Here is a 227,093-nt window from a genome sequence, read left to right as displayed (position 1 = left end):
GTGCAGCAGGGGCAGCGCGGCGGCGGTGGCCCCCGGAAGAGGTGGGCTCCGGCGAGTCCGCGGCACGTCCGTGCGACACCCTCCCTGTCCCCGGCCCGCCGGGCCGCCTCCAGCGCGCAGCGCATGCCGACCGACCACTCCGGCCACAGACCGGACCGCTGCTGGAACAACTGCATCGACACGGCCGTCTCCCACGCGGCACGGGCGTCACCGCGTGCCGCCAGCTCCTGCACCAGGGCGTTGAGCACCGGCCGCTCGGTGCTCAGCCACTCCATGGCGGCGGAGCCGTCCGACAGGGGCTCGACCTGGACGCCGTCCAGCGGCGGGGGCGGCTCGGCCTCGTACAGCTGCGACCGCATGAGCCGGTTGGCCAGGCTCACCGTCTGCCGGTAGTGGTCGTGCAGCCGGGCCAGTGCGGCCGTGCGGGCCGCACCCTCGGACGCGGCCAGTTCGCTCGCGTAGGCGAGGACGAGGTCGTGGAACCGGTACCGGTGCCCTCGCCGCACCGTCAGCAGGCGGGCGCGCACCAGTTCCCCGACCGCCGCGGCGGTGGCCGGTGGCGAGGTGCCCGCCAGGCTGGCCAGGGCGCTCACGCCGACGTCGTTGCCGGGGTGCAGGGGCAGCAGCCGGAAGAGCCGTGCCGCCGGCTCCGACAGCGTGCGGTAGGACCAGGAGAAGACGGCGCGTACGTCGTTGTCTAGGTGGTCGTCGCTGAAGCCGTCCAGGCCCCGGCCCGCGCTGGTCAGTTCCGCCGCGATCCGGGGGAGCGGATGTGAGGGGCACGAGGCCGCGCGGGCGGCGGCGATGGCCACGGCCAGGGGAAGGCGCCCGCAACAGTCGACGATCTGCCGCACCGAGTCGGCGTCCGCGTCCGTCCGGACGTCTTTGACGCGGTTGAGGAAGGTGGCCGTCGCCTCGTCGGCGGAGGGTACCTCCAGCGTCGTCAGGCGTGCTCCGTGTGCGGCGGCCAGCCCCGTCAGCCGGGGCCGGCTGGTCACGATGACCATGCACTCGGGTGTGCCGGGCAGGAGCGGTTCGACCTGCTCGACGCCCCAGGCGTTGTCCAGGACGACCAGCACCCGGCGCCCGGCCAGGACGCTGCGGTACAGCGCGGCCCGGGCGTCCAGGGTGTCGGGCATCCGCTGCGGGGGGACGTCGAAGGCGCTCAGGAACCCGGCCAGGACCTCGTGGGGGTCGGCCCGCTCACCGTTGGGGGTGAACCCGCGCAGGTCGACATAGAGCTGACCGTCGGGGAAGTGGCGCATCACGCGGTGTGCCATGTGGACGGCGAGCGCCGTCTTGCCGACACCGGGTATGCCGTCGACGGCCAGGATGCGCAGGGCCCCGCCCTGTTCGGCCGCCAGGGCGAGCGCTTGCCGCAGCGGCTCCCGGCGTCCGGTGAAGCAGGAGAGGTCGGCCGGCAGCTGGGACGGCGTGAGGAACACGGCCGGCCGCTGCGCACCGTCACCGGTGCCGGCCGCTTCAGGGCCGGTGGTGGGGTCGCCGTGCAGGAGACGCTCGTAGGCGGCGACCAGCTCGCGGCCGGGGTCGACCCCCAGCTCCTCCGCCAGGCGGTGGCGGACGCCCTGGTAGAGGGAGACGGCCTCGGCCTGTTTGCCGTCGTCGGCGAGGGCGAGCAGCAGGTGGGCGACCAGGGCCTCGTCCAGCGGGTTGCGCTCGACGGCCCGGCGCAGGGGCTCCAGGACCGCCGCGGCGTTTCCCGAGCGGACGGCCGTCTCGGCTGCGTCGCACACCGTGGACACGTATTCGTGTTCCAGCGCGACGAAGGTGGGGTGGTTCCGGCTGACCGGTTCCAGGCCGGCGGCACAGCGGTCACGCCACAGGTCCAGGGCGGCGACGTACAGGTTCACGGCCTCGGCCGGCTCGGCCCGGCGGGCCCTGGCGACCAGTTCCCGGAACCGCAGCAGATCGAGACTGTCCGCGTCGACCCTCAGGCGGTACCCGCCGGCCTGCCGCGTGAGCCATCGCCCGGCGGACCTGACGGGAAGGTCCGGCTCCAGCAGCCGGCGCAGGGCACCGATGTACCGGTGCACCGCGTTCGCGGCGCTGGCCGGGGCCCGTCCTTCCCACAGCAGATCGACGAATTCGGACAGGGGGACCGGCTGGCCGCCGCGCGCCAGGAGGGCTGCCAGAACCACCCGCTGCTGCTTGGGCCGGACCGGCAGCTCCTCGGCGCCGCGCCAGACCCTGACCGGCCCGAGCACCGAGAACCGGACTTCGGGGTCGCCCGTGACGGGCCGGGGCATGGGCACGGGTGATCCCCCCTCGTCTGGCGGCCGGTGCACAGAGACTGCGCGGGCACATCGGCAGTGCGTGCGGAACGGCGCTGTGGTGAGCTGCCCGTCCAGTTGAATATGGCCGGTCAGCTTAACCATGTCAAGTGACCGACGAGCACCCGAGCGGCCCGCGGGCTCAGGTGCTCTGCGGACTCAGGCGGTCTGCGCGAACTGGGCGGCGGCGGAGACGTGCAAGGTGTACGGGTTGCCTCGGCCGCCGTGTGCCACGTTCATGGCGCGGACCACGTCGGCGGCGCTGCCGCCGGCCTGCACGGCCGCCTCGAAGTCCGTCAGGTAACGGCGGGAGGCGTCGATGATCCCGGCAGCGTCCTCCTCGTCGGCACCGGGCGGCTGGTGACCGGCGACCAGCCGGGCCGGCCGGAGGGCCGCCAGCGTGTCCAGGGCGCCGAGCCACCGTTCGCGTGCCCGGCTGTCGGTCTGCGCGAGCCACATGTGGATGCCGTTGTAGGCGACGTCGCCGCCCACCACCGCGTCGAGGTCCGGCACGTGCAGCACGCTCGACGGATCGGTGTCGCTCTGACCGACCCGCACCGGCCTCAGTTCGTGTCCTTCGAGGTCGATGACCTCCCCGGCCAGGGCTCGCGGCGCCACGGGGCCGGCCGGCAGCGCCCCGGGGAACAGCGACTCCCAGTACGCGAGGACCGGCGCGGTCAACTGCACCTCGGCGTGCGGCACGACCTCGGGCAGCGCCACCGCCGCGGCCTCGGGGAACGCTTCCAGTACGACCGGCAGTCCCAGGAAGTGGTCGGCGTGCCCGTGGGTGACGTAGACGGTCGTGAGGGTCTTGCCCGTGGCGCGGATGAAGCCGGTCAGCCGGCGGGCCTCGGCGACGGTGATGAGGGCGTCGACCAGCACCGCCTCGCGCCGCCCGTGGACGAGCGTCGCGGTACTGGCCGGCCAGGTCGCCGGCACTCCGGTGTCCCAGCCCGGCGCCGTGGCGGCGATGGGCTTGTAGTCGCTGGTGAAGACGTCGATCGTCAGCACGGCATGCGCTCCGTTCCTCGGCGGACCCGTGCCGCCGCACCGCCATCCTCGGCGCGGGAAGTGGAAGGTCTGTGGAGTCCTTCGCACCTCCCCGCGCCGCGGGGACGACGGCCGGTCAGAAGCCGGTCAGCGTGATCTTGCCGATGGCCTTGCCGGACTCCAGGATCCGGTGGGCCTCGCGCAGGTGCTCGGCGTTGATCGTGCCGAGGTCGGTGGTGGCCGTGGTGGTGAGGACGCCGGCGTCGACCAGCCGGGAGACCTGGTCGAGGATCCGGCCCTGTTCCGCCAGGTCGGCGGTCCGGTGCAACGACCGGGTGAACATGAACTCCCAGTGGAACGAGATGCTCTTGGACTTGAGCAGACCGATCTCGACCGGGCCGAAGTCGTCGATGGCCACGACGCGCCCGAAAGGCTTGACGAGGTCGGCGTAGGCGGCCAGGTTCCGGTCGGTCGCGGTGGTGCCGAAGACGAAGTCCACACCGTCCGGGGCCACCTCCCGCACCTGCGGGACGAGGGGCCGGCGGTGGTCGACGAGGTGGGCGGCGCCCATGCGCCGGGCGAACTCGACGGTCTCGGGCCGGGAGGCGGTTCCGATCACCGTCAGGCTCGTCAGGGCCCGGGCCAGCTGGGAGACCATGGCGCCGACACCTCCCGCGGCGGCGGTGACCAGCAGGGTGCCCGTCTGCCTGAGGGCCCCGGTGTGCAGACCGAGGTGCTCGAACAGGCCCTCCCACGCGGTCAGCGACGTCAGCGGCAGGGCCGCCGCCTCGGCGAAGGTGAGCGAAGCGGGCTTGTGGCCGACGATGCGCTCGTCCACCGCGTGGAAGAGGGAGTCGGCGCCCGGCCGGTCCAGGGCCCCGGCGTAGAAGACCTCGTCACCCACCCGGAACGATTCGACCGCGTCGCCGACGGCGACCACGACGCCCGCCGCGTCCCAGCCGAGGACCTTGGGCTCGCCGCCGGGGTCGTTGTTCTGCCGGACCTTGTAGTCGACCGGGTTGACCGCGACGGCCTCGACCCGCACGAGCAGGTCCCGCGGCCCTGGCTCGGGTACCGGCAGGGTCGTGTCCAGGAGACTCTCCGCCCGGTCCACCGGCAGGCTCTTGCGGTAGGCGACGGCGGGCATGGTCGGCGGGATCTGGCTCATGATCGTCCTCCAGAAGAGTGGCGCAGCGTGCTTCCGCTGCGCCCGTAACGTAGGTCAGGGGAGGTAGTAACCTGCAAGGGCTTCTACTTCCCAAAGGGAAGTATGCTGGTGGGAGAGGTCGGACAGGAGAGGAAGGTCCCCATGGCGAGGCTCTGCGAGTCCCAGCGGCACGATCACCACGACGTGTACGCAGCCCAATGTCCGTGCCGTGACGTGCTCGACCTCCTGGCGAACAAGTGGTCGGCACTGGCCATCGGGGCCATGGAGGAGGGCCCGCAGCGCTTCGGAGCCCTGCAGAGGCGCCTTGAGGGGGTGAGCCCCAAGGTGCTCACCGCCACGCTGCGCCGGCTGCAGGACCGGGGATTCGTGGAACGGACCGTCTACCCGGCGGTACCGCTGCACGTCGAGTACGAACTGACCGCGCTCGGCCGCAGCGTGGCGGAACCCCTGGCCCAGCTGCGCGGCTGGGTGGAGGAGCACATGGACGAGATCGCCTGAGGGGCGTCCCCGAGCGCGGGCGCCCCGCTCAGGTCAGCGGTCCAGGAACGCGTTGACCTCGCGGGCGAAGTCCTCCGCGTGCTGGAACAGGAAACCGTGCCCGGCGTCGCTGTAGAGCACGACCTTGGCGTCGGGCAACCGCTGGGACATCGCGTACGTGGCGTAGGCGTGGATCATCACGTCCTGGGCTCCGTTGGCGGCCAGCACGGGGAGCGTGAGTTCCGCCTGCCGGTCCCAGTACCCCCCGAAGCCGCTGATGGCCGCGACCTGGCCGTGGAACGCCTCGGGGCCCACCACGGCCTTCGACTGCCCCAGCCGCCGGTCGAGACGCCGCAGGGAGGCCAGCCCGGCGGCGCGAGCCCTGGCCGTCCCGGGGAAGAACAGGTGGAGGAAGTCCTCGTCGTCGTTGACGTCCTTGCCGGTGATCCGCGCGACGCGCTCCGGCGGCGCCGGCAGGCCGGGGACGCCGCCCGGTGAACTTCCCGCCACGACCAGCCGGCTGACCAGACCGGGCGCGGTCAGGGCCACGCCCTGCGCGACGATGCCGCCCATCGACCAGCCCAGCACGTCGACGTCGTCGAGCCTCAGCGCTTCCATGAAGGCCAGGGACCCTTCGACCAGGCCCTCCATGGTCGACGGCGGTGCACCGGTGGAGAAGTTGGTGCCGCGGTTGTCGAAGACGACGACTTCACGCCGGTCCGCCAGCGGGTCGAGCAGCGCCGGGTCCCAGTGGTCGATCGTGCCGCGCAGCCGCATGTGCATCACCAGCGGGCGGGTGCCGGCGCGGCCGAAGCGGCGGTAGGCGAAACGCTCGCCCCGCGGCCCCGCCACGTACCGGGTCTCGGCCTGATCGGCGAGGTGAGTGGGCATGGGAGGACTCCTGTGGTGTGAAAGGTTCGTTCCGGGAGGGGAGTTGCTCTTCCCCGGTGACGCAGCGGCGGTGATGCGTCAGGTACGTGCGGCCAGGGCCAGGTACTGGTGCACCGAGCGGACGGCCCCGGCGCCGTCGCCGGCGGCCGCCGCGACCCGCTTGAGCGACGACGACCGGACGTCGCCCGCGGCGAACACGCCCGCCACGCTGGTCTCGTACGGCAGTGGCCGGCGTCCCTCCTCCCGCCACCGCGGTCCCAGGTCCGCCTCCGACAGCGTGAGGTCCGTGCGGACGAAGCCCTTGTCGTCCAGGGCCACCCCGTGCAGCCACTCGGTGGCCGGCTCGGCCCCGATGAAGCAGAACAGCCCGGCGCAGGCGACCCGTCGCGCCGCACCGTCGCGGTGCGTGAGCGTCACCGCGTCCAGCCGTTCGCCGCCGTGCAGCCCGGTCACCTCCGTGCCGGTCAGGACGGTGATGCGCGGGTCCCCCAGGATGCGCTCGACCAGGTAGGCGGACATCCTGGTCCCCAGGTCGCCGCCGCGCACCACCAGGGTGACCGCCTGCGCGTGACGCGCGAGGTGCAGTGCCGCCTGCCCCGCCGAATTGGCCCCGCCCACCACGGCGACCGGGGCTCCGGCCACGGTCTGGGCCTCCAAGTCCGTGGCGGCGTAGAAGATGCCCCGTCCGGTCAGTTCGGTCCACCGGTCGACGGGCAGGGCCCGGTACGCGGCGCCGGTGGCGAGGACCACGGCCCGCGTCCGGATCCGCTCGCCGTCGGACAGCGTCACCACGTGCTCGCGCGGGCCGGGCTCCAGCGCGACGACGCTGCACGGGCTGGCGATCCTGGCGCCGAACTTCAGCGCCTGCACGGCGGCTCGCGCGGTGAGGTCGGCGCCGCTCAGCCCGAACGGGAAACCGAGGTAGTTCTCGATCCGTGCGCTGGTGGCGGCCTGCCCACCGGTGGCGACGGCGTCGAGCAGCACCGTGCGCAGCCCCTCGGAGGCCCCGTGGACCGCGGCCGCGAGACCGGCGGGGCCGGCGCCCACCACGGTCAGGTCCGCGGTGCCGTCGCCGGTGTGGCGGTAGGCGAGGTCGAGCCGCTCACTGAGCGAGCCGGGGGTGACGCCCGCGAGCACCTCGGAGCCGATCACGGCGACCGGCAGGTCGGTGTCTCCCGGACCGGCGGCCCGGAGCAGGGCGGTTCCCTCGGCCGACGTGTGCGCAAGCCACGCGTGAGCGACCCCCTGGCGGGCGAGGAAGGTCCGCAGCCGCATGCCGGTGGCCGACTCCGCGTCGCCCACCACCCGGAGCGTCTGCGCGGTGGCCTGCCGGAGCAGCCTGCGCCGGGCGAGGAAGGCGCGCAGGAAGAGATCGGACAGCTCGGTGTCCCGGGCCATGAGCAGCCGGAACGACGGCGGATCGACCCGGTGCACGGTGCCCGGTCTGCGCACCCGCACCCGAAGGTGCCGGCGTTGACCGGTGAGGAGGCCGAGTTCGCCGACGAACTGGCCGGGACCGTAGCGCATCAGCACCTGGTCCTCGTCCCGGCCGGCGGACGGCCGCACGGCCTCCAGGCGGGCGCTGCCGCACAGCAGCAGGTCACCTGAGTCGTCCCCGACCTCGGACAGCACCTGCCGGTCGGCCACGTGCTCCGGCTCGGCGTACCGGACCGCTCGGGCGAGCTGTTCCTCGGTCAGCCGGACCGAGGCCAGGGCGGCGAGGTCCTCGGGACGGTCGCCGATCTCGGGAAAGGAGGTCGCCATCGCGGTGATCCCTTCGACGCAGGTGCGCCTTGCTCGGGTGTCTGTTCGGGTCGTTCGGGGCCGGTGGGCCGTCCCGTCCTCGCGGTCGCGGGTCGGGGACCCGGTCCCGCCGCCAGCAGCGTGCCAGCGGACGGCGGACACGGCATCGGTCGTTCGACTGCAGCCGCACAGCGAGAGTGCCCCCGCGGCAGGTTCCGCGGGGGCGCTCTCGTACGGACGGCCGGTGGCGTTCCCTCCGCGGGGAACGGCACCGGCACCGGTCACCTGGCGAGGAAGGCGAGGAGCGCCTCGTTCACCTCGGCGGCGTGGGTCCACAGCAAGCCGTGCGGGGCACCGTCGACCTCGACGTAGTCGGCGTGCGGGAGGGCCTTGTGGAAGGGGCGGGCGGTCGAGTCGATGGGGAGGATGTTGTCGGCGGTGCCGTGCAGGATGAGCGCCGGAACGTCGATCCTGGGGATGTCCGCGCGGAAGTCGGTGGGCCAGGTCAGGGGCGCGGCGGAGGCCGCGTAGGAGCCACCGGAGGCGGCGGTGTTCCAGCTGTTGCGGACCGCTTCCTCGCTGATCCGGGTGCCGAGGTTGTCGTCCAGGTTGTAGAAGTCCCGGTAGAACGCGGTGTAGTAGGCGTAGCGGTCGTTCTTGACCGTGTCGGAGATGTCCTGGAAGAAGGCCTGGTCGGCGGCGCCGTTCGGATTGTCGTCGGTCTTCAGCAGGAAGGGCTCCAGGGAGGCCAGGAAGGCCGCCTTGGCGACGCGGGCGGAGCCGTAGGTGCCGAGGTAGCGGCCGACCTCGCCGGTGCCCATCGAGAAGCCGACGAGGGTGACGCCCTGGAGGTCGAGGGTCTCCAGCACCGTGTTGAGGTCGGCGGCGAAGGTGTCGTAGTCGTAGCCGGTGGTGGGCTGCGAGGAGCGGCCGAAACCGCGGCGGTCGTAGGTGATGACGCGGTAACCGGCGTCCAGCAGGGCGGCGGTCTGCTTCTCCCAGGAGTGCCCGTCCAGCGGGAAGCCGTGGATCAGGACGACCGGCCGGCCCGTGCCGTGGTCCTCGTAGTACAGCTCGATGTCGGTGGTGTTCTCCTGGCCGACGGTGATGAACGGCATGTTCTTTCCTCCACACAGGGGCGGACGGGCCGTGGGTGCGGCGCCGCGTACCTGTCCAGCTTCCTGGCGGACGTCGGCGGGGGAATCCGTAAAACGACTTACGACCCTCCCGGAGCGAGGAGTGACGACGCCGCACCACGTGTCCGCCGGCCGCCACCGCCGTCGGCGGGGTGTCAGGGTCAGTCGCGTGCGGCCGCGAGGGCGGCCGCGAGCTGGGACCGCCGGTTGATGTGCAACTTGCCGTAGGCGCTGTACAGATGTGCCCCGACGGTGCGGTGGGAGAGGTACAGCTGGTCGGCGATCTGCTTGTTGGAGTGCCCCTGGGCGGCCAGCCGGGCGACGTGCAGCTCCTGGGCGGTGAGCACGACACCGGCGTCCAAGGTGCGCGGCGACTGCGTCGGCTGGACGCTGCCGGCCGCGGCCAGCTCCCTCGCCGTCCGCCGCACGAGCGGTTGCGCGTGGTGCGTCTCGAAGACGTGCAGCGCTGCCGAGAGGTGGCCTCGGGCCTCCATGATGTGCCGCTCGCGCCGGAGCCACTCACCGTAGAGCAACCGGGTCTTGGCCAGGTCGAGGTGCGCGGCGGACCGTTCACCGTGCCGGAGGGCCGACTCGAAGTGGTTCCGCGCGTCACCGGGCGGGGCCAGCAGCGCCCGCGTCCGCTCCACCAGCATCGCGAGGTGGTCGGAGCCGCTGACCGCGAGGGCGGCCGTCGCCATCTCGAGCCAGCCCTCCGCCGCCTCCGGCCGGCCGGCCCGCACGGCCACGTCGGCGAGGTCGCCGCCGGCCCACACGCCGATGGGCGGATGCGCCACGCTCTCCAGCAGGTGGACGACCGCGTCCTCGTAACGGCCTTCGTCGGTGGCCAGCTGCGCCGACGCCCAGGACGCGATGGCCGTCACCCTGGCGAAGGGCATCAGCCCGGACAGCGCGGTGCAGGTGTCCAGGGCGGCGCTCGCCAGATCGTGCTCGCCGCGCCACGCCCGGGCCCGGGCGATGTTCGCCGCGCAGAGCGCACCGACCACCGACAACTCCAGTTCGACGCTCAGGCGCAATGCCTGCTCGCCGTCGGCGAGGCCCGCTGCGATCGCGCCGGCGTTCAGGCGGACCGTGCTGCGCCCGGCCAGAGCCACCGTCTCGTCGCTGCTGCGCGCCGCGCGGTGGAACAGGTCGGCCTCGGCGCTCCAGACGCGTTCGGCACCGACGAGGTCATGGGCGTCCTCGTAGGCGAACGCCAGGCAGTTCAGCAGTGTCGCGTCCGTCTCGCGCACCTGCCGCTCGAAGACCGACAGCGCCCGCTCGATCGGGGGAAGCCGGTCAGTCGACCCGATCAGGACCAGGGCGATGCTGCGCAGCAGCCGCTGCCGTTCCGTGACGGCGGTGCCGGGGCGCCGCAGTTCCTCGGCCACCGCGGACGTGACCTCGGGGGACAGGTCCTGCCGGGTGTAGCCGCGCACCGCCGCCCAGGTGAGGACCTCGACCCGGTCGTCCGGGCTGCTGAGGGTCCGCGACAGGGCGATCAGTTCGTCAGCACCCCGGTCGGGGAGCACGGTGCTGGTGCTGGCCAGCATCCATTCGGTGCGCGCGAGCTGCATGACCGACGCCTCGTCCCCGGCCGGGGGCTTCGCCCGGGTCAGCAAGTCCACGGCCTCGGCGGTCGCCCCGGCCTGCCGCGCGGCCTCCGCCGCCATCACCGTCCGCCGCGCCCGCACGGTCGGCACGGGGGTCAGCGAGACCGCGCGCCGCCACGCCGCGGCGGCCTCGGTCAGCGCGCCGCGCCGTCCGGTGGCCACGGCGAGTTCTTCCAGTTCGGCGGCCACGTTCTCGTTCCAGCCGGTGACCGCCGCGGCCCGGTGCTGGGTGGCGCGTGCGGTGCCGACGATGGCCGCGGCCAGCGCGGTGTGCACACGGGAGCGCATGTCCGAGTCGGCGTTGTCGTACACCGCCGAGCCCACCAGCGGGTGGCGGAACCGGAAGCCACCGTCGCCGACCCTGAGCAGACCGTAGCTCTCGGCCGGTGCGAAGTCCCTCTGCTCCAGGCCGAGGCTCTGCGCCGCGGTGAGCACCTCGTGGCTGCTGGCGTCCTGTCCCGCGGCGGCGACCAGGAGGGCACGCTGGGTCCCCGGCGGCAGCAGGGCGACCTCGGCGAGGAAGGAGTCCTCCAGCCGTTTGCCCATGGGGACGCGGCCGCGTGCGGCGGATGCCCGCCCGTCGGCGAGCGTGGGATCGGCCGACCACTCGGTCAGGGCGAGCGGATTGCCCATGGCCCGCTCGATGAGATGGCGCCGCTGCGGCGCCGACAGTGCGGGCGCCCGCAGGGAGAGCAGCTCCAGCGCGTCCTCCTGGGAGAGCGGTGCCAGCGGCACGCGGTGCTTGAAACGCGGGCTCCGGTCGGGGTAGATGCGTTCGGCGCGGCTGGTGGCCAGGAGCAGGACCGGCATGACGCCCATGCGGGCCGCGAGGAAGGCAACGATGTCGGCCGTGGACAGGTCGAGCCAGTGCAGGTCCTCGACCAGCACGAGCAGGGGAGTGCGGGCCGCGGCCTCCTCCAGCAGCCCGAACGCGGCGAGCCCTGTGACGAGGCGGTCGGCCGGCTCGCCCTCGGCACCGAACGCCACCTCAAGGGCCGTGCGCTGCCGCGGCGCCAGGGTGTCCACGCGGTGCAGGAGCGGCAGCAGCAACTCGTGCAGCCCTTCGAAACCGACCGTGCCCGCCCCGCGGACGCCGTGGCAGGACAGGACCTGGAAACCCGAGGCGGACGCCGCGTCGACGATCTCGGCGGCGAGGCTGCTCTTGCCGATTCCGGCTTCACCGGTAACCAGAGCGGAGGAGCCTCGCCCCTCCCGTGCCGCGGCGAGGAGGTCCACCAGCTGCTTGTACTGCCTGTCGCGCCCGATCATGCACACGTTCCCATGCCCCAGGACCCCCGGACGCGCGCTGGTCCGCAGTCGCCCGCCATCATTGAGTACCGCACTGCCAGGGTCGCATCCTACCTCTGCGCACACGTGTGACCAGATACGTGTGCCAGCTGTGCGGAGGCAGTCGAACGACCGATACGGGCTTCCACTTATTTTCCACTGCTTTCGGCGACGCTCACGGGATCCGGTGGCTCACCACCGGTCAGTCGTGCAAAGGACCGGACACATGAGTCAGCCGCGGACGCGCCGCCCCGAGGACCCTCTGACGCTCGACGTCACCCTCCACAACCTCTTCGCACCGCCGCAGGACGCCTCCGTGCCCTGCCGGTTCACCTTCGGTGCGACGGCTCCCTTCTCCGTGCGGCTGGACCTCATGACACCGTCCGCACCGCACGTGACCTGGGTGATCGGACGGGACCTGCTGAGCCGGGGGACCGAGGAACTCAGCGGTGAGGCCGACGTCCGGATCTGGCCTTCGCGGCGGCACGACGACACACCCTTCCTTTACCTGCGCCTGGAGCGGGCCGACGTCCTGGCCGCGTTCATGACCGAGCAGGCCCCCATCCGCGAGTGGCTGGCGAAGACGTACGAAGTCGTCCCCATGGGCGGCGAGAGCGACCTGGTGGACTGGGACACCCTCGTCCACGCCCTGGCGTCGCCCCGCTGACCGGGCGGAGGGGCTGCGGGTGATCACCACCCGGGATCCCGTCCTCATCGGCCAGTGGCCACGTCTGGGGGTACGTCGGTCAACCGACGGATCCCCTGCGGCCGCGCCGCCGCCAGCATGGTCGGTGCAGGCAAGGAAAGGACCCCTCATGGCCAGCCCTTACGACCTCATCGCCGAGGTCCCGTCGTTCACCGTCACCAGCGCCGATTTCCCCGACGGCGGCGTGCTCCCCCTGGCCCAGGTCAGCGGCATCTTCGGAGCCGGTGGCACGGACACCTCCCCTCAGCTCGCCTGGACGGGCTTCCCCGCGGAGACCAGGAGCTTCGCCGTCACCGTCTACGACCCCACCGCCCCGACGGGCAGCGGCTTCTGGCACTGGGCCGTCGTCGACATCCCGGTCACGGTGACCGAGCTCGCGGCCGGCGCGGGGGACGACCGGGGCGAGGAACTGCCGGACGGGGCGTGGCAGCTCGCCAACGACGCCGGGCTCAGGCGCTACCTGGGCGCCGCGCCGCCGGCCGGGCACGGAGAGCACGTCTACTACATCGCCGTGCACGCCGTGGACGTGGAGACCCTCGGCCTGGACCGGGGCGCCACCCCGGCCTTCCTCGGCTTCAACCTCTCCGGACACACGCTGGCCCGGGCCGTCGTCACCGCGCGCTTCGCCGTGAACTGACATCCGCCGCCCCGGGGCGGAGTCGCCGCGCACCCTGAGTCTGAGTCACATGACGGATTTCCAGAGAACGATCGCTCGAAAGGATCGGGGGAGCACCGCCCGCCCGGGCGAGAGACACGAGGAGTTCACCGTGAGCATCATCTCCAGTCCGCTGCCGGACGCGGAGCGCGCAGTGACCGGAACGGCCCTCCAGGACACCCTGGTCGACCTGCTCGACCTGTCCATGGTGGCCAAGCAGGCCCACTGGAATCTGTACGGTCCGCGTTTCCGCAGCATCCACCAGCAACTCGACGAGGTCGTCACCGGCGCCCGCGACTACGCGGACCAGGTCGCCGAACGGGCGGCGGCCCTGGGCATCAGCCCGGACGGCCGGGCCGGGACCGTCGCGGACGGCAGCGGGCTCCCGGGCTTCCCGGAGGGCTGGGTCGCCGACGGCGACGCCGTGGCAGCACTGGTCCGTTCCTTCGCGGCCCTCATCCGCCGCCTGCGCGCCCGTGTCGAGGCCACGGCGACGGCGGACCCGGTCACCCAGGACCTGCTGATCGGCCTCACCGCCGAGATGGAGAAGCAGAGCTGGATGTTCCAGGCCGAGAACCGCGGCTGAGCCGTCACCCCGGACGACGGAGGAGGAGAACCATGAAAGACCCGGAGATCCTGCGCAGCATCCGCGCCATGGCGGAGGAGGAGCGCAGGCTGCGTGACTCCCTGACCACGCCCGGCACCGATGGCGCGGCCGAGCGCGAACGACTCGGCCGGCTGGAACGGGAGCTGGACCAGTGCTGGGACCTGCTGCGGCAGCGCAGGGCCAGGGCGGAGTTCGGCCAGGACCCCGACGAGGCCCGCACCCGGTCCCAGTCCGTGGTCGAGGGCTACCGGTCCTGAGCGTCGCGGCCCCGGGGCCGTCTCCCGCAGCACCGCGGGCCGCGCGCCGCGCTCGAGACGGCCCGGCCGCCCGGGTTCCGCCACCCCGCAGGGGTCGGGAGCTCGGGCCGCCGGCCCCGCTGGGTCAGTCCGTCCAGGCACCGAAGAGGGCGTTCAGCCCCTCGGCCATGGTCGGATGCGCGATGAGTCCGTCGCGCAGCGCGGTGAAGGGCAGTCCGGCCCACATCGCCGTCTGCACCACGGTGAGGACCTCCGAGGACTCCGGGCCGAGGAGTGCCACACCCAGGATCTCCTCGGTGTCGCGGTCCACGACCGCCTTCCACAGGCCTCGCGTGTCGCGCAGGGTGCGGGCGCGGGGGATGGCCTTCACGGGGAGCTTGGCCACCCGGATGTTCCTGCCGGTGGCGCGGGCCTGCGCCTCCGTGAGGCCCACGCGGGCCAGCTCCGGGTCGGTGAACAGGTTCCAGGGGACCAGCCGCCGCGAGGTACTGCGGTCGCCGCCGGCGATGTTCTCCTTCACGACGCGGTAGTCGTCGAGGGAGACGTGGGTGAACTGCGGGCTGCCCGCCACATCGCCCACCGCCCACGTGCGGGAGGCGTCGGTCGCCAGCCGGTCGTCCACGCGGACGAAGCCGCGCTCGTCGGTGCGCACGCCGGCCGCCTCCAGGCCCAGCCCGGCGGTGACCGGGTCACGGCCGGCCGCCGCCAGGACGTCGTCCGCGAGCAGGGAGCGGCCGTCGTCCAGGAGCAGCCGCACGCCGTTCTCCTCCCGGACGACTTCCCGCACCGTGACGCCCCCGAGCGTCTCCACGCCGTCCTCGCGCAGGTACTCCGCGAGGACTTCGGTGATGTCCGGATCCTCCCGGGGCAGCAGAGTCGGGTTGTGATCGAGCACCGTGACCCGGCTGCCGAAAGCGGCGAACATCTGCGCGAACTCCAGACCGACGTAACCGCCGCCGATCACCACCAGCCGTTCCGGGACACGGTCGAGCCGCTGGATCGTCTCACTGGTGAGCACTCCGGCCTCGGCCAGGCCGGGGATCGGCGGCAGGTGCGGCACGGTCCCGGTGTTGATGACGACGTCGGCACCCCGCACGACACGGCGCCCGCCGTCCGCCAAGCCGATCTCGACCGTCCGCTCCGCGACGAAACGCGCCTCGCCCAGGACGAAATCCATGCCGCTGTCGAGGAACTGCCGGTGGTTGAGCTCGACCATGTCCGAGACCACGCCCTCCTTGTGGGAGCGCAGGAGCCGCACGTCGATCTCCGGCTTCCCCAGGCGCAGTCCCAGGGACTCGGCCGTGGCCGCGCGTCGGGCGAGCCGGGCGCTGGTCACCAGCGCCTTGGTCGGGATGCACGCCACGTTGATGCACGTGCCGCCGATCATGCCGCGCTCGACCATGACCACCTTGCGGCCGGCCCGGGCGGTGTCCATGGCCAGGGTCTTGCCGGCTTTGCCGCCGCCCACCACCAGCAGGTCGACGTCCTCCACGGCGTTTCCGGAACCGATCATCGGCGTGCTCTCCTCGCAGGTGTGACGAAGGGACGGGGGACGGCCGGTGCGGTGTCCCCGGACGACGGCCGTCGGGTCCCAGCCTCGCCCGGGGCCGTCCGCCGCGCATCGGTCACTTGACTCGTCTCCCGTCCGCCGGCCGGCAGCGGCCGCGGTGAGTCATTCGACCGATGCCCCCGGCGGAACGCCCGCCCTACGGTGGGGCCCGGCCGCCGAAGCTCCGGGAGCGGCGGGCGGCCCGCGAGCGACGAGCGGAGACCGCCATGATCACGCACCTGAAGGGCCCGCCCTTCGCCGGACCGGAACCGGCGCACGGCACCGCCGTGCCCGCCGTGCGCTTCTCGGTCCTGGGCCCGGTCCGGGTCTGGGCCGCCGGCGCCGAACTGCCCACCGGCCCCCGCCAGCAGCGCATCGTGCTGGCGGCGCTGCTGGCCCGCGCCGGACACCCCGTCTCCCAGGGGGAGCTCGTCGGTCTGCTCTGGGACGAGGACCCGCCCCGCAGCGCGGCCAATGCCGTGCACCGGTACGTGGGCGCGCTGCGACGCCTGCTCGAACCGGAGCTGCCCGCCCGCGCACCGGGACGCCGCCTGGTCCGCCGTGCGGGGGGCTATCTGCTGCGGGTCGGGCCGGACGAGCTGGACCTGACGGCCTTCAGGCGCCTGGTCCGGCAGGCCCGCGCCGCACAGGACCCGAACGAGGCGGTGGACCGTTTCGTGGCGGCGCTGCGGCAGTGGCAGGGGCGGTGCGCGGCGGACGTCGCCCCCGCGGACACCGCCCCGCAGCTCTTCGCCGCGGTCGACCACGAATACCTCGCCGCCGTCACGGCGGCCGCGACCGCCGCCCTGCGCTGCGACCGGCCCGGCAGCGTCCTGCCGGCCGTGCGCCAGGCCGTGGAACGGCACCCGTTCCACGAGCATTTGCTGGCCCGGACGATGCTGCTGCTCGCCGCCGACGGCAAACAGGCCGAGGCGATCACCCTGTACCACCGCTTCCGCACCGACCTGCAGGGCGCGCTGGGCCTGTCACCCGGCAAGGACGTGCGCGCCGCGTACGCCCGCATCCTGCGCGGGTCCCGTGATGCCGGTGCCCGTGCCGGTGCCCCGGTCGCGCACACCGGCCAGGCGACCCTGCCCGCTTCACGGCACGTCCCTCGGACCCCGTCGGCGCCGCAGCCTGTGCCTGCCCAACTCCCCGCCGACCTGCCGTGTTTCACCGGGCGCGCGGAACCGCTGCGGTGGACGGAACGCTTCGCGGGGGCCGAGGACGGCGCGTTGCGCGTGCTGGCCGTGGACGGCATCGCGGGCGTCGGCAAAACAGCGCTCGCCGTCCACCTGGCCCATCGCATCGCCGCCCGCTTCCCGGACGGCCAACTCTTCGCGGACCTCGGGGGTTTCACAAACTCCGGTGCTCCGGCGGATCCCGGCGAGGTGCTCGCCGGTTTCCTCGCGGCGCTGGGGGTCGACCGGGAACGCCTCCCCGCGCGCACGGAGGCCAAGGCCGCCCTGTTCCGCAGCGTGCTGGCCACCCGGAGGGTGCTGGTGGTGCTCGACAACGCCCACGACGCGACGCAGGTACGGCCACTGCTGCCCGGTTCCTCCCGGTGCGCCGTCGTGATCACCGGCCGCCGCAGGCTCACCGACCTCGCCACCAGGAACGGCGCCCGGCTGCTGTCACTCGACCTCCCGTCCGCCGCCGAGGCGGCCGAGTGCTTCGCCCGGCGGGTGAGCACCGGGCATGCCGAGACGGATGCCACCGCCGTGCCGGATGCCGCCGCCGTCTCCGAGATCGTCCGGCTCTGCGGACGGCTGCCACTCGCCCTGGGCGTCGTGGCCGCCCGGGCGACGGCCTACCCGGACGTGCCGTTGCGGTGGACCGCCGAGGCTCTGTCGGCGGCCGGGGAGGGTCTGGCCGTCTTCGACGACGACGGGGGCAACCCGGTCCGCTCCGCCTTCTCCTGGTCGTACCGCACCCTGGGCCCCGACGCGGCCCGGCTGTTCCGCGCCCTCCCACGGAGCGGACGGGAGGAACTGAGCAGCGAGGACCTGACGCGCCTGTCCGCGGTGCCCGGCCGGGCGTACGCCCCCGCCGTGGCCGAACTGGTGCGCGCCCGGCTGCTCACACCCCTACGACCGGACCTGTACGGCGTGCACCCCCTGGTCCTGGCGTACGCGGCGGAACTCGGGCGCGCGCACCGGCCCCGGACGGGCGCCCTCCGGATCACGCGCGCCGGCCCCGGCCACCTGACGGCTCCCCCTGCCGGACGGCGTGCACGCGTCCGCGCCACGCCGGTACGGCCCCCGGACTGACAGGCCCTCCGCGGACCGCCCCGGCCGCGCAGGACATGTCCGCACACAGGAGGAAGACAGAGCACCCGCACCGTCAAGGCCCGCCCCGGGGAAGCCCACTGGCGCCGCCGGCCGGCAGCGCCAACAGGACGTCCCGGGAGTTCAGGCGGCGACGGAGAGAGCCCGGCGGCCGGCGCTCATCGCCGCCGCGTGCCGGGCCACCCGCGCGCCCAGGTACTCGGCCGTGGCGATGTCCGCGGCGTGGACGGTGTCGGTCCCGCCGTCCATGGGGGTCTGCGCACCCGCCCCGGCCCAGAAGCCCAGGCGGTTCAGATCGTTCTCCGAGGCGGTGGTGCTGTTCCAGCCGGGGGCCAGGCCCAGGCTGACCCACAGCATCTGGTGCTGAGCCGCCAGGGCGGCGAAGAAGGCGAGGGTGTTGCCCTTGTCACCGCTCTTGGAGGCGGAGTTGGTGAAACCGGCGGCGAGCTTGTCCGCCCAGCGTCCCTCGATGAACCGACGGCTGGTGGCCTCGGCGAAGGCGTGGAAGCCGGACGAGGCGCCGCCCATGTACGTGGGGGAGCCGAAGATGATCGCGTCCGCGTCGTCCAGTTGCCGCCACTGCTCCTCGCTGACGGAGTCGACGTTCACGAACACCACGTCGGCCCCGGCACCCGCGACGCCGCGCCGGACGGCCTCGGCGAGCACCGCGGTGTGTCCGTAGCCGGAGTGGTACGCGACGGCCACGGAGGTGCGGGGCGTCGATGTGGTCATGGTGGAGCTCCTTGAGCAGCGAAGAGGAAGGTGGGTCAAGCAGGTCGAGTGGACAAGTAGGTCGAGGGGACAAGCGGGTCCAGTGACGGGTGGCGCCGGCGTCCGCGAAAGCAGTGTGACGTCCTCGGAGGCCGCCCGGTCAGCCATGCCCGAAGGGGTGGCTCAGTTCCTCGAAGTCGGCCTGCGACAGCTCCAGCCCGGCGGCTGCCACGTTGTCCTCCAGGTGATCCACCGACGACGTGCCGGGAATCGGCAGCACGACGGGCGACCGGCGCAGCAGCCAGGCCAGGGCCGCCTGCGACGGTGTCACGCCCAGCCGGGACGCCGTCCGGGCGAGCGGGCCGCCCGGACGAGCGAGCTGACCGGTGGCCAGCGGGAACCAGGGCAGGAAGGCGATGCCGTGCGCCTCCGCGTACCGCAACACCTGCTCGGAGTCGCGCTGCGCCACGTTGTAGAGGTTCTGGACGGACGCGATCGGAACGATCGCGCGGGCCCGCTCCAGTTCCTCGACGGACACCTCGGAGAGCCCGACATGGGCGATCTTGCCCTCGTCCCGCAGCTCCCGCAGCACGCCGATCTGCTCCTCGAAGGGCACGGCCGGGTCGACGCGGTGGAGCTGGAAGAGGGTGATGCGTTCCAGGCCGAGCCGCCGCAGGCTGGACTCCGCCTGCCGCCTCAGGTACTCGGGCCGTCCGTCGGGCCGCCACTGGCCGGGGCCGGGACGGGTCAGCCCGGCCTTCGTGGCGATCACCACGTGCTCGGGGTAGGGGTGCAGGGCCTTGTGCAGCAGTTCCTCCGCGGTCCCCGGACCGTAGGAGTCGGCGGTGTCGAGGAGCGTCACGCCGAGGTCCACGGCACGGCGCAGCACGCGCACACCCTGCGCCTGGTCAGGGAAGGGACCCCATACGCCGGGACCGGTCAGCTGCATGGTGCCGTAACCGATCCGGTTCACCTCCGACTCGCCGCCGAGGATGAACGTCCCCGAGGACGCCGCTGAGATGCCGCTCATGGTGGTGCTGCCTTTCTTCGGGCTTGCGGTGGTAACGGAGGGGCCGGGGCCGTTCGCTAGGCGACCGCCACGTTCTCCAGGCGGACCGAGACGACCAGCGGGTCGGGCACCTTGTGCCCGTCCTCGTCGCGGCCGTAGATCATGCGGGTGGTCGGGATCACCAGCCCGGACACCTCCTGGTGGCCGGAGACGTAGTGCACCGCCGGCGTGGAGCCGGCGATCTCGACGCTGTAGTCACGCCGCCGGATCAGGCCGGAGGCGTCCACGTACAGGGTCTGCTCGGTGCTGAGCGTGGCGATGTTCCCGGGGAAGACCACGCGCAGGCGGCGGAAGGTCTCGCCGTCCTCCGTCCAGGAGCCGATCTCCTCGGTGCGCACGCCCGGGAAGGTGAGAGAGAAGGGCTCGGCCAGGTAGGTCCACATGGCACTGCCCGAGAAGTAGGCGAGCTGAAGCCGGTTCCACGGTGTCATCAGGTCGTGGCCCGCGAACGAGGCGCGCGGGTCGAGGAGTTCCTCGACGGTCTTGCCGTCGCCGTCCTCCACCGCGACGCGGTCCGCCGTGAAGGAGGTGCGGTGGCCGTCCTGGAAGAAGGGCTCCTGGCGCACGTACTGGCGGCGCAGCCCGACAGTGACGTCCACGTCGTTCAGGGCCCCGGGATGGCCTTTCATTCCCCACAGGGCGCCGCCGAAGAACTGGCGGGCGCGGATCTCGTTCGCCTCCTCCCAGCGGGCGCGGCCCCCGTGGGCGTCGAGGATCGTGCTGAGCAGATCGGACACGGTGTCTCTCCTGGTGCGTTGTGCGGTGGGGTCAGCCGAGGAAGGCGTTGACGTCCTTGGCCACCTCGTGCGGGTACTGGAACAGCGAGGCGTGCGCGGCGTCGGGATGGATGCGGATCCGCGCGTCCGGGATCAGGCCGGCCATCAGGTGGCTGACCTTCGTCGGGATCATCAGGTCGTCGTCGCCCTGGACGATCAGGGTGGGGGCCTGGATGCCGGTCAGCCGCTGCAGGGCGGAGTGGTCGGGGACGCCCCACTCCAGTACGGCGTCGTACTGCGCGTCGCGGGCGGCGAGGCTGCTGGGCACGTCCCGGTCCTCCGTGCGTGCCGAGAAGCGGCCGAGGAACTCCATGCCCTTGGCCCGGCTGGTCTCGGTGTGGGCGAAGAAGATGTACAGCAGGTCCTCGCCGGTCGGCTCCTCCGCGCGGGCGTGCCTCTCGATGTCCTCGCGCCAGCCGTGCATGCCGGGCGCGCCCTTGGGACCGGTGCCGGCCAGGACAAGACGGCGGACCAGCCGGGGCCGGACCAGCGCGATGTCCTGGGCGGCGAACCCGCCGAGGGAGAAGCCCAGCAGGTCGATCCGCTCCAGGCCGAGAGCGCCGGTGAAGGCGATCATCTGCCGGGCGAGTTCGGCGACGGTCCGCGCCGGCGCCCCGGTCGAGGAGGACACCCCGGGGTAGTCCACGAGGATGACCTCGCGCTCCGCCGCCAGGGCGTCCACGAGCGCGGGGTCCCAGTTGTCGAGGTTGCCGGTGAAGTGCTGGAGCATCACCAGCGGCGCCGGCCCGCCGGAGCCGAGCCTGCGGTACGCGTAGCGGACACCGTCCGCCTCGACGAACCGGGTGGGGGCGGTGTGGTGCGTCACGGGTGCCATCGCGTCTCCTGGGCGGACCGTACGGGGGAGGGAGCGGCCGGCTGCGGCCACGGCTCCATCCTCGACGGCACGTGTGGAAACTTTGTGGCACGTTTCTTGACCGGCTCCGACCCGCCCCGACCGGCCCCGTCCAAGGATTCCGCCGCCGACTTGAGGCCACGCGGGCAGCACGTGAGAAATCGAGGAGGGCGACATCGCCGACTGCCGGGACCACGCCTCCCGGGGCAGACGCCTCTCAGAGGTCGTTTTCTCCCGTTGTTTCCTCCCGGAATCTGTGGTTGGTGCGGCTTTGCGGGGTCGTGCCGGGAGACGGTGTTCTCGTTGGTGAGGCGGCGGGCCATGAGGTCGGTCATGGCGAGGTGGATCATGGCTTCGGAGCGGGCGGGCAAGGTTTCGTAGTCGCGGGCCAGGCGGCGGTGGAGCATCAGCCACCCGTAGGTCCGCTCCACGGTCCAGCGTTTGGGCAGCGGGGTGAATCCCCTGGTGCCGGGTGCGCGTTGGACGATTTCCATGTCGATGCCGAGGGCGGCTGCGTGTTCGACGAGGGCCCGGCCGGCGTCGGAGTCCTGCACGCACGCCGCGGTGACCAGCACCGCCGGCAACAGGCCGAGGGTGTCGGTGACGATGCTCCGTTGGCGGCCTGCGATCTTCTTCGCCGCGTCCGTGCCCTGCTCGGCGGCCGGGACGCTGGTGGAGGTCTTGACGCTCTGCGCGTCGATCACGCAGGCCGACGGTTCGGCCTCCCGCCCTTCCTTCTGCCGTAAGAGTTGCCTGAGCAGGCCGTCGAGCTGGGCGAACACGCATTCCTGCTGCCACTTGGCGAAGTACCCGCAGACCGTGTTCCAGGGCGGGAAGTCGTGCGGCGGGTAGCGCCACTGCACTCCGGTGCGGTCCACGTAGAGGATCGCGTTCATGATCTCGCGCAGGTCGCGCTCGGGCGGGCGGCTGATGTTCAGGGTGTGTCGGCGCCGCTCGGCCCGCCAGGCACTCAGCACCGGCTCGGTCAACGCCCAGCGGGCATCGGACAGATCACTGGGATACGTGCGACGTTCGGCCATGACCTGGGCATACCGCCGCTCGGGGGCGTGCGCCCAGGCGTGCGGCGCGACCAGCAGGAGCACGCCCTACCGACGTCTCGGGATGAGACGGACGCGAGCTGCATTCCGCCTCGCCCGTCACCCATGAAGCACCTCGGCCGCGTAAGCCCCGCCATCCACATCCCGACAACGACCGCGCTTCGCGAAAATGGGGAGAAAATTTCTTCAAAGGGAAAAAGCGACTTCTTGCTGATCGTTACAGGATGGGCCCGGCTGAGAACAGCACTCCCATTGGCATTTGTGCAGATGAGCTGGCACCTTGGCCCATGGCCTGGCGCATGCGGCCTGAGCAGCAGAAGCAGATCCGGACCGGTCGGACGTAGGAGTGGGTGGATGGGCGGGGACGCGGAGCGGGAGCGCTGGGAGCTGCGGTCGGGAGTCGGTGTGGGTCCGTTGCAGTTCGGGATGTCTCCAGCCGAGGTCGCCCAGGCACTTTTGGTCCCTGGACCGCAGGAACGGGTTGGCGGTCCGTATGCGCAGGAGGACTTCCCGGATGGGGTGAAAGCGTTCTACGACGTGGGCAAGCTGGCCTGCGTTGCGCTGGATGCGGTCACCGGTCCGCAGGTCTTTTTGTCTGGCTTCCCGCTGGCGGGAAGCGATCCGGAGCAGGGCCAGCAGTTCCTGCTGGACCACGCTGCGGAGCATGGGAACTGCCTGCTCCACACGTCTGATGACTCGCTTTCCCTGACTGATCTCGGGGTTCTTCTCCGCTCGCAGCAGGTTGGGGCAGCGCGCCTGACACGTCCGCTCTTCGTGAAGGAGGAGTGGTTGGATTCGGAGTACTTCCGAGACCACCTTCCGCTGGAGGGCGCCTCAGGCTGAGCGCTCGATCTGGCGAACTGACGCCAGACTCCTCGTTCAAATCGCGATGAGATGCCGTGGGTCTTGTACTCAACGATCTTGGGCGGCAAGGTGTCCGGGTGCCTGCTGATCTTGTGCCGGACGACCTGTGGGAGCGGGTGGCCCCGTTGCTGCCACCCGCTCCCGAACGAAGCCACCGGCATCCCGGGCGGTTGCGTGTTTCCGACCGAACAGCACTCGCCGGTGTCCTGTTCGTGCTGCGGACTGGTGTCGCCTGGCGGGACGTCCCGGCGGAGGCCGTGGGCTGTTCTGGCGTGACGGCCTGGCGCCGGCTGCGGAACTGGACCGAGGCCGGCGTCTGGCCATGCCTGCACTCCGCCCTGCTGACCGAGCTTCGCCGCGCTGACCTGCTTGACCTGGATGACTGCTCTGTGGACGGATCGCACGTCCGGGCCCTCAAAGGGGGACCACGTCGGACCCTCACCCGTCGACCGCGCTCGCCCCGGCTCCAAGCACCACCTGATCGTCGACCGGCACGGAACCCCGATCGCCGTCACGCTCACCGGCGGCAACCGACACGACATCACCCAGCTCCTGCCTCCACTCGACGCGGTCCCGCCGATTCGGGGAGCTCGGGGACGCCCCCGCCACAAACCCCGGCGCCTGTACGCCGACCGGGGCTACGACTTCAACAAGCACCGTCGCCTGCTGTGGAAGCGCGGCATCAAACCCATGATCGCCCGACGGGGCGTAGCCCACGGCTCCGGACTGGGCAAAGTCCGCTGGGTGGTCGAGCGCGCATTCGCCTGACTGCACCAGTTCAAACGGCTCCGCACCCGCTACGAACACCGCGCCGATCTCCAACAGGGCTTGCTCGACCCGGCCTGCAGCCTCATATGCCTCCGCCGCCTTCGGACCTCATTCTGAAACGACCAGTTAGACCGTGTCCTACATGGTCAGGTTGAGGAGCCGTTTGTAGCAGCAGAGCGCGGCTGCCAGTCCGAGAAAGGCCAGGTAGTTGCGGGGGCGTCGTTCGTAGCGGTGGTTGAGTCGGCGGTAGCCGGTCAGCCAGGACATGGTGCGTTCGATGACCCATCTGCGTCGGCCGAGTCGCTCGCTGGAGTCGATGCCTTTGCGGGCGATGCGGACGCCGATGTGCTTGCCCCATAGCCATCGCCGCAGGTGAGGGATGTCGTATGCCTTGTCCGCGTGGAGACGCCCAGGCTTGGAATCGGTCGCGTGGGATTCGTGTCCCATGTGGAAGTGGGACAGCATCGGCTTCAGGGCGAGGCTGTCGTGGGTGTTGGCCGCGGAGAGTCCGACGCGTAGGGGCAGTCCGTTCGCGTCGGACAAGACGTGCATCTTGGAACCCGGCTTACCCCGGTCCACGGGGCTCGGACCTGTGTGTTCGCCCCTTTTTTAGCGCGGACGTGAGCGGAGTCGAGGACAGCGCGCGACAGGTCGACGAGGTTCTGGCCGTCCAGGAGCTCGAGCACCTTCTGGTGCAGTCGTCCCCACACACCGGCCCGGGACCAGATGAGAAACCGGCGGTGCACGGTCGACTTCGATGCCCCAAAGCACGGCGGCAACGCCCGCCAGGCACAGCCACTGACCAGCACATAGATGATCGCGGCGAACACCGCCTCGTCATCGATGTTCGCGACCCCGCCGCCCTGCGGACGCACCCGCGCCGGCGGCAGCAGTGGCCTGGCGATCTCCCACAGGCCATCCGGCACGATCCATCCCCACCGCCCACTCCCCATGACCAGTCCAACGACCAACTGACCATGTAGGACACGGTCTTAGACCCTCGCGATCATGATTATGAAGCCCGTGATGCTGATGACGGCGGGCCTGCCGACCGGCTTCCGGCGTTCCATACATGCCGTGAAAAGAAACGCCCCGCCGACCGGGACGCATCACTTTTCCGCCGCCAGAACCTGCTCGGTGACCGCGATCGCCTGCACCAAGACGGCCCTCCCGGTCATGCCGGCAGTGCTCCTTCTTCAGCGCGACCACCGCGCCGCGCGCCTGCAGCGACCTGCCGATCATGGCCTGAGCCCTCGGCGCTTCTTACGCTCGGCGGCAGGCTGCCCGCCCAACTCGCGCATCGCGGACTGCGTAGCATGCCAGTGGATCTTTCGGCTGCTTGCGGTAGAGGGCTACTCCGGAAGATTTTTGAGCCACGCCATGACATCCATCGACTTTCGCAGATCGCTTGTGAATGCCATGGGATTGGCGTCGGTGAGTGCGCGGCGGATCTTGATGGTTTCCTGGATCGTGGCCAGGCCTTCCTCTCGCCGTCCCATCTCTCCTAGCTGGTTGGCCAGGTTGTTGAGGGACGTGGCGAGGTCGGGGAGGTGGGCGTCGGGGTTGGCGTCGGTGAGTGCGCGGCGGATCTTGATGGTTTCGTGGATCACGGCCAAGCCTTCTTCCTGTCGCCCGACCTTACTGAGCAGGTGGGCCAGGTTGTTGAGGGACCTGGCGAGGTAGGGGAGATAGGCGTCGGGGTAGGCGTCGGTGAGCGCGCGGCGAATGCTGACGGCTTCCTGGATTGCGGCCAGGCCTTCCTCTCGCCGTCCCATCTCTCCTAGCTGGTTGGCCAGGTTGTTGAGGGACGTGGCGAGGTCGGGGAGGTGGGCGTCGGGGTTGGCGTTGACGAGCGTGCGGTGGATTTCAAGGGCCTTTTGGACTGCCTCCAGGCTTTCTTCCCGGCGTCCTGCTTCTCCCAACTGGCCGGACAGGTTGTTCAGGGACATGCCGAGGTCGGGAAGGTAGGCATCGGGGTTGGCGTCGGCCAGCGTGCGGTAGTGACGGGTGGCTTCTTGGATCGCGGTCAGGGCTTCTTCTCGGCGCCCTGCCTCAACAAGGTCAATGGAGAGGTTGTTGAGGGCGGCGGCGAGGTGGGGGAGGTGGGCGTCGGGGTTGGCGTCAGCGAGGGTGCGGTAGTGACGGGTGGCTTCTTGGATCGCGGTCAGGGCTTCTTCTCGGCGTCCGACCTCGCCCAGTCGGATGGAGAGGTTGTTGAGGACGATGGCGAGGTGGGGGAGGTGGGCGTCGGGGTTGGCGTCAGCGAGGGTGCGGTAGTGACGGGTGGCTTCTTGGATCGCGGCCAGGCCTTCTTCTCGGCGTCCGACCTCGCCCAGTCGGTTGGAAAGGTTGTTCAGAAAGCCGGCGAGGTGGGGGAGGTGGGCGTCGGGATCGGTATCGGTGAGGGTGCGGTGGATGTCGACGGCTTCTTGGATTGTGGTCAGGGCTTCTTCTCGGCGCCCGACCTCGCTCAGCCGGTTGGAGAGGTTGTTCAGGGAGTCAGCGAGGCCGGGGAGGTAGGCGTCGGGGTCGGTCTCGGCAAGAGCGCGGTGGCGGTCGGTGAGGGTCTGGGCGAGGCGGACGGCTTCCTGTTCAAGGCGCCGGCTGTGCTCAGGGAGCAGCCCGGAGAGGGTGGTGAGGTCGTCCGTGGGGTGGTGGGGTTGGTGGTGATGGTGGTCAGGGCTGTGGTGAGGGGGGTGGGGTGGTCGGTGCGGATGGCGGTGGTGATGATCTGGCGGGCCAGTTGGCGGTAGTGGCGGACACAGAGGTTGGTGAGGTGGGTGTCGAGGTGGTGGTGGAAGACGGGGTGGGCGGCGGCGCGGCTGTAGACGGTCAGGAACTGCTCGACCTGGGTGTCGTCGGCGCCGTTGAGGAGGTGATCGGCGAGGGCCGGGTCGGTGTTGAGGGTGTGGCCGATGTGGCGTTCGGCGAGGCGGTCGGGCTGGAGGGTGCCCCAGGGCTGCGGGCCGGTTGGGGGGTAGAGGCTGGCGAGCCAGGCGGTGACGGTGTCACGGTTGTTACGGGACTGATCGGCCAGCGCGGGCAGACGCTGCCACAATTGGTCTGCCTGTTCACGGTCGGTGGCAGCGGTCAGGTGGGCGGCGGCCAGCGCCGTCTCGAGCGTGGCGGTGGACAGGGCTGGGGTGAGGTTGCGGGCGGCGGCGCTGCGGTGCCAGTAGCGGCGCTCGTGTCCGAGCAGCCGGTCCTCCACCCCTTCCGCCTCCCCCCGCCCCGTGCCGCCCGCGGCACGGCGGGGACCGTCCCCGTTCGAACCAGCCGGGATAGCTGAACTGTTCGATATATCCGGGTTGTCTGTGGTGTGGTGGGGGTCATTCCTGCTCGGGCTGCCTAAACCGGTCGGGTCGTCTGTAGCGGCCCCGGCCCCGGTCTCGGGTCCGGGACCGGGGGTGTCGAGGAGGTCGGCGAGGGCGGTCATGTGGAGGGTGAGGGCGTTGCCGTAGGCGTTCTGGTGCAGGTGCTGGGGTAGTGGCAGGTTTTCCGCGATGCCCGGCCAGTCACGGTCGGCCAGTCCTTCGACCTGCGGGAGGGCTGCGGCGAAGGCACGGACCGCCGCGCGGTACGCACCAGGGCGGGCCTCGACGTCCTCCTCCAGTGCTTCCAGTCGGCGGGAGGGGGCGTGTTCGAGGTAGTCCTGGGCGAGGCTGGTGGCGGTGGTGGCCTGGCGCCACCAGTCCCCGTCGGTGCGTGCCAGCAGCAGGAGTTTCAGCGGGGTGGTACCGGGATGGTCGGCGGCGGCCTCGACCAGGGCGGCCAGCTGCTGGGTGCGGGTCTCGGCGTAGTCGAGGACGACCAGCAGCGGCTTCACCGCATGCCCGACCTCACGCAAATCGGCCGCGGGAGCGTCTGGTTTCGGCCACAGCACGGCCCACCGGTCGGCGGCCAGCAGGGCGGCCAGCTGGTGGGCGAGGCGGGTCTTGCCCTGCCCGCCGGGCCCGTGCAGCAGCCACGCCCCGAACCCGCTCCTGCCGCACCAGGCCTTGAGGTCGTCGAGGAGCTGTTCGCGTCCGTGGAAGGGGACGGTCTGCCGTGCGGCCTGCAGCAGCGCGGCCGGCGAAGCCACCACATTGTTGCGGCGGCCCGGGCCGGTGGCGGGGTCGGCCAGGTGCTGCAGCTCGATGGCCTCCAGGCCCGCCGCGGGGGCGCCGTGCGCGGCCAGGGCCGCACGAAAGGCCGTATCGTGATGCAGGACATAGGCCGGGACGACGTTCAGCTGCCCGCTGCCGGAGTGGGCCCTGTCGGAGGCCACCACCCCGGTCAGCAGACGCCCGCAGGCGACGCCCGCGCCCGACAGCCCGCCCCACGGCGAGGTACCGGGCTTCGACCACTGCGGAGGATGCTGGAGCAGGTCCATCACGTACTGGTTGTGGATGATCCCGCTGCCCGGGTTCACCTCACCGCGCAGCTGGACCGCCTCCACCGCCCGACCCTCACGCTGCGCCACATCCGGAACCCCCCAGGTCTCACACCCGGCACCCGGCCGGTCGGTGACCATACGACCCCAGCGCACAGCAGCGACCGGAGCGCCCCACCGGGGATCGTCCTCGACCAGGACCAGCGCGGCGTCGTCCCGGCCACCCGCCGTGCCGCACCACACCACCACCCCGTTCAGGACGTGATCGCCCCCGGGATGGAACACCTCCACCCGCCGGCCCACCGGCGCCACAGCCTCCTGCTCCGGGACGGTGACGACGTGGGCGGAGGTCAGCACCAGCCGCCCACCCACCGCATACCCCGAACCCGGACCACCCGGCCCTGCCACCCCTACCACCCGTGACCGCTCCACCCCGCGCCCTTTCAAACAGCCAACCCACACGCCCGCCCGGCGAGCCCACCCGGTCAAGACCAGCAACGCCGACCTCAAGAGACGGCTCAGTCCGCGATACGCCCTGCAGTGTTTCCGGGCCCGGACGGCCGACCGGAGTTCCCGCTCACGAGGAGGTCCCCACCGTCCGCACCACGGGGAGTGAGCGTGAACGACACCCGATGGGTGCGCCCACGCGAGACGCCCGCCTGGGTCTCCGCCCCCACCGCCCACAGCCGGAACCCGGCCTTGGCGTTCGCGTCCGCGCGGACCTCGACCTCGAACTCCATCTCCACCGGTCCCACCGCGAACACCACCTCCGGATGCTCCCCGGCAGCCGCCGCAGCCGCGATCAGCTCGTCCCGCACCGCGGCGACCGCCTTCACCAGTGGAATGTCCATCAAACCCGCCCCCTTCCATGACTGTCCGTCATATCGATGCGAATACCGTAGAATCCCCACCCCGCTTCCCGCAGCCAAACCCTTGCCCCGGTGACTCCACCCCCCTGAGCCGACGACATACAGGTTCAAAACCATCGTCAACGCCTGTCCCCGCCGGACGAACTCAGCGCAACCGCGTCCCAAAGGCCGAATCAGCCAACTCCCTGCAAAACGGGCCGACATCCTGACCGGCAACCCAGTCGACACCCCGCCGACAACTCCACCCGCGTCACCGACCCTGAGGCCGCAGTCGCAGCTCACCATGCTGGTTCACCCACCTCGTCGACAGCTCGACATCTCCCTCTGCACATCCCCTGCGCCGCTCCGGAACACAGAAAAGGACGGCCGGAGAATCGGGGCGGCACGCAGCGCATTGCGTACCGGCAAGGCATCCGTGCCTCGCGCCGGACACGCCGCCGCATCGAACCGGGGCACGCGCATGCTGCATCTACCGTCGGCCGCGTCGACGTAACCTCGACCACCAGCCGGGCCATCGCCAGCACCACCACCCTCACCGACGGCGTCAACCTTCCGGTACACACTGTCATCGTCAGTCACACGGTCGAGGGTGATCACACACGCGGGAATCAGCGCAGCCTCAACCCCGCGGAGTTGTTGAACGCCACCGGCCGGGCCGGCCGGGCTGGGCGTGAGAGCGAGGGGTGGGTCATCCTCACCCGCCCCTACCCGCCCCGGCCAGCGGAGTTCGAGACACTCACCCCCGACACCGAGCAGCTCACCGTCACTTCCGAACTGCTCAGCGACGAAGCGCTGTGGGCCCTGGCACTTGCTGAGCGGCAGCTGCAGCACTCCCCCGACAACCTGTTCGGCGTGTTGGGGACTGCCGCGGCCGACTTCGCCGCCTTCATGTGGCTCGTCCTGCAGACCCATACCGAGACCCTCCACGCACCCGGCGACCGGCTGGACCCGGCGCGATCACTGCTCGCGATGGCACAGGCCGATAACGAGTCGGTCCCGGCCCGCTGGATGGCGCTCGCGGAAAAGGTCGCCACGGTCTACGACACCACCGACCCCGGCTCCGCACGCCGCTGGGCCGGCACCGGCACCAGCATCGGATCCGCACGCTTCCTCGACAGCATCGCCCAACGCCTCGCGGAGCAGCTGGCCGCCCAAGCGGTCCCCGCAGACACCCTGGACGAGGTCAGCGTCTTCTTCGGACCGCCCGAATGGCCGCTGGATCAGACCCTGAGCTTCCTATCCGAGCAAGACGTCTTCGAGAGCCTTCTGGTGATGCCCGAGACCTTCGAGTGCTGGAAGTTCACCGGGACACGCAACGGGGGCTTCGCTGCCGACGTGCCGATCAGCGGCGCGATCCGGGACTGGATCTCCGGCACCTCCATCCCGGAACCGGCCCGCACCTGGATGCCCGGCAGTGAGCCGTCCGATCCGCGGCCGCTGGAGCAGGCCGTGCACAGCATCAGCAAGGTCTTCGAGCACGCGATCAGCTGGACAGTCGGCGCCTTGGCCGACCTCGTCAACACCCACCCCTTGCTTACCCCCACCACGCCCCGCCTGTTCGCACACACGGCCTGGCACATCCGGCACGGCGTCGATACCGAGCAGACGGTCACCCTGCTCACCTCCGGCATCACCTCACGCCGCCTGGCCCATCAGACCGGCCGCGCCGCGACAGATGCCCGCATCAGTTCCGGCGAGCTCCGCACCTGGCTCGCCGATCAGCAGATCGACGGCTGGGTCACGGCGTACCAGGCCAACACGTACGAGGTCGAGGACCTCCTCGACTACGTGAGCAAGCCGGCCAACCCGCTCAACGAACTGCTGCGGGGCCGTCCCGTGACTGTCCCTCTTGCACGGGTAGGCCCGGGCACCGGAGACGGGCCGGTCACCCTGACCCACCCAGGCAAGAAGCCAGCGACCATCAGGGTCAACCGCGACGGAGACCAGATCGCAGCCATCCCCGCCGCCCGGCATCACGCTGTCCTCATCATGCTCGACAGCGGTCTCGACCTCACCCACCACCTAGACGCTGGGCAGCTGGTCACCACCTTGGCCATGGCCAGCCTCTAGTACTGCAACGGTGTTTGTGTTGATTGCTGACCAGTTCAGGGACTGTGTCCGCGTCGCTTGTAGTGACTGACGCGGGCTTGGTGCTGGCGTCGTCGTCGCCAGGTCGACCAGTGCAGGATGTGATCGACCGGGGTGGGCCGGCGATTGGTGAGGCGGGTGATCAGGCGTCGGATCTCGGCGAGGCTGAGGTGGATGAGCTGGGAGGATCCGTTTCTGCTTTCTCCGCATCCAGCTGGCGGGCGCGCAGGACGGTCAGGCAGGCGTGGGCGGCCATGGCCAGGGTCATGTGGCGGTGCCAGCCGGGATAACGGCGGACCTGGTAGTCGTCCAGGCCGCACTCCTGCTTCGCGCTCTGGAAGCACTCCTCGATCGCCCAGCGGCTGCCCGCGATGCGGATCAGCTCGTCCAGGGTCGTGCCGGCCGGGCAGTAGGCGATGTAGTAGGAGATCTCCTCGGGGCGGCTGACGCTGCGGCGGGCCAGCACCCAGTGCCGGCGGTCCTCGCGGTGCCAGGGCCTCACCTCGACGCGGGCCCAGTCGTAGATCCGCCGGCCGTGGGCGCCCTCGCCGCAGGAACGGCGCTTCCACTTCTGCCGCGGCAGGCCGGGAAACAACTCGTGGACGGAGTGATCGATGGACCACCGGGTGACGACGGTGTCGTGGCGGGTGGTGGCCATGACGTGGAAGACGTCCGCCTGCTCCAGCTCGGAGCGCCAGCCCTTGGAGAAGCCGTAGGCGGCGTCCGCGGTCACCCACCGGAACGGGATGCGATCGGCGATCGCGCGGCGGACCATCGCCTTGGCCATGGCCACCTTGGTGGCGAAGGCCACCTCGTCGCCGATGCCGGCCCGCCGGCACCGTTCCCGGTCCTCCGTCCAGGACGTGGGCAGATACAACCGGCGGTCGATCAACGTCCTGCCGCGAGCGGTCGCATAGCCGAGGAAGACGCCGACCTGGCAGTTCTCCGTCCGCCCGGCCGCGCCGGAGTACTGCCGCTGGACCCCGGCCGAGCGCGTCCCCTTCTTCAGGAAGCCGGTGTCGTCCACGATCAGCACCGCGTCCTGGTCGCCGAGATGCTCGACGACGTAGTCCCGCACGTCGTCGAGGACCTCATCGGCGTCCCACTCGATCCGGTTCAGCATCCGCTGGATACGGTCCGGACCCTCATGACCGGCCTCCTCCGCCAGCGTCCAGCCGTTCTTGCGCTGCAGCGGAGCGATCAGCCCCCGCATATAGGCCAGCGCCGACTCCCGCGGCTCCGACCTGCTGAACCGGTGCACGAACCGCTCATGCAGAGCATCCAGCTCACCTGCCCACAACCTGACATCAGCAAGGTCCCCACCCATAACCACACCAACGACCCACCTGGCCAACAGTCACGGCAAGCACCGTTGCAGTACTAGGGAGTGTCTTTCCGATCATCCGATCGTTGGACTGATCGTGAGGGATGGGGAGATATCTGAGGCCGCGTGGGTGGTGATCGAGCCGTTACTGCCGCCGGCGGGCCGTGCCCGGGGCAGGTGGCGCGATCACCGCCAGGTGCTGGAAGGCATCGTGTTCAAGTTCCGCACCGGTGTGCCCTGGAGGGACCTGCCCGAGCGGTTCGGACCCTGGCAGACCGTTCACGGGCGCTTCGCCCGCTGGGCCGCCGACGGCACCTTCGACAGGCTCCTGGCTGCGGCCCAGGGCCAGGCCGAGGTGGACTGGTTGGTCGCACTGGACTCCACGATCGTGCGGGCCCACCAGCACACCGCCGCCAAAGGGGGCTCGAGGAACGAGGACTCGGACGCTCCCGCGGCGGGCTGACCAGCAAAATCCACCTCGCCTGCGACGGACGGGGACGGCCGCTGGCCTTTGTCGTCACGGCCGGCACCCGCAACGACCGCACCCAGGCCGAGGCCGTCATCGACGCCATCCGCGTTGCCGGGCCCGGGCCGGGACGCCCCCGTCGACGGCCCGAACGAGTCGTGGCCGACAAGGGCTACTCAGCCCGCACCTTCCGCGCCTACCTGCGCAGACGAGGAATCAAAGCGACCATCCCCGAGCGCGTCGACCAACTCGCAGGCCGGGCACGACGCCGCGAACGGCCCTGCGGCTTCGACAGGGCCGTCCACCGGCGTCGTAACGTCGTCGAACGCTGCTTCCACCGCCTCAAGCAGTGGCGCGGCATCGCCACCCGCTACGACAAACAACCCGGCCGCTACCGCGCCGCGATCACCCTGGCCAGCACACTCATCTGGCTCGACACATGATCGGCAAGACGTTCCCTAGTACTGCAACGGTGCTTGCCGTGACTGTTGGCCAGGTGGGTCGTTGGTGTGGTTATGGGTGGGGACCTTGCTGATGTCAGGTTGTGGGCAGGTGAGCTGGATGCTCTGCATGAGCGGTTCGTGCACCGGTTCAGCAGGTCGGAGCCGCGGGAGTCGGCGCTGGCCTATATGCGGGGGCTGATCGCTCCGCTGCAGCGCAAGAACGGCTGGACGCTGGCGGAGGAGGCCGGTCATGAGGGTCCGGACCGTATCCAGCGGATGCTGAACCGGATCGAGTGGGACGCCGATGAGGTCCTCGACGACGTGCGGGACTACGTCGTCGAGCATCTCGGCGACCAGGACGCGGTGCTGATCGTGGACGACACCGGCTTCCTGAAGAAGGGGACGCGCTCGGCCGGGGTCCAGCGGCAGTACTCCGGCGCGGCCGGGCGGACGGAGAACTGCCAGGTCGGCGTCTTCCTCGGCTATGCGACCGCTCGCGGCAGGACGTTGATCGACCGCCGGTTGTATCTGCCCACGTCCTGGACGGAGGACCGGGAACGGTGCCGGCGGGCCGGCATCGGCGACGAGGTGGCCTTCGCCACCAAGGTGGCCATGGCCAAGGCGATGGTCCGCCGCGCGATCGCCGATCGCATCCCGTTCCGGTGGGTGACCGCGGACGCCGCCTACGGCTTCTCCAAGGGCTGGCGCTCCGAGCTGGAGCAGGCGGACGTCTTCCACGTCATGGCCACCACCCGCCACGACACCGTCGTCACCCGGTGGTCCATCGATCACTCCGTCCACGAGTTGTTTCCCGGCCTGCCGCGGCAGAAGTGGAAGCGCCGTTCCTGCGGCGAGGGCGCCCACGGCCGGCGGATCTACGACTGGGCCCGCGTCGAGGTGAGGCCCTGGCACCGCGAGGACCGCCGGCACTGGGTGCTGGCCCGCCGCAGCGTCAGCCGCCCCGAGGAGATCTCCTACTACATCGCCTACTGCCCGGCCGGCACGACCCTGGACGAGCTGATCCGCATCGCGGGCAGCCGCTGGGCGATCGAGGAGTGCTTCCAGAGCGCGAAGCAGGAGTGCGGCCTGGACGACTACCAGGTCCGCCGTTATCCCGGCTGGCACCGCCACATGACCCTGGCCATGGCCGCCCACGCCTGCCTGACCGTCCTGCGCGCCCGCCAGCTGGATGCGGAGAAAGCAGAAACGGATCCTCCCAGCTCATCCACCTCAGCCTCGCCGAGATCCGACGCCTGATCACCCGCCTCACCAATCGCCGGCCCACCCCGGTCGATCACATCCTGCACTGGTCGACCTGGCGACGACGACGCCAGCACCAAGCCCGCGTCAGTCACTACAAGCGACGCGGACACAGTCCCTGAACTGGTCAGCAATCAACACAAACACCGTTGCAGTACTAGGACATCGAGGGTTGGCCCGGCGCCGGGCGGGCGGCCTCCCGCTGACCTACTGTTCCGGGCCGTCAGCAGGGCGGTAGACAGCTCGATCGGTGTCCAGGCGCTGGAGGATGCCGTCCGCGGCGAGGTCGCGCAGGATTTGCCGAGCGCGCTTCTCGTCGACGGCATGGCCAATCTCGCGTGCCGCTGTCAGTTCGCCGGTGACCAGCGGGGGCGTCGGTAGGGGAGAGGTCGGGGGCGGCCGATGCCAGCGTGCAGCGTCCCGCCGGCGGCCGCAGGCGTCGTGGGCGACGTCGACGCCGATTTCCACCACCGGTTCGGGCTCCACCAGCGTGACGTCCAGCGTCTCCCTGCTGCCCCACCCGGTGGCGAACGACCAGCCCCGTCCACGGATGCCCGGGCCGGGCCCGGTGGAGCATCCCGGCGACCGCCGTACCGGCCGCCTTGGCGAGGGTGGTGGTGCGGCCGACGTACTGAAGGCGCCTCTCAGGGTCGTACCGGCCTGAAGGGCGTTGCAGAAGGCCGTGAACAGGGCATCTCCGTTGTATGGCTGGGGCCTTGACGGTCGAGCGGGTGTGGGTGGAGACGTTCACGGGCCTGCGGGCGGATCGGTTCGGCCGGCTGCTGAGGGCGGTGCGGGAACGCGGTGGCGAGGACTGCGGGCGGGGCCGTCCGTGGCGGCTTCCGCCGGCCGAGCGGGTGCTGCTGGTGGCCGTGTACCGCCGCACGAACCTCACCATGCGGCAGCGCGCCCCACTGTTCGGCGTCTCGCCGGCGACCGTGTGCCGGGCGATCCAAAGGCTCGGTCCGCTGCTCGCGCTCGAGCCGGCCCGGGCTTCCCGGGAAGCAGCCGAGCGGCTGTGGATCGTGGACGGCACCCTCGTCCCGGTCCGCGACCGCAAGATCGGAGCGTCCTCTCGTGACTCCCGGTTCTCGGCGAGCGTGCAGGTCATCGTGGACGCCGAGTTCCGCCTGGTGGTGGCCGCGGCCCGGCCGGTGCCCGGCACGACCGCGGACGCGAAAGCCCGGCGGGACTCCGGCCTGGCCGAGCACTGCGAGGGCGTGACGGTGCTCGGCGACGGCACCCACGTCAACACCGGACTGATCGTCCCGCACCGCAAACGCCCCGGACGACCCCTGCCCAAGGACGAGGAGGAGGACAACGCGCAGCATCGCAAGGTCCGCGCCCGCGTCGAGCACACCTTCTCCCCCATGAAGAACCACGCGATCCTCCGCGACCGCCGGCAACGCGGCGACGGCCTCCACCACGCCGTCCAGGCCGTCGCCCGCATGCACAACCTCGCCCTCGCCGCATGGACCGGCAGACCAGCCACCCGCTCCAGCCCGCGCGATCACGGCCTTCTGCAACGCCCTTCAAAGCCGGTCACACAAGACCTCGTTCAGTCCGCAGGTATGCTCCCGCGCGTGCTGCGGCTGCGGCGGCTTCGGCGGCTCGGTCCGCAGCGGCTTCGTCGAGACGGTCGCCGGTGGTCAGCAGGCGGTAATAGAGGGGGGCGGAGACAGCGCGGATGACCTCGTGGGTATCGGTGCCCTCAGGCACCTCGCCCCGCTCGATGGCTTGCTGGACGCAGGGCGCCCACTCCTTGACGCGGATGTCGTAGAAGCGGTGCAGGGCCTCGGCTGTCTTGGCCTCGCAGGTGGCGGCGGCGACCACTGCCTTGAACAGCGCTCCTTGCCGCGGGTCGGCCAAGGTGCGCTGCACGAGCCGGGCGTTGGCCTTGAGATCGCCGAGCAGCGAGCCGGTCTCGGTACGCGGCAGTGACTGCTCGGCCATGTCCACCAGCAAGTCAGCCACCAAGCTGGTCACCGTTCCCCAGCGGCGGTACACGGTGGTCTTGCCCACCTCGGCACGGCGGGCGATGTCGGTGAGGTCCAGGTGGGCAAAGCCATGCTCCGCCAAGGCGTCCCCAACGGCTCGCAGCACCGCCGACCGCACCCGCGCCGTGCGCCCTCCAGGACGGATGGTCCCCGGATCCGCACCCTCAAACCCCATAACGGGACTCCAGTTTCGTTAATTGCTCATGCCTGCTATGTTGAGAACACGCTAACGGAACTTCAGAACCATTAGCTAGTCGGGCAACGAGAGGAACAGCCATGGAATACAGGCGGTTAGGTGCATCCGGCCTGACGGTCCCCGCACTGAGCCTCGGTGCCGGTACCTTCGGCGGCCAGGGACCGCTGTTCGGCGCCTGGGGCAACACCGGTGCGCGAGAAGCGCGCCGCCTCGTGGACATCTGCCTGGACGCCGGAGTCACGATGTTCGACACTGCGGACGTGTACTCCGGCGGCGCCTCGGAGGAGGTGCTGGGCGAAGCGATCAAAGGCCGCAGGGATCGAGTGATCGTGTCCACCAAGACCGGTCTGCCGACGGGGGACGGTCCAAACGATGCAGGCTCCTCCCGTGCGCGTCTGATCACCGCGTGCGAGGACGCCCTGCGCCGGCTCGATACCGACTACCTCGACCTGTTCCAACTGCACGCTTTTGACGCCGGCACGCCGATCGAGGAAGTCCTGTCCGCACTCGACGATCTCGTACGAGAGGGAAAGGTCCGCTACCTCGGCATCTCCAACTTCTCCGGGTGGCAGGCGATGAAGTCCCTCTCGATCGCGGAGAGGTACGGCCACCCGCGCTATGTCGCACATCAGGTCTACTACTCCCTCATCGGCCGCGACTACGAATGGGAGCTGATGCCCCTGGGATTGGATCAGGGCCTCGGAGCCCTCGTCTGGAGCCCCCTCGGCTGGGGGCGGCTCACCGGCAAAGTCCGCCGCGGCCAGCCCCTGCCGGCCAATAGCCGACTGCACCACACCGCGGACTACGGCCCGCCGGTCGAGGACGAACACCTCTACCGCGTCATCGACGCCCTCGATGAAATCGCTCAGGAGACCGGCAAAAAAATTCCGCAAATCGCCATCAACTGGCTACTCCAGCGGCCGACCGTATCCTCCGTCATCATCGGCGCCCGCAACGAGGAGCAGCTCCGTCAGAACCTCGGTGCCGTCGGCTGGACTCTCACCCCCGACCAGTTGGCGAAACTCAATGCGGCGAGCGACAAGGTAGCGCCCTACCCGTACTTCCCTTACCAACGCCAGGAAGGTTTCGCTCGCCTCAACCCACCGGTAGGTGATGTTGCGGCTCCGCCTGCCCCATGACATGCCATCGGCAGCGAGTGGTTGGAGCGAACAAACGCGCCGTCTCAGGCTCGCCGGCGGGGTGCCACTTACGGATCGCTCCAGAACCAGACGTGCAGACCGGGCAGCTGTCAGTCGTCGAGACGCTGAAGGATCCGTGTGAACTCGCCGTTCTGAATCAGACCGGTGAGGACCTGGGGCATGTTGTTGATGCCGGCCGCGCGGGCGATGAGCCCGTCCGAGCACCGGAAGTAGCGGTCTGCGAAGGCTTCCCCGCTGGCGGCCCATCGCTTCATGAGGATCCCGCCCTGGGCGAGGGTCATGATGGTCGCGCTCCGCCAGGACCCGGTCCCGGTGCTGCTGGGCAGCTCTGGCCTGCCTGCCAGCCACTTGTAGTAGCTGGACCTGTTCAGCTCCAGGCCCTCGCAGAGCCGCTTCACCTCGTAGGTGGCCAGGTGGTCGTCGGTGAACTGGAAGCGGCTCCTCACCAGCTCGTTTCCCCGGCCAAATACTTGGCCGCCTTGCGGAGTATGTCCCGCTCGGTTGCCAGCTCGCGCTCACTGGCCTCGAGCTGCCGGACCCGCTCGTTCGGATCGGCCGGCGACGCCATCGGTTGTCTCTCGCTTCCTCCGGATCAAGGAGATCCAGTATCAGCGTGTCCACCATTCAGGGAGAGGCTCCGTGAGAGGCTGCGACCGACCCTAAGCCGAGAGGTCGCACCCGGCCGACGCGGGCCCGCTGCTCCAGCGAAACGAGCAGGCGCGGCTCTGCTGCATCGACCGGGCGCTGGCGGGAGGGCTTGCGCGGGCCTTTGCCCTCGCCCATGCCCGTCCTGACCCGCTGCCTGGAGAAGAGACTGGACCGGTCATCTGATGCGTACGCGCCATCTGTTGAAGACCGTCTGCCTGGCCTCGTGCTGAGCCGGATCGTTCACACCGGCCAGCGAAGCGCTCGAAGGCCGGTGGCTCAGAGGTACCAGACCCAGAGCTGATAGTTCCGGTTGGCGGAGTTCCAGCGGCATTCCCAGTCCCAGGCGTTCCAGTGGTTGTCGTAGTACCACTGGCCGCGAGTGTTGCAGGGGGCGAGCCGGTTGAACCGCTCGCCTGTGTCGGACCAGCTCATCGCGGTGACGTCGGACTGCGATGCCGGCGATGGCGATGGTGCAGCTGCGGCGGGAACGGCTGCGCCGCCCAGGACGAGCGCGGCTCCGATCCCTGCGCTCACCAAGATCTTGCGGATACGCACGAGGTACTCCTGTCTGCTCACATTGGCTATTGAGTTCAACCGGCTTCTCGAGAGCGGTTTGCGTGCTCGTGGGCCGTTCGGTACGGCATCGCTCTGTTCCGCCGGCTTGCTTCACAACATCGAGTTCAGAGGCAGGCGCATTGTTTGGCAGCGCAAGTCAGACGGCCAAACAATGGCCGGACGCGATCTTTCCGGGCTCGCGGTGGGGTCCGTAGCGTGGCTGGTCGGTCCAGTGCCGGGCAGCTGACGGAGGTGGAGCCGTGGCGGGTCGTCGCGAGGTGCCCATAGATCCGGGGCGGGGCCGGTGCAGCGGTTCGCATTCGAGCTGCGCAAGCTGCGTACCGAGGCGGGCGGGATCACCTATCGGGTGCTGGCGCAGAAGGCCGGTTATTCGATCACGACGCTGTCGCAGGCAGCGGGCGGTGAGGAACTGCCGACGCTGCCGGTGGCCCTCGCTTATGCCGCTGCGTGCGGGGGTGATGTGGTGGAGTGGGAGGCCCGGTGGAAGCAAGCCGTGGACGAGGCCGCCACCTCGAGAACGGAGGAAGACGGGGATCGAGCTAAGTCGCCGTATAAGGGGTTGGCACGGTTCGAGACTGGGGACCGCAGTCTCTTCTTTGGACGCGACCAGCTCACCGCCGACCTGCTCGACCTACTACGCCGCCGGCGGTTCGCGGCCGTGTTCGGCCCGTCCGGCAGCGGTAAGTCCTCCCTGCTACGCGCTGGTCCTGTCCCTGCTCTCCAGCACGCCCAGGAGCCGGGCCTGCGTCCGGCCGCCATCCGCATCCTCACCCCTGGCCCGCGCCCCACCCGTACCCACGCCCGCGTGCTCGATCCCGCAGACACCGGACCAGGAAGTCCGGACGCGGACACGTTCGTGATCGTCGACCAATTCGAAGGAATCTTCACGCTCTGCCACGATGGGGCCGGGCGTGCCCGCTTCCTCGACCTGCTCCTGGCCGCCCAGCGGCCGGAGAGCCGGTTACGGGTTCTCATCGCGGTGCGCGCTGACTTCTACGGCCGCTGCGCCGAACACCGTGACCTGGCCGACGCGCTGCGCGACGCTAACTTGCTGGTCGGCCCGATGCGCCCGGCTGAGCTACGAGCGATCATCGTCAAACCGGCCGCGGCCGAAGGCTTGACCGTGGAACGTGCCTTGACCTCACGTCTTGTCGAGGAAGTCGCCGACGCCCCCGGCGGGCTGCCCCTGCTCTCACATGTGCTGATGGAGACCTGGCGCCGCCGCCGAGGCAAGACCATGACCCTGGTCGGCTACGAAGGCGCCGGGGGGCATGGAAGGCGCCGTCGCCAAGACCGCTGAGGACGCCTACCGTCAGTTCACTCAAGCCCAGGCTGTAGTGGCCCGCCGACTGTTACTACGGATGGTCGCCCCCGGCGAGGGCACTCCCGACACCCGTCGACCCGCCGACCGGGGAGAACTTGAGTCCCACGGTCGGCAGGAGACCGCTGATGTGTTGGAGGCTCTGACCCGGGCGCGGCTGCTCACGCTCGACGGGGACACCGTCGAGCTTGCCCACGAGGCCCTGCTGACTGCCTGGCCCCGGCTGCGTGGCTGGATCGAGCAGGACCGCGAACACCTGCGTGTCCACCGGAAGCTGACCGAGGCGGCCCGGGCATGGGAGGAACTCGGTTGCGATGTGGGAGCTCTGTACCGGGGAAGTAGGCTGGCAACAGCCCTGGAACACTTCGGCAGCAGCCCCCGCGAGGACCTCACCGCACTCGAGCATGATTTCCTCACCGCCAGCACGACCGCACGTGATCAGGAAGAACGCGCAGCGGCGCTCATCACCCGGCGCCTGCGCAGGCTCAGTGCCGCCCTGTCCGTCCTGCTCGGTCCCGCCCTTACCGCGAGTTTGATCGCATGGCACCAGAGCCGGAACAGTGACCAGCAACGGCAGGCCGCCGATTCTGCTCGGAAGGTCGCCCTTTCCCGTCAGCTGACCGCGCAGTCCGCCGCCCTCATCGGCACGAACTCGGACCTCGCCTCATTGCTGGCCATCCACGCTTATCGCACCAGCCCCACTTCCCCGGCAATGGAGAGTCTCCACACCGCCGCTACCGTGCCTCTGCGGAACCGGCTCACCGTCCACCGCGATGCTGTGGTCTCGGTGGTGTTCAGTCCGGACGGCCGCACCCTGGCCACCGGCAGCGATCGTGGGGCGGAGTTATGGGACGCTGCTACCGGCCGCTTCCGCAGAAGCGTCGGCAAACGAACCGACGTAGTGGTCTCGGTGGCGTTCAGCCCCGACGGCCGCACCCTGGCCACCGGCAGCGACAGCTCGGTACGTCTGTGGGACGTGGCCAGCGGAAGCACGCTGGCCACGCTCGCCGGGCACACCGACACCGTGTACTCGGCGGCCTTCAGCCCTGACGGCCGCACCCTGGCCACCGGCAGCCTCGACCGGACCGCACGTTTGTGGGATACGGCGAACGGCTCAAGCGAGGCCATCCTCTCCGGCCCTCTGAGAGAGGTGTTCTCGATGGCGTTCGCTCCGCGTGGCCGTACTCTGGCCACCGCCAGCGACCGCCGTGGGGTGGACCTGTGGGATACGGAGAACAGACGCATCCGCAGCAGAGTCTCAAGGGGTTCTGAAGAGGCGGATGTGGTGACGTTCAGTCCGGACGGGCGCACGCTGGCCACCGCCCGCTACAACCGTCAACAAGATCTGCCGCGCCGTCCGCCGCGACCTCACCGCGCAGGAACGCACGATCTACCTGCCGGACCAGCCACAAAATCTCGCGTGTCAGGACTGAGCCAGAACCTTCGCGACGGCATTGATGTCCCTGTGGATGTCAGGTAGCGGTTGCGGCATGTGCGCGGCTGGCTGCGGGGCTCGGAGTGGCGGGGAGCCGGTGGATCTCCCGTGCGATGTAGCGTTTGAGGCAGCGGATGACTTCTCGGCGCGTCTTGCCCTCGGCAAGGCGTCGCTGCAGGTGGTTCCGGGTGCGGTCGTCCCAGCGCAGGCGGCTGAGGACGACCCGGTGGAGGGCGGCGTTGGCCTGGCGGTCGCCGCCGCGGTTGAGTCTGCGGTTGAGTCTGCGGCGCTGGGTCCTGCCGGAGGACGCTTCGACCGGGCTGGTGGCGCACAAGGCAGCGAAAGATGCCTCGCTGGTGAGGCGGTCAGGGTTGTCACCTGTGGCGATGAGCAGGGCTGCGGCGCTGTCCGGGCCGACGCCGCGTACTGCGCATCACCGGCGACCTGGTGGAGGTGGGGGTGTGGGATTCGGATCCGGTGCTGCCGGTGGCCCGGGCGGCGGACGCGGGCCGGGTCGGTCAGCACGGCCTGGAGATCGTCATGGCCGTCTGCCAGATTTTCGAAGCGCGGCGCGAGCCGGTCGGCAAGCGCATCACCGCCGGCATCGCCCTCCTGGACGACCCCGGCGGCATCCCCTCGGGACGCCCCCTGCGTGAATGCTCCAACAACAGGCACAGCACTTTCACACCCGCATCCTGTCGCCGGACCGAGCAGGGGCACCCGTTGGCGGGTCGCCGGCCGTGAAGGGGGATGGGTGATCCTGGTCGCGTGCCGGCTCTCGCCGGTCATGGCCGTACTGCTGTACACCATGAGCCGCATCGAGGAATGGCTCGCCCGCACCGCCCAGCCACCCCGCCACGCCCGCCGCAGGCACCCGCACCTGATCCCCGGCGGCAGGCAGGAGGCAGGCTCGCGCCGCACGAACCACCGGCGGCACCGGCGGCTCGACGCGGCCTGACCACAAGCGCGGCCATGACGGCAGCCATGGGCCCGGCCGGGTGGCCCCCGGCCCCGACCGTGATCGGTCAGCGCACCGGGGTCGTGTCCGGATTGTCGCCGAGGGTCGGCCCCGCCCGCCACGGCAGGCCGTCTTCTGGCCGTGGATGACCCAGCTCCAGCCGGCCGGCGCCTGACCGGGATGCCGCCCACAGGCCCTGTCGGGGCAACCGCTCGTGGCCCCGTCCATGCCGGTCCCGCATGCAGCAATCCCGGGCGGGGCGAGGGCAGAATCGCCGGCGACGGGTGCGACACTTGCGTCGTCCGGTGCCCTGCAACCGGATGGGCCGCACCCGCGGCTCCGCGACGCCCGCATCCCCCGCGCGGGCCGTCGCGCGCGGGGCGGGCATGCATCCCCCCCCTGTCGCCTGCCCGCCCCGCGCCCCACCGCCCGGCGCCCAGCGGCCGCGAACCCAGGAAAGCGGTCGGACACGTACAAGAGCACCCTGAAGCAGCGGGTGCCAGTGGTCTCCCCACGAGTACCGGAGGCACGAGGATCCGGCAGGACCAGCTTTTGAACCTCCGCTCCGTCTGGGAACCCGTCGCCTTCCTGCTCACGGATGGTGTGAGTGCTTCGTTGACGGCGTGCTGCCAGCTGCGCGGGACGCTGCCGTGTTCACGGACCAGCTGTGTGGTGAGCCCGCAGCCGTGTCCGCCGACCTGAACCTTCTGATCGGGCTGCGCTGCCTTCTGGTCGAGGACGGCCGACTTCTGGTCACCGGCCTTCAGCACCAGCCCGCGAGCATGCTGCGCCTGATCGAGACCGACACGCTGCTGACCCTCGACGCCACACGGGCCGCTCGACCACGCGCAACCCACCTCGTTCAGGGCTGTACTGGGGCCGGTCTGCTATCGCCAGGTGTAACTCCGGGCGTTTCTCCTTCCCAGCGCCCGGTTGGTCCGCGATGATCCAGCTTGCGGCCGCGTGGCACGGTGTTGCGCCGCCCGATCGTTGACGAAGGAGACCGACATGGCCACCGGCACGGTGAAGTGGTTCAACGCGGAAAAAGGCTTCGGCTTCATCGAGCAGGACGGCGGCGGGCCTGACGTGTTCGTCCACTACTCGGCCATCGCCGGCAGCGGCTACCGGGAGCTGCAGGAGGGCCAGAAGGTCCGCTTCGACATCACGCAGGGACAGAGGGGACCGCAGGCCGAGAACGTCACGGCGGCCTGAGCGATGACACCGGCTCGTGCCTGGCCGCCAGTCTGTGGTCGGCCTCGGTGAGCGTCTATGAGCTGTTCGGGGAACCGGTGGTGCGGTGCTGGCGCGCCGTGGCCGGCCGACAATCGGACATGCCGCACAATGATCACCCGGGCGGGCGGAGCGATAGGGCCGACCCTCCGACGGCGCCTGTGCAACCCGCACGTCTTGTGCAGCCTGCGGGATTGCCCGCCCACCTGCACAGCTCCGCCGGTGCAGCCGCACCGTGCCCGTGCGCCGCGTGCGCGGACATGAACCAATGATCCGCACACGCCCGGGACCCCGGTCGTGGAGACCCGGTGGTCCTCGGGTCGTGGGCGTGTGAAGACGCCGGCCTTGGTCGTCACGGCGTTCCGGCACTTCGACAACCGGGAGGGCTTTTCGCTCCTGCATGACCACTGCCTGGTCCTGAACCGCGTGCAGTGCGGGGGCGACGATGGTGAGCCGGTGTGGGGTGCTCTGGACGCCCACCGCCTCTGCCGGCACGTCGTGGCGGCCGGGACGCTCTACACCTCGTGATGACGGAGGTGTGTGAGGAGCTGGGGTCGGCGACGGTGCCCCGGGAGGTGACGCAGGGCCTGCGTCCGGTGATGGGAACAGCCGGTGTCGACTCCGACCTCATCGACTGGTCGTCGATCCGCGTCAGCGGGGCGAGGACGTTTTGAAGGGCCTCACTTACAAGTACGCGCACAAGCATGGGCGGCTGCCCGGCGAGCGCGCCCGCCAGAGCCTGGCCTGGTGGGCGGCGCAGGAGACCTGCCTCGAGAAGAAGACCCCGCGCGCGTTGGAGCAGCTGCTCGCATGGTGGCGTGCGTCCGCTCTTCGGAAGTTCGGCAAGCAGGTGGTCGACGGTCTCCTTCAGCGCTGCCGCGCAGTGGGTGTGGCGATCCGGTTCAAGGTGAGCCCGCTGGGGGACACCGCGTTCGCCGCCGGCGACGTCGCCGAGGCCGTCTTCACTGTGCGCGACACCTTCGCCCGCCGCCACGTCCTGGCCGAAGCCCGCCGACACCTGCTGGAGATTCTGCGCGGCCAGGAATTCACGCGCGGCCTGGGCGACTACATCGCAGGCCGCGCCCTGTCCCACCACTCCCGCCAGCTCACCGTTCCCCAGCCCGGCCGCGAGAGCCCGGCCTTCGACCAGCTGACCTACATCGCTGGCTTCGTCTGGCCCGGCTGTTGGCGGATCGCCGGTGCCGGCGGCAAGCCGCCGCGGGCCGTCACCCGCTACGAGCGGGCCAAGATCGCTAGCATCACCGCGTGGAACGCGATCCGCGCTGCCCGCACCACCGGTGCGCGGGACGACACCCCGATCACGACCGCGCCCACCGACCACCACGACCGGGCCGCCGAGGCGTCGCACGATGTCGACCATCCCGGGCGGGACGCCGCGCTCACCCAGACGCAACGGGCCGCCGCCGTCCATGCCCACCAGCAGGCCGTGATGCCGCAGGAATATCTGGAGGGCCATATGACCGACCCGGTGACGTGGATGCGCACACCGGCCCGGCCTGGAGCGGCTCACCGCCGTCCCCGCGCAGCCGACGCCCGTCGCCGCACCACTGAGGACCGGGAGCTCCCGGCCCCGGCCGCCGACCCGCGCCGCCAGGAGCACGAGTAGCGGCACCCGCAGCCCGGCCCCGGCCAGGACGTCCAGCCGTGACGGCCGGGAGTCATCCGGTGGGACGGATGACGAGAGGACCGTGCCAGGCGCCGGGACGCGACCGGCCGCCGCCCGGCCTCGGGGCCACCCGGTAGCAGGGAGGATGCGGGAGACCGTTCCCCCTCGTCGAGCGCGGAGGATTGATGGTTGCCCCGATCCGCATGAAGCCCGCAGGATTGCCTGATCGTCGTCGGATTGGCACCCATTTGGCCTGCCGTGATGGCGCGGTATGTGGAGTTCGGTGAGGGTGAGTGGGGGTCGCCCTCTACATCGGCCGAGTCCTCCGAACCGTCGCGAAGGAGCTTCGCTATGTCGGAACGCAATACCGCCATCCGCAGTCTGCACGATCTTGGTCTGGCCGCGTGGTTCGGGGGATCGCTGATGGGGGCGATCGGTCTCAACGGTGCGGCTCGGGACGAAGGTGGCACGGAGGCGACCGGAGACCGGATCTCTTCGGCTGGCTGGGCGAAGTGGGCGCCGGTCAATGCCGCCGCGATCGGTGCGCACCTGTTCGGCGGTGGCGGGCTGCTCGCCGTGAACGCGCACCGTGTCGCCACCCAGCAGGGCGTGGCCGCCTCCACCACGGCCAAGACCGTGGTCACCGCGGTGGCCCTGGCCGCCACCGCCTACGCCCGCGTCCTGGGCAAGAAGGTCGAGCTCGCCTCCTCCACCGACCCCGCCGACGTCGAGAAGGCGGCCAAGCACCCGATCGACCTCGACAAAGCACGGCGGCAGCTGGCCACCGCACAGTGGGCGGTGCCGGCCCTGACCGGATGCCTCGTGGTGCTCAACGCCCTGCACGGCGAGCAGCAGCGCCCCGTCGAGCAGATGCCCGGCATGTGGGAGCGGGCTCGCTCCGCGACCCATCTGATGGCCTGATGCCGTCTTGCGAGGCGGATCGGACGCGACCGCAGGCCGTGGCTGGTGCGCGCATGGTGCTGCTGTGACATGTCTGGTGGCGACTGGGGGCACTCGGAAAAGGCTATGGCGGACTGAGCCGCCGAGTTCGCCGACAGGCCCGATCAGGGAGATGTCATGTCCACACATGCACGTGCCGCCCGCACTGCCCGCACACCGGTCCAGCAGGCCGCCCTGGTCGTAGGAGTGGTCTTCCTCCTGGTCGGTGTCCTCGGCTTCATCCCGGGCATCACCACGAACTACGACACCATGAAGTTCGCCGCGCACCACTCCGAGGCCAAGCTGCTGGGCATCTTCCAGGTGTCCATCCTGCACAATCTCGTACATCTGGCCTTCGGTGTCGCCGGAGTGGCACTCGCGCGCACCGCTGCGAAGGCGCGCCTGTACCTTCTGGCCGGCGGCGCCATCTACCTGGTCCTGTGGCTGTACGGGATGATCATCGACCACGACAGCGCCGCGAACTTCGTCCCCCTGAACACCGCCGACAACTGGCTCCACCTCGTGCTCGGCCTCGGGATGATCGCACTGGGAGCCCTGCTCACCCGCAAGTCCGCCCCGGCACGAACTGCTGGCTGACCAGCGCAGTGATCACCCCAGTTCGGCTGCAAGGCTTGACCGCTCGGCGGTGATGTCGCGCGGCCCATGCCACACGGTGAGGGCGTCGAGCACCTGAAGGTGGGGGACGAGGTGCTGGGCTGGTCCGACACCGGCTCCTACGCGCAGTACGCCCTGGCGTCCGCGGCCGTCCTCGCGCCCAGGCCGGCCGGTCTGGACTGGAAGCACGCCGTCGCCCTGCCGGTGGCCGGTGACGGCGCCGAACGGGTCCTGGACCTGCTGGGCGTCGCCTCCGGCGAGACGCTGCTGATCCATGGCGCGTCCGGCGCGCTCGGCACCATCGCCGTTCAGCTGGCCGTCGCCCGCGGCGCCCGCGTCATCGGCACCGCCGGACCGGCCAACCAGGAGTACGTCGCCTCGCTCGGCGCGACCGCGCTGGTGTACGGGGACAACCTGGTCGAGCGGGTCCGTGAAGTCGCCCCCGAAGGGGTGGACGCCGTCTTCGACGCCGCCGGCAAGGGCGCGCTGGAGGACTCCGTCACCCTGCGCGGCGGCACCGACCGGATCGTCACCACCGCCGACTTCCGCGCCGCCGAACTGGGCATCGTCTTCGCCGAGGGCCCCCAGCGCCGCTCCGCCGCCCGCCTCGCCGAACTCGCCCGGCAGGCCGCGGACGGCACACTGGTCACCACGATCAGCGCCACCTACCCGCTCGCCGAAGCGGCCAGGGCCCAGCAGGCCAGCGACGCGGGCCACAACCGAGGCAAGATCGTCCTCACCGTCAACTGATCCGTCACCCACTCTCCGTGTGACGAGGGAGCAGCAATGTCAGACACCATCTCACCGGAGCTGCCGGACGCGGCGGGCGAGGGGCCGTTGAGCTACGCCATCTTCCAGCTCGCCCGCGCCCACCGCGGCCATGCCGCCGCCATGCTGCGCGCCATGAATCTGCACCCGGGGCAGGAACTGCTGCTGATGCAGCTCTTCGACCACGATGGCCTGACCCAGGCGGAACTGCTGGAGCGGGTCGGCCTCGACCACTCCACCGTCTCCAAGTCCCTGCGGCGCATGCAGGAAGCAGGGCTGCTCACCCGGGAGCCCGCTCCCCACGACCGGCGGGTCATGGTGGTCCGCCTCACCGATGCCGGCCGTGCCCTGAAGGAGCCCATCGCCGGCATGTGGCGCTCCCTCGAGCAGGTCTCCGTACGCGACCTGACCCCTGATCAGGTCGAAGTGTTCACCACGTGTGCGCGCATCATCGAGAAGGCGGTCAGGGACCGCAGCCGGCAGTCCCCGGTCGAGTGAGCAGGGACGGGCAGGCGTTTCCCCTCACGGGCCACCGTCTCCTGCCCTGCCCTGCCCGGGGCGAGGGCGCCTTCCCAGGGGGCCTCGCCGTCCCGGGGCTGCGAGCCCTCTAGGCAGGTCCGTCCGCCGCGCACCCGTGGTACGCGGTCGGCATGTACCGGTCTCCCGCTGGTGCCGGCCCCGCGTCGGAGGCACACGAGGACCCGCCGCCCGCACGCGTCCCGGTCACTGAGCACAGGGCCGGTTCGCCGACGCTCCCCGTTCTCCGGGCGGCGGGCAACCGGCCGGCCCAACGGCTCGTCACCCGGCGGCCGTGAGCACGACCTCGCCCTGGACGCGCCCCCGGACCGCACGTTCGCGCCCCGCCCGGCCCGGGCGCGACCGCCGCGCACGCGGGCCCGGTCGCACGCCTCTCCACCACGGGCCGGACACGCCCCGGCTGCCGTCCCGGCGCAAGATCCCCGGCACCCGGGCCCATGGCACAACCACACCACACCGCACCGAAGGCCGGGCGGCCGCTGTCGTCCGTCGAGGCCGGCAACGGCGGCCCGGGAAGCCCCGTTCGGTGCGAGCGAATCCCGCAAGTGCGCGCGTCACCCCGGCCGTGAGGTGACGGACGCAGGCGGCCGGCCCCGTCGCCCGGTCAACTCCTCAGTGCGCCCACGGCTTGAGCATGTCCTTCATCGTGTCCGCCATGGCGAATTGCAGCAGCGGGCCGTAGGTGATCCGGCCCACGCCGAGACGGCGGAAGCGCTCAAGATCGTGCCTGACGGGATGGGCCGTGGAGTTCACGGGAACGGTGACGGCGCCGGTCACCGCCGCGAGCAGGTCGTCGTCGTCCTGGATACCCACCGGGTAGAGACTGTCGGCGCCGGCCTCCTCCAGGGCCCGCAGTCGTTCGATCGCCTCGTCGAGGACGCCGGAAGCGTCCTGCGCGTGCATGAAGAGGTCGGTGCGCCCGTTCACCCAGACCGGGACGCCCGCGTCGTCGGCCGCCGTGCGCAGGCCGGCGACGTAGCTCGCGTGCTCCTGCGTGCTGCGCACACGGCCACCGTCCGAGTGGACGGTGTCCTCGATGTTGAGACCGACGCCGCCGGCCTCGATGAGCCCGGCGACGAGATCCGCGGGCTTCTGCCCGTACCCGGCCTCCAGGTCCACGGACACGGGGACGTCGACCGCCGCGATGATCGGCCTGACGGCGGCGAGCACCTCCTCGAAGGTCTGTCCTTCGTGGTCGTCGGCCCCCCGGGAGTCGGCGAGGGGATGGCTGCCTACCGTCAGGGCGGGGAACCCGGCGGCGACGGCCGTGCGCGCGGACCAGACGTCCCAGACGGTCGGCAGTACGAGCGGCTTGTACTGGGCGTGCAGCTGCTTGAGGCGTTGAGCGCGCTCAACGGTGGTGTGAGAGTCCATGCCGGGGACGCTACCCCGGGATCGCCGAGGACAACGTGCTGACAGGCGTTGCCCGGTGACGGGAAGACGAACTCCCGGTTCCCCTCCGGGCCGGGGTGCCCGACCGGCCGTCGGCACGGAGCGGCGATCCGCTTCCGGACGATCGCACCAGTCATCTTGCGCCGGTCCCGACGGCGTTCCTGACAGGGTGACGGCACGCCGATCAGGAGGGGCGATGCCGCGCAGGCGCCCGAAGGCCGTCCGTGCCCGGACGGTGGCGGCCTCGCAGACACCTTGTGGTGCCGGCGGATCCGGGGCGTTTCCGCGAGGACTCGTGCGGCCGTCCACCGCGTCGAGGACGAGCGGCTGCGGCCCGGCGCAGTCGCTGACGCGCTCGTCCTACGGGGGCGTTCGGGCGACCCGGCAGCCATCCGAACGCCTCCCGGGTCAGGCAGCCCGGACTGGGGGCGGAGTGTGCCTGCCGCGGACCCGCCGACCTGGGGCGGGGTGGGGCACTACCGCTCTGGCTGCGTAGGTGAGAGGCAAGAGCGGACGTCGGTGGGTTCCGGCAGCGACTGACGCTGGGCTGGTGCTGGAATGTTGCCGAGTTCTGAGAGCCCCCTGCTCCGTGTCGGGTGCGTCAGGTCCAGAACGGGTGCAGTGCCGAAACGTTCGATCGATAGCGTCTCGTCTCGACGGTGCGGTGGTCAGTGGTCTGACGAGGTGGGGAGGCTATGAGCGATGACGTCCTGTCGATCATTCCGAGTGATCCGCAGTGGCAGCCGGACCACGATGCGGTCGACCACGTCGTCGCGCTCGCCGTCCTTCTGCCAGCGCCGCCAGTAGTGGTAGACCGTCTGCCACGGCGGTAGGTCATGCGGCAGGAGTCTCCAGGCACAGCCGGCCCGCAGCCAGTACGCCAACGCGTTGAGGATCTCCCGCCGCGCGTGCTTCGCCGGTCGCCCACCAGGCTTGACCGCCGGAATCAGCGGACAGAGGATCTCCCACTCCTGATCGGACAGATCCGTTGAGTAACGGGTACGCAGCCCGCACACCCCAGCCCCCGAAAGTGCGTCACCACCCCGCTACTAGGGACTTGCCCGCTGACAGGCTTTTCAGACGCCCTTTAGCACAGAGATCGGCGGTCGTGGGGCGGTTCGGGCAAGCCCGCTGAACGGGCTCGTGGCGTGGCTACGTTCACCGCGTGCCGGTGGAATTCCTGACTGACGAGCAGGCCGTTATCTGGACCTCTCGCGTTCTCTTGCCGTGCTGAGCTGGGGCTCTTTGTCCCTGACAGCGTCAGCGACATGCCGTTCCAACCTCGGACCGCCGTATCGACGTGGCGCTCGCGACGCCGGGCGGCGAGGTCCTCGGCTGCGGCATCCCCACTGACCTCCCGGAGGCAAACCTCAGGGCCGCCGGCGACCATCTGCCGGTGCCAGCGGCCCTGCGGGTCCCGGCCGCGGGACAGCGGCCTACGGGCGCTGCTTCACCCGGTCGACGATCCCCCAGTCCACTACGTGCGACAGCTGGATGTACTTCTTCTTCCCAGAAGCCGAGATCCGCTCGTCGCGGAAGCCCAGGAATTCATACGACGCCGGGTCGAAGATCAGGTACTTGCCTTCGTAGGACCCGCGCTCGGTATGGGCGATCCCCACCCCGGTCCGCCCGGCGGAGTCCTTCACTCCCGGGATCGTCTTGACGCCGGGCACAAGGGCCAGCGCCTCGTACGCCGCAGGACGCAGTCCCTGGGGCAGCACCGGGTTCTTCAGGAGTTCGCCGAGCAGCCAGTAGGCCTCGAACCGGTTGAGCTTGTCGAGATCGCTGATCGACCGGTCGTCGGACCCGCCGAGGGAGATGATGGCCGAGATGAGCTTCTCCGGGTCTTGGGGCAGCTTCTTCAGCTCGCTCCACTTCCGGGGTGGCCACACCCCGCCGCCCTTCCCCGCGGGCTCCTCCCACATCTCGCGGCCCAGTTCCATGGTCAAGGAGGGCTTGGAGACGTCCACCGAGTCCCACATCTCATCTGTGTAGGTCTTGACCTTGCCGGTCTTCTGCTCCGTCTCCTTGATGATCCGCTTCGAGTAGATGAACTGGTCGTCGCGCGGCGCCACCGGCTCCTTCTCCTGCTCGCGCTCCCACGCCGCCGCCCCGTTCAGCACCGTCGCGGCGGCGTTCTCCACCCGCGGGGTGCTCGTGTCCGGTGCGCCGCCCTCGCCGGAGCCGTCCGTGCCGAGCAGCACCGCCGTCCCCGTAACCGCCGTGGCGACCACCGCGGCCGCCGCGATGCGCAGTGCATGGCGGCGACTGGGGCCGGTGCCGGTGCGCTGGTCCGCGTGGGCCATCGCGTTGAGCAGCTGGTGCCGGGCCCGGTCCCGGGCCGGCCCGGTGAGCGGGGTCGCGTCCGCGTCCCACTCCCTCAAGAGTTCGAGTTCGTCATTCATGGTCGGATACCTCTCGCAGTGCCGTCGGGTCGGATCCGCCCAATGCTTCGCGCAGCTTGCTGCGAGCCCGGTGCAGCCGTGATCTGACCGTGCCCACGGGGATACCGAGGGCCTGGGCCGCCTCCCCGTAGCTGAGATCCCCCAGGCCACCAGCAGCAGCACGTCCCGGTGCCGAGCGGGCAGCGCGGCCAGCGCCGCCGCCAACTCGCGGCGTACGGCCCGCGCCACCACTCGGTCCGCAGCCCGGTCGGCCAGCGGCTCGTCGTGGTCGGCGAGGGCCGGGACCCGGGCCATGGCCTTGAACCGGCGGGCCTCAGCCCGCCGATGCCGGCCGACCAAGTTGGTCGCTATGCCAAACAGCCAGGGCCGGGCGTCGGCGCCCGCGCCGCGGGCCGGGTCGTAGCGATGCCGCTGCTGGAATGCGGTGGTGAAGGTCTCCGCCACAAGGTCATCAGCGACCTCGCCGCCGAGACGGCGGGCCGCATAGCGGTGCACGGCGTCGGCGTGCCGGTCGAAGAGCGCGGCGAACGCCTCGGGCTCGTCCCGGGACCGCGCTATCACTGAGGCGTCGCTCTCCGCATCGGCACGCGCGGTGCCGATGCCGACGCCTGGTCCGACGGTCATCGGGGCTCCTCTCGTCCAAGGGACGATGCTCGAACACTTGGGCTTTCACCTGCCCTTCGCCCATCGCGCAGAAGCGGTTCCCTTAGTACTGCAACGGTGTTTGTCGTGACTGTTGGCCAGTTCGGTCGTTGGTGTGGTCATGGGTGGGGACCTTGCTGATGTCAGGGCGTGGGCGAGTGAACGCGAGGCGGTGCATGAGCGGTTCGTGCACCGGTTCAACCGTGAGGAGCCGCGGCAATCTGCTCTGGCGTACATGCGGGGGCTGATCGCGCCGCTGGAGCGGAAGAACGGCTGGACGCTTGCGGAAGAGGCCGGGCATGCGGGTCCCGACCGCATTCAGCGGCTGTTGAACCGGATCGCGTGGGACGCCGACGAGGTCCTGGACGATGTGCGCGACTAGGTCGTGGAACACCTCGGAGATCCGGATGCCGTCCTGATCGTCGATGACACCGGGTTCCTGAAGAAGGGGGTGCGGTCGGCCGGCGTCCAGCGGCAGTACTCCGGCACCGCCGGGCGCACCGAGAACAGCCAGATCGGCGTGTTCCTCGCCTACGCCACCAGCCGCGGACGCACCCTGATCGACCGCAGGTTGTATCTGCCCACCTCCTGGACGGACGACCGGGACCGCTGCCGTCGGGCGGGCATCGACGACAGCATCGCCTTCGCCACGAAGGTGGCGATGGCCAAGGCGATGGTCCGCCGGGCCATCGCCGGGAAGGTCCCGTTCGGCTGGGTGAGGGCGGACGCCGCCTACGGCTTCTCCAAGGGCCGGCGCTCCGAGCTCGAGCAGGTGGACGTCTTCCGCGTCATGGCCACCACCCGGCACGACACCGTCGTCACCCGCTGGGCACTCGACCACCCCGTCCACGACCTGTTCCCTGGCCTGCCGCGGCAGAAGTGGAAGCGCCGTTCCTGCGGGCAGGGAGCGCACGGCCGGCGGGTCTTCGACTGGGCCCGCGTCGAAGTGCGGCCCCGGCGCCGTGAGGACCGCTGGCACTGGGTGCTGGCCCGCCGCAGCGTCAGCCGCCCGGACGAGATCTCCCACTACATCGCCTACTGCCCGGCCGACACGACCCTGGATCAGCTGATCCGCATCGCCGGCAGCCGCTGGGCGGTCGAGGAATGCCTCCAGACCGCCAAGCAGGAGTGCGGCCTGGACGACTACCGGGTCCGCCGCTACCCCGGGAACGCGGATACGTTCGAGCAGGATGCGTGCGCAGGTGCTGTCGCGGCGCCGGCCCGGTGTGACGAGGAGGGCCGGAGGGCGGCCCTTGCCCTCGCAGGCGGGATGGGCCTTCGTGGTCAGTCCGCCCCGGGATCGGCCGAGGGTGTGATCGTCCGGTTCGTCCGGCCGGCGGATCCCCCTTTTCGGCCGGTGGCGGTGGCGTGCCGGTGGGCGCGGACGATGGTGGAGTCGATCTGCACCAGCCAGTCGATGTCCCCGGCCGAGTCGGCCCGGGCCTGGATCTGCTGCAGGGCCCGGGTGAACACGCCGTCCAGGGCGTAGCGGCTGAAGCGGGTGAGACCGTCTGCCACGGTCCGTAGCGTTCCGGCAGGTCACGCCAGGAGATCCCGGTGCGGATCTTGTAGACCATCCCGTTGATGACCTGCCGGTCTGACACCCGCGGCCGGCCCGTCGCGGCCCGCGGTATCAGCGGAGCGAGCAACTCCCACTCCTGATCGGTGAGTTCATGGCGACGTACCACGACACCATGATCCATCATCTGGTGATCTTTGAAGACCGATCTTGGGGGCCATCGGCGATCTTCTCTGCGATGCGGCCGAGTGCCGCGAGTTCACCGGGGTCGAGCCGGTCGACAAAGTGCCGTCGTACGGAGGCGAGGTGGGTCGGGGCTGCTTCCCGGAGCGTGTCCCACCCCGTCTCGGTGAGGACTAGGAGGCAGCCCCTTCCGTCGGCGGGGTCCGGTGCGCGCCGGATGAGGTCGCGCGCCTCCATGCGGGTGGCGTGTCGGGACAGGCGGCTGCGCGACCACCCCATCTTGGCGGCCTGCTCGCGTAGCGTACTGGTGCCGTCGGTGCGTTCGGACAAGGTGCTGAGCACCTCGTAGTCAGGCTCGGACAGCCCGTGTGCGGCGAGGTCCTGCACGGTGCGCGTCTGCACCGCGATCACCATGCGACGGTACGCCCGCCAGGCCCGCTCCTCGTCGGCCGTGAGCCAGCGGACCGGGGAATCAGCCTTGTTCGTTGACATGTAATCAATCTACCGGCTAACTTCGTTTCCATGACAACGAAACGGCTCCGCATCCTCGTCCTGGTCTGCAGCACCCGCCCCGGCGCGCTCGGCCCCGCCGTCGGCGGATGGCTGACCGAGACGCTCGCACCGGGTGCCGAAGCGCTCGACGCGGACCTCGTGCCCCTGGCCATCGGCGATCTGCACCTGCCCTTCCTGGACGAGGAGGAGCACCCGTCGACCGGCGTCCACCACCACGAGCACACCCGCCGGTGGAGCCGGATCGTCGACGGGGCGGACGGCTTCGTCTTCGTGACGCCGGAGTACAACTACGGCATGCCGGCCACGTTGAAGAACGCGCTCGACTACCTGGGCCCGGAATGGGCCTGGAAGCCGGTCGGCTTCGTCAGTTACGGCCACACCTCGGCCGGCACCCGCGCGGTCCAGCACGCCAAACAGGTGGTGACCACCCTGCGCCTGGTCCCCCTGGGGGCGACCGTCGCGATACGGATCGCGGACGCGATGCGGGAGGACCGTTTCGCCCCCGCGGCACGCCACGCCGACGCGGCCGAAGGACTGCTGGCGGAACTGGTACGGGCCGCACGGGCCCTGGCCCCGCTGCGCGAGCGCGCACACGCGGACGCCGTGGCGGGCCCGCTCCCCGGCTCGTACGCACGGCGTCTCGGCCCGGACGACGCCGCCGAGGTGACGGTGCTGCAGCGCTGCTGCTGGACGGAGGAGGCACTGGCCAACGACACCCTGGCCATCCCGGCGCTCCACGAGTCGCCGGACGACGTACGCGCCTGGCTGGCCGACTGGCACACGACGGGACTGTGGCGGGACGGGCGGCTGCTCGGGATGGTCCGCACGCGTCGCAACGGCGCCGACCTGCATGTCGGACGCCTCGCCGTCGCCCCCGACCTGCGGGGACTCGGCGTGGGGCGGTGGCTGCTGCGCCAGGCCGAGGCGGCCGGGGAGGGCTGCCGGCGTATCGTCCTGTCCACCGGCGCCGCCAGCCACCGCAACCTCACCCTCTACCAGGGGCAGGGATACGTACCGCTTCCCGACGCGCCGGACGACGGCGTGGTGAGCCTGGCCAAAGCCGTCCCCGCCTGAGCGCGGGCGCCGTCGGCTCCGGCATGCCCGCGGCCGGAGCGGACGGCAGTGCCGCGGACCAGCGGATCGCCGTACCGCTCAGGCTGCCCAGCGCTTGCGCAGGTTGCGTGAGCCGGAGAACGAACACCGACCAGACGCTCCCGGCTGTCTGGCCTCCCTCTCGGACCGCCGCAGATCACCAGTCGGCACCGCGACCCCATTTCGCAACGAGCAGCAACGAGCTGGTGCGTGATTGCGGTTGAAGGGTGATCGCGCGAGGGTGGGATGATCCAGTCCGTGATGATCATGGTCGGCCGGGATGTCCTCGCGCATCAGCTGTTCACCGGTGTCTCCCGGCAGCATCTGGCTTGCTTGGCAGAGGAGTTGGCCGAACCGTGGCAGGCCATGGCCGAGGGTCGTCGTCACGGGGCTCGCGGCGGGGCCAGGAAACGTGAGGCGGGTGCCGGTGCCCGGCATCGGCTGGTGTTCGTCGACCGGCTGGTCGTCACGCTGGTCCACCTGCGGCACGATCTCCCGCACTCCGTCCTGGCCCTGTTGTCTGGTGTCGACCGTTCCACCGTTACCCGCGCGATCGGAGAGATACGTGGGCTCCTGGCCGAACGCGGATGCGCGGTCCCTGACCGTCCTGGCCTGCGGCTTCGGACCCTGGCGGATGTGTTCGCCTACGCCCGGGCCGAGGGCATCGGGCGGCGAAGATCCCCGACGAGCGGGGCTTTGCGACCAGGGGAGAGCCGGCCCGGGACATCGTCCGACGCTGCCTGGCCGCCGGCCTGCCCGCCGCCTGGGTCACCGCGGACGAGGCCTACGGGCAGGACTGGCACTTCCGCCGCCCGCTCGAGCAACTCGACATCGGCTATGTGGTGGCGGTACCCAAGTCGCAGCAGACCAAGTCCCTGGCCGGCATCTGGCGCATCGACCAGCTCATCGACGAGGCACCCGGTGACGCCTGGCAGCGGCTCTCCTGCGGCAACGGCGCCAAGGGCCCGCGTGTCTACGACTGGGCCGCAGCCGAGCTGCCCGCCAACATCATTTTCGACCCCGATCCGCCAACCCATCACCGCTGGGTCATGGCTCGCCGCAGCCTGTCCGACCCCGGCGAACTCGCCTACTACCTTGTCTACGCTCCTGTCGGTGTCGAGATCGCCGAGCTGGCCCGCATCGCCGGCTCCCGCTGGGCGATCGAGGAGTGCTTCCAGGCCGCGAAGAACGAGTGCGGCCTCGACCAGTACGAGGTCCGCCGTTATCCCGGCTGGTATCGGCACATCACCCCGGCCATGCTCGCCCACGCGGTCCTGACTGCGCTCGCCGCCCAGGCCGGCGGCGAGGCCGCAAAGGGGGCTGCAGAAACGGATCAGCCCTCGTCCCGCTCACCGTGGCAGAGATCCGGCGGCTCCTGGACGCTCTCCTGCCCCGCCCACAAGCCGACCGTGACCCCGTCACCCACGCACTGAAGTGGTCGGCCTGGAAGAAGACACCGCCAAGCCGTCGCCCGCCGCTGCCACTACCGAAAACGCAGCTCAGGACACGATCCGCTGCTGGAGTACTAGCTCGACATACGCTCAACTCATCTGGGTTGCCTCAAGACCTGATCACAGCTCAGGACTCGGTAGATCAATCCACTGGGTGACCCTGGGCGATCGATCTGGATCCGTGCGGAGACCAGTGATCCGAAGACCGTGACGCGGTAGGTGATGCGGGCTGGTACGCCCTGATGCGGACTGATCCAGCTCTCACCCGACCTGGCCGTCATGGTGCCCGTCCGCATCACATGCCGGTGGAACGGGTGTTTGGTCCTCGGTAGTCCTGGCGGTTGCGATCGCCGCGGTTCTTGCGCCATGGAATCAGGCCGGCCAGGCCGACGAGGCCGAGGAGGCCCCACAGGCCAGCGTTGTCGTCGTCCTCATCGTTGTCCTGGGCCTGAACCGTCACGCTGGCGGCTGGCGGGGCTGCCTGGTCGGCGACGCTGAACGCTGTGCCTGTCGGTGCGAGAGCGAGCAGAAGGGTGACAAGTGCCGTGCTGGCGATTCTGCGCATGATGTCTCCTTTCGGTTCTTGCCCCCGATGTCTCAGCAGTCGCTGAGGACTCCCATGCAGGTCCAGTATGTCAAGCAATGAGTATATTGATCAGAGATGCACCTTTTGTAGATTTTCTCTTCAACTGTTCGCCCGGCCCGGGTCGGTGGTGCCTCTTGCTGCGCATGGGTCGGTCGCCAGTACGTCTCCCTGGCGGCCCGTGGGGATTGATCTCCGGCCCCGCAAGGCCTTCCGGCGGGTGTGCGTCCATCCCGCATTTCGATCGGCAATGACACTCTGGGCGGGCGCGCGTGCGCGCGACATGCGTCCCTGCATGGTTGTCAGCGACGAGGGCGCAGGTGGTTGTCGGCTGAACAAACCTGCCGGCTCGTGGCGGATCCTGTGCAGCGACAGATGGGTGGGAAATAAGCAACTTTCCGTAATGAATCGGCTTGTTCGGGGCGGGTACGCGACCGGTGAAGCGCCCGTGCGGAAGGGGGACGATGATGGGCGTGCCGGAGCAGAACGGGAAGAGCGCGACGGGCAGCGTCGGCTCCTTCTCGCTCGGGATGCACAGCCGCCAGGACCCCGGGCCAGTCATGTCCGCTGGGGGCCAGGTAGTGCCACACACCGCCCCGAACTGCGGTGCTGTCGCCGAAGGGCTAAGCGCCGCAGCCGTCGGCGCCTGGCTGGTAGGCGGCGCAGGCCCGCTCGGGGCGAACAGCGTACGTGTGCGGCGCCGGCAGGGGATGGGCGCTACCGCGGCCAAGAATCCGCAGCCCTAGCGCGGTGAGACAAAATTTACGATCTGAAAGGCGGCTGGGCCATGCCTGAAACTATTCAGCGGGTCGTCGGCATCCTTACAGAGGCGCTTGAGATGCGTCGGCAGGTTCGCGAAAACCCCAACAGCGACATCCAGGGCGGCGAGACCATCGCGGCGATGCTCGAGGAGATGCTGCCGCGCATCGAAGTCCCCGCTGACGCGACGGTGCAGGAAGTCTCGGTCCTGGTCAGCCGAGAACTCGAGCCGTTCATCGCGCAGCTTGCCTCCGCATTCGCCTTGGCCTTCGTGCGCTTGGCCGAAGTCCACGACGAAAGCCGCAACGACGTGTCCACAGTAGACGTTCTGCGTTCCATCTCCCTACGTTTTGAGAACCAGAACGAACGGTAGCTCAGAAACATCCACTCGATGTTTCCGCCGCATGCGGCCGGTCCGCAGGCTCCCACGCCGGATGTGGGCCGGAGCATCAGGATGCGCGGGGCTACGGGGCACATACCGCTCAGAGCCGGCGGCGGACGTGCACCGAAGCGGACACCGATCGTACCGGGGCGGACACGTGCCGGGCGGGAGGAGAGCGCCGTACAAGAGGTGAGGGCCCGGGACCGACAACTGCCCGGGCCCTCGCCTCTCGCGGTGCCCGCAGGAGGGAGAGAAGAAGGCGGATGGCGCGTGAGTGTGCCGCGTTGCTCAACGACCACACCGGCAAGAGGTCACCCGCCGAAACGCTGGCGGAGCCAGCTGCGCGAGGGCGAGAGCGGCAGCGCTCGCAGTGACCCTCAAAGCGCCGGCTGCCACCGACGGCGGGCAGACACTGGTGTCCGGCGGCTCGTGCCTGTGCCCGGCTGTGGCCGTGAGCGGTCAGGGGGTGAGGGCGTGGTGGAGGGTTTCACGGCAGTCGATGAGCTGGTCGACGCCGACGAGCTGTAGGACGCGTTGCACGGGGGGCGTGGGGCCGGCGAGGCGGAGCCGGCCGCCGGCTTGGGTGGTGTGCTGGTGGGCGGTGATGAGGAGGTTGATGCCGCTGGAGTCGAGGAAGGTGACCTGGCGCAGGTCGATCACGATGCGGGGCCGAGTGGTGCCGGTGACATCCAGGGCCTGCTGGAGCGACTGGCCAGTGTGGTGGTCGATCTCCCCGACTGCGGTCAGCACCCGGATGCCGTCCGTGGCGGTGGCCGTGACGGACAACCCGCCAGGCTGATGCGTCTGCTCGGCTTGTGCGGGTTTCAGCCGGGATGTTTCAGCCATACCGGTGATACTTCCATACCGAAGGCCTCACCGCGGGTGTCGCCCCGCGGGCACGGGTGACGTGTTTGGTGTGATGAAACCGGCACGGGAACGCACGGCGTGTCCAGTGGACGCGCGGGTAAACGACAGGCCGGTTGTACGGGGCGGCGAGGATGAACACGATGGATGCGGCACCGGCGGGCGGGGACGGGACCCTGCCGTTTGAGCGGCTGATACAGACCACGGTGGCACTGGACGGCGACGGGGCGGACATCGCCCACGCCCGCCACTGCGCCGCCGGCTTCCTTGCCCGGGTGCAGGCCGAGCACGGCCTGCCCGTCTCCCGGCGCGCCCTGGACGTGACCCAGTTAGTGGTCGGTGAGCTGGTCACCAACGCCCGCAAGTACGCGCCCGGCCCGCTGCTGCTGGGCCTGCGCATCATCGGCGATCTGGTGGAGGTGGTGATGTGGGACTCCGAGCCGGTGCTGCCCATCGCCCGGGCCGCGGATGCCGGCCGGGTCGGGCAGCACGGTCTGGAGATCGTCATGGCCGTCTCCCAGGGTTCTGAGGTGCAGCGCGAGCCGGTCGGCAAGCGCGTCACCGCCCGCATCGCCCTCCTGGACGATCCTGGCGGCATACCCTCAGGACGCACCCCTTGGTGAAGGCGACCCCACACCCCATCCCCGGGCCGGACACTCGTGGACGGATCGCCGACCGTGAAGGGGGAGGCGAGTGGTCCTGATCGCGTACCTGCTCCTGCCGGCCATGGCAGCACTGCTGTACGGCATGAGCCGGATCGAGGAATGGCTCGCCCGCACCGCCCAGCCACCCCGCCACGCCCGTCGTCGGCACCTGATCCCCGGCGGCAGGCAGCAGGCAGGCAGCAGGCAGGCACGCGCCGTACGAACGACCGGCGGCACAGGCGGGTCCGACGCGGCCTGACCACGAACCTGGCCACGACTGCAGACAGCCCCGGCCGGATGCCGGTGCCTGCACCGCCGCTACGAGCGCAAGACCGAGTACTTCCCCGTCTTCGTCGCCACTGCTGCGGCCCTCATCAGCTACCGCAGACTCACCACCTGAATCAGTCCGTCAGGCCCTCGGGCCGGTGCGCGCAAAGAGGCAGAACGGGTGGCCCACCGGGTCGTACAGGACGCGCACGTCGGCCTGAGGCTGGAAGTCCGCCATGGTTGCCCCCAGGGCAAGAGCGTGCTCGACGGCTGATGACAGATCGTTCACCTCGATGTCCAGGTGCATCATCATCTGCTGCTCGGACCGTGTGGAAGGCCACCGCGGTCGGGTGAAGAGCGGCTCCGTCTGGAACGACAGTCCGGCACTGCCGTCGGGCGGCCCGATCTCAACCCAGCCCGGTTCGTCCTTCCGTACCGGCCAGCCGAGCAGATCCTGATAGAACTGCGCCAGCTCATGAGGGTTCGGTGCGTCAAGAGTGGTCGCGGCCAGCGTGAAGTGCAGTGGGGACTTCATGCGGTGCTGCTGCCCGGTTTCGCTGCTGACAGGCCAGCCTTCGCTCTCTTGGCCGGTACCCGCGCCTCAGCCTGCGACGCCTCGCTTCGCCACACAGCGCCAAAGAAACCGACGTCTAAGCACCGGCGGGCTCGGGGTCCGGCTGCACCAGCGCCTGGGCGATCTGCTGCAACCGGGCCCATGGGAGGTCTTGACCAGGACGACGTCGCCGATACGGAGCGTGGAGCGCAGCAGGTGCAGCGCGGCGTCCTGGTCGGGCAGGTGCACGGCCCGGCCACGGCTCTCCGGGTGATGTCAGTGGCCCCAGTCCACGCGCTGGTTGGGATCCTGGACGGGCCGCCAGACGGGAGTGTTGGTGACAGCGTTGGAGTGGTTGATGCGGTGTCGCTAGCCTGCTCGCGTCCGGGGGGATGACCGGTCCGGTGCTGGGCTGACGAGTCGGGTGTCGTATGGGTGTGCCGAGCTCGTGGTGCGGGTGCGGCATGTCCTGAGCCAGGCGGGATTCCATCTGGCCGGTGAGGCGGACAGCGACGCGCCGGGGCTGCGGGTGAGCGAGGCTCCCGGCGGGGTGCTGGTCAGGTGGGCGGCTTCCGACGGGTTCAGCGCGCTGGCTTCGGAGCGGGCCGGTGGCTCGGGCGACAGCATGCGCGCGATCGTGCAGGCGGCGGTGTCCGGTCTGCTGCTGCAACTGGGGCACACGGTTTCGCAGTCGCCCGGCGGGGGCGGCCTGCTGGTCCTGGCAGAGGATGCCCGCACCAGCCGAACAGGCGGTGCGAGATCGTGACGGCGGCTGCTTGGAGCCGGTGCCGGCCGTGCCCGTCAGGGCGCACGGCCGGGCTGTGCGCCGGGGGAGGAATGCCCGGTTCTTCCTTGCTTCTGCCGCATGCGGCCGGCCTGTGGGCCCACCGCCGGATACGGGCCAGGGAGCATCAGGGAGCCGCAGGGCTCTGGGGCCCGTACCGCTCAGATCCGGCGGCGGTGGGCACGACCAGCACGACAGCGGTGTACCGATTTCGGCAGGCAACTGGCAGGCCGGCACCTTGGCCTCGGCGGCCTGCATGAGGGTGAAGCCGGCGGGACGCCCGGTGCGCTTACGGCCGGCCAGGGCCGCCAGCCCGCCGTGGGTGAACCGGTCGCGCCAGGCGCGGACCGTGTCCAGGTGCTGGTCTGTCTCGCGGGCGATGCGCGCGTTGGAGCGCCCCCGTGCTGCGTGCAGGACGATCTCCGCCCGCCGTCGTAACCGGTACGGGGTCTTGTGGCCATAGGCCATCTTCTTCAACCGTTCGCGCTCGGCGGCGGTCGCGGCTACCGGGCGGGCCAGGGCAACGGGCATGACAGCGGGCCGATCGGGAGAAGTGGATCAGACGGGTGGCAGTCTGCCGCGTCCGGCGCCTCAACGATCCGGCAAGATGGCCACGTGACCACGACGCCGGAGTGCACCCGGCTGTCATTCGCCCAGCGGCTGTCCGAACTGCCCGCACCGCCTGACTACAACCGACGGGCCGCCGTGTCGCTGACCTGGCGGGCGATGTCGGTCCACAGGGCGGCGGGGAGATCGTGGCCGACGCCCGGGTAGGTCACCAGGCGGGCGCCGTCGATGGCCCGGGCGGTGGCGCGCCCGGCGCTGACGCGCAGGATCGGGTCCTGCTCGCCGTGCAGGACCAGGGTGGGTCGGCGCAGGTCCTTGAGCCTGGGTCCGTGCCACTGGGCGCCGATCTGGCGGCTCTGCGCCTTGGTGTCGCGCGGGCCGCTGTCCACGTCGGCCTCGACCCAGGCGCGGGCTGCGGCCTCGTCGAAGGGGTAGCCAGGAGAGGCGATGCCGCGCCAGACGGTGAGGGCGGCCTTGATGTCGCCCTCACGGCCCTCGGGGAACTTGGTCCGGGCGAGCTTGGCGAGCAGGCCGAACCGCAGGTGGCGCAGGACCCCCAGGCCGGAGACGTCGCTGGGCAGGGCCGCCGAGGAGGTGACGCTGAGCACCCGGTCGGGGTGTCGCAGCGCGGTCCGCTGGGCGATCGTGCCGCCCAGGGAGTGGCCGAAGACATGGGCTCGCTCCCAGCCGAGTTCGTCCATCACTGCGATGGCGTCGTCGGTCATGTCCTCGGAGGTGTAGGCGTCCCCGCGCTTGGCGAACAGGGCCTTGAAGGGGTTGGCGGTGGCGGTGTCCGGCATCCGGGTCGACTGGCCGGCGTCGCGCTGGTCGTAGCGGGCCACGGCGAACCCGGCGTCGGCGAAGGCCTGGCACAGTCCGGCTGGCCACCAGAACCGGGCGGTGGCCAAGCCCATGATGAGCAGCAGCGGTTCACCCTCGGAGCCCTTCAATTGGTCGAAGGCGACCTGCACGTCGCCGTTGTGCGCGTACCGGGTCGGCGTCCACTCCTGCTGCGGCTGCATCTGAGGCATGTCGGCTCTCTTTCATCTACTGCGATCATTGTTCGCAGTTAATGTGGCCTAAGGTACTGCATACAGCGTTCGCAGAACAGGAGGGGTTCATGACCGAGCCGCCCGCCCACAGCATCTGGCTCCGCCCCGAACGCGCCGGACGCGGCCCGACGCCCACGTTCGACCGCGACGGCATCGCCGCCGCAGGGATCGCCCTGGCCGACGCGCACGGTCTGCCCGCCGTCACCATGCGGGCCGTGGCGGTCGCTCTCGGGGCCGGACCGGCATCCCTCTACCGCTATGTGGCCACCCGCGACGAACTGCTGGAACTGATGATCGACCAGGTCTACGGCGAGATCTCCTACGCCGAGCTCGGCTCCGGACACTGGCTCGACGACCTGCTTGCCCTGGCCTGGCAGAGCAGGGACGTCTACCTCGCGCACCCCTGGCTGCTCGACGCGACCGCGACGAGGACCCCGATGGGGCCGCACGCGGTTACCTACCTGGAGCACGCCCTGGCCGCGCTGGCCGACCTCGACGTCCGTCCCCGGACCAAGCTGGAGGCCATCGCGATCCTCAATGCCGTCGTCTCCACCCTGACCCGCGCCGAGGTGACCCAGCGTCTCGCCGGACAGACCACCCCGCAGTGGCAGCAGGCCCAGGCGGAATATCTCACCCAGGTCGCCATGGCGGGCAACCACCCGCACCTCGCCACCGCCCTGACCGGGCAGCCGCCCGAGGACGAGGATTCGCCGGAATCGCTCTTCGACCGCGTCCTCACCCGCGTGCTCACCGGGCTCCTTCAGCCCGACGACATCGGAGCGACCTCCGTGCACGGTCGCGCAGAGGCAGAGCCACCCGCGGCCAGCCCGGGATCGAGCGCGGCTTCCTGATGTTTCACCGGGAGAGTCATGCCCGAGCTCTCACTTCCCGCGACGCTCCGCCCCCTTGCAAATGACCATCTGTGATAGTGGCGACATGCAGTTTCGGCGGCACCCCGGAAGATACCCAGACTGCGCCTGCGGCCTCTACCCGGCCCTGTCTGCGATCTGACCTGACTTCACACACAACAACAGCGGGAGCCAACCCCGAAGGACTTCGAGCCTCGACCGCTTAGGAACGGCGACGCGGCCGCGCCATTTCACATCGCTCGGCGTTTCCTCAGCTCAGTGAGCCACGCCCGCACCTGCTCGTCATCGTGCGGGTAGCCACCCCTCTCGTCCGCGGGGAGATCGATTCCGTAGAGACGGTTCAGCGCCCACCAGGAGAGGTCGTCCCAGACGAGCCCATCCTCCATCACCCGCCTCGCCGCCCAGCGATCGGCTTCGTCCCGGAACAGCCAACCCGCGACAAGCTCAACGAAGCGATCTTCGATCTGATCAAGAGTTGGCTGGCCGCTGTCATTCATGCCCTGACCGTACAGGCAGGGCAAAGATTGCTCGATGCGGCACTAAACGGCGTCCCGTAAGCCCTGGTCAGACATGTGATGATCTTGGTGTGGGTGTTGTGGTGACGGCGGCTGAGCCGCAGTGGGTGGACCTGTTCGCCGGACTGAACGGTCGCCGGTTCCGCAAGCTTGTCGGGGTCGTGCGGCGCCGGGGTGGCGGCAAGCCCACCGGCGGCCGGCCATGGGCTCTGCCCCGGGAGAGCCGCGTACTGCTGGTGGCCGCGTACTGGCGGACGAACCTCACGATGCGGCAGCTCGGGCCTCTGTTCGGGATCTCGAAGCCGGCCGCGGACCGGGGCATCGACCACATCGCTCCGCTTCCGGCCCTGGCCCCGGTGCGGCGCCGCCATCCGCTGGCACGGTGCTGATCGTGGACGGCACCCCGGTTCCCACCCGCGACCGCAGCGCGGCCGCCTCCAGCAAGAACTACCACTACTCCACCAACCACCAGGTCGTCATCGACGCCCATACCCGGCTGGTCGTGGCGTCCGGACGCCCCTTGCCCGGCAACCGCCACGACGCCCGCGCCCACCGCGAATCGGACGTGGACCGGGCCGTGAAGAACGCACCCGTTCCCGGCGACGGCGGCTATCGCGGTACTCCTGCTCCCATCCCGCACTGGCCACGCAAAGACCGGCCACTCACCCCCGCGCAGCAGGCCGACAACACCCTCCACCGCCGAGTGAGAGCCCGTGTTGAGCACGCCTTCTCCAGGATGAAGACCTACAAGATCCTCCGCGACTGCCGACTACGCGGCGACGGCGTCCACCACGCCATCCTCGGCGTGGCCCGGCTGCACAACCTGGCCCTCGCTGGACGAACCCCACCTCAGTCGAGGACATCAAGTCCCGTCCTCCACCCCTTACGGGACGCCGTTTACGAGCTCGTGCACGGTAGGCGGTAAGGCGTCGAAGGCTTCGACATGACTCCGTGTTCACATCTGCCGTGCCGAGGCCAGGTCCGCGGTCTGCTGGTGGGACAGCAGTCCGGCGACGGCCTGGACCGTGTCGCTGATGTGTTCGCGGCGGCCGAGGTGGCGGGCCAGGGCACGCCAGTTCTTCAGGTGGGCGATGCCGTGCTCGACCCGGATCCGCCTCGAGGAGTGCGCTTTGCGCTGCCGCTCGTACACCTCCTCGTACCAGTCGGGAGCGTTCTTCTTGAACGTGCGGTGCGGTGGGGTGATCACCCGTCCGCCGGTCTGGGCACCCAGGCCCTGATAGCCGGCATCGGCGAGGATCTCCACCGCGGGCCCGTCGGCCAGGAGCGTGACCAGTCCCAGCCGGCGGGCGTGGGTGATGTCCGCGCAGCTTCCGGGCTTGGCCGGACTGCAGAACAACACCCGCCCGTCGCCGTCCGTGACGACCATGGCCTTGACCGCGTTCTGCTTGTTCTTGCCGGAGATGAACGCCTCCCGGTCCTTGCGCCCGGCAGCCGGCAGCCGGCCGCCGGACCCGGATCTCGGTGCCGTCGGTGATCCCGGTCTTCCCGCCGGCGCCGAGGTGGTCGACGACCTCGGCCAGGGTCCGCAGCCGCACACCCGGGCTGACGGTGCACCCGTGCTCGGCGGGCAAGGGCCGCACCTCTGCGATGGCGCGGGTGATGGTGGAGCGGTCGACACCGAACCAGCAGGCGAGTACATCGTGCGTGGTCGCGTGTCGGAGGTGCACGAGGGTGGCCAGGAGCCGGTCGACGAAGACCAGCCGGTGCTTCGCGCCAGCACCCACAGCACGCTTCCGCGACCGGGAAGCAAGCCTGGCCTGGTGCCGTTCGTGCCACAACGGGCCCAGCTCAGCTACGAGTTCAGCGATCACATCCGTCGACAGGCCCGTGATCCTCCGGTCACTGATGATCGCTGCACGAGACGCGTTCCCCACCACACGACCATGATCGACGAACAGAAGCTCGACGCCTCACCGCCTATCGTGCACGAGCTCGCTAGTGCCGCATCAGGCAACGTTCGCCCTGGGCGGTCTGCGACGATGACTCCATGGACGAGGAAGTCGTTCCCATTCTTCGCGTCGAGGACGCTGCGGCGGCGGTCGCTTGGTACGAGCGGCTGGGCTTCGCCAAGCAGTGGGAACACCGCTTCGAACCGGGACTTCCCGCGTTCGTCGAGGTCGCCCGCGGCGGGGTGCGGTTGTTCTTGTCGGAGCACAAGGGCGATGCCCGCCCGGACACGTTGGTCTACCTCCGCGTTCGTGATGTCGACTTCATCGCCTCCGAGTTCGGTGTGCAGGCTGAGGATGCGCCGTGGGCGCGTGAGATTGAGTTGCGCGACCCTGACGGCAACCGGCTGCGGATCGGCACGCCGACGGAATGACCATCGCCGGCTGTGTGCGGCAGGGAAACTGTGCCGGTGGCGGGAGTATCTCATCAACGGCCCTGTCTCGCTTTCGGTGGTGACGGAGGATGGCGTTATCCGTCACCACCGAAAGTGAGACAGGGCCGTTAAGTTGAGATACCCGGTCAGGAGCCGGTCTCGTCGTCCGGGGTGATGGCGGTCAGGGCCTGGGCGGGTTCCCGGAGAGTGGCCAGCACCGTGGTCGCCGGGTAGGGCTGACCCGAGGTTAGGTCTTGGAAGACGGGGGCCAGCGGGATCAGAAGGTCGGCCTCCTCGCCGTGCAGCCAGATGGTGATCAGATTGAGCGCGGGGACCGTCAGGAGGCGGACCCGCATGTCTTGGGCGGCCACCCCGGGGAGGTCGGCGGCGGTGCGCAGCGCAATGACGGTGCCGGTAACGGACGGACCGTTGTTGAAGAGGGCGAAGCGGTGTTCACCGGTGTCGGTGAGCACCGTCATGGCCGAGGAGACGACCTGTTGCTGGTCGCTCAGCAGGTATCGCCAGTCGGTGAGCCGGGCGGCGGCCAGCGGATCGTCCCCGAGGACGTCCGGCAGGTCCAGGACAGGGACAGGGTGTAGCGGTTGCAGTCACGGTTGTGGCGGCAGCCGTGGCGTTTCGTGGGAGTAGCAGTCGCAGTTGCGTGCCTGGGGCGCGGTCAGCCAGGTCGGCCCACATGGTCGTCCGGTCGACACCCGCTTCGGAGAGAGGGAGGATGGGTGGAGCGGCGCCTTTCCGGTCAGTCCGGCGCCACAGCCGTACATCCGTTGTCGCGCTGTGGCTGGAGAGACCACTCCCAGAACGCTGGCGCGGCGACTTATCCCCATGTTTCTGCGGCGCCCTTCAGTCATCGCGAGGGAGGACACCCATCATGGCCCGGCACATCCGACGTAATGCCGTCATCTCGCTCGTCGTCTCATCGTTCGTTCTGGGGCCCACGGTCGTCCTAACGCCTGCCGCCACCGCGACAACCGCTCCGGGGACGTACACAGTCAAGACCGAGGACAACGGGACGCGGGTGACGATCAATGGTTCCGGTTGGGAGCCCAACCAGGCACTGCCCCTCAATGACGGTGAACCCACTCAGCCGCTGAGCGTCAGGGCCCGGATATGGCCACGGACGGGCGATGGCCCGTTCGAGGTCACCCAGGAGGGGCGGGGCGCCGTCATGCGCGTACCAATCGAAGGCGGCGGTCGGGTCGTAATCGAACTGACCCCGGACGAGGCCGGTTTTCTCGCCGCCGAACTCACGAACGTCGTCAATGACGGTGAATTCACTCAGCCGCTGAGCGTCAGGGCCTGGATATGGCCACGGACGGGCGATGGCCCGTTCGAGGTCACCCAGGAGGGGCGGGGCGCCGTCATACGCGTACCAATCGAAGGCGGCGGTCGGGTCGTAATCGAACTGACCCCGGACGAGGCCGGTTTTCTCGCCGCCGAACTCACGAACGTCGTCGGCTGATGCCGTTGGTCAGTGAGACTGAGCTTGGCGTTTAACCTCGCAGGTCACCCGACCTGCTGGTCTGCGGTTCTTCCCGGGACAGCGGAGGCGGCCGTTCTCCACGCTTTGAGATGTCGAGTCACGAAGCACGAGAGAACGGCCGCTGCTGTGCGTCTCCCGGTCCACGCGCCTGCGGGCGAGGCGTTCGACGTCTTGTCCCGCTTTCGGGTCGAGTTCTACGAGTGTCTTTACGCCCGCACGGATGCGCTCTTCGAGCTCACAGACGCGGTGCTGTGTGCGGACGGGCCGGTGAAGACGCTGGTCGAGCTGTCGCCGGCGGTCGAGCACCGGCGCGGGCACGGGACTGGCTGGAGCCGGCGCGGTTGCGGCGCGCGCTGGCGGGCCTGCCGCTGCCCAGGGCGGCCGACGGGCGGATCGTGCTGGCTGTGGACGTGAGCAACTGGCTCCGCCCCGACGCTCCGACCAGCGAGGACCGGCTGTTCTGCCACGTCTACGGACGCGGTGCCCGCAGCAGGGATCAGTTCGTGCCGGGCTGGCCGTACTCCTTCGTCGCCGCTCTGGAGACCGGGCAGACCTCCTGGGTCGCGTTGCTGGACGCCGTGCGCCTGGGGCCGGCGGACGACGCGACCGCCGTCACCACTGCCCAACTACGCGGTGTGATCGAAAGGTTGGTCCAAGCCCAGCAGCGGCGGGCGGGTGATCCGGAGATCTGGATCGTCATGGACTCCGGCTACGACGTCGCCTACCTCTCCTATGCCCTGGCGGACCTGCCCGTCGTCCTGGTCGGACGCCTGCGCTCGGACCGCGTCATGCTCCGTGACCCCGGCCCCGCCCGCTGCGGGCCGAAGGGCGGACGGCCGCGTCGGCACGGTGGCGTCCTGACCTTCGCCAAGCCCGACAGCTGGCACGAACCCGAGGTCACCACAGTCACGGACACCACCCGCTACGGCAAGGCCGAGACGATGGCCTGGGACCGGATGCACCCCCGGCTCACCCACCGCGGCCCCTGGCTGAACCACACGAAAGAGGAACTGCCCATCCTGCACGGGACGCTGATCCACCTGAAGGTCGAGCGCCTGCCGGGCGACCGCGGCCCGAAACCGGTCTGGCTGTGGTGCTCGGCCACCGCCGCCGCACCGGCGGACATGGAGCGCTGGTGGCAGTCCTTCCTGCGCAGGTTCGATCTTGAGCACACCTTCCGGTTCATGAAACAGACCCTGGGCTGGACCGCCCCGAAGGTCCGCCACGCGGACACCGCCGACCTGTGGACCTGGCTCATCATCGCCGCCCACACCCAGCTCCACCTCGCCCGGCCCCTCGCCGAGGACCTCCGCCGCCCCTAGGAACGACCGGCCCAGCCCCGCCGGCTCACCCCCGCCCGGGTGCGGCGGGGGTTTCGCAACGTCCGCGCGACCACGGCCCGCCCGGCGGCCGCGCCGAAACCGTCCCGGCCAGGTCCCGGACGGCCTTCAGGCTCGAAGAACAAACACCGGACCAGGCACCATGATGTCGGCAAGACAGTCAAACGCGCCGAGTCGATCAAGGAACACCAAGCCCGCCCACATTAACAAGTCATCTCATTTGGTGAGTCGGCGGTAGCAGATGAGGGTGCAGGCGATGCTGGTAAAGGCCAGGAAGTGGTTGGCTTTGTGCTCGTAGCGGCGGTGGAGTCGACGGCAGCCGGCCAGCCAGGACACCGTTCGCTCCACCACCCAGCGGTGGCGGCCCAGCCGGGTGGAGGAGTCGACGCCCTTGCGGGCGATGCGGTGGCGGATGCCGCGAAGCCGGAGCCATCGGCGCAGGTGGGCGTAGTCGTAGCCCTTGTCTCCGTAGAGCTTGCCGGGCTTGCGGCGGCGTCGCCCGCGACAGGAGCGGATCGGCGGGATACCGCGCACGAGCGGGATGAGGGCCTGGCTGTCGTGGGTGTTGGCCGCGGAGATCCCGACCGAGAGAGGCAGACCATTCCGGTCAGTGACCAGGTGGATCTTCGAACCGTACTTGCCCCGATCGACAGGATTCGGGCCGGTCAGCTCCCCCTTTTCAGGGCTCGCATGTTCACCGAGTCGATCGCGCAGCGGGTCCAGTCCAGCTCGCCCCGGGCGCCGAGTTCGTCCAGTACCAGGCGGTGCAGCCTGGCCCACACCCGCGCCCGGGTCCACTCGGCGAACCGCCGGTGCGCGGTCGCCCCGGACGGCCCGAACGACGCAGACGGCAGCTGCTACCAGGTACACCCCGAGGTGGCCACAAAGATGATCGCGGCCAGCACCTCCCGGTCACCGTGCCGTCGGCGGCCGCCTCCCTGCGGCCGTGTCGGAGCAGGTGGCACCACCCGCTGGAACAGCTCCCACAACTCGTCCGGCACCAGTCGTTCCACGATCGTCACGCCCGCAGATTACCGACTACGCCAAATGGGATGACCTGTAAGTACTCTGTGCGAGAGAGACACGCGATACGATACGTCTCGTCTTTTGCGAGAGGGGTAACAGCGTGGAACGCTTCGTGGATGCAGCGCCCGGCGTGCGCCTATGGGTGGAGGACCGCGGTGCCACTGATCTGCCACCACTACTAATGATCATGGGTGCTCAAGCATCAGGTCTGGGGTGGCCGGACGAACTGGTGGACAAGCTCGCCACCCGCCATCACGTCATCCGCTACGACCACCGCGACACCGGCCGTTCCACCTGGTCCTTCGACCAGCGGCCCTATCCACTCACCGAACTGGCACAGGACGCCGTCGCGGTGCTGGACCGCCTTGGGGTTGAACAAGCTCACGTCGTGGGCATGTCTCTGGGCGGCATGCTCACTCAGCTCCTCATCGCGGACCATCCTGACCGCTTGCTCAGCGCCACTCTGATCGGCACGAGTGCACTCAGTACCATCCCCTACGTGCACCCTGACGGAACTCGGACCTCGCCCGAAGATCTCCCTGGAATTGCCCCTCAGCTGCTGGAAATGTGGGCCCGTCCCGTGGAAGACCATGGACTGGAAGCCGAGTTGGAGCGGCGGACTGAACACTGGCGGGTCTTGGGCGGCAACCAGCTTCCCTTCGACGTCGAGTACGCCCGGGCCCTTGAACTGAAGATCATCGAGCACACCGGGCACTACGCCACCAGCACTGCACACGCCCGTGCCGACGCCTCCGGCATGGACCGCACCGAGCAGCTCGCCCAGACCAGCGTGCCCACTCTCGTTATCTCTGCGCCGGCCGAACCCGTCACCCCGCCACCACACGCCCACCACCTCGCCCAGGCGATCCGCGGCGCACGCATCGTCGACATCCCTGGCATGGGCCACGCCCTTCCGCGCGCGGTACATACCTCGCTCGCCCGCGCCATCCTGGACCACACGACGAAAGCCTGATGCGAGCAAGGTCAGGCGGGTGCCGAACTCGCGCCAATCAACTTGAGGGTCTGGTGGCCGTGCTTGTCCGCGTCGCGAGTTGGCTGAAGCTGGGCATGCCGAGATCGATCACCTGACGCTGGCGAATCTGTTCTGCGTCGAGCTGGGCGATCTTCTCCTCTGCGCTGGCGAGACTGACTTGGAGTCCTTCGATCTCACCGAGCCATCCCTCCTGTTCTGCTTCGGCGATTCGGGCGATCAGGTTGTCGCGGATCTCGACGAGGCGGTGTCTCTGAGTCGGTTCCGGTCGGAGCATGGAGCATCGAATACACGATTCTCTGGACTAAGGTCCAGCCTCTGAGTGAGGGACCGACGCTCGCACTCCGCTCATGGCGAGGTGCCCGTTTCGCTTCCGGGGCGGTCTGCTGTCAGCCCCTCTTGTTATCGTCCCCGCCGTGACTTCAGCCGATCATGTACTCGACCTGATCCGGAGCAATCCGGTTGTTTCCAACCTCCTTGAAGGCGTCTTCGACTTCGACATCTCGCGTGGTGATCACGGGGAGGACATCCGCCTGTCCTCGGGTGCTCCGCTGAAGGATTTCGCTGGTGATGCTGCTGGTGGGACGTACTTCCTGTGCGGCGAACCCGGCGGCCGACAGCCCGTGGTGTATGCCAGTTCCGAGGGGCAGGCCGGCCTGATGGCTGACGACCTGACAGAGGCTTTGGAGATCATCATTGGTCTTCCCTGCTGGCACGACTGCCTGAAGTTCTCGGGTGGGGGCGATGTGGAGGCCATGCAGATTGCGGCAGAGCACCTCGAACGGGAGCTTGCGGAGTACGAGCCCGACATTGATGAGCATCGCGCCCGTCTGGCCGACGCCTTGTCTCTCGACTTGACGTCCACAGCAGAACTGGTCTCAAAGCTCCGAGAAGCGGTTGCGAGAACCGAGCCCGATCATGTGCTGCTCGGCGACGAAGGGGAGGACGACGCCTATGAGTCGCTGTTCGGAACCTTCCTGCCGAGCGACAATCCGGGCTGGCGCTGACCAGCAGCGTCATGCATCGCCTCAGCCCTTCTCATTGGTCGGTCCTGGCCAGGTGATGGTGTCAGAGACGATGCGGCTGAGGTCTAGGTCGTGTCTCCCAACTCTTATGGGGACACGGAGGCATGAAGGCTTCACCGATGCTCGTAGACTCATGGCGTGGCATTCATGAGCACCCCGCACTGCTGCTTCCTGTGATCGGAAGGCGCTGAGGGCGATGCCGGACGGCGTCGCCCTCCTTGGTGTGCCTGCTGCGTGAACCACGTTCCCGACGCTGCCTGTACCTTCCTGAGGCAGCGACTTTCTGAGCGCGCGTGCAGGCACGGTCTCTTCCCTTCCCCCTTGCCAGGAGTGCCTCGTGCCCGTGTCGCTTCCCCCTGCCCTCGAACTCTCCCTCGACCTGCTGCGCTGCCCGACGTGCCGTACGCGCCGCCTGCACCCCGGCCGCGGCGCACTGCGTTGCTCGGTGGGCCACACCTTCGACATCGCCCGCCACGGCTACGCCGGCCTGCTGACGGGCACCCGCGCCACCAGCGGCGACGACGCGGCCATGGTCCAGGCCCGGGACCGGTTCCTGTCCACCGGCTCCTACGCGCCCATCCGTGAAGTCGGGGCCCGCCTGGCGTCCGACGTCGTGTCTGAGCGGGCCACGGTTGTGGACGTGGGATGCGGCACGGGCTACTACCTGGCCGGCGTACTCGACCAGCTGCCCGGCGCCCGTGGCCTGGGCCTGGACACATCGGTGCGCGCGCTGCGCTCGGCAGCCCGTGCCCACCACCGAGCCGCTGCGGTGGCCTGGGACGTCTTCCGTCCCTTGCCGCTGGCCGACGGGGCAGCCGATGTCGTGCTGGACGTGTTCGCCCCGCGCAACCCGGCCGAGTTCCACCGGGTGCTGCGCCCGATCGGCCGGCTGGTCGTGGTCCGTCCCACCGGGCGGCACCTGGCCGAGCTGCGCAGCCGATTTCCCGCGATGGTCACGATCGACCCGGCCAAGGAACAGCGCCTGCACCGGGCGCTGGACCCCTTCTTCGAGGCCGCCGTCACCGAACAAGTGGAGTACTCCGCGCCCCTGACCAGGCTGGATGCCCTGGACCTGGTAGCGATGACGCCGAGCGCACACCACGTGAGCCGTGCAGACCTGAACGATGACGGCCTCCTGCCCGAGCAGGTCACCGTCTCCGTGCTGGCCACCGCCTACCGGCCTCGGTGACCACGAGCGGGCGCATGCGCCTGCTGACCGACGCGCAGTGGGCACGCCTGGCGCCCTGCCTTCCCTCCAATACGGGGAAGGCAGGGCGCCCGTTCGCCGACCACCGCCGCATCATCGAATGGATCATCTACCGATACCGCACCGGAATCCCCTGGAGAGACCTGCCCCGCGAGATGTTCGGTCCCTGGCAGACGGTGTGGAAGCGCCATCGCAGGTGGGCGGCTGACGGCACCTGGGACACGGTTTTGGCCCAGCTGACCGCCCAGGCGGACTCGGTCAACGGGATCGACTGGACGGTCTCGGTCGACTCGACAATCAACCGGGCCCACCAGCACGCCACGAACACGGCCCGGCCGGAGAAGGACGCCGGCGCCGCCACCCGCCACAGCAAGAACGAAGCTCCTGCCACCAGGGGCGAGCCAGCCGGCCACGCAATAGGCCGATCCCGTGGCGGCCTGACGACCAAGATTCACCACGCCGTGGACGGCAACGGCCGCCCGCTGGCCGTCGTAGTCACCCCTGGCCAGGTCCACGACGCGCACGTCCTCCCTCTCTTGCCGGGCGACATCCGAGTCCCGCGACTCGGCCGCGGCAGGCCGCGCACCGCACCGGACGCGCTGCTCGCAGATAAGGCGTACTCCTCCAAGCAGGTTCGCGCAGACCTCGCGGTCCGTGGCATCCGCACGGTGATCCCCGAGCGCGCCGATCAACAGGCCAACCGCAAGAGGAAGGGCCGCAGCGGTGGACGACCCCGAACTCTGAACACCGAGACCTACAAGCGCAGGAACGTCGTGGAACGATCCTTCAGCCTGCTCAAGCAGTGGCGGGGCCTGGCTACCCGTTACGACAAACTCGCGATCGTCTATCGCTCCGCAGCCGTGCTGGCGGCGATCATCGCCTGGCTACGGAGTTGAGAGACACGACCTAGATGGCGTCCCGTAAATAATCAGGGATATGTCGGCTGACCTGCTTGTTTGCTCGTCATCCGGCGAGGGCGAGGTTGTGCAGGCGGGCGATGCCGAGCATGGCGTGGTGGACGCCGTCCCCTCTGGGGCGGCAGTCGCGCAAGATCTTCCAGCTGAACACGGAGTCATGTCGAAGCCTTCGACGCCTCACCGCCTACCGTGCACGAGCTCGCTAGCACCGCCCGATTGACCATGATCGCCACACTTGGATCATGCCACCCGCCAGGCACACACGGCCCACCCGCTATCACGCACCAACTCGTTAGATTCTCTGGGGGTGGCTGCTGTCCTGACCTGCGGCGCAGCGGCCCTGGGGCTTGACTGGCTGGTGCCCTTGTTTCCCGACATTCCCCGTGGTTGGTTCCCTGCACGATCTGGCACGGGTCTGGCACGACCTCTTCGTCCCCTTCTAGCGGTACGAGGCGGTGTCTGGCCGGTACGATGCGCAGGCTGGGCAGTGTCCACGCGATGGGGGAGGGCCAATGAGGATCAAGGATCCGGAGTACCCGGCAGCGGTCGAAGCAGCTGTGGAAATCCTGCGGAAGCGGGCCCAGCAGGGACAGACCATCACGTACGGGGAGCTGAGCGCCGAGTTGGCGGCACAGGGCTTCGACTCCATCCCGCCTCACCGCGGAGTCATGACCTACCTGCTCAAAGATGTCTGCCTCCACCGCAACGAGGACGGACGAGCACCGATGCTCTCGGCGATCGTGGTGAACAAGGCCAGCCGGGAGCCATCCGACCAGTTCTCCGGCCTTGCCCGAAGTCTGCCCTTCTCCCGGCCGGCCAACTGGAGCCGGCAGGACGAGCAGCAGCAGGTGTTCGCTCAGCACCGCGAGGAATGACGTTGGCCTTCGCACCCGCTTTAGGAGGGAGGTCGGAGTGTCTGGCTGGTGACCTGCGGCTTCACTGACCGAGCTAATGGGCACGGATGCACTCGCTAGCCACCCTGATTGACCGCTGCTGACCCCTGCGACTGGCACGGCTCTGGTACGTGGTGTTCGGGCCTGCTGCCTCGTTCGACAGCCGATCTCGGGCGTTGGAGTTTCGGCGGACGAAAGGGCAGATCACACGTTTCTGCCCGCGGGCCGCTGATGGGACCTATGGGTCTTTTCCATCCCGCACGCATCGACGTGTTCACCGGCCTCGATATTTCATCAACTCCCGTACAACCTTTGGTGTCCTGTACAAGTCATTCGGGCCGGAGCCACGACCTCGTCGGCGGCTCCTCCAACCATCTGCGAAGCCTGTCCCCTCTGTGCAGCCGCCTTCGCGGTCCTTGAACCGGAGGGCACATGAACAAAAGACACCCCCTCCGCACCATCCTGGCGGCTGCGACGGCGGTGGCCCTCACCGGCGGCCTCCTCACCCTGGCGGCCGTCCCCGTGACCGCTGCCACAGCCAAGTACGCGGACGACTTCAACGGTGACGGGTACCGGGACCTCGTCACAACCGCCAGTTCCGCCACTGTGGGAGGCGTGAAGTCAGCCGGGGCTGTGATCGTCAGTTACGGCTCGGCATCAGCGCATCCAACCGTAAGGTGATCACCCAGGACTCGAGCGGGATTCCCGGCACCGCCGAACACAACGACCTGTTCGGTGCCGCTCTCGCCTCCGGCGATCTCAACAACGACGGCTATTCCGATCTCGTCGTTGGAGCCCCGGGAGAAGACGTCGGGGACGACACCAACGGCGGAACCGCCGTCGTGATCTGGGGAAGCGCCTCGGGCCTCTCCGGTGCGCGGGCCATCGGTGACCCGAACCCGTCCGGACACGACTGGTTCGGGCAGTCGCTGGCCGTCGGCGACTTCAGCGGCGACGGCAAGGCCGACCTCGCCGTCGGCAGTTCGGGCAAGGACGTCTGGATCCACAGGGGCGGTTTCACCAAGTCGTCCGGTGCCGCCTCACGGTACAAACTCACCATGCCCTGCAGAGCGGTACCGAGCACGGCGCCGCCTCGCTCCTCTCAGGCGATGTGAACGGCGACGGCACCGACGACCTGCTCGCCAACGGCACGTACTACCCCGATACGTCGCACAACTACGACGCCACCCTCGTGTACCTGGGCGCCACCTCGGGCTTGGCCCCCACGGGGTACTCGAGAGCCATAAGCAGGCGGCCGTCGGAGACATCGACGGGGACGGCTACGACGACGTGGTCACCAGTGCCTGGTGGGGTGGCTCCAGCGGAGACGAACTCGGCGGCTCCATCACCACCTACTTCGGCGGCAACGAGGGCATCCGCACCGACCCGGTGCAGACCATCCACCAGGACACCCCGGGAGTGCCCGGCGCCGACGAAACGAGCGACTACTTCGGCTACGCCCTCTCCCTCGGCGACATCAACGGAGACGGACTCGCCGACGCGGCCGTCTCCGCACACCACGAGAGCACCGGTACCGCCTCCCTCACCGGCAGCGTCACAGTGTTCCGCGGCACACCTGCCGGGCTGTCCACCTCCGACGCCAAGACCTTCCAGCAGGACACCGCCGGCGTCCCCGGCGGCAACGAGGACAACGACCATTTCGGCTCATCCGTACGGCTCTCCGACCTCAACGGGGACCACCATGCGGACCTGTCCATCGGGGCCGACGGAGAGAACGCCGGCGACGGCGCCCTGTGGAGCCTGCGCGGCTCTTCATCGGGCGTGACCACCAAGAAAGCCGTCAGCTTCGGTGCCTCCTCCGCAGGCCTCTCCACCTCCGGCTATCCTCACTTCGGCGAGGGCATGCTCCGCTGACTCGGAAGCGGATTCCGCCTTCCACGGACGCCCGTGCCGTACGAACGCGGCAAGCCCGGCACAAGCGGGTGACACCACCGTGCCGGGCTCCTCGCTTTCCACGGCTTGCTGCTTGTTCTTGCGCCAGAGCTTGTCGGGGATCTTGGTGAGCTGGGTTTTCGCTGCTCAGGTGCGGTGAGCCTGTGCGCCTGAAGGTCGACGTTGGTCGTCATTGGCCACTGCCGAGCGGCCTCGGACGGCCCAACTTCGCCGGACGCGGGGCCGCACTCGACGGACGGCGTGCTCCTCGATGTGTCCCGTTGAACCCCAACCGACAACAGCCAGCTACGACGGCGCGTGTGCCGCCCGACCACGCACACGTATGCCTCGCCGCACCCCCATCGGCCTCAACCGCGCTGCCAGCACCGTCGACCAGAGCAAGCCGCGACAGTCGGCCCGTGACGACGGCGCCTGAGCTCTCAGCTTGGGAAGCTAAGGTGATCTAGGGTCTGTTTGAAATGTTGATCAACGTGTCACAGTGTCCCTTTTCATCCGTACGCGGGTGGGGACGTTCATGTGTACGCCGACACCAGATCCCGGACCATCGCCGACGACTTCGCGCTCGAACGACCGCTGCTGATGCCGTTGCCGGAGGAGCCGTTCGAGACCGGCCGGCTGTTCACCCCGCGAGTCGACCGCTACGGCCAGATCCCGGTCCGCACGAACCGCTACTCGGTCCCCATCCGGCTGATCGGCAAGCGGGTGAGGATCATCCTGCACGCCTCTCACCTGGTGGTTTACGACCAGAACGTGGAAGTCGCCCGGCACGAGCGGCTGATCGCCAAGGGCGCCGTCCGCCTGGAACTGGACCACTACCTGGAGGTCCTGGTCCGCGAGCCCGGCGCCTTCCCCGGCTCGACCGCTCTCGAACAGGCCCGCTCGGCGGGCAAGTTCACCCCGGTCCACGACGCCTGGTGGACCCAGGCGATGAAGATCCACGGCGAGCGGGACGGCACCCGCGCGCTCATCGAGGTGCTGCTGCTCGGACGCCACATGACGCACGAACATGTCGTCGCCGGCCTGGCCGCGGCCCTGCGGGCCGGGGCCATGACCGCGGATGCGGTCGCGCTGGAGGCCGCAAGGCCGCCCAGGCCGAGACCGAGCCCGCACCGGACGCCCGGAACCTCGGCCGGCCACCGGCGACGGTGACGTCCCTGCACGAGTGGCGCCTGGCGCATCTTCCGCCGGACACCAGGCCGCTGCCCTCGGTGTCTCACTACGACCAGTTGCTCCGACGCCGCCGCACCAGTGGCAGCGGCCACCGTGAGGGAGAAGCGCAGTGACCGTGCCCCGCCAGCGAGGCTTGACCGAGCAGGCCGCCGACGCCGCGATCGACTCCGCCTGCCGCCTGCTGCGGCTGCCGTCGATCCGCAACGAGTTCTCCGACATCGCCGACCGGGCGATCAAGGACCAGATGACCTACCGCGGCTTCCTCGCCGAACTGCTGATGGCCGAGTGCGACGACCGGGCCCGCCGCCGCTCGGAGAGGCGGATCAAGGCAGCCGGTTTCCCGCGGGAGAAGTCCCTGCGGACCGTCGACTTCGGCGCCAACCCGAACATCGACCCGGCGACCATCCACACCCTCGCCAGCTGCGAATGGATCAAGAAGAGCCAGCCCTTCTGCCTCATCGGCGACTCCGGCACCGGCAAGTCCCACATGCTCATCGCGCTGGGCACCGAAGCCGCGATGAAGGGCTACCGCGTCCGCTACACCCTCGCCACCAAACTGGTCAACGAGCTGGTCGAGGCCGCGGACGAGAAGCAGCTGAACAAGACCATCGCCCGCTACGGCCGCATCGATCTCCTCTGCATCGACGAACTCGGCCACATGGAACTCGACCGCCACGGCGCCGAACTCCTCTTCCAGGTCCTGACCGAACGAGAGGAGAAGAACAGCGTCGCCATCGCCTCCAACGAGTCGTTCGGCGGCTGGACGAAGGCCTTCACCGACCCTCGCCTCTGCGCGGCGATCGTCGACCGGCTCACCTTCAACGGCACCATCATCGAGACCGGCACCGACTCCTACCGCCTCGCCAGCACCCGAACCCGAACCGAACAACCTGCAGCGGGCTGACCCCCTGAAACCGCTGGACTGCTGTTCAGGGCACCTGTCAGGCTCCGCCTCGTGGAGATTCTCGATGTCGACAGAAAGTGGCCACGGCTCTTCGCCTACGGAGACCTCGAGCTGAGTGTCTGCCGCTGCCGCAAGGTCTCCCTCATCTGCGTCCAGACCTGGCGTGACGTCGTCGAGCTCCCTCCGTCGGTTGTCGGGGGACGGGCACCTTCCCGGCAGGGCTCAAGCACGCGGACGTCGTTTCCTCCTTGGACCGGGCCGGCTGTTCCTGGGAGTCGCATGCTCCGCTGACCTTCGGCAACCAGTGCTCGCTCACGGCGATCGCGTCAGGAGCGAACTTCACCTTCGAGATCCCCGATGGCGAGGAACCCGTGCTGAACGTCATGGGCCTGCCCGACGACGGACACGACTGCTCCTCACGGACCGCAGGCCAAGATCACTGACGCCAAGCGCCGTCAAAACTCATGAAGACTTATCGCCCCAGAGAACGCTAACCGCCGCTCAAACTGGTCGACAAACGCTGTCACTGAAGGCGAACGAAGCCAACCTGGACCGTTGACTGGGAGGTCACCGGCAGGGGAACGGACTCCGGCCAGTTCACCGAGACCCGCACCAGCACCGTCCGCGTCGGCGAAGTCCAGGTACTCAACTGAAGCCGAGTGCCACTTCGGCCGTGTAACTGATCGTTCCAGGATGAGGTTGCTCTCCGGCATCCAGGTCTTGCTGGTGCGGTTCGGCGCCATCAATTGTCTGTGGCACGTTTCCTCGCTGTCAGGGGCGGCCACCCGGCGCACCCACCGTGGTCCAGAGCCTCGGCACAATACGCTCGGGTGGTTTACCTGGCGTACCCGGCTGACGATCGCATGCCCCCATCTACCTTCGTTCCGTAGTCACACGACTACGTCGAGTGAATGGAGTCTGTGGATGCGTTCGACGTCTATGGGCCGACTGGCGGCCCTCGCCGCGGCGGTCCTGCCGGCCCGTCCTGGGTATGCCATGCGGTACCCCGTCTCCCGCCTGCGAACGAGAGCACTGGCCGTGGGGCTCACGCTGGCTGTGTCCGCGCTTGTGCCCTCGGGCTCCGCCGGTGCGGCTGATCAGTACGAGTGGGCCGCTCTGGGTGACTCGTACACCGCCGGCGTGTTCGTCGGAGCCCCGCAGCCTGCGCTCGGCGATGCGTCGCGGGACGGCTGTGACCGCACCGCCGACGCCTACCCCGGCGTTGTCGAGCGGGAGCTCGACGAGTTCCCGCCGGGCAAGTACGTCCACCTGACCAACGTCAGCTGCGGCAACGCCACCATCGCCGACGTCGCCAACACCAAGCAGACGCCGATCAGCCCGGTCCAGCCCCCCGCCGGAGGCTGGCCCGCAGTGGACCCGCAGATCCAGCGAGCGAAGCTCAACGACACAACCGACGTCGTCACCATCGGCGTCGGCGGCAACAGCCTGCCGTTCGGCGGCATGCTCCTCAAGTGCCTCGAGCTGGGCGCGACGCCCGGCGAGTCCTGCCGCGAGTACTACACCAGTCCTCCCGAGGGGGAGGAGAGCATCACGGACAAGCTCGCCAGGGTCCAGGACGAGTACATCGACATGCTGGCCAAGGTGCATGAGGCCGCACCCAACGCCAAGGTGATCACCGTCGGCTATCCGGCCGTCCTGCCGGACGAGGCCAGCGACTGCAACCGCCTCGCCCTCGCCGAGCTGGGCGCGATCAAGCACGCCGACATCGGCTGGCTCCGTGACGACGTCCTCAAGCCGCTGAACAGCACGATCCAGCGGGTCACGTCGTTCTTCGGCGACCGCTACGTCGACGTCTACTCCTCCAGCGTGGGCCACGACGCCTGCCAGCCCGCGGACACCAAGTGGGTCGAGGGAATCTGCGGCGACGCCGAGGACTACTGGCCCGCCAAGCTTCCCGGCACCCCGCTGAACTGCGCTCCCATCAACAAGCGCGTCACGCTGGTCCACCCCAACGCCGACGGCCACGCCAACACCGCCGCCCACGTCGAACGAGCCATCCGCATCGCCCTCCTCGACCGCTGACCAGCAGGCCGAACCCGCCGCCAGAGCCACGGCATCTGCACGGAAATGCGGCCCGGAACACCTGACCGGCCGCCGCGCCCCGCGGCGGTCGGCACCGGCCGGTTGCTCGCCTGGCGCACCCGGCGCGAGACGTGCCCGGAAGCCGGCAGACAGGCCCACGCCGGCCTCGTCGGCCCTCACCGGCGGCGCAATCGGGTCTGCTCGAGGGTCTGTCAAACGAGCGGTGTAAATCGGGTAGTTGGGGCTACTGGCGGGCCCCCGACAGGCGGCCGTCGAAGGTGATGTCGAAGGCGTTCAGCGCGGTCTTCCAGCGCATGGTCCAGCGGGCCTGTCCCTTGCCGGTGGGGTCGAGGGACATGATCGCCATGTAGACGCGCTTCAGGGCGGCCTGCTCGTTGGGGAAGTGTCCGCGGGCCTTGACCGCCCGCCGGATGCGGGCGTTCACCGATTCGATCGCGTTGGTGGTGCAGACAATGCGGCGCATCTCGGTGTCGAACCGCAGGAACGGGGTGAACTCTCCCCCAGACTTCGTCCGGGGGCACCCCCACTCAGGCGTTCTCCCACAGCTTCACGATCGCCGGATACTTCCGACCCCAGGCGTCGGCGAACTCCGCGAACCGCTCCAGGGCGGCCTCTTCGGTCGGCGCCGTGCAGACGGGCTTGAGGAGGCGGGCGATTTTGTCCCAGTCCTGACGGGCGGCATAGCGGAACGAATTCCGCAGTAGGTGCACCACGCAGGTCTGCACGATGGTGCGGGGCCAGACGGTCTCCACCGCCTCGGGCAGGCCCCTGAGCCCGTCACAGACCAGCGTGAGCACGTCGCTGACGCCGCGGTTCTTGATCTCGGTGAGGATGTGCAGCCAGTGCTTGGCGCCCTCGCCGCCGTCGTCGGCCCACAGTCCCAGGATCTCCCGCCGGCCCTCGACTGTGACGGCCAGGGCCACATGGACGGGCCAGTTGGCCACCGCGCCGCCGCGGATCTTCACGTGGACGGCGTCGATGAACACGACCGGACAGACGGCGTCGAGCGGGCGGCTCTGCCACTCGGCCATGCCCTCGAGAACCTTGATGCTCCTATCGTCGGTCAAGCGGCGGTGAACCACTGGCGGTAGGCATCGGCGAAGGCGTCGTCGCGGCGGAGGCCGCGTTCGATGAAGGAAGCCTCCGTGTGAAGGCGGGCCGGGTTCGCGCCGGCGGTGACCAGCAGCTGGGCGGCGGTGTCCGGACCCACCCCATAGGCGGCACGTAGTCCGGGGTTGAGGATGGTGACCAGCTGGTCGAGCTCCCCGGTCAGGGCCGTGTGTTCCTCGGTCAGGCTCTGGACCCGCTTGGCCAACGTCCGCAGGGCCGTCAAGAGCGGGGCGTGCGCGGGGTCGCTGGCCGGTCGGAGCCGCGCAAGGGTGGTGACGCGCTTGTCTCCGGACAACGCGCTGTACTTGGAGCGGATGGCGTCGGGGGCGGTGATCAGGAGGTGCGTGATCTGGTTGAGCGTCGCGGTGCGGGCCTTGATCACCGAGCGGGCGGCGGTCTGCAGAGCGCGTATCCCGACGATGGCCCGTCCTCCGGAGCGCTGGTCGCGCGTCCGGAGACGACGGCGCGGGCCGCGGGGTACGCGTCGATCGGGTCGGACTTGCCGATCCTGCGGCGTTCGGCCTTGTCGGGCCGGTTGACCTCGACGACGGCCAGGCCGGCCTGCCGGGCGGCGTGTGTGAAGCCGAAGCCGTAGGAGGACGTGCCCTCCACGCCGACGGCGGCGACGGTGCCGTGGGCCTCCGGGAAGGCGATCGCGGCGGCGTATCCAGCAGCGCCGGTGGGGAATTGGGCGTCGGCGAGATGCCCGCCCCGGTCGGTCACCACGGCGACGTGGATGGTGTCAGCGTGCGAGTCCACCCCGCCGACCACGAACTGGTCCCTCGTATCCGCCGACTCTGTGCCTGTCATGCTGGAAATGCCTTCCTTGCCGAAGGTGGCTCCGGCCGGAAAGAGCAGACAGGACAGTCAGGGGGCCTCTGGCCAGGCTCCTATGAGGTCATGCTCCGCCCGGCCGGAGCCCTGGGAATCGGGTCCCGGCGGTCGGACAGATCAAAGCAAGGACAGCCCAGCAGGACGTCAGTCAGTGAGCATTTTCAGCTTCGCCGCTCCAGGGTTACGCCGTGGCCCCCGCTTGAGTCCTGGAAGCTCCTCGGCTGGACCCGCCGGGCACAGTGGGTTGTCTGTGAGAAGTCGCGGACGGCCACTTCGCTGAGGGGCCGACCCTGCGCCTCGGGACGAAAGATGATCATGGGGAGGGATGGAACGCATGCTCGAAGTACCATCCCTGCGAGGTTCTCCGGCCGGTACTTTCCAACCTTCGCAGTGGCGTAGTCGGACGGAGATATCCCTGTGGAGAGGGCAGAGGGCGATGAGTGTGGCTGAGAGTTGGTCGCGTGTGATGAGTCTTCTTCGGGAGCACGCGCCGGCCGATCACGCGGATCTGCCAGGGCCCGCTACGAAGCAGATGCTCGCGGCAGCCGAGGAACGGATGGGGATCTCCCTGCATGGAGACCTGCGGACGTGGCTGTTGCAGAACAATCTGGATCTGCCGGAGGAAGACGTCGACGACGAAGTGGCATGCTGCGGCTTCGACGGGTTCCCCGACGAGGGAAGCTTCTTTCTGGGTATCCGGGCGATGGAGAGGCTCTACGCGAACCGCTCCATGCCCGGTGGCTTCGACCCTCCGGACCAGCCGGACAATCCGTTCTGGCGTAACGAGTGGATCCCGTTCCTGTCGGACCAGGACGGCTGGATGGGAAAGTTCATCGATGTGCGGGACGGCCGCGTCGGCAGCTGGTTCGTGGGTGAGGTCACGGTCACGGGCGAGTACGAATCGATGGCCCAGTATTTCGACTCCGTGGCGGAGACGCTGAAGCGCTCCGGGATCGGTGGAGGCTCCATGCGTTGACTCCAGCCGCCGGTTGGGGCTGGTGTTGAGCGTAGTGGTTGGTCTCGTGTTCATGGGGCGGGATGTCCCCGATGGCGGTATGGAGGCGCTGGTTGTTGAACCAGTCGACCCACTCCGCGGTGCCGAGCTCGACGTCGGCCAGGCCGTGTCAGCGCCTCGAACGAGGATCTTATGAGCGGGCCAGCCTCAGGTGCAGCCGAGTGTTCCGCTGCCCCAGAGCCGGAGCTGCACCCTTCGGGGCAAGGTGGTGGCTGAGGCGGGTGAGTTTGCTGGTCCGGGGCGTGAAGCAGGGGCATCAGTCCCCGCAGGTAGCAGTTTCCCTTGGCCCCGCTGGTCCTTGCGCGGCACCGAGGCGAACACATCCGCCAGCTACAACGCCGACTCCGCCCGGACACGGTTCACTTCATGCGCGTCCATCCGTCCAACATGCCCAGGAGCAGGCCGAACCCAAAGACCCAACGGAGTCCTGCAGAGCAGTTGACATTTTCATGGCCGTTCGCCGATCACATTGTCACACCCGGCCCCTACAGTCCTCCCATGACGCAACCGACTCCCCTCGGTACGCCCGCCGACGGCACGCAGGGCGACAACACGACAATCCGAATGGAGCAGTTGAGGACGCTTCTGGAGACCGCGAGTCCTGCCGAGGCGGGTGAGGCGGTCAGGGAACTCATGCTGCTGGCAGCGTCCGGCGGCGGCAACGAGGCGTTAGGTCTGGCCGTGCGGTACAGCGAGACGTCCGACTGCTCCACCGAGGAACTGCTCCGGTTGTGGGCGGTAGCCGACGGAGATCCGTTCGGTTTCTGCGAGAACTTGGAGGCCCCGGCGTACCGCGCGCGCAAGGCTGTCAGGAAACTGGTTTCCCTGTCCGCGCCGGGTGACGGTGGGCATGCCCTGAAACTGGCTGCCCGGTTCACCCCCGTGGACCCGTACGCGTCCAAGTTCCTCCTTCGTCTGTGGAGGACGGACCGTGACCCGGACAGTTTCGCCGAGCACCTGCTGGCTCCGGCGTTCCGTCAGGAGGGCAGGACGGAACTGCGGCTGCCGTACGCATCCTCCCTGCACGGTCTGCGGCATCTCACGATGCTCGAGAAGCTGGACCTCCACCAGTGCGACGGGCTCACCGACCTGACCGAGGTCGGTGAACTCACCGGCCTCACGGACCTCGATCTCGGTGGTTGCACGAAAGTGGAGGACCTTACCCCGATCGGCCGTCTTTCCCGGCTTACCCGCCTTGATCTGAGCCGGTGCGGCGCCGTCGAGAACTTCGAGCCCTTGCTGAACCTCAGCAGTCTGCGTCAACTGAGGCTGAGCTGGACCAAGATACGTGCCCTGCGTGTGTTCGGCGGGGCGCTCGACGCTCTGGAATCCCTGGATCTCCGCTCCTGCGGGTCTCTCACGGACCTGGAGGGACTCGCCGGGCTGCCGAACCTCGCCCACCTAAAGCTGAGCGGCGACCACCTCCGCGACCTGTCGCCCTTCGCGGCTCTCCCTCGGCTCCGGTCCCTCGAACTCGACAACTGCAACGAGCTGACGACACTCGCAGGGCTGGACGGCCACCCCCGGCTGACGAAGCTCGGCATCCACGGCAGCCCGGTACTGCGCACCACAGAAGGACTGGGCGACCTGCCGGCGTTGCGGGAGCTGACCTTCACCAGTTGCTCCGCGCTGACCGACCTCAAGGGTCTCGGCCGCTTGCCCGCGCTGCGCGCGCTGATGATCAACGGCTCCGCCGTCCGCGACCTCGGTGACCTGTCCGGATCTCCGCTGACCACACTGACCCTGCTGTACATGGAGGACCTGGAATCGTTCAGAGCCCTCCAGGACTGCTCCGAGTTGCGTGAACTGACCCTCCGTTCCCTGAAGGACTCTCCCTCGGTCGAGGGCATACCGGTGGAACGGCTCAGTTCACTCACCGTGGCCGGCCCGTACTGGACCGCGTTGAAGGACATCACCCTGTTCACCGCTTCCCCCGCCTCGCAGAACTCGACCTGCGCCACTGCCGGTCCCTGACGGACCTCCGGCCCCTGCTCGACATGCCGGCGCTGGCACACGTCCACCTGGCCGAACCGAACGCGACCCTGCCGTCGGGCATCCCCGGTCCCGTGGTCACCGAACTCAGGGCACGCGGCGTGACCGTCACGCTGCACCGCTAACCGCCCGCGATCCACCCCTCACCCGGCGTGATCCCCTGTCGAACCGACTTGGCCGCAAGGAGACTTCCCATGCCCCCTGAAATGCCGGACATACTGAGTGAGTTCCGTGAGAGGGCCCTCGCGGAGGGCATCCCCCCGGACGACATCGCACGGTGGACGGACCTCGCCCGCCCCTGTGCCTTTCTGGGCACCAGGGGGGACGGGCCGGTGGTGGGCCGACTCGGCGGACCCCTCATGCTCCCCGCGGACGCCCCCGACCCGTGGTGCAAGCTCGCCGCCACCATCGACCTCGCCGCGCTGCCCGCAACAGCGACCGACCTCGACCTGCCCGTCGACGGCCACCTGCTGCTGTTCGCCGACCCCGACCCCGACCGGATCGGGGAAGGAAACCTGGGTAGTGCGCTCCACATCCCCGCCGGTACGCCCGTCGAGGAACGCCCCGTGGACCTCGACCCGGAATGGAAGAACTACCCGCACGAAACGGATTTCCCGGAAGGGCTGCTCCGCCTGAGCACCGACGTCTCCCTGCCGTACTACACCTCGGTCTACGCTCCCGGGCAGCCTTTGCACTGCGTGGATCACCCGGAACACCCCCACGCACACGAACTGATCGAGGTATGGACGGAGATGCCGGGCGAGGGCATCGGCCTCGGACTGCAGCTGGGCGGATACGCCGAGGACGAGCACTGGGCGGAGGACCCCAGCGTGGCGGCCGGGCGGGAGGCGGCACGAGCGGTGGCCCGAGGCGAACTACCCGCGCCCGACACGGACGTACGTCCCGAGGACTGGGTGTGCCTCGCCCAGTGGGTGCATGGGCTCGACGGTTTGGAGATGGCCCTCTACTCCTGGTCGATCGCCCGGCAGGACCTGGCCGCGGGACGCTTCGACCGGGTCTACGCCACCATGACCTGGAACCCGTGACACCCGCAGGACGCTGACCCGAGATGTCACCACCGCCAGGGCGGGATTCGCTGGACGAGCGGTATGGAGAGTCTCCGGCGGCGCTCGGTGCAGGAGCAGCCGCCGGGGGCGAACTGACCATTTCAGAATGAGCTTGATGGGGGGCTTGGCTGTGGGCGGGGCCGACGGCAGACTTCTACGAGGTCGGATGGTCTTGTGCCTGATGACCTGTGGGAGCGCATCGCCCCGCTGCTCCCGCCCTGGCCTCCCCGTCGACGGCGGTACCCGGGCGGTTGCCGACGGACGACCGCGCCGCGCTGCGTGGCACCGTCTATGTCCCGTGTAAGGGCATGAGCTGGAAGGATGCGCCTGCGGAGCGGGCTGGGTGCAGCGGGGTGACGGCCTGGCGGCGATTGGAGGACTGGACCGAAGCCGACGTCCGGCCCCGCCTTCACACCGTCCTTCTCGCCGAACTGCAGAAGGCCAGCCTGCTGGACATGCACAACGCCGCGGTCGACGCTTCGCACGTCAGAGCCCTCAAAGGGCTCATCCCGGACCTTCGCCGGTCGACCGGGTACGGCCGGACAGTCGGCACCATCTGATCGTCGGCCCGCACGGCACACCGCTCGCCGCCTCGCTGACCAGCGGAAACCATTAAGACTCATGAATGTTCACAAGAAATGGCAGTAGGTCCATGGGGTGATCTGCCGCCTGTGGCATGTCTGTTTTTGAACGTGCGGCACAGAATGGCTCGGTAGCCCGATCAGATGAAGCGCGGGCCACGTCGGTGCCGCCAACGTGAGATCAATCAAGAATCGCGCAACGCGCGAGGTGTCGCTGCGTGCCCGTCAGGCGTCGAAACGGTCGCGTGCACTCTCGATGTGACCGAGGTGCTGGTGGGTCCAGCCGCATATGGCGTCAACCGCGGTGCGCAGGGCTCGGCCCGGCTCGGTGAGGGTGTACTCGACTCGCGGTGGCACGGTGGGGTGCACCTTCCGGTCGGCCAGGCCGTTGCGCTCCAGCATGCGTAGGTTCTGGGTGAGCATCTTGTGGCTAACACCCTCGACCTCGTTGCGCAGCTCGCTGAAGCGCAGGGTGCGCTCGCCGAGCGCCTCGATGATCAGGAGCGCCCACTTGTTGGCGACGTCCGAGAAGATCTCCCGCGCGAGGGAGTCTGCGCGCCGCAGGTCAGAGTCCTCGGGCAGGCCCTTGAGCAGTTGCTTGGTCACCATTGGGTTCCTCAGTCACCGAAAAGTGCGTTCTTCCAGGTCAGCCCTCACTCTCCTACAGTTTCCGAGTAACTACAAGAGAGCAAACCGGAAGGGCGCGCACCGTGGCCACCATGGACGTCTTCAACTACAACGTGCCGGCCGAGAGCGACTTCGGCTACTCACAGGCGATCAAGTCCGGCGAGCTGATCCACGTCTCTGGACAGCTCTCGTTCGATGAGGCAGGCGAGTTCCTCCACGCGGGCGACTTCGCCGCCCAGCTCAAGCAGACCTACGCCAACATGGACAAGGTCCTGGACCACTATGGCGCCACCCGGAACCAGATCGTCTCGCAGACCCTGTACGTGGTAAACCTGCGGCAGAACGCCGCAGCGACGGCGGAGGGCAACCTGGGGTACTTCGGCGACCACCGCCCAGCCAGCACGGTCCTGGGCGTCCCTGAACTGACCTTGCCCGGCCAGGTCATCGAAATCAGCTTCGTCATCGACACGAAACTGCCCGCTTGAGGTCTCCTCCTCGCACGCTCTCCCGCCAGCTGCACGACCACCCACGTCGCCGAAGTCGACCTCCGCCTCCATGCCGGGCGGACGGGTCTGCGGGATAACCCTCAATAGGCGCCTTGCCCGCCTCCACCGCGTCTGAGGCTTTCGGCCGGCGACATAGGGCTTGACCAGTACATAGGACCGGTCGCGGGATAGAGGGCGGGGGCGATCAGGTGCCGAGGACTGTAAATCGTTCGGTGTAACTCCCGATCATGGAGGATGCATCGATGACCAGTGAGAACGTGGCCGAGCAGGACGCTGCCGAGTCGGCAGTGGCTGTGTCGGCGAAGGCCGTGGACGACCAGCTGGTGGGCCGTGCCCAGGCCGAGGGCCTGCAGCTGACCGGCGAGGGCGGGCTGTTGCAGCAGCTGACCAAGCGGCTGCTGGAGTCCGCTCTGGAGGGTGAGATCACCGACCATCTCGGCTATGACAAGCACGATCCGGCGGGCAAGAACGGCGGCAACTCGCGCAACGGCACACGCTCCAAGACCGTGCTGACCGACGTGGGGCCGGTGGAGATCGTCGTGCCCCGCGACCGGGACGGCTCGTTCGAGCCGAAGATCGTCAAGAAGCGGCAGAAGCGCCTGACCGGTGTCGACGAGATGGTCATCTCGCCGGCAGCGAAGGGCCTGACCACCGGCGAGGTGCGGGCCCACCTGACCGAGGTCTATGGCGCCGAGGTCTCCCGCCAGACCATCTCCACCATCACCGACAAGGTTCTCGAGGGCATGGCCGAGTGGCAGAGCAGGCCCCTGGACGCCGTCTGTCCGGTGGTCTTCATCGATGCCATCCACGTGAAGATCCGCGACGGTGCGGTCGCCAACCGGCCGATCTATGTGGCCTTGGCCGTCACCACCGAGGGCCGGCGGGAGATCCTGGGCCTGTGGGCCGGCGACGGCGGCGAGGGCGCCAAGCACTGGCTGCACATCCTCACCGAGATCAAGAACCGCGGCGTCAGCGACGTGCTGATGCTGGTCTGCGACGGGCTCAGGGGCCTGCCCGAGGCGGTGGAGACCGTCTGGCCCCGCACCATCGTGCAGACCTGCGTGGTGCATCTGCTGCGGCACTCCTTCCGCTATGCCGCCCGCCAGGACTGGGACAAGATCGCCAAGCTTCTGAAGCCGGTCTATACGGCGCCGACCGAAGAGGCCGCCCTGGAGCGGTTCGCCGAGTTCGCCGACGCCTGGGGTCGGAAATACCCGGCGATCGTGAAGCTGTGGGAGAACGCCTGGGTGGGGGTGCCCCCGGACGAAGTCTGGGGGAGAGTTCACCCCGTTCCTGCGGTTCGACACCGAGATCCGCCGGATCGTCTGCACGACGAACGCGATCGAGTCGGTGAACGCGCGGATCCGTCGGGCGGTCAAGGCCCGCGGACACTTCCCCAACGAGCAGGCCGCCCTGAAGCGCGTCTACATGGCGATCATGTCCCTCGACCCCACCGGCAAGGGCCAGGCCCGCTGGACCATGCGCTGGAAGACCGCGCTGAACGCCTTCGACATCACCTTCGACGGCCGCCTGTCGGCAGCCCGCCAGTAGCCCCAACTACCCGATTTACACCGCTCGTTTGACAGACCCCCACTTTGGCGCGAGCCTCGAAGATCACGGCCCCAACGTCGTGCTTCACCGGGCAGGTCCACAGACTGCCCGACGCGCCGGAAGCTTACGGGGCCATGATCACTCGCCCCAAAGCAGCTCCGTAAGTTGTTCGGTGGCCCGGGAGGGCCGGATGTGGCTTCAAAGCAGCTTGCCGACCGTGGCTCGGCTGGAGTGGCCGTCCGGCCCTTCGGGGCGCCCTGGTCGCTGATTGAAATACGCGGAACGCGTCGCTGTTTACGGAGCTGACGACGGGGTGTCCTACGGGCCGACGGAAAGCAACTCGGCTGCGGGAGGGACGCGTGAGCGAACGACGGGCCCGGATATGGGTTGGTATCGACGCGGGCAAGGCCCATCACTGGGCCGCGGTGGTCGACGAGACCGGCGCGACTCTCTGGTCGGAGAAGATCGAAAATGACGAGTCGGCGATCCTGACCGCACTCGGCGGGATCCTGGACCTGGCCGAAGAGGTGCACTGGGCGGTGGACATCTCCAGCAGGTCCTCCGCACTGCTGCTGGCGCTGCTGGCAGCCCACGGGCAGCAGCCTGTCTACGTGCCCGGCCGGACGGTCAACCGCATGGCCGGCGCCTACCGGGGCGAGGCCAAGACGGATGCCCGCGACGCCTATGTCATCGCCGAAACCGCCCGCCACCGCCGGGACTTCGCCACCATCGGCGTCCCCGCACAGCTGGCCGCCGACCTCGCGCTCCTGACCGCTCACCGCACCGACCTGGTCACCGACCGAGTGCGAACGGTCAACCGGCTCCGCGACGTGCTCACCGGCATGTTCCCCGCCCTGGAGCGAGCCTTCGACTACTCGGCCCGCAAGGGCGCACTGGTGCTGCTGACCGGCTACCAGACCCCGGCCGCCCTGCGCCGGCGCGGCCTGGCCCGCCTGACCTCCTGGCTGGCCAATCGAGGGGTTCGCGACGCGGGCAGCGTGGCCGCCACGGCCATGGAAGCCGCCCAGGCCCAGCAGACCGCCCTGCCCGGCGAAGACGCCGCCGCACAGATCGTCGCCGACCTGGCCACGCAGATCCTGGCCCTGGACGACCGACTCAAGCGCCTCGACCGGCAGATCCGTGACGCCTTCCGCACCCACGCACAAGCCGAGATCATCGAGTCGCTGCCCGGCATGGGCCCCATCCTCGGAGCCGAGTTCATCGTCGCCGCGGGCGACATGACCGCCCACACCGACGCAGGCCACCTCGCCTCAGCCGCCGGACTGGTCCCCGTCCCACGCGACTCCGGCCGCCGCACCGGCAACCTGCACCGCCCCAAGCGATACAGCCGCCGCCTGCGCAGAGTCTTCTACCTCTCCGCGCAGACCAGCATCATCCGCGACGGCCCCAACCGGGACTACTACCTCAAGAAACGCGGCGAGGGCTGCAAACACGTCCAAGCCGTCATCGCCCTCGCACGACGCCGCACCAGTGTGTTGTGGGCCCTCCTGCGCGACGACCGGGCCTTCACCCCCACACCGCCCATCGCGCAGACGGCCTGAGCAAGGCCACAGAGCCGGCAGCGTGGCTGAGGCCGGTGGGGCTGCAGCGAGACACACGCGCACCTGATCGGTCGGCATGCCCGCCGTCGTGGCTGACTTTCGTCGGCTGAGGCACAGACGATCTCCGGGACGAGGTGCCGTCCTCACGGGTGGAGGGCGACCGCAGCCTTGACCCGGTCATTGAAACTCCAGCCCAAAGCCGCTACGCCGACCTAGATCATCTCGGGTTACGGGCCGTCTCGTCGGCGTCGGCGTCGGCGACACACGGTGCCGCAGTTCATCGGTGCTGCCCTCACGGTGTGAGGACGACCTTCTCGCAGCGGTCCTTCTTGTTCTTGAACAGGTCGTAGCCGGTCGGTGCCTCGGTCAAGGGCAACCGGTGGGTGATGACCCTGGTGGGGTCGATCTTGCCCTGTTCGATCAGACCCAGCAGCGGCTTCATGTACCTCTGCACATGGCACTGCCCGGTCCGCAGGGTCAGGGACCTGTTCATCCACGCGCCCGCCGGGAACTTGTCGATCAGCCCGCCGTAGACGCCGATGACCGACACCACGCCGCCGCTCCGACAGGACAGGATGGCCTGGCGCAGGACGTGCGGCCGGTCGGTCTCGGAGCGGACCGCCTGCTTGGCGCGGTCGTAGAGGTGGACGTGGGAGGCACCATGTGTGGCCTCCAACCCGACCGCGTCGATGCACTTGTCGGGGCCCCGGCCGCCGGTGAGTTCCAGCAGCGCCGACCGTACGTCGGTGTCCTCGAAGTTGATGGTCGTGTAGCCCTGGGCGGCGGCCATGTCGAGCCTGTAGTTCTCCTTGTCGATCGCGATGACCTTCTCCGCGCCCAGGACCCGGGCGCTGTCCATGGCGAACTGGCCGACCGGACCGGCACCCCAGACGGCGACGACGTCACCTTCCTGGATGTCGCACATGTCGGCGCCCATGTACCCGGTCGGCAGGATGTCGGACAGGAACAGCACCTGCTCGTCGGTGAGGTCCGACTCGATTTTGAGGGCGTTGGCGTCTGCTAGCACCACGCGGGCGTACTCTGCCTGGCCGCCGGCGAAGCCGCCGGTGAGGTGGGAGTAGCCGTAGATGCCGGCGATGGGGTGACCGAAGAGCTTCTCCGAGATGCCGGCGTTGGGGTTGGTGTTCTCGCAGCACGAGTACAGCTCCGCGCGGCAGGCCGCGCAGGCACCGCAGGCGATGGGGAAGGGCACGACGACCCGGTCGCCGACGCGCAGTTTGTCGCCGCTGATACCGGGGCCGACCTCGACGACCTCCCCCATGAACTCGTGGCCCAGAATGTCGCCTTTTTCCATGGTGGGGACGTAGCCGTCGACCAGGTGGAGGTCGGAGCCGCAGATCGCCGTCGAGGTGATCTTCACGATGGCATCGCGGCGGTTCAGGATCGACGGTTCGGGGACGTCCTGCACCTCGACCGAGTTGCGTCCCGTCCAGCAGTTCGCCTTCATGCCAGGGCCTCCTTCAGTTCGCCCTCGGTCAGCGGTCGGGCCGGGTGCTGCGGGAACTCCCCGCGGGCCCGCTTGCCGCCGGGTGCACCCTCGGAACGGACGACCTCGCCTGTCTCGGCGATCTGCTTGAAGCGGCGCAGGTCGTCGTCCAGCTGCTGGTGCGGCTCCTCGCCAAAGTAGCGCGCCGCGGTCTTGCCCAACGCTCCTCCCGGCAGGTCGTAGCGCAGGGTCACCCGGATCTCCGTGCCCCGGCCGCCGGGGGCGGGCACGAAGCGGACCTCGCCGGAGTTGTCGATGTCGGCACCCTCCGCCGACCGCCAGGCGATCAGCTGGCCGGGGACGTCCTGAGTGGTCTCGGCGTCCCATTCGACCGCCTTGCCGAACGGCGCGCTGGCCCGCCAGTGACTGGTGCGCGGGCCGGTGACGCGCACCTCGTCCAGGTGCGCCATGAAGTCCGGCAGTCGCCCCAGGTCACTCCAGAGGCCATAGACCTCGTCCGGGGGCTGGGTGACAGTGGTGGCCGCGGTCAGTTCCATGGGGGCGCTCCTACGGGTGCGGGTCACGGCCGCGTAGACGTCCGTGGCGGTGATGGCGGTGACCGCGGCGGTCGCGGCAACGGTGCGGCCGAGGCCGCGGCCGTTGTGGTTCTTCAGGGCCCGGGTCAGCATCGTCAGGTCCATGAGGTCGCCACCGACGCGGCCCCAGAGCCAGGCCGGATGCGGCCGCCCCAGCAGCCCGGTCGCCGCCGCCAGCTCGCGCACACCCACGGCGGTCGTGGCTGAGCGGTGCCGGGAGGTGTCGTCCACGCCCAAGGCCCGGGCGAAGCCCGCCGGGGCGGCAACCTGAGGCACGCCCAGGAGCGCGCTGGCCCAGCCGAGGCCACGTACGAGCGAATCGTGCCGTAGGCGGGAGGTGGAGCGGGTTTCTGTCTTCATGAGTGCTCCCCGCATGCGGTGAGGTGAACAGAAGGCGGGCCACGTGAACGAGAGGACGAAGCGCGTATAGCGAATGAACCCGGCGTTTCCCTGCGGTCCGTGTTCAACCCTCAGTTCTCGTCACCAAGCCGGCGGCGCCGTCGTCCGGTCACGGCTTGGACGTGACGCGCGCCAAGGGCTTGTCAAGCATCAGCACCGGGCTCCATGGTTCGATTCGAAGAGCGGATGCATATCCGGCCTGTCGAGTACGCGTCCGTCAAGCCGGGCGTCAGGGTCCGCCATCCGTCCTACCGGGCCGGACGCGGACGGGTCGCCGCTGCTCGGGTATGACGGGAACGCAGGCGACCGCGGGCCGTCCAGCCCCGGCCGGAGCCGGGGTCGGACTCCGTTCGTTGGTCGGCCCGGTTCGGGGGAGCAGGCGGACGGCGGCCCTGGGGACCCCTACTGTTTGTGGCCGTTGCCGTGTCCGTCGGGATGCAGGACCACCTTGGTCCAGCCCTCGTCACGGGCGTCGAAGTGCTCGTAGGCGGTGGGGGCCTCGTCCAGGCTCAGCTCGTGGGAGACGACGAAGCTCGGCTTCGCCTTCCCGCCGGCGATCAGATCCCGCAGCGCCCGGTTGTACTTCTTCACTGGCGCCTGCCCGGTCCCCATGTGCTGGCCCTTGAACCACATCATCCCGAAGTCGATCGGAACCTTGCCCTGTGCCTCCCACTCTCCCTGAGCCTCCGTGCCACCGGGATCCTGGGGCAGGAACACACCCACCACACCGATGTCGCCGGTGAACCTGACCGAGTCGATCAGGCCGTTGAGCGTGAGGCTGGCGTCCTCGTGCCCCTGGGGGTCGTGTGCCTGGTAGCCGACGCACTCGCATCCGTTGTCGGCACCCAGACCGAGGGTGGCCTCCTTGACGACCTCCGCCGGGTTCTGCTCCGCGGTGTTGATCGGGATGGCCCCGATCTCCTCCGCCTTGCGCAGCCGGTCGGGCTGGTGGTCGGCCGTCCAGACGCGGCCGGCGCCCTTGAGGAGGGCGGAGTAGGTCGCCATCAGCCCGACGGGACCGGCCCCGAAGACGATGGTCTGGTCGCCCGGTTTGACGTGGGCCATCTCGGTGGCGTGATAGCCGGTGGGGAAGATGTCGGCGAGCATCACGTAGTCGGTCTGCCGCTCAGCGGCGTCCTCGCCCAGGCGCAGCGCGTTGAAGTCGCCGTAGGGCACGCGCAGCAGCTCCGCCTGGCCGCCCTGGTAGGGGCCCATGTCGGCGAATCCGTAAGCGGCTCCGGCGAGGGCCGGTTCCGGCTGCATGGTCAGGCAGTAGTTGGTCAGTCCCCGCTCGCACTGCTTGCAGAAGCCGCAGGCGATGTTGAAGGGCAGGACCACGTACTCGCCGACCTGGACCTTGTGCACGGCCGAGCCGACCTCCACGACCTGGCCCATGTTCTCGTGTCCCAGCGTGCGGCCGGACTCGAACGAGGTGCGGCCCTCGTACATGTGCAGGTCCGAACCGCAGATGTTGGTGGTGGTGATCTTGACGATGATGTCGCAGGGGTGCTCGATCTTCGCGTCCGGCACGTCCTTCACCGTGACCGTTCGCGGTCCTTCGTATACCGCTGCTTTCATGATGACTTCCCTTGGTGTCGCGGCACGACCGCGGCACGGCGATGATGAGACGGCGCAAAGAGCCTGACTCTCGGAAGTTGCTACGCCGGGGTCCATGGCTCCGGCACGCCTCTACGGGCCGTTCACCCGGATCAGATGAAACGGTGGTGCCGCCACCGGCCCGCCAGGTGGAGCTTCGGCGCCCGGCGGCGTGCCGTGCGAGTCCCCATCGGCCTCCGACGCGAAACGACCATTCCTCGATCGATCAGCGGATTTCTTCGCATCCAGCCGACCAGCGACCAAAGACGCATCTCCGACTCAGATCACCAGCTAGTCACCGTGGTCGTCCTCCAGCATGCGGCGACGTTCCTGTTCGCGCTTGGAATAAGCGGCTGCCCGGATCGCCTCGTCGCTCTCCAGGCCAGATCCCAGCGCGCCGCCCACCGTGGCGACCGAAGCGACGAACCAGGACAGCGTCCAGTATTCCGTGGCGTGCAGCGGGGTCCGCGTCATGGAGGCGAACACTTGGTCGTTGAGGATGAAGAGCGCCCACACCAAGTTGATGACCAACAAACCCACGTAGCAGACGAGCACCCCGATGCCCACAGTCACGACCGTCGAGGCGTTGTAGAGAGCTGCCCGCTTCCTCGCCTCCGGCGAGGCCTCCGCCGCTCGATGCCACAGGTGCGCGTCCACGATCAACCAGCCGATCATGAGCGCGACGGACCCGACCATGGCAATCACGAGGCGCGGCGTACCCAAGGACGCAGCCAGACTCCAGAGGGTGGAGTTCACCGTGGCAATTGCTCCCGTGGCGAGTGCGGCCGCCAGGGCCTTCGAGAGACCCGGGACCAACCGCCACGGCCGGTTGGCGCGAACCATACCGAAGAGCACCCTCAGGTAACCACGCGGCCCGCTGACGACGTACCGGAGATCAGCGGTCTCCTCCTCACCGATCGGGCCCGGGTGAACAGGCGCAAGACGACCGGCGAAACGTTCCAGCGACTGACCTTGAGGAGATTCCTCAGCTCCAGTGGCTCGCGCACCCGCCAAGCTGAGAACGGCCTCCTCCACCGCCCGCAGGGCCCTTCTCTCAAAACGCAGGCCCCCCAACGACGGAAGGGAGAGTAGCGCCAGGCCGTGCTCATGACTCAGATCCACAACAAGCTTGCGCCCGTGCGAGTGCAACGGAAGGTCGGTGAGGGCCACGACGATGTCCCAATGCTCCGCACGCCCGCGGTCCATGATCCGACACGTCAGCGTGGCCAGGTCCTCAGTCCCTGCGCTGAAGGGCTCACTGACCACCTCGACGTCGAACCGTCGCCCCTGGCCCGACCTGTCGGCTAGCCGAGCAGGGAGCATCCGGGCCATACGCTGCGCGATCTCCGTCGGCGCGTCCGGATCCGCCAGGAGAGCCACGACCGTAACGCCCTGTGACGATACCCTCACGACCGGACCCTTCTCGTCGGCTGCTCCGGCGATTACCCGTGCCCCCAGGATGCCCCCGGGACAACGTCGGCGCCCCTTGACGCACAGGCCCTGTCAGAGGGCATAAACGGACAGAACTGTTCCTCTCAGTGCAGCGCGGCCACCACGGTGGTTGACCACCGGACAACGGAGGGGGCGGCCAAGTTCCGAGCCATCCGTTCGTCGCGTGACACGGCAGTGCCAGTGACAGGGGAGATGAGCCGGCGGGCGTATCCCTGCCTGTCAGCTCAGCCAGTGAATCCTCAGGTCACCGGCAGAGCGCCCCAGCCTCTCACCTCATGCGGTGGTCACACCTACCTGCGACGCCGGACGTACCAGCCCACGACCAACACGACCAGAACCGACAGCACGAATGCCCAAACGGTCGTCGTCGCGGCATAGGACCGGTACACGATGGCCAGCACGCAGGGACGGATACCCGGCATGCAGCGCGGCAACCCGGCACCGCAAGCGCACCAGATCGAGCGGGGAACCACGGTGAAAGCCACCGAGCCCCACAAGGCTGACCCTTGGTCGTTGACCCAGTTCAGCACCCGAACCGCCCGCAAATGATCGCAGCCAGCTTCCCAAGCTGAGGACTCAGGCATCGTTAGCACGTGTCGGCCGTCGTGACTTGCTCTAGTCGACGGTACTGGCAGCGTGGTGAAGGTCGGTGGGGGCGCAGCGAGGAACACGCGCGCCTGGTCGGCCGGCGCACCCACCATCGTGGCTGACTGTCGTCGGCTGAGGTTCGTGCCACAACCGTGCCAGATGCAGGGGTCAGCCACGGTTAACGCCGGTGCCTCGCGGTCGAGTAGCCGCACGCTTCCTCGGCTGACGAAGCCGCAGATCAGCCCGCAGGTCACCCCGCCTCTCTCCTACTGAGTTTTTCGTTAGTTCTGTGGTGGTTAGGGATGGATTTTCAGGCCGGTGTGGGTGAGGAAGGACCACGGGAGTTGCTCGCTGGAGCAGACTCGGTGGATGCCGCGTTCGGCGGCGTCGGCGGCATCGGTGAGGTGGTCGCCGGCGAGGTTGGCCAGTTCGCGGGTCTTGATGGCCGACCACAGCAGTTCGACCGGGTTGAGTTCGGGTGCGTAGGCCGGCAGCCGCTCCAGCGTCAGCCAGTCCTGCTCGGTCGCCCAGGCCCGCATGCCCCGGCTCCAGTGGGCGGACAGTCCGTCCCATACCAACACCACCGACTCACCGGCGTAGAAGGTCTTGATCTGTTCCAGCACCTCGATCAGGGAAGTGGTGTCGTAGCTGCCCGGCTTGAGGCGGAAGCACAGCCGCGGGCCGCGTTCGGGGTCGGCGGCGTGGTAGCCCAGCGCGGCGGCCATCCCCGCTCGTTTCCAGTTCAGCCGGTGCCGCAGAGTAGGGGTGCGGCCGCGGGGTGCGTAGGTGCGGCGCACCCCGGGCAGCAGCGATACGCCTGATTCGTCGAGGAACACGATCCAGGCACGTTTCTTCACCGCCCTTTTTGATGCGCGGCCACTCGTGGGCGACCCATCGGGCGATCTCGCACTCGTCCCGCTCGACGGCCTGGCGCCGGGGCCGCTGCAGACTCCATCCCAGCCGCCCGGTCAGCAGGCGCCATACCGAGGCCCGGGCCAGCGTCACCCCGGTCACCCGCTCAACCACCACGCCGACCCGTTCCAACGTCCACAGGTCCGCCTCGAACCCGTGCGCCTGAGCGCCCCGCTCCAAGGCGGCTCGCACCGCTTCGACCTGGGCGTCGTCCAGCTTGGGCGGCCGACCGGTGGCCGGATGCCGCCGCAATGCCTCAGCCCCGCCCTGCTCCCACAGGCGTTTCCACCGGCGCACACTCTCGGGATGCATCCCCACCGCCCGGGCAACCTCGGACGAAGGACGTCTCTGCTCGAACAACTCGGCCGCGCGCATGCGACGGGCCTCGGCCAACTGCGGCCGCGTCAGCGGCAGAACGGAGACATCAGCAACAGCATCCTGCGGCTTGGAAGACACACCCTCATGCTCACACTGCCGAAGCCCCAACCACCACAGAACTAACGAAAAACTCAGTAAGACCGTGTCCTACATGGTCAGTTGGTCGTTGGACTGGTCATGGGGAGTGGGCGGTGGGGATGGATCGTGCCGGATGGCCTGTGGGAGATCGCCAGGCCACTGCTGCCGCCGGCGCGGGTGCGTCCGCAGGGCGGCGGGGTCGCGAACATCGATGACGAGGCGGTGTTCGCCGCGATCATCTATGTGCTGGTCAGTGGCTGTGCCTGGCGGGCGTTGCCGCCGTGCTTTGGGGCATCGGAGTCGACCGTGCACCGCCGGTTTCTCATCTGGTCCCGGGCCGGTGTGTGGGGACGACTGCACCAGAAGGTGCTCGAGCTCCTGGACGGCCAGAACCTCGTCGACCTGTCGCGCGCTGTCCTCGACTCCGCTCACGTCCGCGCTAAAAAAGGGGCGAACACACAGGTCCGAGCCCCGTGGACCGGGGTAAGCCGGGTTCCAAGATGCACGTCTTGTCCGACGCGAACGGACTGCCCCTACGCGTCGGACTCTCCGCGGCCAACACCCACGACAGCCTCGCCCTGAAGCCGATGCTGTCCCACTTCCACATGGGACACGAATCCCACGCGACCGATTCCAAGCCTGGGCGTCTCCACGCGGACAAGGCATACGACATCCCTCACCTGCGGCGATGGCTATGGGGCAAGCACATCGGCGTCCGCATCGCCCGCAAAGGCATCGACTCCAGCGAGCGACTCGGCCGACGCAGATGGGTCATCGAACGCACCATGTCCTGGCTGACCGGCTACCGCCGACTCAACCACCGCTACGAACGACGCCCCCGCAACTACCTGGCCTTTCTCGGACTGGCAGCCGCGCTCTGCTGCTACAAACGGCTCCTCAACCTGACCATGTAGGACACGGTCTTACTGCGGCACTATCCTGGCGAGTCACTAGGCCGTTTCCTTCAGATCATCTGATCGTTGGTTGATGTGTCATTGACTGACGCCCAGTGGGCGAGGATCGAGCCGTTGCTGCCGGACCGGACCCCGAAGCGGGGTGGTCGGTGGCGGGATCACCGGCAGGTGATCGACGCGATCGCGTTCAAGTACCGCACCGGCACGCCGTGGATGGACCTGCCCGAGCACTTCGGCTCGTGGAAGGGCGCCCACAATCGGTTGCGGATGTGGGCCGCGGACGGGACGTGGGAGAAGGTGTTCACGGCTCTGCTCGCCCAGGCTGACGCCGAGGGCGACTTGGACTGGGTCGTCGCGGTCGACTCCACGATCGTGCGGGCTCATCAGCACGCGGCCGGGGCCCGTCAAAAGGGGCTCCGGCAGGCGAGCCGTCCGACCATGCCCTCGGACGGTCCCGCGGTGGTCTGACCACGAAGATCCACCTCGCCGCCGATGGCCGCTGCAGGCCGCTGGCATTCGTCGTCACACCCGGGCAGGCTGGAGACGCACCCGCATTCGAGCAGGTCATGGCCCGATTACGGGTGCCTCGCCGGACCGGCCGGCCGAGAGTCACACCGGATGCGGTCCTGGCCGACAAGGCCTACTCCTCACGGGCGATCCGTCGTCATCTGCGGCGCCGCGGAATCCGGGCGGTGATCCCGCAGCCCGCCGACCAGGCCGCAAACCGCAAGCGGCTCGGCAGTCGCGGCGGCCGTCCGCCGGCCTTCGACCGCGAGGCCTACAAGCAGCGAAACACCGTCGAGCGGTGCATCAACAAGCTGAAGCAGTGGCGCGGCCTGGCCACTCGCTACGACAAGACCGCCACCATCTACCTCGCCGGACTCCACCTCGCCGCCATCTTCATCTGGTCCGCAAGGTGATCCAAAGGAAACGGCCTAGGCGCGCCGGAAGTCCGATAAGTGAACCTCGAAGCTGAATCGCTGCCACCGCCGATCGCTGTGCCGTCGACCCTCACGCCCGCTCCAGCCCCGAGCCTCGCCCTGCGCTACATGTCCGTTCACCGTAGCTATACGAGAACAGGGCCGAGGAGGACGGTGTCCTGTCGCATTGAAGCTGTCGGATTCCCGCTGCTTCTCGTTCGCGGTGGCGGATTCTCATTGCGTCGCGTGCTGAGCGGCGGCGTTTGCTTCGTTCGTGGGGTTTGATCTCACTTCGCTGGTCTCGTTCTCATTGCACCTGTCACGGTCGGCTTCGGCATGTACGTGGCTGTCGGGGGTGGCGATCGCAGCCCAGACACCCGATTGATCAGCCTTCGGACAAGCGACAAGCTCGCTGCCAATTCCACCCTGTCGGCTCACAACCTGCGAGCCTACGGCGTCCAGGACTGCCGTCTTGCCGGGCGCCGAGATCTACGGGAGATCCCCTCAACGCGGAGCCGGAACGGCACCATGTGACCATGCCGATATGACATCTGGTCGGATCATCTTCCTCAATGGCACCTCCAGTTCAGGGAAGTCGAGCATCGCCCGGGAGCTTCTGGACATCCTGGACGACGGCGTCTTCTTCCACCTGGCGGTCGACAGCTTCAACTCGATGCGCAGCAAGCGGGAGCTTGAGGCGGAGGAGCTCGACGCCGCGCTGCGGCGGACCAGGATGGGCTTCCACCGCTCGATCGCGGCCATGGCCGAGGTGGGCAACGACATCGTGGTCGACCATGTGCTGAGCGAGCCGTGGCGACTGCTCGACTGCCTGACAGTGCTGCCGCCCGAGGACGTACTGTTTGTCGGCGTCCACTGCCCGCTGGACGAGCTGGCCCGCCGCGAGCTGGCCCGGGGCGACCGCCCGCCGGGCCTCGCGGCGCACCAATACGACCTGGTCCACGCCCACGGCGACTACGACGTGGAGTGCGACACCAGCGCGGCAAGCCCACGCGAATGCGCACAGCGCATCAAGGAACTCCTCGCGCACCGCCCCAGCCCCACCGCCTTCACCCGTCTCCGACGACGCTACCTGACGGACAGCCAAGAACCACCGACGACGAAGCACAGCCTCTTCGGCTAGGGCCAAACGCGCTCATGCCACGCTGGACTTCCACAGAAGCCAGGTGCAGTAAGAATCCTGAGCCATGCCAGTCTCACCACAACTGGCAAACCCGCAGCTCAACGCGAGATCCACAGTCAACTTCGCTCCGACAGGACAGCGGGGCCTCCCGCACAGCTCGTGGGTGTCGAATCCAACCGAGCAACAGGAGGCCCCTGGTGCTGCAGCCTTCCGTGCCGGCATCGATGTCGTCCAATCCGGCTTCCCTGACGTGTGATTGCCTTGCTCATCGGTTCGGGAACGCTGCGAACCATCCGCACAGGCGACCGAGGTATCCATCGGACATGAGCGACGCGGAGTGGGCCGTCGTCCGCGACGCGATGCCGGTCCCCGGCTGGCTGGAGGGCCGCGGCGGGCAACCGGAGAGCTACTGCCACCGGCAGATGGTCGACGCGGTGCGCTACCTGGTTGCGGGCGGCATCGCCTGGCGGGCGATGCCCGCGGACTTCCCCGCCTGGGACCGCGTCTACGCCTTCTTCCGGCGCCGGCGGGACAGGGGTCTGACCGCCGAGTTCCATGACCGGCTGCGCGAGAGGGTCCACGAGGCTGCGGGCCGGGATGCGGAACCGACGGCGGGCGTCATCGACGCGCAGTCGGTGAAGAGAGCCGGATGACCGGGAAACCGTCGTGTCCGGTTCGGCGGGAGGCCGCGCGGAACAGGACTCGCCCTCACGGCGAGCACCTCGCCGCGCGGTCCACCCAACCGCGTGGCTGATGCACTCACGTCGGCTGGCCCGCGACTACGAGACGCGCACCGATACCTCGGAAATGGTGATCCGCTGGTCGATGAGCATCGTCATGAGCCGCCGACTGGCGCGACGGACACGCTGAACAGCCCCGGACGGTTCTCCGTCAGCCAGCCCCGCGAGACCAGCAACTCCGCCTTCGACCGCACCCCTTCCACCTTCGCCGGGACCCGCTCCAGTCCGAGCGCCGCCGCGAGCTGTCGACAGTCCATCGTGTCTCCGCCGGCCAGGACGTGCATGATCCGCCGGTAACCAGGCGCCAGAACCGTCGGAGCAACTCCTTACTGCCAGTGCGGCACCACCGAACCGGGCACCGCCGCCCTGCCCTGGACCGGCCGTCCGTCGGTCAATACGGCTGACGACCGGTCCCCACCACCGCGGGGCTCTCCGCCAGACCTCGCCCATCGTCTCGCGGGCGATCACGAACCGCTCCCACACTGCCTCGGCCTCCCGCAGCTCGTCCTGGAGAGCCTCCACCCGCTGCCGAGCGGCGCGTTCACGCTCCTCCAGCAACCCCATCACCGACGGCATCCCGGCACCTCCACCGAAGAGACGACACGACACCTCGTCCCTGCCGCCGAAACGCCGCCCCCACACCTGACCAGCGGAAACACACCCGCCATTCTCGGAAAGACAACGGCTTCTAAGCGAGCCGTCGGCCGGATGTCAGTCAGCTGACGGAGGCTGTCGGCACGGTGGCCGAGCCATTCTCGTGGAGACATCGAACCCGCCCGGTACCCGGGCGAGACCACGAGGAGCGGACCATGAACACCATCGCGCAGCACTGGATCAACGGACGGTGGACCGGCTCCGGCTCGGTTCTGGAATCGATCAACCCGGCCGACGGCACAGTCGTCGGCTCCTTCTACGACGGTGGTGAGGTGGAGGCCTCGGCCGCCGTGGACGCCGCCGCCGCCGCGTTCGAGACCACCGAATGGGCGCGCACTCCCTCGCTCCGGGCGACCGCACTCAGCCGGCTGGCCGACGCCCTCGAGGCCCGGGTGCCCGAGATTGCGGCCATGTTGTCCCGGGAGAACGGCAAGCTGCTGGGTGAGACCACGTGGGAGGTCAGCGGCGCGGTCGGGTGGCTGCGGTACGCGGCGGCCTCTGCACGCACCCAGAGCGCCGGGCGCGCCGCCGAGACGGCACCCGGCCAGTACACCCACTCGGTGCCCGAGCCGCTCGGTGTCGCCGGGATCATCTCTCCCTGGAACTCCCCCATCATGCTGACCGTGCGGGCACTGGGCCCGGCACTGGCCGCCGGCTGCACCGTCGTGGTCAAACTTCCGGCTCAGACGGCACTGACCAATGAGCTTTTCGCGCAGGTCCTGGCCTCGGTCACGGAGATCCCGGCGGGCGTGGTCAGCGTGTTCACCGAGTCCGGCAACACCGGGGCCCCGTTCCTGGTCTCCTCGGACAAGGTCGACGTGATCAACTACACCGGCAGCACGCCGGTCGGGCGCCGTATCGCGGCCGCGGCCTCCACCACGCTCAAGCGGCTCGGTCTGGAACTGGGCGGCAAGGCGCCGATGGTGATCCTTCCCGACGCCGATCTGGACATGGTGATCCCGACCGTGGTGCAGTCGCTGGTGCTGATGAACGGGCAGTTCTGCTGCACCGGCTCCCGCGTACTGGTTCACCGGGACATCGCCGACCAGGTGCGCACCCGACTCACCAGCGCGCTCGCGCAGGTGCGGCTCGGCTCGGGCGACGACAAGGATGCCCAGCTCGGCCCGGTGATCGACCGGGCGTCCGCCCAGCGGGTGGACGCGATCGTCGAGGAAGCCACCTCGTACGGCACGGTACTGCTGCGCGGCGGCGTGGTCACCGACGGCCCCCTGGCCGCCGGTGCGTTCTACCGGCCGAGCCTGATCGAGGTGGACCGCACCGACGTCCGGATCGTGCAGGAAGAGGTCTTCGGCCCGGTCCAGACGTTCGAGATCTTCGACGACGAGGACGACGCCGTGACCAAGGCGAACGCCACCATCTACGGCCTGGCCGCCTCGGTGTTCAGCTCGGACTCGATGAAGGCCCGCCGGATCGCCCGGCGCATCCGCACCGGCACCGTATGGATCAACACCTGGGGAGCCATCAGCGAGGACTTCGAGGAGGGCGGCGTCAAGGGCAGCGGTTACGGCTATCTGTGCGGCCCGCGAGCGATCGAGGAGTTCCAGGCCCTCAAGGTGTACGTGGAGCAGGACCACACCCAGTCCGCTCACTGATCAGATCATGACCCGGCCGGCGCCCGCCCGGGCGCCGGGCCCGGGCCCCCGCACAAGAAGGCCGCACCATGCCGTCGATTCCGCTCACCGGAGCGACGAACGGTCTTGGTCTCGCTCTGGCTGAGGAGCTTGCGGAAGTCGGGCACCAGTTGCTTCTGCACGATCGTAACCCGCAGCAACCGGTGCCGATCGCGCAACGTTTCAGGGCCGAGCAATACATCGCCGACCTGTCCGCTCCGGCCAAGACCCAGCGACTCGCGGCCGAAGTGGCGGCACGGCACCAGCAGCGGCTGGCGGTGAACCACCTGAGCCCTGTGCTGCTCACCCGGCAACTGCTGCCGCTGTTGCGCGCGGGCAGCCCCTCACGCAGCGCCAACATCGCCTCGGTCGCGCAGGAACCGATGGAATCAAAACGATACGCAGCATTTCGATGTGGAGTGGTCCATGAACGAGGGAATTGTGTCCCATGCCTACGGTGCCGACGACCCTGGACTGCCAAGCCCACCGGCAGTGACAGACATCCGGCACACGCTCCGGGAGCAGAGCCGGAACGCGTCCGCGAACGCCGAACCCCGGCTCGGCCCCACCGTTCCGGCCGCCGCCCGGCGTTGGAAGCTGTGGCTCCTCACCGTGTGCGGTATCTACCCCACCATCGTCCTGCTGGGCCTGGCCACGAACCCTGTTCTGGAGGATCTGTACCTGCCGGTGCGACTCGCCGTACTCGTCCCGGCGGCGGCAGCAGCGATGGTCTGGCAGATCAATCCCCGACTGCAGCGGCATTTCGGAGCTTGGCTCACCAGATGACAAGCAGTCCGACTCCGCCGCCGGTGTGCACCGCGGCGCCCGCACACCGCAGACCACTGCGCAGGCTCACGGCGCGAGGCCGCGACGAGACCCACCGCGGCGTCTCCTCACTGGAGCTCTTCTTCGACCTGTGCTTCATCGTGGCCATAGCCCAGGCAGGCGCCCAGTTGGTGCACGCCATAGTCGAGGGACACACGGGCGAGGGGATCCTCAACTACTTGATGATCTTCTTCGCCATCTGGTGGGCGTGGATGAACTTCACGTGGTTCGCCTCGTCTTACGACAACGACGACGTGCTGTACAGGATCGTCACGCTGATCCAGATAGCCGGCGTGCTCGTCCTGACGGCAGGCGTCTCCCAGGCCTCCGAGGAACACGCGTACCTGGTCGTCATCCTGGGCTATGTGATCATGCGGCTCGCCATGACGGCGCAGTGGCTGCGCGTGGCGCGGTCGAGCCAGGGCCCCGAGCGGACGATGGCGCTGCGGTACGCCATCGGGCTGTGCCAGATCGGCTGGCTGGGACTACTGGCCCTGCCGGAGACCGGCCGCCCGTGGCTCTTCCTGGTGATGACGCTGCTGGAGATGGCCGTACCGCTGTATGCGGAGCGGGCCCACCCCACGCCGTGGCACCCCCACCACATCGCCGAACGGTACGGGCTGCTCACGCTCATCGTGCTCGGCGAGACCATCGCGGCGGCAACCGTCGCCGTGAAGTCGGGGATCGACGAGCACAACGCTCTGGGTGAGTTGCTGCCCATCGCCGCCGGCGGACTACTGATCGTCTTCGCCGCCTGGTGGGTGTACTTCGCGGTCCCCATCCACGGGCACCTCCGGTCGAACCGGCAGTCCTTCCTCTGGGGTTACGGCCATTACCTGATCTTCGTCTCGGGTGCCGCGATCGGGGCCGGCCTGGAGGTGGCGGTGGAGCATGCGGTGGGCAAGGCGCACCTCTCGGCGCTGTCGGCGTCGGCGGCGGTGACGCTGCCGACAGCGCTGTTCCTGCTCACGGTGTGGGCGCTGCACTCGCGCTTCTACAAGGTGGGGATCGCCCAGCAGTCGGTGCTGCCGGCCACGGCGCTGCTGGTGGTCGTCTGTACGTTCCTGGGTCACTGGGCGGTGCTCGCGGCGGGGCTGGTGGCGGCGCTGGCGGTGGCAACCGGGGTGACGCTGACGGCGCTCGGGGCGAGCCCGAAGCGCGGGAGGGGCGAGGAAAGCGTCGCGGTGCCAGTTCTGTGAGGGAACCCTCGCCGCCGCGGGGACCTGGTCGGCACGGCGTACGACGGCGCCCGTGCCGTGCGCCCGGTGCACCTGCTCAACGACGGCGACACGCGGTTCACGCCGGCTACGGGGACGCACCCGCTCGGCACCGCGAACCCGCTGGCCCTGGACGACGTCCTCACGGCGGGGCGCGGGCGCGGTGACCCACGCGACCGTACGCCCACCGGTTCTGTCTCGCCGTCGACCGTGATCTGTTCGCTGTGGCCGCGCGGGGTGGAGAAGTGGAGCAGGGCGGACTCGGCAGCGGCGTCGGCGTCGTCGTGTTCCTGGTCTTCGCCGTCGTCCTCGCCGCCGATGATCCGTCCGTCTTCGTCGCCTCGGACGTGGATCTTGCGCTGTCCGCTGGTGTGGGCGCGGGAGGCGAGCTGCTCGACGAGTCGTTCATCATGACTGCGCAGGCCTCGGAGGACGGCGACGAGGGGGCGGTAGCTGGCGGAGGCGACCGTGTCAGCCGGATCTTTGCCGGGCGGGAGGAGGACCGGCACGGTGATCCGCGCGACCTTGGTGCTGTCGTTGCGGTGGGGCTGCAGCGCCCGGCTGGTGTCCTGCATGATCTTCGTTTGGGAGCCGCGGGTGCCGGCGAAGCAGATGGCTTCACGCTCCGTTCGCCGATGGGTGCGATACTTCCTGATCAAGTGCGTGGCTGGTGGTCCGACCGCTTCGCGAGGCAGGACGAGGGACGCGGCGGATGTGGGCGAAGTCAGGGACAGGCATGGGCGTCGGCCCGACCGGGCTGGTCGGTCGGGAGGGCGAGCTCGCCGAGCTTGCGGCGTTCCTGGACATGGCCGGGACGGACGGAGCTGTCCTGCTGCTCACCGGTGATCCGGGCGTGGGGAAGACGGCGCTCCTGGACGCGACCGCCGAGCTGGCGGTGGCGAAGGGAGTGCGGGTCGTCCGCGGGAGCGGTGTCGAGTACGAGACGGACATCAGCTTTGCGGGGCTCCATCAGCTCGTTGGCTCGCTGCCGGACGAGCTCGGTCGTCTGCCGCGTTCCATGCGGGAGGCCCTCGAGGTCGCCCTCGGTCTCGGCGCCGGTCCCGCGCCGAGCCGGATCGCCGTCCTGAACGCGGCACTGTCCCTGTTCGACGAGGCCGCGAAGGAGCGGCCGTTGCTCCTCGTGGTCGATGACCTTCATGTCGTCGACCAGGCGAGCCGGGCTGCGGTGGGTTTCGTCGCCAGAAGACTGGGGGGCCGCCGCATCGGGCTGCTCGGAGCGCAGCGGGCGGAGCCCGGCGAATCCTTCCGGTCCACCGGTCTGTCGGAACTCGAGGTCGCGCCGCTGGGTGACGCGGACGCCCTGCGGCTGCTGTCCCGGCGCTTTGCCCACCTTCCCCGCCGGGTTCTTTCGACCGTGGCGCACGAGGCGCAGGGAAATCCCCTGGCGCTGCTCGAGTTCGCCGGGTCCACCGGGGTGTCCGGCGACCAACACGGCCAAGGGGCGGGGCGGGCGAGCGGCCCGGGGCGGGATGTCCGCGCTCTGTACGGCGCCCGCGTCGGACGACTGCCGCGGGGAACGCGCGAGGTACTGCTGCTCGCGGCTCTTGAGGGCTCCGGCGACATCGGCGTCCTCGAGGCGGCCGGCGGGCCGGGCAGCCTTGAGGAACTCGCTCCCGCGGAGCGTGACCACCTGGTCATGGTCGCGGAGAACGGCCGCGCGGTGCGCTTCAGGCATCCGCTGGTCAGGTCCGCGGTGGTCGACGGTTCCACCGGTGAACAGCGGCGCGGCGCCCACCGCCGGCTGGCCGACGCGCTGGCCGACCAGCCCGAGCGGCGCGGTGATCACCTCGCGAGAGCCACGACGGCGCCCGACGAGGCGGTCGCCGCCGTTGTGGAGTCGGCGGCCCGGAGCGGCCTGCGGCGCGGTGACGCTGACGGCGCGATCGCGAGATTGCGGCGCGCGGCCGAGCTGAGCCCCGACCGAGCGGACCGCAGGCGCCGCCTGTCGCAGGCCGCCTATGCCGCCGCCTGGGTCGCAGGCCATCTGGAGATCAGCCACGAGATCATGCGTGAGGTCGAGGGCGGTCCGGCGGCCCGGTCGCTCTCGGCGGCCGCGACGGCCGGCTTCCTGGTGCTCGTCACGGAAGGCGACGCCGATACGGCCCATGCACTCCTGATGGAGGCGGTCGAGCAGGCCCCGGTGATGCCCGGACCGCCGCGTGAGGAGCTGGAGACCGCGCTGTTCACCCTCAGCCTCGCCAGCCAGTACTCGGGTCGGCCCGAGCACTGGCAGCCTCTGGTCGATGTGCTCGCCCGGTTCCCCGAGGCAGCGCCCGCCGCCGCGGCGTCGCTGGGGCGCGTCCACCACGACCTCGGCTCCGTCACCGACGGCATGCTGCGCCGCCTGGACGAGGAGATCGCGCGGCTGAGGGACCAGAGTGACGCCGACGTGGTCATCCGCACCGCCCTGACCGCCTCGTACCTCGACCGGCTTCCGGGCTGTCGCGAGGCCGTGTCCCGGGTCATACGCGACGGCGGCGCGGTGGGATCGAGCATGCCGGCCCTGATGTTCGTCGCCCTGGACGACCTGTACGCCGGCCGGTGGCAGGCGTCGGCCGGTGCCGCGGACGAGCTCATCGCACTGTCCGAGGAGACGGGGTACCACCTGTTCGCCCAGGTGGGGCACTACGTCGCTGCGATGGCCGCGGCCCAGAGCGGCTCCCTCGACGCGTGCCGGGAGCACTGCGAGGACATCTGGGGGTGGTCGGGTCCCAGGGGCCTGCGGCGGCTGGAAAGCTGCGCCCACCAGGCGGCGGCCCGGGCGGCCCTCGGCGCCGCCGACTTCGAGACGGCGTTCCGGCACGCCACGGCGATCTGCGCTCCGGGTGTGCTGCCGCCGTTCAACCCCGAGGCCGTGTGGTCCGCGCCGGACCTCGTCGAGGCCGCCGTGCGCACCGGGCGGCACGCGGAGGCGCGACGGCACGCGGACGCGCTGCGCGACGCCGGTGTCGGTCACCTCTCGTCGCGGTTCGCGCTGAGCGCGGCCACGGTCACGGCGATGACATCGGCTGCCGAGGACATGGTCCGGTGCTTCGAGGAGGCGCTCGGGCTGCCGGGCGTCGAGCAGTGGCCCTTCGAGGTCGGCCGTGCTCATCTGGCGTACGGCGAGAGGCTGCGCCGTCAGGGGCTCAACCGCGAGGCCCGGGCGCAGCTGGCCGCCGCCCGCGGCCGCTTCGAGGAGCTCGGGGCCCGTTCGTGGGAGGCCCGGGCCGCGGCGGAGCTGCGCGCCACCGGGATGACGCGGACCGGCCGGGGCAAGGCCGGTGAGGCCCTCACCCCGCAGGAGCTGGAGGTCGCCAGGCTGGCGGCGACGGGGCTGTCGAACCCGCAGATCGCGTCGCGTCTGTTCCTTTCGCCGCGGACCGTGTCGTCGCATCTCTACCGTGTGTTCCCGAAGCTGGGGATCACGTCGCGGGCCGGGCTCCGCAACGCTCTGGAGGCGCTGCCTCCCGAGCCTCCGGCCACCCGGCCGTGAGAGCTACCGATCGGGTCTCAGCACTGCCCCGGTACTGACGTAAGCGAGCCGTCGGCCGGATGTCAGTCAGCTGACGGAGGCTGTCGGCACGGTGGCCGAGCCATTCTCGTGGAGACATCGAATCCGCCCGGTACCCGGGCGAGACCACGAGGAGCGGACCATGCCGTTCGTCACCACCGGCGACGGAGTCGAGATCTTCTACAAGGACTGGGGCTCGGGCCGGCCGGTCATGTTCCACCACGGCTGGCCGCTGAGCTCGGACGACTGGGACGCCCAGTTGCTGTTCCTCGTCCGGCGAGGCTACCGCGTCGTCGCCCACGACCGCCGCGGACACGGCCGCTCCGCCCAGGTCGGCCACGGGCACGACATGGACCGCTACGCGGCGGACGCCGCCGCCGTGGTGGCGCACCTCGGCCTGCGCGACGTCGTCCACGTCGGCCACTGCGCCGGTGGCGGAGAGGTCGCCCGGTACGTCGCCAGGCACGGTGCCGGCCGGGTCGCCAAGGCCGTCCTCATCGCAGCGGTCCCGCCGCTCATGGTCCAAACGGAAGCCAACCCCGCAGGACTGCCGATGGAGGTCTTCGACGGCTACCGCGAGGGCGTGGCCACCGACCGCTCCCAGTTCTACCTCGACATCGCCTCCGGGCCGTTCTACGGGTTCAACCGTCCGGGCGCGGACGTCTCCCAGGGCATCATCCAGGACTGGTGGCGCCAGGGGATGGCCGGCAGCGCGCAGGCACACCACGAGGGGATCAGAGCGTTCTCGGAGACGGACTTCACCGACGACCTCCGGGCGATCGACGTGCCCACGCTCATCATGCACGGCGACGACGACCAGATCCTCCCGATCGCCAACTCCGCCCGGCCGGCGGTCACGTTGGTCAAGAACGCGGACCTGAAGGTCTACCCGGGCCTGTCGCACGGCATGTGCACCGTCAACGCCGACACCGTCAACGCCGACCTCCTCGACTTCATCAAGAGCTGACCCGGCTCGGTACCGACACACAGTCCGTCAGCACGGAACACAACACGGAACAGAAAAGGAATCACCATGACCGCAACACCCACCGGCTACGTGACCGTCGTCTGGGACGCGAAGGCGAAGGCGGGCAGGGAGGCCGATCTCAAGGCGTTCATCACCGCCGCCGTCACCCCCTCGCGCAACGACCCCGGCAACATCGACTACGAGGCCCACGAAGTCGAGGGCCGACCCGGCGAATTCGTCATCTACGAACGCTGGGAGACCCGCGCCCACCTCGACGCCCACCTCGCCGCGCCCCGCATGCGGGAACTCGTCCCGCAGATGCTCGAACTGATCGACGGATCCATCGAGGACGGCATCCGCCTGCTGCGCCCGTTCCGCCCCGCCCACTAGTGCCGGACGCCCGCCGGCATCGACGCCGGCGGGCCGCACCGCCGCGAACCAATCCCGCGGGTGCTCCCGGTGACCGCTTCCCGGGAGCACCCGCTTTGACGACACTCACAGGAGAGACACGACGTGACCACCACATTGATCACCGGCGGCAACAGGGGACTCGGCCACGAGATCGCGCGCAGACTCGTCCAGGCAGGCCAGACGGTCTGGATCGGAGCCCGGGACGCCGAGAACGGACGCAAGGCCGCCGACCGGCTCGGCGCCGACTTCGTCCAGCTGGACGTGACCGACGACGCGTCGGTCGACGCGGCGGTCAAGACGCTGCGGGCGCGGGCCGGCCACCTGGACATCCTCGTCAACAACGCCGGCATCCTCGGCGAAGTGACGGCCCCCGAGGACATGACGGCCGACCAGATCCGCCACGTCTACGAAACCAACGTCTTCGGCCTGGTGCGCGTCACGCACGCGTTCCTGCCCCTGCTGCGGAAAGCGACCGCCCCGTCCGTCGTCAACGTCACCAGCGGCCTCGGCTCGTTCACGCTGACCCACGACCCGGAGCGGGTCGAGTCGCAGTATCCGCTCGCCGCCTACGGCTCGTCGAAGAGCGCGGTCACCATGCTGACCACGCAGTACGCCAGAACGATCCCCGACGTCCGCTTCAACGCGGTGGACCCCGGCCAGACCGCGACCGAGTTCACCGGCCACATCGGGCAGAGCGTCGAGGAGGGCGCCGAGGCGGCGGTGCGCATCGCCACCCTGGGGCCCGACACGCCCACCGGCACGGTGACCAACCGCACCGGCGTGCTCCCCTGGTGACGGCGGCAGGCCCGACGCCGGGACAGGCTTGGCAACCGCTCTCACCCGGCGCACCGGTCAGGGCCGGCGGGCCCTCACTGAGGGTCCTGACCGGCATCCGCCCCTCGCCCGTTCCGCACTTCCCGGGCGCGGGCCGCCTCACCTTTCTCCAGCCGTGCACGGGGCCTGGCCGCCCGCCCCGCCGGGGACCGAGCCGCCCGGCGTCCCGCTCATGGTCAACACCGCTCCCGCCAGGGGAAGGTGCGCAACGACCACCTTTCGGTCCCCGCGTGCGTGTACGCACGAACGGGGGCTGAGCCCCCTGTCCCGCAGTTCGAAGCAAGACCCTAACGCCACCTACACCGCGTTCCGCGAGGTCGGCCGCGTGGATTCGCACCGTGCAGCTGCTGCGCTACCTCTCGGATGCCCCGCTGCGCCGGCGGGTGACCGCGGCGACGAACAAGGTCGAGGCGTTCAACGGCTTCTCCCAGTGGCTCGGCTTCGGCAACCGTGGCGTCCTCGCCGACAACGACCCCGTCGAGCAGGAGAAGGCGATGAAGTTCAACGCGCTGCTCACGAACGCGGTGATCTTCCACAACGCCCTGGACATCGCGGAGATCGTCCGGCAGTTGCTGGAAGAGGGCTGGACGATCGAGCCGGAGGAACTGGCCCACATCTCGCCGTACCTGACCGAGCACATCAACCGGTTCGGCGAATACTCCACGCACGAGCTCGGCATCCAGCCCGAGGCGTACGACCCGAAGCTGAATGTGGACTTCACGCAGCTACGGGAGGAGAACCTGACCAGCGAGGGCTTCGGTCGGGCGGCCTGACCGAAAGGGCGCTGTGGCGCGTTCGTTAGGTGTGTCGCTGGCCGAGGCGTATCCGCAGGTCGCGGCGATGTGGTTGCAGGAGCGCAATGGCGGGCTGACGCCGCAGAAGGCGACGCCGAGGGCGGCACCCGTCTGGTCACCGTGTCGGGGCTGCGCGATGACGAACCGCCCACGGACGACGACGGGTTCGTGACGTACGTCAGGAAGAGGCTGCCGCATCCGCTCCTGCATCGGTGGCTGGACGAGGCCGAGCCCCTCTCGTCGGCGTTCGGCTACCGGCGGACCGCGAACATCCGCCGCCGCTACGACCTGCTCGGCCGCTGCCCGGCGGGATTCCTTGCCACCGGCGACGCCCTGTGCACGTTCAACCCGATCTACGGGCAGGGCATGGCTGTCGCCGCGATGAGCGCGGTCGTCCTGCGTGAGACCATGTCCGATCCGCGCCGGATCCCCACGACGCGGCGCGTGCAGAAAGCGCTCCTCGCGGCGTCCCGGCAGGCATGGGGCATCTCCGCCGGGTCGGACCGCTCGATGCCGGGCGCGGTGGGCAGTGCCCTGGCCTCCGGGCCGGCGGACCGCGTCGCCGGCTGGTACCTGCGGCGCGTCCTGGAGCGCTACCCCGGTGACCCGGTGGTGGGGACCGCCTTCCGCTCCGTACTGGGCCCCTGCGCACCCGTCACCAGCCTGTTCGCCCCCTCCGCGGCCCGTGCCGTCCTCCTCCGGCCGCCCATGCCGACGCCGGCCGAGCCGCCGACGTCACCGGAGGAACCCGGGGCCTGAGGAAGTGCGGCAGCTGATGGTCTGTCCGGCTGTCCGGCTGTCCGGCTGGGTGGGCGGTTGCAGTCTTCTGGGCCTGAGGGGGGACGGTCTGGGCTTGTCGAGGTGCCCGTGCACCGTGAAACGGGGCACGCCGAATCTGTCGGGGATCTGCTGGACGGTCTTCTCCCGCTCGTCGTCGTAGAGCCGCTGGACGAGCACGGCCTGGTCCGCGGTGAGCTCGGCCTGCGCCCGCCGTCTGTTCCGGCGGCGGATCCAACGCGTTCGGCGCGGGATTCCATCTCCACGCTCACGTCACTCCGCCCCGGTGGGCAGAACCCACGCCGAACCCTACGGTTCGCACGGGGTCGCCCATCTGATCAGAGAGGCTGGCGAGGTGCCGCGAGTACGTCCCTGAGTACCTTCTCGAGCGTGACGCGGGCCAGTTCGTGTCTCAGGGTCTCCTCGATGTCCTGGTAGATGCCCCGCATTGCCGGCTGGATGCCGTGACCCACCACGCATCCCTGGTCCGGGGTGGTGCGGTGCATCGCGAACAGCGGGCCGGGTTCCACTGCCTCGTACACGTCGAGCAGGGTGATCGACCCCAGCTCGCGCGCCAGCGACCAGCCCGCGCCCACGCCCCGCCGGGACTCCACGAGTCCGGCCCTGCGCAGCTCGCCGAGCAGCCGTCTGATCACCACGGGGTTGGTGTTCGCACTGGTCGCGATCTGCTCGGAGGTGGCGACCTCGTGGCCCTGGCGCTGGTAGAGGCCGATCCAGGCCAGCGCGTGGGCGGCGATGGTCAGCCTGCTGTTGGCGCTCATGATCCCTCCTCCCGGCCGCAACGCTCCATGTTACGACAGCGCAGTCGCAACAGTGAAGGTTGCGACAATCTGTCGTAACGGTTATTGTTACGACAGCCGGGAAGGGTCAATCAAGGACAAGCGCGGATCGTGAGCGTGTTGCGAACTCAAAGGAGAACAGGAATGGAAAGTAACGAAAAGAGAATCCGCGAGGCTTACCGGCTCGCGGAAGGGAACGTTCTCGACGGTGACGGTTTCCTGTCCTTGTTCACCGAGGACGGGTCGTTCAACGACATGTCGACCTCGCAGAGTTTCCGCGGAGAGCAGATTCCTCAGGTGATCGCGGGCCTCGCCCGCTCGTTCCCCGATGTACACCGTGAGCTGCTCGAGGTACATGCGTTCGGTGATGTCGTCGCCGTCGAGTTGCGAATCCAGGGCACGCATCTCGGAGGGTTTCCGACTCCGGTCGGCGAGATCCCACCGACCGGGAACCGGATCGACGTGCCGGCGGCGGACCTCTGGTACCTCCGTGACGGAAAGATCGAAAGGTTCAATTGCTACAACTCGATGAGCGTGTGGCTTGATCAAATCGGGGTCCACCCTGACTTCAAGTCCGCAGTCGAAGCCACCGAGGCAGCAGCCACGACGGCGTAACTCTGCCGGTCAGCGCCGAGTATGCGACAAGACACTCCCTTCTTCGGGCCGCATGCCCGGCGCTGCTTCTTGAATAAAGTCGTTGTTCGCACCCAACCGCCGACACGACCCGGCAGGCCGACTCATCGAGTATCAGCAGCCCTGGCCGGCAGGTAGGGCAACGACCCACATCGAGTGACGTTCTCCGGGCCCGCCTCCACGAGACACACGGCTGCGACGAGACCCCACCCCAAAGATCATCGAGGTACGCGGGGCCGGACTGCCCTTCCCCATGCCGCCGAGCCCTGCGCATCCGACGCTGACCGTGGCCGAGTTCCACGCGTGCGCGGACCGTGGAGGGCTCGGCCTGCCATGAGTCCGTGACGATCACGAGAACCGGCGCGGAGGCCGGCGTAAGAGACGGCACCACCCGCGCCCCTTGCTCCGCCCTTGGGCAGGACGACGACTCCCAGCTCGACGCCTTGCGGGCCACGGCATCCCGAGGGACAAGATCTTCAGCGAGAAGATCAGCACCCGCGTCCGCGGAGGGCCCAGTTCGAGGAGGCGCTCGTACGGCGCGGGAGGTCAAGGCCCACGCCCCCGCACTGCCGCGTCATCTTTACCGTGTACGAGATGAAGCGGCTCGGCCGCGACGCCGCCGAACTCACCGCGCTCGCCGACCACCTCACCGCCCACGGCCTGGTCCTGGAGATGCTCGCGGGCCCCTGCCCGGCATCTACGGCCCCACCGGCCCCGGCAAGCTGCTGTTCGCGTTCTTCGCGGCGATGGCGGAGACCGTACGGGAGAACATCCGGGAGTCGACGCTGGAGGGGCTCGACACCGCGGCCCGCAGGGGCAAGCACGGCGGCCGACCCCCGGTCATCACCGCCGACATGCTCCACACCGTGCTCCGCCGCCGCGCGGGCGGCGAGTCCGTCGAGCAGATCCAGCCCGACCTGATCATCCCCACCGGCAAGCGCAAGGGACAGAACCCCTCCGTCGCCAGCATCTACCGGGCGCTCGCCGAACACGCCAAACGCGAGGCGTACCCCGAAGCCGTCGAGGCCGCGCACGCCGACTTCGCCGCCCTGAAGGCCAGGGACGTTCCCGCCCCGCGTACGGCGGACCAGCTGGAGCCCACCCGGTACCTCGCGGTCCTCCAGTGCGAAGAGGGCGGCCCGGCCGTCACCGGCGAATGGACCGACGACGCTCCCGCCCTGCGCACGTACCGCGGCTGGGTCGGGCTGTACGGCAGCCAGGACAGCGTGGTCATCCGCCAAGGGGTAACCGTACGGCGCGGCCAGGGCTACAGCCTGCGCATCACAGTCGTGCCAGGAGTCCACCGCCAGCTACTCGCCCGTTGCCAACCGCTCGACGGCGGCCAGGGTGTCCCTACCGTCCCTGCCCAGCGCAAAGCCCGGCGCGAGTACGAGAACCGTGTCACCGGCCTCGGAGTTCCCGACTGAACAAGATCACCGGCTTAGCGTTAACCGCTGTACCGATGTTCCTACCGACGCTAATTGCATCGGATGCGAATAGGCGACACCCGTCCTGGAAGCGGGCTCAGAACCGCATGGACGCGGTCCCACCAGGGGCGCTGACCTCGGAGCCACGGTAGCGGTCTTGCTGGCGGATATCTGCGGGCCTCACTCCATCGAGCGATTGAACTGCGAAGACGCCTCCGAGTCGCATCCGATGCGAAATTTTCGCGTCAGATGCGATAGGCGGAGAGTGATGGCGGATGGGTGGGGACGGTCTCGTTCCAGGGTCTGCTCGGCTGCACCTGATCGACGGTCTGCCGTTGCTGCGGCCGGACGAGCAGGTCTTCGAGGCGATGGTCAAAGGCTGGCGCAACCAGCAGCTCGCCCGGAATCTCTCGCCGGGATACGTCGATGACCAGGAACGTACGGTCCGGGCCTTCACCAGGCATGCCAATGCGATGCCGTGGCAGTGGACGCCGCAGCACGTCGACGAATGGTCGGCCGATCTGCGGGCCGTGCACGGATGTGTCCGCTCCACCCTGCGCAACTACCAGGGCTCCGTGCGCCAGTTCTGCGATTTCCTGACCAACCCAGCCTACGGCTGGAGCGACGAGTGCCTGCGGCACTTCGGTCCCCCCCCAGTCCAGGTGGTCTACGACTGGAACGCTGCGACGCACGCCGACGAAGCCGAGGGCGAGCCGGAACGACGGGCCTTCACCCGGCCCGAGTTGGAAGCGTTCTTCGACCACGCCGACGAGGAGGTCCTGCGTGTTCGCGGCAAGGGGCACAAGGGCTGGCTGCCGGCCTTCCGGGACGCCACCTTGTTCAAGGTCGCGTACGCCTACGGCCTGCGACGCAACGAGACCCGGATGCTCGACCTCACCGACTTCGGCCGCAACCCAGAAGGCCGGGAGTTCGGTGAGTACGGCACCCTGCTGGTCCGCTACGGCAAGGCCAAGAAGGGGTCGCCACCGAAGCGCCGCAGCCTGCTGACCGTCTGGCACTGGACACCCGGCACGATCGAGGAATGGATCAGCGAGGTGCGGCCCGGGATGCGGCATCCGCCAAGCCGGGCCCTCTGGCCGTCCGAGCGAGGCCCGCGAATCGGGGTCAAGCGGCTGGACTCCCGCTTCGCCGCCTACCGGGACGCCGTTGGCCTGGACCCCGCGCTGGAGTTCCACTCGCTACGCAGGTCCTACATCACGCATCTGATCGAGGACGGCCACGACCCGCTGTTCGTCCAGCAGCAGGTCGGCCACGACCACGCATCCACCACGGCGATCTGCACGTGCGTCTCCTCCGACTTCCGCACCCGCTCCCTCCGACGCGTCCTGGACGCCACCATCGAGGCCGCTCTGCGGCCGGGAAGGACCTCCTGATGCCACGCCAGATCAGCTACCGGTGGCGCCTGCGCGAGCTGATGGCCGCCCGCGGCATGTTCACCGTCGGCGAGCTCATGCCGCACCTGGCCGAACGCGGCATCACCCTGTCCTCCTCCCAGGTTCACCGCCTGGTCTCCGGCACCCCGGAACGGCTGTCCCTGCCGGTACTGGCCGCCCTCTGCGACGTCCTCGGCTGCACGCCCACCGACCTGATCACCACCTCGGCCCAGAACCTCCCGGCCCGCCGAGCCGCCGACGAAGAAGATCCGATCAACCTAGCCGCCCGGCGCCCCACAAGGGTTTGACTGACGCCCGAGGGGTGAGCGGTGAGTCCGGAGGAGTACGAGCGGTGGATGATCCGCGACTGCGCATGCTGCGGCCGTCGGGCCTCGAAGTCCGCCGAGTGGTCAGACGGACCGATCTGCCGGACCTGCTACGAGCGGGCGATGCGAGTCCGCGGCCTCTGCCCCTGTTGCGACACCGATCGGCTGCTGCCGGGGCGAGACACCGGTGGCACACCGATCTGCCGGGACTGCGCGGGCATCGCCCGAGACTTCTTCTGTGATCGCTGCGGCTTCGAGGGACTCCTGCTCGGCGGACGTCTCTGCGAACGCTGCACCCTCGCCGACACGCTCGTCCGCCTCCTCGACGACGGCACTGGTCGTGTCGCCCCGGATTTCCTGCCTCTGGTCAAGATCCTGCTGGATATGGGCAGGCCCAAGAGCCGACTGATCTGGCTTCGCAACCCCAACGTCGTCCGTCTCCTCCAGGGCCTGGCCACCGGCAGCATCCCGCTCACCCACGAGGGGCTGCACCAGGAAACCCCCTGGCGGACTGTCGCTCACCTGCGTGACCTGCTGATGGACAGCGGCGTCCTCCCGCGAGTTGACCGGCAGCTCATCCTCTACCAGCGGTGGCTGACCGAACGGCTCGCCGTCATCGAGGAGCCCGAACACCGTCAGCTTCTCCGGCACTTCGCCACGTGGCACCAGATGAGGCGCCTGCGGGCCAAGGCGGAGAAGGGACCGCTGGGACGCTCCCAGACCAACCACACCAAGCAGGAGGTCACCCAGGCCGGTGCCTTCCTCGCATGGCTCGCCGACCGAGGACGCGCCATCGGACAGTGCCAGCAGGCCGACATCGACGCCTGGCACACCGAGAGCCTGGCCACCCGCCGTCCGTCCCAGTCATTCCTGCGGTGGTGCATGAAGACCGGCCGGATGCCCCGCCTCGCGCTGCCGCCCGCCGTCATCACCCAGGACCCGGAACCGCTGCACCAGCACCGCCGGCTCGCGATGCTCCGCCGGGTCCTCAACGACGACTCCCTGCCAATGCGGGCCAGGGTCGCCGCCGCCCTCGTTCTCCTCTACGCGCAACCCGTCAGCCGCATCGTTCGCCTCACCATCGACGACGTCACCGACGACGAGACGACCGTCACCGTCCAGTTGGGCGACCCGCCGTCCCCGCTGCCGGAGCCCGTCGCCGTTCTGATGCGGCCCTACATCCAGTCCCGTCAGCACCCGCCCTATGCCAGCAGCAGGAGCTCGCAGTGGCTCTTCCCTGGCCGTCAGCCCGGACAGCCGATGAATCCGGTCAGCCTCCAGGTTCATCTGCGTGAGATCGGCGTCCCGCCGCAGCGCGGCAGGACCTCAGCCATTCGGCAGCTCGTCCTCCAGGCCCCGGTTCCCGTCATCGCGAAGGCGCTCGGTTACCACGACAAGACAGCCACTCGCTTGGTCACCGAAGCCGGAGGAACATGGAGCCGATACGCCCCCGGCGACCACCAGCGATGAAGCGCGGTACTTACGCTGGGTCCGCTGAGCCGCGTTTGTCCTCAACATGGACGACGTGAAGCTCGGTGCCGTCCCGGTGGCGCTTGGAACGTCCGAACAGCCCCACAGCGATCTGCGACTGGTCCTGAGGCTCATCGGGGCCGACATAGGTAAGGACGTCGTTGTGATGCCCGGTGACGACCCATCCCTCGACGTCCTTGAGGTCGATCACCCCAAAGTCTCCTGCCGAAGATCCGGCATGCGCCGGGCCGAACTTCTTCAGGAGGTCGGTTGCCTGTTCAGCAAGCTCCCCTTCCGGAGCGGTCAGCACGACACAAGTGCCATGCTCAAACAGCACCCACGACTTGCGAGGGTCGGCGAGAAGCCGCTGCCAGACGTCTATCACTATCTCGGTGTTCACGCCGGTCATCATGCCGCAGGGCACCGACACAGGGTGACGATCGGTCTACGGCTACGGCGAATGCGCGACTCTTGAACATGTGGGCCTACCAGTCCCGAGGCCGGACCCCCACTCACCCGGCCGTCTGGCAACACTCACCGGGCGCCCAACACCCCAGCTCGCACGGGCACTGCCCGCGCTCGCAGACTTCCTCAACCCCGGCGGTCCCGGGCAGCGAACAGAACAGCTGATCAGCCGCCCCTGCCGCTGCTGCGCGGCCCGCCGCAGTCCCACCGCTTCCGTGGTCATCACCCTCTCGCCCGCCCACGTCCACCTCCGCCCACGACATCAGTTCTGGACCCGCTCCACGCACGACGTCCCGCTCGACGTTTTGCCGGAAGTCCTCAAAGCCCAGCAACGACTCGACCAACTCGCCCGCCGTCACCGGCAGATCAAACAAGCCCTCGACCTGGCACGGACCATCGTCGAGGAGTGGTCCGCCTCCGGAATGCCGATCGACCTCGGGAAGGAGTGGACCGATCGTCTCGACCGGGTCGAAGCACTCGCTGTCAGCAAGAAGATCTCAGCTGAGGACCGAAGCCGCCTCGCGACGTTCCCCGAGATCGTGGCGCTGACGCACCTGATCCTCGGCCCGCCCACAACCGCCCTCGCCCCCAAAGAGCTCTACCTGGCGACGACCGCCGAGCTGAGCCGACGATTCGCGCGGATGCACACCACCCTCGGAACCCAGGACCCCCTCTACCGACGCTTCTGCATTCACCGCGAACGAGACTTCCCGGAGGCAGCAGGCCAAAGGACTGGCCGACGGGTCCTCTGACTGGCCTCGCCAGCTCAGGGAAACGGTCTGTCAAGCTGCTTCGGTGTTCGAATATCGCCTCTGGCTTGCCGCAGTCCCGGAACCCCTACCTGAAGCCGAAGCCCGCATCTACTGGAACCTGAAGGATCTCCCCACTCCGACCCTCGACAGAGCGTTGAACCAAGCGGACTACGCCTACGTCGGCTCCTGGCAGGACAGGCATCTGGCAGAAGTACCCCAGTCTGGCCGCTGCCCTGCTGTCCGAATCTTCGACTGGCTGTTCTGTCGGGGGACCATCGACTGCTACCAAGCACCGATCCTGGACGCTCAACTGCGGGACGAATTGATTGGGCTCTATCAGCCCCGGCCGGATGACCTGCCCGCGGAGTCCACCGATGCGGACGAGATCGCCACATTCCTCACGGCGCACCTCGGCTGGAGCCTGCTGCCTGAGGAAGCGCCACCACCAACCACGGCACCGTCTCCGGGCGACTACGGGCAGCCTGGCTGAGGAGCAGGACGGCTAGGGTGACACCCTCACCACCAAGTCTTCCGCGAAAGCCATGTGGTTTGAGATTGCAGCGGGGCAACGTTCTCAAACGACATGGCATGCCAACAGGTCAAAGGCCATCTACTCGCTAGATGAACTGCGACAGGACACCGGTCACCGTGAACGAGCCGCCGCCGTCGCCGGTGGCCACCGGGACGGTGAAGTAGCGCACCGAGGCGTCGGCGTACTGCGCAGCCACCGTCGCCCACCACCGGCCGGGTCCGTGCTGCGCACTGCGCACCGTGGTCACCGACTCCAGCCGCGCGTGTGCATCGTGCGCATCGGCGGCCTGGTCGGGCAGCTCGACGTCCGGCGCCAGCCACTGCACAAGCCGGGCCTGCGCAGTGGCGTCATCGTCGGCGCTGCTGCGCAACCACGCACCGATGAACAGCTGCGCATAGCCGGACGGGTCGGCCGCGGCCGCCGTGGTGCGTACCGCGGTGGGCTCAGCCTTCGGGGCGGCCGCGACCGCGGCCGGGCCGGAGACCACCGCCACGCCCAGGGCGACGGGCCCGGCCGCGGTCGCGGTGAACAGGGCCAGGCGCGACAGGCGTACGTGGCGGTGCGTCTTCTCCAGCCGGACGCCCGCGGCCGCCACAGCCACTGCTTCGGGTCCGGTGGCCTGCTTGCCAGGAGGCATGGTCAAACTCCCAGGTCATCAACGTGTACGTGCTGACCTCGAGAGAACCCGCCGACCCCGACCAGACCACCGACCATGAGACCCCGACCACGGCCCCGGACACGGCCGGGCACGCCCGAGCTCGCCGCCGGGCAGGGGAGTTGGCCACCGCAGGCCGAACGGCTGCGCACAGAGCGAGACCGCCGACGGACCGAACGCGCTCTCAGGAGTCGGCAGGGCAGGTCGGTTGCGCAGGCTCTGCCGGTTGCGCAGCCTCACGGCGGACTTGCGCATCCTGATGTGCGCAATCGGCTGCGCACGCCGATTGCGCAGGACCCTACTGTCATTGCGCAGGAGTGAGCCTCCGCCAATCTGAAAATCGTTGGTCAGCAGGGCTGGTGCGACCGCGTTCCGGGGTGCTCGCGCTGGTCGTGGGCGGGAGTCCACGGAGAAGATCGTCCGTCAACGGTTGACTTCGAGGTTCGTCAGGACGAGCAGGGCGCGCAGGAGGCGGGTGGCGCGGGCGGGGTCGGTGCGGAGTTTGGTGAGGGTCCGCCAGTTCTTGAGGTGGGCGGAGTCGTGCTCGACCGGTGCGCGTCCGACGGCGAGGACGCGGTCGGCTTCCTTCTCGCCCAGGGTGAGCTTGTGGGTGCGGCTGGCGGCGTAACCGGTGACGATCACGGGGTCGAGCATGTCGTTGTCCAGGCCGCGGAAGCCGAGGTGCGCGAGCGCCCCCGAGACCGGCGGTGCGCAGGTGGGCCAGGATGTGGTCGTGGCGGGCGGCGGTGTTGTCGTGGGTGCGGCCGGGCCGGGCGGCGGATATCCAGATCAGGCGGCCCTTTTCGTCGGTGAGGGCGAGGAAGTGCAGGCCGTGGCTGCGGTGCTTGCCGGAGTAGTTCCGCCGGTCGGCCTTGCCAGTGCGACGCTGGGGGCGGATGAGGGTGCCGTCGATCAGGACCACCTCCCCACCCTGCTTCGCGACCTTCTTCAAGGCGCGATCCAGGCACGGCGCCTGGGCGGCGAGCAGCCCGATAAGTTCGTCGCGCCAGCGGCGGACGGTGGACTCGGACACATCGTTTCCGCCGGCCATGTCGGCCAGGCGCTGGCCGTGGCGCAGCACGGCCAGGACGGTCACCGCGATCTCCCCCGGCGGCAGGATCCGCCGCCGGTGCCGGATCGCCTTCAGATGGCGCCGCAGCAGGTCGGCGAGGTGGTTGACGGTGCGCGTGGACAGCGGCAGACGGCACTGACGGTCAAGCGGGCAGGTGCCCTCGGCATACTCTTTGGTTTTCGTCACACAACTCCAACGGCCGCCGGGAGCAACGGGGTTACTCGCACCGCACCACTCCGGGCTGCTCTTGACGGGCTCGCCCCGAGGGCCGACGCCAGTCAGCAGGTCCGTGGGGTGTCGCGGTCCTGATCGGCCGAGTGGAACAGTTCGATGACACGTTCCTCGTACCGGACGCGGGCCGGGGAGAAGCCGTACGGCATCTTGCCGATGGCCTCCATCACGCTCATCCTCGCCCCGTCTTCTTCCTCGCCGACGTGCTCATCCTCCTGGTCCAGGAGGCCGTCGAGGGCCTCGTCCAGGCCGGATCCTTCGATGGCGGCTGCCAGGGCGGTCTCGTGATCACATCGCTGGGCGGCCAGGTCTTCGATGCGAGGGTCGTCGGGGGACAGGGTGTCGTCCAGGGCCGCCTCGGCCTCGGCCAGGCGGTCTTCCTCGGCCCGCAGCTCGGGGTGGGTGGCCAGGACGATGAACCGGTCGGCCTGGATAGCGGCGCCCAGAGGGCCGAAGATGCGCTCCGTGACCAGGAGGGTATCGAGGTCGGCGGAGCGCAGGGCTCCGGGCGGTAGATCGCACAGGCGGCCAGTGACCAGCGGTGAGAGCAGGCCCAGAGGGCTGCCCACCTCACGGAGGCGGTGCACGGCGGCCCGCTGGGCTTCGACGGCGGCCGCCTTGGAAGCGAGGGACTCCTCCAGCCGGGCCAGGGACTGCTCGATGCCGGTGGTGCCCTTAAAGGCGGCCCGGATGTCGTCCAGGGAGATACCCGCATCGGCCATCTTGCGGATCCACAGCAGGCGGATCATGTCGTCGTATCCGTAACGGCGGCGGTCGTCGCTGCCGCGTTCCGGTTCGGCGAGGAGCCCGATAGCGTGGTAGTGGCGGATGGCGCGGGGTGTGGTCCCGGCGAACGCGGCGGCATCGCCGATCTTGACCCGGCGGGGAATCACAGGAAGGGGCATGCGAGGGAACCTCTCTATGTCGTGCTCGCCGCCTACTGGACCACATGCCGCTACGGCACATGCAAACCCCGCTGCCGTAGGCGCGCCCCGCGTCCCCGCACCATCAAGGGTCGTACGGATCGCTGCACGGGCAGAGAAAACGTCCCGGATAAGCAGACTTGGGAACAGAGCAGGGGTGGGGAATTCAGTCAATGAGCGTTTTCAGTGTTGCCTCTCCAGGGTGAGGGCGGCTTTGGCGATTGACGTCATGCGGTTGGGGCTGCATCGGGACCTGCGGAAGATCCGCCAGGACTTCAAGCGGGCGACGCCGCGTTCGGCTCGTGCCCGTGCCGCGGCCAGGGCTCGGTTGGCGGTCTTCTCGGTGCGGGTGAGTTCCTGCAGGGGCCTGCGTTTGATGCCCGTGGTCAGCCAGGGACCGCCGCCCTGGTAGGCGAGATCAGCCAGGACGGGGACGCCCTGGCGCTCGCAGATGCGGATGATCCGGTGGGTGCGGGCGGCGGTCAGGTCGTGAGCCCGGCCCGGCAGCGCGGGCGAGAGCCACAGCAGTTGGCTGTCCGGGGCGGTGACAACCTGCACGTGCACGCCGTACCGGCGGTGCTTGTGGAAGTAGTCGGCCCGTCCGTCACCGCCCCGGTCGCACTCGGCGAGCGTGCCATCCAGCAGAACGAGGTCGGGGTCGCGCGCCGTACAGCATGAGCGTCATGTCGTACGAGAACCGCTTGGCCTGCCAGACGCGGCGCAGGCAGGTCGCGGAGTAGGCGTCGAGCAGCTCGGCGGAGCCGGTTTCGGTGCGGTGGGCCAGGGCCCGCGCGAAGGTGACCACGTCGCCGACGGCGAGGTTGAGGCCCTTGGCGCCGGTGGGCGGCACGATGTGTGCGGCGTCACCGGCGAGGAAGAGGCGGCCGTGCCGCATGGGCTCGGGGACGTGGAAGCGGCGTCCCGTGATCACGACAGGAGTGTCATGACACCGTAACCGCGCTTCCCAGGGGGTCGCCGCACCGTTCAGGATGGTGAGCGACAAGGCAGAGACCAGCCGGAATGACCAGTCCGGCCCGGCCACATCACCATCAGCAGGGGGAGTCCCACTATGCTTCGCACGCACCGCCGCAAGTCCGTCCTCGCCGCCGCGGCCCTGGTGGCCACGACGATGCTGCTGACCGCCTGTCAGGGAGAGGACACGGAGGACGGCGGCAAGTCGACCGGGGCCACGGCCTCGGACTCGGCCGCCAAGGGGAAGTCCGACGACGGCGGGAGCGGCACCGGTGCCGGCAGCGAGTCCCCGTCGGGCGAGAAGGGCTCGAAGAGCGGCATGGTGTCGGGCAAGTGGGTCGGCACGGTCTCCTACCTCGCCCCCGGCAAGTACACCGTCACGGACGCGAACAACGCGGAGCAGGCGTTCTTCACCTCCGAGGACACCGACATCGAGGGCGCGGGCAAGATCTGCGGTGACGCGGACGGCCAGGCCGCCACGCCGTGCACCGAGGAGGAGCTCGAAGCCGCGGCCAAGAAGGGGTTCGTAGCGACGGTCGACGTCAAGGACGGAGTGGCTGTCAGCATCATCGAGGACCACACCGACAGCGGCACCGGTACCGGCGGCGGCAACGGTATGGGCGAGGGCGAGAGGTCGGGGCTCTTCTCCGGCACGCTCGGGTACATGGCCCCGGGCAAGTACTCCCTCAGCCGCGACGGTAACGAGCGCGCGTTCTTCACCGCCACCGACACCGTCATCAACGGTGCCGGCTGGATCTGCGGTGACGCGGAGACCGTCACGCCCTGCACCGAGGAAGACCTCGAAGCCGCGGCCAAGAAGGGCAGCGTCGCTGTCGCCGTCCAGGTCAAGGACGGGGTCGCCGTCACCATTGACGAGGAGCACAACTGATCGCGGACCCGAGCGGGGCAACGGGTCGACGTGCTCTCCACGACGGCACCTTCCATGAACTCCGAATTTCACGTCCCGCCCGACGGGAACGCGGCCCGTCCTTCCCGTTCACAGATCCGGTGCCGTCCCTGATTCCTTCGGCTCTTCTTTACTGAGCGTTTTCAGAGTGCCCACCGATGGGGTGACGGCGGGGTGGGCGCAACGCACGAGGCACCTGTGCCGTTGATGGAGATGTTCGACGTCTCGACTCATCAGCGCGGGTGCCTCGTTGGTCTCCTGTCCTGCCGCGCCGACCTGCCTCACGCCCTGGTCGAGTGAGTCTCAATGATGGTGTCAAGCCGATTGGGGGGGTGGGGCGGAGGTGTAGGGCCTCTTGTCACGAAGCATGGCCCATAGGACGTCGACTCGGCGGCGTGCGAGGGCGAGCAGTGCCTGGACATGGATCAGTCCTTCGGCGCGTTTCTTGAGGTAGCAATCTCGGGAGGGTCCCGGGCGCATCATGGCGGTCTGGGCAGCCATGTAGAGGACGTGTCGCAGGCGGTGGTGGTAGCGCTTGGGCCAGTGGTGGTTACCGGTCCGGCGGCCGGAGTCGCGCGACACCGGGGCCAGTCCGGCGTGGGCGGCCAGGCGGCCGGCTTCTGCGTAGTTGGACAGGTCTCCGACGATGGCGAGGAACTCGTGTGTCGCTCGAGAATACGATTTGATGCTGTGAGCTGCGGTGAGGCTGTTCGGTCAAGCGGTTCTCCGGTACTGGTTGATCAGGCCGCCGAGGAGGGGTTGTCGTCGGATTCGCTGGCCATGGAGGTCGGTGACGTTGGCTGGAGCGGGCGGTTTGGTACTGTCCGGAGGCAGTTGCCGCCGGGACTGGTGGGGGCGGTGCTGGTTGTAGTGCCGGATGTATTCGGCCAGGACCGCCTTGGCATGGGCCTCGTTGTAGATCAGGATCCGGTCGAGGAGTTCGCGCCGGAGGGTGCCCACCGCTCTCTCGCAGATCGCGTTCGCTCTCGGTGCCCGCGGCGGGCTGAGCAGGATCTGCACGTCGTCGGCCTGGAAGACGGCATCGAAGGCGTCGGTGTACTTCGCATCCCGGTCCCGCAGCAGAAAGCGCAGCGAGTCCATTCGGCACCCCAACGTCATGGCGAAATTCCTCGCCTGCTGGACGGTCCACTGCGCGGTGGGGTGGACGGTGACGCCGGCGAGGTGGAGTCGGCGAGTGCCGTGCTCGATGAAGACCAGGGCGTACAGGCGCTCCAGCGCCACGGTGTCGAGGTGTAGGAAGTCGGCGGCGATGATGCCGTGGGCCTGGGTGGTGAGGAACTGGCGCCAGGTAGGGCCGGAGCGATGCGGGGCGGGGTCAACTCCCGCGGACTGCAGGATCCCCCATACGGTGGACGGGGCGATGGAGTAGCCGAGGCGGGCGAGCTCGCCCTGTATGCGGCGGTGGCCCCAGGTGCTGTTCTCGCGCGCCAGACGGAGGATGAGCCGCTTGACGGTGGGCGCAGTCGGGGGTCGTCCCGGGTGGCGGCGCTCGGTGCATGTCCACTTCCGGGAGACCAGGCGTCGGTGCCAGGCCAGCAGCGTGGTCGGCGTGACCGCGAAGACCTGACTCCAGCGCTCCCGCGGGATCAGCCGGGAAAGGACAGCCAGCCAGACCCGGTCGGCGGACTCATAACGGACCCGAGCGATCTGGCGGCGCAGCACTGCGTTCTCGTGCCGCAGCGCCAGCACCTCCGCGTCCTTGGCCACCCGGCCGCGCAGCACGGCAGCGGGCACCTTGATCAGATTCCGGACCAGCGCGGCGACGATCGACAGCGGCATCGAAAGATCATCCCAGGCGCCGCGGAGGCCGTTGCCCCACACAAAGAAGCTGCAGGCCAAACTCAGAATCGTATTTCCGAGCGGGACAAGTTCTGCGAGAGCCCCGGAGTGAGCAGCTGCCAGCAGGACGAAGGTGCCCGTGCCCCGACCTCGGGGTACGGGCACCTTCGTGCGATCGACGGGCCGGTCAGCCCAGGCTGAACTGCTGGTGGGGTGCGTCGCCGCCGGGCCACTGCACGAGCGCGGCCCCGTTGTCGGTGCTCTCGCCCGTGACAGACAGGAACTGGCCGCTGTGGCGGTTCTGCAGAGCGAAGTAGCCGTTGTCCTTCTGCACTAGGCGCCATTCCTGATGCGGCCCGCTCACCTGACCCCACTGGATGACCTTGGCTCCGTTGGCGGTGCTCTCGCCCTCCACCGACAGGGCTTTGCCGCTGTGGACGGCGCGCACCACGTAGTAGCCGCCGGTGGTGGCCTCCAGGTTCCACTTCTGGTGCTCACCGCCCTGGAACGGCCATTGGACGACGGCGGTGCCGTCGTCCTTCTTCTCGCCGTGGACCGAGACGGCCTTATCGCTGTGCCGGGTGATCAGCGCGGCGGTGAACACAGCAGGCATGGGACTCGCTTCCTCGCGCAGTCCGCTGCCGGTGTCGACAGCGGACCTGGATGGACGGACCGGCACCAAGGTGCCTGTAGTCCATACGCGGTTGTGCGGGAACAGAGCCAAACCACCCGTCCGAAGGAATCCTCAAGACAGTCCGCGAGCGGGGCCCTGAAACGCTGCTGCGCTCCCGCATGGACTTCCTGCTCCTGCTGCGCCGAGGCTGGGGGCCGCGAGCTCAAGCTCAGAGGCTACGAGGTTCTCCGGTCTGGCCACGACGGTGTCAGGAACACGGAACGTGCCAGGCTCCTGCTCCAAGAGTTCCTGCTGGCCCTCTTCCAGCGTTTCGAGGTGAACGGCCGCACCAGCTGAGATCGGAGGCCAGCGCACGGGCCCATGAGCACCGATACCTATCCGGCCCCAGCCGTGAAGGCTGAACTCGCACGACCATCGCCGAAAACAGGGCAGTGGCGTCCGGGTTCGGCGTACTCCGGCTCCGGGATTTCGGGAACTCGCGCGCTTCCGACCGAGCCGCGCAGAAGGTCCGCCGCCAGGAGCAGGGCCACCAGTACGTCGAGGCCCGGCTGATCGCGCTGGGCGCTCCCGTGCCGCGGGTCGGCTGCGATCCCGCGGTGTGGCTACGGGAGGCCCTGACAGGGCGTTGTCACGTTGGTGGGGTGTTGATCGGTTGAGGGCGTGTCAGGGCGTAGAGGGGGCGGGCGGGGCCTGGATTACGCTGCGGTGGGCGGGGCGGTGGCGCCAGTGATCTGGTCCCAGATGGCGAAGCGGATGGTCATCTCGACGCGGTAGTGGGCGGCGGTCATCAGATGGCGGCGGGGCCGGAAATGGGGTGAGATGCCGCTGGACGCGGACAGGAACCGCTGGGTTTTGCCGACGCTGCGGAAGCCCTTCATGGCACGCTCGCGCTGCCGGGTGGGCTGGTGGGAGTTCTCGGCCCGATTGTTCAGGCCCTTGTGCGAGCGGTGTTCCACGGAGGGCATCACCTCGCGGTGGGCCGCACTGTAGGAGCGCAGCTTGTCGGTGACCACCACCCGCGGCACCGAGCAGGCCTTCTTGAGCAACTTGCGGAAGAACCGCCGGGCCGCAGCGGTGTCCCGCTGGTTCTGGACCAGGATGACGAGCACGGTGCCGTCGGCGTCGACGGCCCGCCACAGGTACTTCAACTCACCGTTGACCCTGATGAAGACCTCGTCCAGGTGCCACTTGTCCCCGGGCCGGGGCCGCCTGCGGCGCAGGCCGTTGGCGTAGGACTGCCCGAACTTCGCGCACCAGCGGCGGATCGTCTCATGGGACACCATCACGCCGCGCTCGAGCATCAGCTCCTCGACCTCGCGGAAGCTGAGCGGGAAGCGGAAGTACAGCCACACGCAGTGCGCGATCACCTCGACCGGGTACCGGTGCCCCTTGTACGGCGGCGGTGCGTTGTCCACGGACGCCCCCTCCCAGCACGACCAACCAGAAAATGATTCCACCCGATCAGCCAACGTGACAGCGCCCGACGACGTCTTCACCAGCGGGTCGCAGCTCCAACAGGTCGCACTCCGGCTCCGGGCATCCGGCGCCGCCGACGTCTGCGGACTCGTCCTTGCGCGCGTTCCCTGGAGCGGATGACCCAGCGGCTCTGCAACATCCCGGCCAGCAGGGAAGAGGAGGGAATCACTCCCATCCGGCGCCGAACAGCGCGTATTCGAGCAGTTCGGGCGGGGCGTCAGGCGGCCAAGTGCCCGTTGCCGCCTGGCGGGCAGCCGCGTGCATGAAGGACAGGCAGACCGCGTAGCGGTGGGGCGACCAGTTCCTGCCCCGCCAGACCCAACGAGCGACCGACCCGTCGGGAGCGTGACCTGTCTTCCGGCCGACCGCCTACGCCAGAGACCGCAGACGCCGGGCCAGAACACGGTCCAGGATGAGCGGCCCAAGGCCGACCGACGGCGGCACCGTCTTGTCGGCGAAGTACAGGAACTTGGTGTAGAACGACGGACCAAACCAGGCACCGCGGCCGGCAGCCGGCCTGTGGCCGCCAGATCCTCATCCGAGGCATCGTTGGCATATAGCTCGGCGGCCGCCTGAGGCAGCTTTTCCGTGAACGCCGACGCTTCCACCTCTTGGTGGAACGTCATGACCGTACGCAGGTTGTGCGCGGCCGCGTGCCCCGGGGGCGCCGTCTGCAGCAAGGCCAGGCGCCGGCTCCGCCGCGCCTCCTTCCGGCTCCCTGCGAGCGGGGGAGGGGGCGCGGATTTCCAGCACGTCGGTCCCGGAGACGGGGGATCCCGCGCCGGATCGCCTCCGGCAGGCCCGGCTCGGCCGGGCACGGCCCGCAGGTCTGCGACTCCGCGGCCGTCAGCTTGGTCAGGCGGCTTACTGGAATTCGCCGGGGGAGGGGTTGTCGTCGGGTTGTTGGCGGGTGGTTTTCTCGCGGGCGCGAAGGGCCGCCCAGGCGAGGGCGCAGGCGCAGGTGAGGTACCAGGGCAGCGGCCAGATCCTGTTCCACCAGTGGGTTCGCGGGTTGAGGAGGAGGTCGGTGCCGGCGGTGGTCATGGCGGCGGCCAGGTTCCAGCACAGGAGGCATCCGACGCGGTGAACGGCGCGGGAAAGTCGCCGCGTGCGGTGCTGGTGCTGGAGGGGGGAGGGGCGGGAGGGCAGGGCTCTGCCCGGTTCGCTCATGGCGGGGGAGTCCTTCACGGAGGTCGGTGCGGGGTGCCGGTGCGGCTGGACGGACCGAATGCCGCAAGTGTGTACGAGGTGAAAGGGGTTCCGTAGAACGCTCGTGCGGCGGGCGCGGACTCCGAGACAACTTGCGGCCAGGCGTTCGCCGTCGAAACCGCAACTGGACACGGCAAGCGCTGTCCGCCCGGGTGCCTGCCATGTCCTGGACTTGACCTGAAATCGGCGCCTGAAGACGGTGACGGCCCCGAATTAGTTCGAAGGCCACCTATTTCGATCGACGCGGAGAAGGAGGTGGATAACAGAACGGATAATTCCGCCAAGAACCGCGGGGGCATAGCCAGGCAATACCTCCCATGCCGCCTGGAAGCGGCGAGGCCGATTCCGGCCCGTATGGATCATGGGTTCGAGGGCACGGTGCGCCGGTTTGTGTGCGTGATGTGACAGATTGTGTGGCAGCAGTGACCACTGGTGTTGCCGCTTCTGACTGTCTGTCTCATCCTGTCTGACTTCCTGTGGGGGGAAGCTGATGCATTCGCGTGCTGTGCGCATGCCGTCTCGGCGTGCCCGGAGATCACACAGAACCGCCCTTGTCACAGCGATCACCACCGCCGCGCTGGTGGTCGCGGCGGCACCTGGCCTGGCGGCGACGCCGAAGCCGGAGCTGTCGGAGCCGGAGAGCCCGTGGACCAAGCCGACCAAGGTCGAGGCCCCGGCCACGCCGGCCGGGGTGACTAGGCCTCCGGCGTCGGAGGCGGAAGAGCAGCCGTCGGCCGAGGTGCGGGCCTGGCGGGCGGCGCAGCAGGCTCGCACCGCCGGCACCACCGAAGCCGCCCGTACGGCCGCCGTCGCCGAGGCGGCGGAGACGACGTACGTGCCCGAGGGCCAGGGTGAGGTGCCCTGGCACCGCGTCCTGGACACCCGCCTGAACGACGCCCTGGTGGCGCGGGTGAATCTCTCCAACGGCAACCTGATGCTCGCCGCGACAGACTTCGACATCGCCGGCGTCGGGCAGAAACTGCAGCTCACCCGCACCTACAACTCCCTTGAGGCTCCGTGGGGGAAGGTGTCGCAGCGCTGGTGGCAGACGTATGAGCGCTACCTCCAGTTCGGTGACGGGGAAGTGATCATCTACGACGCCACTGGCGACGCCGTGCGGTTCAAGGAGACGTCCACCGGCGGCTACACCACGCCGACGGGCTACTCCAAGGACCTGAGGAAGAACGCGGACGGCACCTACACCCTGACCGACCGCAAGTCGGGCACGAAGGACACCTACGACGAGCACGGCACGCTGACGAAGGTCACGGACAAGAACGACGGCACGATCACCGTCGACCAGCACGACGAGACCGGCGAGCACAAGGGATTCAAGCTGACCGAGACCCGCTCGGGCCGCTGGATCGACCTGGTGAAGACGGACGCCAGCCAGTGGCAGGCCAAGGATCACACGGGCCGCACGGCCGTGTTCGACCTGGACCCGGCGGGCAACCTGGCGAAGGTCACCGACACCGACGGCAAGGCCACCGTCTACGCGTACGACTCCTCACGCCGCCTGACGAAGGTGACCACGCCCGAGGGCACCGTCACGCTGTTCACCTACGACGCCCACAACCGCGTCAGGTCCATGCAGCGCGCCACCGAGGTGACGGGCAGCGGCCACACCGGTCCGACCTGGCGCTACGACTACACGGCGGCCACCCCCTCCGACGCGGGCACCACGACGGTGACCGACCCCGACGGCGACGCGACGCAGTACGTGCACAACGCGGACGGCGAGGTCACCAAGGTCACTGACCCGCTGGGTCACTCCCGCCACGCCAAGTACACCAACCACCTGCTGCAGAGTGCGATCGACGCGATGGGCACGGGCGCGGACGGCACCGGCGGCAACACCACGACCTACGGCTGGGACGGCCGCAACAACGCCCTCTCGCAGAAGCTTCCGCTCGGCGCGACGGCGTCCGTGACGGCGTACCAGACCGTCGCCGGCACCGACCTGCCCAACGACTTCACCACCGCGGACGGCCGCAAGGACACCTTCAAGTACGACACCAACGGCAACACGATGTCGGTGACCACCTCGGGTACGGCCGGTGGCATCCGCGAGTACACCTACAACGAGGACACCCCGACCTGCGGCGGTTTCGAGGGTCAGCGCTGCACCGCCAAGGACGGCAACGGCAAGGTCACCTCCTTCGAGTACGACACCAAGGGCAACCTCAAGACGGTCACGCCGCCGGCGCCGCCGGGCAAGACGGAGTACACCTACGACGCGCTCGGCCGGGTGGAGACCGTCACCGACGGACGCGGCATCAAGACGGTCTACGTCTACGACAACCGTGACCGCGTGACGAAGGTGTCCTCCACCAACGCCATGGTCACCTACTCCTACGACGGCGACGGCAACGTCAGGACCCGCACGGATGCCTCCGGCAGCACGGGCTGGATCTACGACGAGCTCAACCGTGAAAGCGTCCGCACGCTGCAGAACGGCGCCCAGACGGCGCTGGCCTACACCCCGGGCGGCGAGGTCGACTACTACACTGACCCGACCGGCACCACGGACTACACCTGGGACGCGGCTGGCCGCCTGGACTACCTGACGGCGCCGGACGGCAGGAAGACCGACTTCGACTACGACGACAACGACAAGCGCACCAAGACCGTTTACCCCGGCGGTACCACCCAGTCGGTGACGATCGACGACAACGGCCGCCCCGAGGCCATCAAGACCACCTCGGGTACGACCACGCTGATCGACCTGGCCTACGACTACAAGAACACCGCGGGCAAGGACACCACCAAGATCCGCACCCGCACCGACAACCTCACCAAGTACAAGACCACCTACGATTACGACTCCCAGGACCGCCTCCGTTACGCCCTGGAAGCCGACTCTGCCGGCACGCGCAAGGCGTCGTGGCTGTACTGCTTCGATAAGGCCGGCAACCTCACCAGCCGCGACGGCAGCAAGAATGCCTGCCCCGGCGGCACCACTTACACCTACGACGACGCGAGCGAGCTGACCGGCAAGAACGGCTCCACGGCCGGCTGGTCCTACGACAAGCTCGGCAACGAGACCGCCGCAGCCGACAACACCCCCCGCACGAACGAAACGTGGACGGATTACAGCCAGCTCTCCGCCATCACTGCCGGCGGCAAGTCCTACGACCTGGTCCACGCCGGCACGGACAACGCGGAGCGCACCAAGCTCGGCTCGACCTGGTTCCACCACACGGCGCTCGGCCTGGCGTCCACGACCACGAACGGCGTCGACACCGGATTCATTCGCGAACCGGCGGGCACGCTGAATTCCATGACGACTGGGGGGAAGTCCTACTACTACCTCACCGACGCCACCGGCAACATCCTCGGCCTCGCCGACAGCACCGGCAAGCGCACCCACATCTACGCCTACGGCCCCACCGGCCTCCCGCGCACATCACCGACCGAGGCTGTGGCCCAGCCGTACCGCTACGCGGGTGCCTATGCCGACCCGACCGGCCTGTACAAGATGGGCCACCGCTACTACGACCCCACCTCGGGCCGCTTCACCCAACCCGACCCGTCGGGGCAGGAAACCAACCCCTACCTCTATGCCGGTGGCGACCCCATCAACCGGACGGACCCCACGGGACTGGGGTTCCTGGACAGCGTGTCGGGTGCTCTTGATAGCGCGAACGACTGGGTGGGAGCAGCCGTAGGGTGCATCGGCGCCGTCGGAATTGCAGCTGACACCGGAGTCATCGCCTACGCCAGCGCCGTCGGCGGTGCGGCCGGAGCAGGAGTCGGGGCGGCTGTAGGCGCTACTGCCGCTGTTGTAGGCAGCTGCGCGGTTGGAGCAGTCGCCGGGTACAACAACACGGACATCCTCCACTACGGGTAACACAGTGTCGTTGAGCTAGAGGTGTTGTTGGGTCAGGGGATAGGTCCCTGGCCCAACAATTCTTGTTCAGCTCACGCGAGGCGGCGCTGCGATGAATGCAACCGAAAGGGAAATAGGTGAATGAGGCAGTAAAGAAGACGCTGATCTTCTCTGTGGTTTTGATTGCAGGAGGACTGTGCGGGTGTGTCGCTGGAGCTGTCAAAGGGGACTCGCCATCGATCGTGTTCGGAGCAGTCGGCGCAGCATGCGGAGTCATTCTGGCGACCCTTTCCGTACTGGCTCGCCGGAAAACCCGCCCTTAGACCGTGTCCTACATGGTCAGGTTGAGGAGCCGTTTGTAGCAGCAGAGCGCGGCTGCCAGTCCGAGAAAGGCCAGGTAGTTGCGGGGGCGTCGTTCGTAGCGGTGGTTGAGTCGGCGGTAGCCGGTCAGCCAGGACATGGTGCGTTCGATGACCCATCTGCGTCGGCCGAGTCGCTCGCTGGAGTCGATGCCTTTGCGGGCGATGCGGACGCCGATGTGCTTGCCCCATAGCCATCGCCGCAGGTGAGGGATGTCGTATGCCTTGTCCGCGTGGAGACGCCCAGGCTTGGAATCGGTCGCGTGGGATTCGTGTCCCATGTGGAAGTGGGACAGCATCGGCTTCAGGGCGAGGCTGTCGTGGGTGTTGGCCGCGGAGAGTCCGACGCGTAGGGGCAGTCCGTTCGCGTCGGACAAGACGTGCATCTTGGAACCCGGCTTACCCCGGTCCACGGGGCTCGGACCTGTGTGTTCGCCCCTTTTTTAGCGCGGACGTGAGCGGAGTCGAGGACAGCGCGCGACAGGTCGACGAGGTTCTGGCCGTCCAGGAGCTCGAGCACCTTCTGGTGCAGTCGTCCCCACACACCGGCCCGGGACCAGATGAGAAACCGGCGGTGCACGGTCGACTCCGATGCCCCAAAGCACGGCGGCAACGCCCGCCAGGCACAGCCACTGACCAGCACATAGATGATCGCGGCGAACACCGCCTCGTCATCGATGTTCGCGACCCCGCCGCCCTGCGGACGCACCCGCGCCGGCGGCAGCAGTGGCCTGGCGATCTCCCACAGGCCATCCGGCACGATCCATCCCCACCGCCCACTCCCCATGACCAGTCCAACGACCAACTGACCATGTAGGACACGGTCTAACTTCAGGGCTGGCTGCGCGGCGGCGCCAGCGACGTCGGCCCCCAGACCCGCGCCGTACTGGGCGCCGCCCGCGGCACCCCGGAACGCCGGGCGCGGCGGTGCTCGACGCGGCCCACCTCTTCGCTGTCGGCAACGACCGCAGTGCAGGGAACCGCTCGTTGATGCGCATCGGCGTTGTCGCCCTGGGGCATTTTGGAGATGCCGCCGAGATGGCCCAGGCCGCCACCGCCGTCAGCGCGCTCATCCATCCGGACCTCGACTGCGCCGACGCCTGCGTGCTGTGGTGCTCCGGCATCCGCACCGCGGTGCTGCACGGGACCTTCGAGGGCGTGCGTGCCGGCCTGGACCTGCTCCCTGCCGACCGCTGGGAGGTGTGGGCGCGGTTGTTGGACGAGGCGGAGGCCGAGCCACCGCACCACGTCGCCCACAACGGCTGGGTCGTCCACGCGCTCCAGGCCGCCTGGTCGGCGATCACCCGCACCGCCGTCCCGAAACTGAACCTCGCCGAGAACAGCTTCCCCGCGCGGCACTTCGGCCTCGCCCTGGGGGCGGCGGTATGGGCCGGGACGGACACCGACACCGTCGCGGCGATCGTGGGCGCCCTGCTCGGCGCACGCTGGGGCTGCTCCGGCATCCCGCTGGCCTGGCAGCAGGGCAGTGCCCGGCTGGCCCGGTCTCACCGGAGCCGACCGGTCCGGCTGGCGGTGCGTACCGCTCGTGGCGGGAGCGACGACGCCCAAGGCTGGTCCTTGGCGCCGCGCCTGCTCGTCGGCGGCCACCGGGGTTCGCCGTTCCCCACCCGCACGACCCCGGCGTGGTGCTGGGCAACCTCTTCCGGCTTGTCGTCCTCGGCTGCGGCGAGCGATTCCACCGCGCGTGGCCTTGGGGTCGTGGGGCTGGTGGTGGGTGTACTCGGCCTGACGTCGGCGGTGTTCGCCGTCCGGCGGGGGCGCTCTGGGAGTGGCCGTTTCGAGTGACGTCTGTTGGGGAGGCGAGGGCCCGTCCGGGTGGGTGGCGAACTGGCGGCCGGCCCAGGACGCAGCCCCGGAGGCGGTCCCGCCTCGGCGAAGGCCGCCGGGACGGGTGGGCGGTTGTCCGGGGCGGCGGCGGGCGTCATGTCCGGCGGGTGAGATTCGGCCAATAGGCGTTGGTCGCCGCTGTCGCCCTGGTCCCTCTTTTCACTTCCGTCACACAGGAAATACCTGGGTGCGGCACTCAGTTGTCGTCTCAACCATGCGTTTTGTCATGCCATGATCATTCAGCCACGTTTCCCTGTCGGTCTTGCCTTGGTCCGTGAGGTCCCGCCTAGAGTGATCGCCGCGTGACCGGCTTGACCGGTCTGCCAGGGGACGCGTAGATCAACGGGGAGTTGCTTCGGCATGGCCGACGAAATGGTGCTCAGGGCACAGAGATTTATCAATCTGACCTACAACAACGGCGCGGCGCTGGGGATATCCAAGCTCGCCGAGGACGGCAAGACCGGCTGGCCCGTCATGTACGCCCTGACCCGGGCGTTGCAGTACGAGATGGGTATCACCAGCCTCTCGGATTCCTTCGGGCCGACCACACTGTCCACGCTCCAGTCGAAGTACCCGAAGCTAAACGACTCCACGGTGCCGTCGGCGAACTTCTGCCGCATCCTGCAGTCGGCCCTGTACTGCAAGGGTTACGACGGCGGTGAGATCGACGGCATCTACAATGGGCGCGTCAAGGACGCGGTGGCCAAGCTGAAGGCCAACATGGGTGTCGACACCGTCTACGCGGGCAGCTCCCTGGAACCGAAGGTCGTCAAAGGCCTGCTCAACATGGACGCCTACGTCACCGTCAGTAACGGCTCCGACGAGATCCGTTCGATCCAGCAGTGGCTCAACAGGCGTTACGTGGGCCGCAGGGACTTCTACCTGATCCCGTGCGACGGCCATCACTCCCGCGACGTCGCCAAGTCCATGCTTTTTGCAATCCAGTACGAGCTGGGCATGGCAGACGGCACCGCCAACGGCGTCTTTGGCCCCGGCACCCAGTCCGGCCTGAAGAACCACACGGTCGCGGTCGGCACCACCGGCACCTGGGCCTCCCTGTTCACCGCGGCGATGATCCTGAACAAGCGGAATGTGCCCTTCGGTAACTTCACCGGTGACGTCAAGGCCGGCGTGGAGTCCTTCCAGTCGTTCGCCAAGCTCCCGGTCACGGGCGTCGGCGACTTCCAGACCTGGGCGTCCCTGCTCGTCTCCTACGGCGACCAGACCCGCAAGGGCACCGCCTGCGACGGCGTCACCAAGATCACTCCGGCCCGCGCGCAGGCTCTGAAGGACGCCGGTTACAAGTACATCGGCCGCTATCTGTCCAACCCGTCCAGCACCAGCCTGCCGGAAAAGCAGATCCAGCCCGGCGAGCTCGCGACCATCAAGCAGTACGGTCTGCGCTGCTTCCCGATCTACCAGACCTGGTCCCGCTCGGCCGACTACTTCAGCTACCCCCAGGGCTGCATCGACGCGACGAACGCCATCGAATGGGCCCAGATCCACGGCTTCAAGCCGGGCACGATCATCTACTTCGCGGTCGACTACGACGCCCAGGACGGCGAGATCACCGACTACGTCCTGAAGCACTTCCGGGGCATCTACCGCACCATCGGCGAAAACTCCGCCTACGGCGTCGGCGTCTACGGCCCGCGCAACGTCTGTCAGCGTGTCTCCGACGCCGGATACGCCTCCGCCGGCTTCGTCTCCGACATGTCGTCCGGGTTCTCCGGCAACCTCGGCTACCCGCTGCCCACCAACTGGGCGTTCGACCAGATCGCCACCATCAAGGTCGGCTCCGGGGACGGCGCCATCGAGATCGACAACAACATCGCCTCCGGCCGGGATACCGGACAGGGCGACTTCGACCCCGGGGTCCCGGTCAACTCCGACCTCGACGTCGACTTCGACAAGGCGACGTACCGGGCGGCGGCGCTCAAGGATGTCCAGGCGTATCTGACGTCGATCGGCGTCCCGGAGACCGGTGGCGAGGGCTGGACCGTGGACGACGACTGGGTGACGTACGACATCATCTCCACGACAGAGGCGTTCAACAAGGTCATGGACGCCGACTGGCTGTTCACCAACCTGGCCAGGACCCTGAAGCTGCGCAAGGCGCTCATCCAGGCACCGGTGCTGTGGGAGCTGCGCAAACTGAACCCGCTCGACGCGGTTGCCGACGAGGCGGTGAAGGCCGGGGTGAGGGACGACTGCAGCACCGGCTGGGGGCAGATCTTCGCCTGGGTGACCATCGCCGCCCGCAACTACTGCATGGACCAGGGCATCATCCACGGCGCTCCGCTCACCGGCTCGGACACCCGCGCGGTGTGGGACAACCTCCAGGAGCCCGAGTACAACATCCCCTCGGTGGCCTACCTGACCATCTACAACGCGCACCAGCTCGGCATCGCCCGCCCGTCGCTCACCACCGGCCAGGCCGACAGCCAGAAGCTGCTGGCCCGCTACAACGGCACCGGCGACAAGGCCGAGAAGTACGGCCGCGAGCTGATCGGGCTCTACAACGTGCTGGAGAACTACAACAAGCTCAGCCGCGCCTAGTGGGCCGGACTGATCGTGAAGAATGAGCGCATGCGGAAGCTCTGCGTCCCCGTCGTCGTGAACCTGCTGCTCGGGGTCCCGGCCGTCGTTCCTCTGTTCCTGGCGTGGTACCTCCTGGCCAACGGGCCGCTGGCGGCGGTCGGCTGGACCATGCAGGACCCGAACGAGAACGACGGGATGCTGCTCTGGCTGGTCCTCGCCGCACCGGTGTTCTGCCTGTTCGGCCTGGCCTGGGGGCTGGCCAACACCTGGCTGCGGCGCCGGACGCCGGTACGGGGCTCCCGCTACTGGCCGGTGTGTGCCGCCGCTTCTCTCGCGCCGTTCTTCGTGATCTTCGGTCTGTTCTGACAGCTGATTCGGCTCATAGGGAGACAGAAAACGTGGATCGCGACATGACACGGCGTACGGTCGTCAAGGCCTGCGCCGTCATCGGCGGGGCCGCGGCCGTCGGTTCGGTGCTGCCCGCCACCACGGCGGTGGCCGACGAACGGCGCGGGCCCCAGCGTCCGGCGACTTCCGCGAACGGCTGGACGATCCAGCCGAACGCGGACCTCGACTCACAGGTGTGGACCCGCCCGGTGGCCGGCACAGGACTGGGCGTACCCGTGTGGATCGGCGACGTGGAGACGGTGCTCGTGCACGTCGTGCGCCGCTTCCACTACGAGGTGCAGGAGCTCACGGCGGTGGACCTGGCCGGCTGGCGCCCGGCCAAGGGCCTGCGCCGTGGCCTCCCGGACTCCAACCTGGCCTCGGGCACGGCCGTTCGGATCCGGCAGGGCGCCGGTGCGGAGGGCTCGCTGTTCCCGCTCCAGGTTGCCGCCGTACGGGACATCCTCGCGGACTGCCAGGGCGTCGTCCGCTGGGGCGGCGACGACAAGCCGGTCGACGAGTCGCTTTTCTACATCGCGGTCGGCCCGCACGACGAACGCCTGCCCCGGCTGGCCACCACCATCCGCCAGGCGACGTTCCGCTAGGCACGGATCGCAGTGGGGCTCTGCGCCCCGCCGCGACGGCCACTTCGAACATCAGTTCACATCATTGATGCGTATGACGGAAAGGAACCGACCATGAAGCGAATACTGGGCATGCTGGCCGCCACCACGGCCGCCATGGGCGCACTGCTCACCCCGGCGTCCGCCGCCGGGCAGCCCGTCACCCCGAAGGTGACGGTCGCCGCCGACGCCGACAGCGAGACCAGGGCGTGGGCCGCCGCCAACCCGCAGGAGGCCGTGGCCCAGGCAACAGAGTGCGGCGGCAACTACAACACGCTGGTCTACATCGACGGCGACCTCCCCGGTGACGTCAACGGGGACGACGGCAGCATGGCCGCCTACGCGGGCGGCGGGCTGCTCTGCGTGATCTTCAAGAACGAGACACCGGGCAACGCCAACTACATGTTCCTCCAGGCCTGTCCGGGCACCAGCGCCAGCAGCGCCTGCGGCACCGACGACGGCTACTACAGCGAGTTCGCCGGCCCGCTCTACATCAGCCAGGGCACGCGCGGCTGCTGGACCGCCTCGTACAAGATGAAGACCGAGGCGGAGGACCGCTACCTCATCAACGGCAAGCGCAGTTACAGCTGCTGACAGCAGATGAGAACCCGCATGCCGGGTGACGCTCTCACCGGCGCCGGCCTCGGTACCGCCGCCCCGGCCACCTCCCGGCGAGCTCCCAGTCCGACGTGATCGTCCCTGGCCACAAGCCCGCGAGCACCTACTACGCGGACGACGTCGCCACGGGCGCGATCACCAAGGAACTCCTGGGGCCCCCGCTGATCCACGAGTGGGGTGACACGGGACGACGGGCTGTCGGGGACCGGCTCACCGGGTTCCGACAGTCGCTGTGGCCACTCAGGGGCGTACGACACCGTCCGCTGGGGCGAAGAGCTGGACCAGGCCCTGCCACAGGGGCATGACGGTGATGGGGGCCGTCGAGGTCCGGCGGGACGGGGCGGGGTGAAGGCCGGTCGACGGAAACGGGCCGTGTCTGCCGTGGCGGTGGCGGTGTGGGATGGGACTCTCCTGCTTCTGCGGTCGACGGGAAGGCCGTTGACCTTGTGAGATCAATGGTTCCGCCGCCGGGCCCGCCGCCACGAGAGAGTCCTCTCCCTGGCCGGGGGTGCGTTCAGCTCCACCCGAGTCGGTCCCGGACGTCACCGTCGGCTCCGTCCCGGAGCTGCCCGGAGGACACCAGGCGTCGGCCCCGCGGACGCCATGAGCGCATTGGGGGTGGTTTCCGTACCCACCCGTGCCGACGACGGGCCGGATGCGAGGATGAGGCGTCATGGCGGCAGGGCGGTGTTCTCGCACGGTATGGGCCGCAGTGTTCGCGGCCGTCTGTGTGCTGCTCGCCGCCCTCGGCCACGTCCTGATGTCCAGCAGCCAGGTGCCCGGTCGGGCACTGCTCGCCGGGTTCGGCGCGACGGCGGCCGTCGGCTGATGTCTGGCGGGCCGTGAACGCGGACTCCCGCTCGTCGTGTCCGTCGTGGTCGCCGCGCAGACGGCGCTCCACATGCCGTTCTCCCTCGCGCAGCCGACAACGAAGGCGTTTTAGACGCCGTTTCTGATGGCGTGATCGCTCGTTGAGCCGTGTGTGACGGATCTGGTGGAGCGGTTGGTGCCGGACGAGTTGTGGACGCTGTTTCGGCGGGTGGTCCCGCCGACAGAGGTCATACGCCCGCAGGGCGGCGGCAAACGGAGGGCCGGTGACCGCGAGTGCCTGGCGGCGATCATCTTCGTGGCCACCTCGGGCTGCATCTGGCGGCAGCTGCCACCGGTGTTCGGTCCGGCCTGGCCCACCGTCTTCCGGCGTTTCGCCCAGTGGAGCCGGGACCGGGTCTGGGCCCGGCTGCACCGCGTCGTCCTCGACGAACTCGGGGCCCGGGGCGAGCTGGACTGGTCGCGGTGCGCGATCGGCTCCGTCAGCGTCCGGACGGCAAAGGGGGGCCACTGACCGGACCGAATCCGACCGACCGCGGCAAGAGCGGATCGAAAATCCACCTGATCACCGACCGGAACGGTCTGCCGCTGTCGCTGGGCATCTCCGGCGCCAACGTGCACGACAGCCTCGGCCTGGAGCCGCTGGTGCGCGGGATTCCGCCCATCCGCTCCCGCCGCGGACCGCGCCGCCGGCGCCCGGCCAAGCTCCATGCCGGCAAGGGCTACGACTACGACCACCTGCGGACATGGCTTCGCGAGCGTCGTATCCGCCACCGCATCGCCCGCAAGGGCATCGAGTCGTCCACGCGGCTCGGCCGACACCGCTGGGTCGTCGAGAGAACGGTCTCCTGGCTGGCCGGATGCCGAAGGCTGCACCGCCGTTACGAGCGCAAGGCCGGGCACTTCCTGGCCTTCGTCGGCATCGCCGCAGCCCTCATAGCCACCGCCGGCTCGCCGGGCAGCACAGCAGGCTCAGTGCGAACCGGCGGGCAGAGTGAGCCGGGCGAGGTAGACGTCGATGCCGGATACACGACCAGGCAGGGGTGCGCTCAGATCCCACCAGCGCATCGCCTCGATCTCGCGATCGGCCTCGAAATCGCGGCGCCGTAGGGCGTGGCCGGTGAACAGGGCACCGTATTCGGCGCGCTGTGCGGAACCCAACAGGAATCCGGCATAGCCGACGAATTGCAAAGGAGTGCCGGACACCTGACCGCTCTCCTCGGCAAGTTCACGAACAGCCGCCTGGCGAGGGCTCTCCCCGGGCTCGAGCAGGCCGCCAGGTAGTTCCCATTGCCCCCGGAACCGGTCGTAGACCATAACGACCTCGTCGCGGTGCCACAAGGCAGTCAGAGCCATGGGCATGGGAGCCCCACCAGGCAGGACATCTTCGGCGCCGAGCGTGAATGAAACCAGCCGGTTGCCGCGTTGATCGACAGCGAGGGGCTTGGGTGAGGGATTGAGCATGCGGAAGCCTGCCCCAACTCCAGCACACCCAACGCTGTAGACAGGCAGGAACGCGGTAGCAGCAATTCCTACACACCATCTGAAACGGCGTCTTACGAGTTGGTGCGTGATAGTGGGTGGGCCGTGTTTGGCCTGGTCGTTGCCCGTCTTCAGACGTTGACGGTGCGGTCGGATACGAGGCTGGCGATGGCGCGGTAGGTGTCGGGCAGGCGGTCGCGGCGGTGGGTCCAGCGCGTCAGTTGCTTCCAGCGTTTGTGATCGGCGAGGGCGTGTTCGACGGTGATGCGGTCGGAGGAGTGCCAGTGGCGGTCACGTTCCCACTGTTCAACTCTGCCGGGCAGTGCTCCGGGCCGCGGCTTTCTGGGCGGTGTGATCGCTTGCCCGCGGTGGTCGCGGCTCAGGCCGAGACAGCCGTCGTCCAGGAGGACCTCGACGTCGGGGAAGTGCTGGAAGCAGACGGCGATGCCCTCGCTGCGGGCGGCCGTGGCATCGTGCATACGTCCAGGTCGCAGGGCATCGGTCCATAACGTGCGGCCACGCCAGTCGGCGATCACGGTGGCCTTCATCGTGTTCTGTTTCTTCTTGCCGGAGACGAACGCGCGCCGGCCACCACGTCCGGCCGGTGGCCGGCGGACCTGGATCTCGGTGGCGTCCAGCCGCAGCTGGACGCCTTCGGCCTGGGCATAGGCGAACACGTCAGCCAGAGTCCGCAATCGCAGACCAGGTTTGTCGGGGACCGCGCACCCGCGCTCGGCCAGGAGCGTGCGTACTTCTGCGATCGCACGGGTGATGGTGGATCGGTCAACGCCGAACAGCAGCCCCAGCACCGAGTGCGGCAGGGCGTGCCGCAGATGGATCAGCGTGGCCACCAGCCGGTCGACGAACACCAACTGATGGCGGGCGCCGGCACCCGCGGCCCGCTTCCTGGCCCCACCTCGTGCAGCATGACGGCGGCCCTCGAGTCCGGCATGCCACGGCACCGCCAACTCCTCGACTAAGTCAGCGAGATGACGCCGCGAGATCCCCGTGAACAACCGATGCGCCAGCACCACCCGATTGACCATGATCGCCACACCTGGATCATGCCACCCGCCAGGCACACACGGCCCGCCCACTATCACGCACCAACTCGTTAGTCACTACAAGCGGCGCGGACACAGTCCCTGAAACTGGTCAGCAATCAGCACAAGCACCGTTGCAGTACTAAGCCGCTACCGGATGAGGTGGCTCTCGATGTGGTCGATCACCGCTGACACGGCCTGCCGGTAGGCGGTGCTCGACCGGCGGACCTGGGACAGCAGCATGCCGCCCTGGATGGCGGCCAGCAGAGCGGTGGCGAGCGCGGCGGTATCGGCGCGCTCGCTCAGCTCGCCCCGTGCCTGCATGCGTGCGAGTCCCGACCTGATGGGGCCTTCCCACCGGTCGAAGGCGGAGACGAGTCTGGTCCGTGCCGACTGGTCGCTGTCGGCGAGTTCGCTGGCGAGCGAGCCGATCTCGCAGCCGCCTTCGCATCCTCTTGCGTCCTGTCGACTCCCTGCCCTGTCGCACCACTCGCGCAGGGCCTCGATGCTGTCCAGGTTGTCCAGCAGCGGACGCTGCTGGGCGAGCTGGGTGTCCGTCTGGTGGTCGATGACCGCCAGGACCAAGCCCTGCTTGTCGCCGAAGTAGTGGTAGATCTGCGACGCGCTGACCCCGGCGGCCGCCTGGATGTCCGGGATGCTCGTGCCTCCCGCGCCGCGGTGGAACATCAGTTCCGCAGCGGTCTCGATGATGCGTTCGCGGGTCTTACGGCCGCCCTTGGTGAGCCGCTGTCTCTTCGACTCTCCGGTCTTCCCTGGTGCGCTCATATGCCCACGCTACTCAAGTTGGAATTGACATTCCAATTATGCTTCGTCGAAGATCCTGGAAAGGTCATTCCATACCGGGTGGCCGTCTCTTCAGACAGGTGAGTGCCATGCCCCTCGACCCCCAGATCGAGACCCTGCTCAAGGAAGTGGCCGCGGGAGGCGGACCGGCTCCCGAAACCCTGACGGTGGCGGAGAACCGCGCGTTCGGGCGCGCCTTCGGCGCCCTGGCCGGCGCTCCCGTACCGGTCGCCGACGTCCGGGACACCACGGCCGCTGCCGACGGCCGCGACATACCCGTCCGTATCTACCGGCCCGTCACCGAGCCGGATGCCGGGCCGCTGCCCGTGACGCTCTTCCTCCACGGCGGCGGGTGGGTCTTCGGCGACCTGGACACCCAGGACAACATCGCCCGCATCATGGCCAGCCGCTCCGGCACGATCGTGGTCTCCGTCGACTACCGGCTGGCACCCGAGCACCGCTTCCCGGCCGCGGTCGACGACGCCTACGCCGCACTGACCTGGGTCGCGGACAACGCCCCCGGCTTCGGGGGCGACGGAGAGCGCATCGCCGTGTTCGGCGAGAGCGCCGGCGGCAACCTTGCCGCGGTTCTCGCACAGGAATCCCTGCGCCGTGGGGGACCTCGCATCACGCTCCAGGTGCTCGCCTACCCGGCGGTCGACCGGTTCGACGACAGCCCCTCGATGTACGAGAACATGACGGGCCCGGTCCTCTCCCGTCCCTACCTCGAGTGGTTCTGGGGTGCCTACCTCAGCACCCCGGACCAGGGTGCCGACCCGCGGGTCTCGCCGGCGCGCTCCGACGAACTGGCCGGACTTGCTCCCGCCGTCATCGTCACCGCCGAGAACGACCCCCTACGCGACCAGGGCGACCACTATGCCCGCAAGCTGGCCGACGCCGGCGTGCCGGTCCAGCACCTCCCGGTCGAGGGAGCCATTCACGGCTTCCTCTCGTTCACCGGCTCGGTGCAACTCTCGCGGGACGTACTGAATCAGCTCTCGGACGCCGTGGCCGCAGTCTTCAACTGACTTGGCCTATACGGCCTCGTCAGTCGCCGATCTTCTTGCGCACGCAAGCGGGACAGTGACCACCACTGAAACGATCCCGCTGGTCGTTCGCGGTGTTCGCCGTACCTATCCGGTACCTGAGCGGCGAGCGTCGTCCAGGACGTCACGCAGTGCCCAGTAGGCGGGTTTCACCTCGTACGTCGCGTCCCAGGGAAGAGCGTTTCCCGGACTCGGGGGATAGTGCCGCAGGTCAGCCGTGGAGCCGTACTTGTCGGTGAACCCCCAGGTCGAGAACGAGGTGCAGTTGGGTTCTTCGCCGCAGACTGCGAGTTTCCCCGCCAACTGGCGGGCCTGGATGTCCTCTTCGTCCTCGTCGACGAGGACGTCCGCCTCCGAGACCCGGGCCTTCAGGCCGAGCCCGGCCAAAGCCCGGACCTTGCGTCGGAAGACCTCGGGGTCGGTACGGTCGCCGACGGCGTATTCGTGGTTCTGGAAACCGACGCCATCGATCGGAACGCCCCGCTCCTTCAACCGGATCAGCAGCGCGTAGAGGGCATCCCAGCGTGGACCGTCCTCCTCCACCCCGTACTCGTTGAGGTACAGCACCGCGTGCGGGTCGGCCTCGCGGGCAGCATGGAAGGCGATGTCGATGTACTGCTCACCCATCGCTTCGAACCACAACTGTGGCCGCACGCCCCGGTTGCCGTTGGAGTAGTCCTCATCCTCGTCGGACATGGGCTCGTTCACCACGTCCCATTCCGCCACCTTCCCCCGGAAGTGGCCCGCTACCGCGCGTATGTGCTCCACCATGACGCGCCTGCGTTGCTCGTGCGTCATCTCGGCGCGCATCCATGCGGGCAGGGCTTCGAACCAGACGAGGGTGTGGCCGTGCACCTTCATCCTGTTGGCCTCGGCGAAGTCCACCAAGATATCGCCTTCCGCGAACGCGAACACGCCGCGTCGAGGCTGGACGAACTGCGGCTTGAAGTCGTTCTCCGGCGTAAGCATGGAGAACTCCTCACCCGCCGTCCGGCGGTAGGCGCTGTCAGTCAGCAAGGGGCCCGCGGCCAGGGCGGTTCCCATACGGATCGGGCGTGGGAGAACCGCCGCCAGATCACGCATCGCATCGCTGGACCGGGGCACTCGCAGGCCAGGCGCGTCCACGACGGACATCCGGCCCCGTCCCAGTGACCGCGCGTGGAGATCGCTGAGGGTCCAGCCCTTCCCGCGGGCTCCCGCATCCGCGCCGAACCAGATGCGGCCACTGCCGAAGACGTCCCGCGCGGGAACGGTTCCCACGACCCTGCCGTCGGCCTCCAGCACAAGCCTGTTTGCGCGGACTTCGACGGCGAGGCGGACTTCGAGCCCCAGGCCGCTCCCGAAGGTCCGGGTCATCGCAGGTCTGTCGGAGTCCCCGTCCCAGCGGTCGATCCGGAGCCTCCCGCCGACCACGCCGATGCGCACGCCGCGCCGTTCGTAGCGCCATTCGTCGTAGATGACCGGCGTCTCACCGTACAGATGCAGATAGGCATCCGTGCCATCCGTGCGCCGCAGGCCGGCTTCGATCCGGACATCCCCTCGGAACACCATGTGGGGACCGCGCAGGTTCACCGGTGGGTTCGGCTGTCCGCCGGTACCGTCCTGGCGTGTGATGCGCCGGTCGAGGGATGTGACCCGTACCCCTGTGTGCGTGGGCTTCCCGCCGGCGAAGTGAGCCCAGTCCCTGCCGTTCAGGAGGTCCTCCACAGGTCCCCCCGCGGGCGCGGAGGTGCCGGCACGGTCCCCCGAGACACCAGCGACCAAGGCACACACAACCGCGATGACAGCGCTCTTTCGAAACCGCATGAACAGCAGCACTCCGTATCCTCAGCCCGTCTTCCGACGGCATCGCCGCCCTCAGCCACACCGTCGCCGAGCACCGTCCTCCCAGCCGTGGCAAGAACGGTGCGCAACCGATCGCGCCGCCCCGCTGCGACTGATCGCCATTGTTTCAGGTGCGAGTGAGGGACCGTCGGCCGAGGACCGTTCGGGAACGACGGCCGGAGAGCGGTCGGTACGGTCGGCGGTGGGCCGGTACGGTCGGCAATGGGACCGTTTCATCCTGATTCCGCAGCTCGCGGGGCTGGTGCGGTCCGGGGTGACGGATTCCTGCCGGTCAGCATCATGATCACTGCGGGGGTGATCGTCGGTCACCTCTGGACCCGGTGTTCGCGATGACGAGGAGGGCCCGCAGGAAGGTGGTCGCGTGGCGGGCGGCGGTGGTCTCGCTGGACCGGCCGGGCCGGGCGGAGGAGATACCGGCCAGCTCCGTGCGTAACAGCTCCGCACGTTCCTCCAGCTCAAGCCGCTGCTGCACCGTCCACGTCAGCACATCCGTCATGCCGCGGAACCTACGCGGCCAGCCGCCGGGCCCGCCTCAGAACGCCTGACCTCACCCGTGACAGACGATCACGTGCTGACGATCTCGCCCCCGACCAGCCGGAGCCCACCAGCCACGACCCACACCAGGGCCCATGACCTGCGATTTTCAGGATGGACCGCGCTCAATGGGAGATGCCCGGGGGAGGAGTGTGCGGCGCCCGACTCGTACGTACGACAGGGGAGCCCCGTATCCGCCATGCCGCCGCCTCCTGGCAGCGATACTGGATGCATGGACGCGACGATCACCGCCACCCGCGCCGAGGTGCTGCGGGACCGCTGCCGCAGCCGACTGCCCGAGCGCTTGCAGGAGCTGGCCGGCCCCGTCGAGGGCGACGTGGACCTGCCGCTCCACATCGTCTGGTCCGGGCGGACGAGCTACAGCCTGGACCGTCCGAAGTCCCGCATGACGCTCTACCGGACCGTCCTCGCCGAAGGACTGCGCGAGGACCTGGTGGTCCTCCTGCAGCACCGGCTGCTCGCCGAGCAGTGGCCCGTGCTGCGGCGCTTGATCAGTCCCTGCATCCGCGAGGTCTGGGAGGACGCCTTCCCCGAGCTGCTCCGCACCGCTCCGGCCGACACGACCGCAGCGTGAGGCTCATTCCGCTCCACGAGCGTCTCCTCGCCGACATCCTCGACCTCGGCTCCCCCTATCCTCTGGTCCTCACCGGCGGATACGCCGTGCAGGCGCACGGCCTGGTCGAACGCTTCAGCCGTGACCTCGACGTCGCCACCGAGAACCCCGCTCCGATGCAGGAGATCGTCGCCTCACTCACAGCAGGGCTCAGCGCGCGCGGATGGCGGACCACGCACGTCCAGACCGATCCGCTCAGCGGCCGGTTCCTCGTCACCGATCCGGACACCGGAGAGGAGTGCGAGGTCGACGTCCTCAAGGAGGCGTTCTGGGCTCCGCCCGCCCAGACCCCCTACGGGCCCCGTTCTTTCCCCCGACGACGTGATCGGCACCAAGGTCCGTGCCCTCGCCGACCGCGGCACCGTCCGCGACCTCATCGACGTCCAGGCCGCCTCCCGCCACCGCTCCACCGCCGACCCCGAATCCCTGGGCCGCCGTCGCGCCCACGACGAGTTCAGCCTCGAAGACCTCCGGGACCGGCTCGTCGGCGCGGACTGGTACGAGGATGAGGACTGCACCGCGTACGGGCTCACCTCCCGGCAGATCGAAGAACTCAAGGCGTGGGCGCTGGAGTGGGCGGAGGATCTGGGTGCGCGGATCCATGACGAGAACGCCTGGGGCGAGGGCGAGGGCGCGGAAACAGGAACGGTCTGGGTCAGCGGGCGTTGCTCCAGCCGCCTGTGCCGGCGGAGTACGAGTCGAGCAGGTCCACCACGAAGACCAGGGTCGAGCCCGCCGGGATCAACGGCGAGGGCGACTGGTTGCCGTAGCCGAGACGCGGGGGAACGACGATCTCGCGCCGACCGCCGACCTTCATCCCCCTCAACCCCCGGTCCCAGCCCTTGATGACCCTGCCGCTGCCCAGGGCGAACTTGAAGGGCTGGTCACGGTCCCAGGAGGAGTCGAACTCCTTCCCGGTCTCGAAGGTCACCCCGACGTAGTGGACCCTGACCACCGTGCCCGGCTTCACCTCGGCCCCGTCCCCGACGATCAGGTCCCGGACGGTCAGTTCGGCAGGCGCAGCACCCTCCGGGACGTCGACCTCGGGCTTCGTCAGTTCACTCATCGCAGTTCCGTCACTCTCCGTCGCAGACCCTCGTGCGGGTCGACCCGGCCCATGGACACTCCATGCGGCAGAGGATCACGCTAACGCGCATGCCGGTTTCCGGAGCGCACCGGATCAGTGGCCGCGCATGGCGGTCCGTCGCACGGCCGGCGCACGAGCCCTCGCACACTCGGGCGGGACGCGGTGGCTCGGGTTGCACGGCAGCCGCCCGGGCGGGAAGCGGCGCAGAGGGTCAGGGCCGACGCGCGCCGTTCAGTCGACTGCGTCGAGTCGCGCCGCCGCCCGCAGGTCCCTGAACGACGAGATGACCTCGGCCAAGCCGTGCCGCAGGGGCATCTCCGGCTGCCCGCCGCGCCAGGGTCTTTGAGAAGTGATCGGGCCTTGCCCCCGGGGAGTGGACACCTGTTCGTGTTGTTATGCGGCGAGTGCCAGGGTAGCTGACCGCTGTTCGTAGGCGATCGGTGCCTGGTGTCCGTTCGCCGAGTGTCGTCGGCGGGTGTTGTAGCGGGTGGTCCAGCGGAAAACCGTCAGGTGGCAGGCGAGGGCTCCGTCGAAGCGGCGGGCGCCACGGAGCGTTTCGTGTTTGAGGGTCGCGTTGAACGACTCGGCGAGAGCGTTGTCCGCGCTGGTGCCGACCGCGCCCATGGACTGCTTAAGACCGTGTCCTGCATGGTCAGTTGGTCGTTGGACTGGTCATGGGGAGTGGGCGGTGGGGATGGATCGTGCCGGATGGCCTGTGGGAGATCGCCAGGCCACTGCTGCCGCCGGCGCGGGTGCGTCCGCAGGGCGGCGGGGTCGCGAACATCGATGACGAGGCGGTGTTCGCCGCGATCATCTATGTGCTGGTCAGTGGCTGTGCCTGGCGGGCGTTGCCGCCGTGCTTTGGGGCATCGAAGTCGACCGTGCACCGCCGGTTTCTCATCTGGTCCCGGGCCGGTGTGTGGGGACGACTGCACCAGAAGGTGCTCGAGCTCCTGGACGGCCAGAACCTCGTCGACCTGTCGCGCGCTGTCCTCGACTCCGCTCACGTCCGCGCTAAAAAAGGGGCGAACACACAGGTCCGAGCCCCGTGGACCGGGGTAAGCCGGGTTCCAAGATGCACGTCTTGTCCGACGCGAACGGACTGCCCCTACGCGTCGGACTCTCCGCGGCCAACACCCACGACAGCCTCGCCCTGAAGCCGATGCTGTCCCACTTCCACATGGGACACGAATCCCACGCGACCGATTCCAAGCCTGGGCGTCTCCACGCGGACAAGGCATACGACATCCCTCACCTGCGGCGATGGCTATGGGGCAAGCACATCGGCGTCCGCATCGCCCGCAAAGGCATCGACTCCAGCGAGCGACTCGGCCGACGCAGATGGGTCATCGAACGCACCATGTCCTGGCTGACCGGCTACCGCCGACTCAACCACCGCTACGAACGACGCCCCCGCAACTACCTGGCCTTTCTCGGACTGGCAGCCGCGCTCTGCTGCTACAAACGGCTCCTCAACCTGACCATGTAGGACACGGTCTAAGGCGTTCCGTGTCCTCATGTCCACGTTCACGGTGGCTGATGCGCGACGCAGATAAATGGAGTGCCGAGGAGCTTGTACTCAGCTTGTTCTTTATCTACCAAGATCTTCCGGGCCTGCCGATGGCCTTGTGGGTCTCGGGGCGTTTGACGGTTGTGCCGACGTCGTAGCGGGGTGCCCGGTGTCTGTTCTTGGCACCGGGCGGGCGTCCGGGGCCGGCGCCGCGGGGTTTGGGAACGCGGGCCGGGCAGGCGAGGCGAGCGCGGATGTTCCTGAACCCCCGGCGGACCCGGGCCGGGCTGAGCCGGTCCGAGGCGGTGGGTTTTTCCCAGGGCCGGCGGAGGTCCGCGGCGAGAGGGCGGGCGAGCCGGAGCTGGGTGTGAGCGACGATCAGGATCCAGGTCCAGCGGTCCGCCGCCTCGGGAGTACGGAGCTTCGGGGTGGTCCAGCCGAGGGTCTGCTTCGCGAAGCGGAAGGTGTGCTCCAGATCGAAGCGACGGAGAAAAGCCTGCCAGAAACGGTCCACATCGTCCGGGGTGGCGCCGGTCTTCGAGGACCATAACCACACCGGCGGAGCGTCTCGTTCCTTTGACAGGTGCTCGACCTTCAGCCGGGTCAACGCGCCCCCAACCAGGGGTAGTTCACCGTCGTGGTCGAGTCAGGACGAGCGGTGGGTGAGCCTTGGGCGAACTCGGTCCCACGCCTGGGTCTCGGCCTTGCCGTAGTTGGTGGTGTCGGTGACGGTGGTGATCGCGGGCTCGGGCCAGGTCTCCGGCTTGGTGAAGCGGAACTCCGGGCCGTACTTGGGCGGCCGGCTGTTCGTCCCCGGCCGGCGGGGCGACTATTGAAAGAGTGTTTTGTCCCGGCAGGGTTGTTTGGTTCGAGGTTCAGGTGTCGCGCCAGCTCGGGGTGGATTCTCGGCTGAGGCGTCGGCTTATGAGGTCGATCACGGCAATGTGGGTCATGGCTTCGGAGCGGTGGGGGTGGGTTTCGTAGTCGCGGGCGAGGCGGCGATGATGCATGAGCCAGCCGAAGGTCCGCTCGACCACCCAGCGTCGCGGGATCACCTTGAAGCCTTTGGTTCCAGGGTCGCGTTGGACGACTTCCACGTCGATGCCGAGGCGGGCGCCGTGTTCGATGGCCTTGGTGCGGTAGCCGGTGTCGGCCCAGGCTTTGGTCACGCGGGGGTGGGTGGCGGAGAAGGCGACCTTGCCCAGCATTACGCAATCCGCTGCCCCGTGTCGCATCCCGGCCGACACCGCTGAGGAGGTCCTGCGCGGCGTGGACACCCACAAGGACGTTCACGCCGCGGCCGTCATCACCATGCTCGGTGCCGCCCTGGACGGCCGGAGCTTCCCGGCGACCGCGCAGGGATACCGTCAGCTCCTCGCCTGGGCCCGCTCGTTCGGAGTGGTGCGACGCGCCGGCGTCGAGTGCACCGGCTCCTACGGGGCGGCCTTGACCCGCCACCTGCACGCCGAGGGAATCGAGGTCACGGAGGTCAACCAGCCGGACAAGGCCGCCCGCCGACGCCACGGCAAGACCGACGCCGTCGACGCCGAAGCCGCCGCCCACGCCGTGCTGTCCGGGCGTGCCACCGCCACGGCCAAGACGAGCGACGGCCCGGTGGAGATGCTGCGGCTGTTCAAACTCGCCAAGGGATCGGCGATCAAGTCCCGCACCCAGGCCGTCAACCAGCTCAAAAGCGTCCTGGTCTGCGCCGACTCCGCCCTGCGCGAGGCCCTGGCCGGCCTGACCAACCCGCACCTGATCAAGCGGTGCGCCGCACTGGAAGCTCTGGACGCGACCGGGCCTGCTACAGCTGCCCGGCCCTGCGTCTGCCGGCCCGCCGAATCCAGCACCTGACCGAAGAGACCGACGACCTGAACCAGCGGATAACCCAGGCCGTCAAGGCGAGTTCGCCCGGTCTGCCCGACGTACGCGGCGTCGGCCCGGACAGCGCCGCAGCCCTGCTCATCGCCACAGGTGACAACCCTGACCGCCTCACCAGCGAGGCATCTTTCGCTGCCTTGTACGGCACCAGCCCGGTCGAAGCGTCCTCCGGCAGGACCCAGCGCCGCAGACTCAACCGCGGCGGCGACCGCCAGGCCAACGCCGCCCTCCACCGGGTCGTCCTCAGCCGCCTGCGCTGGGACGACCGCACCCGGAACCACCTGCAGCGACGCCTTGCCGAGGGCAAGACGCGCCGAGAAGTCATCCGCTGCCTCAAACGCTACATCGCACGGGAGATCCACCGGCTCCCCGCCACTCCGAGCCCCGCAGCCAGCCGCGCACATGCCGCAACCGCTACCTGACATCCACAGGGACATCAACGCCCTCCTGAAGTATGTGCGTCACCGGCCTGCCGGGAAGTTCCCGCGGGACGGTTGCGGCCAGAGGGAGGGCAGGGTCAGGTGCCACCAGTCGGTCAGGCGGTCGTCGAGGACGGTCGTACCCTCAAGGGCCTCGGTGAGGGTGCACAGGCCGAAGAACGCACGCACCAGGGTCCGGGCCGTGCGGGCGGGGCGGACACGCTCGTTGACATGCCCTACCAGCCGGGCCTGCGCGAGCAGTCGCGTGGCGGCGGCGGTCCACAGCGCGAAGGGGTCGGGAACGGGAGCCTTGATGATGGTGCGCTCGGCCCACAGACGGGCACCGGCACGCGTCACGGGATCCCGGGTGAGGGCATGGGCGATGTCGTAGCTGAGGGCGACGAGCCGTTCGAGCGGGGGGATCGTCTCGTCTCCGTAGCGTGCAGCGAGCTGAGACCAGGTGGCGAACCGGTCCTCGACGACGGCGACGGCGATGCCCTCCTTGCCGGTGTAGTGGAAGTAGACCGCGCCGCTGGTCCGGCCCGACCTTGCGCTTATGTCGTTGACGCTGGTGGCCGCGTATCCCTGTTCAGCGAACAGTTGGGCAGCCGCTTCCAGCAGTGATCTACGGGTTGCCTTAGCCCGTTCCTGCAACGTTCCGTCCGCCCTCACTCTGTTCTTGTGCCGGCCACGAATCTAGTGCGCCAGCGTACGCCCGGAGTTCAAACAGGCACTTTCGTGCGGTAATTACGCAGTTCTTTCGAATGCGAACGCGTGCGAGTGGTAGCGGACGCAAGGCGCTCCGGGCCCCCCGCGGCCAAGCATGCATGACAACTGACGTGCGAGCATGTGATGTTGATGGTCTCGGCGGCTGCGTCACGGTTGTCGCCGCCGCACGGTCATACGCCTGTTTCCGGCGCCCGTCGAGTCACCGAAAAGGGTTATTGCCCGATTTACCTGGACGGAAATAACGTAGCGGAAACTATCTTTCCGTTTCCTGCGGATACGGACATGCCGCATGCGTACATGCGAAGGCATGGGAGGCCCCAGTGACCACCTCGGACCGCGCTCTGTTCGACCCGTCACCCGAAGCGGTCGTCTTCGACTGCGACGGCACCCTGATGGACAGCGAACGCCACTGGCAGGCGGCTCGCAGCCGGGCCTTCCGGGAGCACGGACTCCAGCCACCGCCCGGGTTCGCGGAGCAGGCCCTTGGTCTGCACTACGAGGACTGCGGCCGGCTCATGGCGCAGTCCGTGCACAAACCCGAACTGACCGAGGACCTGACAGCCGCACTTCTCGACCACTTCCTGGCACTCGTCACCGACGAACCGGTGACGATGCCAGGTGCGGTCCGGCTCGTACAGCTGCTCTCCGGCCGGTTACCGCTAGCGGTGGCCAGCAACTGCCCGAGGGTCGTGGTCGAAGGCAGCCTGGAACGGGCCGGGCTGCTCGCGCACTTCCAGCACCTCGTCGTCCCTGACGCCGGGGACCGCGTGCGCCCCAAGCCACACCCCGACGTGTACGCCGTGGCGGCCCGGCTCTGCGGTGTCCCCCCGCACCGGGCACTGGCGGTGGAGGACTCCCTGACCGGTGTGGAAGCGGCCCGCCGGGCCGGTCTGCGGGTCCTGGGCGTCGGTCCCCGGCCGCAGGGCGACGGCGCCACCCGGGCCGACGGGTGGCTACCGTCGCTGGATGCTCCCGAACTGCTGGCCTGGGCCCACGCACTTGGCAGCCCGCGGGGGACGCATGGGACTTGACAGCCCGCCGACATCCGGCGCCGCCAGGCGCTCGCACTCCCCGACGGACACGGACGACGGCACGCTGATGCGGCGGGAGTACGCTCCGCTGCCCCGCAAAGTGCGGCGGCAAAGGGAACCAGCAGGGCTCCTGTGCTTCTGAGCTGAGGCGCCGGACACCTTTCTCAGCGGAGCGGGAGCCCTGTCCGTCGCGCCTCTCACTCCACGCCACCGGCATCACCAATTCGGCCGCGTCGAAAAGGCTCAGCCGACGTGATCCCACGGCGGCGCTGTCACATCAGGGCCCGTCCTCGAAGACCATCGAGTGGTGGATCATGGTGGGGTGGTACGTCGTCATGAACTCACCGGCCCTGAGTGGGAATTGCTTGCTCCGCTGATACCGCGGGCGGCCACTGGCCGGCCGAGGGTGGAGGACCGGCGGGTCGTCAACGGGATGGTCTACAAGATCCGGACCGGGATCTCCTGGCATGACCTGCCAGAACGCCAAGGACCGTGGCAAACCGTGTACACCCGCTTCCGCCGCTACGCCCCCGACGGGGTGTTCACCCAAGCGCTGCAGCAGATCCAGGCCCACGCCGACGCGGTCGGCGGCATCGACTGGCTCGTCCAGATCGACTCCACCATCGTCCGCGCCCACCAGCACGCCGCCGCCACCGGCCGAAAAGGGGCGGCACCGGCAGGACGAACCGGACGATCACGCCCTCGGCCGATCCCGAGGAGGATCGACCACCAAAATCCACCTCGCCTGCGACGGCAAGGGCCGCCCGCTCGCGATCCTGGTGACGCCCGGCCAACGCCGCGACAGTGTCCGCGCACGCCCCCTGCTGGAGCGGATCCGTGTTCCCCGCACCGGCCCGGGCCGACCGCGGTGCAGGCCCGACCAGGTCATCGCAGACAAGGCTTACAGCTCCCGCGGCTTCCGCGCTTACCTGCGGAAACGCGGCATTGCGAACACCATCCCCGAAAAGATCGACCAGCGACGGCACCGGCTGAGGCGCGGTGGCTACGGCGGCCGACCGCCAGGGTGCGACCGGGAGACCTACCGGCGGCGCAACATGATCGAGCGCTGCTTCAACCGGCTCGAGGGCTTCCGTGGGATCGCCACCAGATACGAGAAGACCGCCACTTCCTACGAAGCAGCGGTCAGCCTCGCGTCGTTCCTGCTCTGGGCAAGATCCGTTTGAAGACGGACCCTAGATCCGCCGGTGACTGGGGTTGCCCACCGCCGGGCCGCCCTCCAGTACCGGGCGCCGGCGCAGTCGTACGGCGTTCAGTATGTGCTCGCCCAGGGGGTCGGATTCTAGGTGTGGATGGGCGTCGATCCGCAGGCAGTGCCCGTCACGGGTGATCACATGGTAGGCGACCACCTTGCCGCCGAAGAGATTGGCTCCGTGGGCCTGTCGTGAGAGCACAAGGCGGTCGACGTCGTCCCAGGTCACGGCGCGAGGGCGGCCGTAGGAGGTGTACACGAGCCCGCCCGTGTACAGATGCGCGCGAACGAATCCCTTGGGCATTCTCCACAACAGGACCGGAAGCGCGATGATCACCAGGACGAGCGCCGCGAGCAGACAGAGCACCACGGTGGTCACCAGCTTCCGGAGGCCGGGGATGTCGGTCCCGGTCTTGCTGAGGACCCAGTTCACGCCCCACAGGGCTCCCACGATCACAGTGCCGATGGTCACCGTGCCGGCCACGATCTCCAGCGGGCTGGTGTTCTTACGGGTCAAGACGTGATCGCCCAGCGAACGCTCGGCCGCCAGGCGGGTGACGCGTGCCGACGGGGCGTATCCCTTCATCTCCATGGCATTGGGGAACCGCTTGATGACGGCGACGCCCAGGACCGAGGCGGCGAGGCCCGCGAGGAGGACGGTGACGGCGGACGAGGCCGGGGTGTCGCCGAAGATCAGCACTCCTAGGCCGTACAGCATCGTCGCCAGGCCGCCGAAGACCACCAGCAACATCAGGCAGCCCAAGTTCAACAGGGGCCCGGGCTCGGAGTGTTGCTGCGGTTCATCTGTCATGGCGTCCCCCAGGAACTCGTGGTTGGCATGCCGAATCTAGCTGGCTCTGTTCGTGAGTTACGAGAGCGCCTGTAGTTCAGCGTGGAGAGCGTGATTGTCCACGGGAGAGTGATGTTGCTGAGTTTTGAGAGCGCCGCTCTGCACGACGAGGGGCCCCGGGTGCTGCCGAAGTCCAAGGTCGATCTGTACGCGGTGATCTGTCGTGATGCGAAGGCTGGTCTGTCGAGCCGTGCTCTTCAGCGGAAGCACGGCGGCGGGTTCCTGACCGTGCAAAAAGCGTTGGCGTCAGCCTGGCCGGAGCACTGGAAGAAGCTTCCTCCCGGTCGACGCGGCTGGAGCACCATGTGCCAGGCCCGCCTCGCCCGTGAGGTCTGTGACTGCGAGCGCTACGCCGGACGCCGCGTCTGGGAGGGCGCCCACGGCAATCGGCACCACGTACCCCTCCTGGCAGCGCCACCGCTACACGCTCCCAGACCTTCCCCCGGCTGCACGTCGTCCTCACGGGCAAGGTCGAGCACCTGCTCGACAACCGCCTGAAGGCGCTCGCCGCCGACGTGAAGGGGGGATCGCCGTCGCGGTGTGGGTGAACACCCTGCTCCGGCTGAAGCGCGGCGAGCCCTGGTACGAGATCGGCGTCGACGACCCGGACCGGCGCCGCCGACGCTACCCCGAACCCACGGGCCGCTGACGACGCGCGCGACGGAGCCTTCGCTGTCAGCCGGCCAGGATGTCGCGTAGTTCCCGTACAGCGTGCTCGTGGTGGTGCTGGGTGGGGATCGCTTCGTACAGGTCCTGGGCGCGGCGGCGGACCAGGCCGGTGCGGTAGTCGCCGGGCAGCGCGGTCAGGGCGGCGACCGTGCGGCGGCACGCCTGCTCGGTGTCGCCGTCGTGATGGGAGCAGGCGGCGGCGTCGATGTGGAGCAGGGTGCGGGTCATGGTGCTGGTCGGCGCGGACAGCTCCAGCGCCCGCTGCTGGCTCTCCCCAGCGCGTCGGGTGTTCCCGAGCGTGGTGAACGCGTGGCTGAGGTGGACGTGGTGCTTCTGCTCGCCGTACGTCAGCCAGGTGTCCGACTGTTCGCTGTCGGGGAGCCGTTCCATGAGGACGTCGGCGGCGGCGAGCGCGGCGCGGGCCTGCTCGGGCTGGTGGTTGAGGGCGTAGGCGCGGGCGGCGACCGCGGCCGCGAGCGTCGCCGCGGCCGTCGGCCGGGTGCTGGCGATGCGGCGCGCCTGTTCGGCGAGGCTGGCCGCTGCTCTCGGGGCGCCGTAGTTGAGCGGCACCATCGTCTCCCGGGCCAGCACCCAGGCGTACAGCTGCTGGTCACCGGATTCGGCGGCGGCCCGGGCGGCGGTGGCGAACCAGGCGCGGGATTCCCGGCGGCTGCCCAGGTCGTGTAAGACGATCGCGGTCATCCCGGCCATCTGCCCGGCCGTCCGGCACAGCCGCGCCCGCACCGGAGCGGGCTGGGGCACGGTGAGCAGTGGGCGCAGGGTCGTGAAGTCGGCGGCCAGGTCGGCGAGGACGCGGGTGGGCTGCTGGCCGTGGTAGCCGTACCCGTAGCTCTCGGCTGCGGCCTCCAGGTCGGCCAGGTCCTGGGGCGTGTCGGGGGAGAGGGTCTGGTCGACGTCGGTCCGGGCGGCGGTGAGGGCGGCGAGCGCCGGAGCGGTGAGGCCGGCGGCGAGCGCGCCACGCAGCAGATTGCGGCGCTTCATCGGATCATCTTCTCCATGGTGGGACTCCGTGCTGAGAGCGGCGGTGTCCTCCCAGGGTTGCGCAGCCAGCCCCAGGAGGGCATCGGGAATGCGCAGACCGCCGGAGATTCGCTCGACAGTTGCCAGTGCGGTGACAACCGCGGCGCCCCGGGCGATCTGGCCGACACGCTCGGCTTTGAGCGCGCACGCTTCGGCGATCCGGTTGAAGGAGATCCCCGCTTCGTGGGTCATCGCGAACACCACGGTGAAGTCGCGCTCCCGCAGGGCCCGGACGAAGGCCGGGTCGGCCAGCAGATGGTGCGGCACCTGGGCGGGCGATGGCGGTAAGTCGTCCACAAGTCCCCTGAATCTCGCGGAATGACGAAGCGTCAGCCTTACGGCCATACCCACCGTGGGACCCCCATGGAGGGGTTAGCGCAAGCGGCTGCCCCGGCTTCACTGGCGGGTGTTCGCGGCCGTTCCGTCACGGGTTCGGCCGACCGATCAGGAGGAGGGTCCTCATGCAAAGTCCCGTCCAGCCCCCGCCCGCCACGTCCGGTCCGCAGGGCAGCGGTCTGGTCCGCTCCCGGCAGCGGATCGTCGCCGCCCGGAACCGCAACGCCATCCCTCGGACGGCGGCGGCACCGGCCGCAGCGACGGCAACGACTGACGGACCGGGAGCCCTGACGCGATGACGGATGTCTCCATCGCGGCATGCCTGGGCGACGACTTCCTCGCCCAGGCACTGCACCGCGAACACCGCCACGTACCCGGCGCACTCGACGTCGCCGGACTAACGACCTGGGACGACCTCAACCACATCCTCGCCGGCCACCGCCTGGAGCCGCCGCGCATGCGGCTGTCCCGCGACGGCGAGACACTGCTGGCCGGCGGTTACACCACCCCGGTGGCCACGCGCCGGCACACCGTGTGGCACCGGCTCCACCCCGCTGAACTGCACGCCCGCCTCCTCGAGGGCGCCCCCTTACTGGCCCTCACAAAGCTTCTGGACGTGCCTATGGGTGATCAGACAGACGGTGAGTCCGAGGAAGGCCTCGTGGATGTCGTCGCGTCGTTCCCACCGGATCCGCAGGCGGCGGAAGCCGTGCAGCCAGGAGATCGTCCGCTCGACGACCCAGCGGAAAGTGCCCAGACCAGTGCCGTGCGGTTGTCCCCGCTCCGCGATCGCGGGCCGGATGCCGCGCTGCCGCAGGAGCCGGCGGTACTTGTCGTGGTCGTAGTCGCGGTCCGCGAAGAGCGTGTCCGGCCGCCTGCGCGGCCGGCCGACCACTCCGGCCACTGGCGGGATCTTGTCCAGCAGCGGCAGCAACTGGGTGACGTCGTTGCGGTTTCCGCCGGTCAGCGACACCGCGAGCGGGATCCCCTGGCCGTCGGTGATGACGTGGTGCTTGCTTGCCCGGAGGTGCGCGGTCGACCGGACTGGGCCCGCTTTTGGGCCCCGCCGGGCCGCCCGCACGTGGGAGGAGTCGATCACCGCCCGAGACCAGTCCAGCTGGTTCTTCGACCGCAGCTTGTTCAGCAGCAGCTGGTGCAGCTGATCCAAGACGCCGGCCTCGTTCCAGGCCGCCAGGCGCCGCCAGCAGGTCATCCCCGAGCCAAAGCCCAGCTCCTGGGGCAGGTACTCCCACTGGATCCCGGTGTGCAGCACGAACAGGATCCCGCACAACGCCTGCCGGTCCGGCACCCGTGGCCGGCCCGCCACCAGCTTCGGCCCCGGCTCGGGCAGCAACGGCTCGATGAGCGACCACAGTTCGTCCGACACGATCCACGGCCGCGACTGACGCTTCCCCATGCTCACATCAACGAACGATCATGCCGACAGTCACATGATCAAACCGCTTTTGTTAGAGCCAGTAAGTGAGGCTTGACCCTCACGTGGCGTCAGGCTGCATAGTCGGTGCCGTGGAGGATCACTGGACCGTGGGACACGTGGCCAAGCTGGCTGGCGTGAGCGTCCGCACGCTGCATCACTATGACGAGATCAGGCTCGTTCGGCCGTCGGCGCGGACCGCGGCCGGGTACCGGGCCTATTCGGCGGGCGACGTGGAGCGGCTGCGGGAGGTGCTGGCCTATCGGCGATTGGGCTTCGGGCTGCGGGAAATTGCGGAACTGGTCGGGGACCCGTCCACGGACGCGGTCGCGCACCTGCGCCGACTGCGCGGCCTGCTGCTGGAGCGGCGTGATCGCGCTGACGCCATGGCGGCGGCCATCGACAGGGAACTTGAGGCACGCGCGAAGGGACTGAAGGTGACACCGGAGGAGCAACTGGAGATGCTCGGTGCACGGCTGTACGACGCGATCGGCGGCGCTTACACCGCGACACGGCGTACCGAGCCGCGGATCGCCGCGCAGATCTGGGACGCGCTCGGGGACGCACAGACAGTGCTGAACGTCGGGGCCGGCACCGGCTCCTACGAACCTGCTGATCGCGACGTGACCGCGGTGGAGCCATCGGCGGTCATGCGGGCGCAGCGGCCCGCCGGCTCGGCGCCGTGCGTGGCCGCCGCCGCGGAGAGCCTGCCGTTCGAGGACCAGTCCTTCGACGTCGCGATGGCCGTCTCCACCGTTCACCACTGGGGGGACCCGATAGCGGGGCTGCGCGAGATGCGGCGCGTGGCCCGCCGCGTGGTGGTACTCACTTTCGACACCGATGAGCCCGGATGGCAGGACCGGTTCTGGCTTACCCGCGACTACCTGCCCGAGTTCGCCGCCGTCCTCGCAGAGTTTCCCTCGCTTGCTGGGATGGCCGACGCGATCGGCGCCCGCGCTGAGCCGGTGCCCATCCCGTGGGACTGCGCTGATGGCCTGTTCGAGGCGTACTGGCGCCGGCCGGGGGCGTATCTGGAGGATCACGTGCGCCGTGCGATGTCGGTGTGGACGAGGGTCGGGCCGGAGGCCGAGGAGCGGGCGGTGCGAAGCCTCAGCGACGACCTCGACTCCGGCCGGTGGGCCGAGCGCAACCGCGACCTTGCCGACCTCGACACCGCAGATCTCGGCCTCCGTCTGCTCATAGCTTGACGCGCGTCGCAGGTTCAGCGTCAATGGCGGCTCCTGGTAGGCCCGCTGGTTCGGCTGGTTGTCAGGCGGCCCCTCCGGCGTGGCGTCTGGTCAGCTGGCCTGGGCTTGTGCGGCTTGGGCCTTGGTATGGGCAAGGCGGTGGGATTCGGTGCCGGTCTGGATGATGGCGCCGTTGAAGGTCAGCCGGTCGACGATGGCCGCGCAGAGCCGCGGGTCTGTGAACGTCTTCGTCCACCCGCTGAAACTCTCGTTCGAAGCGATCGCGACGCTGTTCTTCTCCTCGCGTTCGGTCGGAACCTGAAACAGCAGCTCAGCGCCCCTGCGGTCAAGCTCCATGTAGCCGAGTTCGTCAATGCGCAAAAGATCGACGCGGCCGTAGCCGGCGATCGTCCTGGACAGCTGCTTGTCGTCGGCGGCTTCGACCAGTTCGTTGACGAGCTTGGTGGCCAGCACATAGCGGACGCGGAAGCCGTGCATCGCGGCTTCGGTGCCCAGGGCGATCAGTAGATGCGACTTGCCGGTCCCGGAGTCGCCGATCAGGCGGAGCGGCTCTCCCTTCTTGACCCGTTCGCAGGTGGCGAGGGTGTTGACGGCGGCGGGGTCGATGTTGGGATTGGCGTCGAAGCCGAACGCCCGCAGGCTCTTGTCGCGGGGGAAGGAGGCAGCCTTGATCCTGCGCTCGGAGCGTCGGCGGGCCCGGTCGTCGCACTCCGCCATCAGCAGTTCGGCGAGGAAGGCCCGATACGACATCTGGTCGCGGGCGGCGCCTTCGGCGAGGTCGGCGAACTGCTGGCGGCTGGACGGCAGCCTGAGCATGCGGCATGCCTGGTCGATCGAGGCGGTGACGGCTTCTTCGGTCAGTCCGCGCTTGCGATTCATGATCCCTCTTTCTCGCCGGTCGTGCGGCCGTGCCGTTTAGACGCCATTTCACTTGGTGTGATCTTGCGGCAGTCTGGGGTGATGACTGCTGCGCTTGTCGAGCGGATGGCGCCTGAAGACCTGTGGACCCTCTTCCAGCGGGTGGTGCCGCCGGCGCCGGTTCGCCCGCAGGGTGGAGGGCACCGTCGGCGCGGAGACCGCGAAGTGCTGGCCGCCATCATCTTCGTGGCTACCTCGGGGTGCACCTGGAACCGACTGCCACCAGGCTTCGGCCTGTCGGGTGTGACGGCCTTCCGGCGGTTCACCGAGTGGACCGAGGCCAGGGTGCGGGCGAAGCTCCACCGCCTGGTCCTGGACGAACTCGGTGCCCGGGGTGAGCTGGACTGGTCGCGGCGCGCGATCGACTCCGTCAGTGTCCGGGCTCTCAAAGGGGGCAGCTGACGGGACCGAATCCGACCGACCGCGGCAAGAAGGGATCGAAGATCCACCTCATTGTCGATCGCCAGGGCCTGCCCCTGTCGATCGGCATCTCCGCCGCCGACCTCCACGACAGCCAGGCCCTCATCCCACTGGTCCGCGGCATCCCGCCCATCCGCTCCCGCCGCGGTCCACGGCGCCGGCGCCCCGGCAAACTGCACGGCGACAAGGGCTACGACTACCGTCACCTGCGCCGATGGCTCGCCTCCCGCGGTATCCGGCACCGCCTCGCCCGCAAGGGCATCGAGTCATCCCGGCACCTCGGCAGGCATCGCTGGGTGGTGGAGCGGACCGTGTCGTGGCTGTCCGGCTGCCGCCGCCTGCATCGCCGCTACGAACGCAAGCCGGAACACTTCCTCGCCTTCACCGCCATCGCCGCAACCCTCATATGCCACCGCCGCCTGGCCAAGTGAAATGACCTCTAACGGGCCTCCTCCTCCGCGTCCATCATCACCGAGGCCAGACCGCGGCGCTGGTGGCCGGGCTCCACCTCCAGCCCCGCGACGTCCACGGCCTGCCCGTCCGGGTGGACATACACATCCAGGTGCCCAGCGTGCTCACCACCCCCCAGCGCCATCACCCGCCGGCCCGACCAGGCCCCGCCGCCGTCGACCTTCCAGTCGGTCAGCCACGGCGACACCCCCGCCGCATCCAGCCGCGACTCGGCCCCACCCACCCCCGCCACCGCCGTCCACTCCCGGGTCGCGGGCAGACCCCACAGCGACACCACGCGGCTGCTCACCGCCCAGATGTGCGGCAGGGACTGAGGGGACCCGGCCACCGACTCCGCCACCTCCCGCGCCGCCTCATCCCTGTCCCGGCCGGTGAAGGCGGCGCCGTCGGCCTCGAGGACCACCTGCACCGTGACCTGCGCACCGTGTTCCGGCGCCACGGGCCAGGGCATGGGATGACCGACCACCTGCGCCACCCGCTCGACCTCCCCCCGCGCATCCGGCTTCGAAGGGGGAGTCGAAGATGACCTCCGCAGCCCCGCTCAGCACGGCCACCAGCCGGTCGACCTCCTCGGACGGCCCGACCAGCCGCACCTGCGTGAGAACCGGACCCGACGACGTCTCTGCGCTCACCACTGCTCCCTGAAACCGGCGGGCGGCTGAGATCAACATGCCGATTCCTCCTGCTCGTTGGCCCCGCACGGGGCTTGTGCGCCCGCGGCCCGGCACGCCGACCTTCCCGCCCGTCCCGCACCCCGGAACACGGCACCGGCCACACGAGCCGAAACCCCGCCCCGCCCACCGACACGCCCCTCGGCGGTTCTTCACCCTCCACCCGATCGCGCCGCAACGCGTGCGACGCCCACCGCACCCGCATGAGGTCCCCCGAGGACCGCCCGGACAGGACGGCGGGACCATCGGCGGCCCCGCTCCCCTCGCACGCCGCGCGGGGCCGCCCCCTTCCTTTTCGGCAACGGCGGACACCGCTCCCGCCGAACACCCCAAGCCCCAAGGTGCCGGTAGACGCGGTCGACTCGACGACGTCCCAGGGCCCGGGCCCCGGGACGTCGTCCCCGAAGGTTTCCCGCCCGCGGGAGCCGCCGGCTCTTCGCCCGCCGTGCCGCGCCTGAGGGCCGAAGGATCGTGCGGTGACGGTGCACGGGCGCCGTGCCCGCACGCGGAGGCCGATCTGCATGAGCGTTCCCGCCCGGCCGGGGCTGCCCGGGACCGGTGTGCCCGCCTGGGGCGCAGGCTGACCCTGCCGTACCCGGCCTGCGGCCTGGCCACCCACCGCCACCACACCCCGGACCGCGACGGGACGGACGACTGCCGGCCCCAGGCCGGGCCCGATCCGGTGCGCGCGATCACGGGGGAAGAGCCGGAGGCGACGTGGATCGCGCTGGTCCCCGGTGACTATCCGGCCAGACTGATCGCCGGCACCAAGGTCCACCACCTCGCCGACGGCATTGCCTGGCCCGGCCCACACCCCCGCGACGGCACCGCGAAGATCGCCCACGACGCCTGCTGCCCGGGCCTGCACGCCACCGAGCCGGTCACCAGCCGCGGCGCCGGTGAACTGTGGCGGGCCATGCGCCTGCGCCTGGCCCGCCGCCCCCACCCCTGGCTGCCGCACCACCAGCACCATCCCGGCTCATGGCCCCACGCCGCGCACGGGTGGGCGCCAACCGGGCCGATCAAGACCCCGACGGTGATGATCACGCCGTTCTGCGGCGACTTCCCCCGCAGAGCGGGCCGATCGAGGACGGGTGTGACACCGTGTCCAAGTCCGGTCCGTCACCCCCCGTAGTGACGGACCGGGCCTTTACGGCCGGTGCCGAAAGCAGACCGCCGCCCGGCGGATCCCCGGCCGAGGCCCTTCCTGAACACCGGCACCCGGCCCGGCGCTCCATGGAGTCACCCGAACGGGTGGCAGACCGCTCACCGTGCAACCAGGACAGATTCCTGCCGGTCCCCTCCCATGTAGCAGCGTTCGTTCACCTGCAGGGGGAGCACTCTCTTGCGCATCCGTTCGATCCTGGCCGCCGCCGTCACCGCCGGAACCCTGGCCGTCCTGATCCCTGCCGCGTCGGCGTAGGCCGCCGAGTACAGCTCCGCTGTGAAGGTCCGCGGGATCCAGTACGACGCCCCCGGACCCGATTCCAACAGCTGCTCGACGGGCAACACCGACGAGGAGTACCTGACGGTCAAGAACTACTCCGCGTCGGCGACCGTCAACCTCGAGGGCTACGTCGTCAAGGACGCCGCCGGCAACCGCTTCGCCTTCACCGCCAACCACTACCTGCAGCCCGGCGACTACATCAAGCTGCGCGGCGGCCACGGCACCGACTCCGACGCGGGCAACGTCGTCTACCGCGACAACTGCAACTTCCTGTGGAACAACGACAAGGACACCATCTACCTGTACAAGCCCTCCGGTGCCCGCGCGGACGTGCACTCCTACACCAAGACGGCCAACGACCGCGACGGCAACGGCTACATCAGCTATCACGGCTGAAACCCCCCGCCCGGCACCCGAGCAACGCACCGCACGGCGCCGCCCCCTCCGGGGCGCATCCGCGCAAGCGCCAGCCGTAGCCGACAGGCGTATGCCGGAGGAGGGAGGGACGGGTCAGGTCCGTGCTCTCTGGAGCTCGATGACCTCCGGCTGAGCCTGGGCCGAAAGGCCGTCGAGGAACCGGGCCTCCCCGTAGGCGGCCTGCTTGGCCCTGAGAGCCTGCTCGGTGGTGGTCGCGGCGAGCGCCACCCACGCCGCGGTACACCACGGTTCTTCACCACGGGGGAAACGGTGGAGACGTCCGTGATCGAAGCACCAGGCGTAGGTGCACGCTGCTGCGCCGGTCATACTGAAACCTCCCGACGGCCGCATGACGACCCGGGCGCGCAAGGAGGTGCCGGACAAGGAAGCGGCCGCTGCAGGCCGGGTACGGCCTGCCTTCGGCAGTCCGGACGGCCCGGCGCCGGTCATGAGCGCTTGGTCGCCGCTGTCGCCGCTGTCGCCGCTGTCACTCCCACCGTATGGTAACGGCTGTTACCATACGGTATGGCGAAGACACAACTGGGCGCGCGCGTGGACGAGGACGTCGCGGAACTCGCGAGGAAACGCGCCGCCGACCTGGGACTGAGCATCGGCGACTACCTCGCCCGGCTGGTGCAGGACGACACCAGCGGCCTGCGCGCCCGCGCGGTGGACGCCGCAGCCCGCTTCCTGGCCGAACACCAGGCGCTCTTCGATGAGGCCGAGAACACCCAGCAGCCGGCTCGGGGAGCGCACGCGGCCTGATGGACCTGCACATCGACGTCCCCTGGATCCTGCAGGTCGCCGAGGCCGCCGGAGCAGGCGATCCGGCCCCCGACGACTACGGCGTCCCAGTCTCGGCGGTCGCCCGCCACCGGGCCGTCCTGTTCGAGCAGCCCGTCTACGACGGCCCCTACGCCAGGGCCGCCGCCCTGGTGCACACGCTGGGCCGCTGCCGCTGGCTGGAACGCTCCAACCTGGCCGTCGCCGCCGCCACCGGCGTGATGTACCTCGAGGCCTCCGGCATCACCGTCAAACCCGACCGCGAGCACGCCCTCGCCCTCAAGGACCTGCTCCTGGACCCGGCCTGCACCGCCGGGAAGATCGCCGCCCTGCTGCGGACCTGGCCCACCGCCACCTGAAACCCACAAGCCCGACACCCCTTGCCGCGGCTGGCCGGAGCAATACCGGCCGCGTGAGCCGAAGCCTCCAACGACCCTAGAGCTCCGGCCGGTACCGGGGCCCGGCTGAGGCCGGGCCGTTCACAAGGAGGGATGAGCATGCTGGCTGCAGCGGAGCGGGTGCGCTCCCGTGTTCGCGGCGAGGCCGAGATCGTGTGGCACATGCCGGTGGATCCCGCATCGTGCGACGGTGACTGCGACATGCACGACATCGCCTGCGGGGAGCCCGGCATCAGCGTGCCCGGCGGCAACCGCGAGGTGCCCGTCGACCTCCACGAGCCCGGGCAACGATGGTGCACCGCCTGCCTGAACGCCACGCGGCAGACGGTGTGAGCGGTCACCTCACGGGCCGGGCACCGGGCGAGCACACTGCCGCCGGCCGGCCATGGGTGCGTGAGCCCCGCCCGGCGGACCGGGACATGATCGCCGAGCTGGCCCCGATGGCACTGGCCGCCGGGGAAGGGGAGTACGACGCCTCGCAGTTCGCGTCCGCCGCCTGCGCGGACAGCGGCCGTATCCCCGTGTTCCACGGCACCGGGCGGGTACTGGTCGGCGGACTGCCCGGCACCCGCGAGCCGGCCGGCCTGCTCTACCTGCTGCCGCCCGTCCGCCTGATCACCGCACACAGCGACCGCGGACCCGCCGCACAGGCCCGGCTGGCCGCCGAGCTGCGGGAGATCGAACTGGTGGCCACCGCCACCCACGCCCGACGCGCGGGTGTGGGCAGCGCCCTGCTGCACACCGCGCACGCCCTGGCCGCCGACGACGGTGTCCGTGTCCTGCTCGCCAAGACCGCCGCCCATGACTTCCCGGTGCCGCGCTGGTGGCGCCACCGCGGCTACACCCTCGCCCGGCCCGGCCAGAACGTCCGCCTCCACCTCAAGCCCTCCCCATCACCTGCCACGACGGGCACAACGGCTACCGGCTGGCCGTGCGCCCCCTGACCGGCACGGTCACCGAAGACCGCTTTCTCCACGTCCGCCCCGGGAGGGACGCATGACGCCTGCCGAGGACGCCCGGCCGCTGCGCGTGCGCGTGCACGGCGGCCGGGTCGACCACCACGCCCGCCAGGAGCGGCCCGGACGCTGGCGGACGGCGTGCCAAGCCCGCCCCGTCCGCGCGGACGACTCCACCCGGCCGCTGTGCGGCACGCCCTGCGCCTGCTGCGCCCGCGTCCTGGCCGAGGAAGCCGCCCCGGCCGCGGCCGCCGCACGAGCACACCCAAGGGCACTGCAGCGCCAGGAAGCCGCCGAGAAGCCGTCCCTGCCCGACGGCACCCCCCTCTTGGCCGGGACGGCTCCCGCCGCGCAGCCGTCCTCGGCCGACCTGCCCGCCGGTGCCACGGACAGCGAACACGACCGGCGCGTACGCGCACGGCTGACCGAACTGGCGGCCCGGCGCGGAGGCACCGCCGAAGAGGTCCTCCAGCAGCTCAACGCCTACCTGGCCGCCGGAGAGCCCCCCGTTCCCCGGGCGCCGGCCGCGCCGGAAACCGGCCCCGCCGCACGGGAGGGCAGCCCGCGCGTGGTGGCCCAACGGCCCGCCGACGACACCTGGGGCGTGATCGGCGTGGCCTACGACGGACCACCGGCCGCGCCCCGCCGTCCCTGCGGCGGCACGGAACCCTGCCCCTGGCGCCGGGACGCACCCCGCGGCCAGTTCCCGCCGCAGGCCTTCATCCACTCCGCTCCCGGCAACCGCACCGGCGGCCCGATGGGACGGTTCGGCTGCCACTCCAGCACCCCCGCCCGGCCGCTGCTGTGCGCGGGCTGGCTGCTCGCCGGAGCCGACGGCAACCCCCAGGTCCTGGACCTGCTGCGCTCCGGCACACTGCCCCTGCCGGAACTCCCCGACGGCATGCAGGTGTACGGCAGCTACGCGGAGATGGCCGTCGCCAACGGCGTCGACCCCGCCCTGCCGGCCCTGTACCCAGGCAGGGAACCGGCGTGCGGCGAGGAGAACTTCGTCCCGATGAACGCTTTCAAGGAGGACCAAGAGCCGTCCCCGAGCGGATCCGACGACCGGCAGTCCGTCTGACGGTGCCCCGGTCTGCTCGCCTCAGACCGGGGCACCGCCGCGTTCGAGGTGGGCTCCAGACCGTGCTCGCCGGGTCGGAACATACCGGTGGGCTTGGGCAGCCCTCCCACGCGTCGGATGAGGGACGGCCTCGGTGCGGGGCTGCTGGAAGCGGACACGGCCCACGCCACCCGGCCCTTTTCCTACGGCAACCTCACCCATAGGCCACACGCGCCGAGCACAGGTATGACACCGTGTTCCCAGGCCCGGTCCGTCACCCCCGCCGTGGTGGCGGACCGGGCCTCTTCGTGCGGTCGCACGGTTCGGGGTCTGCCACAGCTGTCTGAGCCCTACCCCGCCGCGGCGGCGAAGTCATCTTCCGCGCCGGGACACCGGCACCCTTTCCGGCACCGGCACGCCATCCGAAGCGGCCCACGTCCCATCGCCCGCAGCCGGTCCTGCCCCCGCATGCGTTTCGCGGACCGGCTCCCGGCCCGGCACCCGTGGGGAGTCCGCGCCTGGGAGCGGGTTCACCCACCAGGCCTGTCCGACTCGTGGACAGATGATCGTATGATGCGGCCCCGGCCGGGGTAGAGAGGATGCCGGGCGCCTTCCCGCAGGGAAGAGCCCGCTATGCATCCCTGCCGGCCCCGCCGGCAAGACCGAAGGAAGCGGTATGGCCAGCGGCACTGTGAAGTGGTTCAACTCCGAGAAGGGCTTCGGCTTCATCGCCCAGGACGGCGGCGGACCGGACGTCTTCGCCCACTACTCCAACATCTCCGGCAACGGCTACCGCGAGCTGGTCGAGGGCGAGCCGGTCACGTTCGACATCACCCAGGGCCAGAAGGGCCCCCAGGCGGAGAACATCGTCCGCGGCTGACCACCGCCGGCCTGCACCGCCCTGTGTAGAGTGGTCTCACCGACGCGGGGTGGAGCAGCTCGGTAGCTCGCTGGGCTCATAACCCAGAGGTCGCAGGTTCAAATCCTGTCCCCGCTACGAAAAAGAGGGGGTCCGGCATCAGCCGGACCCCCTCTCGCATTCCTGCGCACGGAGCCGGGCGGGCCTGCGCCCGTGACTGCCGGGCGGGCACAGCCGCTGCCGAGGGCGGGGACGACGACGAGCACCCCGACCTGGACGAGCCGGACTCCTCCTCCACGGCGAAGGCCGCGTCCCCGCCGCCCGCGAGCAGATCCGCGATCACCAGCGGCAGCGGGCCGCCGACCACCCCGCACCCGCCCCCGGCCCCGGCCGGTCGGCCTCCCGCGACCACGGCCAGCAGCAGGCCACCGCGCACCACCAGCGCCGCCCCCAGGGCCCCGGCCGCACATAGAAGCTCCGTCGTCATGGCCCTCGCGCCGTCCGCCCGTTCATCGCTCGGGAGGCCCGGACCGGGGAGGGAAAACCCTGGATCTTCAGACGTTCCGCCGCGTCGTCCCGGCCCGCGACGCGAAGCGGGTCCGCGCCGTGGGCGGCGCGCTGCGGTCAGCGGGAGGCTTCCTCGGGCCACAGGACACGCACCGGGGTTCCCTGCCGTTCGGCGTAGGCGACGACGTCGGCGGTGCCGCCGTAGCCGCGGGCGGGCTTGCCGTCCCACACGGCGAGCAGTTCGTCGACGAGGCCGACGAGGATTTCGCTGCCCGCCATGTGAGCGTGTGAGTCGGAGGCGGTCATGCCGGTCTCGTGCACGTCGGCGGCCTGGCCGAGCGTCGGTCGTAGGTGGGGTGGTGCCAGTGGGGAAGGCTGTTGCGGTATTCGGCGGCGGGGATGACGACCTCGATGCGCCCGCCGTGTTCGAGGACCGCCTCGGCGAACCAGGAGTCGGGGCCGTCCGCGATGCAGGAGACACCCACCAGTTCGCCCGGGTCGTGCTCCTTGACCGTCTGGGACAGCAGCGCGCGTACGCGCCGCTCGACGTCTTCGCTCAGTCCGCGGTGCCCGGTGATCCCTACCCGCATGCCGTCCTCTCCCCTTACAGGTAGACGCCGTGGAGGCGCTCGTCGAAGTCCCGCACCACTCGGGGCGGGGACGACAGTGCCAGCGATCGGCGTACCGCGCGAGCCCGTTCCACGATCCGCCCGGACCGGTAGTGCAGGCCGGTCTCCAGTGCCCGCGTGGCTATGGCGAATGCGCCCTCGACGCGTCCGGCCGCCAGGTGCCCGGCGGCGATGTCGAGCAGGAGCAGGGCCCGCTGCTTGGCGTGGCCGGTGGCCAGGGCTTCGGCGTCCTCGCCCAGTACCCAGTCGGGCAGGCCGAGCCAGGCGCCGCGGGTGACGCGGTGGGCGGCCACCCTCTCCACGGTGAAGGAGAACACCCAGGGCCACGGCGGCAGCTCCTCCTGCCCGGGCAGGGCCTCGGCCGCCGCACGGGAGCGGACAAGTGCCTTGTCCGCCGACCGCCGGTCGCCTGCGGCCGCGTGGCCGAGCGCCTCGATACCGGACAGCCACGCGTCGGCGACGGCCGGGGCACGCTCACCCAGCGCGCGGCGGGCACGGCCGGCCGGATGGAGGGCTTCGGCGCCGTTGCCGGCGTGCGCCTCGAACTGGGCGAGGCAGCCGACTGATAGGCGGTGAGCAGCGGATCACCCGCGGACCTGGCCGCGCTGACGGCGGCTCCGCAACGGGCGCGGGCGGAGCCGTTGTCGCCCATGTCCCAGGCCAGCCACCCGGCAAGACTGGCCGCCACGCTGCCGACGGCAGCCAGCCGCCTGCGCTGCTCCTGCCCGGCGGTGCGGGCGGTGGCCTGGATGAGCCGCAGGTGCGCCTGTACGGCGTCCTCGAGGTCCGGGGAGGTCGAAGACGCCCCGGGCCGCCCGTCCATCACCACCGCGAGGTCCCGATGATCACCGATGCGCAGGACAACAGGCAAGCTGCGCCCGCACGGGCGGTGCTGTACGTGTGCGCCGAACGAGGCCTGCTCAACCCGCAGCCGGGCGCGCAGCATGCCGGGCAGAAGGGCCGCGTCTTCGCCGCCGCACGGAACATCACGATCATCGAAACGGGCCCCGGCCCCCACGGGCAGCCCGACCCGCTGTCCCGGGAAGGCTGCAGGAGGGGGCGGGAACCGGCCAAGCGGGGCGAGAAGGAGATGGTCATCGTGCGGTGGCCCACGGCCATCGCACCCAACCGGTCCCGTGAGCTGCGGCACTGCGAGATCATCGAGCTTCACAAGCAGAGTGTGGGCGTGCGCTGTTCCTGACCGCCGCTGCGGACGGGGGCGTTGGGATGACCACGGCGAGCATGCTGCACGAAAGGCACCGGCTCCTCGGCCGCCTGGTCCGCGACACGGTGTCCGGGCGGACCGGTGTGCTGCGGGCCGTCGCCCCCGACGGCGACGCCCCGAAACCGGTAGCCTGGTTGATCCCGAGGGGGGGCGGCATCGAATGGACGACGCCGCTCCGGGCGATCGAGCCGGTCACGGCGCCCGCGCCGGACCGGCCGTGCCGCGGGCGCTGACGGCCGGGCACCGAGGAAAGGTGAGCCGTGGTTCGGCAGGCAGGCGCGTACCCGCAGGTGCGGTACGAGGTGTTCGACTGCAAGCTGTGCCCGGGCAAGGGGTCGACGGCGGAGATCGCAGGCGTGGGCGAGCGGATGGCGCGGTGGAGGGTGTGCCGCTCGTGTGACTTCTGGCTGACGTGCGTGGGCTACCGGGCGCTCGGCGACCAGGACCCCGACGGCCGGCGCGTGCTGCGCGTCGAGGGGCGGCACTACATGACCTGGACCCAGGAGCAGGGCCGGCCGCCCGAGACCGGGTACACCAGCCGTGCCGACCGCCCGTACGTCCTGTTGGAGGACGAGATCGTGCGCAACGCGCGCTGGCTGTGGCTGATGGGCACGATTCCGGACCGGTTCCGCGAGCAGCTGCCGGACAACGCCCGCTTCCTCACGCCCTCATAACGACGGTAGGGCCGGTTTCGCGTGGAATGATCCGGGCCGGAAGCCCGTGCCGTGTACCTGACGGACCAGACGAAGCAGACCGCCGACCGGCACAGACCGACAGCCCGCACCAAGCACCGCACCGGCCGGCTCCCCGAGACCCAGGCCCGCCTGACTGCCGCGCTCCTCGACGGCGACCGGACGACCGAGGACGCCGTCCCCGCCCTCCTGGCCCGAACGCCCGCCCCGCAGCGGAGCGTTGCCCGGGCCCGTATGCTGCGCCAGTCCGGCGTACCGCCCGCTGAAGGGAAACAGCCCCGCCGTGTTCCAGCAGACCCCCGTCTACGACCGCCTCGTCGCCGAACGCGGCGACATCCCCGTCCAGGTCCGCGCTGAAGCCGACCGCATACACCGCGACCTCGCCCAGGTGCTGCGCCGGGCATCCGCCTCCCAGCCGAGCGCGCCGCGGAACGTCTTCGACCCGAAGATCCCTCCCGCCGCCCTGTAAGGACTCAGACTTCCCCCAGGGAGCCGGCCGTGCCGTGACCTGGGCAGGACGTGCGTCGTTGTCCGGGTGGTGCCGCCCTTTTCCTGTCGCGCTGTGACGGTGCCCGGCCGAGTGCCGCGTCAGCGCACGACCGACGCGGACGGGTAGGCCCCAGACGCGCCGCGTCACTCACAGCGCCCCGCCGTGGGGTCCCGGCCGCCCGACAGGTGCCGGATCGTGGGGCCGGCCGGAACGACGGCACCGCCATGACCTCACCCTCACCCGCGCAAACGCGCCCAGCGGCGCAGCGACCCCCCGCGGCCCGCAGCAGACCGTGGGCTTGCAGCAGATGCCGTCCTCCTCGTCGTCCAGCCCGGGGACATCCGGGCCGCGCAGCGGGCGCCGCACCAAGATCCTCCGCCGCCTGCGCGCGTGGATGAACCGGCAGGGACGGAGCCTCCCCGACCAGTTCCTGCCGGGCGCGGCCTGCAAGCTCGGCAGCAGCGCCGGGGCGGGTGCGGGATCCTCGGTGTGCAGACGGGCGACCCTCCACGCGAGGCAAGGTGCCCGGCCGGCACCCGACACCACACGCCCAGCTACGCCTGCGCCACCGCATCGAGGAACACCTCGCCGTCCGGACAGGGCCGACGGTGTGTCGGCCACCCATTCACTCACCGCGAGCAGGGATCGCGCTCCGGCGAGGACCGCGCAGGCCGTCAGTGCCAGGAGCGTCACGAGAGGGTGCCGTACTCCCCGCGGATCCCGCGGGCGCGGGACCTGCGCGAGGCGTTCCAGCAGATCCGGAAGATCGCTCCCGGATACTTCCGGATGCGGTCTGAGCTGTTCACGGCAGAGGAGACCAGAGTGGTGCGTCGGCAGGCACGGGCAGTCCAAGGTCACAGAGCGTGGAGAACTCCATGATCGCGGACGTCCGTGCCTGCTGTGTACCGAACCCTGCCCAACATGACGAGACGTCAGCAACTGGGTGTCAGTCGACTACGCCGAAGTCCTGACCGAGAGGGCGTGGTAGGACTCGACTTCCGGTTCGCGCTCCATCCAGATGTTGCCGACGCGGGGTCTCCGTTGTTGCGTTGTCGGACCATCCGGTTGATTTCCGCTGTGCTCTTCTAGATGCACGGCGAATGAATCGCCTTATCTCGCCGCCACCTCCCCGAAGGGGATATGGGCGATATCTACCGTAAACTCTCTTTTAGTTCCTTCATGCTACCCAACGCACCGAAATGCAATCGCCAGTTGATCCGCAACACCATGACGAGGGACACTACCTGGCGGACGCGTGTTCCCGACCGATCGGCACTCGCTTCAATATCCTCCCGTGAGAGTCATCTGAGACCATCTACCCAAAGATCACTGGGCAGTTGACCTCAGTGTTTCGTGGTAGTGTCCTTGCTCGGAGGGACAGTGCGACCTGAAAGGGAAATCGTGAACACGGAGAAGATCGCCGCTCGCCGCCTCTCGCTGGAAGAGGTGACGAAGCTCGGCGTGAAGGACAAGATCTTTGTTTCCGCCGACACGGCAGAACTCAAACTTCCCGACTGCTATGTCCCTGCTTTTCTGACCAAGTCCGGTGAGGATTTCGAGGGCGGTTCGATCACGGCGAGAACCGTATTCCAGGAAGAGGTCTCCTGCCTTCCCGACGACGAGAATGAAGCCGGAATCTACTTGGCCGACGAGAACGGCTCGGTGACCATCGAGGTCCTCCAGTCCGCCGGTGTCGTGCTGGACCTGGCGCTTTTCGTCCCCGGTGGGGACAAGGGGTCCCTCACGGCCCTTTACGCTGCGGTCCGGCAGGCGTTCGGCGCCGACATCGTGCAGATCTGGCGCCAGAGCCTCAAGGAGGTTCCCGACGTGAAGGTCGACATCTTCGAGGAGCAGATTCCCCGGGGACGCAAGGGGAGCGACAGCCCCAAGCGTGACCGTCGCGCGATCGACACCTACCCCACTCGTGCGGACTTCATCGAGTTCTCCGCGGGATGGAAGCCGGTCGTTGAAATTCACAAGCCGATTGTTGACGACACCCCGACCATCTGAGGCGGCGTTGCCTCTCGTCCCGGCCTGAGGGAACGCCGAGAACACATGCGCCGGACCCGGTCGGTCCCTGAGCGACCCAGGGAGCCGTCGGAAGATAACTCACGAACGCCGAAGCGCCGTTCCAAGTGAACGGGCTCGGGCGCGTACAACTGCGACAACAGGGCCTCCTGGTACTGCTCGGTTCGGTTCGTCCTCCCGGCTATCAAGGGGCCCTGCCTTCATGCGCGCAGGGACGGAAGATCACCCAACCAGGAACTCCGTTCGATTTGCCGGTTCCAAGATTGTTTGAGATACGGCTTCTGAGGAATGCGCTTTGCGCTGTCATTTATGTATCTCCTCGTACCATTTCGGGGCGTTCTTCTTGAAGTTGCGGTGTGGTGGTGTGATCACCCGTCCGCCGGTCTGGGCGCCCAGGCCCTGGCAGCCGGCGTCGGCGAGGATCTCCGCCGCGGGCCCGCCGGCCAGGAGCTTGACCAGCCCTAACTGGCGGGCGTGGGTGATGTCCGCGCAGCTGCCGGGCCTGGTGGGGCTGCAGAAGAGCACGCGGCCGCCCCCGTCCGTGACGACCATGGTCTTGACCGCGTTCTGCTTGTTCTTGCCAGAGATGAACCTGTCCCGGTCCTTGCATCCGGCTGCCGGCCGACGGACCGGGATCTCGGTGCCGTCGATAATCCCGGTCTCCCCGTCGACACAGAGGTGGTCGATGACCTCGGCCAGGGTCCACAGCCGCACCCCCGGGCTGACGGCGCACCCTCGCTCGGCGGGCAAGGGTGCACCTCTGCTGTGATTCCGAAAACGCCAGCCCCGTCTCCGTGCCGCGTCTGGAACGCAGCACCACCCGGCCCGCGTCGACGGAGACGGCCGCCCGGAACCCGTCCTTCTCCAGATAGCGACATGTCTCAGAGGCACCGAGTGGAAGGCCTGCTTCGCCACGGGCACAACGGCGGCGGAGTGCCGCGCGGTGGCAGGTGACACCCTTACGGCGAGACGGTCATCGCGCCTGGAGCCGGGGTCGGCTCGGCGTTCCGACGTCCCTTTCGCCCGCAGCGTCCCACCGGTCAGAAGGGCGTATGACCCGCCTCATCCCGCCAGGCGGGCATGGATGGCTTCACTGATGATCCGCACCGCACGGTCAACACCTCGCACCGTGGTCTCGGGGGAGAGCCGTTCGGATTCGTAGATGAACGCTGTGGAGCCGCGCCGGCTACCGCAGTAATCGACGATGCCGTGCTCGATCTGCGTCCGCAGTGCACTCTCGTATCCGTGGCGCTCGTACGCACCGGAGTCGTCGCCGGCGATGGGCAGAAGATGGGTGGTGAGGTTCTGCAGTTTCGGCCGCAGGCCCGAAGCGGGAGAGTGCTCGAAGGCCCAGCCGTTGACGAAGACACGGTCGATCCACCCCTTCAACAGTGCAGGCATCGACCACCAGTACACGGGGAAGACCAACACGAGATCGGTGGCACGCTCAAGACGACGGTGCTCAGCCATGACGTCAGCCGGATAGTTGCCGCCCTCGTGGTACGCCCGACGATCCGCCGGAGTGAACCGGGGATCGAACCGCTCCTCGGACAGGTCGGCAATCTCGACTGAACCGGGTTGAAGCGCTGCCTCAAGTCTTCCCAGCACGTAATGCGTCAGGGACCGGGGGTCCGGGTTGGCGGCGACCAGCAGGGCATGCATCGATGGCTCCAGTTACGTGAAGAACGGACGTTGACAAGTGGTGTGGATGTGCAGGAGGGCGCGCGGTGCTCCGCCTCCCGGAGTGCAGTACGCCAGGCCGGGGCCCGCGGGACTCAGCACCGCCAGGCTTCCGCTGCCGTGGCCCGCAGGACGAAGTCCTCGAAGGTCCGCGGCGCGCGTCCCAGCACGGTGGCGACGTCGTCCGTCGTCCAGGCGGCGACCCCGCGCTCAAGCAGCACGAACATCTCGGCGAGGTGCTGGGCCTCGTCCTCGCTCCAACCCTCCTGAACTAACGTCGCGGTGTACTCGGCCGGGGAAATGCGCCGGTAGACGATGGGCAGCCCGGACGCCCGGGAAATCAGCTCGACTGCCTCCGCCCAGGTCAGCCCGCGCGGCCCGGTCAGCTCATAGACTCGACCGGCGTGCTGGCCGGGCTCGGTCAGCACCGCGGTCGCCACGTCGGCGACGTCCTCGAGGTCGATGAACGGCTCGGGGACCGCACCTGCCGGAAGCGCCAGCTCGCCGGCGGCCAGCGGGACGCGGAAGGGGTGCCCGTCGAAGTTCTGGGCGAAGTTCGAGGCACGCAGGACGGTCCATTCCAGCGCCGAGCCGCGCACAGCGTCCTCGGCCGAGCGCATGTCCAGCCCGAACGCGGAGTCGCCCCAATCGTCGGCGCCGTGACCGGAGAGCAGGACCAGGCGCCGCACACCGGCGGCCTCGGCCCGCGCCACGAAGTCGTGCACCGGACCGGGCACGGGCGGGGGCACCACGTAGGCGATGGTGACACCCCGCAGGACCTGATCCCAGCCTGCGGGGTGGAACCAGTCGAACGGGGTCTGACTGGAACGGGAGGCGGCGCGCACGGGTGTGCCGCGCAGCCGCAACCGGGCGGCCACCCGCCGGCCGGTGTTGCCCGTCGCGCCGAGGACAAGAGTGATGTCGTTGCTCATGACAGCGAGTCAACGGCACGCACCCGGACGATTCCATGGGTGATAAGCCAGATTACCTGGGTGATCGTCTGAATCGTTTAGCCTTAGCGGGTGGATGCTTTCGGTGACCTACTGCGCGGAGTGCGGGCCCAGGGCTCGTTGTTCGGCAGCTCGACCCTGACCCCGCCCTGGTCGCTGCACTTCGTGGACGGCGCGCCGCTGACCTTGTGCACCGTCCTCTCCGGAGGCGGCTGGATCGTGCCGGAGCGCCGCCCGCCCGAGCGTCTGGGCACCGGCGAGACGGTGATCGTGCGGGGCCCCGCGCCGTTCCTCTTCGTCGACGAGGTGGGCACCCGGGCCGAACCCGTTGCGTGCGGCGCGTTCTGCTCGACGCCCGAGCAGGGTGGGACCCGGTACCGGCTCGGCTGGCACGACGCCGGTACCGGCGGGGAGGACACGACGACCCTGGTCGTCGGTGCCTATCCGGTGCGCGGCGAGATCAGTCGCAGGCTACTGGACGCGCTGCCCGTCGTACTGCGCGTGGGGTCCAGCGGCGGGCCCGACCCCGTGTGGGACCATCTCGCCGCCGAGGTCGCCGCCGACACGCCGGGCCAGCAGGTCGTCCTCGACCGGCTGCTGGACTGGATGCTGGTGTGCGCGCTGCGCGAGTACTTCGACCGGCCCGGCGGCACTCCGCCGGGCTGGTACTCCGCCGGGCGCGACCCGGTGGTGGGCGCCGCGCTGCGCCTGCTGCACGGGGAACCGGCAGCGCCGTGGACGGTTGCCTCGCTGGCCGGCCGGACCGGGGTGTCGCGGGCCACGCTGGCGAAGCGGTTCACCGACCTGGTCGGCGAACCGCCGCTGACCTACCTCACCCACTGGCGCATGACGCTCGCGGCGGACCTGCTGACCGAGCGCGAGACGGTGACTGTCGCGGAGGTCGCCCGCGCCGTGGGCTACTCCGACGCGTTCGCGTTCAGCGCGGCGTTCAAACGGGCCCGCGGCATCAGCCCCAGCGCGTACCGGCGCACCGCAACGACTCCACCCCCGTAGTCGGCCGGTACACTCCCATGACAAGTCCCCAGGCGTCCGCCCCCCTTCAGGGCCTCCCGCTGGTCAGCAAAATAGAGGTGCAACCGGCCCTCGAGTGTTCACCCCCACCCAGATGAACAGCAGTTGCATCGACTAAGACCGTGTCCTACGTGGTGAAGCGTCGTTGAATCCGGCATGGGGCGGGGTACGTGGAGTTGGATTGTTCCGGACGGGTTGTGGGAGATCACTAAGCCGTTGATCCCGCCGTCGAGGGTGCGGCCGCAGGGCGGTGGAACGCAGGAAATCCCTGATGAGACGCTGTTCGCCGCGATCATCTACTCGTCGTCGACATGAAAGGGCTGCTGCTGTTCGTCATGGTGACGCCAGCCGACACCCACGACGCCGTCGTAGCCAAACGGTCTCTCCTGTCGAGCCCGGTGTTCCGGTGCCGGAAGCTGTCCCGGCTGTAGCCCTCGCGGGACTCCGTGCCCGCGGGCAGGCGGGTGGCCGCCTCGGCCAGGGGCAGGACTTCGCCGCGTGCGCGGCAGTGGGGGAGACGGCCAGGGGCAGGACGGCGAGCACGGCGGCGGCAGGGCCGCGCAACACGGTGGAGGGCATGTGCCGTTGATAGCGGCCCGCCCACCCCGGCAGGGGCCACCGCGAACGACGTCACCCGCACGGCGGCAATGGTCCTGCCGCACCGCACCGCACCGCACCGCACCAGGCAGGGCCAGCTGGTGCCTGTGACCGGCGGGCAGGTGGAAGTGGCTTTGTTCACGAGTTCCGGCTTTGGCTCAAGTTCTGTGGTCCGTGACTGTGGGTTACCTGTTAGGTCTCGAAGAGGGCTTCTTCTTGGGGTGGGGTCGGAGGATCGAGAACATCGCGGAGACGCGTGATGCCTCGGCGTCATTTCGGCCCGTTCGTGGCCTCGCCCCACAGTTCGGCGAGTTCAGACAGCTCAGCGACCACTTGTTCCAGGGCGTCGACGGCGAGTGCTCGAAGGTCTTCGGACAACTAACGGCTCGATCCGCGCCCACTGTGCGTCAGTCAACGGCACAACCGGACCAACGACCGACTGATCCAAACGAAACTGCCTACGACCTGCTGCGGATGTTCGGCCGCGAAGGGCACCCGACGCCGCTGGGGGCGGCGTTCGCCGAGTACGGGCGGATCGACAAGACCATGCACCTGCTCGCCCTGGTCGACCCGGTCGATGACACCTACCGGCGGCTGATGAACCGGCAGCTCACCGTCCAGGAGTCCCGCCACCGGCTTGCCCGCGCGATCTGCCACGGCGGCCGGGGCCAGATCCGCCGGGCGTACCGCGAGGGCCAGGAGGACCAGCTCGCCGCCTTGGGCCTGGTTCTCAATGCGGTGGTGCTGTGGAACACCCGCTACCTGGACGCCGCCGTGGCCCGGCTTCGCGCCGAGGGCCACGACATCAAGGACGAGGACGTCGCCCGCCTCTCCCCGCTCAAGGACCGGCACATCAACTTCCTGGGCCGCTGCCTCTTCAACATCACCGCCAGCGGTCCCGGTCAGGGCCTGCGGCCCTTCCGGGACCCGGACGCCGTCGAGGACGACGAGGACGAAGCCTGAGAACCTGATGTGGATGCCCTGCGTATGAAAGCCGTGGCCCGTGGTCTGGCCGCGGTGCGACGCTCGTGCAGCGAGCCCGCGGCTTGACGCCGGGAGAGTCCTTGTTCGTCGACCGTGAGCTCACCGGTGGCCGCACCACAGGGGACGGAGCCGTTCGTGGAGTCCTCGTCGGCCAACGGCTCCCTTCGGGTAGTGGCGGCGCAGGTTGGCGGCGAGGACGCGGTCGAGCGTGCGGTCGGACAGCATCGGGCCCAGGCGCATGATCAGGGCGGCATCCCGGCCGGCGGTGTAGCGGGTGCGCGGTCTGCGCGTCGTCACGGCCCTCGCGATGACCCGGGCGGCGGCGTCGGCGGTCAAGCCTGAAGCAGTGCCCGAGGTCATCAACTTGTTGTTCGCCTGGACCAGGCCGCCGTAGCGCTCGTCCTGCTCCGGCGTCATCTGGGCAGCCAGGTGGTTCGCCGTCTCGACCCCGCGGGCAGCCATCTCCGTGCGGACGCCGCCTGGCTCGACCACGACCACCTGTACGCCCAGCGGAGCGACCTCCCGGCGGAGCGAGTCGCTGACCGCCTCCAGGGCGAACTTCGCGCCGGCGTACGCGCCGTATGTGGCCATGGCGAACTTGCCGCCGACCGAGCTGATGTTGATCACACGACCCTTGCTGCGCAGCAGCGCGGGGAGGAGCGCTTGAGTGACGGCGACGTGGCCGAAGAGGTTGACTTCGAACACCCGCCGCCACTCCGCCATCGGCAGGGCTTCGACCGGGGCGTTCACCTGGACGCCGGCGTTGTTGACGAGCGCGTGCAGCGCGCGCGGGTCGTCGGCGACCCGCGCGGCGAGTGCCTCCACCTGCTCGGACTTGGTGATGTCGAGGATGACCGGCTCGATGCCGGTCGATCGGATGGCGTCGGCGTCACGGTCGCGTCGCACGCCGGCCAGGACGTGAAATCCCTGGCGAGCCAGTTCGCGGGCGGCTGACGCGCCCATGCCCGTGGAGGCTCCGGTTACGACGATCAACTTCTGGGTTTCAGATGACGTTGTCACCTTGAGTACGGTACCGGTTCAGATGACGCTGTCAACTGTATGATGGGCGTCATGACCACCCGTGCCGAGTCCGCCGCCGCCACCCGCCGCGCTCTGCTCGACGCGGCCGCCGAGCTCCTCGACCTCGGCGGCCCCGAAGCGGTCACCTTGCGCGAGGTGGGCGCGCGGGCAGGCGTGACCCGGGGAGCGCCGTACCGGCACTTCACGGGCAAGGACAGCCTGCTGACCGCCGTCGCGGCCAAAAGCTGGGGACGGATCGGCGACCAGGTGCACGCCCTTCGGACCGACCCGGCCCTGTCCGCCTCCGAGAAGCTGCGCGGCGCTCTCCGCGCCCTCATCGATGTCGGCCGGAACCAGCCGCACCTGTACCAGCTGTTGTTCAGGCGGCGCGCAAACCTTCCCGGGCAGCTCGGTGACGGGATGGATCGCATCCGGCGCCAGCTATGCGGGCCGGAAGGCGACCCGGCCGTGGCCGACCGCGCGGCCGAACGCTTCCAGGACGAGTTCCTGGACATCGTCGCCGCCCTCGCGGGAGAGCGGAACGCACGGCACTACGGCGCCTTGCTGCTGGCCAGCGCCCACGGCATCGCGGGCATGGAGCTCAGCGGCCACCTCGACACGGCCAAGTGGCACACCACCGCCGACGAACTCGTCGACACCCTCGTCCGCATGGTCACGGACGCCGGCGGAATGACATAGCCACGCCCACGCCCTCTCGACGGCAGACGCTCCGTGCGAGGACAGCGAGGACCCGCGGCGAGCTGATGCTCTCCTTCTCGTCTCGCTCAACCTGCACCTCCTGGGTGCCTTCGCTCTGCCGGTTGCGGAAGCCATCCGCACTATCCTCCGGTTCGCCTGAGCACTTGCCGGTTCGCCAAGGAACCTTCGTTTTCTGAAGATCGCCCCGCGAGGCCGCCCGAACCCCGCAGAGTCTTCAAAAACCCCTTCAAAAACCTAGGTTGTTCAACAACACCGGAGCACCGTTTTCTGACATGATCCGGGGCCATGGCCGCCCTCAAGCCGGCCGAGCCGGAGCTCCTCGTCGCCGAGCCGCTCGTCCGCACCGAAATCAAGATCGGATACGCCCGGGTCTCGACCGGCGGGCAGAAGCTGGAGCGGCAGCTCGACGCCCTCACCGCCGCCGGGTGCCGCAAGATCTTCGCGGACAAGAGGTCCGCGGCAAGAACGCGCTCCGCCCCGAGCCAAAGGCGTGCCACGCCTTCCTCGGACCGTCTGGCCGAGGCCGAGGCGGCCCTGGACGACACCCTGTCCCCCGACGACCCTCGCATCGAAGACCTGGCCGCCCAGCGATGTGATCACGAGACCGCCCTGGCAGCCGCCATCGAAGGATCCGGCCTGGACGAGGCCCTCGACGGCCTCCTGGACCAGGAGGATGAGCACGTCGGCGAGGAAGAAGACGGGGCGAGGATGAGCGTGATGGAGGCCATCGGCAAGATGCCGTACGGCTTCTCCCCGGCCCGCGTCCGGTACGAGGAACGTGTCATCGAACTGTTCCACTCGGCCGATCAGGACCGCGACACCCCACGGACCTGCTGACTGGCGTCGGCCCTCGGGGCGAGCCCGTCAAGAGCAGCCCGGAGTGGTGCGGTGCGAGTAACCCCGTTGCTCCCGGCGGCCGTTGGAGTTGTGTGACGAAAACCAAAGAGTATGCCGAGGGCACCTGCCCGCTTGACCGTCAGTGCCGTCTGCCGCTGTCCACGCGCACCGTCAACCACCTCGCCGACCTGCTGCGGCGCCATCTGAAGGCGATCCGGCACCGGCGGCGGATCCTGCCGCCGGGGGAGATCGCGGTGACCGTCCTGGCCGTGCTGCGCCACGGCCAGCGCCTGGCCGACATGGCCGGCGGAAACGATGTGTCCGAGTCCACCGTCCGCCGCTGGCGCGACGAACTTATCGGGCTGCTCGCCGCCCAGGCGCCGTGCCTGGATCGCGCCTTGAAGAAGGTCGCGAAGCAGGGTGGGGAGGTGGTCCTGATCGACGGCACCCTCATCCGCCCCCAGCGTCGCACTGGCAAGGCCGACCGGCGGAACTACTCCGGCAAGCACCGCAGCCACGGCCTGCACTTCCTCGCCCTCACCGACGAAAAGGGCCGCCTGATCTGGATATCCGCCGCCCGGCCCGGCCGCACCCACGACAACACCGCCGCCCGCCACGACCACATCCTGGCCCACCTGCGCACCGCCGGTCTCGGGGGCGCTCGCGCACCTCGGCTTCCGCGGCCTGGACAACGACATGCTCGACCCCGTGATCGTCACCGGTTACGCCGCCAGCCGCACCCACAAGCTCACCCTGGGCGAGAAGGAAGCCGACCGCGTCCTCGCCGTCGGACGCGCACCGGTCGAGCACGACTCCGCCCACCTCAAGAACTGGCGGACCCTCACCAAACTCCGCACCGACCCCGCCCGCGCCACCCGCCTCCTGCGCGCCCTGCTCGTCCTGACGAACCTCGAAGTCAACCGTTGACGGACGATCTTCTCCGTGGACTCCCGCCCACGACCAGCGTGAGTACCTCGAGCACCGATCACACCAGCCCTTTGACCTGCGCCTTCAATTTGGCGGAGGCTCACTGAAGGTCGGCCGATGAGTCTGCGACAGATGTCGGGGACGAGGGCCAAGTGACAGCGGCCCCGGCGGCCTTCGTGGTCATCCGGGGCTTGCCCGGGCCGCGGGATGCGAGTAGTCCGCCCGTGATTCAGATACCGGGCAGCCCCACCAGAGCGGCGCCCAGCCCGAGGACCGCGCAGATGCCGAGGGTGCGCAGGACGCTCCACCGGATTTTGAAGATCAGCAGCGCCGCGACCACGGTGATCACGAGGGCCACGGGACGCAGCGTGCCCAGGTCCGGCAGCGCGAGGGTCACCGGCCCGAAGACCTTCTCGTCCACGTCTGTGAAGAGGGCGTGTTCGGCGAAGTAGAGGGCGAGGTTGGCGATGACGCCGACGACGGCTGCGGTGATGCCGGTCAGGGCGGCGGAGATGCGCCGGTTGCCGCGCAGGCGCTCGATGTAGGGGGCGCCGAGGAAGATGAACAGGAAGCAGGGCACGAAGGTGACCCAGGTGGTCAGCAGCGCGCCGAGCAGGGCCGCGGCCCAAGGGTCGAGAGTGCCGGGGGCGCGGTAGGCGCCGAGGAACGCGACGAACTGCACCACCATGATCAGCGGCCCCGGGGTGGTCTCGGCCAGGGCCAGGCCGCTGACCATCTCCTTCGGCGTGAGCCAGCCGTAGGTCTGCACGGCCTGCTGGGCGACGTAGGCCAGGACCGCGTAGGCGCCGCCGAAGGTGACCAGCGCGGTGCCGGAGAAGAACACCCCCTGCGTGGTGAACACGCTGCCGGTACCTGTCAGCAGGGCGACCGCGGCGACGGGGACGGCCCACAGCAGCAGGCCGATCGCGAGGATGCGCCAGGTGCGGCGGCGGCTGGGCTGCTCGTGGTGGAGCGCGTCGTCGGGGATCAGCGGCGGCGCTCCGCCGTCCTTCCCGTGGCCGCCTGCGGGCTTGAGCGCATCGGGCTTGTACCGGCCGATGAGCCAGCCGGCGAGGGCCGCGGCGGCGATGACCGCGGGGAACGGCACCGAGAACAGGGCCAGCGCCGCGAACGAGGCCGCCGCCAGGGCGATGAGCAGCGGGTGGGTCAAGGACCGCTGGGCGACCCGGGAGACAGCCTGGGCGACGATCGCGACCACCGCAGGAGCCAGTCCGGCGAAGACGCCGGTGACGGCTGCCGTCGAGCCGAAGGCGACGTACAGGGCGGACAGGGCGAGCAGGGCGAGGACACCCGGGAGGACGAAGAGAGTGCCGGCGATGAGGCCGCCGCGGGTGCCGTTGAGGAGCCAGCCGGTGTAGATCGCGAGCTGCTGGGCTTCGGGGCCGGGCAGGAGCATGCAGTAGGACAGGGCGTGGTTGAACCGCTGCTGGCCGACCCAGCGTTTGTCCTCGACCAGGGCCCGCTGCATCACGGCTATCTGCCCGGCGGGGCCGCCAAAGGTCTGCCAGGAGATCGTGAACCAGGCGCGGGTCGCCTGCCGCAGCGGGATCACGTCCCCGCCGACACCGGCGGCGCGGTCGGCTCGTGCCCGGGGGCTGGGCGGCTGGTCGGTGGCGGTCACCGGCACTCCCTTTTTCGTCCTGATCAGGCCGTATGAGGCGGCCGGGGTCCGGACGGTCCGGGCGTGCGCGACCGCGCCACCCACCCGCCCATTGTTGTGTAACCATGGTTACATCAAACCTCGGGTCGGAGGAAGGCGGTTCTCGGGGGATGGACATGAACAATTCATTGCAGCCGCCGGACGCGACCAGGGCCCCGGGACTCCTCGCGTGAGCGGCCCGGACACCGAGCAGCGCCAGTGGGTGCTGCTCTCCTACCGGCTGCCCCGGGAGCCCTCGACCCCGCGGATCGCCGTGTGGCGCAAGCTCAAGCGCCTGGGCGTCGCGCAGATCAGCGACGGTCTGATCGCGCTGCCCGCCGATGCCCGTACCCGCGAGCAGCTGGAGTGGATCGCCGAGGAGGTCACCGACTTCGGCGGCGCCGCCACCGTGTGGATCGCCCACCCGGCCGCCGCCGGCGACGAACAGCGGCTCATCGACGCGATGACGCAGGACCGCGCCGTCGAGTACCAGCACGTGCACGCCGAGGCCGAAGCCGCCCGCGCGGGGGACGACGCCGAACGGCGGCGCGCGCTGACCAGGCTGCGCGCCGAACTGCGGCGCATCCAGCGCCGCGATTACTTCCCCCCACCCGACCGGGACACCGCCGAGCAAGCCGTCAACGCCCTGCACCCCGCCGACACCACGGAAGAGAGCACCGCATGAAGTGGGTCACCCGCGCCGGCATCCACATCGACCGCGCCGCCTGCGCCTGGCTGATCGGCCGCTTCATCGACCCCGCGGCCGAGTTCGTGTTCGTCACTGACCCCGCCCACGTCCCCGGCGACGCCACTCCCTTCGACATGCGTGGCGTCGAACTCGGCCACCACCACGGCGACTGCAGCTTCGAGACGATCCTGCGCGTGCACCGGCTGACCGACGATCCCGCGCTGCGGCGTATCGCGGACATCGTTCACGAGGCCGACATCGATGACGAACGCTTCCACACACCGGAAGCCCCCGGCCTCGACGTCGTTCTGCGGGGGTTGTCCATGACCGGCGACGACCCCCACACCATGGCCGTCGTCAACCCGGTCTTCGACGGCCTCTACGAGTACTACCGACGCGCCATCGCTCAGGGCCGCGAGCCCGCCTGAACGCCGGCCCGCCACCCATCCAGCACCTCCCTTATGGCTTCAACGCGACGGTGTGGGGTCGCTACTGGAAGTCGGGGTCAGCGGGAGCGGCATGCCGACGGGCTTGCTGCGTATCAGCTGTCGCAGCCGGTGCCGTCGCCGTCACGGTCTAGAAGGGAGCCGTACCCGGGTTCGCCGCGGTGAACGGGTGCGGCACCGGCGGCGCGGGCGGCGTCGCAGTTCTGGTAAGAGACGCGGCCGCCGCCGTCGTCATTGCCGCTGCTGTACCCGCCGCCGGATCCGCTGGCGGGCGCTGTCACATTATTGGGCGCGTGGGTCTCTGGCGGCGCGTCGGGGCGTGGTAGGGGCCGGGGTCCGGGCCGGTGCTCAGGCCTTGGCGGGCTGGCCGGCGGCGCCGGTGATCTGGTCCCAGATGGCGAAGCGGATGGTCGTCTCGGCGCGGTAGTCGGGGGCGGTCATCAGGTGGCGGCGGGGCCGGAAGTGAGGGTGAGATGCCGCTGAACGCGGCCAGAACCGCTGGGTTCCGCCGATGCCACGGAAGCCTTTCATGGCGCGTTCGCGCTGCCGGGTGGGCTGGTGGCTGTTCTCGGCCCGGTTGTTCAGGCCCTTGTGCGAGCGGTGCTCGACCGAGGGCATGACCTCGCGGTGGGCCGCTCGGTAGGAGCGCAGCTTGTCGGTGACGATCACCCGGGGCACCGTGCGGGTCGCCTTCAGCAGGCGGCGGAGGAAACACCGGGCCGCGGCCTTGTCCCGCCGGTTCTGCACGAGGACGTCGAGGACGGCGCCGTCGGCGTCGACGGCCCGCCACAGGTACTTCAACTCACCGTTGATCCTCACGAAGACCTCGTCCAGGTGCCACTTGTCGCCCGGCCGGGGCCGCCGGCGGCGCAGGCCGCTCGCGTAGATCCGCCCGAACTTCACGCACCAGCGCCGGACCGTCTCGTGGGAGACGGGCACACCGCGCTCGAGCATGAGCTCCTCGGCCTCGCGGAAGCTGAGCGGGAAACGGAAGTACAGCCACACGCAGTGCGCGATCACCTCGACCGGGTACCGGTGCCCCTTGTACGACGGCGACGCGGACGACACGAGCGAACCCTCCCCGGCACAACCAACTCCAAGATCATCCCAGGCCGGTCAGCCAACGTGACAACGCCCTCTGGTGTCCTGGTCAGCCGCCGACGTGGATGCCGGGCCGGCGGCTGGGGTCGGGTTCGTGTTTGCGGATGATCTCGCGGGTGACGGGGGCGGTGTCGCCGCGGCCGAGGAGGAAGTAGCGGAACATGTGCTTTATGGGGCTTCCCTCGGCCCAGGCGAAGTAGCAGTGCGGCTGGGTGCCGGTGGTGTCGCGCAGGGCGAGAAGGATCGCGGCGATGGCGTTCGGAGCGGCCGGGGCCTCGGCACGCAGGATCCGGTGCCCGTCGACCTCGACGCCGTGGACGGTGAGGACTTCGCTGAAATCGGAGGGGTCGACTACGTCGATCTCCAGGAACAGCACGTCGGCCGGCCCGGGGACCGGGTTGGCGCCGCGTTGTTCTCGTTCCTTGTCGCGGTATTCGGCGCTGTCGCCGGCCTGGCGGCGGTTGGCGATGATGTTGATGGCGTTGTCGTGGGCCAGGGTGCGGGTGACGAACCGGCGGGCGGTCTCGTCGAAGACGATGCGGTCGGCGCGCAGCTCCGTGGTGCGGGACACGCGGGAGATCAGCGAGACGATGATGATGCCGGCGATGAAGAAGCCGGAGATGGTGATGCCGTCGGGCTTGTCGACGATGTTGTAGATCAGGGCGTAGAGCAGTACCAGGGTGAGCAGCGTGAATCCGGCGGCGATCGCCCGGCGGCCGCTGCGTGCCACGGAGACGGTGACGGCGAAGGCGCCGGAGACCATCATGGCCAGGATGCCGGTGGCGTACGCGCCGGCCTGGGCGTCGACGTCGGCGTCGAAGGCGATGGTGATGAGGATGCACAGGGCGGTGTAGACGAGCACCACGGGCCGCACCGCGCGTCCCCATTCGGGGGCCATGCCGTAGTCGGGCAGATAGCGGGGCACGATGTTGATCAGCCCCGCCATGGCGGACGCGCCGGCGAACCACAGGATCAGGATGGTGCTGATGTCGTAGACCGTGCCGAACGCCTCCCCCACGTGCTCGTGGGCGAGCCACGCCAGGGCCCGGCCGTTGGCCGCGCCACCGGGCTGGAACTCGTCCTCGGGGATGAGGACGGTGGTGACGAAGCTGGAGGCCAGCAGGTAGACGCTCATGATGAGGGCGGCGGTGGTCAGCAACATGCGGGTGTTGCGGATGCGTGAGCGCAGCCGTTCCTCGTCGTCGGCACCGGCGGCGGAGACCAGGGGCATCATGCTCACGCCGGTCTCGAAGCCGGACAGGCCCAGCACGAGCAGCGGGAACGCCAGGAGCGCCGGCGTCATCAGGTCGCCGAAGCCGCCGCCGCCCTCGACGAGCGCGTCCGTCCACGCGGAGAAGGCGCCGGGGGTGGTGATGACGTGGGCCAGGCCGACGGCGATGACGACCGCGTTGAGCATCAGGAAGACCGCGACCAGGGGGATGGCGACACTGACGGCTTCGCTGAAGCCGAGCAGGAACACACCCCCGAGGACCAGCAGCAGTGCCACGGTGAGGGCGACCTCGTGGCCGTGCAGGGCCTCGGGGAAGAAGGGGTTCTCCACCACATGGACGGAGGCGTCCGCGGTCGACAGGGTGATGGTGATGATCCACGATGTGGCGACGAAGCCGAGCAGGACCAGGACGAACAGCTTGCCCCACCAGAACGGCAGCAGGTCCTCCAGCATCGCCACCGATCCGGCACCGTGAGGGCTCTCCTTGGCAACCCGCCGGTACATCGGCAGCATCCCGAGCAGGGTCAGCGCCACGATCAGCAGCGTCGCCAGGGGGGAAACCGCACCGGCGGCGAGCGCGGCGATGGCCGGAACATAGGCGAGGCTGGAGAAGTAGTCGACTCCGGTCAGGCACATCACCTTCCACCAGGCGTGCGGCTCTGCGTGTGCCTCGCCGGCCGCCGGCCCGACGGGCTGTACCTGGTGGCGCAGCATCCAGCGCGCCAGCCGCCCGGTCGGCTGCGGCCTGAGAGCCGGGCTGTCCACCACCTCGGGCACGACCGGGTCGTTCGCGTCTTTCATGTCTCCCATCGGCTTTCCTCGCTCCTGCCCGCAGGCCTCGCCGTCACCGCCCTCGCGGCAACGCGATCACCGAGTATGCGGCTTTCCGGCAGCACCCGTTGCCCGGCTCCGCCGTGCTCGCCGTGCCCCCGCGGGTACACCATGCGGAGGTGCCGCGCCCGTTCGGCGGGGGGTGATTCCACAGCACCGCGAGGCGTCGGAAAGCCCCGGCCTCGCCCCGTTCACGCGACAGCCGTACCGGGAGACCGCAGCAGTCCGCGGCAGAGGGCATCGCGTACGGGACGTCTTGTCGTGGGGCCAAAATGCATGGTCAGCTGGGCTGTTGCGCCGTACGTGCCTAGGGACGTCGGAAAATTTCAAGCCCGGCGGCACCCATAAAGGACCACGCTCCGGTACCGAGGAGCCACAGGTTGTTAAGAATCGCCCCCAGGGTGATCAGGCATACGCCGACCCCCGCGAGCGCGTACATGACCCGGCGTGCACCGCGGTCCGGACCCCAGGAATCAGCCATATGAGGAGGTTCCCGCCGGCTTGCGCGCACGACGAGTACCGACGGAAATCATGTCGTTTTCTTAACGCCCCTGCCGTGTGCGGACAGCGTGCGGCGCGCCGAACGACTCACCGCTGCGGATGCAGCAGTGGACGGGGATGTTCCAGCCGGTGACGGTCGCACCCCCGATTTGGCGGGCGAGAACACCGACCGGACAGCGTACGCCGACGCGGTGTCGGGGTACGCCGCCTTGGAGCGGGATGAGTTGCGGGAGGCAGCCTGGTGCACTCTCGTACTCCAGGTCGCGGTTGAACTGCGTCGACGACCAGCGGTAACCGAGCGCGGTCAGGCCTGTGCACCAGGCGATGACGAGTCATCCGTCGTTGCCGGTTGCGGTACCACGGACCAGTGGCGTGAGAAGAACGGTGAAGAGATGTCCCAGTCCGACGTACCCTCGGCCGCTCGCGTCGTGGTGGGGGTGAGCGGCTCGCCGGGCAGCCTCAGTGCCTTGCGCCAGGCCGCGGAGAAGGCCGGGCGCCGCGGGGCAACTCCGGCCGGTGCCGGCCCAGGAGTCGCCCGGCGGGGACTTTTCCGCGTGCCGGTCTCCGGTCCCGGCGGTCATGGTCGACGAGTGGGAACGGCTGGCGCGGTAGAGACTGCTCCAGGCCCTGCGTGACGTGTTTGGCAGCGGCGGCACCGGGCTGCCCGGGCAGGCGGCCGTCCCGGGGCGCCCCGGGACGGGCGCTGCTGCAGATCGCCGGCCGGGAAAATGTCCTCCTCGTGATCGGCGCCGGACGACGTGGCCGTGTGCACCGCGTGCTGTGGCCGCCGGTCGGCCGCCACTGCCTCGCCCGGGCCGCCTGTTCTGTCCTCGCGGTACCGCCGTCCCCGCTGGAGTGCGAGCCGGCAGCCGTGCGCCGCCGTAACGCCCGGCGCTGAGCACCGGGCATGTGTGCAAAGAGCTCAGGGACGTGCCGTTCGAAACCTGAGCTCTTCAGGTCGCCGCCGTCGACAGGTCCGGCTGCTCCTCGTGCCGCTGCGGTGCCGCCCGTACGGCGAGCACCATGGTCAGGCCGCCGCCGGGTGTGTCCTCGGCGTCGAGCGTGCCGCCGATGGCTTCGGCGAAGCCGCGTGCGACGGCGAGACCGAGGCCGACGCCGGCACCGCGGGGCGAGTCGCCGTACCGCTGGAACGGCTCGAAGATACGGCCCTTGGCCTCGTCCGGGACCCCGGGCCCGCGGTCGACGACCCGTATCTCGACCCGGTCGGCGATGGAGCTCGCGGAGACCATGACCTTCTCATCCGGCGGGCTGTACTTGACGGCGTTCTCGACGATGTTGGCGACGGCTCGCTCCAGCAGCCCCCGGTCGACGTGGATCATGGGCAGTGTCTCCGGGATGTCCAGGTCGACGCTGTCCTCGGGAACTCCACCGAGCGCCATGGGCACGACCTCGTCAAGGTCGGACTCGCGGATGATGGGGGTGACGGTGCCGGTCTGCAGACGGGACATGTCCAGCAGGTTGCCGACCAGGTGGTCGAGCCGGTCGGCGCCTTCCTCGATGGCCTCCAGCAGCTCCGCCTGGTCTTCTTCGGACCACTCGACGTCGTCGGAGCGGAGCGAGGAGACGGCGGCCTTGATGCCGGCGAGCGGGGTGCGCAGGTCGTGGCTGACGGCGGCGAGCAGCGCGGTCCGTATGCGGTTGCCCTCGGCCAGTTCCTTGGCCCGGTCGGCCTCGCGCTGCAGGCGTTGGCGGTCCAGGACGACGGCGGCCTGCGCGGCGAACGCGGCCAGCACGCGGCGGTCGGCGGCCGGCAGCACCCTGCCGCGCAGGGACAGGGCCATGTTGTCGCCGACGGGGACGTCGACGTCCGCGTCCTCCGGGATCTCGGCGGGCCGGGGTCCTACGCTCCCGGCGCAGGTCCAGGGATCCGTCTCGCCGGACCGCTCCAGCAGCGCCACCGACTCCATGCCGAAGGTCTCGCGCACCCGCTCCAGAAGGGCCTCCAAGCCGGTCTCGCCGCGCAGGACGTTGCCCGCCAGAAAGGAGAGGATCTCGGACTCGGCGCGCAGTCGGGCTGCCTGGTGGGTGCGCCGGGCCGCGAGGTCCACCACCGAGGCCACCGACACGGCGACTCCGATGAAGACCACGATGGCGACGATGTTCTTCGGGTCGGCGATCGTCAGAGTATGGACGGGCGGGGTGAAGAACCAGTTCAGCAGCAGAGAACCGAGCACTGCGGAGGCCAGCGCCGGGAGGAGCCCGCCCAGCAGGGCCGCCGCCACCGTCAGTGTCAGGAGCAGCAGCATGTCGTTGGCGAGGCCGACGTCCGGCGCCGCACGGGTGAGGAGCCAGGTGAGCAGGACGGGGCCGAGCACCCCCGCCAGCCAGCCGCTGATCACCCGGGAACGTCCGAGGCGTGCCCCGCGTGCCACCGGCAGTCCGCGGCCCTTGCCCGCCTCGTTGTGCGTGATGAGGTGGACGTCGAGGTCGGGACCGGACTCGCGGGCCACAGTGGCGCCGACACCCGGCCCAAAGACGTACTGCCAGCTGCTGCGCCGGGAGACACCGAGAACGATCTGGGTGGCGTTCACTCCCCGGGCGAAGTCGAGCAGAGCGGCCGGTATGTCGTCGCCGACGACGTGGTGGAAGGTACCGCCCAGGTCCTCGACCAGGGTGCGCTGGACGGCCAGCTCCTTCGGGGAGGCGGAGGTCAGGCCGTCACTGCGGGAGATGTAGACGGCCATGACCTCACCGCCCGCGCCCTTCTCCGCCAGCCTCGCCGCACGCCGGATCAGGGTGCGCCCCTCCGGGCCGCCGGTCAGCCCGACCACGATCCGCTCCCGCGAGCCCCAGATCGTCGTCACCCGGTGCGTGCTGCGGTACTCGGTCAGATAGGCGTCGACCCGGTCGGCCACCCACAGCAGCGCCAGCTCACGCAGGGCGGTGAGGTTGCCGGGACGGAAGTAGTTGGACAGGGCCGCGTCGACCTTCTCGGGCTTGTAGATGTTGCCGTGCGCCATGCGGCGGCGCAGTGCCTCCGGCGACATGTCGACCAGCTCTATCTGGTCGGCACGCCGTACGACCTCGTCGGGGACGGTCTCGCGCTGCCGTACCCCGGTGATCGACTCGACCACGTCGCCCAGCGACTCCAGGTGCTGGATGTTGACGGTCGAGACCACGTCGATGCCGACGGCGAGCAGTTCCTCCACGTCCTGCCAGCGCTTGGTAGTGCGCGAGCCGGGCACGTTGGTATGGGCCAGCTCGTCGACCAGGGCGACCGTGGGGGCGCGACGCAGGACAGCGTCCACGTCCATCTCGGTGAAGGTGCCGCCCCGGTATTCGATCTCTCTGCGCCGCACCTGTTCCAGGCCGTGCAGCATCACCTCGGTGCGCGGCCGGTCGTGGTGCTCGACGAAGGCGACCACGCAGTCGGTGCCCCGCTCAATACGGCGGTGGGCCTCTGACAGCATCGCGTACGTCTTGCCGACGCCGGGTGCTGCACCGAGGTAGATCCGGAGCTTGCCGCGTGTCATGTCGTCCCTCGGTCAGCTTTCGAAGCGGTAGCCCATGCCGGGCTCGGTGATCAGGTAACGCGGGTGGGAGGGGTCCTTCTCCAGTTTGCGGCGCAGCTGAGCCATGTAGACACGCAAGTAGTTGGTCTTGCTGCTCTGTGAGATGCCCCAGACTTCCGCCAGCAGGTGCTTCTGCGTGACCAGCCGGCCAGGACTGGTCGCCAGGATCTCCAGCAGGTGCCACTCGGTCGGGGTCAGCCGCACATCCCGCCCGCCCCGTACCACCCTCTTGGCCAGCAGGTCGATGCTGAAGTCCTCCGTCTCGACCAGTGTCATCTGCGGGACGATCGCGGTGCTCTCAGTACGGCGGACGGCGGCCCGTAGTCGGACCAACAGCTCGTTCATGCTGAACGGCTTGGTGATGTAGTCGTCGGCGCCCACGTCGAGGGCGGCGACCTTCTCGCCGGACGACTGCCGGGCGGACAGGACCAGGATCGGCACCCGGGTCCAGCTCCGCAGCTCCTTGATGACGTCGACGCCGTCCATGTCGGGCAGACCGAGATCCAGCAGGACGACGTCGGGCTGACGATCGGCGGCGAGCCGCAGGGCCGTGGCTCCGTCGGGAGCGGCGTCCACGCCGTAGCGACGTGCCTGCAAGTTGATCACGAGGGCCCGAACGAGCTGCCGGTCGTCCTCCACTATGAGTACCCGGGTCATGGGTGTGCTGCCTCCCCTGTCGTACGTCGGGCCGTGCGCGTCGGCAGTTGAGCGACCGACGTCATGGCGACGGGAGCCGACGGATCCGGGCACTGCTGCTGGCCGCCGGCTCCCACCGAGAACACGTGACGCCATCAGCTCCTCGCCACGAGTTCCTTGAGCGCGATGTTGAGCCTGAGCACGTTCACCCGGGGCTCACCGATGAAGCCGAGGGTGCGGCCCTCGGTGTGGTCGTCGACCAGCTTGTGGACCTCGGCGACGGGCAGGCCGTTCTTCTCGGCGACCCGGTGGACCTGAATCTTCGCGTACTCCGGGGAGATGTGCGGATCAAGGCCGGAGCCGGAGGAGGTGACAGCGTCGGCCGGCACCTCGGACGGCTTGACCGTGCAACCCGCCACCGAATTGTCCTTGACCACGGCGGCCTTGGCGTCCTTCACCCACTGGACGAGGTCTTCGTTGTCGCCGGACCGGTTGGTCGCGCCGGACAGGATGAGCTGGTACCGGGTGTTGGCGCTGTTGGTGCCGAGACCGTTCTGCGGGCGGCCCTGAAACCATTTCAGGTCAGGCGCGGCGGTCTCCTGACCCTCCTCGAGCGGCAGGTTGTAGGACTGCCCGATCAGGGAGGAGCCGACGACCCTGCCGTCCGCCTCGATCTCGGAGCCGTTCGCCTTGCCGCTGAACAGCCCCTGGGCAATGCCGGTGACGACCAGCGGGTAGAGGACGCCGGTCACCAGGGTCAGCGCGAGGAGGGCGCGCAGGCCCGCCCCGAGCAGCCGGGCGGTGTTGGCCACTGAGTTGTTCATGACGATCAGCCGATTCCGGGGACGAGGGAGACGAACAGGTCGATGATCTTGATGCCGATGAAGGGAGCGATCAGCCCGCCGAGGCCGTAGATGGTGAGGTTGCGCCGGAGCATCTTGTCGGCGCTGACCGGCCGGTACTGCACGCCCTTCAGGGACAGCGGAACCAGCGCGATGATGATCAGCGCGTTGAAGATCACCGCCGACAGGATCGCGGAGCCCGGCGAGGACAGGTTCATGATGTTGAGCTTGTCCAGGCCCGGGTAGACGGACGCGAACAGCGCTGGGATGATCGCGAAGTACTTGGCGACATCGTTGGCGATGGAGAACGTCGTCAGCGCACCCCGGGTGATCAACAGCTGCTTGCCGATCTCGACGATCTCGATCAGCTTGGTCGGGTTGGAATCGAAGTCGACCATGTTGCCGGCCTCCTTGGCGGCCGATGTCCCCGTGTTCATCGCCACGCCGACGTCCGCCTGCGCGAGCGCCGGGGCGTCGTTGGTGCCGTCCCCGGTCATCGCGACCAGCTTGCCGCCCGCCTGCTCCCGCTTGATCAGGGCCATCTTGTCCTCGGGAGTGGCCTCGGCAAGGAAGTCGTCGACGCCCGCCTCCTCAGCGATCGCCTTGGCGGTCAGCGGATTGTCCCCCGTGATCATGATCGTCTTGATGCCCATGCGGCGCAGTTCCTCGAACCGCTCCCGCATGCCGTCCTTGACGACGTCCTTGAGGTGGATGACACCCAGGACCCGGGCACCGTCGGTGTCCTCGACGGCGACCAGCAGCGGGGTGCCGCCGGCTTCGGAGATGCGGTCGGCGACGATGCCGGCGTCCTCGGCGACCCGGCCGCCGCGCCCCTCGACCCAGGCGATGACCGAACCGGCCGCCCCCTTGCGGATCTTCCTGCCGTCGACGTCCACACCCGACATGCGGGTCTGGGCGGTGAACTCCATCCACTCGGCGCCCACCAGTTCACCCTGGTGCCGCTCGCGCAGCCCGTACTTCTCCTTCGCCAGCACGACGACGGAGCGGCCCTCCGGCGTCTCGTCGGCCAGGGAGGAAAGCTGGGCGGCGTCGGCGACCTCGGCCTCGGTCGTCCCGTGCACCGGCACGAACTCGGCGGCCTGGCGGTTGCCGAGCGTGATGGTGCCCGTCTTGTCGAGCAGCAGCGTGGAAACGTCACCTGCGGCCTCGACCGCGCGGCCCGACATCGCCAGGACATTGCGCTGGACCAGCCGGTCCATACCCGCAATGCCGATCGCAGAGAGCAGCGCGCCGATCGTGGTCGGGATCAGACAGACCAGCAGGGCGACCAGCACCACCATCGACAGGTGGGAGCCCGCGTGGTCCGCGAAGGGCGGCAGGGTCGCCACCGCCAGCAGGAAGACGACCGTCAGCGAGGCGAGCAGGATGTTCAGCGCGATCTCGTTGGGCGTCTTCTGCCGAGCCGCACCCTCGACCAGGTTGATCATCCGGTCGATGAAGGTCTCGCCCGGCTTCGTCGTGATCTTGATGACGATCCGGTCGGAGAGGACCCTGGTACCGCCGGTCACGGCCGAGCGATCACCGCCCGACTCGCGGATAACGGGCGCCGACTCGCCGGTGATGGCCGACTCGTCGACGGACGCGACGCCCTCGACCACGTCACCGTCGCCGGGGATGACGTCTGCCGCCTCGCAGACGACCAGATCGCCGACCTTCAGCTCGGTGCCGGGGACCCCCTCCTCGGTGCCGTCCGGGAGGAGGCGGCGCGCGACCGTGTCGGTCTTCGCCTTGCGCAGAGTGTCGGCCTGCGCCTTGCCGCGGCCCTCGGCGACGGCCTCCGCGAGGTTCGCGAAGATCACAGTCAGCCACAGCCAGGCGCTGATCGTCCAGCCGAACCAGTCGCCCGGGTCCGCGAAGGAGAAAACCGTCGTCAGGACCGACCCGACGAGGACCACGAACATCACGGGGGACTTGATCATCACCCGCGGGTCGAGCTTGCAAAACGCGTCCGGCAATGACTTCAGCAGCTGCTCGGGGGCGAACAAGCCCCCTCCGACACGGCCTTCGGTGGTCTTGTGACCCGTCGGCGCATCCTGGTGGGGCGCCAGGGTGGGAGTGGACATGGAGTCCTCTGACTTCTCTGTGCGGGTGGTCATCACGCCAGCCCCTCGGCGAGCGGACCCAACGCGAGGGCGGGGAAGTACGTGAGACCGGTGATGATCAGGATCGCTCCGACCAGCAGGCCGGTGAACAGCGGCTTCTCGGTGCGCAGGGTGCCCGCGGTGACCGGCACCGGCGTCTGCCGGGCCAGCGAGCCGGCCAGCGCGAGGACGAACACCATTGGCAGGAAGCGGCCGAGCAGCATCGCGATGCCGAGGGTGGTGTTGAACCACTGGGTGTCCGCGTTCAGGCCGGCGAAGGCCGAGCCGTTGTTGTTCGAGGCCGAGGTGTAGGCGTACAGGATCTCGGAGAACCCGTGCGCACCGCTGTTGGTCATGGAGTTCGCCGGGGTGGGCAGGGCCATCGCGGCGGCGGTGAAGACCAGCACGAGCGCCGGCGTGACCAAGATGTAGCAGGCCGCCAGCTTGATCTCGGGGGCGCCGATCTTCTTGCCCAGGTACTCGGGGGTGCGGCCGACCATCAGGCCGGCGATGAACACCGCGATGACCGCCATGATCAGCATGCCGTAAAGGCCGGAACCGACCCCGCCGGGCGCGATCTCACCCAGCATCATGCCGAGCAGGGTGATGCCGCCACCCAGGCCGGTGAAGGAGGAGTGGAAGGAGTCCACCGCGCCGGTGGAGGTGAGTGTGGTCGACACGGCAAAGATCGACGAGCCGCCGACGCCGAAGCGAACCTCCTTGCCCTCCATCGCGCCGTTCGCCGGCTCGAAGGCCGGACCGTGGTGGGAGAACTCGGTCCACATCATGAGCGAGACGAAACCGACCCAGATGGTGCCCATGGTGGCGAGGACCGCGTAGCCCTGCTTCACGCTGCCGACCATGACGCCGAAGGTGCGGGTCAGGGAGAACGGGATGACCAGGATCAGGAAGATCTCGAAGAGATTGGAGAACGGGGTGGGGTTCTCGAAGGGGTGGGCGGAGTTGGCGTTGAAGTAGCCGCCGCCGTTGGTGCCCAGCTCCTTGATGGCCTCCTGCGAGGCGACCGCGCCACCGTTCCACTGCTGCGTGCCGCCCACGAACTGGCCGACCTCGTGGATGCCGGAAAAGTTCTGGAGCGCACCGCAAGCGACCAGCACGATCGCGGCGACGAACGCGAGCGGCACCAGGATGCGCACGACACCGCGCACCAGATCCGACCAGAAGTTGCCCAGCTCACCGGAGCGGGACCGCGCGAAACCGCGCACCAGCGCCACCGCAACAGCCATGCCGACGGCCGCGGAGACGAAGTTCTGCACGGCCAGTCCGGCGGTCTGCACGACGTGGCCCATAGCCTGTTCGCCGTAGTACGACTGCCAGTTCGTGTTCGTCACGAAGGAGACGGCCGTGTTGAACGCCTGGTCCGGATCGATCGAGGCGAAGCCCAGCGAGCCGGGCAGCACGCCCTGCAGCCGCTGGAGCGCGAAGAGGAAGAGGACGCCGATCAGGGAGAAGGCGAGGACACCGCGCAGGTACGCGGGCCAGCGCATCTCGATGTCGGGGTCGGCACCGATGCCCTTGTAGACCCACTTCTCGACCCGGAGGTGCTGCTTGGAGGAGTAGACCCTGGCCATGTAGGTGCCGAGGGGGACGTAGGCGAGCGCCAGCGCGCTTATCAGCGCGAGCAGTTGGAGCACGCCAGCGGTTACGGGACCCATGCTGTGGCTCAGAACCTCTCCGGGAAGATCAGGGCGAGGACGAGATAGCCCAGCAGGGAGACGGCCACGACCAGGCCGACGACGTTCTCGGCGGTCACAGCTTCGTCACCCCTTTGGTGATGACGGCCACCAGCGCGAAAACCGTGAGCGCGGTGACGACGAAGGCCAGATCGGCCATCGCGTACTCCTGAAGTCAGGGTCGAATGGAACGGACGAGTAGAGGAAAGCGCCTCCATGACCGGATCGCGACGTGCGTTGACGGCTCCCTTACGGCATCGCGAAGCTTCTTGATGGAACTCATACGCCACTTGTCCCTACCCGCGAGTAGGGGGCCGGGGTGCAGGTGAGCCGCCTCACAGCAGGCGGAACCGGAGCTGGCAGATCACCGTGTCCGTCTCCCTCCGTACGGCGTGCGCGACGATCGCACCGCGCCGGTTGGCATTGATGTCCCTGTGGATGTCAGGTAGCGGTTGCGGCATGTGCGCGGCTGGCTGCGGGGCTCGGAGTGGCGGGGAGCCGGTGGATCTCCCGTGCGATGTAGCGTTTGAGGCAGCGGATGACTTCTCGGCGCGTCTTGCCCTCGGCAAGGCGTCGCTGCAGGTGGTTCCGGGTGCGGTCGTCCCAGCGCAGGCGGCTGAGGACGACCCGGTGGAGGGCGGCGTTGGCCTGGCGGTCGCCGCCGCGGTTGAGTCTGCGGCGCTGGGTCCTGCCGGAGGACGCTTCGACCGGGCTGGTGGCGCACAAGGCAGCGAAAGATGCCTCGCTGGTGAGGCGGTCAGGGTTGTCACCTGTGGCGATGAGCAGGGCTGCGGCGCTGTCCGGGCCGACGCCGCGTACGTCGGGCAGACCGGGCGAACTCGCCTTGACGGCCTGGGTTATCCGCTGGTTCAGGTCGTCGGTCTCTTCGGTCAGGTGCTGGATTCGGCGGGCCGGCAGACGCAGGGCCGGGCAGCTGTAGCAGGCCCGGTCGCGTCCAGAGCTTCCAGTGCGGCGCACCGCTTGATCAGGTGCGGGTTGGTCAGGCCGGCCAGGGCCTCGCGCAGGGCGGAGTCGGCGCAGACCACAGCGGCGCCCGCTTCTGGTGGCGCTTCGCCGCCGGCTTCGGCCATCCCGTCGCCGAGTACTGCCTGTTCCTCGAGCACGCCCACAGCGGTGAATACGATGACGCCGACCACTGGCGCACCGAACTCCTACGCCACCACTTCGTCCCCGACCTGTGGTGCGGCGACCGCTCCACCGCCCCCTGCTCAGCCCGCTTAGCATGGACCCGCTCTGCCCCCACATCCAGCACCAGCACCACCCGGGGATCGGCACCGTCCCCCTGCCCACCTTCTCCCTGGTCGGCCGGCTGCGTCAGCTCACCTCCCTGCTGTAACCACCGCACACGCATGCCACCCGGCGAAGAGCACCCGGCCCACCCACGGATGCTCGGCCCCGGCTGGGGCGCCGCCCAAGAACGAACCCTGGCCGTCTCTGTGCGAGGACGGCGACCGGCAGGCCATCACCGACGCGCAGCAAACCTGGCCGGCGCGCATCAGCACCAGGAGCAGGGCCAGGCCGTGCCCGAGCAGAAGACCGGCGGCACCTGGTTCTCCCGGTTCCGTAGCTGACGCGACCGGATCCGGCTGTCAGTGGACGAGTAGCTGCTACGCCGCCGGTTCTACGGCGCCGCCCACGACCACCCGGGCCCGCTGCCGCACAGAAGGCCGGGCAGGACGAGCGTGAGCATCGGGAGCAGAACCAGGGCGTGCCTGAGTGGAGGACTGGCGGTCGGTTCTCGTGCTTCCGTGTCTGGCCTGGCGAGCTCTTGCGGCGGCGCATGCAGCTCCGGGCTCGTCGCGGGTACGTCCGCGCTGATGGAAGCCGTATTTCGCTTGGCTTACGCCCTTTGGGTTGGGATCAGCCACAGGGCGATGACGGCGGAGGTCGCAGCGATGCCTGTGGCGACGAGGAAGGCGTCGTCGAACCCGGCGGCCGCGGTGGTGCCGGTGTGGGCGGCGATGCTGGCGGCTGCGGCGCTTGATACGGCGGCGGCGCCGGCGGAGGCACCGAACTCGTGGAAGGTGCTGACGATTCCGGAGGTCACCCCGGCCTCGTGGGGGCCGACGCTGCTGAGGGCGGTGGCCGAGGCGACGACGAACAGGGCGCCCAGGCCAGCCGCGGCGATGCTCACGCCGGTGACCATGGCGAGGGTGCCGGACCACAGGACAGGAACGAGGAACCCCGTGGCAGCAGTGACCAGGGCCACCGCTGCCAGCAGCCGGGCCCCGAGGCGGCCGATCACACGGCCGGACGCGGTGGCGGCGGCCATGGTCACCAGCGCCACCGGCAGGAACAGCAGCCCGGTCGTCAGGGCGCCGTGGCTTTGGTGGTTCTGGAGGTAGAAGGAGCCGAGGAAGAAGACGCCCACCATCAGGGCGGTGGCCACCGCGATGACGAAGGTGCCTGCCACGACCGGGCGTCGGCCGAGCAGACGGAGGTTCATCAGCGGTGCCTCCGCCCGGCGCTGCCAGGCGGCGAAGGCTGCGTAGACGGCTGCCGCGGCGGCGAAGAAGGCGAGGGTGAGGGCGTCGAGCCAGCCGTGGTCACCGGCACGGATGAGGGCGTAGATGAGGGCGCCGGTGGCCGCGGCGACGAGGGCGGCGCCGGGCACGTCGAGGGAGCCGGAGGCCGCGCGGGGGAGATCGGGCAGGATCCGGGTGAGTGCGGCGAGGACGGTCAGGCCGACGGGGACGTTGACGAAGAAGACCCAGGCCCAGCCGGGCCCGGCGGTGATCAGCCCGCCCAGCAGTACGCCGAGGGCGGCGCCGCCGCCGCCGAGCGCCGACCAGATGCCCAGTGCCTTGTTGCGTTCGTCGCCGTCGAAGAGCCGTACCACTACGGACAGGGCGGCGGGCGAGAGCAGTGCGGCGCCCGCGCCCTGGGTGATGCGGGCGGTCAGCAGCAGGGGTGCGCCGGTGGCGAGCCCGGCGGCGAGGGATGCGGCGGTGAACAGGACCAGTCCGGCCAGGACGATCCGCTTGGCGCCGAAGAGGTCGGCGGCCCGGCCGCCGAGCAGCATCAGGCTGCCGAAGGTGAGGGCGTAGCCGCTGACCACCCAGGTCAGGGCGGCGCGGTCCAGGTCCAGTTCGGCGCCCATGTGGGGCAGGGCGATGGCGACCACGGTGATGTCGAGGATCAGCATCAGCTGGGCCAGCCCCAGCAGGCCGAGGATGGGCCAGCGTTGCGGGTGGGGTGTCTGTGCTGCGTGTGTGCCGGTGGTTTTCGTGCCGCTCATGACGCTCACCTCTTCAGACCTAGCTCGTACAGTGCTGTTCAGGTTAGACCGGGAGGTCTCATAAGCCAAACAGTGTTGTTCGACTTATTCGGGTAGGGTGTGGGGCATGGGTAGTAGAAGCACCGTCAAACGCGCCGACGCCCTGCGGAGCATCGACGCGATCGTCAAGGCCGCGGCCGAGTGCCTGGGGGAGAACCCGGAGGCGAGCCTCAGCGAGATCGCGCGCGCCGCGGGCGTGGGCCGGGTGACGTTGTATGCGCACTTCGCCTCCCGGGCGGAGGTCGTCGATGCGGCGATGAGCCGCGCCGTCGACCGGGGCAATCAAGCGCTGGACGCGGTCGATCTGACCGGGGATCCGCTGCTCGCGCTGGCCCGCTACGTCGAGGCCAGCTGGCACCTGGTGGACCAGGCGCGTGCGCTGCTGGTCGCCGCCCAGAGGGAACTGCCCCCTGGGCGCATCCGCGAGCTGCACAACGGCCCGGCCGCCCGGGTCGAAACACTGGTCGCCCGCGGCCGCGCCGAGGGGGTCTTCCGCACCGACCTGCCGATCGCGTGGCTGGTCAATGTCCTGCACTCGGTCATGCACAGCGCCGCCGACGAGATCCGCGCGGGCCGTCTCACCTCCGAGCATGCCGCCGGCCACATCACCGCCACGGTGCTGGCCGCCTTCACCCCGCCGGGAAAGCCGGTCCCGGAATGCGGCGGGGGAGTGTGACGCCGGCAGTCCGGAGAAGACGCGGCGCACGGCAGCGGAAGCCACCGAGGGCGACGGCTGCTGTCATGCCGGCCGTGGGTGAGAGAGTGCACATCCGGTGGTGTCCGCGTTCGCCCGCCACGGACCTGCCCGTACGATGAGTTCGTGACCGCAAGCACCCGCTGCAGCAGCCGCCCGGCCGGGCGGCTGTTCGTGTTGCTGGTGCTGGCGGTGCTGGCCGGTGTGCTGGGCATGCACGGCCTGGCCCCGGGCGGGGTGCCGGCGGCGCAGACAGCGGCCAGCCACGAGATGGTGATGGCCGCGGCGGACGGCGTGCCGCACGCGGATGGAGGATGCGCGCACACCGACGGCGGATCGGGCCATCTCGATCACGCCGACGGAACGTGCGCGGCCGCCGGCACTGCTTCGGCATACACGCCGCCGGCGCTGACCGGCACGGTGCTTCACGCGCCCGCCGCCCCTTCCCTCACCACGGCGGCCACCGGCTCGCCGCATGACGGACGGGCCCCGCCCGACCTGTCTGAGCTGCAACTTCTTCGGATATAGAGCGGCCCGCCCGGCACCCTTTGCGCCCCGTGACGACCGGTGGCGGGTGCCGTGCCCTCGCACGCCCCTACATCCGACCCACCGCGCGCCGTGACCGGCGCGCGTGAAGGAGTTGCACCACCATGAACCGCAAGCGTTCACTCGCCCGCCGTACCGCCGCCGTTGCCGCCGCGGGAGCGGCGGCGCTCGTCCTGGCCGCCTGCGGCGGCGACGGTGACGACACCGGCTCGGCCGGACACGGCGGCCACAACGCCACCGCTTCCCCGTCCGCCTCGGCACCGGCGTCACAGGGACAGCACAACGCGGCCGACGTGGCCTTCGCCAAGGGGATGATCCCCCACCACCGCCAGGCCGTGGAGATGGCCGACCTCGCACCCGAGCGGGCCCAGTCGCCGGAGGTGAAGAAGCTCGCCGCCGACATCAAGAAGGCCCAGGACCCGGAGATCAAGACCCTGTCCGGCTGGCTGACCTCCTGGGGCGAGGAGGTGCCTGCCGAGGGCGCCATGGACCACTCCATGCACGGCGGCATGGAGGGCATGATGACGGCCGAGGAGATGACCGAGCTCGAGAACGCCTCGGGCAAGGCGTTCGACACCGCCTTCATGGAGATGATGATCAAGCATCACGAAGGCGCGGTCGAGATGGCCAAGACCGAGCAGGCCGACGGCGTCCACGCCCCGGCCCGGGGGATGGCCGCGGACATCATCGCCTCCCAGAGTGCGGAGATCGAGCAGATGAACAAGCTGCTCGGCAAGGACTGACCCTCCACCGCGCGAGCACGGGGCGGGCACTGCTGGCGCCCGCCCCGTGCTCGCCTCGGCACACCCGCCTGCCGTCCTCTCCTTCTCCTCCTGCCTGGACTTCACACCATGACGCGCATACCGCGGCGCCGCCCGCGTGCCCTGATTCTGGTTGCCGCGGCCGGCCTGCTGCTGGCCGCCTGCTCCGCTACCGACACCACGGCCGGGACCGGCCGCGACAGCGCGGCAGTGCCTGACCCGGGGACCGGCCACCTGCACGGCCTGGGCATCGACCCGGCCGACGGCACCGTCTACGCAGCCGGCCATCACGGCGTCTTCCGCCTGAAGGATGGCAGCGCGACCCGGGTGGCCGGCCGCTACCAGGACACCATGGGCTTCACCGTCACCGGTCCCTCCACGTTCCTGGCCAGCGGCCACCCCGCCCCGGCCGATCCCGATGCCCGCTCACCCCACCTGGGCCTGATCCGCAGCACGGACGCGGGGCGGACCTGGCAGACGCTCTCCGCCGAGGGCGAGGCCGACTTCCACTCCCTTGTACAGGCCGGCGACGTGCTCTACGGATTCGACAGCCAAAGCGGCAGGGTGTGGGCCAGCACCGACGCCGGCCGCAGGTGGGACAAGCGCGCCCGCATCGCGGCGCTCGATCTGGCTTCCCACGCCGGCAGCGCGGCGCGAGTGTGGGCCGCCACCGGCACAGGCCTTGAGCGCAGCACCGACGGCGGGCGCACCTTCCGCCCTGTCCCCTCGGCCCCCGGCCTGGTCGCGGTGGAGGAGCCGGAACCGGGCTCGCTCGTTGCGCTGACGCCAGACGGCCGCGTTCTCGCAGCCCGCGGCGACGGACCGTGGACGCGGCTGGGCCGCCTGCCCGAAGGCGGAAAGGCCACAGTGCTGACCGCGGTGACCACACAGCGGCTGCTGGCCGCCGACAGCACCGACGCCGTCTACGAGTCCGCCGACCGTGGCCGAACCTGGATGCTCCGCCACCGTCCGGCAACCGGTTCGGAACACCACTAGCCATATACCCCCAGGGGGTATATGGTTTCTGTGTGTGGAGCCAAGCCACCGGCTCACCTCGGAAGTCGAATAGGGGATGACGGGTCATGGACCACAGCACGCACCACACCGGTACCGCGCACGGCCACACCGCCCCCGAGGGCGGCCACGATCACCACGGCCACTCCGCACACGGTGGCCACGGCAAGGGCGCGTCCTGGTCGACGGCGGTGAAGGCGACGCTGCACTGCCTGACCGGCTGCGCCGTCGGCGAGATCCTCGGCATGGTCATCGGCACCGCCCTGCTGTGGGGCAACGTGCCAACCATGATCCTCGCGATCACGCTGGCCTTCCTCTTCGGCTACTCCTTCACCCTCTTCGCGGTGGTGCGCGCTGGACTGTCCTTCAGGGCCGCAGTCAAGGTCGCGCTGGCCGCCGACACGGTCTCCATCGCGGTGATGGAACTGGTGGACAACGCGATCATCGCGCTGACGCCGGGCGCGATGGACGCGCACCTGTCGGACGGACTGTTCTGGTCGGCGCTGCTCGGCGGCTTCGCCGTCGCCTTCATGATCACCACGCCGATCAACAAGTGGATGATCGGCCGTGGCAAGGGCCACGCGGTCGTCCACGCCTACCACTGACACACCGCGGGCGCACATGGCCGGGCGGCCCCTTCGACATCGAAGGGGCCGCCCGGCCATGCGCGCAGGGCGTCAGCCCAGGCCGGCGAGCAGGTCGTTGCACGCCTGCTCGCAGCGCCGGCAAGCCTCGGCGCACACGCGGCAGTGCTCATGCATGTCCGCGTGAGCGGCGCACTCGTCCCCGCACGCCTTGCACACGGTGGCGCAGGCCTGGAGCACGGCCCGGGTGATGTTGGCGTCGTAGCCGGTGTGCCGGGACAGAACGGCCGCAGTGGCGTTGCAGATGTCGGCGCAGTCCATGTCGGTGCGGATGCACTTGGTCAGCTCCCCGACCATGCCCTCCGACAGGCACGCGTCCGCGCACGCGGTACACGCCTGCGCACAGGCCAGGCACGCCTCGATGCACCTGGCCATGGCCTCCCGGTCCACGCCGCCCAGATCGGCAGGGTAGGTGCGGAGCATGTCGTTGACGGAAGTGGTCATAAGAGGCGCTCCTGTTCCGCTGCGGGCAGAGCGCGATATGCGCCCCGCCGGTTGACGCCTGCCGGGTATCACCGCGCCGGGCCCTGCAAACGGCTGCCGTCCTGTACCTGCCTGGGCGGCGGGAGGACTTGGCGACACACGCAACCTTGCGCACCCCGGTCAGCGCCCGCGGGCTTAGCTGCTGTGGCCGAGGGCGTGCTGTTCTGCACAAGCCCAGCGCCGCGGCCGCGTCGGCGACTGCCACGTCGGACCGCGCGAACGCGTCCATGACGTTGCCGGGGGATCGCGGCGCTCCTAACCGTGGCGGTGAGAAGCGGGGCCGGGCCGGTGCCCGAAGCTGCGCGGCGAATGGGCGGAGGCGCCGGTGTGCGGCGCATGGTCCGCAGCGGGGGCGGCCGCGGGATGCACTCCGGCCAGGGTGACCGTGACGAGACGGTGGACCGCGGCCGGGGACGACAGGCCGCCGGCCGCGGCGAGGGCGTGCAGGCAGTAGCTCGCCAGCTCACCCGGCGCGATGTCGCCGCGGACGCTGCCTTGGTGTGCGCCGTCGGCCAGCAGCTCCTCGATCATGCGGTGCAGCTGCCCCTGCGCCTGGACGACCCGCGGGCCGCTGTGCAGGACGGCCGCCAGGCCGCTTACGTGGTGATGGCCCATGTCGTGCGTGATGAGGGCGTACGCCCTCAGTACAGCCTCGAGCCGTTCTCCGGCATCCGCGCTTCGGTCGCGGACCTGGACCAGGTGCTCGAGGTGGTGACCGACCTGACGCTCGTGCCAGGCGAGCAGGATCGACTCGACGTCGGGAAAGTACTTGTACAGCGTGGCGCGCCCGATCCCGGAGTCCTTCGCGATCCGCGACATCGTCACAGACGCGAGACCGTGCTCTGCGACCAGCGCCGCGGCAGCGTCCAGCACGGCGGCGCGTACGGCGGCACGGTGCGCGTCAATCGTCTCCGTCCACAGCTTCGGCACGACCTCAGCATACGGTCCGCCCAGTCCACGACACTCTGCATTGACAGAGACACAGTGTCTCGATAATTCTGGCGGGGTTGCGATCCCGGCCACCGTCGCGGCGGAACGGGCGGCCTTGCACCGCCCGACCGGCTCGCGTCCTTGTTCCGCTTGATCCGTCCCTCGTGAAGGAAACGCCATGCCGAGCACCGAGGCTCACGTCGCAACCGACCGTCCGAGCCGGTACCTCGTCCAGCTCTGCAAGCACTTCGCCCGCAAGGGACGGCATCTCGGTCACCGTCCCCGCGCCCACCTTGGTGAGGACACGCAGACGCTCCAGGCGATGCGGGAGGTGGCGGAACAAGCCCGGGTCGACTGGTCTGAAACCGAAGGCAACGTCAGCCTCCCCTGGGGCACGATCGCTCTGCACAGCGCCCCGGGGGCCCTGGTACTGCGGGTGCAGGCCCCGAGCGAGGAGAATCTCCGGCGCCTTCAGGATCTTGTGACCGGGCACCTGGAGCGCTTCGGCCGGCGCGACGGACTGCAGGTGAGCTGGCAGCCCGGACCGCACGCGGAACCGGACGGCTCCGGCACAGCCGACGTGGCCGGGACATCAGCAGAGCCGACCAGCGGCCGGAGCCGGCATCTGAAGCTGCTCGGTCTTGCCGCCGTGGTGCTCGTCCTCGCCGCACACTTCGGGCTAGCGAGCGTTCTGGCGGCGAACTGGAGCTGGACCGGAGGGGCCGTCGGCGCTCTCCTTGCGTTGCTTGTGCTGAAGACAGCCGTACTGGGCGGCTTCGCCGCTCACCGCAGGGCCACCAAGCGCCGCTAGAACCTCCCACTTCCACACGCCGATCCCTGGTTCAAGCCGTAGCGCGAGGACTGGTTTGTACCCCAAGGCGGGAGCGGGTGGACAGGCGTGTGCGCCTACAGCACCCTCAGCAGCGGCCGTTACGAGCGCGGGGCCGGGTGCACGCTTCCGTGCAAGAGGGACGGTCGGTGCCCTGGTGCGTGAGATGGGAGGCCACGGCCTTGAGCAGTGCGGCGGCCGCCGTCTTGACGGCCGGGTGGCCTGCTGCCCGGCGGATCGTGCCGGTCCATGACTGTGTGGCCACGGGCGAATGCCCCTCCCTGGATGGCGCGCTGGAGGTCGTGGTGGGGACAGGCGCCGGCGGTCCGCCAGATCCGGGGAGCGAGGATCTGGCGGACCGCCGGCCGCGACATCGTTCCTGCGTGATTTCACAGCCCATGACTCACACCCCGGCCTTCTCGCCCGGCGTACTGTGCTCGCCGACCTGCTGCGCACCGGCGGCCGCTGCCTTGTCGGTGCGCATCGCCAGGAGGGTGATGAGTCCGCCGGCGGCGGCGATGGCGGCGGCCGCGGTGAAGGCCGCGCTGAAGCCCTCGGTCAGGGCGGGCAGGTCACCGAGCTTGCCTGCGCCCTGGGAGGTGGCCAGGGCCGTGAGGGCGGCCAGGCCGAGGGCCGAGCCGATCTGGTAGGTGGTGTTGACGATGCCGGAGGCCAGGCCGGCCTGCTCGGCCGGGGCGCCGGACATGGCCGCCATCATGGCCGGGATGTACGCCAGTGACATGCCGAGGGCGGCCACCAGCGAGGCGGGCAGTACGTCGACGACGAAGGAGCCGCTCGGCTCGACGGCCGACAGCCACAGCAGGCCAGCCGCGAGAACGAGCAGTCCGCCGCCGATCAGCGGCTTGGCGCCCAGGTGGGCCAGCAGCCGGGCTGTGATCGCGGTCATGAAGACCATGAGCAGCAGCGTCATCGGCAACAGCGCCGCACCGGAGGCGAAGGCTCCGTAGCCGAGGACCTGCTGAAGGTAGAGGTTGAGGAAGTACCACATGGGGATCCACGCGGCGCCCAGCAGCGTCATGGCCAGGTTGGCCGAGCCGAGCCGGGGAACGCGCCAGATGCCCAGTGGCATCAGCGGCTGGCGCACCGTCTTCTGCAGGACGAAGAACAGCACGAGCAGGGCGGCGGCGCCGATGAGTTCGAGCACGGTCTGCGTGGCGCCCCAGCCGATCTCGGGAGCGCGGACCACGGCGAACACCGTGAGCGCGAGACCGGCGGTGACGGCCGCTGCGCCGAGCACGTCGATCGCTCCACGACGGGGGGCGACGGCCGGGAGCAGCTTGGTCGCGGCGAGCGTGGCGGCACCGATGGGGATGTAGATGATGAACACCCAGGGCCAGCTGAGCCATTCGGTGAACACGCCGCCCAGGAAGACGCCCGCGGTGCCGCCGGCCGGAGCCGCCGCACCGTAGAGGGCCATGGCCTTGCCCAGTTCCTTCGGATCGTGGGCGAACAGCGTCATCAGCAGCGTCATCGCCGCCGGGGCGATCAATGCGCCGCCGACGCCCTGGACGGCGCGGCCGGCGACCTCCACCCACGCGGTCTGCGCGGCCGCCGCGACGATCGATCCGCCGATCAGTACGGTCCAGCCGGCGGTGAACACGCGGCGTGCGCCGAGCAGGTCGGACAGACGCCCGCCGAGCAGGAGCAGGCCGCCGAAGGCGATGACGTAGGCGTTGAAGACCCACTGCAGCTCGCCCTGCGAGAAGCCGAGGTCCTTCTGCATCTCCGGGAGCGCTACTCCGATGATTGAGGTGTCCATGATCACCATGAACTGGGCGGTGGCGAGCACGGCGAGCGCCCACCAGCGCTTGGGGCTGACGGTTGGCATTGCCTTCCCCTTTCCAGAGTCGACCGAATATACCCCCCAGAGGTATCTGGCTTCGGGACCATAACATACCCCTAGGGGGTATGCAAGAGGGTTCGTGCGGGCAAGCTGCGGCACCGGTACGCCGAGACGCCGCTGTCCTGGGGAGGAGCGGCACGACCGCCATCAGGCAACAACGCATGGATGGGGCAGCGATCGCCGTTCCGAAGTGCGCCGCAGCCGGTACCGGCCGCAGTACCGGGCCCGACTGAGATCACAGCCAAGGGCGGCTCAAGCCCTCGAGGCAGTGCCGGGGTTCATGGCCTGGGCCGCCTGTTCCGGCGCAGCCGCGTACCTTTGCTCAGGGCGGGCTGGCCCCGGCCTCAAGGCGCACGGCTGGGGGCGAGGGGGCAAAGAGGAGGGATCACTGGGTGCTCGGCCGGCCCGGGGTGGCAGGCAACTGGGCGGCGAGGAAGTCCCGGACAGCCGGAGCCAGGGTGTGGGCCAGGTCGGCTGCGGTTTCCAGGGCGGCGGGCAGGGAGACTCCGGCGAGGTGGCCGCGGGGCAGGGTGCGGGCGGCTTGAGCGGCCAGGGCTGCGGGATGACGGGTGTCGGACCCCGGAATCGCCAGGGTGGGCACGGTGATTGCGGCCAGCTCGTTGACCTGCGTGAACGCCCGGTCCCGGCCGATGGCGCAGGCGGCGGCGATGCCGGCCGGGCTTGAGCGGCGGATGGCATCGCGCACCAGGGAGCCGATGACGGGGGCCAGCGTCGGCAGGACGGGCTCCCCGGCTGCGCGAATGCCCTGTTCTCGGACGCGGGCGGCGAATGCCTCGAGCATGGCGGTCTCGGCCTCTTTTGCGGCGTCGTCCTCTACGTCTTCCATGCTGATGACGACGGCGGCACGGATGCGCTCCGGGTGGGCGGCGGCTGCCCGCAGCGTGATGGTGCCGCCCAGGCCCGTGCCGCCCAGCGCTGCCTGGCGCAGTTCGAGGTGGTCCAGCAGGGCGTCGACATCGTCGGTGTACTGGGCCCAGGTGTGCCGGTCCGGGTCGGTGCACACCGAGCGGCCGTAACCGCGGATGTCCGGCAGCACGACGGTGAAGCCGTCAGCGAGCCGGCGGGCCAACGGCAGCAGGCTGTAGCGGTCCGGGCCACCGCCGTGCAGCAGGACCAGTTCCGGTCCTTGCCCCAGGGCCGTGGCGTGCAGCCGGCAGCCGTCGCTGCCGCGGTAGACGAAGTCGCGCATGCGGCCTTCCTCGTGTGCCAGGAACGGCTGCCTTTCCGAGCGGGAGCCGTGACAAGGGAACGAGGGGCGGGCCCGGTGGGTCCGCCCCTCGTCCGTACTGCGCGGGCAGGTGTCAGCTTGCGGCCTTGAAGCCTCGCAGGCGCAGGCTGTTGCCGACGACGAAGACCGAGGAGAACGCCATTGCGGCGCCGGCGATCATCGGGTTGAGCAGTCCGGCCGCGGCGAGCGGCAGGGCGGCGACGTTGTAGGCGAAGGCCCAGAACAGGTTGGACTTGATGGTGCCGAGCGTCTTGCGGGCCAGGCGGATGGCGTCGGCGGCGGCGCGCAGGTCACCGCGGACCAGGGTCAGGTCGCCGGCCTCGATGGCGGCGTCGGTGCCGGTGCCCATGGCCAGTCCGAGGTCGGCCTGGGCGAGGGCTGCAGCGTCGTTGACGCCGTCACCGACCATCGCCACCGAACGGCCCTCGTCCTGCAGGCGCCTGACGACGTCGACCTTGTCCTGCGGCATGACCTCGGCGATCACCTCGTCGATGCCGACCTCCGCGGCCACCGCCTCGGCGACGGCCTTGTTGTCCCCGGTCAGCAGGATCGGCGTCAGGCCCAGGGCCCGAAGACGGGTGATCGCTTCGCCGCTGGTGTCCTTGACCGCGTCGGCGACCTCGAGCACCGCGCGCGCTTCACCGTCCCAGGCGACCGCGATCGCGGTACGGCCCGCGGCCTCGGCGTCCGCCTTGGCGCGCGTCAGTTCGGTCGGCAGCTCCAGGGACCACTCGGCGAGCAGCTTGGTCCGGCCCACCAGGACCGCGCGGCCCTCGACCACACCCTGGACGCCCAGTCCGGGCACGTTGGCGAAGTCCTCCGGCGTCGGAAGGGCACCGACCCGCTCGGCGGCGCCCGCAGCCACCGCCTGAGCGATCGGGTGCTCCGAAGCGTGCTCCAAGGCCCCCGCCAGGCGCAGCACCTCGTCCTCGTCGATGCCCTCGGCGGTGTGCACGGCCAGCAGGGTCATCCGTCCAGTGGTGACGGTGCCGGTCTTGTCCAGGACGACGGTGTCGACGCGGCGGGTGGACTCCAGGACCTCCGGGCCCTTGATGAGGATGCCGAGCTGGGCGCCGCGCCCGGTGCCGACCATCAGCGCGGTCGGCGTGGCCAGGCCCAGGGCGCAGGGGCAGGCGATGATCAGGACCGCCACGGCGGCGGTGAACGCGGCCGTCAGTCCGGCGCCGTTGCCGAGCCAGAAGCCCAGAGTGCCCAGGGCCAGGGCGATGACGACGGGCACGAAGACGCCGGAGATCTTGTCGGCGAGCCGCTGGGCTGCAGCCTTGCCGTTCTGCGCATCCTCGACCAGCTTGGCTATCCGGGCGAGCTGGGTGTCGGCGCCCACCCGGGTGGCCTCGACGACCAGACGACCGCCGGCGTTCACGGTCGCCCCCGTGACGGCGTCCCCGACGCCCACCTCGACGGGCACGGACTCGCCGGTGAGCATCGAGGCGTCGACGGCGGAGGCGCCCTCGACGACCGTGCCGTCGGTGGCGATCTTCTCGCCCGGCCGGACCAGGAACCGGTCACCCACCTTCAGTTCGCCCACCGCGATCTGCTCCTCCCGGCCGCCGCGCAGCACGGTGACGTCCTTCGCGCCCAGCTGGAGCAGGGCTTGCAGAGCGGCGCCGGCCTTGCGCTTGGAGCGGGCCTCGAAGTAGCGGCCGGCCAGGATGAAGGCGGTGACACCGGCGGCGGCCTCGAGGTAGATGTTCCCGGCGCCGTCCGTGCGGGCGATGGTCAGCTCGAAGGGGTGAGTCATGCCGGGGGTGCCAGCGGTGCCGAAGAACAGCGCCCACAGCGACCACAGGAACGCCGCCGAGGTACCGACGGAGATGAGGGTGTCCATGGTGGCCGCGCCGTGCCGCGCGTTGGTGAACGCAGCGCGGTGGAAAGGCCAGGCGGCGTAAGTGACGACCGGGGCGGCCAGGGTGAGGGAGAGCCACTGCCAGTACTCGAATTGCCAGGCCGGCACCATCGCCATCGCGATGACCGGGACGGCGAGCACCACGGCCGTGACCAGCCGCTGCCGCAGCGGCCGTAGCTCATCGCCTTGCGTCTCCTGGCCCGGTCCGCCGTCTCGGCCGTCACCGGTCGCGCCGGGCGTGGGGTCCGGTTCCGGCTTGCGGGCGGTGTAGCCGGTGGCCTCCACCGTGGCGATCAGGTCCGCGACGTCCAGGTCGGGGCGGAAGGTGACCTTGGCCTTCTCGGTGGCGTAGTTGACGGTGGCCTCGACTCCGTCCATCCGGTTCAGTTTCTTCTCGATCCGGGCGGCGCACGAGGCGCAGGTCATGCCGCCGATCGCGAGTTCGACCTCGGTTGTGTCGGGGACCGTAGTAGCCATCACTGCTCCTCGGACGGGGTGGGTGGAAGAGGGGAAGAAAGGAGCCGGGCCCGCGGGCGAGCCCGGCAGACAGGCGGAGCTTTCAGGCCGCGCGGCCGGCGAGCTCGTAGCCGGCCTCGTCGACGACCTTCGCCAGCAGCACGTCGTCGGGCTCACCGGAGCTGGTGACGGCGACCTGGCCGCTCTCCAGGTCGACGTCGACGGCCAGAACGCCGTCCAGAGCGCCGATCTCCTTGGTGAGCGTGGCCTTGCAGTGCCCGCACGTCATTCCGGAGACGTTGTAGACGGTGGTGGTGCCCTCGGTGGCCTCGGTCGCGGCGGTGTTGGTGGAGCAGCTGCCGTCGGGGGTGCAGCAGGACATGGTTCCTCCCGGAGGATGCGATCACTGGTGTACCCCAGGGGGGTACCTCTGGCGCCACTAGGTATACCCCCTCAGGGTATATTTGGCAAACATCTCCAGACCGCTTGCACATACCCCTAGGGGGTATATAGTCGGGGTGTCTGCCAAGGAAGGCGACGGCACCGCCGAGAAAGGGCCCGTCATGAACACCGGCGTCAGGATCACTGCTTTCACCACCGCCGTCGCGGCGACCTTCGCCGCCGCCTACGGTGTGGGCGCGGCCACCGGCCCCCTCGCCTCCGACTCGGAGCCCGCAGCCCACGCCGAGCACAACCGGCCGGCGGCCCTCGACCACAACGCCGGCGGGCACAGCGGCCACGCGGACACAACGCCCGCAGGCCTGCAGGTCTCCCAGGCCGGATACACCCTCGACCTGAAGACCCCCGCCTGACCGCGGGAGAGAAGAACGAGCTCCGCTTCGCCATCCGCGACCAGGAGGGACGACAGGTCACCACCTACCGCCGCGAGCACGGCAAGGAACTGCACCTCATCCTCGCCTCCCGCGACCTGCTCACCTACCGGCACCTGCACCCCACCAGGGCAGCCGACGGTACCTGGAGCACCCCCGTCACCCTGCCCGCCGCCGGCTCCTATCGCGTCTTCGCCGACTTCGCCCCCGCCACCGAAAACGCCACCAACCTCACCCTGGGCGCAGACCTCGCAGCCCCCGGCTCCTACAAGGCCCCCGACCTGTCCGAACCCGCCGCCACCACCACCGTCGACGGCTACACCGTCACCCTTGACGGCGACCTGACCCCCGGCGAGGCAACGGAACTGACCCTCACCGTCAACCGGGACGGCCGCCCGGTCACTGATCTTCAGCCCTACCTCGGCGCCTACGGCCATCTGGTCGCCCTGCGCACCGGCGACCTCGCCTACCTTCACGTCCACCCCAACGGCGAACCCGGCGACGGCACCACCAAGCCCGGCCCTGCCATCTCCTTCACCGCCGCCGCACCCAGTACGGGCACTTACCGCCTCTTCCTGGACTTCCAGCACAACGGCACCGTCCGCACCGCAGCCTTCACCGTCCAGACCGACCGAACCGCTAGCGCACCGGAACCGGAAGATGGCGAGGAGCGCGACGATCACCAACATTGATCCATCGGGCGAGCACCGGCAATGCGGGCCCGTCCAGTCCGGATGCCCGGCCCAGGGCATGCCATCTCTGCCGATCGGCGCGGCTCGGCATACGGGCAGGGGGTATGCTGAGTAGCTCGTTCACAGAGCGAAGACCTGCCTGAAACGCGGGGGGCAACCGCCCACGGCGAGATACTCGACAAGACACGAGAGAAAAGGCGATGGTCAGCTACAGCAACCACAAGGAAGACGTACTCAAGCGACTCCGGCGGATCGAAGGACAGGTGCGGGGACTGCAGCGCATGGTGGAAGAAGACACCTACTGCATCGACGTCCTCACCCAGGTCTCCGCCACCACACGCGCACTGCAGTCCTTCGCACTGCAGATGCTCGACGAACACATGGACACCTGCGTACGGACCGCAGTGGCCGAAGGCGGCGAAGACGGAGACCTCAAGCTGAAGGAAGCCCGCGACGCCATCGCACGCCTCGTGCGCTCCTGACCGCTGCCCGCTTCCCCGCTTCAGGCCATGCACGGCGCGACAGCGCCGGGCAGTCACCGGTGGCGGCCTGGACGTAAGGAGCGGTGGCGTTTCCGGCCATGGCGTGAATTCCTGGCATGCTGCAGTGACTTGGGCGGCGGCGGACAGCCGCTCACTGACGACGGTGGCAGGGGCGCAAGTGTGGCGGCCAGGGGATGAGAGGGCTTGCCACCCGCACGTGTCATGCGTCGGGCATTCCGCACACCGGATGCGCGTGTGGGTCGGTCGCACACGGCTGAATGGCGCGGGTGCGGAGAGGGGGCCGACGGGCGCTACTGCGGAGCGCGGGCGCAGACCGGCGTGCACGGGCGAGGACAAGCCTTGGCGGCGATTCATGGCTGCTGGGGCGTCGTACGCGGGGCGGACCCGTCCACCTTGTGGACCCTGGGCCCGGGCGGCCTGCAGATGACTGCACGTGTCGGTCGTGGTAGCGAGCGCTTTGGCTGGCCACCCGAGCTCCTGACGTCCTGGAACTGGTCCGGGCCATGCTCCGCGACCAGGGCGCCTGGTGCCGACTGGAGGCGGGGAGGTGTTCACCGTGCATGTCGGGTGGGACCAGTATGTGTACGTGGGCAGCGACCGGCCCTGCGTGGACGCCGTGGCCCGTACACGGGAACTCGGCCTCTTCCCGGAACCGCTCACGGCCTCGCCCTACGCGGCCGAGTTCGACGAAGCGGAAGTGAGAGAGCCAGCCGCCGAGGACTTCTGGATGCGTGTGCGCACCACACTTGCCTCACGGAAAGCGTTGCTCCTCGAGGAAACTTACGTTCGCAACGCCGCACGCTGGCACCGCCTCACACAGGAGAATCTCGACACAGTACGCGCCGGTCTCGGCCCGCGCGCCCTGCTGACGGTCTGGCCCGACCTGGCCTCGAACGTCGGCGCGGTCCTCGCCGCGCTGCCCGAGGAGGGATCCGCGGAGTTCGTCTGGGAGGCACAGGGCGGAATGATCAGTTCCGCGATCGTCGACGACACCGAGTATCAGGAGCTCGCCACCCAGGTGGCCGATGCGCGAGTGGCCTGTGCCTTGCCCTTGTCCCTCGACGAACGCCACCCGCTGCTCCGTGCTGTCCTGCCGGACAGCGACGGCGTGCTGCGCGCCCGGTGGTGACCCGGTTCGCGCGCGGTCAAAGGCGGACGTGAGGAGCTTCCCGTCCGAGGTGGTTCCGGCGCCTGTCGCCAGGCTCCAACGCCATGACCAGTGATCTCGGATTTACTTGCACGTGCTGCGGGACTCTGCACCTTGAACTGCCGATGAATTACACGGCCGAGGCCTCGGCCGTGTGGGATCCGGCTTTCGTCGGCGTCAATGACTGCCTGTTCTCATCGGACCAGTGCGTGGTCTGCGGGACCTCCTATTCTGGGACGGATCAGAGGGGCCGGGGCATGTCCACGTGCGGCAGTGCCGCCACCCCAGGTGCCCCGCAGAAAACGATCTGCGTCCGTGAGTTCTCCCGCCATCACCCAGAGCGCGGCGTACCGTGTGGGAAAACCGGGGGCGGACAGCGGGCATGGACACACCCTCCAAAGCGCAGGACGTGAGACCGGACCGCTCCCACCCGGAGTGGTACGAAGCAACGCACTCCCACCAAGGGCGGGAGGCAGCAATGCGCAGGGTGTTCACGGCAGGTACCCGGCCCGCTGCGATCCCGGCACGACGTGCAGGCACCCGGAGGTCGCATCCGCCCAGGTCGTCGCCCGGTGCTGTCCGACCTCCAGGGCCTTCTGCGAGCGCAAGAGGAGCGAGGGCAAGTCGCACAAGCAAGCCGTCCTCGCCCTCGCCCGACGCCGCCTCGACGTCTTGTGGGCCCTCATACGCGACCAGCGGACCTTCACCGCCGACCCACCTCAACGCAGCCTCGCAGCGGCATGATGCGGTCACCATCTGTCACCGCAGCCCTTGACACACCTGATTGGGAATCACTGAACGGCCCCCTTGGACTACGCGCCGGGCGGAAGATCACACCGCTCGGCTGCCTCCACTCCACAGTGGTGACCATGCTGAACCGAGTAGCCGTCCTGTCCGACATCCACGGAGTCCTGCCGGCCCTGGAGGCAGTACTTGCCGAACCAGACGTCAGCACCGCCGACCACATCGTGCTCACCGGCGACATCACCGCCGGCCCGCAGCCGACCCAAGTTCTCGACCTGCTGACCGGCCTCGGCGACCGCGTCATCTGGATCAGCGGCAACGCCGACCGCGAACTCCTTGAATACCGCCGGGGACAACGCGACACGATCCCTGACCCGATCGCCCCCTGGGCAGCTGAACAGCTTCGCGAGGACCATCTCGACCTTCTCGGCACGCTGCCACGATCACTCTCCCTGTCCGTGGATGGCCTGGGAAAGGTGCTGTTCTGTCATGCCACCCCTCGCGACGACGAGGAGGTCGTCCTGGTCGACTCCCGCCTCGACCGCTGGAAGGAAGTCTTCGACGGGCTCGATACCGACATCCGCACCGTGGTCTGCGGCCACACCCACATGCCGTTCGTCCGCCTCGCCCACGGCCGACTCGTGATCAACCCCGGCAGCATCGGCATGCCGTACGGACGGACCGGAGCACACTGGGCCCTGCTGGGGCCGGGCGTCGAACTGCGCACCACGCACTTCGATCTTCAGGCCGCAGCCACCCAGCTCATCCAGGACTCGTCCTACCCTGACATCACTGAATGGGCCGACTATTTCCTGCACGCTCGCGCGACCGACGCCGACGCCGACGCAGCCTTCGCCCCACGGGACGGACGCCACCACAGCCCGTGACACTTGCTCTCCGTTCACAGCTGGGGGAAGCCGAACATCGACTACACGATCAACGATGCCTACCAATCTCAGGCGGGCGGCCCCGCTGCCGGGGGACGGGTGCGCTGCTGGTTCGGCGCCATGGTTTGTCGTATCGGCCGCCGCACACACGGCACTGCGCGCGGAAGAGAGCGGTGGCCGGGCCCATCTGCTCGCTCGGTTCGGCCGGGTACTCCGCGTTCTGGATCTTCGCGACGATCTGCGGTGTGGTGCAGGTGCAGGAGCGGGCGCCCCAGACGTGGGCGGGCCCGTCCACTGGTGTCTCGATGAAGTCGGTGCGGTAGCCGTCGACCGGCCGGTGTTTCTCGGTGTTCGCCGCGTTCTCGAACCGGCGCTGGTCGGTCTTGCTCGGAATCGAGGTCAGGACCTTCGAAAGAGGGTGCTTCTCCAGCAGTTGTCCGATCTGCGCTTCCAGGGCTCGTCGCTGTTCGTGGACTGCGGCGAGCGAGCGGGCCAGGGACGGGATCACGACAGGGTGCCGGTGCCCGGGAACGACGGCGGTCTGCTCGTCGAGAGCGCCGAAGACCTCGTCGATCAGCCGCTGGGCCATGCGCGGAGCCTTGGGCCGGATCACCTCAACGAGCCTGCGGCGACCGGCCTTCCGCAGCCCGGCTGGGGATCCGTAGCGTTCCAGCCGCCAGGTCACGGCGGGGTGGTCCAGACGCGGGCCGAGGACGCGTTCCGGGCTGGGGTGGAACGGGGTGAGCAGGCCGCGTATCCGGTTGGAGGTGCGGGTGGCCTCGGCCGCGAGGTCCTGGTCGAAGCCGACCAGCACGGTCAGCTCGGTGGTGATCTCGTCGGTCAGCTGAAGCGAGCGCAGGGTGTGCGGCATCGTGCGGGCGGCGTCCGCGATCACCGCGGCGTCCTTCGCGTCGGTCTTCGCCTCGCCCGGATAGAGATCGGCGATCCGCCGCATCGAGAGTCCGGGCAGGTGGGCGACCTTGCGGCCGGCGTCCCGGGCGACCGTCAGGGGCAGGGCTCCGATCGAGGCGGGCTGGTCCACGATCACCAGCACGGTGCCGAACTTGGCGGCCGGCTTGTCGAAGACGGCTCGCAGCTTCGGCTCGCTGTTGGGCAGCTGCTTGTCGAAGACCTTCTTGCCGGCCGGGGTCAGCCCGTGCCCGTGACGGGCGCTCTTGCCGACGTCCAGACCGAGCAAGACGCCCACGTCGTCGATGTCGTCCAACCCATCCTCCCGAACGGGGTTCGTGCGGTGCTGGCCAGGGTTTCGGCGTCGTATGCGCGCATCCACGTTATGCAGACCTGCCGCCCGCAAGCAGCCGGGCATTGCACCAGGCCAGGCGGTAGTCGGACCTCTCATCAGCGTCTCCAACGGCGCCTCCCGGACCCGGTGACACCATCCCCCAGGTCATCTGTTCGGCAGGGGGGAACAGCCATGCCGGGCCCGGAGGTCAGCGGCTCTCTTGCAGAACCGCGAAAACATAACGGGGGATCACGTCGGCCCCTCTCCGGTGAGATGGTCGGGGGAGTGCCCGCCGCCCCGGCGGACTGCCGGTCGCCTGTGCGGGCGGCGGGAGTCCTGGATCAGTAGCCGTAGATCATCTTGTAGGCGACCTCGGGGAGGAACTGGCCGGCCGTGGAGCCGGTTCCGACGCCGCAGTTGCCGTCGGACTCGCCCGGGGTCTTGATCCACAGGAGCATCTCGGCGCCTCCGCCCGTCTGGGTGGGCGTGCCGATGCGGCGGCCGGAGGGGTTGCACCACTGGCCGTTGGAGCCGTTGCCGTTGCGGCTGGTGTCCACGACGAACGGCTTGGTGTAGCCGTAGCGGGCGCTCAGTTCGCTGTTGACGGCGTTGCCGTAGGCGGTGTTCTCGGCGGTGGTGAAGTAGTTGGAGACGTTGAGCGAGAAGCCGTGGGCCTGACGGAGGCCGGCTTCGTGGAGGCGCCGGGCCATGGTCGCCGCGTCGGTCCAGCGCGGGTTGCCGGCGTCCATGTAGACCCAGGTGTTGGGGGCCTGGCGGTTGAACTGGGCGAGGGCGCCGGTGAGCATGGCCTCGCGTTCGTCGATCTGCGCCTGGGTCATGCAGCCGTAGTCCCCGAGGGAGTCCGGTTCGAGGACGACGACGGCCGGGCGGCCCGCGATCCCGCCGGCGAACTGGGCGATCCAGTTGGCGTAGGCGGACGGCGAAGCGGCTCCGCCGGCGGAGTGGCCGCCGCAGTAGTCGCGGTTGTAGATGTTGTAGGCGACGAGGACGGGCAGCTTGTCCCGGTGGTCCGCCGCCCCGACGTAGGCGCCCGTGGCGGTGCCGATGGTGCCGCTCCAGGAGCCGAACCAGCGGGCCATCGGGGTGTTGGCGATCGATGCGCTGATCGCGGCGGCCCGGCCGTCGCCGGGGTTGGCGGCCACCCACCTCTTCGCGCTGGAGTCGGGGTCCACGTAGAACCCACTGGTCATGGTGGTCGGGTCGGCCGCGTGGGCGGAGGGTGCGGCGGCGAACGCCAGCGGCAGAGCACAGAGCGCTGCCATCAGGGTGCGGAGTCTGCGGCTCAAGACAGTACCTCGGTTTCAGAGGAGGTGCGCTTTGGGAGCGCTCCCACTGGAAGCGGTCCCAATCGTGTGGGTGGGTGGTTGAGCTGTCAATGCTCGGCGCAGTATTCGACTTTCACAGGAGGACGTGGGTCCTGTAGGCCATTGCACTGGAAGCGGTCCCATCTCATGCGGCCCTGAGCGCTCCCCGCCTGTGAAAGACTCACGAGCCATGGCAGAAGCAGTGCCGCGTCGGCATCCGACGCTCGACGAGGTGGCCGAACGCGCCGGTGTTTCCCGCTCAGTGGCCTCCCGCGCCCTCAACAACGCCCCGCACGTCAGCCGCGCCAAGCGCGAGGCCGTCGAACGGGCCGTGCGGCAACTCGGTTACGTACCCAATCCGACCGCCCGCGCGCTGGCCACCCGTCAGACGGGAGTGGCCGCCCTGGTCGTCTCGGGAGAGGATCCGTCGATCTTCGCTGATCCGTTCTTCGCCCGGGTGATCGTGGGGGCGTCGGCCGCCCTGGACGAGGCGGACCTGCATCTGATGCTGTGCCTGGCCGCTTCCGACCGGGGCCGCAAGCGGGTCGAGGAGCTCCTGCGGTCCAGGGGCGCGGACGGTGTGATGCTGATGGCGCTGCGCGAGGACGATCCGCTGACCCGGATGGCCGACGAGGCGCAGATGCCCGTCGTGTTCGGCGGTCGTCCGGTCGGTTCGGCTCCCCGGTGGTACGTGGACGTGGACAACGTCGGCGGAGCGCGCGAGGCGACCGAGCATCTGGTCTCACTCGGCCGGAGGCGCGTGGCCGTGATCTGCGGGCGTCTGGACACCGAGGCCGGGCGCGCCCGGTACCGCGGCTACCGGGACGCCATGCTGGGCGCTGGTCTCGATCCGTTCCCACCGCTGGAGGGGGACTTCACGGAGCGCAGCGGAGCCGCCGCCATGGCCACGCTGCTGGCGGAACACCCCGACCTGGACGGAGTGTTCGCCGCCAACGACAACATGGCGGCGGGAGCGCTGCGCACCGTGCGGGAGGCCGGCCGACGGGTCCCCGCCGACGTCGCCGTGGTCGGCTTCGACGACCTGACGGTCGCCCGG

201 protein-coding genes, 1 tRNA gene and 45 pseudogenes (2 of these 247 cut by a window edge) are annotated in these 227,093 nt (G+C 69.4%); 135 read left to right on the top strand and 112 right to left on the bottom strand.

Annotation, left to right across the window (positions count from 1 at the left end):
• The 3 genes from GL259_RS02550 to GL259_RS02540 form a co-directional block, all read right to left on the bottom strand.
• On the bottom strand, positions 1-2,267 hold the 5' portion of the coding sequence (locus tag GL259_RS02550) for a BTAD domain-containing putative transcriptional regulator (protein WP_159528803.1). The gene continues 34 nt to the left of window position 1, outside the view; only the first 2,267 of its 2,301 coding nucleotides appear in the window; its start codon is at positions 2,265-2,267; the stop codon falls past the left edge of the window.
• A 183-nt stretch (positions 2,268-2,450) separates the two neighbouring features.
• Positions 2,451-3,302: an MBL fold metallo-hydrolase gene (locus tag GL259_RS02545; protein ID WP_159528801.1), complete on the bottom strand. Its 852-nt coding sequence runs from the start codon at positions 3,300-3,302 to the stop codon at positions 2,451-2,453.
• 115 nt (positions 3,303-3,417) lie between these two features.
• Complete coding sequence (locus tag GL259_RS02540; protein WP_159528799.1) at positions 3,418-4,449, bottom strand: zinc-binding alcohol dehydrogenase family protein; 1,032 nt, start codon at positions 4,447-4,449, stop codon at positions 3,418-3,420.
• Positions 4,450-4,590: 141 nt separating this feature from the next.
• On the opposite strand from GL259_RS02540, the gene GL259_RS02535 reads away from it, so the two are divergent.
• A complete protein-coding gene (locus tag GL259_RS02535; protein WP_159528797.1) occupies positions 4,591-4,947 on the top strand; it encodes a helix-turn-helix domain-containing protein in 357 nt (118 codons plus the stop codon).
• Between the two features lie 33 nt (positions 4,948-4,980).
• Here GL259_RS02535 and GL259_RS02530 read toward each other — a convergent pair whose 3' ends face one another.
• The 4 genes from GL259_RS02530 to GL259_RS02515 all read right to left on the bottom strand — a co-directional run bounded on the left by GL259_RS02530 (position 4,981) and on the right by GL259_RS02515 (position 11,575).
• Entirely contained in the window at positions 4,981-5,817 is an 837-nt protein-coding gene (locus GL259_RS02530) for an alpha/beta hydrolase (RefSeq protein WP_159528795.1), read from the bottom strand.
• A gap of 78 nt (positions 5,818-5,895) precedes the next feature.
• Positions 5,896-7,581 (bottom strand): cyclic nucleotide-binding domain-containing thioredoxin-disulfide reductase, encoded by a 1,686-nt coding sequence (locus GL259_RS02525; RefSeq protein WP_159528793.1) that lies wholly within the window; start codon positions 7,579-7,581, stop codon positions 5,896-5,898.
• Positions 7,582-7,841: 260 nt separating this feature from the next.
• Positions 7,842-8,678, bottom strand: a complete 837-nt coding sequence (locus GL259_RS02520; RefSeq protein ID WP_159528791.1) for an alpha/beta hydrolase — start codon at positions 8,676-8,678, stop codon at positions 7,842-7,844.
• Between the two features lie 179 nt (positions 8,679-8,857).
• Positions 8,858-11,575, bottom strand: a complete 2,718-nt coding sequence (locus tag GL259_RS02515) for a helix-turn-helix transcriptional regulator (RefSeq protein WP_159528789.1) — start codon at positions 11,573-11,575, stop codon at positions 8,858-8,860.
• A gap of 244 nt (positions 11,576-11,819) precedes the next feature.
• On the opposite strand from GL259_RS02515, the gene GL259_RS02510 reads away from it, so the two are divergent.
• The 4 genes from GL259_RS02510 to GL259_RS02495 all read left to right on the top strand — a co-directional run bounded on the left by GL259_RS02510 (position 11,820) and on the right by GL259_RS02495 (position 13,818).
• Complete coding sequence (locus GL259_RS02510; protein ID WP_159528787.1) at positions 11,820-12,260, top strand: SsgA family sporulation/cell division regulator; 441 nt, start codon at positions 11,820-11,822, stop codon at positions 12,258-12,260.
• 148 nt (positions 12,261-12,408) lie between these two features.
• Entirely contained in the window at positions 12,409-12,936 is a 528-nt protein-coding gene (locus GL259_RS02505) for a YbhB/YbcL family Raf kinase inhibitor-like protein (protein ID WP_159528785.1), read from the top strand.
• A 130-nt stretch (positions 12,937-13,066) separates the two neighbouring features.
• Positions 13,067-13,540, top strand: a complete 474-nt coding sequence (locus GL259_RS02500; protein ID WP_159528783.1) for a DNA starvation/stationary phase protection protein — start codon at positions 13,067-13,069, stop codon at positions 13,538-13,540.
• 32 nt (positions 13,541-13,572) lie between these two features.
• On the top strand, positions 13,573-13,818 hold the full coding sequence (locus tag GL259_RS02495) for a DUF2630 family protein (protein ID WP_159528781.1): 246 nt from the start codon (positions 13,573-13,575) through the stop codon (positions 13,816-13,818).
• A 124-nt stretch (positions 13,819-13,942) separates the two neighbouring features.
• On the opposite strand, the gene GL259_RS02490 is transcribed toward GL259_RS02495, so the two are convergent.
• The gene (locus tag GL259_RS02490; RefSeq protein WP_159528779.1) at positions 13,943-15,331 is read right to left on the bottom strand and encodes an FAD-dependent oxidoreductase; all 1,389 of its coding nucleotides are present in this window, start codon (positions 15,329-15,331) and stop codon (positions 13,943-13,945) included.
• A gap of 263 nt (positions 15,332-15,594) precedes the next feature.
• Here GL259_RS02490 and GL259_RS02485 point away from each other — a divergent pair, with 263 nt between their 5' ends.
• On the top strand, positions 15,595-17,637 hold the full coding sequence (locus GL259_RS02485; RefSeq protein ID WP_159528777.1) for a BTAD domain-containing putative transcriptional regulator: 2,043 nt from the start codon (positions 15,595-15,597) through the stop codon (positions 17,635-17,637).
• A gap of 141 nt (positions 17,638-17,778) precedes the next feature.
• Here the strand turns inward: GL259_RS02485 and GL259_RS02480 are convergent, their stop codons facing one another.
• The 5 genes and pseudogenes from GL259_RS02480 to GL259_RS02460 all read right to left on the bottom strand — a co-directional run.
• A complete protein-coding gene (locus tag GL259_RS02480; RefSeq protein WP_159528775.1) occupies positions 17,779-18,387 on the bottom strand; it encodes a flavodoxin family protein in 609 nt (202 codons plus the stop codon).
• Positions 18,388-18,526: 139 nt separating this feature from the next.
• Positions 18,527-19,396 (bottom strand): aldo/keto reductase, encoded by an 870-nt coding sequence (locus GL259_RS02475; RefSeq protein WP_159528773.1) that lies wholly within the window; start codon positions 19,394-19,396, stop codon positions 18,527-18,529.
• 56 nt (positions 19,397-19,452) lie between these two features.
• The gene (locus GL259_RS02470) at positions 19,453-20,172 is read right to left on the bottom strand and encodes a hypothetical protein (protein WP_159528771.1); all 720 of its coding nucleotides are present in this window, start codon (positions 20,170-20,172) and stop codon (positions 19,453-19,455) included.
• A gap of 31 nt (positions 20,173-20,203) precedes the next feature.
• Entirely contained in the window at positions 20,204-21,046 is an 843-nt protein-coding gene (locus GL259_RS02465) for an alpha/beta hydrolase (protein WP_159528769.1), read from the bottom strand.
• Between the two features lie 311 nt (positions 21,047-21,357).
• Positions 21,358-22,104, bottom strand: a pseudogene (locus GL259_RS02460) (IS5 family transposase); the annotation flags it as partial.
• A gap of 423 nt (positions 22,105-22,527) precedes the next feature.
• On the opposite strand from GL259_RS02460, the gene GL259_RS02455 reads away from it, so the two are divergent.
• Positions 22,528-22,965 (top strand): hypothetical protein, encoded by a 438-nt coding sequence (locus GL259_RS02455; RefSeq protein WP_159528767.1) that lies wholly within the window; start codon positions 22,528-22,530, stop codon positions 22,963-22,965.
• A gap of 98 nt (positions 22,966-23,063) precedes the next feature.
• Positions 23,064-23,871: pseudogene (locus GL259_RS02450) on the top strand (IS5 family transposase).
• Between the two features lie 21 nt (positions 23,872-23,892).
• On the opposite strand, the gene GL259_RS02445 reads toward GL259_RS02450, so the two are convergent.
• The 4 genes from GL259_RS02445 to GL259_RS02425 form a co-directional block, all read right to left on the bottom strand.
• A protein-coding gene (locus GL259_RS02445; RefSeq protein ID WP_243762168.1) for an IS5 family transposase occupies positions 23,893-24,707 on the bottom strand; the annotation gives its coding sequence in 2 pieces (ribosomal slippage) (positions 23,893-24,359 and positions 24,359-24,707; 816 coding nt in all).
• 399 nt (positions 24,708-25,106) lie between these two features.
• Positions 25,107-25,703, bottom strand: coding sequence for a tetratricopeptide repeat protein (locus GL259_RS02440; protein WP_159528765.1), 597 nt, complete (start codon positions 25,701-25,703; stop codon positions 25,107-25,109).
• Positions 25,704-26,245: 542 nt separating this feature from the next.
• Positions 26,246-28,483 carry a hypothetical protein gene (locus tag GL259_RS39260; protein ID WP_279578617.1) on the bottom strand — a complete coding sequence of 746 codons (2,238 nt, stop codon included), beginning with the start codon at positions 28,481-28,483 and terminating at the stop codon, positions 26,246-26,248.
• Between the two features lie 161 nt (positions 28,484-28,644).
• The gene (locus tag GL259_RS02425) at positions 28,645-28,977 is read right to left on the bottom strand and encodes a trypco2 family protein (RefSeq protein WP_159528763.1); all 333 of its coding nucleotides are present in this window, start codon (positions 28,975-28,977) and stop codon (positions 28,645-28,647) included.
• A 651-nt stretch (positions 28,978-29,628) separates the two neighbouring features.
• Between GL259_RS02425 and GL259_RS02420 the strand changes: the two genes are divergently transcribed.
• Positions 29,629-31,065, top strand: a complete 1,437-nt coding sequence (locus GL259_RS02420) for a hypothetical protein (RefSeq protein ID WP_208026407.1) — start codon at positions 29,629-29,631, stop codon at positions 31,063-31,065.
• A gap of 160 nt (positions 31,066-31,225) precedes the next feature.
• Here GL259_RS02420 and GL259_RS02415 read toward each other — a convergent pair whose 3' ends face one another.
• Complete coding sequence (locus tag GL259_RS02415; protein ID WP_159528761.1) at positions 31,226-32,410, bottom strand: IS701 family transposase; 1,185 nt, start codon at positions 32,408-32,410, stop codon at positions 31,226-31,228.
• A 94-nt stretch (positions 32,411-32,504) separates the two neighbouring features.
• Between GL259_RS02415 and GL259_RS02410 the strand changes: the two are divergent.
• Together GL259_RS02410 and GL259_RS02405 are read left to right on the top strand one after the other, a co-directional pair.
• Positions 32,505-33,316: pseudogene (locus GL259_RS02410) on the top strand (IS5 family transposase).
• Positions 33,317-33,388: 72 nt separating this feature from the next.
• Positions 33,389-34,573 carry an IS701 family transposase gene (locus tag GL259_RS02405; RefSeq protein WP_159528761.1) on the top strand — a complete coding sequence of 395 codons (1,185 nt, stop codon included), beginning with the start codon at positions 33,389-33,391 and terminating at the stop codon, positions 34,571-34,573.
• 210 nt (positions 34,574-34,783) lie between these two features.
• Here GL259_RS02405 and GL259_RS38400 read toward each other — a convergent pair whose 3' ends face one another.
• A complete protein-coding gene (locus GL259_RS38400) occupies positions 34,784-35,062 on the bottom strand; it encodes a hypothetical protein (RefSeq protein ID WP_243762213.1) in 279 nt (92 codons plus the stop codon).
• A gap of 218 nt (positions 35,063-35,280) precedes the next feature.
• On the opposite strand from GL259_RS38400, the pseudogene GL259_RS02395 reads away from it, so the two are divergent.
• Positions 35,281-36,045 (top strand): annotated as a pseudogene (locus tag GL259_RS02395) (transposase family protein); the annotation flags it as partial.
• Between the two features lie 73 nt (positions 36,046-36,118).
• On the opposite strand, the gene GL259_RS02390 reads toward GL259_RS02395, so the two are convergent.
• Positions 36,119-36,748: a TetR/AcrR family transcriptional regulator gene (locus tag GL259_RS02390; protein WP_159528759.1), complete on the bottom strand. Its 630-nt coding sequence runs from the start codon at positions 36,746-36,748 to the stop codon at positions 36,119-36,121.
• A gap of 101 nt (positions 36,749-36,849) precedes the next feature.
• Here GL259_RS02390 and GL259_RS02385 point away from each other — a divergent pair, with 101 nt between their 5' ends.
• Positions 36,850-37,908, top strand: coding sequence for an aldo/keto reductase (locus tag GL259_RS02385; RefSeq protein ID WP_159528757.1), 1,059 nt, complete (start codon positions 36,850-36,852; stop codon positions 37,906-37,908).
• 110 nt (positions 37,909-38,018) lie between these two features.
• On the opposite strand, the gene GL259_RS02380 is transcribed toward GL259_RS02385, so the two are convergent.
• The 3 genes and pseudogenes from GL259_RS02380 to GL259_RS02375 all read right to left on the bottom strand — a co-directional run bounded on the left by GL259_RS02380 (position 38,019) and on the right by GL259_RS02375 (position 39,009).
• Complete coding sequence (locus tag GL259_RS02380) at positions 38,019-38,300, bottom strand: hypothetical protein (RefSeq protein ID WP_243762530.1); 282 nt, start codon at positions 38,298-38,300, stop codon at positions 38,019-38,021.
• Positions 38,274-38,491: pseudogene (locus GL259_RS38395) on the bottom strand (IS3 family transposase); the annotation flags it as partial. The gene GL259_RS02380 and the pseudogene GL259_RS38395, both read right to left, overlap by 27 nt.
• A 362-nt stretch (positions 38,492-38,853) precedes the next feature.
• The gene (locus GL259_RS02375) at positions 38,854-39,009 is read right to left on the bottom strand and encodes a hypothetical protein (RefSeq protein ID WP_159528753.1); all 156 of its coding nucleotides are present in this window, start codon (positions 39,007-39,009) and stop codon (positions 38,854-38,856) included.
• 427 nt (positions 39,010-39,436) lie between these two features.
• Here GL259_RS02375 and GL259_RS38390 point away from each other — a divergent pair, with 427 nt between their 5' ends.
• The gene (locus GL259_RS38390; protein WP_243762212.1) at positions 39,437-40,453 is read left to right on the top strand and encodes a helix-turn-helix transcriptional regulator; all 1,017 of its coding nucleotides are present in this window, start codon (positions 39,437-39,439) and stop codon (positions 40,451-40,453) included.
• On the top strand, positions 40,425-41,954 hold the full coding sequence (locus GL259_RS38385) for a WD40 repeat domain-containing protein (protein WP_243762211.1): 1,530 nt from the start codon (positions 40,425-40,427) through the stop codon (positions 41,952-41,954). The genes GL259_RS38390 and GL259_RS38385 overlap by 29 nt, the downstream gene beginning before the upstream one ends.
• On the opposite strand, the pseudogene GL259_RS02365 reads toward GL259_RS38385, so the two are convergent.
• A pseudogene (locus GL259_RS02365) lies at positions 41,947-42,327 on the bottom strand (transposase); the annotation flags it as partial. The gene GL259_RS38385 and the pseudogene GL259_RS02365 overlap by 8 nt on opposite strands.
• 5 nt (positions 42,328-42,332) lie before the next feature.
• Here GL259_RS02365 and GL259_RS02360 point away from each other — a divergent pair.
• The 11 genes and pseudogenes from GL259_RS02360 to GL259_RS02320 form a co-directional block, all read left to right on the top strand.
• Positions 42,333-42,560: pseudogene (locus GL259_RS02360) on the top strand (ATP-binding protein); the annotation flags it as partial.
• Between the two features lie 103 nt (positions 42,561-42,663).
• Positions 42,664-42,867, top strand: coding sequence for a hypothetical protein (locus tag GL259_RS02355; protein WP_159528751.1), 204 nt, complete (start codon positions 42,664-42,666; stop codon positions 42,865-42,867).
• Between the two features lie 650 nt (positions 42,868-43,517).
• Positions 43,518-43,814, top strand: coding sequence for a hypothetical protein (locus GL259_RS02350; RefSeq protein ID WP_159528749.1), 297 nt, complete (start codon positions 43,518-43,520; stop codon positions 43,812-43,814).
• Between the two features lie 61 nt (positions 43,815-43,875).
• The gene (locus GL259_RS02345) at positions 43,876-44,079 is read left to right on the top strand and encodes a cold-shock protein (RefSeq protein WP_159528747.1); all 204 of its coding nucleotides are present in this window, start codon (positions 43,876-43,878) and stop codon (positions 44,077-44,079) included.
• Positions 44,080-44,427: 348 nt separating this feature from the next.
• Positions 44,428-44,625, top strand: a complete 198-nt coding sequence (locus GL259_RS38380) for a relaxase domain-containing protein (protein WP_243762210.1) — start codon at positions 44,428-44,430, stop codon at positions 44,623-44,625.
• Positions 44,625-44,771, top strand: a complete 147-nt coding sequence (locus GL259_RS38375) for a hypothetical protein (protein WP_243762209.1) — start codon at positions 44,625-44,627, stop codon at positions 44,769-44,771. The genes GL259_RS38380 and GL259_RS38375 overlap by 1 nt, the downstream gene beginning before the upstream one ends.
• The gene (locus GL259_RS02340) at positions 44,768-45,724 is read left to right on the top strand and encodes a hypothetical protein (protein ID WP_243762208.1); all 957 of its coding nucleotides are present in this window, start codon (positions 44,768-44,770) and stop codon (positions 45,722-45,724) included. The genes GL259_RS38375 and GL259_RS02340 overlap by 4 nt, the downstream gene beginning before the upstream one ends.
• 351 nt (positions 45,725-46,075) lie before the next feature.
• Complete coding sequence (locus GL259_RS02335; protein WP_159528745.1) at positions 46,076-46,645, top strand: hypothetical protein; 570 nt, start codon at positions 46,076-46,078, stop codon at positions 46,643-46,645.
• 156 nt (positions 46,646-46,801) lie between these two features.
• Positions 46,802-47,260 carry a DUF4383 domain-containing protein gene (locus tag GL259_RS02330; protein WP_159528743.1) on the top strand — a complete coding sequence of 153 codons (459 nt, stop codon included), beginning with the start codon at positions 46,802-46,804 and terminating at the stop codon, positions 47,258-47,260.
• 75 nt (positions 47,261-47,335) lie between these two features.
• Positions 47,336-48,028, top strand: a pseudogene (locus GL259_RS02325) (NADP-dependent oxidoreductase); the annotation flags it as partial.
• 36 nt (positions 48,029-48,064) lie between these two features.
• On the top strand, positions 48,065-48,544 hold the full coding sequence (locus tag GL259_RS02320) for a MarR family transcriptional regulator (RefSeq protein ID WP_159528741.1): 480 nt from the start codon (positions 48,065-48,067) through the stop codon (positions 48,542-48,544).
• A 651-nt stretch (positions 48,545-49,195) separates the two neighbouring features.
• On the opposite strand, the gene GL259_RS02315 is transcribed toward GL259_RS02320, so the two are convergent.
• On the bottom strand, positions 49,196-49,957 hold the full coding sequence (locus GL259_RS02315; RefSeq protein WP_159528739.1) for an isocitrate lyase/phosphoenolpyruvate mutase family protein: 762 nt from the start codon (positions 49,955-49,957) through the stop codon (positions 49,196-49,198).
• A 686-nt stretch (positions 49,958-50,643) separates the two neighbouring features.
• Entirely contained in the window at positions 50,644-50,991 is a 348-nt protein-coding gene (locus GL259_RS02310; RefSeq protein ID WP_208026406.1) for a transposase, read from the bottom strand.
• A 272-nt stretch (positions 50,992-51,263) separates the two neighbouring features.
• Here GL259_RS02310 and GL259_RS38370 point away from each other — a divergent pair.
• A pseudogene (locus tag GL259_RS38370) lies at positions 51,264-51,398 on the top strand (endonuclease); the annotation flags it as partial.
• Positions 51,399-51,411: 13 nt separating this feature from the next.
• On the opposite strand, the pseudogene GL259_RS02305 reads toward GL259_RS38370, so the two are convergent.
• Positions 51,412-52,305: pseudogene (locus tag GL259_RS02305) on the bottom strand (CU044_5270 family protein); the annotation flags it as partial.
• A 67-nt stretch (positions 52,306-52,372) separates the two neighbouring features.
• Positions 52,373-53,004: pseudogene (locus tag GL259_RS02300) on the bottom strand (RNA polymerase sigma factor).
• A gap of 139 nt (positions 53,005-53,143) precedes the next feature.
• On the opposite strand from GL259_RS02300, the pseudogene GL259_RS02295 reads away from it, so the two are divergent.
• A pseudogene (locus tag GL259_RS02295) lies at positions 53,144-54,190 on the top strand (IS701 family transposase); the annotation flags it as partial.
• 534 nt (positions 54,191-54,724) lie between these two features.
• Here GL259_RS02295 and GL259_RS02285 read toward each other — a convergent pair.
• Positions 54,725-55,216: a MarR family winged helix-turn-helix transcriptional regulator gene (locus GL259_RS02285; RefSeq protein ID WP_159528735.1), complete on the bottom strand. Its 492-nt coding sequence runs from the start codon at positions 55,214-55,216 to the stop codon at positions 54,725-54,727.
• A gap of 30 nt (positions 55,217-55,246) precedes the next feature.
• On the opposite strand from GL259_RS02285, the gene GL259_RS02280 reads away from it, so the two are divergent.
• The 3 genes and pseudogenes from GL259_RS02280 to GL259_RS02270 all read left to right on the top strand — a co-directional run bounded on the left by GL259_RS02280 (position 55,247) and on the right by GL259_RS02270 (position 57,762).
• The gene (locus GL259_RS02280) at positions 55,247-56,311 is read left to right on the top strand and encodes a bifunctional NAD(P)H-dependent oxidoreductase/GNAT family N-acetyltransferase (RefSeq protein WP_159528733.1); all 1,065 of its coding nucleotides are present in this window, start codon (positions 55,247-55,249) and stop codon (positions 56,309-56,311) included.
• A gap of 285 nt (positions 56,312-56,596) precedes the next feature.
• A pseudogene (locus tag GL259_RS02275) lies at positions 56,597-56,995 on the top strand (transposase family protein); the annotation flags it as partial.
• An 11-nt stretch (positions 56,996-57,006) separates the two neighbouring features.
• The gene (locus tag GL259_RS02270) at positions 57,007-57,762 is read left to right on the top strand and encodes a transposase (protein WP_243762528.1); all 756 of its coding nucleotides are present in this window, start codon (positions 57,007-57,009) and stop codon (positions 57,760-57,762) included.
• Positions 57,763-58,075: 313 nt separating this feature from the next.
• Here GL259_RS02270 and GL259_RS02265 read toward each other — a convergent pair whose 3' ends face one another.
• A complete protein-coding gene (locus tag GL259_RS02265; RefSeq protein WP_159528731.1) occupies positions 58,076-58,345 on the bottom strand; it encodes a WGxxGxxG family protein in 270 nt (89 codons plus the stop codon).
• An 805-nt stretch (positions 58,346-59,150) separates the two neighbouring features.
• Here GL259_RS02265 and GL259_RS02260 point away from each other — a divergent pair.
• Complete coding sequence (locus GL259_RS02260) at positions 59,151-59,495, top strand: hypothetical protein (RefSeq protein WP_159528729.1); 345 nt, start codon at positions 59,151-59,153, stop codon at positions 59,493-59,495.
• A 468-nt stretch (positions 59,496-59,963) separates the two neighbouring features.
• Here the strand turns inward: GL259_RS02260 and GL259_RS02255 are convergent, their stop codons facing one another.
• A complete protein-coding gene (locus GL259_RS02255) occupies positions 59,964-60,290 on the bottom strand; it encodes an STAS domain-containing protein (protein WP_243762207.1) in 327 nt (108 codons plus the stop codon).
• Positions 60,291-60,511: 221 nt separating this feature from the next.
• Here GL259_RS02255 and GL259_RS02250 point away from each other — a divergent pair, with 221 nt between their 5' ends.
• The 3 genes and pseudogenes from GL259_RS02250 to GL259_RS38365 form a co-directional block, all read left to right on the top strand.
• Positions 60,512-60,991 carry an ATP-binding protein gene (locus GL259_RS02250; protein WP_159528725.1) on the top strand — a complete coding sequence of 160 codons (480 nt, stop codon included), beginning with the start codon at positions 60,512-60,514 and terminating at the stop codon, positions 60,989-60,991.
• Positions 60,992-61,061: 70 nt separating this feature from the next.
• Complete coding sequence (locus tag GL259_RS02245; RefSeq protein ID WP_159528722.1) at positions 61,062-61,271, top strand: hypothetical protein; 210 nt, start codon at positions 61,062-61,064, stop codon at positions 61,269-61,271.
• 33 nt (positions 61,272-61,304) lie between these two features.
• Positions 61,305-61,412 (top strand): annotated as a pseudogene (locus GL259_RS38365) (IS5/IS1182 family transposase); the annotation flags it as partial.
• Positions 61,413-61,421: 9 nt separating this feature from the next.
• Here GL259_RS38365 and GL259_RS02240 read toward each other — a convergent pair.
• On the bottom strand, positions 61,422-61,814 hold the full coding sequence (locus tag GL259_RS02240) for a VOC family protein (protein WP_159528720.1): 393 nt from the start codon (positions 61,812-61,814) through the stop codon (positions 61,422-61,424).
• A 466-nt stretch (positions 61,815-62,280) separates the two neighbouring features.
• On the opposite strand from GL259_RS02240, the gene GL259_RS37550 reads away from it, so the two are divergent.
• The gene (locus GL259_RS37550) at positions 62,281-62,598 is read left to right on the top strand and encodes a hypothetical protein (RefSeq protein WP_166461404.1); all 318 of its coding nucleotides are present in this window, start codon (positions 62,281-62,283) and stop codon (positions 62,596-62,598) included.
• A 273-nt stretch (positions 62,599-62,871) separates the two neighbouring features.
• Here the strand turns inward: GL259_RS37550 and GL259_RS38360 are convergent.
• Positions 62,872-63,084, bottom strand: a pseudogene (locus tag GL259_RS38360) (helix-turn-helix domain-containing protein); the annotation flags it as partial.
• 218 nt (positions 63,085-63,302) lie between these two features.
• Positions 63,303-64,214: an alpha/beta hydrolase gene (locus GL259_RS02230; RefSeq protein ID WP_243762206.1), complete on the bottom strand. Its 912-nt coding sequence runs from the start codon at positions 64,212-64,214 to the stop codon at positions 63,303-63,305.
• Between the two features lie 89 nt (positions 64,215-64,303).
• Between GL259_RS02230 and GL259_RS02225 the strand changes: the two genes are divergently transcribed.
• Positions 64,304-65,086 (top strand): TetR/AcrR family transcriptional regulator, encoded by a 783-nt coding sequence (locus tag GL259_RS02225; protein ID WP_159528718.1) that lies wholly within the window; start codon positions 64,304-64,306, stop codon positions 65,084-65,086.
• 248 nt (positions 65,087-65,334) lie between these two features.
• On the opposite strand, the gene GL259_RS02220 is transcribed toward GL259_RS02225, so the two are convergent.
• On the bottom strand, positions 65,335-65,601 hold the full coding sequence (locus tag GL259_RS02220; protein ID WP_159528716.1) for a hypothetical protein: 267 nt from the start codon (positions 65,599-65,601) through the stop codon (positions 65,335-65,337).
• 89 nt (positions 65,602-65,690) lie between these two features.
• On the opposite strand from GL259_RS02220, the pseudogene GL259_RS02215 reads away from it, so the two are divergent.
• A pseudogene (locus tag GL259_RS02215) lies at positions 65,691-66,457 on the top strand (transposase); the annotation flags it as partial.
• 117 nt (positions 66,458-66,574) lie between these two features.
• On the opposite strand, the gene GL259_RS37945 reads toward GL259_RS02215, so the two are convergent.
• Entirely contained in the window at positions 66,575-67,006 is a 432-nt protein-coding gene (locus GL259_RS37945; protein ID WP_243762205.1) for a transposase family protein, read from the bottom strand.
• A 244-nt stretch (positions 67,007-67,250) separates the two neighbouring features.
• Positions 67,251-67,307: pseudogene (locus GL259_RS38355) on the bottom strand (hypothetical protein); the annotation flags it as partial.
• Between the two features lie 320 nt (positions 67,308-67,627).
• Here GL259_RS38355 and GL259_RS02205 point away from each other — a divergent pair.
• Positions 67,628-67,960, top strand: a complete 333-nt coding sequence (locus GL259_RS02205) for a glyoxalase superfamily protein (protein WP_159528714.1) — start codon at positions 67,628-67,630, stop codon at positions 67,958-67,960.
• A 146-nt stretch (positions 67,961-68,106) separates the two neighbouring features.
• Here GL259_RS02205 and GL259_RS02200 read toward each other — a convergent pair whose 3' ends face one another.
• Entirely contained in the window at positions 68,107-68,439 is a 333-nt protein-coding gene (locus tag GL259_RS02200) for a hypothetical protein (protein ID WP_159528712.1), read from the bottom strand.
• Positions 68,440-69,068: 629 nt separating this feature from the next.
• On the opposite strand from GL259_RS02200, the pseudogene GL259_RS38350 reads away from it, so the two are divergent.
• The 3 genes and pseudogenes from GL259_RS38350 to GL259_RS02190 all read left to right on the top strand — a co-directional run.
• A pseudogene (locus tag GL259_RS38350) lies at positions 69,069-69,239 on the top strand (DUF3117 domain-containing protein); the annotation flags it as partial.
• Between the two features lie 24 nt (positions 69,240-69,263).
• The gene (locus GL259_RS38345) at positions 69,264-69,440 is read left to right on the top strand and encodes a DUF3117 domain-containing protein (RefSeq protein WP_243762527.1); all 177 of its coding nucleotides are present in this window, start codon (positions 69,264-69,266) and stop codon (positions 69,438-69,440) included.
• A 147-nt stretch (positions 69,441-69,587) separates the two neighbouring features.
• Positions 69,588-71,008 (top strand): annotated as a pseudogene (locus GL259_RS02190) (NF041680 family putative transposase).
• Between the two features lie 9 nt (positions 71,009-71,017).
• On the opposite strand, the pseudogene GL259_RS02185 reads toward GL259_RS02190, so the two are convergent.
• Positions 71,018-71,817 (bottom strand): annotated as a pseudogene (locus tag GL259_RS02185) (IS5 family transposase).
• 110 nt (positions 71,818-71,927) lie between these two features.
• On the opposite strand from GL259_RS02185, the gene GL259_RS02180 reads away from it, so the two are divergent.
• Positions 71,928-72,800, top strand: a complete 873-nt coding sequence (locus GL259_RS02180) for an alpha/beta fold hydrolase (protein ID WP_159528709.1) — start codon at positions 71,928-71,930, stop codon at positions 72,798-72,800.
• Positions 72,801-72,837: 37 nt separating this feature from the next.
• On the opposite strand, the gene GL259_RS02175 is transcribed toward GL259_RS02180, so the two are convergent.
• Positions 72,838-73,095 carry a hypothetical protein gene (locus tag GL259_RS02175; RefSeq protein WP_159528707.1) on the bottom strand — a complete coding sequence of 86 codons (258 nt, stop codon included), beginning with the start codon at positions 73,093-73,095 and terminating at the stop codon, positions 72,838-72,840.
• A 139-nt stretch (positions 73,096-73,234) separates the two neighbouring features.
• Between GL259_RS02175 and GL259_RS02170 the strand changes: the two genes are divergently transcribed.
• The 3 genes from GL259_RS02170 (at position 73,235) to GL259_RS02160 (ending at position 75,946) form a co-directional block, all read left to right on the top strand.
• Complete coding sequence (locus GL259_RS02170) at positions 73,235-73,825, top strand: hypothetical protein (protein WP_159528705.1); 591 nt, start codon at positions 73,235-73,237, stop codon at positions 73,823-73,825.
• Between the two features lie 355 nt (positions 73,826-74,180).
• Positions 74,181-75,032 carry a methyltransferase domain-containing protein gene (locus tag GL259_RS02165; protein WP_208026405.1) on the top strand — a complete coding sequence of 284 codons (852 nt, stop codon included), beginning with the start codon at positions 74,181-74,183 and terminating at the stop codon, positions 75,030-75,032.
• A gap of 14 nt (positions 75,033-75,046) precedes the next feature.
• Entirely contained in the window at positions 75,047-75,946 is a 900-nt protein-coding gene (locus tag GL259_RS02160; RefSeq protein WP_159528701.1) for an IS5 family transposase, read from the top strand.
• Positions 75,947-76,013: 67 nt separating this feature from the next.
• Here GL259_RS02160 and GL259_RS02155 read toward each other — a convergent pair.
• Positions 76,014-76,112: pseudogene (locus GL259_RS02155) on the bottom strand (IS5/IS1182 family transposase); the annotation flags it as partial.
• Between the two features lie 367 nt (positions 76,113-76,479).
• Between GL259_RS02155 and GL259_RS02150 the strand changes: the two are divergent.
• From GL259_RS02150 to GL259_RS02125, 7 genes are all read left to right on the top strand, one after another.
• Positions 76,480-76,842 (top strand): hypothetical protein, encoded by a 363-nt coding sequence (locus GL259_RS02150; protein ID WP_159528699.1) that lies wholly within the window; start codon positions 76,480-76,482, stop codon positions 76,840-76,842.
• A 450-nt stretch (positions 76,843-77,292) separates the two neighbouring features.
• A complete protein-coding gene (locus GL259_RS38340) occupies positions 77,293-77,541 on the top strand; it encodes an FG-GAP repeat protein (RefSeq protein ID WP_243762204.1) in 249 nt (82 codons plus the stop codon).
• Positions 77,538-77,975, top strand: a complete 438-nt coding sequence (locus GL259_RS38335; protein WP_243762203.1) for an FG-GAP-like repeat-containing protein — start codon at positions 77,538-77,540, stop codon at positions 77,973-77,975. The genes GL259_RS38340 and GL259_RS38335 overlap by 4 nt, the downstream gene beginning before the upstream one ends.
• On the top strand, positions 77,893-78,735 hold the full coding sequence (locus GL259_RS02140; RefSeq protein ID WP_279578616.1) for an FG-GAP repeat protein: 843 nt from the start codon (positions 77,893-77,895) through the stop codon (positions 78,733-78,735). Before GL259_RS38335 ends, GL259_RS02140 begins: the two co-directional genes overlap by 83 nt.
• Positions 78,736-79,290: 555 nt before the next feature.
• Entirely contained in the window at positions 79,291-79,923 is a 633-nt protein-coding gene (locus GL259_RS02135; protein ID WP_243762202.1) for a hypothetical protein, read from the top strand.
• A 130-nt stretch (positions 79,924-80,053) separates the two neighbouring features.
• Positions 80,054-80,848 (top strand): IS21-like element helper ATPase IstB, encoded by a 795-nt coding sequence (gene istB, locus GL259_RS02130; RefSeq protein ID WP_159528695.1) that lies wholly within the window; start codon positions 80,054-80,056, stop codon positions 80,846-80,848.
• A gap of 939 nt (positions 80,849-81,787) precedes the next feature.
• Positions 81,788-82,891 (top strand): SGNH/GDSL hydrolase family protein, encoded by a 1,104-nt coding sequence (locus tag GL259_RS02125; RefSeq protein ID WP_347814645.1) that lies wholly within the window; start codon positions 81,788-81,790, stop codon positions 82,889-82,891.
• Between the two features lie 244 nt (positions 82,892-83,135).
• Here the strand turns inward: GL259_RS02125 and GL259_RS02120 are convergent.
• From GL259_RS02120 to GL259_RS02110, 3 genes and pseudogenes are all read right to left on the bottom strand, one after another.
• A pseudogene (locus GL259_RS02120) lies at positions 83,136-83,982 on the bottom strand (IS256 family transposase); the annotation flags it as partial.
• A complete protein-coding gene (locus tag GL259_RS02115; RefSeq protein WP_159528693.1) occupies positions 83,976-84,404 on the bottom strand; it encodes a hypothetical protein in 429 nt (142 codons plus the stop codon). The pseudogene GL259_RS02120 and the gene GL259_RS02115, both read right to left, overlap by 7 nt.
• Positions 84,401-84,832 carry a transposase gene (locus GL259_RS02110; RefSeq protein ID WP_159528691.1) on the bottom strand — a complete coding sequence of 144 codons (432 nt, stop codon included), beginning with the start codon at positions 84,830-84,832 and terminating at the stop codon, positions 84,401-84,403. The genes GL259_RS02115 and GL259_RS02110 overlap by 4 nt, the downstream gene beginning before the upstream one ends.
• A 349-nt stretch (positions 84,833-85,181) precedes the next feature.
• Between GL259_RS02110 and GL259_RS02105 the strand changes: the two genes are divergently transcribed.
• Complete coding sequence (locus GL259_RS02105) at positions 85,182-85,832, top strand: SMI1/KNR4 family protein (protein ID WP_347814606.1); 651 nt, start codon at positions 85,182-85,184, stop codon at positions 85,830-85,832.
• A 25-nt stretch (positions 85,833-85,857) separates the two neighbouring features.
• Here GL259_RS02105 and GL259_RS38325 read toward each other — a convergent pair.
• A pseudogene (locus GL259_RS38325) lies at positions 85,858-85,965 on the bottom strand (hypothetical protein); the annotation flags it as partial.
• A gap of 404 nt (positions 85,966-86,369) precedes the next feature.
• Between GL259_RS38325 and GL259_RS02100 the strand changes: the two are divergent.
• The 3 genes and pseudogenes from GL259_RS02100 to GL259_RS02090 all read left to right on the top strand — a co-directional run.
• Entirely contained in the window at positions 86,370-87,845 is a 1,476-nt protein-coding gene (locus GL259_RS02100; RefSeq protein ID WP_243762199.1) for a hypothetical protein, read from the top strand.
• Between the two features lie 212 nt (positions 87,846-88,057).
• Positions 88,058-88,909 (top strand): DUF1963 domain-containing protein, encoded by an 852-nt coding sequence (locus GL259_RS02095; RefSeq protein ID WP_243762198.1) that lies wholly within the window; start codon positions 88,058-88,060, stop codon positions 88,907-88,909.
• A gap of 195 nt (positions 88,910-89,104) precedes the next feature.
• Positions 89,105-89,540, top strand: a pseudogene (locus GL259_RS02090) (transposase); the annotation flags it as partial.
• A 196-nt stretch (positions 89,541-89,736) separates the two neighbouring features.
• Here the strand turns inward: GL259_RS02090 and GL259_RS02085 are convergent.
• Positions 89,737-90,120, bottom strand: coding sequence for a helix-turn-helix domain-containing protein (locus tag GL259_RS02085; RefSeq protein ID WP_159528685.1), 384 nt, complete (start codon positions 90,118-90,120; stop codon positions 89,737-89,739).
• Between the two features lie 101 nt (positions 90,121-90,221).
• Here GL259_RS02085 and GL259_RS02080 point away from each other — a divergent pair, with 101 nt between their 5' ends.
• The 3 genes and pseudogenes from GL259_RS02080 (at position 90,222) to GL259_RS02070 (ending at position 93,757) form a co-directional block, all read left to right on the top strand.
• Positions 90,222-90,623, top strand: coding sequence for a RidA family protein (locus GL259_RS02080; RefSeq protein ID WP_159528683.1), 402 nt, complete (start codon positions 90,222-90,224; stop codon positions 90,621-90,623).
• 263 nt (positions 90,624-90,886) lie between these two features.
• Positions 90,887-92,195, top strand: a pseudogene (locus GL259_RS02075) (IS256 family transposase).
• Between the two features lie 359 nt (positions 92,196-92,554).
• Positions 92,555-93,757, top strand: coding sequence for an IS110 family transposase (locus GL259_RS02070; RefSeq protein ID WP_159528681.1), 1,203 nt, complete (start codon positions 92,555-92,557; stop codon positions 93,755-93,757).
• Positions 93,758-94,049: 292 nt separating this feature from the next.
• On the opposite strand, the gene GL259_RS02065 is transcribed toward GL259_RS02070, so the two are convergent.
• The 4 genes from GL259_RS02065 to GL259_RS02050 all read right to left on the bottom strand — a co-directional run bounded on the left by GL259_RS02065 (position 94,050) and on the right by GL259_RS02050 (position 99,205).
• Positions 94,050-95,225 (bottom strand): zinc-dependent alcohol dehydrogenase, encoded by a 1,176-nt coding sequence (locus GL259_RS02065; RefSeq protein ID WP_159528679.1) that lies wholly within the window; start codon positions 95,223-95,225, stop codon positions 94,050-94,052.
• The gene (locus GL259_RS02060) at positions 95,222-96,160 is read right to left on the bottom strand and encodes an SRPBCC family protein (RefSeq protein ID WP_159528677.1); all 939 of its coding nucleotides are present in this window, start codon (positions 96,158-96,160) and stop codon (positions 95,222-95,224) included. Before GL259_RS02060 ends, GL259_RS02065 begins: the two co-directional genes overlap by 4 nt.
• A 441-nt stretch (positions 96,161-96,601) precedes the next feature.
• Positions 96,602-97,777: a glutathione-independent formaldehyde dehydrogenase gene (locus GL259_RS02055; protein ID WP_159528675.1), complete on the bottom strand. Its 1,176-nt coding sequence runs from the start codon at positions 97,775-97,777 to the stop codon at positions 96,602-96,604.
• Positions 97,778-98,086: 309 nt separating this feature from the next.
• Entirely contained in the window at positions 98,087-99,205 is a 1,119-nt protein-coding gene (locus tag GL259_RS02050) for a hypothetical protein (protein WP_208026404.1), read from the bottom strand.
• A gap of 432 nt (positions 99,206-99,637) precedes the next feature.
• Here GL259_RS02050 and GL259_RS02045 point away from each other — a divergent pair, with 432 nt between their 5' ends.
• On the top strand, positions 99,638-99,796 hold the full coding sequence (locus GL259_RS02045; RefSeq protein ID WP_159528671.1) for a hypothetical protein: 159 nt from the start codon (positions 99,638-99,640) through the stop codon (positions 99,794-99,796).
• A gap of 335 nt (positions 99,797-100,131) precedes the next feature.
• Here GL259_RS02045 and GL259_RS02040 read toward each other — a convergent pair whose 3' ends face one another.
• A complete protein-coding gene (locus tag GL259_RS02040) occupies positions 100,132-100,692 on the bottom strand; it encodes a transposase (RefSeq protein ID WP_159528669.1) in 561 nt (186 codons plus the stop codon).
• A 610-nt stretch (positions 100,693-101,302) separates the two neighbouring features.
• Here GL259_RS02040 and GL259_RS02030 point away from each other — a divergent pair.
• The 4 genes and pseudogenes from GL259_RS02030 to GL259_RS38320 all read left to right on the top strand — a co-directional run bounded on the left by GL259_RS02030 (position 101,303) and on the right by GL259_RS38320 (position 104,831).
• Positions 101,303-102,117 (top strand): IS5 family transposase gene (locus GL259_RS02030; RefSeq protein WP_243762525.1). Its coding sequence is split into 2 segments (ribosomal slippage): positions 101,303-101,651 and positions 101,651-102,117, totalling 816 coding nucleotides; the frame shifts between segments, so codons are not numbered across the junction.
• A gap of 66 nt (positions 102,118-102,183) precedes the next feature.
• A pseudogene (locus GL259_RS02025) lies at positions 102,184-103,037 on the top strand (IS5 family transposase).
• 544 nt (positions 103,038-103,581) lie between these two features.
• On the top strand, positions 103,582-104,178 hold the full coding sequence (locus GL259_RS02020) for an AAA family ATPase (RefSeq protein WP_159528665.1): 597 nt from the start codon (positions 103,582-103,584) through the stop codon (positions 104,176-104,178).
• 323 nt (positions 104,179-104,501) lie between these two features.
• A complete protein-coding gene (locus GL259_RS38320) occupies positions 104,502-104,831 on the top strand; it encodes a transposase (protein WP_243762197.1) in 330 nt (109 codons plus the stop codon).
• A 182-nt stretch (positions 104,832-105,013) separates the two neighbouring features.
• Here GL259_RS38320 and GL259_RS38315 read toward each other — a convergent pair whose 3' ends face one another.
• Positions 105,014-105,175 carry a hypothetical protein gene (locus GL259_RS38315; RefSeq protein WP_243762196.1) on the bottom strand — a complete coding sequence of 54 codons (162 nt, stop codon included), beginning with the start codon at positions 105,173-105,175 and terminating at the stop codon, positions 105,014-105,016.
• Positions 105,176-105,727: 552 nt separating this feature from the next.
• On the opposite strand from GL259_RS38315, the gene GL259_RS02005 reads away from it, so the two are divergent.
• From GL259_RS02005 to GL259_RS01995, 3 genes are all read left to right on the top strand, one after another.
• Complete coding sequence (locus tag GL259_RS02005) at positions 105,728-107,185, top strand: aldehyde dehydrogenase family protein (protein ID WP_208026403.1); 1,458 nt, start codon at positions 105,728-105,730, stop codon at positions 107,183-107,185.
• A 510-nt stretch (positions 107,186-107,695) separates the two neighbouring features.
• Positions 107,696-107,989, top strand: a complete 294-nt coding sequence (locus tag GL259_RS02000; protein WP_208026402.1) for a hypothetical protein — start codon at positions 107,696-107,698, stop codon at positions 107,987-107,989.
• The gene (locus GL259_RS01995) at positions 107,986-109,227 is read left to right on the top strand and encodes a low temperature requirement protein A (protein ID WP_159528659.1); all 1,242 of its coding nucleotides are present in this window, start codon (positions 107,986-107,988) and stop codon (positions 109,225-109,227) included. The genes GL259_RS02000 and GL259_RS01995 overlap by 4 nt, the downstream gene beginning before the upstream one ends.
• 248 nt (positions 109,228-109,475) lie before the next feature.
• On the opposite strand, the pseudogene GL259_RS38310 reads toward GL259_RS01995, so the two are convergent.
• Positions 109,476-109,865: pseudogene (locus GL259_RS38310) on the bottom strand (helicase); the annotation flags it as partial.
• A 116-nt stretch (positions 109,866-109,981) separates the two neighbouring features.
• On the opposite strand from GL259_RS38310, the gene GL259_RS01990 reads away from it, so the two are divergent.
• The 6 genes and pseudogenes from GL259_RS01990 to GL259_RS01965 form a co-directional block, all read left to right on the top strand.
• The gene (locus GL259_RS01990) at positions 109,982-112,741 is read left to right on the top strand and encodes a LuxR family transcriptional regulator (protein ID WP_243762195.1); all 2,760 of its coding nucleotides are present in this window, start codon (positions 109,982-109,984) and stop codon (positions 112,739-112,741) included.
• 160 nt (positions 112,742-112,901) lie between these two features.
• Positions 112,902-113,726, top strand: a complete 825-nt coding sequence (locus GL259_RS01985; RefSeq protein WP_159528655.1) for an alpha/beta hydrolase — start codon at positions 112,902-112,904, stop codon at positions 113,724-113,726.
• Between the two features lie 66 nt (positions 113,727-113,792).
• Positions 113,793-114,116 carry a putative quinol monooxygenase gene (locus tag GL259_RS01980; protein ID WP_159528653.1) on the top strand — a complete coding sequence of 108 codons (324 nt, stop codon included), beginning with the start codon at positions 113,793-113,795 and terminating at the stop codon, positions 114,114-114,116.
• A 123-nt stretch (positions 114,117-114,239) separates the two neighbouring features.
• On the top strand, positions 114,240-114,932 hold the full coding sequence (locus GL259_RS01975) for an SDR family NAD(P)-dependent oxidoreductase (RefSeq protein WP_159528651.1): 693 nt from the start codon (positions 114,240-114,242) through the stop codon (positions 114,930-114,932).
• Between the two features lie 377 nt (positions 114,933-115,309).
• Positions 115,310-115,744 carry a Tn3 family transposase gene (locus GL259_RS01970; RefSeq protein ID WP_159528649.1) on the top strand — a complete coding sequence of 145 codons (435 nt, stop codon included), beginning with the start codon at positions 115,310-115,312 and terminating at the stop codon, positions 115,742-115,744.
• A gap of 117 nt (positions 115,745-115,861) precedes the next feature.
• Positions 115,862-116,524: pseudogene (locus GL259_RS01965) on the top strand (monooxygenase); the annotation flags it as partial.
• 356 nt (positions 116,525-116,880) lie between these two features.
• Here the strand turns inward: GL259_RS01965 and GL259_RS01960 are convergent.
• A complete protein-coding gene (locus tag GL259_RS01960; protein WP_159528647.1) occupies positions 116,881-117,324 on the bottom strand; it encodes an Rrf2 family transcriptional regulator in 444 nt (147 codons plus the stop codon).
• Between the two features lie 162 nt (positions 117,325-117,486).
• On the opposite strand from GL259_RS01960, the gene GL259_RS01955 reads away from it, so the two are divergent.
• The 5 genes from GL259_RS01955 to GL259_RS01930 all read left to right on the top strand — a co-directional run bounded on the left by GL259_RS01955 (position 117,487) and on the right by GL259_RS01930 (position 122,592).
• Entirely contained in the window at positions 117,487-117,957 is a 471-nt protein-coding gene (locus GL259_RS01955) for a nuclear transport factor 2 family protein (RefSeq protein WP_159528645.1), read from the top strand.
• A gap of 764 nt (positions 117,958-118,721) precedes the next feature.
• The gene (locus GL259_RS38305) at positions 118,722-119,402 is read left to right on the top strand and encodes a hypothetical protein (RefSeq protein WP_243762194.1); all 681 of its coding nucleotides are present in this window, start codon (positions 118,722-118,724) and stop codon (positions 119,400-119,402) included.
• A gap of 275 nt (positions 119,403-119,677) precedes the next feature.
• Positions 119,678-120,796, top strand: a complete 1,119-nt coding sequence (locus tag GL259_RS01940; protein ID WP_159528643.1) for a site-specific integrase — start codon at positions 119,678-119,680, stop codon at positions 120,794-120,796.
• Positions 120,796-121,104, top strand: coding sequence for a helix-turn-helix transcriptional regulator (locus GL259_RS01935; protein WP_159528641.1), 309 nt, complete (start codon positions 120,796-120,798; stop codon positions 121,102-121,104). The genes GL259_RS01940 and GL259_RS01935 overlap by 1 nt, the downstream gene beginning before the upstream one ends.
• A 21-nt stretch (positions 121,105-121,125) precedes the next feature.
• The gene (locus GL259_RS01930; RefSeq protein ID WP_243762193.1) at positions 121,126-122,592 is read left to right on the top strand and encodes a site-specific integrase; all 1,467 of its coding nucleotides are present in this window, start codon (positions 121,126-121,128) and stop codon (positions 122,590-122,592) included.
• A gap of 10 nt (positions 122,593-122,602) precedes the next feature.
• Here GL259_RS01930 and GL259_RS01925 read toward each other — a convergent pair whose 3' ends face one another.
• Complete coding sequence (locus GL259_RS01925) at positions 122,603-123,004, bottom strand: hypothetical protein (RefSeq protein ID WP_208026591.1); 402 nt, start codon at positions 123,002-123,004, stop codon at positions 122,603-122,605.
• Positions 123,005-123,272: 268 nt separating this feature from the next.
• On the opposite strand from GL259_RS01925, the gene GL259_RS01920 reads away from it, so the two are divergent.
• Both GL259_RS01920 and GL259_RS01915 read left to right on the top strand, forming a co-directional pair.
• Positions 123,273-123,809, top strand: coding sequence for a hypothetical protein (locus GL259_RS01920; RefSeq protein WP_159528639.1), 537 nt, complete (start codon positions 123,273-123,275; stop codon positions 123,807-123,809).
• Between the two features lie 43 nt (positions 123,810-123,852).
• A complete protein-coding gene (locus tag GL259_RS01915; protein ID WP_159528637.1) occupies positions 123,853-124,299 on the top strand; it encodes a hypothetical protein in 447 nt (148 codons plus the stop codon).
• Between the two features lie 127 nt (positions 124,300-124,426).
• Here the strand turns inward: GL259_RS01915 and GL259_RS01910 are convergent, their stop codons facing one another.
• The 6 genes and pseudogenes from GL259_RS01910 to GL259_RS01890 all read right to left on the bottom strand — a co-directional run.
• On the bottom strand, positions 124,427-124,978 hold the full coding sequence (locus GL259_RS01910) for a hypothetical protein (protein ID WP_347814605.1): 552 nt from the start codon (positions 124,976-124,978) through the stop codon (positions 124,427-124,429).
• A 441-nt stretch (positions 124,979-125,419) separates the two neighbouring features.
• Positions 125,420-125,650, bottom strand: a complete 231-nt coding sequence (locus tag GL259_RS38300; protein ID WP_243762183.1) for a hypothetical protein — start codon at positions 125,648-125,650, stop codon at positions 125,420-125,422.
• Positions 125,651-125,765: 115 nt separating this feature from the next.
• A pseudogene (locus GL259_RS38295) lies at positions 125,766-126,047 on the bottom strand (IS5/IS1182 family transposase); the annotation flags it as partial.
• Between the two features lie 299 nt (positions 126,048-126,346).
• A complete protein-coding gene (locus tag GL259_RS01900; protein ID WP_159528635.1) occupies positions 126,347-127,204 on the bottom strand; it encodes a MerR family transcriptional regulator in 858 nt (285 codons plus the stop codon).
• Positions 127,205-127,405: 201 nt separating this feature from the next.
• Positions 127,406-127,882 (bottom strand): annotated as a pseudogene (locus GL259_RS01895) (transposase family protein); the annotation flags it as partial.
• Between the two features lie 7 nt (positions 127,883-127,889).
• Positions 127,890-128,132 (bottom strand): annotated as a pseudogene (locus GL259_RS01890) (FAD-dependent monooxygenase); the annotation flags it as partial.
• Positions 128,133-128,291: 159 nt separating this feature from the next.
• Between GL259_RS01890 and GL259_RS01885 the strand changes: the two are divergent.
• Positions 128,292-129,083: a hypothetical protein gene (locus GL259_RS01885; protein WP_159528633.1), complete on the top strand. Its 792-nt coding sequence runs from the start codon at positions 128,292-128,294 to the stop codon at positions 129,081-129,083.
• Between the two features lie 333 nt (positions 129,084-129,416).
• On the opposite strand, the pseudogene GL259_RS01880 reads toward GL259_RS01885, so the two are convergent.
• From GL259_RS01880 to GL259_RS37535, 5 genes and pseudogenes are all read right to left on the bottom strand, one after another.
• Positions 129,417-129,761: pseudogene (locus GL259_RS01880) on the bottom strand (transposase); the annotation flags it as partial.
• A gap of 54 nt (positions 129,762-129,815) precedes the next feature.
• A complete protein-coding gene (locus GL259_RS01875) occupies positions 129,816-130,901 on the bottom strand; it encodes an integrase core domain-containing protein (RefSeq protein ID WP_159538288.1) in 1,086 nt (361 codons plus the stop codon).
• Between the two features lie 187 nt (positions 130,902-131,088).
• Positions 131,089-131,514: an RICIN domain-containing protein gene (locus tag GL259_RS01870; protein ID WP_159528631.1), complete on the bottom strand. Its 426-nt coding sequence runs from the start codon at positions 131,512-131,514 to the stop codon at positions 131,089-131,091.
• A 716-nt stretch (positions 131,515-132,230) separates the two neighbouring features.
• Positions 132,231-132,950, bottom strand: coding sequence for an IS6 family transposase (locus GL259_RS01865; protein WP_159528629.1), 720 nt, complete (start codon positions 132,948-132,950; stop codon positions 132,231-132,233).
• A gap of 925 nt (positions 132,951-133,875) precedes the next feature.
• Positions 133,876-134,181, bottom strand: a complete 306-nt coding sequence (locus GL259_RS37535) for a hypothetical protein (protein ID WP_166461420.1) — start codon at positions 134,179-134,181, stop codon at positions 133,876-133,878.
• A gap of 616 nt (positions 134,182-134,797) precedes the next feature.
• On the opposite strand from GL259_RS37535, the gene GL259_RS01855 reads away from it, so the two are divergent.
• Positions 134,798-138,070: an RHS repeat-associated core domain-containing protein gene (locus GL259_RS01855; RefSeq protein ID WP_243762526.1), complete on the top strand. Its 3,273-nt coding sequence runs from the start codon at positions 134,798-134,800 to the stop codon at positions 138,068-138,070.
• Positions 138,071-138,380: 310 nt separating this feature from the next.
• On the opposite strand, the gene GL259_RS01850 is transcribed toward GL259_RS01855, so the two are convergent.
• A protein-coding gene (locus GL259_RS01850; RefSeq protein WP_243762525.1) for an IS5 family transposase occupies positions 138,381-139,195 on the bottom strand; the annotation gives its coding sequence in 2 pieces (ribosomal slippage) (positions 138,381-138,847 and positions 138,847-139,195; 816 coding nt in all).
• 140 nt (positions 139,196-139,335) lie between these two features.
• Here GL259_RS01850 and GL259_RS01845 point away from each other — a divergent pair.
• From GL259_RS01845 to GL259_RS01815, 7 genes and pseudogenes are all read left to right on the top strand, one after another.
• Positions 139,336-140,214: an ADP-ribosylglycohydrolase family protein gene (locus tag GL259_RS01845; RefSeq protein WP_243762192.1), complete on the top strand. Its 879-nt coding sequence runs from the start codon at positions 139,336-139,338 to the stop codon at positions 140,212-140,214.
• Positions 140,215-140,616: 402 nt separating this feature from the next.
• Positions 140,617-142,815, top strand: coding sequence for a glycoside hydrolase domain-containing protein (locus GL259_RS01840; RefSeq protein WP_159528625.1), 2,199 nt, complete (start codon positions 140,617-140,619; stop codon positions 142,813-142,815).
• A 30-nt stretch (positions 142,816-142,845) separates the two neighbouring features.
• Positions 142,846-143,163: a hypothetical protein gene (locus GL259_RS01835; protein WP_159528623.1), complete on the top strand. Its 318-nt coding sequence runs from the start codon at positions 142,846-142,848 to the stop codon at positions 143,161-143,163.
• 44 nt (positions 143,164-143,207) lie between these two features.
• A complete protein-coding gene (locus GL259_RS01830; protein ID WP_243762191.1) occupies positions 143,208-143,789 on the top strand; it encodes a twin-arginine translocation signal domain-containing protein in 582 nt (193 codons plus the stop codon).
• A gap of 93 nt (positions 143,790-143,882) precedes the next feature.
• Positions 143,883-144,401: a hypothetical protein gene (locus tag GL259_RS01825; protein ID WP_159528619.1), complete on the top strand. Its 519-nt coding sequence runs from the start codon at positions 143,883-143,885 to the stop codon at positions 144,399-144,401.
• A gap of 697 nt (positions 144,402-145,098) precedes the next feature.
• Positions 145,099-145,356, top strand: a pseudogene (locus GL259_RS01820) (hypothetical protein); the annotation flags it as partial.
• A gap of 60 nt (positions 145,357-145,416) precedes the next feature.
• Positions 145,417-146,192, top strand: a pseudogene (locus GL259_RS01815) (IS5 family transposase); the annotation flags it as partial.
• Positions 146,193-146,225: 33 nt separating this feature from the next.
• Here the strand turns inward: GL259_RS01815 and GL259_RS01810 are convergent.
• The 3 genes from GL259_RS01810 to GL259_RS01800 form a co-directional block, all read right to left on the bottom strand.
• Entirely contained in the window at positions 146,226-146,570 is a 345-nt protein-coding gene (locus GL259_RS01810) for an NUDIX domain-containing protein (protein WP_243762524.1), read from the bottom strand.
• A gap of 296 nt (positions 146,571-146,866) precedes the next feature.
• Positions 146,867-147,781, bottom strand: a complete 915-nt coding sequence (locus tag GL259_RS01805) for a transposase family protein (RefSeq protein ID WP_208026590.1) — start codon at positions 147,779-147,781, stop codon at positions 146,867-146,869.
• A gap of 147 nt (positions 147,782-147,928) precedes the next feature.
• Positions 147,929-148,564: a TetR/AcrR family transcriptional regulator gene (locus GL259_RS01800; protein ID WP_159528617.1), complete on the bottom strand. Its 636-nt coding sequence runs from the start codon at positions 148,562-148,564 to the stop codon at positions 147,929-147,931.
• A gap of 107 nt (positions 148,565-148,671) precedes the next feature.
• Here GL259_RS01800 and GL259_RS01795 point away from each other — a divergent pair, with 107 nt between their 5' ends.
• Complete coding sequence (locus GL259_RS01795; RefSeq protein ID WP_159528615.1) at positions 148,672-149,610, top strand: alpha/beta hydrolase; 939 nt, start codon at positions 148,672-148,674, stop codon at positions 149,608-149,610.
• Between the two features lie 105 nt (positions 149,611-149,715).
• Here the strand turns inward: GL259_RS01795 and GL259_RS01790 are convergent, their stop codons facing one another.
• Together GL259_RS01790 and GL259_RS01785 are read right to left on the bottom strand one after the other, a co-directional pair.
• A complete protein-coding gene (locus tag GL259_RS01790) occupies positions 149,716-151,446 on the bottom strand; it encodes an endo-1,4-beta-xylanase (protein ID WP_208026401.1) in 1,731 nt (576 codons plus the stop codon).
• A 310-nt stretch (positions 151,447-151,756) separates the two neighbouring features.
• A complete protein-coding gene (locus GL259_RS01785; RefSeq protein WP_159528613.1) occupies positions 151,757-151,969 on the bottom strand; it encodes a hypothetical protein in 213 nt (70 codons plus the stop codon).
• A 270-nt stretch (positions 151,970-152,239) separates the two neighbouring features.
• Between GL259_RS01785 and GL259_RS01780 the strand changes: the two genes are divergently transcribed.
• Complete coding sequence (locus GL259_RS01780; protein ID WP_159528611.1) at positions 152,240-152,602, top strand: hypothetical protein; 363 nt, start codon at positions 152,240-152,242, stop codon at positions 152,600-152,602.
• Positions 152,599-153,253 (top strand): annotated as a pseudogene (locus GL259_RS01775) (nucleotidyl transferase AbiEii/AbiGii toxin family protein); the annotation flags it as partial. The gene GL259_RS01780 and the pseudogene GL259_RS01775, both read left to right, overlap by 4 nt.
• Before the next feature lie 43 nt (positions 153,254-153,296).
• On the opposite strand, the gene GL259_RS01770 reads toward GL259_RS01775, so the two are convergent.
• Positions 153,297-153,707, bottom strand: a complete 411-nt coding sequence (locus tag GL259_RS01770) for an FKBP-type peptidyl-prolyl cis-trans isomerase (RefSeq protein WP_159528609.1) — start codon at positions 153,705-153,707, stop codon at positions 153,297-153,299.
• Between the two features lie 414 nt (positions 153,708-154,121).
• A pseudogene (locus GL259_RS01765) lies at positions 154,122-154,367 on the bottom strand (integrase core domain-containing protein); the annotation flags it as partial.
• Between the two features lie 35 nt (positions 154,368-154,402).
• Here GL259_RS01765 and GL259_RS01760 point away from each other — a divergent pair.
• Positions 154,403-155,217 (top strand): IS5 family transposase gene (locus tag GL259_RS01760; protein ID WP_243762168.1). Its coding sequence is split into 2 segments (ribosomal slippage): positions 154,403-154,751 and positions 154,751-155,217, totalling 816 coding nucleotides; the frame shifts between segments, so codons are not numbered across the junction.
• A 106-nt stretch (positions 155,218-155,323) separates the two neighbouring features.
• Here the strand turns inward: GL259_RS01760 and GL259_RS01755 are convergent.
• A pseudogene (locus GL259_RS01755) lies at positions 155,324-156,040 on the bottom strand (transposase); the annotation flags it as partial.
• Positions 156,041-156,113: 73 nt separating this feature from the next.
• Positions 156,114-156,419: pseudogene (locus GL259_RS01750) on the bottom strand (transposase); the annotation flags it as partial.
• A 52-nt stretch (positions 156,420-156,471) separates the two neighbouring features.
• On the opposite strand from GL259_RS01750, the pseudogene GL259_RS01745 reads away from it, so the two are divergent.
• Positions 156,472-157,541 (top strand): annotated as a pseudogene (locus GL259_RS01745) (IS110 family transposase).
• 39 nt (positions 157,542-157,580) lie between these two features.
• Here the strand turns inward: GL259_RS01745 and GL259_RS01740 are convergent.
• Entirely contained in the window at positions 157,581-158,192 is a 612-nt protein-coding gene (locus GL259_RS01740; RefSeq protein WP_159528605.1) for a ScbR family autoregulator-binding transcription factor, read from the bottom strand.
• A gap of 395 nt (positions 158,193-158,587) precedes the next feature.
• Here GL259_RS01740 and GL259_RS01735 point away from each other — a divergent pair, with 395 nt between their 5' ends.
• Together GL259_RS01735 and GL259_RS01730 are read left to right on the top strand one after the other, a co-directional pair.
• Positions 158,588-159,298, top strand: coding sequence for an HAD family phosphatase (locus GL259_RS01735; protein ID WP_159528603.1), 711 nt, complete (start codon positions 158,588-158,590; stop codon positions 159,296-159,298).
• 322 nt (positions 159,299-159,620) lie between these two features.
• Positions 159,621-160,482 (top strand): IS5 family transposase gene (locus tag GL259_RS01730; protein ID WP_208026588.1). Its coding sequence is split into 2 segments (ribosomal slippage): positions 159,621-159,977 and positions 159,979-160,482, totalling 861 coding nucleotides; the frame shifts between segments, so codons are not numbered across the junction.
• A gap of 9 nt (positions 160,483-160,491) precedes the next feature.
• Here GL259_RS01730 and GL259_RS01725 read toward each other — a convergent pair.
• The 3 genes from GL259_RS01725 to GL259_RS01710 form a co-directional block, all read right to left on the bottom strand.
• Positions 160,492-161,259, bottom strand: a complete 768-nt coding sequence (locus GL259_RS01725) for a DUF6585 family protein (RefSeq protein ID WP_159528601.1) — start codon at positions 161,257-161,259, stop codon at positions 160,492-160,494.
• A gap of 774 nt (positions 161,260-162,033) precedes the next feature.
• On the bottom strand, positions 162,034-163,365 hold the full coding sequence (locus GL259_RS01715) for a hypothetical protein (protein WP_159528599.1): 1,332 nt from the start codon (positions 163,363-163,365) through the stop codon (positions 162,034-162,036).
• A gap of 628 nt (positions 163,366-163,993) precedes the next feature.
• Positions 163,994-164,821 (bottom strand): IS5 family transposase, encoded by an 828-nt coding sequence (locus tag GL259_RS01710; RefSeq protein WP_159528597.1) that lies wholly within the window; start codon positions 164,819-164,821, stop codon positions 163,994-163,996.
• A 128-nt stretch (positions 164,822-164,949) separates the two neighbouring features.
• On the opposite strand from GL259_RS01710, the gene GL259_RS01705 reads away from it, so the two are divergent.
• Positions 164,950-166,047: a MerR family transcriptional regulator gene (locus GL259_RS01705; RefSeq protein WP_166461615.1), complete on the top strand. Its 1,098-nt coding sequence runs from the start codon at positions 164,950-164,952 to the stop codon at positions 166,045-166,047.
• 90 nt (positions 166,048-166,137) lie between these two features.
• On the opposite strand, the gene istB (GL259_RS01700) is transcribed toward GL259_RS01705, so the two are convergent.
• Positions 166,138-166,926, bottom strand: coding sequence for an IS21-like element helper ATPase IstB (gene istB / locus GL259_RS01700; RefSeq protein ID WP_159528593.1), 789 nt, complete (start codon positions 166,924-166,926; stop codon positions 166,138-166,140).
• A gap of 81 nt (positions 166,927-167,007) precedes the next feature.
• Here istB (GL259_RS01700) and GL259_RS01695 point away from each other — a divergent pair.
• Positions 167,008-167,816, top strand: a protein-coding gene (locus tag GL259_RS01695; protein ID WP_208026400.1) for an IS5 family transposase whose coding sequence is annotated in 2 segments (ribosomal slippage) — positions 167,008-167,355 and positions 167,358-167,816 — 807 coding nt in all. Because the reading frame shifts where the segments join, the coding sequence is not laid out codon by codon here.
• An 8-nt stretch (positions 167,817-167,824) separates the two neighbouring features.
• On the opposite strand, the gene GL259_RS01690 is transcribed toward GL259_RS01695, so the two are convergent.
• Positions 167,825-168,307, bottom strand: a complete 483-nt coding sequence (locus GL259_RS01690) for a GNAT family N-acetyltransferase (protein WP_159528589.1) — start codon at positions 168,305-168,307, stop codon at positions 167,825-167,827.
• A 902-nt stretch (positions 168,308-169,209) separates the two neighbouring features.
• On the opposite strand from GL259_RS01690, the gene GL259_RS01685 reads away from it, so the two are divergent.
• Both GL259_RS01685 and GL259_RS01680 read left to right on the top strand, forming a co-directional pair.
• Positions 169,210-169,662, top strand: a complete 453-nt coding sequence (locus GL259_RS01685; protein WP_159528587.1) for a DUF6083 domain-containing protein — start codon at positions 169,210-169,212, stop codon at positions 169,660-169,662.
• A 309-nt stretch (positions 169,663-169,971) separates the two neighbouring features.
• A complete protein-coding gene (locus tag GL259_RS01680; protein ID WP_243762190.1) occupies positions 169,972-170,370 on the top strand; it encodes a lamin tail domain-containing protein in 399 nt (132 codons plus the stop codon).
• Between the two features lie 114 nt (positions 170,371-170,484).
• Here GL259_RS01680 and GL259_RS39255 read toward each other — a convergent pair whose 3' ends face one another.
• Complete coding sequence (locus tag GL259_RS39255; RefSeq protein ID WP_279578615.1) at positions 170,485-170,619, bottom strand: hypothetical protein; 135 nt, start codon at positions 170,617-170,619, stop codon at positions 170,485-170,487.
• A 297-nt stretch (positions 170,620-170,916) separates the two neighbouring features.
• Between GL259_RS39255 and GL259_RS01675 the strand changes: the two genes are divergently transcribed.
• From GL259_RS01675 to GL259_RS01645, 7 genes are all read left to right on the top strand, one after another.
• Positions 170,917-171,156, top strand: coding sequence for a hypothetical protein (locus GL259_RS01675; RefSeq protein ID WP_159528585.1), 240 nt, complete (start codon positions 170,917-170,919; stop codon positions 171,154-171,156).
• Entirely contained in the window at positions 171,156-171,533 is a 378-nt protein-coding gene (locus tag GL259_RS01670; protein ID WP_159528583.1) for a fic family toxin-antitoxin system, toxin component, read from the top strand. Before GL259_RS01675 ends, GL259_RS01670 begins: the two co-directional genes overlap by 1 nt.
• 138 nt (positions 171,534-171,671) lie before the next feature.
• On the top strand, positions 171,672-171,905 hold the full coding sequence (locus tag GL259_RS01665; RefSeq protein ID WP_159528581.1) for a hypothetical protein: 234 nt from the start codon (positions 171,672-171,674) through the stop codon (positions 171,903-171,905).
• A gap of 86 nt (positions 171,906-171,991) precedes the next feature.
• The gene (locus GL259_RS01660; RefSeq protein WP_159528579.1) at positions 171,992-172,516 is read left to right on the top strand and encodes a GNAT family N-acetyltransferase; all 525 of its coding nucleotides are present in this window, start codon (positions 171,992-171,994) and stop codon (positions 172,514-172,516) included.
• Between the two features lie 52 nt (positions 172,517-172,568).
• Complete coding sequence (locus GL259_RS01655) at positions 172,569-173,609, top strand: DUF6283 family protein (protein ID WP_159528577.1); 1,041 nt, start codon at positions 172,569-172,571, stop codon at positions 173,607-173,609.
• 655 nt (positions 173,610-174,264) lie between these two features.
• The gene (locus GL259_RS01650) at positions 174,265-174,468 is read left to right on the top strand and encodes a cold-shock protein (RefSeq protein WP_159528575.1); all 204 of its coding nucleotides are present in this window, start codon (positions 174,265-174,267) and stop codon (positions 174,466-174,468) included.
• A gap of 43 nt (positions 174,469-174,511) precedes the next feature.
• A tRNA-Met gene (locus GL259_RS01645) sits at positions 174,512-174,585 on the top strand.
• 486 nt (positions 174,586-175,071) lie between these two features.
• Here GL259_RS01645 and GL259_RS01640 read toward each other — a convergent pair.
• Both GL259_RS01640 and GL259_RS38285 read right to left on the bottom strand, forming a co-directional pair.
• Positions 175,072-175,544, bottom strand: a pseudogene (locus GL259_RS01640) (hypothetical protein).
• Positions 175,545-175,558: 14 nt separating this feature from the next.
• Positions 175,559-175,876 carry a hypothetical protein gene (locus tag GL259_RS38285; protein ID WP_243762189.1) on the bottom strand — a complete coding sequence of 106 codons (318 nt, stop codon included), beginning with the start codon at positions 175,874-175,876 and terminating at the stop codon, positions 175,559-175,561.
• 126 nt (positions 175,877-176,002) lie between these two features.
• On the opposite strand from GL259_RS38285, the gene GL259_RS38280 reads away from it, so the two are divergent.
• The 5 genes from GL259_RS38280 to GL259_RS01615 all read left to right on the top strand — a co-directional run bounded on the left by GL259_RS38280 (position 176,003) and on the right by GL259_RS01615 (position 177,969).
• A complete protein-coding gene (locus tag GL259_RS38280; RefSeq protein ID WP_243762188.1) occupies positions 176,003-176,149 on the top strand; it encodes a hypothetical protein in 147 nt (48 codons plus the stop codon).
• Positions 176,150-176,424: 275 nt separating this feature from the next.
• Positions 176,425-176,784, top strand: coding sequence for a hypothetical protein (locus tag GL259_RS01630; protein ID WP_159528573.1), 360 nt, complete (start codon positions 176,425-176,427; stop codon positions 176,782-176,784).
• A gap of 41 nt (positions 176,785-176,825) precedes the next feature.
• A complete protein-coding gene (locus tag GL259_RS01625) occupies positions 176,826-177,041 on the top strand; it encodes a hypothetical protein (RefSeq protein WP_243762187.1) in 216 nt (71 codons plus the stop codon).
• Positions 177,042-177,068: 27 nt separating this feature from the next.
• Positions 177,069-177,482, top strand: coding sequence for a hypothetical protein (locus GL259_RS01620; RefSeq protein ID WP_159528569.1), 414 nt, complete (start codon positions 177,069-177,071; stop codon positions 177,480-177,482).
• A 301-nt stretch (positions 177,483-177,783) separates the two neighbouring features.
• Complete coding sequence (locus GL259_RS01615) at positions 177,784-177,969, top strand: hypothetical protein (protein ID WP_159528567.1); 186 nt, start codon at positions 177,784-177,786, stop codon at positions 177,967-177,969.
• A 168-nt stretch (positions 177,970-178,137) separates the two neighbouring features.
• On the opposite strand, the gene GL259_RS38275 is transcribed toward GL259_RS01615, so the two are convergent.
• Positions 178,138-178,683: a transposase family protein gene (locus GL259_RS38275; RefSeq protein WP_243762186.1), complete on the bottom strand. Its 546-nt coding sequence runs from the start codon at positions 178,681-178,683 to the stop codon at positions 178,138-178,140.
• Positions 178,684-179,391: 708 nt separating this feature from the next.
• On the opposite strand from GL259_RS38275, the gene GL259_RS01605 reads away from it, so the two are divergent.
• Positions 179,392-180,000, top strand: coding sequence for a hypothetical protein (locus tag GL259_RS01605; RefSeq protein WP_159528565.1), 609 nt, complete (start codon positions 179,392-179,394; stop codon positions 179,998-180,000).
• Positions 180,001-180,321: 321 nt separating this feature from the next.
• Here GL259_RS01605 and GL259_RS01600 read toward each other — a convergent pair whose 3' ends face one another.
• The 3 genes from GL259_RS01600 to GL259_RS01590 form a co-directional block, all read right to left on the bottom strand.
• The gene (locus GL259_RS01600) at positions 180,322-180,768 is read right to left on the bottom strand and encodes a transposase family protein (protein ID WP_243762185.1); all 447 of its coding nucleotides are present in this window, start codon (positions 180,766-180,768) and stop codon (positions 180,322-180,324) included.
• Positions 180,769-181,080: 312 nt separating this feature from the next.
• Positions 181,081-181,680, bottom strand: coding sequence for an NAD(P)H-dependent oxidoreductase (locus GL259_RS01595; RefSeq protein ID WP_159528563.1), 600 nt, complete (start codon positions 181,678-181,680; stop codon positions 181,081-181,083).
• 113 nt (positions 181,681-181,793) lie between these two features.
• Positions 181,794-182,630 (bottom strand): NAD(P)H-binding protein, encoded by an 837-nt coding sequence (locus tag GL259_RS01590; RefSeq protein WP_159528561.1) that lies wholly within the window; start codon positions 182,628-182,630, stop codon positions 181,794-181,796.
• A gap of 90 nt (positions 182,631-182,720) precedes the next feature.
• On the opposite strand from GL259_RS01590, the gene GL259_RS01585 reads away from it, so the two are divergent.
• Together GL259_RS01585 and GL259_RS37930 are read left to right on the top strand one after the other, a co-directional pair.
• A complete protein-coding gene (locus GL259_RS01585; RefSeq protein ID WP_159528559.1) occupies positions 182,721-183,662 on the top strand; it encodes an AraC family transcriptional regulator in 942 nt (313 codons plus the stop codon).
• A gap of 174 nt (positions 183,663-183,836) precedes the next feature.
• Positions 183,837-183,980, top strand: a pseudogene (locus GL259_RS37930) (IS5/IS1182 family transposase); the annotation flags it as partial.
• A gap of 567 nt (positions 183,981-184,547) precedes the next feature.
• On the opposite strand, the gene GL259_RS01580 reads toward GL259_RS37930, so the two are convergent.
• Complete coding sequence (locus tag GL259_RS01580) at positions 184,548-184,655, bottom strand: DUF4259 domain-containing protein (protein WP_159528557.1); 108 nt, start codon at positions 184,653-184,655, stop codon at positions 184,548-184,550.
• A 78-nt stretch (positions 184,656-184,733) separates the two neighbouring features.
• Here GL259_RS01580 and GL259_RS01575 point away from each other — a divergent pair.
• A pseudogene (locus GL259_RS01575) lies at positions 184,734-185,240 on the top strand (Tn3 family transposase); the annotation flags it as partial.
• Between the two features lie 120 nt (positions 185,241-185,360).
• Here the strand turns inward: GL259_RS01575 and GL259_RS01570 are convergent.
• The gene (locus GL259_RS01570) at positions 185,361-186,281 is read right to left on the bottom strand and encodes an SDR family NAD(P)-dependent oxidoreductase (protein ID WP_159528555.1); all 921 of its coding nucleotides are present in this window, start codon (positions 186,279-186,281) and stop codon (positions 185,361-185,363) included.
• Between the two features lie 51 nt (positions 186,282-186,332).
• Between GL259_RS01570 and GL259_RS01565 the strand changes: the two genes are divergently transcribed.
• The 4 genes and pseudogenes from GL259_RS01565 (at position 186,333) to GL259_RS38255 (ending at position 188,765) form a co-directional block, all read left to right on the top strand.
• Positions 186,333-186,980: a TetR/AcrR family transcriptional regulator gene (locus tag GL259_RS01565; protein ID WP_208026398.1), complete on the top strand. Its 648-nt coding sequence runs from the start codon at positions 186,333-186,335 to the stop codon at positions 186,978-186,980.
• Positions 186,981-187,286: 306 nt separating this feature from the next.
• A complete protein-coding gene (locus GL259_RS38265; protein WP_243762184.1) occupies positions 187,287-187,838 on the top strand; it encodes a recombinase family protein in 552 nt (183 codons plus the stop codon).
• Positions 187,839-188,137: 299 nt separating this feature from the next.
• Positions 188,138-188,419: pseudogene (locus tag GL259_RS38260) on the top strand (IS5/IS1182 family transposase); the annotation flags it as partial.
• A gap of 115 nt (positions 188,420-188,534) precedes the next feature.
• Positions 188,535-188,765, top strand: coding sequence for a hypothetical protein (locus tag GL259_RS38255; protein ID WP_243762183.1), 231 nt, complete (start codon positions 188,535-188,537; stop codon positions 188,763-188,765).
• A gap of 229 nt (positions 188,766-188,994) precedes the next feature.
• On the opposite strand, the gene chrA is transcribed toward GL259_RS38255, so the two are convergent.
• Entirely contained in the window at positions 188,995-190,407 is a 1,413-nt protein-coding gene (chrA, locus tag GL259_RS01545) for a chromate efflux transporter (protein ID WP_159528550.1), read from the bottom strand.
• Between the two features lie 208 nt (positions 190,408-190,615).
• Here chrA and GL259_RS01540 point away from each other — a divergent pair, with 208 nt between their 5' ends.
• Both GL259_RS01540 and GL259_RS01535 read left to right on the top strand, forming a co-directional pair.
• Positions 190,616-191,110 carry a Chromate resistance protein ChrB gene (locus GL259_RS01540; RefSeq protein WP_208026397.1) on the top strand — a complete coding sequence of 165 codons (495 nt, stop codon included), beginning with the start codon at positions 190,616-190,618 and terminating at the stop codon, positions 191,108-191,110.
• Complete coding sequence (locus GL259_RS01535) at positions 191,107-191,541, top strand: chromate resistance protein ChrB domain-containing protein (RefSeq protein ID WP_159528548.1); 435 nt, start codon at positions 191,107-191,109, stop codon at positions 191,539-191,541. Before GL259_RS01540 ends, GL259_RS01535 begins: the two co-directional genes overlap by 4 nt.
• A 113-nt stretch (positions 191,542-191,654) precedes the next feature.
• Here GL259_RS01535 and GL259_RS37925 read toward each other — a convergent pair whose 3' ends face one another.
• The 12 genes from GL259_RS37925 to GL259_RS01475 form a co-directional block, all read right to left on the bottom strand.
• Positions 191,655-191,840 (bottom strand): excalibur calcium-binding domain-containing protein, encoded by a 186-nt coding sequence (locus GL259_RS37925; protein ID WP_243762182.1) that lies wholly within the window; start codon positions 191,838-191,840, stop codon positions 191,655-191,657.
• A 67-nt stretch (positions 191,841-191,907) separates the two neighbouring features.
• Positions 191,908-192,627 carry an IS6 family transposase gene (locus tag GL259_RS01525; protein WP_159528546.1) on the bottom strand — a complete coding sequence of 240 codons (720 nt, stop codon included), beginning with the start codon at positions 192,625-192,627 and terminating at the stop codon, positions 191,908-191,910.
• Positions 192,628-192,709: 82 nt separating this feature from the next.
• Positions 192,710-194,701: an amino acid transporter gene (locus tag GL259_RS01520; protein WP_159528544.1), complete on the bottom strand. Its 1,992-nt coding sequence runs from the start codon at positions 194,699-194,701 to the stop codon at positions 192,710-192,712.
• Positions 194,702-196,176: 1,475 nt separating this feature from the next.
• Entirely contained in the window at positions 196,177-198,717 is a 2,541-nt protein-coding gene (locus GL259_RS01510) for a DUF4118 domain-containing protein (RefSeq protein WP_159528542.1), read from the bottom strand.
• Positions 198,718-198,729: 12 nt separating this feature from the next.
• Positions 198,730-199,413, bottom strand: coding sequence for a response regulator transcription factor (locus GL259_RS01505; protein WP_159528540.1), 684 nt, complete (start codon positions 199,411-199,413; stop codon positions 198,730-198,732).
• A 134-nt stretch (positions 199,414-199,547) separates the two neighbouring features.
• Entirely contained in the window at positions 199,548-200,216 is a 669-nt protein-coding gene (locus GL259_RS01500; protein ID WP_159528538.1) for a potassium-transporting ATPase subunit C, read from the bottom strand.
• A 5-nt stretch (positions 200,217-200,221) separates the two neighbouring features.
• Positions 200,222-202,351 carry a potassium-transporting ATPase subunit KdpB gene (gene kdpB / locus GL259_RS01495; RefSeq protein ID WP_159528536.1) on the bottom strand — a complete coding sequence of 710 codons (2,130 nt, stop codon included), beginning with the start codon at positions 202,349-202,351 and terminating at the stop codon, positions 200,222-200,224.
• A complete protein-coding gene (gene kdpA, locus GL259_RS01490) occupies positions 202,351-204,012 on the bottom strand; it encodes a potassium-transporting ATPase subunit KdpA (protein ID WP_159528534.1) in 1,662 nt (553 codons plus the stop codon). Before kdpA ends, kdpB begins: the two co-directional genes overlap by 1 nt.
• An 8-nt stretch (positions 204,013-204,020) precedes the next feature.
• Positions 204,021-204,110: a K(+)-transporting ATPase subunit F gene (gene kdpF / locus GL259_RS01485; RefSeq protein ID WP_037672136.1), complete on the bottom strand. Its 90-nt coding sequence runs from the start codon at positions 204,108-204,110 to the stop codon at positions 204,021-204,023.
• A gap of 361 nt (positions 204,111-204,471) precedes the next feature.
• Positions 204,472-205,008 (bottom strand): transposase, encoded by a 537-nt coding sequence (locus GL259_RS01480; RefSeq protein WP_243762181.1) that lies wholly within the window; start codon positions 205,006-205,008, stop codon positions 204,472-204,474.
• On the bottom strand, positions 204,921-205,187 hold the full coding sequence (locus tag GL259_RS38250; protein ID WP_243762180.1) for a hypothetical protein: 267 nt from the start codon (positions 205,185-205,187) through the stop codon (positions 204,921-204,923). The genes GL259_RS01480 and GL259_RS38250 overlap by 88 nt, the downstream gene beginning before the upstream one ends.
• Before the next feature lie 704 nt (positions 205,188-205,891).
• The gene (locus GL259_RS01475; RefSeq protein ID WP_159528531.1) at positions 205,892-207,289 is read right to left on the bottom strand and encodes an MFS transporter; all 1,398 of its coding nucleotides are present in this window, start codon (positions 207,287-207,289) and stop codon (positions 205,892-205,894) included.
• Between the two features lie 106 nt (positions 207,290-207,395).
• Here GL259_RS01475 and GL259_RS01470 point away from each other — a divergent pair, with 106 nt between their 5' ends.
• The 5 genes from GL259_RS01470 (at position 207,396) to GL259_RS01450 (ending at position 210,948) form a co-directional block, all read left to right on the top strand.
• Complete coding sequence (locus tag GL259_RS01470) at positions 207,396-208,004, top strand: TetR/AcrR family transcriptional regulator (protein ID WP_159528529.1); 609 nt, start codon at positions 207,396-207,398, stop codon at positions 208,002-208,004.
• A 144-nt stretch (positions 208,005-208,148) separates the two neighbouring features.
• Positions 208,149-208,550 (top strand): DUF6153 family protein, encoded by a 402-nt coding sequence (locus GL259_RS01465; RefSeq protein WP_159528527.1) that lies wholly within the window; start codon positions 208,149-208,151, stop codon positions 208,548-208,550.
• A 122-nt stretch (positions 208,551-208,672) separates the two neighbouring features.
• A complete protein-coding gene (locus tag GL259_RS01460) occupies positions 208,673-209,311 on the top strand; it encodes a DUF305 domain-containing protein (RefSeq protein WP_159528525.1) in 639 nt (212 codons plus the stop codon).
• 108 nt (positions 209,312-209,419) lie between these two features.
• The gene (locus tag GL259_RS01455) at positions 209,420-210,325 is read left to right on the top strand and encodes a F510_1955 family glycosylhydrolase (protein WP_159528523.1); all 906 of its coding nucleotides are present in this window, start codon (positions 209,420-209,422) and stop codon (positions 210,323-210,325) included.
• A gap of 86 nt (positions 210,326-210,411) precedes the next feature.
• On the top strand, positions 210,412-210,948 hold the full coding sequence (locus GL259_RS01450; RefSeq protein WP_159528521.1) for a DUF4396 domain-containing protein: 537 nt from the start codon (positions 210,412-210,414) through the stop codon (positions 210,946-210,948).
• A 72-nt stretch (positions 210,949-211,020) separates the two neighbouring features.
• On the opposite strand, the gene GL259_RS01445 is transcribed toward GL259_RS01450, so the two are convergent.
• Together GL259_RS01445 and GL259_RS01440 are read right to left on the bottom strand one after the other, a co-directional pair.
• Positions 211,021-211,431: a four-helix bundle copper-binding protein gene (locus GL259_RS01445; protein ID WP_159528519.1), complete on the bottom strand. Its 411-nt coding sequence runs from the start codon at positions 211,429-211,431 to the stop codon at positions 211,021-211,023.
• 294 nt (positions 211,432-211,725) lie between these two features.
• The gene (locus GL259_RS01440) at positions 211,726-212,400 is read right to left on the bottom strand and encodes a TetR/AcrR family transcriptional regulator (protein WP_159528517.1); all 675 of its coding nucleotides are present in this window, start codon (positions 212,398-212,400) and stop codon (positions 211,726-211,728) included.
• A 178-nt stretch (positions 212,401-212,578) separates the two neighbouring features.
• Between GL259_RS01440 and GL259_RS01435 the strand changes: the two genes are divergently transcribed.
• On the top strand, positions 212,579-213,211 hold the full coding sequence (locus tag GL259_RS01435) for a DUF2218 domain-containing protein (protein WP_159528515.1): 633 nt from the start codon (positions 212,579-212,581) through the stop codon (positions 213,209-213,211).
• Positions 213,212-213,632: 421 nt separating this feature from the next.
• Here GL259_RS01435 and GL259_RS01430 read toward each other — a convergent pair whose 3' ends face one another.
• From GL259_RS01430 to GL259_RS01415, 4 genes are all read right to left on the bottom strand, one after another.
• Positions 213,633-215,078 (bottom strand): MFS transporter, encoded by a 1,446-nt coding sequence (locus GL259_RS01430; protein ID WP_159528513.1) that lies wholly within the window; start codon positions 215,076-215,078, stop codon positions 213,633-213,635.
• A 400-nt stretch (positions 215,079-215,478) separates the two neighbouring features.
• Positions 215,479-216,303 (bottom strand): alpha/beta hydrolase, encoded by an 825-nt coding sequence (locus GL259_RS01425; protein ID WP_159528511.1) that lies wholly within the window; start codon positions 216,301-216,303, stop codon positions 215,479-215,481.
• A gap of 112 nt (positions 216,304-216,415) precedes the next feature.
• Positions 216,416-218,686: a heavy metal translocating P-type ATPase gene (locus GL259_RS01420; RefSeq protein ID WP_159528509.1), complete on the bottom strand. Its 2,271-nt coding sequence runs from the start codon at positions 218,684-218,686 to the stop codon at positions 216,416-216,418.
• An 82-nt stretch (positions 218,687-218,768) separates the two neighbouring features.
• A complete protein-coding gene (locus GL259_RS01415) occupies positions 218,769-219,047 on the bottom strand; it encodes a heavy-metal-associated domain-containing protein (RefSeq protein ID WP_159528507.1) in 279 nt (92 codons plus the stop codon).
• A 181-nt stretch (positions 219,048-219,228) separates the two neighbouring features.
• Here GL259_RS01415 and GL259_RS38245 point away from each other — a divergent pair.
• From GL259_RS38245 to GL259_RS01390, 5 genes and pseudogenes are all read left to right on the top strand, one after another.
• A pseudogene (locus tag GL259_RS38245) lies at positions 219,229-220,187 on the top strand (hypothetical protein).
• Between the two features lie 200 nt (positions 220,188-220,387).
• Positions 220,388-220,669, top strand: coding sequence for a metal-sensitive transcriptional regulator (locus GL259_RS01405; protein ID WP_159528505.1), 282 nt, complete (start codon positions 220,388-220,390; stop codon positions 220,667-220,669).
• Between the two features lie 568 nt (positions 220,670-221,237).
• A complete protein-coding gene (locus GL259_RS01400) occupies positions 221,238-221,819 on the top strand; it encodes a hypothetical protein (RefSeq protein WP_243762179.1) in 582 nt (193 codons plus the stop codon).
• Between the two features lie 597 nt (positions 221,820-222,416).
• Positions 222,417-222,581: pseudogene (locus GL259_RS01395) on the top strand (IS110 family transposase); the annotation flags it as partial.
• Between the two features lie 125 nt (positions 222,582-222,706).
• Positions 222,707-223,468 carry a metallophosphoesterase family protein gene (locus GL259_RS01390; protein ID WP_159528503.1) on the top strand — a complete coding sequence of 254 codons (762 nt, stop codon included), beginning with the start codon at positions 222,707-222,709 and terminating at the stop codon, positions 223,466-223,468.
• Between the two features lie 49 nt (positions 223,469-223,517).
• Here the strand turns inward: GL259_RS01390 and GL259_RS01385 are convergent, their stop codons facing one another.
• Complete coding sequence (locus GL259_RS01385; RefSeq protein ID WP_347814604.1) at positions 223,518-224,693, bottom strand: IS110 family transposase; 1,176 nt, start codon at positions 224,691-224,693, stop codon at positions 223,518-223,520.
• A 359-nt stretch (positions 224,694-225,052) separates the two neighbouring features.
• Positions 225,053-226,018, bottom strand: a complete 966-nt coding sequence (locus GL259_RS01380; RefSeq protein WP_159528501.1) for a glycoside hydrolase family 6 protein — start codon at positions 226,016-226,018, stop codon at positions 225,053-225,055.
• Between the two features lie 208 nt (positions 226,019-226,226).
• Here GL259_RS01380 and GL259_RS01375 point away from each other — a divergent pair, with 208 nt between their 5' ends.
• On the top strand, positions 226,227-227,093 hold the 5' portion of the coding sequence (locus GL259_RS01375) for a LacI family DNA-binding transcriptional regulator (RefSeq protein ID WP_166461419.1). Its footprint extends 147 nt past the window's final position; only the first 867 of its 1,014 coding nucleotides appear in the window; the start codon lies at positions 226,227-226,229; its stop codon lies beyond the right edge, outside the window.

Source organism: Streptomyces sp. Tu 3180 (assembly GCF_009852415.1).
In the GTDB taxonomy this organism is placed as follows: Bacteria; Actinomycetota; Actinomycetes; order Streptomycetales; family Streptomycetaceae; genus Streptomyces.
This window is presented reverse-complemented; position numbering and strand designations above follow the sequence as displayed.

What these genes read in the sequence shown, in the direction of transcription:
- GL259_RS02540 (WP_159528799.1), bottom strand. Translation starts at nt 4,449, where the DNA reads ATGAGCCAGATCCCGCCGACCATGCCCGCCGTCGCCTACCGCAAGAGC.
- GL259_RS02535 (WP_159528797.1), top strand. Translation starts at nt 4,591, where the DNA reads ATGGCGAGGCTCTGCGAGTCCCAGCGGCACGATCACCACGACGTGTAC.
- GL259_RS02530 (WP_159528795.1), bottom strand. Translation starts at nt 5,817, where the DNA reads ATGCCCACTCACCTCGCCGATCAGGCCGAGACCCGGTACGTGGCGGGG.
- GL259_RS02525 (WP_159528793.1), bottom strand. Translation starts at nt 7,581, where the DNA reads ATGGCGACCTCCTTTCCCGAGATCGGCGACCGTCCCGAGGACCTCGCC.
- GL259_RS02520 (WP_159528791.1), bottom strand. Translation starts at nt 8,678, where the DNA reads ATGCCGTTCATCACCGTCGGCCAGGAGAACACCACCGACATCGAGCTG.
- GL259_RS02515 (WP_159528789.1), bottom strand. Translation starts at nt 11,575, where the DNA reads ATGATCGGGCGCGACAGGCAGTACAAGCAGCTGGTGGACCTCCTCGCC.
- GL259_RS02510 (WP_159528787.1), top strand. Translation starts at nt 11,820, where the DNA reads ATGAGTCAGCCGCGGACGCGCCGCCCCGAGGACCCTCTGACGCTCGAC.
- GL259_RS02505 (WP_159528785.1), top strand. Translation starts at nt 12,409, where the DNA reads ATGGCCAGCCCTTACGACCTCATCGCCGAGGTCCCGTCGTTCACCGTC.
- GL259_RS02495 (WP_159528781.1), top strand. Translation starts at nt 13,573, where the DNA reads ATGAAAGACCCGGAGATCCTGCGCAGCATCCGCGCCATGGCGGAGGAG.
- GL259_RS02490 (WP_159528779.1), bottom strand. Translation starts at nt 15,331, where the DNA reads ATGATCGGTTCCGGAAACGCCGTGGAGGACGTCGACCTGCTGGTGGTG.
- GL259_RS02485 (WP_159528777.1), top strand. Translation starts at nt 15,595, where the DNA reads ATGATCACGCACCTGAAGGGCCCGCCCTTCGCCGGACCGGAACCGGCG.
- GL259_RS02480 (WP_159528775.1), bottom strand. Translation starts at nt 18,387, where the DNA reads ATGACCACATCGACGCCCCGCACCTCCGTGGCCGTCGCGTACCACTCC.
- GL259_RS02475 (WP_159528773.1), bottom strand. Translation starts at nt 19,396, where the DNA reads ATGAGCGGCATCTCAGCGGCGTCCTCGGGGACGTTCATCCTCGGCGGC.
- GL259_RS02465 (WP_159528769.1), bottom strand. Translation starts at nt 21,046, where the DNA reads ATGGCACCCGTGACGCACCACACCGCCCCCACCCGGTTCGTCGAGGCG.
- GL259_RS02440 (WP_159528765.1), bottom strand. Translation starts at nt 25,703, where the DNA reads ATGTCCCTGAACAACCTGTCCGGCCAGTTGGGAGAAGCAGGACGCCGG.
- GL259_RS02425 (WP_159528763.1), bottom strand. Translation starts at nt 28,977, where the DNA reads ATGGACATTCCACTGGTGAAGGCGGTCGCCGCGGTGCGGGACGAGCTG.
- GL259_RS02415 (WP_159528761.1), bottom strand. Translation starts at nt 32,410, where the DNA reads ATGGGTGGGGACCTTGCTGATGTCAGGTTGTGGGCAGGTGAGCTGGAT.
- GL259_RS02405 (WP_159528761.1), top strand. Translation starts at nt 33,389, where the DNA reads ATGGGTGGGGACCTTGCTGATGTCAGGTTGTGGGCAGGTGAGCTGGAT.
- GL259_RS02390 (WP_159528759.1), bottom strand. Translation starts at nt 36,748, where the DNA reads ATGGGGTTTGAGGGTGCGGATCCGGGGACCATCCGTCCTGGAGGGCGC.
- GL259_RS02385 (WP_159528757.1), top strand. Translation starts at nt 36,850, where the DNA reads ATGGAATACAGGCGGTTAGGTGCATCCGGCCTGACGGTCCCCGCACTG.
- GL259_RS02375 (WP_159528753.1), bottom strand. Translation starts at nt 39,009, where the DNA reads ATGAGCTGGTCCGACACAGGCGAGCGGTTCAACCGGCTCGCCCCCTGC.
- GL259_RS38385 (WP_243762211.1), top strand. Translation starts at nt 40,425, where the DNA reads ATGGAAGGCGCCGTCGCCAAGACCGCTGAGGACGCCTACCGTCAGTTC.
- GL259_RS02345 (WP_159528747.1), top strand. Translation starts at nt 43,876, where the DNA reads ATGGCCACCGGCACGGTGAAGTGGTTCAACGCGGAAAAAGGCTTCGGC.
- GL259_RS38375 (WP_243762209.1), top strand. Translation starts at nt 44,625, where the DNA reads ATGACGGAGGTGTGTGAGGAGCTGGGGTCGGCGACGGTGCCCCGGGAG.
- GL259_RS02335 (WP_159528745.1), top strand. Translation starts at nt 46,076, where the DNA reads ATGTCGGAACGCAATACCGCCATCCGCAGTCTGCACGATCTTGGTCTG.
- GL259_RS02330 (WP_159528743.1), top strand. Translation starts at nt 46,802, where the DNA reads ATGTCCACACATGCACGTGCCGCCCGCACTGCCCGCACACCGGTCCAG.
- GL259_RS02320 (WP_159528741.1), top strand. Translation starts at nt 48,065, where the DNA reads ATGTCAGACACCATCTCACCGGAGCTGCCGGACGCGGCGGGCGAGGGG.
- GL259_RS02315 (WP_159528739.1), bottom strand. Translation starts at nt 49,957, where the DNA reads ATGGACTCTCACACCACCGTTGAGCGCGCTCAACGCCTCAAGCAGCTG.
- GL259_RS02285 (WP_159528735.1), bottom strand. Translation starts at nt 55,216, where the DNA reads ATGTCAACGAACAAGGCTGATTCCCCGGTCCGCTGGCTCACGGCCGAC.
- GL259_RS02280 (WP_159528733.1), top strand. Translation starts at nt 55,247, where the DNA reads ATGACAACGAAACGGCTCCGCATCCTCGTCCTGGTCTGCAGCACCCGC.
- GL259_RS02265 (WP_159528731.1), bottom strand. Translation starts at nt 58,345, where the DNA reads ATGCGCAGAATCGCCAGCACGGCACTTGTCACCCTTCTGCTCGCTCTC.
- GL259_RS02260 (WP_159528729.1), top strand. Translation starts at nt 59,151, where the DNA reads ATGCCTGAAACTATTCAGCGGGTCGTCGGCATCCTTACAGAGGCGCTT.
- GL259_RS02250 (WP_159528725.1), top strand. Translation starts at nt 60,512, where the DNA reads ATGGATGCGGCACCGGCGGGCGGGGACGGGACCCTGCCGTTTGAGCGG.
- GL259_RS02240 (WP_159528720.1), bottom strand. Translation starts at nt 61,814, where the DNA reads ATGAAGTCCCCACTGCACTTCACGCTGGCCGCGACCACTCTTGACGCA.
- GL259_RS02230 (WP_243762206.1), bottom strand. Translation starts at nt 64,214, where the DNA reads ATGCCTCAGATGCAGCCGCAGCAGGAGTGGACGCCGACCCGGTACGCG.
- GL259_RS02225 (WP_159528718.1), top strand. Translation starts at nt 64,304, where the DNA reads ATGACCGAGCCGCCCGCCCACAGCATCTGGCTCCGCCCCGAACGCGCC.
- GL259_RS02220 (WP_159528716.1), bottom strand. Translation starts at nt 65,601, where the DNA reads ATGAATGACAGCGGCCAGCCAACTCTTGATCAGATCGAAGATCGCTTC.
- GL259_RS37945 (WP_243762205.1), bottom strand. Translation starts at nt 67,006, where the DNA reads ATGGTCGTCACGGACGGCGACGGGCGGGTGTTGTTCTGCAGTCCGGCC.
- GL259_RS02205 (WP_159528714.1), top strand. Translation starts at nt 67,628, where the DNA reads ATGGACGAGGAAGTCGTTCCCATTCTTCGCGTCGAGGACGCTGCGGCG.
- GL259_RS02200 (WP_159528712.1), bottom strand. Translation starts at nt 68,439, where the DNA reads ATGACGGTGCTCACCGACACCGGTGAACACCGCTTCGCCCTCTTCAAC.
- GL259_RS02175 (WP_159528707.1), bottom strand. Translation starts at nt 73,095, where the DNA reads ATGCTCCGACCGGAACCGACTCAGAGACACCGCCTCGTCGAGATCCGC.
- GL259_RS02160 (WP_159528701.1), top strand. Translation starts at nt 75,047, where the DNA reads ATGCGCCTGCTGACCGACGCGCAGTGGGCACGCCTGGCGCCCTGCCTT.
- GL259_RS02150 (WP_159528699.1), top strand. Translation starts at nt 76,480, where the DNA reads ATGAGGATCAAGGATCCGGAGTACCCGGCAGCGGTCGAAGCAGCTGTG.
- GL259_RS38340 (WP_243762204.1), top strand. Translation starts at nt 77,293, where the DNA reads ATGAACAAAAGACACCCCCTCCGCACCATCCTGGCGGCTGCGACGGCG.
- GL259_RS02125 (WP_347814645.1), top strand. Translation starts at nt 81,788, where the DNA reads ATGGGCCGACTGGCGGCCCTCGCCGCGGCGGTCCTGCCGGCCCGTCCT.
- GL259_RS02110 (WP_159528691.1), bottom strand. Translation starts at nt 84,832, where the DNA reads ATGACAGGCACAGAGTCGGCGGATACGAGGGACCAGTTCGTGGTCGGC.
- GL259_RS02105 (WP_347814606.1), top strand. Translation starts at nt 85,182, where the DNA reads ATGGAACGCATGCTCGAAGTACCATCCCTGCGAGGTTCTCCGGCCGGT.
- GL259_RS02100 (WP_243762199.1), top strand. Translation starts at nt 86,370, where the DNA reads ATGACGCAACCGACTCCCCTCGGTACGCCCGCCGACGGCACGCAGGGC.
- GL259_RS02095 (WP_243762198.1), top strand. Translation starts at nt 88,058, where the DNA reads ATGCCCCCTGAAATGCCGGACATACTGAGTGAGTTCCGTGAGAGGGCC.
- GL259_RS02085 (WP_159528685.1), bottom strand. Translation starts at nt 90,120, where the DNA reads ATGGTGACCAAGCAACTGCTCAAGGGCCTGCCCGAGGACTCTGACCTG.
- GL259_RS02065 (WP_159528679.1), bottom strand. Translation starts at nt 95,225, where the DNA reads ATGAAGGCGAACTGCTGGACGGGACGCAACTCGGTCGAGGTGCAGGAC.
- GL259_RS02060 (WP_159528677.1), bottom strand. Translation starts at nt 96,160, where the DNA reads ATGAAGACAGAAACCCGCTCCACCTCCCGCCTACGGCACGATTCGCTC.
- GL259_RS02055 (WP_159528675.1), bottom strand. Translation starts at nt 97,777, where the DNA reads ATGAAAGCAGCGGTATACGAAGGACCGCGAACGGTCACGGTGAAGGAC.
- GL259_RS02045 (WP_159528671.1), top strand. Translation starts at nt 99,638, where the DNA reads ATGGCCAGCACGCAGGGACGGATACCCGGCATGCAGCGCGGCAACCCG.
- GL259_RS02020 (WP_159528665.1), top strand. Translation starts at nt 103,582, where the DNA reads ATGACATCTGGTCGGATCATCTTCCTCAATGGCACCTCCAGTTCAGGG.
- GL259_RS38320 (WP_243762197.1), top strand. Translation starts at nt 104,502, where the DNA reads ATGAGCGACGCGGAGTGGGCCGTCGTCCGCGACGCGATGCCGGTCCCC.
- GL259_RS38315 (WP_243762196.1), bottom strand. Translation starts at nt 105,175, where the DNA reads ATGGACTGTCGACAGCTCGCGGCGGCGCTCGGACTGGAGCGGGTCCCG.
- GL259_RS02005 (WP_208026403.1), top strand. Translation starts at nt 105,728, where the DNA reads ATGAACACCATCGCGCAGCACTGGATCAACGGACGGTGGACCGGCTCC.
- GL259_RS01995 (WP_159528659.1), top strand. Translation starts at nt 107,986, where the DNA reads ATGACAAGCAGTCCGACTCCGCCGCCGGTGTGCACCGCGGCGCCCGCA.
- GL259_RS01990 (WP_243762195.1), top strand. Translation starts at nt 109,982, where the DNA reads ATGGGCGTCGGCCCGACCGGGCTGGTCGGTCGGGAGGGCGAGCTCGCC.
- GL259_RS01985 (WP_159528655.1), top strand. Translation starts at nt 112,902, where the DNA reads ATGCCGTTCGTCACCACCGGCGACGGAGTCGAGATCTTCTACAAGGAC.
- GL259_RS01980 (WP_159528653.1), top strand. Translation starts at nt 113,793, where the DNA reads ATGACCGCAACACCCACCGGCTACGTGACCGTCGTCTGGGACGCGAAG.
- GL259_RS01960 (WP_159528647.1), bottom strand. Translation starts at nt 117,324, where the DNA reads ATGAGCGCCAACAGCAGGCTGACCATCGCCGCCCACGCGCTGGCCTGG.
- GL259_RS01955 (WP_159528645.1), top strand. Translation starts at nt 117,487, where the DNA reads ATGGAAAGTAACGAAAAGAGAATCCGCGAGGCTTACCGGCTCGCGGAA.
- GL259_RS38305 (WP_243762194.1), top strand. Translation starts at nt 118,722, where the DNA reads ATGGCGGAGACCGTACGGGAGAACATCCGGGAGTCGACGCTGGAGGGG.
- GL259_RS01940 (WP_159528643.1), top strand. Translation starts at nt 119,678, where the DNA reads ATGGGTGGGGACGGTCTCGTTCCAGGGTCTGCTCGGCTGCACCTGATC.
- GL259_RS01935 (WP_159528641.1), top strand. Translation starts at nt 120,796, where the DNA reads ATGCCACGCCAGATCAGCTACCGGTGGCGCCTGCGCGAGCTGATGGCC.
- GL259_RS01925 (WP_208026591.1), bottom strand. Translation starts at nt 123,004, where the DNA reads ATGATGACCGGCGTGAACACCGAGATAGTGATAGACGTCTGGCAGCGG.
- GL259_RS01910 (WP_347814605.1), bottom strand. Translation starts at nt 124,978, where the DNA reads ATGCCTCCTGGCAAGCAGGCCACCGGACCCGAAGCAGTGGCTGTGGCG.
- GL259_RS38300 (WP_243762183.1), bottom strand. Translation starts at nt 125,650, where the DNA reads ATGCTCGACCCCGTGATCGTCACCGGTTACGCCGCCAGCCGCACCCAC.
- GL259_RS01900 (WP_159528635.1), bottom strand. Translation starts at nt 127,204, where the DNA reads ATGCCCCTTCCTGTGATTCCCCGCCGGGTCAAGATCGGCGATGCCGCC.
- GL259_RS01885 (WP_159528633.1), top strand. Translation starts at nt 128,292, where the DNA reads ATGCTTCGCACGCACCGCCGCAAGTCCGTCCTCGCCGCCGCGGCCCTG.
- GL259_RS01875 (WP_159538288.1), bottom strand. Translation starts at nt 130,901, where the DNA reads ATGCCGCTGTCGATCGTCGCCGCGCTGGTCCGGAATCTGATCAAGGTG.
- GL259_RS01870 (WP_159528631.1), bottom strand. Translation starts at nt 131,514, where the DNA reads ATGCCTGCTGTGTTCACCGCCGCGCTGATCACCCGGCACAGCGATAAG.
- GL259_RS37535 (WP_166461420.1), bottom strand. Translation starts at nt 134,181, where the DNA reads ATGAGCGAACCGGGCAGAGCCCTGCCCTCCCGCCCCTCCCCCCTCCAG.
- GL259_RS01840 (WP_159528625.1), top strand. Translation starts at nt 140,617, where the DNA reads ATGGCCGACGAAATGGTGCTCAGGGCACAGAGATTTATCAATCTGACC.
- GL259_RS01835 (WP_159528623.1), top strand. Translation starts at nt 142,846, where the DNA reads ATGCGGAAGCTCTGCGTCCCCGTCGTCGTGAACCTGCTGCTCGGGGTC.
- GL259_RS01830 (WP_243762191.1), top strand. Translation starts at nt 143,208, where the DNA reads ATGACACGGCGTACGGTCGTCAAGGCCTGCGCCGTCATCGGCGGGGCC.
- GL259_RS01825 (WP_159528619.1), top strand. Translation starts at nt 143,883, where the DNA reads ATGAAGCGAATACTGGGCATGCTGGCCGCCACCACGGCCGCCATGGGC.
- GL259_RS01810 (WP_243762524.1), bottom strand. Translation starts at nt 146,570, where the DNA reads ATGGTCTACGACCGGTTCCGGGGGCAATGGGAACTACCTGGCGGCCTG.
- GL259_RS01805 (WP_208026590.1), bottom strand. Translation starts at nt 147,781, where the DNA reads ATGGTCAATCGGGTGGTGCTGGCGCATCGGTTGTTCACGGGGATCTCG.
- GL259_RS01800 (WP_159528617.1), bottom strand. Translation starts at nt 148,564, where the DNA reads ATGAGCGCACCAGGGAAGACCGGAGAGTCGAAGAGACAGCGGCTCACC.
- GL259_RS01795 (WP_159528615.1), top strand. Translation starts at nt 148,672, where the DNA reads ATGCCCCTCGACCCCCAGATCGAGACCCTGCTCAAGGAAGTGGCCGCG.
- GL259_RS01785 (WP_159528613.1), bottom strand. Translation starts at nt 151,969, where the DNA reads ATGACGGATGTGCTGACGTGGACGGTGCAGCAGCGGCTTGAGCTGGAG.
- GL259_RS01780 (WP_159528611.1), top strand. Translation starts at nt 152,240, where the DNA reads ATGGACGCGACGATCACCGCCACCCGCGCCGAGGTGCTGCGGGACCGC.
- GL259_RS01770 (WP_159528609.1), bottom strand. Translation starts at nt 153,707, where the DNA reads ATGAGTGAACTGACGAAGCCCGAGGTCGACGTCCCGGAGGGTGCTGCG.
- GL259_RS01725 (WP_159528601.1), bottom strand. Translation starts at nt 161,259, where the DNA reads ATGTTGCTGGTGGTCTTCGGCGGCCTGGCGACGATGCTGTACGGCCTA.
- GL259_RS01710 (WP_159528597.1), bottom strand. Translation starts at nt 164,821, where the DNA reads ATGGGGAAGCGTCAGTCGCGGCCGTGGATCGTGTCGGACGAACTGTGG.
- istB (WP_159528593.1), bottom strand. Translation starts at nt 166,926, where the DNA reads ATGAATCGCAAGCGCGGACTGACCGAAGAAGCCGTCACCGCCTCGATC.
- GL259_RS01690 (WP_159528589.1), bottom strand. Translation starts at nt 168,307, where the DNA reads ATGCCCTGGCCCGTGGCGCCGGAACACGGTGCGCAGGTCACGGTGCAG.
- GL259_RS01675 (WP_159528585.1), top strand. Translation starts at nt 170,917, where the DNA reads ATGGCGAAGACACAACTGGGCGCGCGCGTGGACGAGGACGTCGCGGAA.
- GL259_RS01670 (WP_159528583.1), top strand. Translation starts at nt 171,156, where the DNA reads ATGGACCTGCACATCGACGTCCCCTGGATCCTGCAGGTCGCCGAGGCC.
- GL259_RS01665 (WP_159528581.1), top strand. Translation starts at nt 171,672, where the DNA reads ATGCTGGCTGCAGCGGAGCGGGTGCGCTCCCGTGTTCGCGGCGAGGCC.
- GL259_RS01660 (WP_159528579.1), top strand. Translation starts at nt 171,992, where the DNA reads ATGATCGCCGAGCTGGCCCCGATGGCACTGGCCGCCGGGGAAGGGGAG.
- GL259_RS01655 (WP_159528577.1), top strand. Translation starts at nt 172,569, where the DNA reads ATGACGCCTGCCGAGGACGCCCGGCCGCTGCGCGTGCGCGTGCACGGC.
- GL259_RS01650 (WP_159528575.1), top strand. Translation starts at nt 174,265, where the DNA reads ATGGCCAGCGGCACTGTGAAGTGGTTCAACTCCGAGAAGGGCTTCGGC.
- GL259_RS01630 (WP_159528573.1), top strand. Translation starts at nt 176,425, where the DNA reads ATGATCACCGATGCGCAGGACAACAGGCAAGCTGCGCCCGCACGGGCG.
- GL259_RS01625 (WP_243762187.1), top strand. Translation starts at nt 176,826, where the DNA reads ATGCTGCACGAAAGGCACCGGCTCCTCGGCCGCCTGGTCCGCGACACG.
- GL259_RS01595 (WP_159528563.1), bottom strand. Translation starts at nt 181,680, where the DNA reads ATGCATGCCCTGCTGGTCGCCGCCAACCCGGACCCCCGGTCCCTGACG.
- GL259_RS01590 (WP_159528561.1), bottom strand. Translation starts at nt 182,630, where the DNA reads ATGAGCAACGACATCACTCTTGTCCTCGGCGCGACGGGCAACACCGGC.
- GL259_RS01565 (WP_208026398.1), top strand. Translation starts at nt 186,333, where the DNA reads ATGACCACCCGTGCCGAGTCCGCCGCCGCCACCCGCCGCGCTCTGCTC.
- GL259_RS38265 (WP_243762184.1), top strand. Translation starts at nt 187,287, where the DNA reads ATGGCCGCCCTCAAGCCGGCCGAGCCGGAGCTCCTCGTCGCCGAGCCG.
- GL259_RS38255 (WP_243762183.1), top strand. Translation starts at nt 188,535, where the DNA reads ATGCTCGACCCCGTGATCGTCACCGGTTACGCCGCCAGCCGCACCCAC.
- GL259_RS01535 (WP_159528548.1), top strand. Translation starts at nt 191,107, where the DNA reads ATGAAGTGGGTCACCCGCGCCGGCATCCACATCGACCGCGCCGCCTGC.
- GL259_RS01520 (WP_159528544.1), bottom strand. Translation starts at nt 194,701, where the DNA reads ATGGGAGACATGAAAGACGCGAACGACCCGGTCGTGCCCGAGGTGGTG.
- GL259_RS01510 (WP_159528542.1), bottom strand. Translation starts at nt 198,717, where the DNA reads ATGACACGCGGCAAGCTCCGGATCTACCTCGGTGCAGCACCCGGCGTC.
- GL259_RS01505 (WP_159528540.1), bottom strand. Translation starts at nt 199,413, where the DNA reads ATGACCCGGGTACTCATAGTGGAGGACGACCGGCAGCTCGTTCGGGCC.
- GL259_RS01500 (WP_159528538.1), bottom strand. Translation starts at nt 200,216, where the DNA reads ATGAACAACTCAGTGGCCAACACCGCCCGGCTGCTCGGGGCGGGCCTG.
- kdpB (WP_159528536.1), bottom strand. Translation starts at nt 202,351, where the DNA reads ATGACCACCCGCACAGAGAAGTCAGAGGACTCCATGTCCACTCCCACC.
- kdpA (WP_159528534.1), bottom strand. Translation starts at nt 204,012, where the DNA reads ATGGGTCCCGTAACCGCTGGCGTGCTCCAACTGCTCGCGCTGATAAGC.
- GL259_RS01475 (WP_159528531.1), bottom strand. Translation starts at nt 207,289, where the DNA reads ATGAGCGGCACGAAAACCACCGGCACACACGCAGCACAGACACCCCAC.
- GL259_RS01470 (WP_159528529.1), top strand. Translation starts at nt 207,396, where the DNA reads ATGGGTAGTAGAAGCACCGTCAAACGCGCCGACGCCCTGCGGAGCATC.
- GL259_RS01460 (WP_159528525.1), top strand. Translation starts at nt 208,673, where the DNA reads ATGAACCGCAAGCGTTCACTCGCCCGCCGTACCGCCGCCGTTGCCGCC.
- GL259_RS01455 (WP_159528523.1), top strand. Translation starts at nt 209,420, where the DNA reads ATGACGCGCATACCGCGGCGCCGCCCGCGTGCCCTGATTCTGGTTGCC.
- GL259_RS01450 (WP_159528521.1), top strand. Translation starts at nt 210,412, where the DNA reads ATGGACCACAGCACGCACCACACCGGTACCGCGCACGGCCACACCGCC.
- GL259_RS01445 (WP_159528519.1), bottom strand. Translation starts at nt 211,431, where the DNA reads ATGACCACTTCCGTCAACGACATGCTCCGCACCTACCCTGCCGATCTG.
- GL259_RS01435 (WP_159528515.1), top strand. Translation starts at nt 212,579, where the DNA reads ATGCCGAGCACCGAGGCTCACGTCGCAACCGACCGTCCGAGCCGGTAC.
- GL259_RS01430 (WP_159528513.1), bottom strand. Translation starts at nt 215,078, where the DNA reads ATGCCAACCGTCAGCCCCAAGCGCTGGTGGGCGCTCGCCGTGCTCGCC.
- GL259_RS01425 (WP_159528511.1), bottom strand. Translation starts at nt 216,303, where the DNA reads ATGCGCGACTTCGTCTACCGCGGCAGCGACGGCTGCCGGCTGCACGCC.
- GL259_RS01420 (WP_159528509.1), bottom strand. Translation starts at nt 218,686, where the DNA reads ATGGCTACTACGGTCCCCGACACAACCGAGGTCGAACTCGCGATCGGC.
- GL259_RS01415 (WP_159528507.1), bottom strand. Translation starts at nt 219,047, where the DNA reads ATGTCCTGCTGCACCCCCGACGGCAGCTGCTCCACCAACACCGCCGCG.
- GL259_RS01405 (WP_159528505.1), top strand. Translation starts at nt 220,388, where the DNA reads ATGGTCAGCTACAGCAACCACAAGGAAGACGTACTCAAGCGACTCCGG.
- GL259_RS01390 (WP_159528503.1), top strand. Translation starts at nt 222,707, where the DNA reads ATGCTGAACCGAGTAGCCGTCCTGTCCGACATCCACGGAGTCCTGCCG.